This is a genomic window from Rossellomorea aquimaris, from assembly GCF_000935355.1.
Taxonomy (GTDB): domain Bacteria; phylum Bacillota; class Bacilli; order Bacillales; family Bacillaceae_B; genus Rossellomorea; species Rossellomorea aquimaris_B.
On sequence record NZ_JXZC01000006.1, the window covers coordinates 1 to 225,211 of the forward strand.

The window sequence follows — 225,211 nt, forward strand, 5'->3', positions numbered from 1 at the left end:
GCGGAAAGCAAGTGCCTGGAGCGAAAAGGAACGAACTCTGTTTTCATTCCATCACTTCTTACCATCAGTAGTCGTTCCATAATTCTTTTTTTTACTCATTTTAGAACCAGAATTTTTTTGTTTATTCCCACAAGGTCAAGGAGATACTAACCGATAACAACTTGTATCTACTTGGAGGGAGACGAATGAGCTTTACTAGCATCGCTTTGTTTATCCAGTTATTCTTCGGAATAATCATTGGATTGTACTTTTGGAACCTATTGAAAAATCAGCGAACGCAAAAAGTTTCCATTGATCGAGAGTCAAAAAAAGAGATGGAAGAATTACGAAAGATGAGATCCATTTCGTTAACTGAACCTCTTGCAGAAAAAGTAAGGCCATCAAGCTTTGAAGATATTGTAGGCCAAGAAGATGGAATTAAAGCACTGAAAGCAGCATTATGCAGTCCGAATCCTCAGCATGTCATCATCTATGGACCTCCTGGCGTCGGGAAAACCGCAGCTGCCCGATTGGTCTTGGAAGAAGCCAAGAAGAATATGAAATCCCCTTTTAAACCTGCAGCTGTATTCGTTGAACTGGATGCAACAACCGCACGCTTCGATGAACGGGGAATTGCCGATCCGCTGATCGGGTCTGTCCATGATCCCATCTATCAAGGAGCGGGAGCCATGGGACAAGCGGGGATTCCCCAGCCGAAGCAAGGGGCTGTAACGAATGCCCATGGCGGGGTTTTGTTCATTGATGAAATAGGAGAATTGCATCCTATCCAGATGAATAAGTTATTAAAAGTATTAGAAGATCGCAGAGTGTTTCTTGAAAGTGCCTACTACAATGAAGAAAATCATCAGATTCCTACTCACATACATGATATTTTTAAAAATGGCCTCCCGGCAGATTTCCGTTTGATCGGTGCAACCACTCGTACCCCGAGTGAAATCCCGCCAGCTATCCGCTCTAGATGTATGGAAGTATTCTTTAGAGAGCTTGAGCATGATGAAGTGAAGAAAGTAGCTGCCAGAGCCGTTGAGAAAGTGGAAATGACGATTAGTGACAAAGGTCTTGAAACGCTTTCCTCATACGCCCGTAATGGACGTGAAGCGGTTAATATGGTCCAGATCGCAGCTGGAGTAGCCATTACCGAAAATAGAAAAGAAATCTTTGATCATGAACTGGAGTGGATTATCCAATCCAGTCAGCTTTCTCCCCGCTATCAGAAAAAAATCAATGAAGAAGCTACCATTGGATTAGTAAATGGGTTAGCTGTAACAGGGCCCAATACAGGTTCCCTACTCGAAATTGAAGTAACCGTTATCCCGGCAACGGATAAAGGGCTGATCAATGTGACGGGAATCGTGGAAGAAGAAAGCATCGGAGATCGTAGTAAATCAGTCCGAAGAAAAAGTATGGCGAAAGGCTCAATTGAAAACGTGATTACAGTGCTTCGATCCATGGGTGTCCCTGCCGATCAATACGATATTCATGTGAACTTTCCTGGCGGAGTACCCGTAGACGGTCCTTCTGCAGGGATAGCCATGGCACTCGGCATCTATTCTGCCATTTACCGAATTCCAGTGAAACATACCATAGCTGTTACCGGTGAAATCAGTATCCACGGTCTCGTGAAACCGGTTGGCGGCGTGACCGCGAAAGTGAAGGGCGCGAAATTGGCTGGTGCCACTATTGCGATCATCCCTTATGATAACCAGCAAGCAATGTTGAGTGAAATCGAGGGGATTGAAGTGATCCCGGTAAAACAGCTTAAAGAAGTATTGGATCTGGCATTAATGAAGGAAGCGCCACTTCAAACTGATCTCATAACAGAACAAAATAAGAAAAGTGTATAGACTGTTGACCGATTCGGGTCTATCCGAATCGGTTTGTTTTTGAATGGAAGAGAAAATGGAATAAGCGTTAAATGGACTGAATAAAGTTGTAAATACCTATTTAATAGACACTACCTAGTAAATAAGTTAGAATTGTACAAAGACTTAGAGCAAAATTCGGAGGTGTTATATGTGGCAAATCAAAATAATTTAACGGTTCCCCTCCTTCCATTAAGAGGCTTACTTGTGTATCCAACAATGGTCTTACATTTAGATGTTGGACGTGAGCGCTCCGTACAAGCTTTAGAAAAAGCAATGATGGATGATCATTTAATTTTCTTAACAACTCAAAGAGATATGAATATAGATGAGCCAACACAAGAAGATTTTTACGAAATGGGAACTCTTACAAAGGTAAAGCAGATGCTTAAATTACCGAATGGAACGATCAGAGTTCTGGTTGAGGGTTTAAACAGGGCATCGATTGAATCATTTACTGAGCAAAAAGACTTCTATGAAGTGGAAGTAAAGGAATTCAAAGATTCCGATGTGAAAGAATCAGAAACAGACGCTTTAATGAGGACGTTATTGAATTATTTCGAACAATACATAAAGCTTTCAAAAAAAGTTTCAGCCGAAACGTATTCCACTGTTTCAGATATTGAAGAGCCGGGAAGACTTGCGGATATCGTTGCCTCCCATCTTCCATTGAAAATGAAAGAAAAGCAAAACGTTCTTGAAACCCTGGATATCAAGAAGCGACTTCAAATGGTGATCGAGACCATAAACAATGAAAAAGAAGTGCTCAGCCTGGAGAAGAAAATCGGGCAGCGTGTGAAACGTTCCATGGAAAGAACCCAAAAAGAGTACTACTTACGGGAACAAATGAAAGCCATTCAAAAAGAATTGGGCGACAAAGAAGGAAAAACCGGTGAAATTGAAGATTTAACATCGAAGATAGAACAAGCGGATATGCCGGAGGATGTTGAAAGAACAGTATTGAAAGAGTTGGCACGCTATGAAAAAGTTCCATCAAGCTCTGCTGAAAGCTCTGTCATACGTAATTATATCGAATGGCTTGTATCACTGCCATGGTCGACGGAAACAGAAGATCAATTAGATATAAAACGTTCTGAGCAAATATTGAACCGGGATCATTATGGCCTTGAAAAGGTAAAAGAGCGAGTGCTTGAGTACTTGGCTGTTCAGCAGTTAACTCAATCCCTTAAAGGACCCATCCTATGCCTTGCCGGGCCTCCGGGTGTCGGGAAAACGAGTTTAGCCCGTTCAGTGGCTGAATCACTGGGGCGAAACTTTGTCCGCATTTCCCTCGGAGGCGTTCGAGATGAGTCAGAGATCAGAGGTCACAGGCGTACCTATGTAGGTGCGATGCCCGGCAGAATCATCCGTGGCATGAAAAAAGCAGGCACCATCAATCCTGTTTTCCTTCTTGATGAAATTGACAAAATGTCAAGTGATTTCAGGGGTGACCCTTCTTCTGCGATGCTCGAAGTACTTGATCCTGAGCAGAATTCGAATTTCAGTGATCACTATATTGAAGAAACGTATGATTTATCCAAAGTCATGTTCATCGCAACGGCGAATGATTTATCGACCATTCCAGGCCCGCTCCGTGACAGAATGGAGATCATTACGATCGCAGGTTATACAGAGCTTGAAAAATTGAATATTGCGAAGCACCATTTATTGGAGAAGCAAATTAAAGATCATGGCCTAAATAAATCGAAGCTTCAGGTCAGAGATGAAGCGATTGTGGATATTGTTCGTTATTACACAAGAGAAGCTGGTGTGAGGAGCCTTGAACGCCACCTTGCAGCCCTTTGCAGAAAAACGGCCAAGATCATTGTCTCTGGTGACAAGAAGCGTGTCGTGATTACTTCCAGCAATATTGAAGAGTTCCTGGGGAAGAAAAAGTTCCGCTATGGTCAAGCTGAAATAGAAAACCAAATCGGTGTTTCAACAGGTCTTGCTTACACCACGGTTGGAGGAGATACGTTACAAATCGAGGTTTCCTTAGCACCGGGTAAAGGAAAGCTTGTGCTGACGGGAAAATTGGGAGATGTCATGAAAGAGTCGGCTCAGACGGCATTTAGTTATGTACGTTCGAAAGCGAATGATCTTGGGATCGACGAGTCTTTCCACGAGAAATATGATATTCATATCCACGTTCCTGAAGGAGCAGTTCCAAAAGACGGTCCTTCAGCAGGAATCACCATTACGACGGCACTTGTATCAGCCCTGACAGGTAAATACGTCAATCGTGAAGTAGGGATGACAGGTGAAATCACCCTGAGGGGAAGAGTCCTTCCAATCGGGGGAGTGAAAGAAAAAACATTAAGCGCTCATCGTGCGGGAATTAAAACGATTATCCTTCCGAAAGATAATGAAAAGGATATAGATGATATTCCTGAAAGTGTAAGGGGAGAATTAACGTTCATCCTTGTATCCCATATTGATGAAGTCTTAGAGAAAGCATTAGTAGGTGAAAAGAAGTGAAAGTAAATCAAGTTGAGCTAGTCATCAGTGCAGTCAGGCCTGAACAATATCCTGGCGATTTTCTTCCTGAGTTTGCCTTAGCGGGACGCTCAAACGTAGGGAAATCCTCATTCATCAATAAAATGATCGGCCGCAAGAGTATGGCAAGGATTTCATCCAAGCCAGGTAAAACCCAGACGCTGAACTTTTATAAAATAGAAGAAACCCTCTATTATGTGGACGTACCCGGTTACGGTTTTGCCAAAGTATCAAAAACGGAGAGGGAAGCATGGGGCAAGATGATCGAAACCTACATCACTTCCCGTGAGCAGCTAAGGGCGGTCATCCTGATCGTGGACCTGCGACATGCGCCAACCAATGATGATGTCATGATGTACGATTTCCTCAAGCATCATGAACTTCCATGCATCGTCATTGCCACGAAAGCGGATAAGATCCCGAAAGGCAAATGGCAGAAGCACTTGAAAGTAACAAGAGAAACACTAAATATGGACAAAGAAGACGACCTCATCATGTTCTCTTCCGAAACAGGCCTTGGAAAAGACAAAGCCTGGGACGCCATCAAGTCGTTCTATAAATAAGCCTTGAAAAGAACCGATTTCCACATATGTGGAGATCGGTTCTTTTTTTATGACTAAACATGACAGCACCAATCTAGCTTAAAAGTAGTATAAAAGAGGGTCTACTGAACTCCGTATAAGGTTGATAGACCTATATCATCAAAGGATATGAAAGGAAATGAAAGGATAGAGACGCATATGTATCTATAACAAAGCTGAATCTCTTTCATCCAAGAAAATGGATAATTATAAGCTGTAGAAGCTATATTTGAATTTTGAGAATTTTCTCTTTTGTTGATAAAATTATGAAAGATTAAAAATATTACAAGCTACATAAGGGGGACTCTAGACAGTGAAGAATTGGAAAAGCCTAGTCTTGTTAGTCATTTCTGCGCTTCTTCTATCAGCCTGTGGCGACAAAGCCACAACGGAAAATGGTGCGAAGTTAGTAGAGGAAGGCAAATTCGTTTATGCAGCTTCAGGTGAATTTAAGCCATTCAGTGTAACAAATAATGATGGAACCATGTCTGGTTTCGATATTGAAGTGGCAGAAGCCGTTGCAAAAGAAATGGGGCTAGAACCTGAACAGAAGAAATTCAAGTTTGCAGGAATTGTAGAAGGAGTGAAATCCGGACGTTTTGATGCGGCGGTTGCCAGCCATACGATCACGGATGAACGCTTGAAGGAAGTAGACTTCTCAACTCCTTATTATTATTCGGGACCACAGATTTTCGTTCGCCCGGACAGTTCTGTAGAAAAATTGGATGATTTGGAAGGAATGGAGATTGCCGTTTCCAAAGGATCTACTTACGCAGAGACTGCTCAGGGAGTAACGGATAATATTCAACAATATGATAGTGACGTAGTCGCATTAGAAGCTTTAAATAAAGGAAAGCATGATGCCGTCATTACCGACTTCATCACAGGGAAAGAAGCGATCGCAGCAGGGCTGAACGTTGAAGCCCGTGAGCTGATCGGCCGCAGTGAGCAAGCCATCGCTGTAAGCAAAGAAAATGAAAAGTTATTGGATGAAATCAATAAAGCGCTTGAGACCTTAAGAGAAGACGGTACGCTGAAGAAAATCAGTGAAAAATATTTCAATACAGACATCACATCAGATCCAGAAGAAGAGTAAAGGCAGCATGACACAGAGCGAATGTGCTTCTATGCGCATTCGCTTTTTGTCCGTTATTTACACGTATTGAATAGACTGGAGGGAAGTTCATGCACTTTTTTGAAACCTTAACTGGTACATATGATGTTTTTCTAAAAGGGATGTTATTAACATTCCAATTAACCTTTGTATCTGTTCTTATTGCGATCGTGATTGGTTTGTTTTTCGCGTTTCTCAAGATTTCAGGAATCAAGCCATTGGAACTATTAGCGGATTTATACATTTTCGTTGTTAGGGGAACACCATTAATTGTTCAAATCTTTATTTTCTACTTCGGATTAACTTCATTAAATATTTCAGGCTTCTGGTCTGTTGTCATGGGTCTTGCTTTCCATAATGGTGCATACATCGCCGAGATTTTCCGTGGAGCCATTCAATCCATTGATAAAGGGCAAATGGAAGCGGGACGCTCCTTGGGGATGTCTCTTGGATTATCCATGAGAAGGATCATTTTGCCTCAAGCATTCAGACGGGCCCTGCCACCACTTGGTAATCAATTCATCATTGCATTAAAGGATTCATCTCTTGCTTCATTCATAGGGATGTTCGAATTGTTCAGTGTGGCAACGACGCTTGGATCCAACAACTTTGATTACATGACCTACCTGCTCGTTGTAGCGATCTATTATCTGGTTCTGGTACTGGTATTCTCAACGATTGTCAATATCATAGAAAAGCGGATGTCGGTCAGTGATTAATAAAGATGCGGGAGGGATGAGTGTGAGTCAGGAAATGATTAAAGTGGAGAAATTAAATAAATCCTTTGGTGATTTACATGTATTGAAGGATATTGATATCAGTGTAAAGGAAAGTGATGTGGTTTGCCTCATTGGAGCCAGTGGATCGGGGAAGAGTACATTACTCCGCTGCTTAAACTTCCTTGAACTGAAAGACAATGGAAAGGTTGTCATAGAAGGCGATGAAGTCAATCAGGATACACATGATTTGAATAAAATCCGTCAGAAAGTAGGTATGGTATTTCAACATTTCTACCTTTTCCCTCACAAAACGGTGCTGGAAAATGTGATGGAAGCTCCGGTATATGTCAAAGGGGTTTCGAAGGCGGAAGCAAAGAAGGATGCGAAAGAGCTATTAAAGAAAGTCGGCCTTGGGGATAAGGAAAATGTCTACCCATCCAAGCTTTCCGGTGGCCAGAAGCAGCGTGTGGCCATTGCAAGGGCCCTGGCCATGAAGCCTGAAATCATGCTCTTTGATGAACCTACCTCAGCACTTGACCCTGAATTGGTCGGAGAGGTCTTGGCTACCATGAAGGAGCTTGCTTTAGAGGGGATGACGATGGTCGTGGTGACCCATGAAATGGGGTTTGCCCGGGAGGTAGCCGATTGGGTCGTGTACATGCATGATGGCAGGATCGTGGAAGTAGGTCCTCCCCAGGAATTGTTCAACGCTCCAAAAGAGCAGAGGACGAGAGAGTTTTTGGATTCAGTCCTCTAATAGTACGTAGAAAAGCCCGGAACAAATTCCGGGCTTTTCTTTTGATCAAATAGAATTATTTCTTCTTTATAAACAATAAGTAGACGCCAATTCCGATAATGATGATAGGCCAGAATTCCCAGGCCGTTCCCACACTTCCCTCGATCAAGCCAAACCATCTCACCACTTTATCATAGAAAAGGAGAATGATAGATAGTGTTAAAAAGAGCACCCCTTGAAAAAGTCCTGATCTCGTTTTCTGGTATCTAAGCAGAAAACCCAATGCAATGATCAGTATGAAGGTCCCCATGTGATCTGGCCAGATTTCGAGTTTATTGACAACATGAAAATGCAGACCGAACCCAACGAGGATCGTACCGGGTAAAATGGCTTCAAAGTCCCTTCCCCCGTATCCCTGTCCCAGAAATGCCAGTCCGACAATCATCAATAAAGTGGGCCAGGTGAAGAACTCCTGAAATAGCACGATGTTTGCTTGCTGTAAGTAAAAGTAGGCTCCAAACCCAATCAAAATGATCCCTGGGAATATTCTTTGTTGTCTCATACTCTTCCTCCCGTACTTTATTAATACTTCTTCCCCGAAAAGAATGTTGTTTTTAACAAAAAGTCCTCTTTGGCTCTGTCAATTAGTATGTGCTGGATGGTGAGGGGAACTGCTCCGCTTTCCGCGGACGTTCGGCCGAGCCTCCTCAGCTTCGCTTCCGGGGTCTCGGCACGCCCGTACTTCCGCAGGAGTCTGCGCAGTTCCCCTCACCATCTTTAATGGAATTTTCATGACAGAGCTTCAAAGTGTGCAATAATACAATGTAACTAGAAAAAAATATTCTTCCTTAAAAGGAAAATCAATCATTACTTAGGATAAATGTAGATTGTTTGCAAAAAGACTTGTTTATATTGTTTTTCATCAAGGATACATGCTCAGAAAGTTGATTGGAGCGGAAGGATGCTCGACTCCTGCGGGAATAGCTGGACAGGTGAGACCCCGGAGGCGCAGCCGAGGAGGCTCACCGCCAGCCCCGCGGAAAGCGAGCATCCTGGAGCGGAAATCAACTAGTACTTTCTCTTCTACAATAGCAACAAACTTTACGAAAAGAGCCTATTAGAAATTAAAGTTTTAATTACTGTTTTTTTAGGGAAAATAATACATAATAAGAAAAATAAGCTCAGATGTTTCGACAAATAGATGAGAAACCTTTCCATTACTTGATTCTTCAGGCTTGTTTTGGTACCCTACATTAGTAGGTAATGTCGAAATATATAAGATTGTTTAGAATTGAAAATGCTTTCATATTGATTCTTTGTTAATCTTAAATGTATATGAAAAAATGAATGTTTAGCAAGTCCCGGAAGAAGCATGCCCTTCGTACCTTATAAATGTATCATACTTAGGTTTCAATTTCTGTTCACATTTACGGGTCAGGAGCTTTTTCGGACATGTTATAATGAGAGTAATGATTTTAGTTGGGGGTGTAGTGCATAGCATGTATACAATAGTCGTTGGTTTGAATTATAAAACGGCCCCTGTTGAGATTCGTGAGCGTTTATCATTCAATGAAACTGATCTTCCTTTCGCTATGAAGGCTTTAAAGGAAAAGAAGAGCATTCTGGAAAATGTGATTGTTTCTACATGTAACAGAACGGAAGTTTATGCAGTAGTAGATCAGCTTCATACAGGTCGTTATTATATTAAAGATTTCTTATCTCAATGGTTCGATATAGATAAAGAGGAGTTCACGCCTTATCTTTTCATTTATGAACAAGAAGGGGCAGTTGAGCACCTTTTTAAGGTTGCGTGCGGATTGAACTCAATGGTATTGGGGGAAACCCAGATACTCGGTCAGATTCGTTCAAGCTTCCTGAATGCACAGGAGTCAGGAGCGACCGGTACAGTATTTAATCATCTGTTCAAGCAGGCAGTGACGGTGGCCAAAAAGGGTCACTCTGAAACAGATATCGGTTCCAATGCCGTGTCTGTCAGCTATGCAGCTGTTGAACTGGCTAAAAAAGTATTCGGCAGCCTGGAGAAAAAGCATGTTCTCATTCTGGGAGCAGGTAAAATGGGAGAGCTTGCGATCCAAAACCTTCATGGCAGTGGGGCTACTAAGGTGACGGTCATTAATCGTACGTATGAAAAGGCCCAAACCTTGGCAGAACGTTTCAGCGGTAATGCGAAAACATTGCAGGAGCTTCAATGTGCCCTTGTAGAGGCTGATATTATGATCAGTTCTACCGGTGCAAAGGATTTTGTCATAACAAAAGAGATGATGTCCCATGTGGAAAGCATGAGAAAGGGTCGTCCTCTCTTCATGGTGGATATTGCAGTACCACGTGATCTGGATCCCTCCATCGGTGAATTAGAAAGTGTTTTCCTTTATGATATCGATGATCTGGAAGGCATCGTCCAGGCAAACCTGTCTGAGCGTAAGAAAGCAGCCGAGCAAATTGAAATCATGATTGAAGCTGAAATTGTGGCTTTTAAAGAGTGGTTGAATATGCTTGGAGTCGTCCCTGTTATTTCGGCTCTTCGACAAAAAGCACTCTCCATCCAGGCTGAAACGATGGAAAGCATCGAGCGGAAAATGCCTGACTTAACAGATCGTGAGCGAAAAGTGTTAAATAAACATACGAAGAGTATCATCAATCAGTTGTTAAAGGATCCGATCCTGCAAGCGAAGGAATTAGCGGGTCTTCCCGATGCGGAAGATAAACTGGATTTATTCATCAATATTTTTAACATTGAACAACAAGTGCTGGAGCAGAAACAAGTAAAAGCAGCCAATGAAAAGACTGAGAGCGATCTTAAGCTTATACCACAACCTTCTTTTCAAGCATAAGTGAGGTTATTGACTATGTTTGAACAAACGATGACTAGGCTGCATGAACTTATGATTGTTCTGTATGCTATTAGTATTCTCTTTTACTTTATAGATTTCTTAAACAAAAACCGGAAGGCGAATCTGTTTGCCTTCTGGTTACTTGCGATTGTTTGGGTTCTTCAAACAATCTTTTTATTTCTATACATGATCAACACAGGCAGGTTCCCGGTCCTCACCATTTTCGAGGGACTTTATTTTTATGCCTGGGTCCTCATTACCCTGTCACTGGTCATCAATCGATTATTAAGAGTGGACTTTACGGTGTTTTTCACAAATGTACTTGGTTTCATCATCATGGCGATCCATACGTTTGCACCGGTACAGGTAGAGTCCCAGGCAATGGCCGAACAGCTCGTATCCGAATTATTGTTGATTCATATTACGATGGCCATCCTTTCATATGGCGCCTTTTCATTATCCTTTGTGTTTTCCTTGCTTTATCTCCTCCAATTTAAATTATTGAAGGAGAAGAAATGGGGACAGAGGCTTTGGCGGATCAGTGATTTGTCCAAACTTGAGAAGATTTCATATATCTCAAATTCCATTGGAGTAGCGATGCTTCTACTTAGTTTGATACTTGGGCTCCAATGGGCTTATATTAAGCTGCCGGAATTTCTTTGGTATGATCCGAAGATAGTAGGGTCATTCATTCTATTAATTTTATATAGTAGTTATTTATATCTCCGCATTAAAAAAAATGTATTTGGTAAATCATTAGCTTTTCTAAATGTTGCAGCCTTCTTGATCATATTAATTAACTTTTTCCTGGGAAGTCGGTTGTCTTCATTTCATTTCTGGTATTCATAAGATTTCAGGAGGTCATTATGAGAAAAATCATTGTTGGATCGAGACGAAGTAAATTAGCACTGACACAAACAAATTGGGTGATCGATCAGTTGAAAGCACTGGATCCCTCTTACGAATTCGAAGTGAAGGAAATTGTGACAAAAGGGGATCAGATCCTTGATGTCACCCTATCGAAAGTCGGTGGAAAAGGCTTGTTTGTAAAAGAAATCGAACAAGCGATGCTGGATAAAGAAATCGATATGGCCGTTCACAGTATGAAAGATATGCCTGCGGTCTTACCTGAAGGACTGACCATCGGATGTATACCGGTTCGCGAGGATCACCGCGATGCGTTCATTAGTAAAAATCATGTGGCACTTAAAGATTTACCGGGGGGAGCAATCGTAGGAACGAGTAGTCTTCGCAGGGGAGCACAGATCTTATCCGTACGTCCGGATCTTGAAATCAAATGGATCCGTGGTAATATCGATACGCGCTTAACGAAGCTTCAGAATGAGGACTACGACGCAATCATCCTTGCAGCGGCAGGATTATCCCGTATGGGCTGGACATCGGATGTTGTAACGGAATTCCTGGATCCCGATCTTTGCCTGCCTGCAGTCGGTCAAGGAGCGTTGTCCATTGAATGCAGAGAAGATGATTCTGAGGTGCTTGAGCTTCTGCAGAAGTTTGCGTGTGTTGAGACCACAAAGACTGTAACGGCTGAAAGGGCGTTCCTTCACAAGATGGAAGGTGGATGTCAGGTGCCGATTGCAGGGTTTGCCGAGCTGCATGACAATGGAGACATTGCCTTAACGGGACTTGTAGCTTCTCCTGATGGGAAAACCATTTATAAAGAATACATGGTGGGTCAGGATCCTGTACAAGTAGGTGAAAAAGTGGCTGAAAGTTTAACAGAACTGGGTGCTAAAGCCCTTATCGATCAGGTGAAAGAGGAGCTTGATCACTAATGAAGGGGAAAAGGCCTTTAGAAAATATAAAGGTTTTGATTACTCGTGGCAGTGAGGGATCCAGTGAAACGGCCTCCCTCATTGAAGTCGAGGGAGGGATTCCGGTTGTGGTGCCTCTCCTTCATTTTCACCCTCATGAAGATAAGTGGGAAAAGAATCTTCACACAACCATACATACGTACGAATGGATTATTTTCACCAGCAAAAATGGAGTTAGATTCTTTCATCAAGCATTGAAACGACTACAGCTCGATCTATCTTCCTTTTCCGGGAAGTTTGCTGCTGTTGGAAGTAAAACCGAACAATATTGCAAGAAATACGGAATCCCTGTTTCCTTTGTGCCTGAACATTTTACAGGGGATGACTTTGCAGAGGAATTCATTTCGAAAGTGAAGCCTTCAGGGGGCGTCCTGATACCAAAAGGGAACCTGGCAAGAAACGTCATTGCTTCAGAGTTAACCTCTGCAGGAGTACCCTGTCAGGAATGGATTGTCTATGATACCGTCCTTCCAGAAGGGAGCATCGGTCAGTTGAAGGATATCATTGAAGAAGAAAAACTTGATATCATTACGTTTACCAGCTCATCAACGGTTCACCATTTTATGAAGGTGATCGATCAGTATAGCCTTCATGATGAAATTCAGGACATTCCCATTGCGTGCATTGGCCCCATTACAAAAAATACGGCTGAAAAGTACGGATTGCATGTAAAAATCTGTCCAAGCATTTATACTGTAAATGAAATGGTAAACGATATGAAAGAATTTATTATGAATAGATCATCAAAATAAAGCTTTATTTACTCAGGAGGTTCATACATGAAAGATCTGCACTTTAACCGTCATCGTCGCCTGCGTCAATCAGACAATATGCGTGCGTTGGTAAGAGAAACTCATCTAAGAAAAGAAGATTTAATCTATCCATTGTTTGTAGTGGAAGGGGATAATATCAAGAATGTCGTTCCTTCCATGCCTGGAGTTTATCATATTTCCCTTGATAACTTAAAAGCAGAGATGGATGAAGTGGTTTCCTTGGGTATCAAATCCATTATTCTTTTCGGTGTTCCAGCTGAAAAAGATGAGGTGGGAACACAAGCGTATCATGACCACGGGATCGTCCAACGGGCAACACGCTTTGTGAAAGAGCATTATCCGGAACTGGTTGTGATTGCTGATACCTGCTTGTGTCAATATACCAGTCACGGTCATTGCGGAATCGTGAAAGACGGAAAAGTATTGAATGACCCAACCCTTGATTTATTAGCGAAAACGGCTGTAAGCCAGGTTGAAGCGGGTGCTGATATCATTGCCCCTTCAAACATGATGGATGGATTTGTAGCGGCGATCCGTCACGGATTGGATGAAGCCGGCTATCACGATGTGCCGATCATGTCATATGCCGTCAAGTATTCTTCAAGCTTCTATGGCCCATTCCGTGATGCAGCACACTCCACACCTCAATTCGGAGATCGCAGAACCTATCAGATGGATCCTGCCAACCGCCTTGAAGCGTTAAGAGAAGCACAGTCGGATATTGAAGAAGGCGCAGACTTCTTAATTGTGAAACCTGCCCTGTCCTATTTAGATATCATGAGGGAAGTGAAAGACCGTTTTAATGCACCCGTTGTCGCTTATAATGTAAGTGGTGAGTACAGCATGGTAAAAGCAGCGGCTCAAAACGGCTGGGTAAACGAACAGGAAATCGTAATGGAAAAGCTGACAAGCATGAAACGTGCGGGTGCAGACCTCATCATCACGTATTTCGCAAAAGATGTAGCGAATTGGTTATCCTAATTGGTGGAAAGTTCCTGTAAGGATGACTAAAAGATCACTAAAGGAGGAACCGATATTGCGTTCATATGAGAAATCGAAGCAAGCGTTCAAAGAAGCAGTGGAATTAATGCCCGGCGGAGTGAATAGTCCCGTACGAGCATTCAAATCCGTAAAGATGGATCCCATTTTCATGGAAAGAGGAAAAGGGTCTAAAATTTACGATATCGATGGAAATGAATACATTGACTACGTTCTATCCTGGGGACCGCTTATTCTTGGTCACAGCAATGATCGTGTGGTGGAGTCCATTAAAAAAGTAGCAGAGAACGGGACAAGCTTCGGTGCCCCGACGGAAATCGAAAACAAGCTTGCCCAGCTTGTGATTGAAAGAGTACCAAGTATTGAAGTCGTGCGTATGGTGTCTTCCGGTACGGAAGCGACGATGAGTGCCCTTCGTCTGGCTCGCGGATACACAGGCCGCAATAAAATCATCAAGTTCGAAGGCTGCTACCACGGTCATGGTGATTCTTTATTAATCAAAGCAGGGTCCGGTGTGGCGACTCTTGGCCTGCCTGACAGCCCTGGTGTACCTGAAGGCGTGGCAAAGAACACGATTACGGTGCCTTATAATGACTTGGAAAGCATCCGCTATGCCTTTGAACAATTTGGAGATGATATTGCCGGAGTCATTGTAGAGCCTGTTGCCGGAAATATGGGTGTCGTTCCACCTCAGCCCGGCTTCCTGGAAGGACTGCGTGAAATCACGGAGAATCATGGTTCCCTGTTAATATTTGATGAAGTCATGACCGGGTTCCGTGTCGGATACGGATGTGCCCAGGGCTACTATAATGTAACACCTGACTTAACTTGCTTAGGTAAAGTGATCGGTGGGGGTCTGCCGGTAGGTGCATATGGCGGTAAAGCTGAAATCATGGAGAGGATTGCTCCGAGCGGTCCGATTTATCAAGCCGGAACCCTATCTGGAAATCCATTGGCCATGACAGCTGGATATGAAACCCTGAGCCAGCTGACTCCTGAAACGTACAAAGAGTTCGCACGCAAAGCGGACCTGTTGGAAGAAGGCTTAAAGAAAGCGGCAGAAAAACATAACATCCCTCATAGAATCAATCGTGCAGGCTCCATGATCGGGATCTTCTTCACGAATGAAGAAGTAACCAACTACGAAGGTGCCAAGTCATCAGACTTGGAGATGTTTGCTGATTACTACCGTGAAATGGCCCATGAAGGTGTATTCTTACCACCTTCACAATTCGAAGGACTATTCTTATCGACAGCTCATACAGATGAAGATATTGAAAAGACCCTCGAAGCAGCTGATAAAGCGTTTGAGAAAATCAGTAAGAAGTAATGATGATAGCCGATCCTATTTTTAGGATCGGCTATTTATATTCGTTTTCCTATCATAATCCTCCTTTTCGTTTCATAAAGTGATAATGGCATTGTTTACTATTTCTTTGTTTAGAACTGGAAGGAGGAATTTCTTTTGTCACAAGAACAACAATCGTGTTTGCGATTTTCTTTGGAAGAATCAATTTGGTTTAAAAAAGGACAGGAAGTTGAAGAATTGCTATCTATCTCCTTAGATCCTCATATAACGATTCAAGAACAAGAGCAATACGTACTTATCAGGGGTAGTCTTGATCTCTCGGGTGAATATTTACCCACCTCACCGAGAGGGGAAGAAGAGGATGAGTTTGAAGCTGGTGGAAAGTTTGTTCAAATTGTAGAAAAAAGGGAAAAAGGTGAATATGAATTTGTTCATCGTTTCCCGGTGGATGTGACCATTCCGAAAAATCGAATTGCTAATTTAGGAGACATTGATGTGTTCGTTGAGTCATTTGACTACATCGTTCCTGAGAATGCATGCTTGAAATTAAATGCCGATTTAACGATTACCGGGATTTATGGAGAACAGCAGACGCATCCTCCCCTTGAAGCTGAATATAGCAGAGAGGAAGAATACGAGCCGCTTTACCGTTCGAGTGCAGTGGCCGAAGTAGAAGAAGAAACAGCGGAGGAAGAAGTAGAAACAGAAGAAGAGCAAGAAGAAAGAGAAGAAGTATACGAGTATGAGAACTACGACGTCGAAGAATTGGCGGCGAACGTTGAAGAGGATGAAGAAGAAGAGGATTTTGAAGACGCCGAGTACCAGCCGTTTAACCTTGAAGGACGGACCCCGCCTGCCGGAGAAGAGGATGAAATACCGGTACAGATTCAATACGATGCCCATCCGACTCATTCCTATGAGGAAAATTATTTCCGGAAAGAAAACGTGTTTGAACTGCCGCAGCATGAACTGAGTGAGTCATCGGAAGAGCAGCCTGCCGAACCAAAGGCCGCCTACACCCCGCCTCCTAAATACAAGCAGCAGGAGGTCGAAGAAGAATCCTCCTCCTCACCCGCAGTAGAAGCGGAGATGGAAGAAGGAGAGGAAGAAAAGAAAAAGACAAAAGGTAAAAAGAAATATGAAAGCATTTCATTGACCGACTTCTTTGCAAGAAAAGATGAGGAAAAGGGTGCAACGTTACGGGTATGCATTGTTCAAGAGGGTGAGACCCTGGACTATATTGCAGAAAAGTATGATTTGACCATTCCGCAGCTATTGAGGGTCAATCAACTTGAAGCCAATCAAGACGTCTATGCAGGGCAGGTTCTTTATATCCCGAAAAGCGAGTACGTCTTCAAGGGTTAAAGGATTCGGGTGAAGTCGTTCCCATTTTTAAGACCCATGAATAGCGTAATGGATATATAAAAGAAACAATGGGGCTGACACCAAATTCATTGGAGTTAGTCCGTTTTTTTTAGAAAAGTAATCTTAGAAGGTGAGAGGAATGGTACAAACGCTTGATGGATTAAAGCATGTCTTACAACCTTATGGCGTCGAACCCCATTTTGTTGAGAGCTACGGGAAGATTTCCAAAGTGTTTTCCAATAAAGGCACACTGGCTGTTAAGCAGATCCCTGCCCAGACTGGCGTTGATTTTGTCCGGAATGTGCAACTATTGTTTCAGAGGGGATATAACCGCATTGTCCCGATCTACCCGACCTTGGATGGGCGTTATGCGGTATGGAATGAAGGGGAGTTATACTATGTGATGCCCTGGCTCTTGAACCTGGAAAGGGAAGATCAATTTGAAAAGCATCAGAAAATGTTCAGGGAATTGGCAAGATTGCATACTCTTTCGTCTCAAGAAGTGAAGATTGATAAGGAGGAGAGAGAATCTCATTACGAGCAGTTGACATCCAGGTGGGATAAAGAACAGCAGTTTCTTGATGAGTATGTTGAAGCATGTGAAAAAACAACGTATATGTCCCCTTTTCAATTGCATTTCTGCATGTATTACAAGGATGCCACTCAAGCGTTGAAATTTTCACGCAAGATGCTTGATGAGTGGTATGAGGAGACGAAGGAGCTTGAAAAGGTGAGGACCGTCATCACTCACGGAAAGGTTTCCACGGAGCACTTTCTATTCGATGAAAGAGGCTTGGGGTATTTCCATAACTTTGAGAACTCAAAGATGGCTTCTCCCTTTCATGATCTCTTGCCGTTTTTGTCGAGAACATTGAAAACCTATCCTAAGTATTACGAGGAATGTGTCGAGTGGCTCACCACCTATTTTCAGCATTTCACAGTACGCAATGAAGAGCGGCTCCTGTTCATGAGTTATTTAGCTTATCCAAGCTCTGTCATTGCAGTGGTGGAAAAGTATTTTCATACACCGAAGGATAAGCGGAATGAACGGAAATCACTCAAGAAATTGCAACGGCACTACTGGCTGCTGAAAAATACGGAATACGTGGTCATGCGGTTGGATGAAATGGAAAAACAGAAGCAGGAGCAGGCGGCTGAAGCAGAATAAATAAAAAAAGGACTGGCGAAGTCCAGGTTCGTCAGTCCATTAAATCCAATCGAAATAAATGGCAAGCCCAATACCGATAAAAAGGGTTAAAAGAAGGACATCGAAAGTGGTTGGAAGCAAGATGGTCCGGACCCCTTGGAAGATGGTAAAGGGAATGATGAATTGCTTACATATCAACCTGGCGTTTCCCATCCATTTCTGCATGGTGTATTGATTGATTTTTTTCATATTCGACCACTCACTTTCCTGGGTATATTCACTACTTTATCTTATGATTTCAATGCGTAATGGTGCCTGGAGTAGGCGGAATGAATATTTTTCAGGAAAATTGGCGATAATGATTGACGAAAGTTTATCTTATCCTATACTATAATGAGTAAATAAATAATCACGAAAAGCAATGAACAGGAAGAGTACATTGATTCTTACTTTCAGAGAGGAAAATCGTTTGCTGAGAGATTTTCTACGTTAAGACAATGGAAGGTCGCCTGGAGAGCTGTTTCTATGAATAACAGTAGTAGAAGCCGGTTAAAAGCCGTTATTGATTGTCGAGAGTTCAGGAAGCTTATTTTTCCTGAGAAAAAAGGTGGTACCGCGAATGGAATCCTTCGTCCTTTTCATAGGACGGGGGATTTTTTTATTTTTTTAGAAAAGTGTAGTTATTCGCACTAATATAGGAGGAAAACAAATGGAAACTCAAGATCAGCAATTATCTATGCCGACAAAATATGATCCCAATGCCATTGAGCAAGGCAGATACAAATGGTGGCTGGAAGGTAAATATTTCGAAGCCCAAAACGATAAGGAGAAGGAGCCTTACACAATCGTCATCCCTCCCCCGAACGTAACGGGAAAACTTCATCTTGGTCATGCTTGGGACACAACCCTGCAAGATATACTCACAAGAATGAAGCGCATGCAAGGTTACGATGTATTATGGCTGCCGGGTATGGACCATGCAGGAATCGCAACACAGGCGAAAGTGGATGAAAAACTTCGCAATCAAGGCATTTCACGCTATGATTTAGGCCGTGAAAAGTTCGTGGAAGAAACGTGGAAGTGGAAAGAAGAATATGCCGAGCATATCCGTCAGCAATGGTCCAAGGTTGGATTAGGCCTTGATTATAGCCGTGAACGTTTCACGTTGGATGAAGGTTTATCGGAAGCTGTACAAAAGGTATTTGTCGACCTTTATAACAAAGGCCTGATTTACCGTGGTGAATACATCATCAACTGGGACCCGGCAACGAAAACGGCCCTTTCAGACATTGAGGTTATCCATCAGGATGTACAAGGTGCATTCTATCATATGAAATATCCGCTGGCTGATGGAAGTGGGCACATTGAAATTGCCACAACCCGCCCGGAAACCATGCTTGGTGATACGGCCGTTGCGGTTCATCCGGAAGATGATCGCTACAAACATCTGATCGGTAAAACCGTTACCCTTCCAATCGTGGGTCGTGAAATTCCGATTGTAGGAGATGATTACGTTGATATGGAATTTGGTTCCGGGGCAGTGAAAATAACGCCTGCTCACGATCCGAATGACTTTGAAATCGGTAATCGCCACAATTTAGAACGTGTTCTTGTGATGAACGAAGACGGAACCATGAATGACAAGGCGGATAAATACCAAGGGATGGATCGGTTCCAATGTCGTAAGGAAATCGTGAAAGACCTTCAAGAAGCCGGCGTTCTGTTCAAAATTGAAGAGCATATGCATTCAGTCGGTCACTCGGAAAGAAGCGGAGCGGTGGTTGAGCCTTATCTTTCCACTCAGTGGTTCGTTAAGATGGATCCTCTGGCAGAAGAAGCTGTAAAACTTCAGCAGGAAGAGAACAAGGTCAACTTTGTACCTGACCGCTTTGAGACGTCTTACCTGCGCTGGATGGAGAACACGCGTGACTGGTGCATTTCCCGTCAGCTTTGGTGGGGACATCGCATCCCGGCCTGGTATCATAAAGAAACGGGCGAAATCTATGTAAACAACGAAGCGCCGGAAGACATTGAAAACTGGACACAAGAAGAGGACGTACTGGATACATGGTTCAGTTCAGCTCTATGGCCGTTTTCTACAATGGGCTGGCCTGATCTGAATGCAGAGGACTTTAAACGCTACTACCCAACCAACACACTTGTGACGGGATATGACATCATCGGATTCTGGGTATCACGCATGATCTTCCAAGGCCTGGAGTTCACGGGTGAACGTCCATTTAAAGATGTACTGATTCACGGACTTGTTCGCGATGCAGATGGACGTAAGATGAGTAAGTCATTAGGAAACGGTGTAGATCCAATGGATGTCATTGAAAAGTACGGAGCAGATTCACTGCGCTACTTCCTATCTACAGGCAGCTCACCGGGTCAGGATTTACGCTTCTCCTTTGAAAAAGTAGAATCTGTATGGAACTTTGCAAATAAAATCTGGAATGCATCCCGTTTCGCCCTTATGAATATGGATGGCATGACATATGACGAAATTGATTTATCAGGTGAAAAATCAGTTGCTGACAAATGGATCCTTACTCGTTTAAATGAAACGATCGAAACTGTGACACGTTTAGCAGATCGATACGAGTTCGGTGAAGTTGGTCGCGTCCTTTATAACTTTATCTGGGATGACTTCTGTGATTGGTATATTGAAATGGCGAAACTGCCTCTATATGGAGAGGACGAAGCAGCTAAGAAAACGACCCGTTCGATTCTCGCTCATGTCCTCGACAACACAATGAGACTTTTACACCCGTTCATGCCGTTTATTACCGAGGAAATATGGCAGAACTTGCCGCATCAAGGCGAATCCATTACGGTCGCTGCATGGCCGACGGTTCAAGAAGACCTGACAGATCAAGCAGCAGCGGAAGAGATGAAGCTTCTCGTTGACATCATCCGTGCCGTACGTAATGTCCGTGCAGAGGTTAACACGCCGATGAGCAAGCAGATCAACTTGATGCTGAAGGCAAAAGATGCACATACGCTAACGATCATCGAAAAGAACAAAGCGTATATCGAAAAATTCTGTAACCCGGAGAAGCTTGAAATGGGTACAGATTTAGAAACACCGGAAAAAGCGATGACCGCGGTCGTTACGGGTGTAGACTTATTCCTTCCATTGGAAGGGCTGATCAATATCGAAGAAGAGATTGCCCGCCTGCAAAAAGAACTGGAGAAATGGACGAAAGAAGTTTCCCGTGTTCAAGGTAAGCTGAACAATGAAAAATTTGTAAGCAAAGCCCCTCAGAAAGTAGTAGATGAGGAAAAAGCAAAAGAAAAAGATTATTTGGAAAAACAAGCGACTGTCAAAGCCAGAATAGAAGAGCTGAAATCAGTTTAATTGTACCGAGTGCATAAAGGTTAAGAAGAGGGCTTTAAAAGAAGGTCTGATTGTTACAGGGGAAATCCTATCCGCAATCAGACCTGATTAGAGCCCTTTTTCTAATGAAACCTGAAAGAGGGAGTGAATAAGAAGTGTTAACCTATGAAAAAGCCGTTGAATGGATACACTCAAGACTCAGACTAGGAATCAAACCAGGGCTAAAGAGAATGCAGTGCTTGTTAGAGGAACTTGGTAATCCCCATGAAAGAATCAAAACCGTTCATATCGGTGGAACAAATGGTAAGGGGTCCACTGTAACCTATTTGCGAAATGTATTGCAGCAATCAGGGTATTCTGTAGGCACGTTTACCTCACCTTATTTTGAGAGGTTTAATGAGAGAATCAGTATCAATGGAGAGCCTGTTTCAGATGCAGACTTAACTCTTCTTGTGGAAAAAATAAAGCTCATTGCCGAGAGCATGGAACAATCCGAATGGGGAAGTCCATCTGAATTCGAGGTCATAACAGCCATGAGCTTTTACTATTTTGCAGAAGTGAAACCTGTCGATCTCGTCCTTTATGAGGTTGGACTCGGTGGAAGACTCGATTCAACGAATGTCATCACCCCCATGGCTTCAGTCATAACGAGCATAGGCCTTGACCATATGCAATTCCTGGGGAACACATTAGAAGACATCGCCTTTGAGAAAGCCGGTATCATCAAGGGCTCCGTTCCTGTCATATCAGGGGTCCACCAAGAAGAAGCAGCGAATGTGATAAGAGATAGAGCGTTAAAAATGGATAGCGATTTATTTGAACTTGGAAAGGATTTTTCAGTGGAACGCCTTTCGATCCTTGAAAAAGGTGAAAGATTTTCCTATCACTCACCTTCATTGAATGAAACGTACGAGCTTTCGATGATTGGCACTCACCAAATGAACAATGCGGCAATTGCCATAAAGGTAATAGAACTGCTTACTGAAAAGCAGGTCATTAAAGTAGAAGGGACACACATAAAAGCTGGATTGAAAAAAGCCTCGTGGCCGGGAAGGATGGAACTCCTTTCAAATAAACTGGAAATATATATAGATGGTGCTCATAATCCTGAAGGAATCAAGGCCTTGGTGAAAACGATCCAGGATCGCTTTATGGAGAAGAAGGTGACGGTTCTATTTTCCGCATTGAATGACAAAGACTTACAGCCGATGATTTCCCATCTCGAAGAAGCAGTCGATGCGATCGGGTTTACGACCTTTGACTTTCCAAGAGTGGCTTCAGCAGAAGAGCTTTACAGATTATCTTCCCATCCCCATAAGGAAGAAGTTCCGCATTGGAAAGAGTATCTTCACGAGAAAATCCCCGAGCTGAAAGAAAATGAAGTACTGCTCGTAACAGGTTCTTTGTATTTTCTATCTGAGGTAAAACCCTATCTTCTTAAAGAATTAGAAAATTACAGAAAAAAGTAAGTGACTTAATTGAACTGCTTTGATACACTATTCTTAAACTTGTGACTATTTGACTAGTGTAGTATGATCGGACTATATTAAATCGAATGTAGACCTTTGGGGGATAGATATGACATTATCAGTAAAAAAGAAGCTGTACATATTGCTGGCCTGGCTAGCCCTTGTACCTGCTGGATTGTATTTTACATATCAGAACTATCCTCCTGAAAATATTGCAGGAAATGAGCTGGAGCTTTTAACCTTAGTGGCTTTTGCCACCTTTATCCCACTTATGCCCATTGTGATAAATGGTGCCACCATTTTCTTCATCCAGTGGGTGACCCTCGTAGGGTTTATAAAGTATGGATTATTTATTGAGATCGTCCTCATGCAATTCTCTATTATCCCATTGCTTATCCGACTCAGGCTGACCAAAACCGATTGGCATAGAATTCCCTTGAATTCAGTGATGTTCTTTCTTGTTTCGTTAGTGAGCGGCCTCATCTATTTTCTATTTGGTGGAGAAGTGGGATTAAGGGATATCGGTCAATTACTATTTCCGATTCTCAGTTATCAAATCGTTTCGATCATGATCAATCAAATTCTACTTTTGTTGTATCAACACTATGTAGTGAACAATGATGTCCGGTTTTACAGCAAGGATTTCGTTTGGGACTTTACCGCAAACATGATCATGTTCCCTCTCTCATTATCTCTCTATTATTTAACGTTTGAACTGGGAGCCTTCGCTTCTCTATTGATCGGTATCCCTTTTGTGAGCTTATCGATCATCTTAAAGCTCTATAACTCTTCTGAAAAAATCAATGAATACCTTCAAAAAGCGGGTGAAATCGGTCACCAATTAACGGAAAGCCTGAAAGTAAAAGAAGTGCTTGATATATTCATCGAGAAAATCATTGAGACCCTGCCCGTTGAGTATGCATATATCCTTGATTGCCAGGATGAAGAACTTGTTCTCTTAAGGCGTGTAGAAAATGGTGAAATGAAGGCGAATAACCTGCGTCCCTTAAAGAAAAGCCAGGGAATCAGCGGTGTAGTGTGGGAAACCGGGACGTCCGTCCTTTATACTTCCCGATCTGAATGGACCGACATCGCTGAAGGGTATATGCCCGATGGAGTGGAAAGCGTTTTGTGCGTTCCCATTGTAAGAAGCCAAAAGGTAAGAGGGATTCTTCTATTGGCCTCTTCCAAAAAGAAAGCCTATGAAAAATATCAATTGATGATCGTCGATATTTTATGTTCCTATTTAGGGGTGGCAATCGCAAATGCAAGGCACCATGAACGGACGAAGAAAAACAGTGAAAGATGCGCCCTGACAGGACTATACAATTACCGCTATTTTGAAGATCTCCTGTCGCTGGAGTTCAATCATCTCGATGCTGGGAAAAGACAAAGTCTCTCTCTCATCATGCTCGACCTGGATCACTTTAAGGTGATTAACGATAACTATGGTCACCAGAGCGGTAACGAAATCCTGATTGAACTTGCCGACCGCCTTCGCACCCTTATTGATTCAAGGGGGACAGTTGCGAGATATGGAGGGGAGGAATTTGTCATCCTTCTTCCGGATACGAAACGGGATGAAGCACTCCGACTTGCTGAGCATGTGAGAGGTGCGATTGCCAATGAGCCCTTCACCCTCCATGACAGCCTGGACGAATCCAACAAACGAATGATGGTCAGGATCACAGCGAGTATCGGGGTCTCGACCGCACCGGAGGACGCCGATGATACGCTTGCTCTTATCCGCCATGCGGATCGGGCATTATATACAGGTGCCAAGCAGGCTGGGCGGAATCGGGTGGCTCAGTATGTGAAATGAATCCGGAGAACACCTTCCTGCATGGGGAGGTGTTTTTTGTATGAACGAAAATTATGACTTTTCTTCTATTTTTTTCTATTAATAACAGATAGTAGCTTTTCATTTGCAAGTGTATATACTAAAATAGTAGTAGTCGAATTTTGTTAATTTTCATCGAATTATACTTCTAAGTTCCTACTTCAACAAAATTTAAATCAGCTTTCAATCATTCTTCAAAACATCTAAAAACCAATAAGGAAAATGTAAAAAAGGGGCATCTGTGATGAGTAAAAGAATACCTATTACAAAGCTATCCGTATTTTTAGTGTTATGCAGCATAGGTTTATTCAGTCTTGCTCATCTGGGTGCTTTTGCCTATGATCGCTTGCTATCACCGACTCAACCCGTTTCCGATAGTGGAATGAAAGACGTGGCCGGTCTTTCTGATCAAAATCCAGAAGACAAACGAGGTGGCGAGACTCATGCCGCGTCCATTGAAACCATTTCGGAGGTCAACGTAAAAAGTCTACCATTAACACCGGGGCTTCAGCAGTTCATTGATTCGTACCCTGAGATTGTAATAGGAGGGACCTCACCGTTTTCCTTACTGGAGTTTATTGAAGGGGAAGGATTCACTGGAGCAACTGACCAGGATCTCAGCACTCTCGCTTCATATCTTTATGAGCTGATACTGCCGACAAACTTTGAGGTGATTGAGAGAAATCAGAGCAGGGGGCTTCCTGATGGTATTGAATTAGGATTGGAAGCTTACATAAATAAAGAGCAGGATAAGGACTTTGTTTTCTCAAATCCTAACGATGGATCTTATACGATCATACTTCAATGGCAAGGAGATGTGCTTTCCATCTCACTGAAAGGTGCCGAACTTCCATATAGGGTGACCGTGGATCGACGGAACGAGCAGTCATTTAAACCGAAAGTGATCAAGCAGTACAGCCCATATTTACATTTAGGTGAAATAATGGTGACGGAAGAAGGCCGAAATGGCATGCAGGTTGAAGTATGGAGAAGCTTTCAGACGATGAAGGGTGAACTTCTCAAGGAAGAGAAAGTATCAGAAGACTTTTACCTGCCCGTTCATAAAGAAGAGTTACATAGTATGAAAGATTACGTGGCAGGGGAAGCGGTCGATGTTTCAGGGGCGGATGAAACGACTTCTGAGGTCGGAGAGCAGGTATCCCAGGGGAGCTCAAATCCTCAAAAGAGTCCATCTAATCAAGAGGAAGAAGAAAAGTCGGATTCAAATTCTGCTTCACAGAAAGAGGAGTCCAATGCTTCTTCTTCTGAAAAGGATCTACCAGTGACCGATATGAAATAAGAAAATGACAGGCAGGCGGGATAGCATGGCGCAAGAGCGGAAACGTTTAGGCGATTTATTAGTTGAATCAGGTTTGTTGACAGAAGAAAAGCTTCAAACGGCTCTTAGGGAAAAAGGGATCGATCAGAAGCTGGGAGATGCAATTTTACAAAAAGGATACATTACGGAGCAGCAGCTGATTGAAGTGCTGGAGTTTCAACTGGGCATACCTCACGTCAGCTTATTTCGATACCCGTTTGACCCAAAGCTGTTTCATTTGATTCCAAAAGAAGTGGCCAAGCGGAACCTCATCATCCCGTTAAAAAAAGAAGGAGATAAGCTGTTCGTGGCGATGGCAGATCCAATGGATTTCTACACGATCGAGGATCTGAGATTGTCCACTGGATTCTATATTGAGACATCCATCGCAACAAAGGACGATATCCTCCGTTCAATCAATAAGTATTACGATATGGATGAAAGCTTTGAAGAGTTGAAAGGGATGGGGAATGAGCCTCCTCCATTAGAGGACGAAGCTTTGACAGATCAGGACTCCCCCATCGCGAGACTCGTCAATCAATTGCTATCCAATGCCATGACGCAAAAGGCGAGCGATATCCATATCGATCCCCAGGAAACAAAAGTACATATACGCTACCGGGTGGACGGCATCTTACGGACAGATCGATCCCTCCCCAAGCATATGCAAAGTATGCTGACGGCCCGCATCAAAATCATGTCTCAATTGGATATCACGGAGCACAGGGTACCTCAGGATGGAAGAATCAAAACGAACATCGATTTCCGCCCGATCGACTTAAGGGTATCCACACTTCCGACAGTGTATGGGGAAAAGATCGTCCTCCGTATACTGGACCTGAGTTCATCGTTGAATGACCTGGGGCAGCTTGGTTTCAACAGCTTGAACCTTAAACGATTTCAGGACCTGATTGATCGGCCCACCGGGATCGTGCTTATTACAGGTCCCACTGGTTCAGGTAAATCTTCCACTCTGTATGCAGCCTTGAACAAGCTGAATAGTGAAGAGGTCAATATCATTACCGTCGAGGATCCGGTTGAATATCAATTGGAGGGGGTCAACCAAATCCAGGTGAACACCAATGTCGGCCTTACTTTTGCTGCAGGCCTCAGGTCCATCCTGAGACAGGATCCCAACATTATCATGGTGGGGGAAATCCGTGATAGAGAAACGGCTGAAGTAGCGATACGAGCCTCGTTGACGGGACATTTGGTTCTCAGTACGATCCATACGAATGATTCCTTGAGTACCGTGACCCGCCTGATCGATATGGGGGTCGAGCCCTTCCTGGTCGCGACTTCCGTCAGCGGAATTGTCGCTCAACGGCTTGTCCGGAAGGTGTGCCGGGATTGTGCACAGGAAGAAATCCCCACAGTGAGGGAGAAAGAAATCTTTGATCGCAGAGGCATGACCATCGAAAAGGTCATCCGTGGCAGAGGGTGTGCTTCGTGCAATATGACGGGCTATAAAGGAAGAATGGCCATTCATGAAGTGCTGGTCGTAAACGATGAAATGAAGAGGATCATCATGAACAATGAATCCCTTTCCACTTTAAGGGAAGTTGCCATCAATCACAAAACCATTTTTCTTTTGGACGATGGATTGTTTAAGGTGAAGCAGGGATTGACGACGACAGAGGAAATACTGCGTGTAGCAATAGAGTAAAGAAGGTGTATGACTTGAAGGAACGGATAGATCATCTATTACGGGCGGCATTTGAATTAAAGGCCTCTGATATTCATTTAACAGTAGGATCGGCACCGGTTTTCCGCATTCATGGAGACTTGAAGAGGTATGGGCAGGATGTGCTGAAGCCGGAAGATACAGAGCAAATGGCTAAAGCCATTGTTCCCGATCATTTATGGACGGAATTCAAGGAGCGGGGGGAATTGGACTTTTCTTATGCACTCCCAGGTGTCTCGCGATTTCGTGTGAATGCCTATTTTCAACGATCTTGTATTTCGATTGCCTTACGGGTTGTGCCTGGGAATATTCCGACCCTGGAAGAACTGAAGCTCCCGCCTGTTTTAATGAAAATAGCAGAAAAGCATCAAGGGTTGGTGTTAGTGACCGGGCCGACCGGAAGCGGGAAATCGACGACCCTCGCTTCGATGATTCATTATATGAACCAGACGATGAGGAAGCATATCATAACGCTTGAGGATCCGATAGAGTACTTACATACGCACGGTTCTTCCATCATTGATCAACGGGAAGTCGGGTTTGATACAAAGTCCTTTGCATACGGATTGCGGAGTGCATTGAGGCAGGACCCCGATGTCATTCTGGTAGGGGAAATGCGTGACCTGGAAACCATTCAAACAGCCATCACAGCAGCCGAGACCGGTCATTTAGTCCTGGGGACCCTGCATACGTCCAGTGCCGTTTCGACAATCGAGAGGATCATAGATGTATTCCCGGCCGAACAGCAATCCCAGGTCCGGGTTCAGCTAGCATCGGTTCTGCAGGGAGTGATTGCTCAGCGCCTCCTGCCTACGGTTGATAAAAATGGAAGGATTGCTGTCTCGGAAATCCTTTTGAATAATTCAGCCGTTGCCAATCTTATCCGGTCCGAAAAGATTCATCAAATTCCCTCTGTTATGCAAACCTCTAAAGCGCAGGGAATGGAGCTCTTTGAATCGAATGTCAGCAGATATCTGCACGCCGGTATGATTTCAATTGAAGTGGCATCTCCATTTCTTCAGGAGAACCGTTAAAGATGAGCAGATTCAGGTACGAAGGACGAGACAAAAAAGGGAAGAAAAAAGGCCACATCACGGCTCCCACAAAAAAAGAGGCCATGCTCAGGCTGAAGAATCAAGGCATCCGCATCATTTCAGTTGAGGAAATCCCGGAGACTCTACTGACGAAAGAGATTACTTTAGGGAACCCTGTCAAGCTTCAGCACATGGTGATTTTTCTCAGGCAATTCTCTACTCTATTGAAAGCGGGGGTCACCGTGGTGGACGCGACCCGCATTCTCGGCAGTCAAACAGATAGTAAAGCTTTGACGAAAATTCTTACGGACGTAGAAATGGAATTGAGGGAGGGACATCCCCTTTCCGAGGCATTCGGCAAGCATAAGAAAGTGTTTGAGCCCCTCTTCATCAATATGCTGAAAGCCGGGGAAGCAACGGGGAGTCTGGATGAAACCCTGGAAAGACTCGGAGATCACTATGAAAAGCAGCATGGTACCCGGCAAAAAGTGATTGCGGCCCTGTCCTATCCTGCAGTGGTCGGTGTCATCGCCATTGGGGTGGTCATCTTCTTACTGGCAGCTGTCGTGCCGACTTTCGTGGATATGTTTGACGATTTCGGGGGAGAATTACCGTTAATCACGAGATTCGTCCTAGGGGCAAGTGAAACCGTGCAGCGTTTTTGGTACCTTCTTTTATTCCTTGTTCTGCTCATGATCACAGGAATCGCAATGGTAAGACAGAGAAAAGAGTCAAAATACTATCTGGATTACTTTTTACTGCGCATCCCAATATTCGGCAAACTACTCCAAAAAGCGGTTTTAGCCCGCATGACAAGGACATTGAGTTCCCTATTCTCAAGCTCGGTTCCCATCCTTCAGTCCCTGGCCATCGTCGAACGGGTTGTGGAAAATGAAGTGATTGCGGCGGTTCTCAAAGAATCGAGAGAATCACTGGAAAAAGGCGGAACGTTAACGGAACCCATGAAAAAACACTGGGCCTTTCCCCCCATGGTCTCACAAATGATTTCCATCGGAGAAGCAACGGGATCACTTGACAGCATGCTTTCCAAGGTGGCGGACTTCTACGAAAAAGAAGTGGAAAACTCCACAGATCAACTTAAAGCACTGATAGAGCCACTCATGATCGTCCTATTGGCGGGACTTGTCGGCACGATCGTAACAGCCATCATGATCCCAATGTTTGAAATATTTAACAATGTACAAAAATTCTAGAAAATATGATAAATTTTTACACATTTAGACTTATATTTTATTTTCTGTGTTGTATAATATAGGTAGATTAAAAGAGTACTAAAGTACTACATAAGGTTATGGGAGGAAATGAAAACATGTTGAAGAAAATGAAAAAGATGTTGAAGAATGAGAGAGGTTTGACCCTGGTCGAGCTTCTTGCTGTTATTGTGATTTTGGGGATTATTGCGGCGATTGCTGTGCCGAGTATTGGGAATATTATTGAGAAGTCACGTGCGGATGCAGTTAAAGCTGAAGGAATTCAAGTCTTAAATGCGGCAAAATTATATGTTTCTTCAGAAAGTATTCCAGAGGATAAAACATTAGAAGCTACTGATTTAGAAGACTATCTTGAAGAAAATGATGACATTATGGAGTCAGGATATTCGGTAACTGTAAATGATGATAATACATTAACTTTAAATGGTACCGGTACTAAAGGGAGTGTAACTATAAAATTTGCAAATGCTTCTGTAAGGGATATTAATGATGCAAAGAGAGATGCAGAAACTATCCCAGCTCCTGCACCTAAAGAAGGAGAATAATTTTAAAGAGTGATAATCCTTATTATTTTCTACGCACTCCTCCTAGGCTCCTTCTACAACGTAGTCGGCCTACGGGTGCCGTTAAAGAAATCCATCGTAAAGCCAAGGTCAAGCTGTCCGTATTGCCGTCATCAACTGACTGCCATCGAGCTGCTCCCTGTCTTTTCTTATCTCATTCAAAAGGGGAAATGCCGCCGGTGTCAAGGGCGCATTTCTCCTTTATATCCGTTTATGGAAGCTTTGAATGCTAGTCTATTTGTCCTGGCGTATCTGGAGTTTGGATTCGTATGGGAGCTCCTTGTGGCATGGACGCTCATTTCATTGTTCATCATCATTACGGTTTCTGATTTAACGTATATGGTCATCCCTGATAAAGTCCTTTTGTTTTTTGGGGGGATTTTTTTGCTGGAACGCCTGTTTATTCCCCTGACCCCGTGGTGGGATGGTCTGGTCGGTGCCGCTGTTGGCTTTGGGCTCCTTCTTCTTATCGCCATCGTCAGTAAAGGCGGGATGGGTGGAGGCGATATCAAGCTTTATGGAGTCATCGGTTTCGTTGTCGGATTGAAGGTCACGGTCCTGTCCTTTATGCTGGCAACCTTCTTTGGAGCGGTCTTTGGCTTGATTGCACTGGCATTCAAAGTGATCGAAAAAGGGAAGCCGATTCCGTTCGGGCCGTTCATCGCTTTAGGGACCATCCTTGCTTATCTGTATTACGATAGCATCCTATCCGCTTATCTATCTTTTTTCTATTAATGTAAAGAAAGGGTTCATTCTATGGGTTTACTATCGTTTCTCTCTAGCAGCAAAAAAACATCCAATATCGTGTTTACAGACAATTCCATCCGCTTTCTAGAGGTGAAGCAGACTTCTCCACTACTGGTTCAGGCATTTGGGGAGCGCTCCCTTCCTGACGGAGTCATCAAAGGTGGGAGGATCATGGATGTACAGACTCTATCATTTATTTTGGAAGAATGTATAGAGGAGTGGGGAATTAAAGGAAAATCGATCCGATTTGTCGCACCCGATCCGTTTGTTGTGGTACGAAAAGTGACGATTCCCCTTGATCTTAAAGAGGATGAAATAGAGGGGTACTTGTTTTTGGAAATTGGTACAAGCATTCATTTACCTTTTGAGGATCCTGTTTTTGATTTTGCTTTATTGGGTGAAGTGCAGGACGGCAGGGAGGTTCTTTTGATCGCATCTCATCAGGAAGTGGTGGATAGCTACAAAGACGTCCTGGAGGATGCGAAATTGAAGCCTGTTGTTGCAGATATTTCCCCCCTCGCTCTTTACAGATTATCAGTGGAGCAAGGGTCCGTTTCACCACATGAGCATACAATGTTCCTGCATTTTGATGAGAGATTATTAACCATCTCCATTTTCCGGGGACATAAACCGATCTTTACAAGACCGATTGTGTTGGAGCAGGAAAATAAGAATGTATTGATGGAAGAGCATCTCTCTTGGAGAAATGTCGAAGATGCGTTCAGTGAAATAGAGAAAGTGATGAACTTTTATCAGTATTCACTCCATAAAGGGGAGTTCTCTGTTGAACGGGCTCTCATTAGTGGAGATCATCCGAATATAAATGAGATTGATAGATATATAAAGGAAAGACTCAGCATCCCCGTCGGCTTTCACCGTCTGGAAGGGATCAACACGGTGAATGACGGGAAGATACCCGGTAAGTTTGCCATAGCCCTGGGTCTCGCGCTAAAAGAGGTGCAATATGTTGAATCTCATTGATATTAACCTATTGCCAGAAAAAGAAAAGAAGAATTCCGTGTTTGTTTATAGTATCGCTATCATTCTTTTCGTCTTTTTTATTTCATGTCTATTCTTCTTTTTTTCTCTTCGAAGTGTTCAAACGGAAACGGAAAGAACTCTTGAATCAATCTCTCAAACGAAAAAAATCATTGACGCACAGCAAACCAAACTGCTTGATTCCGAGTCTTCCCAAGGAGCGCGGCAGCTTGAGGAAACCATTGAATGGATGACAAATTATCCAATCGAGACAGTTCCTGTACTCAATGAGCTGATCTCGTTACTTCCTCCCCGCGGTTTCATTCAGACCTTTGAATATAGTGGGAGACAATCGATTAATGCTTCTATACAATTTGATTCATCCCGGGAAGCAGCCTATTATTTGCATCATTTAAAGGAAGTAGAATGGATGAAAGAAGCGGAAATCCTGGAAATCACGACAAATAATATGACCTCTGAAGAAATGGGCTGGGGTGAAAGTGGAGTGGTCCCCAGGTATCTGGCTGATTTTTCACTTTCCCTTGATTTAATTAAACTTCAAGAGTTAGATGACACCTCCTTAGAAGAGGAGGTCGGGGAATGATATCAGCACTGAACAAAAAAGAAAGAATGCTTTTAATAGGAATGACGTCAGCGTGCCTCATTACCCTGTTTCTCTTTTATTTCTTCGTCTATTCTCCTCAAAAAGACAGGCTGAGGGTTACACATGAGGGACTGAAAACAGAACAAAAGATTTTAGCGGCAATCGAAAAAAAGACCTCTCAAATAGAAAATCATTCATACAGGGATACTAAAAGTTTGCAAGGGCAGATCCCCGTCGATCCGCTGACGGAACAGCTCATCCTTCAGCTTGAAAAAGCGGAGGTGAGGTCACAAAGTACCATTCAATCTATGAGCTTTTCGAAGGAAGACTTCCTGTTTTTCAGTGAAGAAAATGAAGATCCCGCCCCGGGAGATGGAGGAGAACCTCCAGTGGAGCAAGTGACGGACGGGGACACTTCTTCTGTAAAGAGATTACAGATTACCATGACAGTAGAATCGGAGAACTATTTTGCCATGGAGAAGTTCATTAGTGAATTAGAAAATCTTGAACGGATAGTAGAGATCAATCAACTTGTGTTTGAAGGAAAGGAAGAAATGAGCCCCGTACTGGATGGGGGGCAGCCTCAAGCTTTAAGCTATCAACTGGTGGCTTCTGCTTTTTACTTACCCGGACTTACGGATTTACAAGACAGTGTGCCTTCCATTGATAGTCCGTCTCCTTCGATGAAGAAGGATCCTTTTATTCAGTATACGGATCCATCCATGACAACGAATGACAGTGACAATGAAAACTAAAAAATTTGACGAAAACCTATTAGGACAAGACGACAAAAGTCTTGTTCTTTTTTTTATTGTTTGTGATAGCATGGAAAAAAATAGATGAAGGAGGGTGGCGATGATGGATAAACGAAAAGGGAATGATAAAAAGATTTCTATTAAAATTAATGGTGAAAAAACACATTTTGAGGAAGATCTTCTTGTTTATGATTGGAAGTTGGGAGAATCTGAAGCGGCTGCCGGTGAAGAAGCGGAAGACAATGGATTCGACTGGATCCTTCCGGACGATGAGGAAGCCCAGCCTCCAAAGGAATACAAAAAAATCAACTATGTGACAGGAAGCAAAAAGAAGCGGAAGTCTTTCAAAAATCCTTTTCAGGACTCTGTTAATCTTTTAATGTCGATCATTGGTGCGGTTGTGGTGGGGGCGGTGCTGGGATTCGGCACGCTTAAAGTCATTACGACAACGGATGGTCCTTCCGTACCCGCGGCAACGCTGCAAGATAGTACAGCGGAAGGAAATACGGAAGGAAAGCAGGCTGTATCTGCTGTTGAATTACAGGATTTCTCAACGTCGATTCTTCAAGGCGGTGTGTTTTCATCAGAGGAATCATTGAAGGCCATGAAGGACACCTTATCAGGGAAAGGCATTGCCAGTGCAAGCGTGGAAAAGGATGGACAATTCTTTCTCTTAGTGGGTGTGTCGGGAGATCTTGAGACAGCTAAAACACTGGGTGGAGAATTGAAAGGACAAGGGGTGGACGTATATGCGAAAGACTTTGTCCTTGAAGCGAAGGGAATAAACGCTTCGGGTGAAGAGAAAACCTTTTTAGAAAAAGGGAATGCCCTGTACAACGCTATAGCAGAGGAGAGCAGCAAGGGAATGGCCGGCGGGTCCCCTGACGAAACTGCCATCCAAAGCATTCAATCGGGCGTAAAGGAATTGGAAGGGATCAAAGTAGGACAGGAGTCCGTCGCTTCCATGAAAAAATCCCTGGTCAATGCAGGGAATCTTGCAGCAGCGATGAAGTCTCCGGCGGATGCACAAAAAGTCCAGGAAGAGCTATTGTCCTATCTTCAACTTTACAGCGGATTATAATTTCGACTGAATTAGACTATTTTCTAGGAAATAATCCTTATTGAAAATAGGGCCTTTCTCTCATTATGTCAGGTTTAATCCTGCTTGACATAAGAGTGGGGGCTCTATTTTCACTTGTTTAGAGAGGAGGAATTTGGTAGTATATTCTTGTATCTCCCAATTTCTACTCTGAAAGGAATGGTATGGTGTGTCCAACCTCATACTCGCTTCACAATCTCCTCGTCGAAAAGAACTTCTTAAACAAATCCAACTCTCTTTTTCCGTCATAAGCTCTACTGTAGAGGAAACCTTCTCATCTGACTTATTGCCTCATGAAGTCGTCATGTACCTTGCACAGAAAAAAGCAAAAGAAATAGCGAATCAGTATCCCACTCATTATGTGATCGGGTCCGACACCGTCGTAACGAAGGATGGACAGATCCTTGGAAAACCGGAATCGATAGAAGAAGCGAAAGAAATGCTGACGATGCTTTCAGGTTCTACCCATGCTGTCTACACAGGCGTTGCGATCCTGAATGGTGATGTGGAGAAACTTTTTTATGAAAAAACGGATGTTACGTTTTGGGAGTTGACCCCTAAAGAGATTGACGACTATATTGCATCGGAAGAGCCTTTTGATAAAGCTGGTTCATATGGGATTCAAGGGATCGGAGCGAAATTTGTCAAAGAAATAAAAGGCGATTATTTCTCCGTCGTTGGGTTACCCATCTCCCGGGTGAATCGTGTTTTACTTGAAATGGGCTATCTTCAATAGAATGACTCCTTTACGTAAGAAAAGGAGGAACCAATGGTAAAAACAAAACCCCACCAAGAAGAAAACAGGCTGATGATCCGGGATTTCCCTCAAGATGAAAGACCCCGGGAACGATTGATTCATAGTGGAGCAGCCAGTTTATCCAACCAGGAGCTCCTGGCAATTCTACTCCGGACCGGAACAAAATCCGAGTCTGTTCTTCAACTTTCCAACCGGCTCCTCAATCATTTTGATGGATTGAATCTATTAAAGGATGCTTCCCTTGAAGAGATTACGAAAACGAGGGGAATCGGTCTTGCAAAGGCGGTTCAGATCATGGCCTCCGTCGAATTCGGCCGAAGAATCAGCAACTTGGCCTTTGATGACAGATACAGCATCCGTTCCCCCGAGGACGGAGCCAATTATGTCATGAACGATATGAGATTCCTGGCACAGGAGCATTTTGTATGCTTATACCTCAACACAAAGAATCAAGTTCTCCACAAACAAACCATCTTTATCGGAAGTCTGAATGCCTCCATCGTACACCCCCGGGAGGTCTTCAAAGAAGCCTTTCGACGATCCGCCGCATCGATCATTTGTATCCATAACCATCCATCGGGAGATCCGACTCCAAGCAGGGAAGATATCGAAGTGACAAAAAGATTAGTGGAATGCGGTCGAATCATTGGTATTGATATACTCGATCATCTTATAATAGGGGAGAAAAAGTTTATCAGTTTAAAGGAAAAAGGGTATTTATGACACTATGATTTTTTTCCTGGTTACGATATAATAAAGCTTATGATTTTTACAAACAATATGGTGATTCTATATAACGCAGTCTATGAAAAAGGGAGTCATTCTACAAAGGGATGAGTCTTTTCGTTATGCATGAACGTACAATTATTGTGACGAAAATTACGAGGATAGAGAGTGATTGGACAACTCTCCTGTGAAAACACATATAAAACGTTAAAAACCAGCCAATTTGTATCAGAAAGGGAGATACCATTCATGTTTGGAACGAAAGATTTAGGGATTGATTTAGGAACAGCTAACACATTGGTGTACGTGAAAGGCAAAGGGATTGTCGTTCGCGAACCTTCTGTAGTGGCACTTCAAACAGATAATAAGCAAATTGTAGCAGTCGGGAATGATGCTAAAAACATGATCGGTAGAACACCGGGGAATGTAGTGGCACTTCGCCCAATGAAGGATGGGGTGATCGCTGACTACGAAACAACTGCCACGATGATGAAGTACTACATAAAACAAGCGACACGTAATAAAGGCGCATTTTCAAGAAAGCCTTACGTCATGGTTTGTGTACCTTCAGGCATTACGGGCGTTGAAGAAAGAGCGGTTATCGATGCAACAAGACAGGCTGGCGCAAGGGATGCTTACACGATCGAAGAACCTTTTGCCGCTGCAATCGGAGCTAACCTGCCAGTTTGGGAACCGACAGGAAGTATGGTCGTAGATATTGGCGGAGGAACGACGGAAGTAGCGATCATCTCTTTAGGAGGGATTGTGACAAGTCAGTCGATCCGTGTAGCAGGGGATGAAATGGATGATAGCATCATCAACTATATCCGCAAAACGTATAATCTCATGATTGGGGATCGTACAGCGGAAAACATCAAGATGGAAGTCGGTTCTGCAGGGGACTCTGAAGGAATCGAAGCGATGGAAATCCGTGGGCGTGACCTTCTGACAGGCTTACCGAAAACGATCGAAATAACGGCCGTTGAAATCGCATCTGCTCTTCGTGATACCGTTTATACGATTGTAGATGCGGTCAAGAGTACGTTAGAGAAGACACCACCAGAACTTGCGGCTGACATTATGGACAGGGGAATTGTGTTGACAGGGGGCGGAGCACTTCTTCGTAACCTTGATAAACTGATCAGTGATGAAACGAAAATGCCCGTCCTTATTGCAGAGGAGCCTCTGGATTGTGTGGCAATCGGTACAGGAAAAGCCCTTGACCACATTCACCTCTTTAAAAACCGGGGAAAATAATAATAGATAATGTATGGGGGACGTCTCCTTAAGGTTATTGATCTAACCTTAAGGCCGGCCCCATCTTTTTTCGGAGAACCATGAATATTTTGACGAATGATATCAAAAACAAGCGATTTTTGATATAGTAATTACTAGAATGAGAAAAGGTTGAGGTGTACATCATGCCACAATTCTTCCTGAATAAACGTTTGATCATTCTGCTAGTCAGTGTCATAGTCCTTGTGGGATTAATCGGATTTTCTTTGCGGGAGCGAGATAGCATCAGCTGGCCAGAGCAGTTTGTGAAAGATATGGTAGGATTCGGACAGTCATTGGTTTCAAAACCTGTTAACTATGTAGCGGGAGTTGTTGAAAACGTTCAAGATCTTCAAAATACATACACAGAAAACGAAAAACTGAAGACACGTTTAGATGAGTTAGTGAAGCTTGAAACAAAGGTCAAGGACCTTAAACAGGATAATGTCGAATTAAGGGCGGTCCTTGAAAAGAAAGAAGACCTTCGTGCCTATAACACGATTCAAGCCACCGTCATTGCAAGAAACCCGGATCGCTGGCAAGAGCTCCTGACGATCGATAAAGGGGAAGTGAACGGAATTAAATCAGACATGGCCGTTATATCATCGGCCGGATTGATTGGAAAGATCAAGAGCGTAAATGAATTCTCATCCACTGTTGAATTAATTTCGACAAATAATACGAAAAACCGGATTTCCACTGTGATTCAAGGGAAAGAACAAGATATTAACGGTTGGATTGAAGGGTACGACAGTGATAAAAAAGAGATCTTAGTCAAACGGATTTCAAACGATATGAAAGTGGACAAAGGCTCTAAAGTGATGACCTCCGGGTTAGGGGGAGTGTTCCCTAAGGGTCTGGTCATCGGGGAAGTAAAAGAAGTGAAACCGGATCAATACGGGCTGACTCAGACGGCATATGTAAAGCCTGCTGCTGATTTTTATCACCTGGAGCACGTCATGGTCATCGACCGTGATATTCAAGGTGTGACAGAACAGGAAGCAGATGCTGAGGAGGAAGAGCAATGATCAGCAGGCTCCTCCTTCCTTTCATGACCCTGCTTTTCTTTTACAGCGAAAGTCTATTTGTTCATCTTTTCCCCAATGAAGAGTGGTTTGATCAGAAAATCATCGTTCCACATTTCCTGATCATTGTGCTGTTCTTTATTTGTGCGTTTTATCAATATCGGACTGCATTGCTTTATGGTTTCATCTTTGGCTTTCTATTTGATATTTATTACACAGAAATCAATGGGATTTACTTAGTGCTTTTTCCATTTGTCATCTTTTTATCTCACCAGATGATGAAGATTTTACATAATAACCTTTTTGTACTGGGAATAATCTCTCTTTTGAACCTTTCTGTATTGGAGTTTTTGGTGTATCAAATCAATTTAATTATCCAACGGACAGACTTGACGTTTATGCAGTTCGTGGACTGGCGTTTATGGCCGACATTGGTCCTGAATATATTGTTTTATATAGTGATGGCATTTCCACTTAGAAACTATCTTCTCCGTAAACGGAAAGAGTGGTTGGAAGATTAAATTCTATTAGTGATTTTTTCATAAAAAGAGGAAATGACACTGCTTATGTCGAATTTAATAGACGACTGAGGTGAAAAATAGCGCCATGAATAAAAAGCCAAATGTGATGATAAAAGGAACAAAAGAAGGACTGACTCTTCATCTCAATGATCAATGCTCCTTTTACGAGTTAAAGAAGGAATTGGCCGATAAGCTATCTGCACATTACCGGGAAACGGAAGGGACCAACCTGCTCACGGTCAATATTCAGACAGGCAATCGTTACCTGACAGAAGATCAAGTAGAAGAGTTGAAAGATATTGTAAGACAAAAACGCAATTTAGTAGTGAATGAAGTATGGAGTAATGTGATAACAAAGAATGATGCAGAGAAACTCATAGATGAACGGAATATAGAAACTCTAACCGGCGTTATCCGGTCGGGACAAGTCGTGGAAGTATCAGGAGACATCCTTATTGTCGGCGATGTCAATCCCGGCGGGAAAGTTCTCGCTGGAGGGAATATATACATATTGGGTTCATTAAAGGGTATTGCCCATGCCGGCCACAACGGAAACCAGGAGGCGGTCATCGTGGCTTCGAAAATGGTTCCGTCCCAGCTCCGGATAGGGGAATCCCTGAACCGGGCACCTGATCGGGTGGAGGAAGACGATGAACACGAAATGGAATGTGCGTATGTCGACGATCAAGGGCAAATCGTTGTGGATCGATTACAAGTTTTAAAGCATCTTAGACCAAATATTACTAGTTTTAAAGGAGGAAGCTAATGTGGGTGAAGCCATAGTTGTTACTTCAGGTAAAGGTGGAGTGGGAAAGACGACTACTTCTGCCAATGTTGGTACAGCATTAGCTCTACAAGGCAAAAAGGTTTGTTTAATTGATACAGATATCGGCCTCAGAAACCTCGATGTGGTGATGGGACTCGAAAACAGAATCATTTATGACTTAGTAGACGTTGTAGAGGGCCGCTGTAAAGTACATCAAGCACTAGTAAAAGACAAGCGTTTCGAAGACAAACTATTTTTACTGCCAGCTGCACAAACAAGTGATAAATCCGCTGTTAACCCTGAGCAAATGAAAAAGCTAGTATTGGATTTAAAGCAAGACTATGATTATATCATCATAGATTGCCCTGCAGGGATTGAGCAGGGATATAAGAATGCTGTAGCGGGTGCTGATCGTGCGATTGTCGTCACGACACCTGAAATTTCAGCTGTAAGGGATGCGGATCGAATTATCGGTTTACTGGAAAAAGAGAATATCGAGCCGCCTAAACTCGTCATTAACCGCATACGGAATCATATGATGAAAAATGGTGAAATGTTGGATGTGGATGAAATTACAGCCCATCTTTCCATCGATCTTCTTGGAATCGTAGCAGACGATGATAATGTAATCAAATCTTCCAATAAAGGTGAGCCGATCGCTCTGGATTCAACAAGCAAAGCCTCCATTTCCTACCGGAATATTGCGAGAAGGATTTTGGGTGAATCGGTTCCGCTACAATCCTTGGAAGAGGAACGGACGGGAGTCTTTTCGAGAATTAAAAAGTTATTCGGTGTAAAAGCATAAGGATCAGTCCCGGTAAAGCGCATAGTGCGTTTTACCGGGACTTTTTTTATTCTTCCCATGAATATTCTTTAAGGACAAGTCATACATTGTAGCAAATCATGTGTAATCGAATGGACCTCTTTTTATATGGTTCTAACTTCCCTTGCCCATCATCATGGACAGAATCATTTAGTATAGAATCGGACATCTTGATGCATCCAGAAATGAACCAGACGTTTATCGACAATACCTTATAAAAAGGAATGGTGTACATGGGAAATCGTGCGGATGAAATACGTAAGCGGATAGCGAAACGAAAGAGAACGAATGCAGGCCAGAGCCCTTCATATTTTCTCCCATCGGACGAGGAACGTTATGGAATGGAACGCCAGACAAGCTTTGAAGGCGGACCGCCACCTGAAGGGATGCATCCATTGTTTAAAAAGGAAACATTCATGCTTAAGATTCTTGGAGCCGGAATCATGGTATTAGTGACGGCCATTATGTTTAAGAGCCCTTCACCTGTATTCAATGAGGCGAAATCGATTGTCACGAAAACCATGGATACTGAGTTTCAATTTGCCGCCATTTCCACGTGGTATGAGGATCAATTCGGAAAGCCATTAGCCTTACTGCCTGCGAGTAATACAAAGAAGGAATCCACTTCAACCCAAAGCGCTGAATATGCCATACCTGCTTCAGGGAAGGTCGTTGAAAATTTTAAAACAAATGGACAGGGCATCATGCTTCAAACGGGCTTGGGTGAGGATGTAGCGGCTATGAAGGGAGGCTTGATTATATTTGCAGGAAAGAAAGAGGAGCTTGGGAACACAGTCGTCATTCAACATGCAGACAAATCAGAATCCTGGTATGGCCATCTGGAGTCGATCGACGTGAAACAGTATGAGTCGATTGAAAAGGGATCTCTTGTAGGCAAGGTTTCCACCAGCAGTCAGAACGATGTGACGGGAGAGTTTTATTTTGCGATAAAAATGGGTGATACGTTTATCGACCCGATACAGGTGATGTCATTTGACTAATATCATTTCACTTATGAAAAAGTTCTATGTTCACCCTTTGCTTTGGCTTGTCATTGCCATTGCCATTATGACAGCTCACTTTTTTGAGCTGATTCTGCTTCTGATCATCATTACCATTCATGAATTGGGCCACGGACTCACGGCTCAGTATTTTTCCTGGAGAGTGAAGAGGATTGCCCTGTTACCATTTGGCGGCGTTGCCGAGATGGATGAACACGGAAACCGTTCGCTGCGGGAAGAGTTCTGGGTGGTGGCAGCAGGTCCCCTGCAGCATATTTGGCTGATTGCCTTAGGGTGGGGACTCATGGGCATAGGCATGGTCAGTCAGGAAACATTCTCACTTTTTCTTCAATTAAATATGATGGTCCTATTATTTAACCTCCTTCCCATTTGGCCATTGGATGGAGGGAAGTTGGTTTCTTTATTGTTAGCCACGAAGTTTAATTACTTGAGAGCGTATGAGTACACGCTCCTCTTTTCTTTTGGTCTATTATTGCTGTTCCATATCATTGTTCTCATAACCGCCCCCCTTCATTTGAATCTTTGGATTGTTCTTTCGTTCCTCTACTTCTCCCTTTGGGTGGATTGGAAACAGAGACGATATGCATTTATGAAGTTTTTATTGGAAAGGTATTACGGCAAGAGTCATCAATTTGTGGAGCTGCGGCCACTTCCCATTGAAAGCGAAGAGTCCATTATTACAGTAGTGGAGAAGTTTCAGCGGGGGGTAAAGCATCCCCTCGTTGTCTTTGAAAAAGGGATCGAAGTAGGAAAGCTGGATGAGAACGAGCTTCTCCATGCCTTTTTTGCCGAAAAGATGACCTCCGCCAAAACGAAAGATCTTCTCTACCTTTATTGACGAATGAAGATGAACTGTATAAAGTAAGGTCATACTAGTAAAAGGGTTGCGTTCAACCCTTTTTTCTTATGACTTTTTTTGTAGAAGAGGGGATTCCGCTGTGGAAGAAATCATTGTTCATAGTAAAGGCAGGGAAAAACGGTGGGTATACCGGTCGAATAATGAAATCATAGGTTTACATACATATCAGCCCGGAGAAGAAACGTTGACGGGCAATATTTATTTGGGAAGAGTCATCAAAGTTCAAAAGGGGCTGGGTGCGGCATTCGTGGATTTTGGTCACGGTAAAAACGGCTATTTGCATGAAAAGGACTTTCCCCAAAACGTCGAGGCGTATCATACAAACAGCACTCCTGCACCAATCGGGAAGTGCGTTCATGAAGGACAAAAAATCATCGTGCAGGTCATGAAGGATGAAATTGGCACGAAGGGTGCAAGGCTGACGGCCGTTATTGAGCTGAAGGGGGAACACCTTGTGTACATGCCACAAGGGTACTACGTGGCAGTATCTAAAAAAGTGGATGAAAATAACAGGAAGGTATTAAGGCGTTTGGGGAACGAATGGAAGCAGCCTGAAGAAGGCATTGTCATGCGTACCGATGCGGCTGAAGCGGGAGAATCAGTGTTACAGGAGGAGCTCGTGTCATTACGTTCGAGATACGAAAGTCTGCTTAGGGTATCTATGAGAGCCAAATGCCCCTCACTCTTATCAGAGAAGGACACATTCCAGGAAGATCTCCTTGAACAGCTGAAAAAGGGGAGGGGAGGTAAAATTGTCGTCGATGACTATGATAGCCTCCTTCATTTAGAGGAAATGAGCGGACCCGGGATCAAAGATAAATGGACCTTCGAACTCTATCAGGGCCATGAAAATATCTTTCGTCATTATCACGTTGCCCTTGCTTGGGAGAACGCACTGAAAAAAGTGGTATGGCTGGATAAGGGGGCATTTCTCGTCATTGAATCCACAGAAGCCATGACTGTCGTGGATGTGAATTCCGGTAAGTTTACGGGTAAAGACGATTTAGAGCAAACCATCCTGCAAACCAATATATCAGCAGCAAAAGAAATGGCGAAGCAGCTCACACTCCGTAATTTGGGCGGCATGATATTAATTGATTTTATCGATATGAAAAAGGAAAGCCACAAACAGGAAGTGATGGATGCATTGTCTGATGCCCTAGTATCGGATAAGCAGCGCACGACGATTGTAGGCTTTACTTCCCTTGGCATTCTTGAATTAACTAGAAAAAGGACCCGTCAGCCCCTTGCTGCCTACTTGACCCGTCCTTGCTCGGTATGTCATGGTACAGGAAGGGAAATGACGCCGGAGACGCTTGCATTTCAGCTTGAACGGGAACTGTGGGAAATGCAGGGGAAGGATGGTTCCCAAATTGAAGTGGAAGCGACCAGGGAAGTTGCAGCTGTTTTTTCTGGAAAACAGAACGTCCATCTCAGGCGTTTGGAAAAGGCGTTTAGTAAAAAGATCAAAATAATAGAAATCGCCCATGATCATCCTCATTACCATATAATAAAGATAATATGAATTTCGTGATTGTTATTGACAGTACATCAAATTTTATGATAGGATTCTAATGTTATTGATTGTAGCACCCGTGCTACAACCGCACATTACAGGTAGAAAAGCTTGGAGCAATCCAACACCTGTCATTGGCGAGTCTGAGTTTATAAGGAGGTGCGATTATGTACGCAATTATCGAAACAGGTGGTAAGCAAATCCGTGTAGAAGCTGGTCAAGCTATCTACATCGAAAAGCTGAACGCAGAGCAAGGCGATACGGTAACTTTTGACAAAGTTCTATTCGTTGGTGGTGACGATGTGAAAGTAGGAAGTCCTTTAGTGGATGGAGCTACTGTAACAGCGAAAGTTGAAAAACAAGGCCGCGCGAAAAAGCTTGTAGTATTCAAATACAAAGCGAAAAAGAACTACCGTCGTAAGCAAGGTCACCGTCAACCTTACACTAAAGTTGTCATTGACGAAATCAACGCGTAAGGCGTGATAGCATGATTAACGTTTACGTAGAGCGTTCCTCCGGAAAAAGGATCCGTTCTTTCTCCATGGATGGACATGCCGATTTTGCCGAAAATGGGCAAGACATTGTTTGTGCAGGTGCTTCTGCTGTTTCATTTGGCAGTATTAATGCCATTATGGCGTTAACCGGTGTAGAACCGGCCATCGAGCAATCCTCTGATGGTGGATATCTTCGCTGTGTCATCCCTGATGATCTACCGGAAGAAACAGAGGGCAAGATTCAGCTGCTACTGGATAGCATGCTTATCAGCCTCCAAACAATTGAAAGAGACTATAGTGATTTTATTAAAATAACCTTCAAAAAGTAGGAGGTGGAACAGATGTTAAGATTAGACCTTCAGTTTTTTGCGTCTAAAAAAGGAGTAGGTTCGACTAAAAATGGTCGTGACTCTATCTCAAAGCGTCTTGGTGCTAAGCGTGCAGACGGTCAAATGGTTACTGGTGGATCAATTCTTTACCGTCAACGCGGTACGAAAATTTATCCAGGCCTAAACGTCGGCCGTGGCGGCGACGATACACTTTTCGCTAAAACCGACGGTGTTGTTCGTTTCGAACGCATGGGTCGTGACAAGAAAAAAGTGAGCGTATACCCAGTTGCGAATGAAGCTTAATCGCATATCTTTAACGAAAACTCTAACCGACTTTCGGTTAGAGTTTTATTTTTATCGGGGATATGGGTGTATTATTGCAGGTTTTGATACTGTGTAGGTAAGATAGTGCGTTTATATATAGGTAAAGCGTTTTGTTTGAGAAGAAAAGGTGTCGAGTTTGCTCAAATTGCACATGTAGCGGTGAATTTAGTGAAGTTTGGCGTGAGTATGGACGGGTTTTATGTGGTTATTATCGAGTTTGGGTGATATATTATCGAGTTTGAGACATATATTATCGACTTTTCGAATATATTATCGATTTCGGCCATTTTATTATCGACTTTCACTTTTCAAGCTAAAAACGAAGTATTTTTGAGTAAATGTATGAATTTATCCTGAATAAGTTAAATTTCCGCTGAGAATAAGACCCAATGAAGGGAAATCATTCTTGATAGCGATGGGAAAAGTGATATATTTTCAAATTCACACCATTTATTTTCAAATTTAGAATTTTATTTTCAATTCACACCCATTTATTTTCAAAAGTAAGGATTTATTTTCAATTCCTTGAAAATCCAGCATCCCCCCGATTTTCATTCACACCCATCAATTTCGCAGAAACGATATACGCACCACTCCCATCTTTGATATACTTACATGTAGCACTTAAAGTATAGGAGTTAGATTATGAGCGAAAATTGGGGTGTAGTCGAGGCATTAAGACATGCTCGCCACGACTGGATGAATGATCTGCAATTAATTAAAGGTAACCTGGATCTTGATCGTGTGGAGCGGGCGAAGCAAGTGATTGAAGAAATGGTCCTTGTTGCACAGAATGAATCAAAGCTATCAAATTTAAAACTTCCATTATTGGCAGAATGGATATTAACATATAATTGGTCAAGACATTTGATTAAGCTGGATTTTGAAGTCCTTCAATGTGAGTCCACACACGGGCTTGAAGATAAGAGGCTTTTCAACTGGTGCAAGGAGTTTCTGGAATTCCTTGAATCAAATGTAATGAACAATGTAGAGAATCAATTATCCATCTTACTGGACATTACAAAAGAACATTCCCGTTTTATATTTGATTTCACAGGTATACTAAAGAGTACAAGCGTGGTAAAAGACTGGATTAAATATCAACAATCAAACGGAGAAAATATAGAAATAGAACAACTTCAAGAAGAGGTTCTTGTCATTCATGTAATTGCTGGATAGTCGCTTCAAGTCAGGCGGATATTCAACTGTTGCACGGATAAGTTAGGAGTGAAAGTATGTTTATAGATCAGGTCAAGGTTTATACAAAGGGCGGTGACGGCGGAAACGGTATGGTTGCCTTCCGTCGTGAGAAATATGTACCTAAAGGTGGTCCCGCAGGTGGAGATGGCGGTCACGGTGCAGATGTTATCTTCGAAGTGGATGAAGGGTTAAGAACCCTGATGGATTTCCGTTATCAACGCCATTTCAAGGCACCTCGTGGAGAGCACGGGATGAGTAAGAACCAGCATGGACGGAATGCTGAAGATATGGTTGTCAAGGTTCCACCTGGAACAGTGGTGAAGGATGATGACACGGGTGAAACGATTGCCGACCTGGTGCAGCATGGTCAACGTGCCGTGATTACGAAGGGTGGACGCGGTGGAAGAGGGAATTCCCGTTTTGCTACGCCTGCCAACCCTGCACCTGAGCTTTCTGAAAAAGGGGAGCCGGGTCAAGAGCGCTATATCGTGATGGAATTGAAGCTTCTGGCTGATGTTGGATTGGTAGGGTTCCCAAGCGTCGGGAAATCCACATTGCTTTCAGTCGTTTCAGCAGCTAAGCCGAAAATTGCTTCCTATCATTTCACAACGATCGTTCCGAATCTTGGAATGGTTGAAACGGGAGACGGTAGAAGTTTCGTCATGGCCGACTTGCCTGGATTGATTGAAGGAGCCCATGAAGGCGTTGGACTCGGTCACCAGTTCCTTCGTCATATTGAACGTACGCGTGTCATTGTCCATGTGATCGATATGAGTGGAATGGAAGGAAGAGATCCATACGAGGATTACCTGACCATCAATGAAGAGCTTAAGCAATACAATCTTCGTTTAACGGAGCGACCTCAAATCATTGTTGCCAATAAAATGGACATGCCTGATTCAGAAGAGAATCTGAAGATTTTCAAAGAAAAACTTCAGGAAGATTATCCTGTGTTCCCGATCTCGGCCGTTACGCGTCAAGGGCTGAGTGAGCTTCTATATGCTGTAGCCGACAAAGTGGAAACGACATCTGAATTCCCTATTCATGAAGAAGAGGAAACTGGCATTCATCGTGTTGTATACAAACATGAAGAAGAGGAAAAAGAGTTCGAAATCACACGTGATCCTGATGGAACATTCGTTGTCAGCGGTGCGAAGATCGAGAGATTATTCAAGATGACCGATTTCTCACGGGAGGATTCTACGAGACGATTCGCAAGACAGCTTCGTTCGTACGGTGTGGATGAAGCCCTTCGTGAGCGTGGTGCCGAAAACGGCGACACGATCCGCTTGTTGAAATATGAGTTCGAATTTGTAGATTAAGTTTCATCCTTTATCTATTTCAGACGAAAAAGCAGGTGGCGGCAAATTTTAGCCGCCACCTGCTCTACAATAGGAAGCGAAAGCGGTTTTTGAAGGGGCATGCTGCCTCTAACCTCTGCAGCTAGACAATTGGAGGAATAGTCATTGGGGAAAAAATTTCAAGAAGGCAAATTTTATTTAGTACGGGAAGACGTGCTGCCTGAAGCGATGAAGAAAACCCTGGATGCGAAAGAATTGATTGAAAGAGGCAAGGCTGACTCAGTATGGGAAGCGGTCCACCGGGTCGATTTAAGCCGGAGTGCCTTTTATAAATATCGTGATACTGTGTTTCCTTTTCACACCGTGGTGAAGGAGAGAATCATCACGTTGTTCTTTCATCTGGAGGACCGTTCAGGAACGTTGTCTCATTTATTGAGTGAAACGGCCAAGCATGGGTGTAATATATTGACGATCCATCAGACGATCCCGTTACAGGGAAGAGCGAATGTCACACTTTCTCTAAATGTGACTGACCTTACGATAGGATTGGAAGACTTACTCTCAAAACTAAGAAGATTGGAATTTGTAGAGAAAGTGGAAGTATTAGGTTCGGGAGCCTAATGCTTCTTTTTTTTGTTTAAAAACTCTTCCTCTTTGTTTGTATACGTGTTAGAATGTTCAATAAATTTGGTGAGAGTGAGAGGAAGATCAGAGTGAAAATTGCGTATTTAGGACCCCGGGCTTCCTTTACAGATTTAGCTGTTAAGAAGGCATTCCCAGAAGAAGATACGGTATCGTATGTGACGATCCCGGACTGCATCGAAGCGGTGATAGAGAATGAGGTCGATTATGCCGTCGTCCCATTAGAAAATGCCCTCGAAGGCTCGGTACATATTACAGTCGACTATTTGTTTCATGAAGCGAATTTAGCGATTGTAGCTGAATTGACTTCCGCGATTCAGCAGCACTTAATGATCCATCCAGGATGGAGTGAAAGTGAAGGTTCCATCGAGAAGGTCCTTTCCCATTCCCACGCATTGGCACAGTGCCATAAGTTTTTACATAAGCAGTTTAAGGGAGTACCCTTGGAACAGACTACGAGTACGGCAGCCGCTGCTAAATTCGTGAGTGAGAATCCTGACATGTTCCTTGGTGCAATTGGAAACGAGCTGGCAGCAGAAAAATACGGATTGAACATCCTGCATGAAAATATTCATGACTTTGCCTATAATCATACCAGGTTCATCGTTTTACATAAGACGGCTGATCCGTTGTCGCTTTCACAGGAAAAAAGTATGGAGAAGACGACCTTGATGGTGACTCTACCAAAAGATCGATCAGGAGCGCTGCATCAGGTATTATCAACCTTTGCGTGGAGACAATTGAACTTGAGTAAAATTGAATCAAGACCACTGAAAACAGGTTTGGGGGATTATTTCTTCTTAATTGATGTGGCTCATGAAATGGATGATGTCCTTCTTCCAGGAGCGATCAGTGAAATGGAAGCCCTGGGATGCAAAGTGAAAATGATCGGGACGTATTCTTCTTATTTATTGGATAATTGAACAGTATAAAGGCAGATTTCCGATCGGAAATCTGCCTTTACCATTAAGATTCAATTAAAAACCCTGCTTCATGAAGGGCATTTTCCGCTTTTTCAAGGGTTTCTTCATTTGGAGCCAATAACGTATGTAAATGAACTCCATCTGTCAGTTCCGATAGGAAGGAAGCTCCTGTATCCTCAATTTTGTTCATGAATTGTTCTACCTCTTTACGGTTTGAAACCATGATTGAAGCCGTTAAATCTCCGTAAACGCCGTGCTCGATCTTCACATCTTTAACGGTGACACCGTGATCGACAAGTAAGAAGAGTTCTTCTTCCGACCGCTCAGGTGCATGCCGGCAAGCAACCGTCCGTTCAATCATCGTATCCTGATTCGAGGCAGGCATATATAAATAGCCCTGACTGGTTGCTATGATGGGTTCTCCTTTTGCTTTCAGCAATGTAATGTCGCTTACGATGACTTGGCGGCTGACATTGGTCTGTTTAGCGAGATCGCCACCTGTTATAGGGGCCTGTTTTGTGATTAGTTTATCGAGGATCCATTGTCTTCTCTCATCTCCAAGGATCTTTTTTCCTGCCAAAGATATCTCCTCCGTCCCCAATTTATATAGGAAATCATACCACAACTTGTTCTTCAAGTTAAGGAAGATACATGAGCACCGTGTATTTCGTATAATGTGTGAACTAGTTTCTCTATATGCCCTTCCTTTGTCTCTTTCCCAAATGAAATGCGTATGAATTCTTTCCCCGCTCTTTGATCGACCCCCATGCTGGCCAGTGTTTTCGACATGTCCAGAGTCCCTGTCCCGCAAGCGCTCCCTGTGGAAATGCACATCCCCCTCCGGTTGCATTCAAGCATGAGCCACTGACCCTCAAGCCCATGGATTCCAAGGCCGATTACATGTGGCAGCTGTGCGTGTGCGGGTCCCTCATAGAGAGTGTAGGAACCCGGGAGAAGTTCTTCTAAAAGTGATAAGAAATGGTGTCTCAACCGGACATAATGCGGGATTGAAAAGGAATCATGACAAATGCCTGCGGCTGTAACGAACCCTGCTATTCCGGGCAGATTCACCGTTCCTCCCCTGAAGCCATCCTCATGTGACTGTCCGGGGATCATAGGTTTGACATCGATAGAAGGATTGATATAAAGGGCTCCGACTCCTTTTGGTCCATAAATTTTATGAGATGATACAGTGAAGCTGTCTACGATGGAAGTGAATCCCGTGATGTCTATTTTCCCAAAAGATTGGACCATATCACTGTGCAGCAAAATATCATTGATCTCAAGCCGGTTCTTGATGTCCCGGAGAGGCTGGATCGTCCCGATTTCCCCGTTGCAATGTCCGATGCTCACGACGGTTGTTTCTTCTGAAATCGATTCTTCCAGTTTCTTTAGATGAACCAATCCTTGAGACGTGGTGGGGATCTTCGTCACGGTAAACCCCCATTGTTCAAGGAAAGCGGCAGAGGAATGCAGGGATGAATGTTCTGCACCACCAATGATGATGTGATTTCCCCTGTCCTTCCTGCTTAGTGCGAGCGTGACAAGGGCTAAATGATTACCTTCTGTTCCCCCGGAAGTAAAGTAGATCCCTTTAGACGGGACACCAAGGATTCCAGCCAATTTTTCTCTGCAGTTTGTCAGTAGAAGCTGTGCTTTTCCGCCTATGTCGTGAAGACTGCTCGGATTCCCCCAGAACTCATCACTGACTGTTTGATACACATTCAGGCTTTCAGGGTCAATAGGGGTTGTAGCAGCGTAATCAAAATAGTTCATCATGTAACCTGCCTTTGTTTAAAATAGTCTGAATATATGAGTCTTGTAAAAAACTCTTGTCATTAGTTTAAATATGTGTAAATATATGTGTCAAGACACCTGTAAATAATCAGGAGGGTTTTTGATGGAAAAGGCCGATGTTTTGATCGTTGGAAGTGGCATTGCAGCATTGCAATTGGCACGCCAACTTCAAGATCATTTTTATGTGATGATTATCACAAAGGATAAAATCGTAAGTGGCAACTCATATCTTGCACAAGGTGGTGTTGCAGCAGCTTTAGGACACAATGATTCCGTCCTTGCTCATTATAAAGATACATTAGAAGCAGGACGCTATCATCAGGATGAAGATAGCGTGAATCAACTCATTGTAGATGGAAAACGAATCGTAGAATCCCTGGTCAACGAAGGGGCCCCTTTTGACCGGAAAGAAGATGGGAGTCTTTCCCTCGGGATGGAGGGAGCCCACAGCTCAAATCGCATATTGCATAGTGGGGGAGATCAGACAGGGAAGTATTTGGTTAAGCATTTATTGAAATCCCTTTCAAAAAACAAAGTCGAATTTATTGAAGGTGAAATGGTTTATGAGCTTGTTAAAGATGAAAGGGGTCACTGTTGCGGGGTGAAAACGAAGGATAACAGTGACGCTATCCGCTATTATTTCGCTTCCCACGTTGTTCTTGCCACGGGAGGGATCGGGGGCTTGTACCCCTCTACATCCAATCATCCGGCGGTAACGGGTGATGGAATGGCCCTTGCTTTTCTTGCCGGTGCTAAACTTGCGGATATGGAGTTCATCCAGTTTCACCCGACTTTGCTTTGGCTGAACGGGAAAACATGCGGTCTTATCTCAGAGGCAGTAAGGGGGGAAGGAGCTCTTTTGCTAAACGATAAGGGAGAAAGGATCATGGAGGGAGTGGATCCCCTCCTGGAGCTTGCACCACGCCATATTGTGGCTGAAAGCATCTTTAAGGAGCGGCAGAAAGGGAGAGAAGTGTATTTAGATATAAGTAGAATAGAAGACTTTCAACAGAAGTTCCCCTCCATCTCCTCCCTTTGCTCAAAACATTCGATTTCTGTTGAGGAAGGGAAGATCCCTGTTTCTCCCGGATGTCATTTCATGATGGGGGGAGTAGTGACCGATCGTGTGGGCAGGACCAATATTCCGGGACTATATGCGATAGGAGAGGTAGCCTGCAGCGGTATACATGGAGCCAACCGGCTGGCCAGTAATTCATTACTGGAAGGATTAGTATACGGAGACCGGCTTGGAAAATACCTTATTCAAAAGGGGGCAGGGGCAGGCAATCATTCACCCCCTCTGCTCTCTTCGATTGCTCCCATTAAAGAAGGAGAGTCGGCACATATCCCTTTTCAATCCAGTGATGTGAAAGAAAAAATGATGGAACATGTAGGGATTATCCGTAAAGATGATGGACTGATGACTCATCTGAATTGGTTAAGATCCCAACCCCTGACATTTCATGAGCATATCGATTTCAATTCACGCGAAGAGATTCATACATACTTCATGTGGATTGTAAGCTTACTCGTCACTCAGTCCGCTTTATTGCGGACAGAAAGCAGGGGAGGGCATATTCGATCAGATTATCCCCTGGAAGATAATGAAACATGGTTCAAACGAAAAATGATTTTACAAAACAAAGATGGGCGATTGAGGGTGGAATATCATGAACAAAATGAAACTAAAATCTATGCTTGAAGAGTTTTATCGTGAAGATCTCGGGGATGGAGATCACTCATCGGAAATCCTGTTTTCTAAAGACGATGAAGGATCTTTTTCATTCCTGATGAAAGAGACAGGGATATTTTGTGGGAAAGATGTGATCGAGCTTGGGTTCGGGCTCTTCAATCCATCGATCCAGTCAAGGGTGTTCATTGAAGATGGGGAAAAGGTCGAAACGGGACAATTGATTGCAGAAATCAGGGGTCCTATGAGGGATCTTCTCCAGGCTGAACGGGTTGTCCTCAATTTGATCCAGCGCATGAGCGGGATAGCAACCGAAACCCACCGGGCTGTTGAGCAGGTGAAGGGTAGTGGAGTCCGCTTATGTGACACCCGGAAAACAACGCCGGGGTTACGGATGCTTGAGAAATATGCTGTAAGGACGGGGGGAGGATTCAACCACAGAAACGGCCTTTATGATGCCGTCATGTTAAAAGACAATCACATTTCATTTGCCGGATCGATTACAAATGCTGTCAAGCAGGTGAAAAGTCAAATCGGTCATATGGTGAAAGTGGAAGTGGAAATTGAAACGAGGGAGCAGCTGATGGAGGCGATTGAAAGCGGAGCAGACGTCATTATGTTCGATAATTGCACTCCTGCCACCATAAGTGAGTGGATGGCGCTTGTTCCTCCACATATTGTGACAGAAGCTTCAGGAGGTATTACGAGGGAATGTCTTTCAGCCTATGCGGCTACAGGAGTTCACTATATCTCCCTCGGATACTTGACACATTCAGTAAAATCACTTGATATCAGCGCACGTGCAGGAATCGCGAAAGGGGTATGAATATGGGGTTGCTTGATGAATTAACGAAACAAACAGGAGTTCTGCCTGAATCGATAACAAGTCTATCGACAGAAGAGATGGAGAACCGGGTGAGGGAAATTAAGCTTCTACTTGGAAAGAAGCTTTTCATTCCGGGGCATCATTATCAAAAAGATGAAGTGATCCAATTCGCTGATGCGGTTGGTGATTCTCTTCAGCTTGCCCAAATATCCGCTCAGAATAAAGAAGCGGAATACATTGTGTTTTGCGGAGTGCATTTTATGGCTGAAACGGCAGATATTTTAACGGATGAAAATCAAGTTGTCATCCTGCCTGATATGAGGGCGGGGTGTTCCATGGCCGATATGGCCGATATTTATCAGACGGAAAAGGCATGGACCAGACTGATGGAGATATTTGGTGACACAATCATTCCCCTCACGTATGTCAATTCCACAGCAGCCATCAAAAGCTTTGTAGGAAAGAATGGGGGAGCGACGGTTACGTCATCAAATGCACATAGAATGGTTGAATGGGCATTAGGGCAGAAAGAGCGGATTCTATTCTTGCCTGATCAACATTTAGGGCGCAATACAGCAGCTGATCTTGGTGTTTCCTTGAGTGAGATGGCAGTATGGGATCCGATTCGAAACGAGATGATCCATGATGGGGACCTTGATGGCGTGAAAGTGATCCTGTGGAAAGGGCATTGTTCCGTTCATGAGAATTTTACAGAGAAGAATATAGAAGAAATCCGGAACAATCATCCTGACATGAAGATTATCGTCCACCCGGAATGTCGCCGCGAAGTGGTAGAGAAATCAGACTTGAATGGAAGCACGAAATTTATAATCGAAACCATCGAACAATCTCTTCCGGGCTCTGCATGGGCGATAGGCACAGAAATGAACCTTGTGAAGAGACTGATCAATCAGCATCCGGATAAAAACATCGTTTCACTTAATCCTTATATGTGTCCTTGCTTAACGATGAATCGCATCGACTTACCACATTTAGTGTGGGCATTGGAGCGAATTATTGAAGGAATACCGGAAAATATCATTAAAGTCGATGAAGATGTATCAAAAAATGCAATATACGCTTTAGAACGCATGTTAAGCCGTGCTTAATGAATATATAAATAATGAAAAGACCAAGCCGAAATATACCGTCTCATCGCCTGAGACGGTATATTTTTTTTTGAACACACATAAGTTTTTATGTAGATGATTAGCAATTTGCCTATCTTGTCATAGGATATATAGACTTATGCCTGAGGAGGGAAAAAGAGTGAAAATCCATATTGTTCAAAAAGGGGATACTCTATGGAAAATCGCCAAGAAGTATGGCGTGAATTTCGAAGAGTTAAAACAAATGAATGCCCAGCTATCAAACCCTGATATGATCATGCCTGGCATGAAAATTAAAGTGCCGACTACAGGCGGATCCGTTAAAAAAGAGACACAAATCAAATACGGGTCCAAGGAAATGCCTAAGAAAGAGATGCCTAAAGCAGAGCATCCGTTCAAAGAGCAGAAGCCTATGGCCATGCCAGTCGAAGAGCCAAAGAAAGAAAAGCCGAAAGAAGCACAAAAGCCGTTTGCTCCAAAAATGCCTCAACCAGTAGTGCCGGAAATCGATATTAACAACTACTACATGATGAATATGGCGAATATGCAAATGCAAATGCCAAAGCAGCAAGCAAAGCCAAAACCAAAACCTCAAACGCCGCCTAAACCTACTAATGTACTTCCGAAAGCAAAAGAACAACCTAAGCCAAAACCGAAGCAAGAAGCCGTCCAAGGTGTTCAAGAAGAAGAAAGCTTACAAATGCCATCACAACCACAAGGAGGGAACACCCAACCTATGTATAACCCAAATAATTGCGTACCTGTATCACCGGTAATGCCAGGACCAGGTTTCTGTCCACCACATGGATGGGGAATGCAGCCAGGAGGATATGGAATGCCGATGGGCCAAGGGATGCCAATGGGTCCTGGGAGCCAGGTTCAGGGGGCATCCATGATGCCGGGAATGCAGCAGATGCCAATGATGCCTCAAATGGGATATGAAGAAGAATCTTCTTCCGTTATGCCATACATGCCGCATGGTCAAATGCCGATGCAACAGCCGATGCAACAGCCGATGCAGATGCCGATGCACATGCAGCAGCCGATGCAAATGCCTATGCAGCAGCCAATGGGTCAGCCGTCAGGAGTGATGGGTGTATCAGATGAAGACGATTATCCATCGGTTCAAATGCCACAACAGGTATCACCGGCCATGATGTGGCCACAGAATTGCTATCCGGTCTCTCCTGTCATGCCGGGACCAGGTTTCCAGGGAGGAATGCCGGGTGGATATCCAATGGGACCTGGAGGCCAAGTACAGGGAGCGATGTCGGAAGAGTCTCCGTCTTCACCGATGATGCATGGCTATCAAATGCCAATGGGTCAGCCATCCGGAGTAATGGGTGCACAAATGGGCGGTCAAATGCCAATGGGTCAGCCATCCGGAGTAATGGGCGCACAAATGGGCGGTCAAATGCCGATGGGTCAGCCATCCGGGGTAATGGGAGCAAATGATCAAGGTGATTGCGGATGCGGTGGACCTCAAGGGTATGGGCCAATGATGCATCATCCGATGATGCAACAGCAAATGCCACAACAAATGCCTCAAGGAATGCAGCAACAACCATACGGCTTCGGACCAGGGATGATGGGTCAGGGAATGCCAGGTCAAGGAATGCCGATGGGACCTCAAGGTCAGGGAATGGGAATGCCGATGGGACCTCAAGGAATGTTTGGTCCAAGAGCATTTTCCATGCCGAACTTCCATGACGATGACTTTGAGGGCTAACATGCATGTACGGGGGGACGATTATTCACATCGTCTCCTTTCTTTTTTACAATATAAGCTGAACGATCCGGGAGCATCCCTCAAAATGTTAAAAGAAGGGAAATGGAAGCTGAAAAGCAATGGTAGAAAGTGGTTTGTGAAACGATTTCCAAATCAACTGAAATTCTTACAGCAGGAGCGGCTGATTTCAACGCTGTTAAGAGAAAAATTCTATCACGTCCTGCCGTTTCATCCTATTCATGAGCGGGAGATATTATTATTTGAAGGATCGACAATCGGTATTACGGCGTGGTTAGAAACGTCTCAATCCATACGTTATGATCAATCCAAAGATCGGGAAGATGCATTAAAGGTCCTGAAAAAATTTCATTCAGTAACAAAAACAATCCGGGATTCATGGACCACAGAGATTCCCAGATATCAATGGTTGAAAAAATGGAAAAAACGAATGGTGCAGTTTCAATATAATCTTCCCTATTTACAAGCCTTCATTCAACCTTATTATTTGTATACGTATTTAGAATGGGGGAAGTGGGCACTGAAAGAATTAAAATCAATCGGCATCGATGAGAATGGAAAATGCATTACTCATGGAGATGTAGCACATCATAATTTTTTAAGAGGAAAGAATGGAATCGTGTATATGATCGACTTTGATTTAATGTCAATTTCTACAGAATTAACCGATGACCTGCAGTTCTGCAACCGGATTTTACCATATTTAAATTGGACGTTAACTGACATCAAGCGCCAGACTCCGTTTCAATCCTACGAGGATGAGCTTATCTTTTATCTTGGTTTAATGTATCCGTCAGATGTGTTTCGTGAGTGGAATCGATTCATCCGCGAAGATCAATCCTATAAACAGCGTGTGTGGGGTTATTTAATCGATTTAACCCTTAACCAATTCCCACAGCGAATGCAATTCAATCAAGAGTTGCATGGGGAAGTGAAAAGGATCAATACCCAATTGTAGGGGATGTCTCCAAACTTTGACCCGAATGAAAGGTGAGCCCCTTTCACAACCTAATGGTGAGCACATAATATGCTCGAGAATTGGGTTGAAGGAGGAATCACCATTGAATAAACGATTATTCATGGTACCATTAACAGCCGTCATGACATTGGGCCTTGCTGCATGTAATAGTGGAGAAGAAGAAGCTCAAGATCGATACACAGACTCCTATGAGCCACTAGGCTTCTATTCAAACGAAGGCCACGGGGGAGATAAGGGAGATGAGAGGGACGGACCTCTAACGGAAATGTATGACCATTCTGTCGGGAAAGAGGGTCAGGATATCCGTCAAAAGAAACGAGATTTCCTTCAAGTAAGGGATGAGAATGGGAATCCTAAAAATCCTTCAAGACCACTTGCCAACTATGATGAGAATTTCTTAGCACAAGACGGTCGCGCAAGCCATGGCGATGCGAATTACCATGGACACCTTGATGATAATACACGAAATGCCAAGAGATCTTACTATACAGCTTATGAAGGGGACTTAGCTGAGAAAATTGGCGATGTCACAGGGAAAGTTGAAAATGTCAGCGACGTTCGTGCGGTTGCTTATGGTTCAGATGTCCTCATTGCTGTAGAGCTGGATGACCACAGCAAAATCGAGGAAACGAAAGCTCGGGTCACAAAAGCCGTACAGCCTTATCTTCATGGAAGGTCCGTTTCCGTTGTGACTGATGAAGGGACGTTCAGTCGGGTCAGGAATATTGACAATGATTTACGTGACGGCGGACCAAGAGAAGGAATCAACTTTGATATGCACGATATGTTTAAATCTGTGAAGAACCGTATCAATGAGTAACAAGTGTGAGACTACTTAAAGAGTTCAATCTCTTTGGTAGTCTTTTTTTGTTCAGCTCCGGTGTGTGCATCCTCCTCCCTTTAGTGAGGGTGGTAAAAAACTCCACTCCCCCCGAGGTCCGTCCCTCCTGAAAAATTTCACTCCGGACTGGATATTCTTAACAGGGTTTGGCAAGACTAGTGGATAGAGCGTTACATAAATTAAGTTCGAGGTGATCACGATGACGATTAAGGTTCGAATCGTGTTTATGGTGATGTTGTTAATAGGTGCTTTTTACTTCACATTCTTTTATACAGAAGAGAAGCAGGCGGCTGACGGGGGCTCTCTTGAGGAGCTGAATGAAACGCCTGCAGAGGTAACTTCCGCCCACACGATCACAGTCATACTTGAAAGAGTATATCTGGATGGTGAAGTGAGTGAGGAAATCGTACAGGAAACGATTTGGAGCATGGAAGATTTCTGGGCTGCATATGAGGATTGGCAGCTGATGGATATGACGGAAGAACAGATCGTGTTTCAAAAACAGATGGATGATATTTCACCACTATTAAAGACGAATGGATATTTTGGTATTTCTGACAATGGCGTCCTCTCCATATTCAATGGGAAACCCGGACAGGCAGAAATCATTCAGTCCTTCTTCCAGATTGATGTAAAGAGACTTGAAAGTAAACGACATGATGATTTAGTCAAAGGCATCCCTATAAAGTCGAAGGAAGAGTATGAAGAGGTTCTCGAACAATTTAAACCTTACTTGGTGCCAAAATAACAGAGAAAACCAGTGCGCTCGCCACTGGTTTTTTATTTTGAATTTTTTTCTGCCCAATCCTGGTTCAATCTGATAAAATTAGAACAAGTGTTTCTCTTTTCATCACTCTTTCCGATCACAGGAAATAGTGATATGATACAATAGGTTTTACATGACTTTTTACGCAGGGTTTTTTAATAGGGAGAGAAAAATAGATGTATGAGTATATAAAAGGAACGGTTAGTCAAGTCGGTCCTGAATATGTAGTAGTGGAGAATAATGGGATCGGATATCAGTTATATACGGCGAATCCGTTTGTTTATTCTAAATATCAAAATCAAGAGATTCAGATTTTTACATATCAGCATGTGCGTGAAGATCTCATTGCCCTATACGGATTTTTGGCAATGGAAGAGAAATTACTTTTTATGAAACTATTAAATGTTTCAGGTATTGGTCCAAAGGGAGCTTTGGCGATTCTGGCCTCAGGTGCTCCCCAGCAGGTGATCACCGCCATTGAAGAAGAGAATGAGAGCTTTTTAACGAAATTCCCCGGGGTGGGTAAGAAAACGGCGCGTCAGATGATACTGGACTTAAAAGGGAAGCTTCAGGATGTTGTGCCTGATTATTTTCCTAGTTTATTCTCAAATCCCGAGGAGGCAGAAATATCCTCAGGGAAGGATGAGGCCTTTGACGAAGCGATTCTTGCCCTTAAAGCCCTTGGCTATTCTGAACGTGAAATCAAGAAAATCACTCCAAAGTTAAAAGGAGAAGGGCATACCTCGGACGAAATCATCAGAAAAGCTCTTCAGCTCCTATTGAAATAAGTGGATTCCATGAAGGGAGGAAGTCTGGATGGAAGAAAGAATCGTATCAGGCGAATCAGAGTTAAATGAAGATTCCTTTGAATATTCCCTGCGTCCGCAGACAATAAAACAATATATTGGGCAAGATAAAGTAAAGCATAATCTGGAGGTATTCATTGAAGCGGCCAAGATGCGTCAGGAAACCCTGGATCATGTTCTTCTTTACGGTCCACCTGGATTGGGTAAAACGACCCTTGCTGCTGTCATCGCAAATGAGATGGGCGTGAACTTACGTACCACATCCGGTCCCGCTATTGAGAGACCGGGAGATTTAGCTGCGGTGTTAACGGCACTGGAGCCTGGTGATGTGCTGTTCATCGATGAAATTCACCGTTTGCCACGTGCCATTGAAGAAGTTCTTTATCCGGCGATGGAAGACTTTTGTCTGGATATCGTGATCGGAAATGGTCCGAGTGCCCGGTCTGTCCGTTTAGACCTTCCGCCTTTCACACTCGTGGGAGCGACGACCCGGGCCGGTGCATTATCGGCCCCGCTCCGAGATCGGTTTGGTGTTTTATGCCGATTGGAATATTATAATGAAGAACAGTTGAATGAAATTGTTCAACGGACAGCAGCAATTTTAAACACAAAAATCGAAGCGACCGCGTCCGAGGAGTTGGCGCGCAGGTCAAGAGGGACACCGCGTATTGCCAATCGATTATTACGAAGGGTGAGGGATTTTGCCCAGGTGAAGGGGAATGGGGATATTACAACCACCCTCTCAAGTGAAGCCCTCGAGCTTCTTCAAGTCGACAAACTTGGACTTGATCATATCGATCACAAGCTCCTTAAAGGTATCATCGAACGCTTTAGAGGCGGACCTGTGGGACTTGATACAATCGCAGCGAGTATTGGGGAAGAATCACACACGATTGAAGATGTATACGAACCCTACCTCTTGCAAATTGGATTTCTCCAAAGAACGCCAAGAGGAAGGATTGTCACGCATCTTGTATACGAACATTTCCAGTTGGAGGTGCCGGACAATTGACGGGAAAGGTACTGATGATTATAGGTGGAATCATTCTCATAATTGGATTCCTCATGCAATTTATCAAAATAGGCAAGCTTCCTGGAGACATTATCATTAAAAAAGAAAACACAACATTTTATTTTCCACTTATGACTTCTATTCTGGTAAGTGTTATACTTTCCGTTGTCTTTTATTTAATTGGGCGATTTAAATAGGATTCATGGGTGAGATTTAAGTAAGCTGGGTGACAAATTGTGAAAGTAGAAGATTTTGATTTTCATTTACCGGAAGAACTGATTGCACAGACCCCTCTGGAAAATCGTTCGGAGAGTAAATTGATGGTGTTGGATAAAAAGGATGGATCCATTGATCATCTCCAATTTAAAAATATCGTAGATTTCCTGAACGAAGGGGATTGTCTCGTTTTAAATGACACAAGAGTACTACCGGCACGCCTTTTTGGACAAAAAGAAGATACGGGTGCCAATATTGAAGTGCTTCTTCTGAAACAAGAGGATGGAGATCAGTGGGAGACGCTGGTCAAGCCTGCGAAACGAATTCGTGTAGGGACGGAGATTGTCTTTGGAGACGGAAAGTTAAGAGCAACCTGTGTCGGCTTAAAAGAGCATGGGGGAAGAATTCTTGAATTCCATTATGAAGGGATTTTCTACGAAGTTCTCGATGAATTGGGAGAAATGCCCCTGCCTCCATATATTCGCGAGCGATTGGAAGAACAGGACCGCTACCAAACCGTTTTTGCAAGGGAAAGAGGTTCAGCGGCAGCACCGACGGCTGGTCTTCACTTTACGGAAAAACTGCTGGAAGAACTGAAAGAAAAGGGTATACATATTGCGTTCATTACCCTGCATGTGGGGTTAGGGACGTTCAGACCGGTTTCCGTCGATACGATTGAGGAACATGATATGCATGCAGAGTTCTATCAGGTTTCTGAAGGGACGGCCCGTCTTTTGAACGAGGTCAGAGCAAAGGGAGGCCGTATCATAACGGTCGGAACAACGTCTACGCGTACCCTTGAGACCATTGCGTCAAAACACGGAACATTCGTGGAGGAAAATGGATGGACCAATATTTTCATTTATCCCGGCTACGAGTTTAAAGGAATCGATGGGCTGATCACAAATTTTCATTTACCGAAATCAACCCTGATCATGCTGGTCAGTGCCTTTGCAGGGCAGGAAAACGTCATGCATGCCTATGAAACGGCTGTCAAAGAACAATACCGCTTCTTCAGCTTTGGAGATGCTATGTTTATTAAGTAATACATCCATGTAACAAATTATTAACCCCTTAAAGCGGAAGGAGAATTCGCACGTTGACTGCAATAAAATATGAGTTAATCAAAACATGTAAACAAACCGGAGCGAGATTGGGGCGCGTTCATACGCCACACGGCTCATTTGAAACGCCGGTCTTTATGCCCGTTGGAACGTTGGCCACAGTAAAAACCATGTCTCCAGAGGATTTGAAATCGATGGACGCCGGGATCATCCTGAGCAACACATACCATTTATGGTTACGCCCCGGACACGAGATTATAAGAGAGGCAGGCGGCCTTCATAAATTCATGAACTGGGACCGTGCCATCCTGACCGATTCCGGTGGCTTCCAGGTGTTCAGTTTAAGTAAGCTTCGCCAGATTGAGGAAGAGGGTGTACATTTCCGTCATCACTTGAATGGAGATAAGCTTTTCCTCAGTCCTGAGAAAGCAATGGATATTCAGAATGCCCTTGGCTCTGATATTATGATGGCCTTTGATGAATGTCCGCCGTATCCTGCAGAATATGAGTATATGAAGAGTTCCGTAGAGCGTACATCCAGATGGGCAGAGCGCTGCTTGGCTGCTCATCAGCGACCACATGATCAAGGATTATTCGGGATCGTGCAAGGCGGGGAGTACGAAGAGCTCCGTAAACAAAGTGCCCGTGATCTTGTATCCATGGATTTCCCTGGCTATGCAGTCGGAGGACTTTCTGTCGGGGAGCCGAAGGACGTCATGAACCGCGTTCTGGATTTCACGACTCCACATCTTCCGACGGATAAGCCGCGTTACTTAATGGGTGTTGGATCTCCTGATTCCCTCATCGATGGATCGATTCGTGGGATCGACATGTTTGACTGTGTCCTTCCAACCCGTATTGCCCGTAACGGTACGCTTATGACAAGCGAAGGCCGCCTTGTCGTGAAAAACGCTAAGTTTGCAAGGGATTTCAGGCCGATCGATGAGAATTGTGACTGCTATACATGTAAAAATTATAGCCGTGCATATATCCGCCATCTGATTAAATGTGACGAAACGTTCGGAATTCGCCTTACGACTTATCATAATCTTCATTTTCTGTTAAAATTAATGGAGCAAGTCAGACAAGCGATCCGTGAAGATCGTCTGGGAGACTTTAGAGAAGAATTTTTCGAGCAATACGGATTCAACCGACCTGATGCGAAAAACTTCTAAAAGCTAAACCATAAATAGATAGATGAAAGGAGGGGAAAAGAATGGGAGGAAGTTTAGGAACAATTTTACCTTTAATATTGATGTTCGTTCTGTTTTACTTTTTACTGATCCGTCCTCAGCAAAAGCGTCAAAAAGCCATTTCAAAAATGCAAAATGAGCTTGCTAAGGGTGATAGAATCATCACGATCGGTGGATTGCACGGTGCGATCGATGCGATTGAAGAAGGAAAGGTAGTCATCCTATGTGGTGACGGCAGCCGTCTTACATATGATCGTAATGCGATCAGAGAAGTAGTGAGAGCAGATTAAGTATAATAAAAAAGGGTTCCTCAACATTGTGCCAAGGCACTTTGGGAGGGACCCTTTTTTATTCGGCGAGGGAACTAATTATCCCTTTTTCCACCACTCATATTCACTCCGAGGATCCCTCCCATCATGGCTGTGAGGATGTAGCAGCCGTGATAGATGAGCTGCTCCATTGAAAACAGACTATCGTATCCGAGGTATTGAAATAAGAAAATGACCAGGGTGTAAATGAGCCCTGTTGATCCCCCCAGAACCCATCCTTTTGTCTTTCCTTTCCCACCAGACATAAATCCTCCAACAAATAAAGACAGAAACGATATGATGGTGACAAATAATGTGATGGAGCTTTCCGTCAATTCCGTAAACCGAAGCAGTAAAGAGAATAATAAGCTTGCGACAATCGCTATGACAAATATGGTTGTTGTCCCGTATAGAACGGCACCTCCCATTTTTTTCGCCTCGATGATGGTCCTCTCCCTTCTAACTATATAAATTTTAATCATGTGATAGTACAAGCATATTCATCCAACATTAGAAAAAGACTAGAAATTTTTTGTGGTCAAGCCTCATAGACTAGTATGAAACTTCCTGGAGAAGGAGGGGCTGTGACCATGTCTCCGATGATCGTGTTGATTGTGTTTGTTTCCGTATACATCCTTCTGATGACTGAAAAATGGAACCGTGTACTCGCTGCCATGGCAGGCGGTGTTGCCATGCTTTTAATCGGAGCTTTTCCCATTGAGAAGGCGTTGTTTACGTATATAGATTGGAAAACCATCACTCTGCTGTTTTCCATGATGTTAATTGTGACGTTGACAAGTAAAACGGGGTTCTTTGAGTATATCGCGATTCGGTTTGCTCAATGGGTGAACGGGAATGGACTGGCTCTTCTCATACTATTTTCCTTATTGGCTGCGGTTGGCTCTGCCTTTTTAGCTAACGTAACGATTGCCATGTTATTAGTGCCGATCCTTTTTAAATTGACGAAGCTGCTTGAACTTCCTCCCATTCCTTTTCTCATCATGACGATCCTCGCTTGTAATATTGGTGGAACGGCGACTCTAATTGGCGACCCGCCCAATATGATGATCGGTCAGGCGGTTAAACACTTTACGTTCAATGCCTTTATTGAAAATTTATTACCCGTCGTTTTGATGGTTTACGTCGTTACTTTACTTATCATGTGTGTTCTGTACAGAGAAGTCCTCTTTGTCAAGGAAGACAGGAAATTACTCCTTAAAGGAATCAATGCAGAAGAGTATTTAAAGAAAGACAGAGGGCTCCTTCAGTCCCTGTTCGTGCTTGGACTGGTGTTGGCCGGTTTTTCTTTATACCCGATGTTTCATCTCGATGTAACGACCGTCTCTCTTGCCGGGGCTGTTCTGTTAATGCTGCTTCTGGAAAAGATTTATCCTCCGGAATCGATATTAAAGGAGGTGGAGTGGGGGACACTGTTTTTCTTTATGGGCTTATTCCTTCTTGTGGGAGGGGTAGAAGAAGCGGGCTTCATAGATGAAATCGCCCGTGAAATTTTGCGGCTGACAGATGGGGATATGAAGAAAACGGCATTTGTGATTCTGTGGGGAACCGGTTTATTGTCAGCCATTGTAGACAACATTCCATTTGTCGCTGCCATGATTCCGGTCATACAGGAATTTGGAGAGTTCGGGATGGTCAATATGGATCCGTTATGGTGGTCGTTGGCACTAGGGGCATGTTTAGGCGGGAATGGTACATTGCTTGGTTCTTCTTCCAACCTTGTGATTGCGGGCCTTGCATCCAAGGAAAATGTACATATCAAGTTTTATCAATATTTGCTTATCGGTGTACCGGTGACACTGATTTCCCTTGCAGTATCAACGGTCTACGTGTATTTCAAATACATCCGGCCATTCTTGGGTGGATAATTATTCCTCCCATTAATTTTCCCTATCTGTCGATACTACATAGTGACATGTGTATGAAGGGGGAAAAGCAGTGGAGGAATATTTTATTATTATTATACGCACTCTTTTTCTTTACTTTTTGATCATCTTTATTTTTCGAATCATGGGGAAAAGAGAGATCGGTGAACTAAGCATACTCGATTTGGTGGTATTCATCATGATCGCAGAGATGGCCGTCATGGCCATCGAGCAACCCAAGGACCCCATTATCCACACGATGCTTCCAATGGGAGTCATTGTAATGATTCAAATGGTATTTGCCTGGTTTTCCCTGCGATCCAAATCATTCCGTGAGCTTTTAGATGGTAAACCGTCAGTGATCATCCATAACGGTAAAATCGATGATAAGGTGATGAAGAAGCAGAGGTACAACTATGATGATTTACTCCTGCAATTAAGAGAAAAAGATATCTTCAATGTGGCAGATGTTGAATTTGCCATTTTAGAACCATCGGGAAAACTATCGGTATTAAAGAAAGATGACAGTGAGGAATGCTCTCAGTCCTTGACCTTACCGCTTATACTGGATGGACAGGTCCAGACCACTCATCTGGATATGATCGGAAAAACGGCTTTCTGGTTACGTAAGGAATTGAGGGAGAGAGGCTTTAAGAATATACATGAGATTTCTTTTTGCAGCTTTCAAAACGGGGAATTCTATATTGATGAAAGAAATCCATAGTTATAAAACGCAGGATCTGTTACCGTTCATGTGAAAAATCCTCAACATTGTTGAGGATTTTTCATGTGCGTTGAAATTATATCGTAATAAACCTGCGGATAAATGGAATACGTGCAAGGTCGCTTTTAAGGATAAGCTTAAGGGCGATTGAAAGGAGAAGGTACACAACCGTTGAAGACGTGACTCCAAATAATAAGCGGAACAAAAGGCCTTCATCGCTGAAAAAGTATAGATAAGAATAATGACCCCATGCTCCTGTAGCGATCAGTACGATTCCAATCTTAAGGTAATCCCGTAAATAGATCGTCATCGGAATGTATTTAAGGATGGTCATGAAATGAAGCATGGTGACGAGCATAAAGCCCGTGACAATCCCGAGAGCAGCTCCGTTGATGCCAAAAGCGGGTTGTGAGGCAAGAATGAAGATGACACCGGTCTTCACCACGGCACCTATTAAGCTGTTGATCATAGCGGCTCTCGCAAGGTTAAGGGCTTGCAGTACGGCTTGCAGGGGCCCTTGATAGTAATAGAATAAAAAGAAGGGGGCCATGATCATCAAGAAGCCTGCACCACTCTCGCTACCGTACATCACCTGCATGAGAGGCTTGGCGTAAATGTAAAGGATGACGACGGAGATTCCACCCGTAATCAAGCAGAATCGCAACGCCTGCTGTAACCTGTACTCAATTGATGTGAAGTTCTTTTGAGAGTTCGCTTCGCTTATGGCTGGAACAAGAGATTGTGATAATGAGAGTGTGATGAATGACGGAAGGAACAAGAGAGGGAGGGCATACCCTGTAAGGGACCCATACTGTTTCGTTGCCACCCCGGCCGCCACTCCGGCAAGGGCTAAGCTATTGACAACGACAATAGGTTCGAAAAACCAGGCAATCGACCCGATCATTCTACTCCCTGTAGTAGGCAATGCCACACTCATCAACTCATTAAACGTCTCCCGGCCATTTCGGATCGATTTGAAGAAGTTTCGTCTGATTTTGAATTTTTTCTTTAATTTGAAGCTTGTGAACAGGTAAAGCAGGGAAGCGAGTTCCCCTAATACAGATGCTACCATCGCAGCTGCGGCAGCGTATTCAATCCCATATGGAAGAAAGGTTTTGGTTAAGACGGCAATCAACGTAATCCGGACCACTTGCTCGATGACTTGGGAATAAGCAGATGGCTTCATGTTCTGTCTTCCCTGGAAATATCCTCTGATGACGGAGGAGATCGCTACAATCGGAATGATCGGTGCGATGGCTACCAAAGGATAATAGATTCGATCGTCTGTAAATAAAGTTTCTGTCAAGTAGGGAGCAAGCAAAATGAGAGCCGGGGTGAAGATGATGGAAAGTCCGAGTGTGATCGATAAGGAAACCACCAGGATTTTTTTTACTTTCCGGATATCCCCTTTTGATTCAGCTTCAGCCACATTTTTCGAAATGGCTACAGGAAGGCCCAGTTGAGTGATGGTGATGACAAGTATCAGGGTCGGGAAAGCCATCATAAACAGGCCGACGCCTTCTTCACCGATGAATCTCGCGACGACGATCCGGTTTACAAACCCTAATATCCTAGTAATAAAGGCGGCCATCATTAAGATCATGGTGCCTTTCAGAAATTTTGACATAAAATTCCCTGCCTTCTCAAAATTGGTATTATCGTATACAATGATGTATATGCACAAGGGTGGACAAAGCATGACAAGTAGTGAACAATTCCGGCTAAATATAGCCCAGATGGGGTGAACGGGAATGAAGAATAATCAGCATCCTTATGAACGTTTTTATGAATCTTTGGAACCAGCACTTATCAGCAAAGTAGAAGAATTCGAAATCCTTGGGTATGGAGAAGCTGAAGTCGACAGACTTTGGTCCTACCTAACGAAGAAGAAATGGAAGAAACCCGAAATAGATGTGAAATTCTTTCAGTTAGTGAGTGATGTGTTAACGGTTAAACCCGGGGAGTATATGAGCTTTGAAACAATTGAAGCATACAGGTCTCCCAATTGGTTCGCGGATGTGAATGAGGATGAGTTGAACGAACTTCTTCGTCCTAATAAGCACATAAAATAGTCCGAAAAGAAATTGACACCTTTTTCTTTCTCATAGATAATGAGAATATTGAAGATTTCAGGAATTATATTACTTTTTGAAGCACATAGTTCGTATGGTTTTTAAAACGGCAAGGAGGATCTATACATAATGGTAAAGCGTGGCCGAATAATTGCCTTCTTTATACTTGTGGTATTACTTGCAGGTACTATGGGAGGAACAACGAAGAGTATTGTCGATAACATCAAATTAGGATTGGACCTGCAGGGTGGGTTTGAGGTTCTTTACGAAGTTCAACCGATTAAAAAAGGTCAGGAGATCACGAAAGAAACGGTTGCCAATACAGCCGATGCGCTGGACAAGCGTATTAACGTATTAGGTGTCAGTGAGCCTAATATTCAAATTGAAGATGGAAATCGGATCCGTGTTCAATTAGCGGGAGTGGAAGACCAAAACGAAGCAAGAGAAATCTTGTCCACTCAAGCAAACCTCTCGTTTCGTGACGTAAATGATAAAGTTCGCTTGGATGGATCGGATCTTGCATCCGGCTCCGCAAAGCAAACCTTTGATGATAAGAACAACCCAATCGTTTCATTGAAATTAAAAGATCGTGAAAAATTCTATGAATTAACGAAGGAAATATCTGCTATGGCCCCTCAAAATCAGCTTGTGATCTGGCTGGATTTCGAGGAAGGAAAAGATTCTTATCAAGCGGAAGTGGGGAAAGAAGACCCGAAATTCCTTTCTGATCCTGCTGTAAGGCAACCGATCAACTCCGATGAAGTCATCATCGAAGGGAATTTCACCGTTGAGCGTGCCCAAAATCTTGCTTCATTATTGAATGCGGGGGCACTCCCGGTCAAGCTGGATGAAAAATATTCAACTTCTGTCGGGGCAAAGTTCGGTCAACAGGCACTTGATAAAACAGTCACTGCCGGAATCATCGGGATTGCCATCATATTCCTATTCATGATAGCGTATTACCGTTTCCCTGGACTGATTGCAACGATCACCCTTTCCGTTTATATATACTTGATTCTATTGATTTTCGACCTAATGAATGGGGTCCTTACACTTCCGGGGATTGCAGCCCTCATCCTTGGGGTCGGTATGGCCGTTGATGCCAATATCATCACGTATGAACGGATCAAAGAAGAAATGCGTGTAGGAAAGCCGATACGTTCAGCCTTCCAAGCGGGTAATAAATCTTCCTTCTTAACGATTTTGGATGCGAACGTAACGACGATCCTTGCAGCAACGGTCCTATTCTTATATGGAACAAGCTCTGTAAAAGGATTTGCGACGATGCTGATCGTCAGTATCCTGACAAGCTTTATAACGGCCGTATGGGGTTCACGTTTATTACTTGGACTGTGGGTAAACAGCCGCTTCTTTAACAAAAAACCGGGCTGGTTCGGCGTGAACAAAAACGAAATCAAAGACCTGGCGGAAAATTACGATACGCTGGATCTGCCGACTCGTTTCGATCGCTTTGATTTTGCTGCACAACGAAAAAAATTCTTCGGGTTATCAGCTATCCTGATCACAGCAGGAATTATCATCCTGGCTATTTTCAGATTGAATTTAGGGATCGACTTCGTGAGTGGTTCACGTATGGAAATCCTTGCTGATGAAAGCTTAAAGACAGAAGAGATACAAGAAGAATTAACAGAACTCGATTTGCCTTCTGAAGATGTGGTCATTTCAGGGGACGAGGAAAATATCGCCGTCGTTCGCTATACGGAAGATTTAAACAAAGATGAAATCGCCACATTAAAGGACCGATTTAACGAACTGTACGGAGCGGAACCAAGCATCAGCACCGTTTCTCCAGTCATCGGGAAAGAGCTTGCCAAAAATGCGATGATCGCTGTTGCGATTGCATCCATAGGGATTGTCATCTACGTGACATTCCGATTTGAATGGAGAATGGCAGCCGGTGCGATCCTTGCACTCCTGCATGATGCATTCTTTATCATAGCCTTCTTCAGCTTAACACGGCTTGAGGTAGATCTAACATTTATCGCAGCCGTCTTGACCATTGTAGGTTACTCGATCAACGATACAATCGTTACATTTGACAGGTTACGTGAGAATCTTCATAAGAAGCGTCGTCTGAAAACGGATAAAGACATCGAAGACGTAGTGAACCAAAGTATCAGACAAACGATGGGGCGTTCGGTTAATACCGTCTTAACCGTGGTGTTTACAGTTCTTGCTCTCATGATCTTTGGAAGTGAGTCCATCCGTAACTTCTCCATTGCCTTATTGGTCGGGTTGATTTCAGGTACGTATTCTTCTGTATTCATTGCCTCTCAAGTTTGGCTCGTGTTGAAGAAGAAAGAACTGAAGAAAAAAGGTACGATCAAAACAGTAAAAGAAAAGAAAACGTGGTCGGATGAACCACAAGTTTAAGAGATTGGATGGGTCCGGGGAGTACTTCTCCCAGGACCTGTCTTTTTTTGTTTTTTTACGGCATTGGGTTACAATAATAAGAGTTGAAAGGAGGCGACACCTTGAATCATGAAGACCGTTTTAGAAAAGCTGAAATAGCTGCAATGATTGGTGTTGTAGGGAATATTGTTCTGGCGATCATCAAGTGGGGAGCCGGTATATTGGGAAATAGTAGAGCGTTGATTGCAGATGCCGTTCACTCTGCCTCGGATGTTGCAGGGTCACTCGCCGTCTTTATCGGGTTACGAGCAGCTAAGCAGCCTCCTGATCAGGATCATCCATATGGTCACGGGAAGGCCGAGTCCATAGCAGCAATCATTGTTGCAGTCTTATTGTTCTTAGTAGGTATCGAAATTGGAAAGTCATCTATAGAGTCTTTTTTTCATCCATTGACACCTCCAACAGCGATTGCCATCTATGCCGTCATCTTTTCCATTATTGTGAAAGAAGCAATGTTTCAATACAAATATCGATTGGGTAAAAGAATAAAGAGTGATGCTTTGATCGTCAATGCATATGAGCATCGTTCAGATGTCTTTTCATCCATTGCCGCACTTGTCGGGATTTCCGCATCCATCCTTGGTGGGAAATTCGATATAGGCTGGCTTGTATACGCAGATCCGGTAGCGGGAATCTTTGTTTCACTCCTTGTCCTCAGGATGGCCTGGCACTTGGGTGCCGAATCCATACATAATACCCTGGATCACGTCATGCATGAGGAGGATATCGTACCCTTTCGTAACATAGTGGAATCCGTTCCTGAAGTGAAGGAAATCAATGAACTCCATGCCAGGGAACACGGGCATTACGTCATCATTGATTTGAAGATCAGTGTCGATCCTCACATGACTGTCGAGGATGGTCATCGCGTCGGAAAACAGGTGAAGAAGAAACTTCTTGAAGAATCCAATGTGAATGATGTGTTCATTCATATTAATCCGTACAATCCGGCTTCTGAAGAAAGGGATGAACAAATAGACTTAACATAAGGAGGGGAATCCGATGAAATTTCAGTGGACATTATTATTGGGTATTTTCTTTGCATTGGTGGTTTCTGTTTTCGCTGTCATCAATGTAGATCCTGTCACCGTCAATTACTTCTTTGGTAAAGCTGACTGGCCTCTTATATTAGTAATCCTCGGATCTGTCTTCATGGGGGGAGTCATTATCGGCTCGGTTGGACTGTTTCGATTATTCGTCGTCCAACGAAGAGTGAAGGCTTTAGAGAAAGAAAATTTACTATTGAAGGAACAAGCAGAAGGCATGCATAAAGAAAAGGCCGAAAAGGTGCCATTGAAAAAGAGTGCTCCCGGCACAGTAGGGGAAACAGGAGAGTAAACAGCCTGGTGGTTTTGCCACCAGGCTGTTTTTTTATTATAAAGTATCACTCTGATGGGACATGCATGTAGATCCGGCTCTGTTAGGTTTGATTTTTAGTAAAAATTGTTAATCGGCTGGATTTTTTCGGTTTTCGGCCGGATTTTCAACCGAAACGGCTGGATTATGACGAAAAACGGCTGGATTATCACCAATTTCGGCCGGATTATGACTGAAAACGGCTGGATTTTCATCACAGGTATTTAGAAAATACATTCATTGGCAGGGTTCCACCAAGTAGCCACTATATAATTTACGTTTTTAAGCACAAAAATGGGTTTTTGCTACAAAATATCCCTCTTCATCAACAATAGTGGTGAAACGAGATTATTATCTGCTCCTGGACCAGGATCACTATCTGAATCGGTTTGAAGATTTGTCAGATTTGCCTTTTGCCGGCTGGACTTCCCAAGCAGCCTTTTCTTTTGAGTCACCCTTCTAATAAGATTGAAACCGCCCCCTCCTTTTTGTATAATGAGTAAGGCTGAGGGGTGAACGTATGTTAAACTCAAAAACACGTTGGATGATGACAGAATCAGATCAACATAAAATATCAGAACTGGCAAATGAATTAAAAGTACCTTCGCTTGTGGCGAAATTATTAATCAACCGGGACTTGGACGACGTAGAAGAGGCTCGGAATTTTTTATTTGATACAGGCGATTCATTTCACGATCCATTTTTATTTGAAGATATGAAGAAAGCAACGGAAAGAATCCACAGAGCCATTGAAAATGGCGAAAGGATTCTTGTTTATGGGGACTACGACGCTGATGGTGTAAGTAGTACGTCGGTATTGATGACAGTGTTAAGGGACCTGGGAGCAGATGTGGAATTCTATATCCCTAACCGTTTCAGTGAAGGGTATGGTCCGAATGAAGGAGCTTTCCGATGGGCTAAGGATGAAGAATTCACGCTCATCATCACAGTGGATACAGGGATATCTGCAGTGAACGAAGCAAGATTGGCAAAAGAACTGGAGATCGATTTGATCATTACGGATCACCATGAACCCGGACCGGAATTGCCGCCAGCCTTTGCCTTGATTCATCCAAAGGTCGAAGGGACCGCCTATCCATTTGGGGAACTGGCAGGAGTGGGAGTGGCATTCAAACTGGCCCATGCCCTCTACGGCGAACCTCCTGTCCACCTCCTTGATCTTGCCGCGATTGGGACCATCGCCGATCTAGTACCGTTAAGAGGAGAGAATCGCCTTCTGGCCAAGCGTGGGATTGAAAAGCTTCGCGTTTCAAACCGATTGGGTATTAAAGCCTTATGCAGGATTGCCAATGCCCAACAACACGAGATTACAGAGGAATCGATTGGATTCATGATTGCTCCCCGCATCAATGCTGTAGGTCGGTTAGGGGATGCAGACCCTGCCGTCGATCTTATGCTCACAGAAGATGCTGAGGAAGCAAAGGCCCTGGCTGAAGAAATTGACAGCTTGAATAAAGAAAGACAGGCGATCGTGTCTCAAATGACCGAAGAAGCGGTCAAGATGGTGGAGAATGATTTTCCCCTGAACGATAACCGTGTCCTCGTGATTGGAAAAGAAGGCTGGAATCCGGGGGTCGTCGGAATTGTAGCTTCACGCTTAGTGGACAAGTTTTACCGTCCGACCATCGTACTTAGTTACGATTCTGAGAAGGGAACGGCAAAGGGATCTGCAAGAAGTATTGCAGGTTTCGATTTGTTCAAGAATTTATCAACCTGCCGTGATATCCTTCCCCATTTCGGAGGACATCCCATGGCTGCAGGTATGACCTTACAGTTAGCCGATGTAGCACAGTTCAGAGACCGATTAAATGAGTTGGCTTCCACTGAATTGACTGAAGAGGACTTTATACCCGTCACACAGCTTGATGCATCTGTTACAGTTGACGAAATTTCAGTAGAGTCGATTGAAAAGCTTCAGCTTCTGGCCCCTTTTGGAATGCATAATCCAAAACCGAAGTGGATCATAGACAGTGTAAGCATCGAACATTATAAAAAAATCGGATCTGCACAAAATCACTTGAAGCTGGTCTTGGAAGACAAGGGCGTGCAACTGGATGGTGTCGGTTTTGGATTGGGAGAGCTGGCTGATCATATGACCCCATTTTCCAATGCCTCTGTAATTGGTGAGTTATCCATAAATGAATGGAATAACCGTAAGAAGCCTCAAATATTTTTACATGATGTGAAAATTGAGCATTGGCAATTATTTGATGTCCGTGGGATCAAACAAGTCCATAAATGGAATGGACTCATACCTGAAGAAAATAAAAAAGTCATTTGTTTTAATCGGGCTACTTTAGAAAAACTGAGTCTGGAAAATGATGAAGTGATAATGCTTGAGGATGGTTCTTCACTTGATGGCCTTGTAACCGATAATGCAAGTTTGGTGCTTCTGGATCTGCCGACTTCTAAAACAATACTAGAAGAGCTCTTGAAGAAGGGGCGTCCGCATCGTATTTATGCTCATTTCTTTCAGGAAGAAGACCATTTTTTCAGTACGATGCCGACCCGTGATCACTTCAAGTGGTATTATGGATTCTTAACAAAGCGTGGATCATTTGATTTAAATAAACACGGTGATGACCTTGCGAAATACAAAGGCTGGTCAAAAGAAACAATAGATTTCATGTCACAGGTGTTTTTTGATTTGAAGTTTGTTACAATAGTGAATGGATTTATTTCTCTCAATCCTGAGAAAACCAAGAAAGATCTTTCTGAATCTCTAACTTATCAGAAGAAACAACAACAATACGAGCTTGAAAACGAATTGTTATATTCTTCCTATCAAGAGTTGAAGACTTGGTTTAATGAAAGGATAGAAGAGTCTGTTACAATTGAGGAGGAAGTAAAAGCATGGACTTAAAACAATATGTTACCATCGTTGAGGATTGGCCTAAAGAAGGAATCAAGTTTAAAGACATCACTACATTAATGGATAATGGTGATGCTTATAGATACGCGACAGATCAAATCGTAGAATATGCAAAAGAGAAACAAATCGACCTGGTTGTGGGACCGGAAGCACGAGGGTTCATCATTGGATGCCCAGTTGCGTATGCATTGGGAGTAGGTTTTGCTCCTGTACGTAAACCTGGTAAGTTACCGCGTGAAACCATTCAAAAAGAATACGGATTAGAGTACGGTAAAGACGCTCTGACGATTCATAAAGATGCAATCAAACCTGGCCAACGAGTGCTCATTACAGATGACTTGCTTGCAACGGGTGGAACAATCGAAGCTACTATTAAGCTTGTAGAAGAATTAGGTGGAATTGTAGCCGGCACGGCATTCTTAATCGAATTAACGTACCTTGACGGCCGCGATAAGCTTGATAACTACGATATTCTTACATTAATGCAATACTAATATTGTTTATCAACACACATACACGTATATACTATTTGGTATACTGTTAACTTAAGGGACTGACATCCGGTTTTGAATGTCAGCCCTTATTTTTTATTTGGAAGGGTTAATGGGAGGTTAAAAATGAATGGAATGGGTTTTTGTGTCGACAATCATCGACAAAAACAGATGAATTCTGAGAATTTTACACTTACCCCTTTACATAACCCTGTTTTTTTTTGATAATAGTAACAATCATTAAAATCGAACACTAGTGAAATATATTAAAATACAAAGGTGATTTTGATCATGGCTAAAGATCAAGTACTAACCCCTGAACAGGTTATTGATAAAACAAGAGAATACTTAAACGCTGAGCATGTAGAGATGGTTCAGAAAGCCTATGAGTATGCAAGGGATGCCCATAGTGAGCAGTACCGTAAGTCTGGTGAGCCCTATATCATCCACCCGATCCAGGTGGCAGGGATACTCGCGGATCTTGAAATGGATCCTGCAACCGTCGCTGCCGGTTTTCTTCATGATGTAGTGGAGGATACCGGTGTTTCTCTTGGTGAAATCGAGGAAGCATTCAATGCTGAAGTGGCCATGCTCGTAGATGGGGTCACAAAGCTTGGAAAGATTAAATACAAGTCACAGGAAGAGCAGCAGGCTGAAAATCACCGGAAAATGTTTGTGGCGATGGCGCAGGATATCCGGGTCATCCTGATTAAATTGGCAGATCGACTTCATAATATGAGAACCTTGAAACATTTACCACAGGAAAAGCAGCGGAGAATTGCAAATGAAACACTTGAAATCTTCGCGCCACTGGCACATCGTTTAGGGATCTCAAAGATTAAGTGGGAATTAGAGGATACATCGCTCAGGTATTTGAATCCTCAACAGTATTATCGTATTGTCAACTTGATGAAGAAGAAGCGTGCAGAGCGTGAAGAGTATTTAGAGGAAGTCGTCAATGAGGTTAAGGATAAGTTAGGCGACGTGAAAATCGTGGCGGAAATTTCAGGACGACCTAAGCATATTTACAGCATCTATCGTAAAATGGCTCTTCAAAACAAACAATTCAATGAAATTTATGACCTGCTCGCCGTACGTGTCGTAGTAGACAGTATAAAGGATTGCTATGCTGTACTCGGTATCGTCCATACATGCTGGAAGCCAATGCCTGGCAGATTCAAGGATTATATTGCCATGCCGAAACCGAATATGTATCAATCTCTTCATACAACTGTCATCGGTCCAAAAGGGGATCCTCTTGAAGTGCAGATCAGAACGCTTGAAATGCACCAAATCGCTGAGTACGGTGTCGCGGCACACTGGGCATATAAAGAAGGAAAAGAAGCGAACGAAACGGTTTCCTTCGAGAAGAAGCTCTCATGGTTCAGGGAAATATTAGAGTTCCAAAACGAATCTGCCAATGCGGAAGAGTTCATGGAGTCTCTTAAGATTGATCTCTTCTCTGATATGGTCTTTGTATTCACGCCTAAAGGAGATGTACTGGAACTTCCGTCGGGGTCTGTCCCGATTGACTTTTCTTATCGTATTCACTCAGAAATCGGGAACAAAACGATCGGAGCCAAAGTGAATGGTAAGATGGTCACTCTTGACTATAAGTTGAAAACGGGGGATATCATTGAAATTCTCACGTCCAAGCATTCTTACGGCCCCAGTCAGGACTGGTTGAAGCTTGCGCAAACATCTCAAGCGAAGAACAAGATCAAGCAATTCTTCAAGAAGCAGCGGAGAGAAGAAAATATTGAAAAAGGCCGGGATTTAGTAGAAAAAGAAATCAAGAATCAAGATTTCGATGTGAAAGAAATCCTTACTGCTGAAAATATTAAACGTGTATCTGAGAAGTTTAACTTCTCAAATGAAGAAGATATGTATGCAGCCGTTGGTTATAACGGGATCACGGCGGCTCAAATCGCCAACCGCTTAACGGAGAGAGACCGGAAGAAGCGTGAACAGGAAGACAGCCTGGAAGAAACGATGAAAGAATTGAATGCCCAACCGGTCAAACGCAAAAAAGATGCCGGTGTCCAGGTAGAGGGCATTGACAATCTTCTTATCCGTTTATCCCGTTGCTGCAGCCCTGTCCCAGGGGATGAGATCGTAGGTTTTATCACGAAAGGCCGAGGTGTTTCTGTGCATCGTGCCGACTGTACAAATGTAATGGCGGATGAAGTAGAACAGCGCCTCATTCCAGTCTCATGGGAAAGTGATAGAAATGACCGTAAAGAATACAATGTGGATATAGAAATCTCCGGTTACGATCGCAGGGGCCTTTTGAATGAAGTGCTTCAGGCGGTAAATGAGACGAAGACGAATATATCGGCCGTAAGTGGAAAATCCGATCGAAATAAGGTGGCAACCATCAATATGTCCATTTCGATTCATAATATATCCCACTTACACAAAGTGGTAGAGAGAATTAAACAAATTTCAGATATTTATGCTGTAAGAAGAATCATGAATTAAAAGGAGATTTCTTTATGAGGGTTGTACTGCAAAGAAGTAAAGAAGCCTCCGTCACCGTTGATGGAGAAGTAAAGGGAGCCATTCGTTCAGGCGCTGTCTTGCTTGTGGGTATCACACACGATGATACGGAAGAGGATGCTCGTTATGTTGCCGAAAAAGTAGTGAACCTGCGCATTTTTGAAGATGAAGAAGGGAAGATGAATCATTCTTTGTTGGATATAGAAGGCGAGATTCTCTCCATCTCTCAATTTACACTCTATGGGGACTGCCGTAAGGGAAGAAGGCCGAACTTCATGAGTGCAGCGAAGCCAGATCTCGCAGAGTCTGTTTACGACTACTTTAATGAGGCATTAAAAGAAAAAGGTGTCAAAGTGGAAACGGGCGTATTTGGAGCCATGATGGACGTCAATTTAACGAATGATGGTCCTGTTACACTAATCATAGAAAGTAAATAAAGAAAAGCTGATCCTCCAAAGGATCAGCTTTTTTCATTCATGAAACATACTGCATCCGGCGTATCATCAGTCTGTGAAATAATCTCCCAATCCATGATAGATAGCCGTTGCCGCCAGGTCTTGAAAATAATGAGTATTAACATTGGCTTCCTCTGCAGGATTACTTAAGAAACCAAGTTCTAGAAGGACTGCCGGCTGATTATTCTCACGTACAACATGATAATCACCTACTCGTACACCACGGTCTTTTGTCGGTAATCGATCTGCCAGGCTCCCGTGAATATCGTCTGCAAGTTCTTTCTGCTGATTTTGATAATAGTAGGTGGTATGGCCGACGATAGAAGAATCAAGAATACTGTCAAAATGGAGGCTGATAAAGGCATCAGCCTGATAATAATGAGATAATGATACCCTTGACGGTAACGAAAGATATTCATCGTTTTTTCTCGTGAAGACCACTTTGGCCCCTGCACTCTTTAACTTTTCAGCGAGGAGTTCCCCGGTTCTCAAGGTAAGGAGTTTTTCCAAAGTACCACTTGCTCCGATGGTTCCACTATCTCTTCCTCCATGACCGGGATCAATCACGATTACTTTATCTTGTATGCCGCCTTTTCTATTACGGGAAGGAGTGGTGTTTTCACCAGTACCGGATCGGATGGACACAACCCAGCCGGCTATAAAACCTGCGCTTCCATCCTCTAATTGTATTTCATACCAATCTCCGTTTTTGCTCTTGACGGAAAAGGTTTCTCCACTGGAAGCCCGGGCAATAACACTAGCTTGGGCATTTGCATCACTTCTGATATTGGTGCCATTGTATAGAATTGTGACGTTTTCATTTTCCAATGAGGATTCACTCTCATGAGCAGAAGCTGTAACGGTTTTTTGAACGTACCAACCGGCCACCCATCCTTTTTTTCCATTAGAGAGCTTTATTTGATACCAATTGTTTTTCTCTTTCAATAGGGTATATTTCTCCCCCTTGGATACCTTTCCCACGACGCGTCCATTTAAAGACGTTTCGTCCCGGACATTTAAGCCGTGAACCGTGATGATTCCTATAAGTTCTGTGGATGCGGCAGCAGGCTCCTCTTCATTGGAACTCGAAGAGAATTCTATATATGCATCGTTCACCCATGCCCTGTCATTGCCGAATTGAATCTCGTACCACCCGCTGACACTTCCGGTAACCTCAACGTGATCTCCCTTATTTAATACTCCCAGGACGGAGCTTTGAACAGAAGGAGACATTCGGACATTAAGGGAGTTGTCGGTGATGATTCCTTGTTTATTCTCACTCTTTTTCGATGGGGGAGGAATGGGATTGTTTTCCGATATATATTCCTCATGAACCCAGCCGCTGACCGTTCCCGATTCGATGAACAGCCAGTCACCCTTTTTGTCGGAAACGGTTACTCTATCACCAGTGCTTAAGACCGTCACAACTCCTTCAGAGGTGCCGGGCCCCTTTCTGACGCGTAAACCATCGGTGTTTACCTGTCCTTCTTTAAGTGAAGAGACATCGGAAGAGGCAGAATCTGCTGAGACAAGCCATTCGGCCACCCAGCCCTCTCCACTACCGGTATCTACCTTATACCAATCATTTTGAGTGTCTACAATATTGTACTCTTCCCCTTTATGTACCTTCGTCAGAACAGGGTAACTGAGTCCGGGCCCCGTACGGACATTCAAAGTCGAAACACTGATCGTCACCTTTCCTGTTTCTGCATGTGCATAATCAGCTTCAAGTGGCTGAAAAGGAAGGATCATAAGCACAATCAGTATCGATGCAATTATTTTCCTGATCATCTTCACCTCCTGTCAGTAATAGAAAACACAATAGTAATATCGGATCCTTTCACTAAAATATTGATCACCTTTCCGACGATTTATCGAAAAAACCCTTAAGGTTTTAATACGATAAAAAAAATAAAATTCCTCTAAAACGAAATAAAAATAGGTAATTGGAAATGATAGAGTTAAGGAATGTTTTGAAAGGATGATTGAATTGAGGTCAAGTGAAAAAGGGTTTATGAATGCAAATGGTGATAACCAGCTGTTTGGAGTGGATTTTCACCAGTTTATGGAACGAGAGAAAGATGCATTGAATGTGGAGCTTGCTTCAGAGTTCGGGTTGTCATTGAAAGAAGTTAAGCTATTAAAAAAGAAAATGGAAAGATCGTAACGAAATTTTCTTTAACCTCTTGACATGAACATACGGCATCCGTATCATTATAGAAATAAAATAACATTTACAAAAACCGTTGATCGAGCATAGTAGCTGACACCCACGTGTAAAGAGAGGAAATGCCTTGGCTGAGAGCATTTCTACAATGTGACTTAGTGAATGAACACTCAGGAGGTTTCTCTCTGAAAAGGTCCTTTAGTAGGAGATGAACGTACCAGGCGTTAACTGGCTAAGTGGAGGTCTATATAGACTTCAATTAGGGTGGCACCACGGGAATAACAGCTCTCGTCCCTTGTATGATATACAAGGGATTGAGGGCTTTTTTTTATTTACATAAAGATCAACGTGCACGATAAAAGGAGGAAATCATCTTGTCCATTCAGATTCCAAGAGGTACACAGGACATACTGCCTGGTGAAGTGGAAAAATGGCAGTATGTAGAGGAAGTGGCAAAGTCCCTTTGTCACAACTATCAGTATAAGGAAATCCGCACCCCCATTTTCGAGGCGAGTGAATTATTCACCCGGGGAGTGGGAGATACGACGGATATCGTTCAGAAAGAAATGTATATGTTTGAAGATCAGGGAGGCAGAAGCCTGGCGCTTCGACCTGAAGGAACGGCTTCGGTGGTCCGTTCCTTTGTAGGAAATAAGATGTTCGGTTACCCGAATCAGCCGACCAAACTCTTCTACTCGGGTCCCATGTTCCGTTATGAGCGACCACAAGCCGGCCGATACCGTCAATTCGTCCAGTTCGGGGTCGAAGCCCTTGGAAGTGAAGATCCTGCGATTGATGCAGAAGTGATTTCACTTGCGATGGGAATTTACAAGGAACTGGGACTGACTCAATTGAAGCTTGTGATTAATAGTCTGGGGGATGCCGACAGTAGAAATGCCCACAGAGAAGCACTGATCAATCACTTTAAGCCGAGCATCGATGAATTCTGTGGCGATTGTCAAAATCGCTTGGAGAAGAATCCCCTACGTATCCTGGATTGTAAAAAAGACCGCGATCATGAATTAATGGGTACAGCACCATCGATTCTTGATTACTTAAATGACGAGTCGAAGAACTACTTTGAAAAAGTACAAACTCACCTTTCGGACATGGATGTTGAATTCGTAGTCGATCCAACCCTTGTTCGCGGACTTGATTACTATAACCACACAGCCTTTGAAATCATGAGTGAGGCAGAAGGCTTTGGAGCCATCACGACCCTTTGCGGCGGCGGACGTTACAACGGGCTCGTCCAAATGATCGGGGGTCCGGAAACACCCGGAATCGGATTTGCCTTCAGTATCGAAAGACTTCTTTCAGCTTTAGAAGCAGAAGGAATCGAACTTCCGATCGAACATGGAGTCGAATGCTTCATTGTATCACTTGGGAAAGAAGCAAAGGATTATTCCGTTAAGCTTCTTCACACCTTGAGGGCGGCGGGTATTTCTTCAGAGAAAGATTATCTGGATCGCAAGGTGAAAGGCCAATTCAAAGCGGCTGACCGGTACGATGCGAAATATGTGGCCGTGATCGGCGACAACGAATTACAAGAAAATAAAATCAATCTGAAAAATATGTCCACAGGTGAACAGGAAGAAATAAGTCTGGATCACTTTGTTGAGAAAATGAAAAATAAGCTCGGTAAATAAAACCCATTGATTCAATAAGGAGGAGAACATGATGACGAAAAGAACGGCATATTGCGGAGACATCACGGAATCATATATTGGTGAAAAAATCACGATCAAAGGCTGGGTGCAAAAGAGAAGGGACCTGGGCGGCTTGATTTTCATCGACCTTCGTGACAGAGAGGGAATCGTACAAATCGTATTTAATCCGGATTTATCAGGAGACGCTTTAGCCCTTGCAGAGAAAATACGAAATGAATATGTGTTGAGTGTGACAGGTACTGTCGTAGCGAGAGCAGAAGGAACGGTGAACCCCAACCTGAATACTGGGAAAGTTGAAATTCACGCAGAAGAGGTCCGAATCATCAATGAAGCCAAGACACCTCCATTCATGATCGATGACCAGACGGAAGTGTCCGAGGATGTGCGCCTGAAATATCGTTATGTTGATCTTCGTCGTCCAGCGATGATGGAAACCTTCAAAATGCGCCATAATGTCACGACATCTTTCCGCAATTTCTTGAACGATAACGGATTCCTGGATGTGGAAACCCCGATTTTGACGAAAAGTACGCCTGAAGGTGCCCGTGATTATCTGGTTCCGAGCCGTGTCCATAAAGGTGAATTCTACGCGCTGCCGCAATCGCCGCAAATCTTCAAGCAATTGCTGATGGTATCCGGTTTCGACCGTTATTATCAAATCGCCCGCTGCTTCCGTGATGAAGATCTTCGTGCAGACCGTCAACCGGAATTCACACAGATCGATATGGAAATGAGCTTCATGGATAAAGAAGAGATCATCTCACTTGTGGAAGATATGATGAAGAAACTGATGAACGACGTGAAAGACGTGAACGTTTCACTGCCGATCCCAAGAATGACGTATGACGATGCCATGAGCCGCTATGGGTCTGACAAACCGGATACACGCTTCGGGATGGAACTGATCGATGTATCAGAGATCGTAAAGGATTCAGGATTCAAAGTATTTGCAGGCGCTGTCGCGAACGGTGGTCAAGTGAAGCTGATCAATGTAAAAGGCGGGGCATCACAGTATTCCCGTAAAGATATTGATGGCTTGACTGAGTTTGTCTCCCGTTACGGAGCAAAAGGGTTAGCCTGGTTAAAGGTAGAAGAGGAAGGCCTGAAAGGACCCATCTCCAAATTTGTGACGGAAGAAGATGCTTCCGGGATTTCTTCTTCAGCCCATGCAGAAGCAGGAGACTTGTTGCTGTTTGTCGCTGATAAAAAATCCGTAGTGGCAGATGCACTTGGTGCCCTTCGTTTGAAATTAGGGAAGGAATTGAAGCTGATCGACGAAACGAAATTCAACTTCCTATGGGTGACGGACTGGCCGCTGCTTGAGTTTGATGAAGGTGAAAACCGCTACTATGCTGCCCACCATCCATTCACGATGCCGGTGAGAGAAGACCTTGAACTCTTCGAAACAGACCCTGCATCCGTCCGTGCCGAAGCTTATGACCTTGTATTGAACGGGTACGAACTTGGAGGCGGATCATTACGTATTTACGAGCGTGACATTCAGGAAAGAATGTTCGAAGTACTTGGATTCTCAAAAGAAGAGGCAGAAGAACAATTTGGTTTTCTATTGGAAGCTTTCGAATACGGAACGCCACCACATGGCGGAATCGCCCTTGGGCTTGACCGTTTAGTGATGCTCCTTGCAGGCCGCACGAATCTTCGCGATACGATTGCCTTCCCGAAAACGGCGAGTGCAAGCTGTGTGCTGACTGACGCTCCTGGTGGAGTAAGTGAAGCTCAATTAAAAGAGTTATCCTTGTCGCTGGATGTAGAATAATGTAAATAAATTCAGGGGGTCATTCGTTGAAATCGTCATGGTGATATGATATTATTTAAACAATCACAAACAAGTCCTGATGTGTGCGACGTTTTTACCTAACAGTTTTGACCGAACACTTCAAACTTTGGGAGCTTGACGTTTCTGCTAGGCGTTCATGCCCCGTGCCGGGGACTAACAAATAGTGGAATAAAGCACCCACCTGCCGAGAGCGGGTTCAAAACGAAGGAAATGATGGCGACGGCACGATTGGGACTTGTCCAAACATGAATGATAATGAAGATCTTATAGATTGAGGAGTCAGGCTCATAGCGGCCTGGCTTTTTTGTCGGGACTAAATTCTGCTTTAATGGGGTAAACGAAGGGGAAGGACAACATTTCATATTGATTTTCGTTCCCCTTTCCTTTATTCTAATTCAGTATAAACCTAGTTGAATACTTATAATGGAGTTGATTATATTGCTACACCAGTTTTCACGAAATGAACTAGCGATCGGTAAGGAAGGACTTCAAACCCTTAAAAATAGTACGGTGGCAGTACTCGGAATCGGGGGAGTGGGATCCTTTGCTGCTGAAGCTTTAGCCAGATCAGGTGTAGGCCGTCTTGTGTTAGTGGATAAAGATGATGTGGATATCACCAACGTCAATCGTCAAGTTCATGCATTGCTCTCTACAGTGGGCCAGCCAAAGGTCGACCTGATGAGGGACCGCATTATGGATATTAATCCAGACTGTGAGGTCATTGCTTTAAAGATGTTCTACACAGAGGAAACGTACGAGGAATTTTTCAATCAGGGATTGGATTATGTGATCGATGCTTCTGATACGATCTCCTATAAAATTCACTTAATGAAGGAATGCTTAAACAGAGATATTCCTCTGATTGCGAGCATGGGAGCCGCTAATAAAACCGATCCGACTCGCTTCAAAATTGCGGATATCAGTAAAACGCATACGGATCCAATCGCAAAGGTCATCCGTACCCGATTGAAAAAAGAAGGAATTAAAAAAGGTGTGACGGTCGTCTTCTCGGATGAAAGTCCGATTGTCATCCGTGAAGATATTCGAAAAGAAGTAGGAAAAGATGATGCGAAGATTCGTAAAGCACAACTTCCTCCGTCTTCCAATGCGTTTGTTCCATCGGTTGCAGGTTTGATTGCAGCCAGTCATGTGATGAACCAGCTGTTGAAGCATATTGAAATTAAAAGAGTAAAAGACAAATAATGCCCAAAAAAGGACTGAATCTAAAATGGATTCAGTCCTTTTTCTATCCTTTAAGCAGTACGGCGAATTTTCTATCCAACTTCAAGCCTCCTCATAGCCAGATTTATACATTCTTGAAAACTAATTCCATTAATTAGGTTGAAAAAGGATTGACTGTATAACGTGTCATAGTGTACTATCTAACTAGAACACCATGACACGTTAAAAGGAGTGCACGTATGAACGCTTTTACAGGTCTTCTTTGGAAAGACTTTAAAACCTCTAAGGTTTGGTTTTTTGGCTGGTTAGCGATTATTTTTCTTATTTACATTATTGGATTGGTGATCGGGAATTTCGTCAAAGAGCCAACGATTGTTCAAATCTTTCTCATCATGATCGGTGTATTTCATTTTGCCTTTCTTCCGGGCATCGTATGCTCCATGCTTCGTCTGGAAGGGAAAACACAGCTCTGGCTTCACAGTCCCTATAACGGGTTTATGCTCTTGTTGCCCAAATTGATCATTGCATTTATTTACTCCACTTTGTCACTACTATTAGTGGATGGCCTGGGGATCATCTCCATGCTCATGTATCCGGAAGCCTCTCTTTTCTCCTATTGGCCGATTAAAGAAGGCATCTTCTTTAATTTAGGTGTAACGGTGGTGGGCCTGTATATATCCGGATGGACGATTTTCTTATGGACCTTCTACCACTCTCTTTCAAAGTATCCATCCATCAAGAGTATACGATGGATTTTTGTAGCTGGTTTTATCATTGTGTATCAAAGTATTGTCGCATTTCTTACGAGCATTAAATGGGTGGAAAGATTACTCTTCGATACTTTTACTGTTGAAGTGAGTTCGGGTGTCTTTTTCTCGGTTGGTTCCAATGAGGCGAAGGCCGGTTTTGATCCTGAAATGATTCCGCTGCCATTGCTGCCGTTTGTATTTGAGGGAATAGTCATGATTGTCGTATTTATCATTTCATGCTGGTTATTAGATCGTAAGGTTGAGGTGTAGTACATGACAGAGGAATATACAGCTTCCAAGCCGATATACCTTCAAATAGCTGATCGAATCATACGTGAGATTGTAAGAAAAGAATTAACTCCGGGTGATAAACTGCCCTCTGTCCGGGAAATGGCCGTTCAATCCGGGGTGAATCCAAATACCATTCAACGTACGTACAGCGAATTAGAAAGGATGGAAATTGTGGAGACGAGGAGAGGGCAGGGAACATTTGTAACGGAAAAGGAAGAGGTTCTTTCAGTTTTGAATGAAAAGGTCCAACAGGAAGTAATTGAATCATTCATTAAGGATATGAAAGAACTGGGACTAACAAAAGAACAAATGATAAATGGCGTCGAGAGATACCTTGCCCAAAGAGGGGAGGAATAGAGATGGTTGTGAAATTTGAAAGTGTAACCAAAAAATATGGAAATGAAATGGCCTTAAAGAATACGTCGTTTCAATTTGAAAAGGGTAAGATTTATGGTCTTTTAGGTCCGAACGGCAGCGGAAAATCGACCACTTTAAAGATGATTGCAGGTTTAGTTCTTCCGAGTGCAGGCACTGTGACCATGAACGGTAAGCCTGTTACCCGGAAACAAGCAATTGAAGTGGCGTATCTTACCGAATTGGATATGTTTTACGAAGCATTTACCGTTGATGGGATGATCCGGTATTACGCCTCTCAATTCTCAGACTTTGACTTGACTCGTGCTCATGAGTTAGTGGGATTTATGGAGCTGGACAGCAAGAAGAAGATCAAGCATTTATCGAAAGGAAATCGCGGCAGACTGAAGCTTGTTCTTGCCCTGTCCCGAAATACTGAGGTCCTGCTCCTGGATGAACCATTTTCAGGGTTGGATCCTATGGTAAGGGACTCCATCGTGAAAGGTCTCTTATCCTATATCGATTTCGGGAATCAGACAGTGATCATAGCAACCCATGAAATCGATGAAATTGAAGGGATACTTGATGAAGCGTTCATTATCAATGATGGAGAAATTAAGGGGCACTGTCAGGTAGAAGAGCTTAGAGAAATAGAAGGATTGTCAGTCCTGCAGTGGTTGAAACAAACAACGAAAAAAGAAGGGAAGATGAAGTGATGAAGACGGTTGTGCAATTACAGGGTGTCTCAAAAGTCATTAAAGGCAAGACCATTATCGATAATTTATCCTTTGATGTGTATGAAGGGGAAGTATTCGGTTTTCTGGGACCTAATGGAGCAGGAAAAACGACGACGATCCGAATGATAGTAGGACTAATGAATATTTCAAAAGGAGACGTCCTGATTTCTGGGAAGAGCATCAAAAAAGATTTCGAAGGTGCCATTAAGGATGTTGGTGCCATCGTTGAAAACCCGGAACTCTATAAGTTCATGTCGGGATATCAAAACTTAAAACATTTTGCCCGCATGCAAAATGGAATCACCGAAGAAAGAATGAAGGAAGTCATCGAACTTGTCGGTTTAACAGATCGCATCAATGATAAAGTGAAAACTTATTCACTTGGAATGAGACAGCGCTTGGGTCTGGCGCAATGCCTGCTCCATAAACCAAAGCTCCTCATACTCGATGAGCCTACAAATGGACTGGATCCTGCCGGAATCCGCGAAATTCGTGCGTATATCAGAAAGCTTGCCCAGGAAGAGGGTATGGCGGTCATCGTATCGAGTCACTTATTATCTGAAATGGAAATGATGTGTGATCGTATCGGGATCATCCAATCCGGAAAGCTTGTCGATGTGCAGCAGGTCCGTGATTTTGTATAGGGGTCAGAGCAGGTTTATCATTTTGAGGTACATGATGCAGGAAAGCTCCAATCCGTACTGAAAGTATTTGATCAAGGAATTAAATTTGAAACCAAGGGTTCGGAAGTTCAGGTCGCTCTAACAAAAGAGCAAGTACCGAACGTCATTCGCGCTCTTGTGGAAGCGGATGTTCAAATTTATAGCGTTATGCCAATTGCCAAAACATTAGAAGACAGATTCTTAGAAATTACGAATGATAAAGGAGAGGTCGTGCATGCTTAGTCTTATAAGAAATGAATGGACAAAAATATTCAAGCGGGTCGGAACGTATGTCATGCTCGGATTGCTTATTCTTATTATTGGTGTTACGGCAGCTTTCACCAAGTATGATGACGGGAAAGCAAAGGAATCGGAAAACTGGAAGCAGGAACTGACAGGACAAGTGGAAGCAGATAAGCAAATGTTATCTGAAAATCCAAGTATGAATAAGTTTATCGTGAAAGATACTGAAAGAAGGATTGCCATCAATGAATATCGAATTGAAAACGACATTCAACCAAAAGTGAAAGAAACCGTTTGGACGTTTGTCGAAACGAATGCATTTTCCGTTCTGGTTGTAGGTCTGTTTGCCATCATCGTGGCAGCAGGGATTGTGGCAAGTGAGTTCAGCTGGGGTACAATCAAGCTATTGCTCATCCGTCCGATTTCCAGGACCAAAATCCTGTTATCCAAATATTTCACCGTCATTTTATTCGGAATGAGTATGCTGCTTGTCTTATTCGTTGTATCATTCCTTATTGGACTCCTGCTATTTGGAGGAACAGATCAGTCCACTCATTTAGCATATGTGGATGGCAAGGTAGTCGAACAGAACATTGTCGGGTACCTGATTAAAACATACTTATTGAAAACCATCGATGTCGTGATGATGGCTACGATGGCATTCATGATTTCCACCGTATTCAGAAGCAGCTCACTGGCTATCGGGATCTCCCTATTCCTCTTGTTCGTGGGAGCTAACGCAACAAGCCTGCTCGCTCTTCGATTCGACTGGGCAAAATTCAGTCTGTTCGCGAACACAGATCTGACACAATACACAGGTTTCACACCGCCATTGGTGGACGGAATGACCATGGGCTTCTCGATCACCATGCTCGTCATCTACTTCATCATCTTCCAGCTGCTCGCCTTCATCGTCTTTAATAAGAGGGATGTAGCGGCATAGAAAAGCGGAGGCGGCTTGGTCAGGCCCGACAAGCATAAGACGAACCACCCGGAAAGGCGCCCTTTGCCTTTATGGGGGGGGGTGACTTATGACCTCGAGGGTCTAGCCGCCGGAGCTGGACAAGGAAAAGCGGAGGCGGCTTGATCAGGCCCGACAAGCATAAGACGAACCACCCAAAAAGGCGCCCTTTGCCTTTATGGGTGGTTTGACTTATGACCTCGAGGGCCTAGCCGCCGTAGCTGGACAAAGAAAAGCGGAGGCGGCTTGGTAAGGCCCGACAAGCATAAGACGAACCACCCAAAAAGGCGCCCTTTGCCTTTGTGGGTGGTTTGACTTATGACCTCGAGGGCCTAGCCGGTGTAGCTGGATAAAGAAAAGCAACCAAAAAGTGACGGACTCATCAGAGTTCGTCACTTTTATCTATACCGGTATAATTTTGAGAAATTCAAGCGTGTGACTTGTTGAAGGAGAAAGGCTGGTTCAGTGGCATCTTTTTTTCGAAGGGTATTTAAAGCTTCTATCATTTCATCATGAGTCATGATTCCGACACCGTGACCAAAATACTGATCCTCTTCTAAAAACACAGAATTTTCCCCCATCCATATCGGATCTTCATAGTCTGGATTAGAGAAATAGTACACATCCCCTGGAATATAGTCCACTCCTTCATAGGTGACCATGCTCATATCATCGTCATAATTGTGACCCCACACTAAAAGAGGAGAGAACAACTGATTGAAATAAGAAGTCCTGATTGTATCGAGGATTGATTTATAGTATATGAGGACAATGCTGGTGACGCATTCGAAGCTATAGGCAGAGCTATTTATGAAAACATCTTCAATGGCCTCTGATGGAAGCTTCGAATCACGAAGCCTATATCCATATGGAGTCTTGATCCAAAAAGCAGAGTTGAAATAGGAGTGTTCAAAGGCAGCGAATTTGGCGTCACCCTCATCCATGCTCCTTGCATTGACAATGAATCGTTCCCGCATCTTTAATTCAAATTGGAGCTCGCCTAAGTTACGGTAACGATAATCTGTAGGACTGCTATCAAGTGCTTTAACGATGCTTTCCTCTAAAGGTGATAGATTTGTTAACCCAATACTTGACGATCCATTTTCAATGATAATCAATCAATACACCCCCGGCCTTTTTACTAATGTATGATGGGGTGAGGAGATATGGGCATCAACAGTAGAAAAATTTTGAGAAAGCCAACTGGGCTGGGTGATTTTAACATGATTGGATAAGTCAATCGTTTAACTTAGGAGGATGTTCACAATTTGGCACAACAAAATGTGAATCTGGCACAAGTTTTGGTGAAAGTGGCACAACAAACTACAAATCTGGCACAAGTTTGTGAGGAAGTGGCACAACAAACCGGAATTACCCCTTAATACCACCCGTCAATCCCGATATATGGATGGGAAAGCAGTCCAAAAAACAAAAACCTGCCAAAAAGATCGTCCTTTCAGCAGGTTTTGATAGATAAATGCCAGCTTTGGGCCACAATGAACCACCTTTCGCTTTTGATTTATCCAGCTCCGGCGGCTAGAGGCGCCTTTGGCTTTTGTTATTTCATTTGTTTATTAATTTTCTCATACACCTGGGCGATCGCCTGTTCAAATTTGCCTGTCGATTTTGGGGTATAGTAGTGAGCATTTTTTAATTTGTCAGGTAAATAGGTTTGCGGGACCCATCCAGATTCATAGCTGTGTGGATACTTGTATTCGATTCCTCTTCCAAGTTCTTTGGCTCCTTGATAGTGAGCATCCTTTAAGTGATCCGGAACCTCGCCGCTTTTTCCCTTACGGATATCGCCAAGTGCAAGATCAATGGCCGTGATCGCCGAGTTCGATTTGGGTGAAAGGCAAAGTTCGATGATTGCGTTGGCCAATGGAATTCTCGCTTCGGGAAATCCGATCTTCTCAGCTGTCTCTACAGCTGCCAATGTTCTTGGTCCTGCTTGAGGGTTTGCGAGTCCGATATCTTCATAGGCAATGACTAATAGTCTGCGGGCGATGCTTGGAAGATCCCCGGCTTCAACGAGTCTGCCTAAATAATGAAGAGCGGCATTCACGTCACTTCCACGAATCGATTTCTGAAAGGCACTTACGACATCGTAATGGGCGTCTCCATCTTTATCGTGAGAAAAGCTTTTCTTTTGAAGGCATTCTTCCGCAATGCTGACATCGATCCGAATGACACCCTCCTCATCCGGTGAAGTGGACAGAACGGCCAATTCCAATGCATTTAACGAACTTCTGACGTCACCGAAGCTGCTGCTTGCAAAATGTTCAATCGCTTCTTCAGTCACATCAAGTGAATACTCCCCTAATCCACGTTCTTTATCTTCAATGGCTCGATGCAAGGCGATTTTCATTTCATCAATGGAAAGGGGCTTTAGTTCGAAAATCTGGCATCTGCTTCGTATCGCTGGGTTGATTGCATGATAGGGGTTGCTTGTTGTCGCCCCGATCAGGGTGATCATCCCGTTCTCTAAATAAGGAAGGAGAAAATCCTGCTTTCCTTTATCCAAGCGATGAACCTCATCTAATAGAAGAATCACTTTTCCAGACATTTTGGCTTCTTCTGCTACGATTTGAATATCTTTTTTATTATTTGTTACAGCGTTCAGGGTTTTAAACCGGTATTTCGTACTTCCGGCAATGGCGCTCGCGATGGACGTTTTTCCAATACCGGGCGGACCATACAAGATCATGGATGAAAGCTGTTTTGCTTTTACCATCCTGTCTATGATTTTTCCTTCTCCAACTAAATGCTGTTGCCCGATGATCTCATCAATGGTTCTGGGTCTCATCTTAAAGGCAAGTGGTTTAATAGACATGAAAACATCTCTCCAAACTGACGTAGCTAAAATTACTTTATCATAGGCGGTTCTTATAAGGAAATATTGTGGTTGATAGAAGGAGGGGAAAAGAGAATGGAGCCGTCCCTTTCACAGTGAGATGGCGGATATGCTATAATAACAAAAGTCAATACAGAAGGAAAATACCATTCGTTTATTATTGTAACGTTATTAAATATATTTGAGGTGCTGGACATGAAGATATCTACTAAAGGACGATACGGTTTAACGATTATGATTGAATTAGCAAAACGCCATGGTGAAGGGCCGACTTCACTTAAGACCATCGCACAGCAGCATGAGCTCTCAGAGCATTATCTTGAGCAGCTGGTGGCTCCCCTGCGTAATGGTGGACTTGTAAGAAGTATCCGGGGAGCATACGGCGGGTATGTATTAGGACATGAGCCATCTGAAATTACAGCGGGGGATATTATCCGGATCCTTGAAGGTCCGATTAGTCCTGTAGAAGGAATTGAGGATGAAGAACCGGCAAAGCGTGAGCTGTGGATACGGATCCGGGATGCTGTTAAGGAAGTTCTCGATAATACAACGATTGAGGATTTGGCCAGCCACTCCGATGACGGTGAATCAGATGCGTACATGTTTTATATCTAGGAGGTAACGATAAATGGAAAGAGTGTATCTGGATCATGCTGCAACGTCGCCCATGCATCCCGAAGTGATTGAAGAAATGACTTCAGTGATGAAGGAGACCTTTGGTAATCCATCGAGCATTCATTCGTTTGGCCGTGCATCACGTCATCTTGTCGATCATGCACGTACCATCATTGCTCAAAGTATCCATGCAGATTACAATGAAATCATTTTCACAAGTGGTGGAACGGAAGCTGATAATTTAGCTATTATCGGCTCTGCCGAAGCCAATAAGGAAAAAGGGAATCACATCATCACAACACAAACAGAGCATCATGCCGTTTTACATGCATGTAAATTCCTGGAGTCCAAAGGGTTTGAGGTGACGTACCTGCCCGTAGATCGAACAGGCAGGATATCCTTGGAAGAACTGCAAAAAGAACTTCGCGACGAAACGATCCTCGTTACGATCATGTTTGGGAATAATGAGGTGGGAACGATCCAGCCGATTAAAGAAATCGGAAATATCCTGCAGGATCATCAAGCTTATTTTCACACTGATGCTGTACAAGCTTTCGGATTGTCAGCTATAAATGTGCAAGAGCTCGGGGTTGATTTGCTTTCGGTTTCAGGTCATAAGATCAATGGTCCCAAAGGGATCGGATTTTTATATTCACACAAGAACCTGGATCTTCAACCTGGATTATACGGTGGTGAGCAGGAAAGAAAACGCCGTGCCGGTACAGAAAACGTCCCGGCGATCGTGGGTCTGGGAAAGGCAGTAGAAATTGCTCAAAATGCGATAGAAGTTAAACATTCCCAGTACTCTGCTTTTAAGGTTTTATTGAAAGAAACGTTAGCCGGTGCAGGCATTGAGTTTGAGGAGAACGGATCTCTTGAGTATGGATTACCCCATGTGCTAAACTTAAGTTTTCCCGGCACAGATGTAGAGTCTATGCTGGTGAATTTGGATATGTCAGGTATTGCTGTATCAAGCGGTTCTGCTTGTACAGCTGGATCTATAGAGCCTTCACATGTATTGGTCGCGATGTTTGGCAGTCAGTCAGAGAATACAAGGAACTCCATTCGTTTCAGCTTTGGTCAGGGCAATACGGAGGAACAAATTGTCTGGACTGCCAGTGAAGTCGCAAAAATTGTAAAACGTGTAACATCTTAAGATTTTCGTCTCAAGTGGACGAATGAACGGAATAAGGAGGTGGCGTTAGTGAAAAAAGAACCAAAGGATACGAGAATAGTCGTTGGGATGTCTGGTGGTGTGGATTCTTCTGTAGCCGCATTATTATTAAAGGAGCAAGGCTACGAAGTCATCGGGATTTTCATGAAAAATTGGGATGATACCGATGAAAACGGAGTATGTACAGCAACGGAAGATTACAACGATGTGATTCGAGTATGTAACCAAATTGGTATTCCTTACTACGCTGTGAATTTTGAAAAACAATACTGGGATAAAGTGTTTACGTATTTCCTGGACGAATATAAAGCTGGAAGAACACCAAACCCGGATGTGATGTGTAATAAAGAAATTAAGTTCAAAGCATTCCTTGATCATGCACTGAAGCTTGGTGCAGATTACCTGGCAACCGGCCACTATGCACAAGTCGAGTACCGTGATGGAGAATACAAGATGCTCCGCGGTGTCGATAACAACAAAGACCAAACGTATTTCCTCAATCAATTAGGGCAGGAGCAACTTGAAAAAGTGATGTTCCCCCTAGGCGGCATCGATAAAAAAAAGGTAAGGGAAATTGCGAAGGAAGCGGGCCTTGCTACTGCCACTAAAAAAGACAGTACGGGGATCTGCTTCATCGGTGAACGCAACTTCAAAGATTTCTTAAGTAATTATCTGCCGGCACAGCCAGGAAAAATGGAAACGTTGGACGGTAAAGTGATGGGGAAACATGATGGATTAATGTACTATACGATCGGTCAACGCCATGGGCTGGGTATAGGTGGAGCCGGTGAGCCTTGGTTCGCCATCGGGAAAGACCTTGAGAGAAACGTCCTGTATGTGGGTCAAAGCTTTGAGCATCCTGCCCTCTATTCGGATTCCATTCTTGCAACAGATGTCCACTGGACGTCGAATGGGGAGAAACCGGCTGAATTCGCCTGCACGGCAAAATTCCGTTACCGCCAGGATGATAACAACGTAACGGTTATTCCTTTGGAGGATGGCAAGGTGAAAGTCATTTTTGACGAGCCCATCCGTGCGGTCACACCAGGACAAGCGGTTGTTTTCTACAACGGTGATGAGTGTCTGGGTGGAGGAACGATCGATACCATTTACAAAGATGAGAAAAAACTTACCTATGTAGGTTAATGCTTAAAGGACTGAGAAGAAGAGATGTGCAAGCTCTCTTCTCTCAGTCCTTTTTTTCATCATTGATCGATACCGAAATTGAAAGTCCCTTATGTTATACTATTAACGATAAGTGGAAGAAACCATCATTCAACTTGCATACATAAATAATGAAAACATAGAGGTGTTTAAAATGGATAAGAATTTAAAAGGAATTGAGTTATTGCAAGAAGGAAAAGTAGAAGAGGCTGTTAAACTTTTTACAGAAGCCATCGAAGAAAATCCCAAGGATCCTGTCGGATATATTAATTTCGGAAACGTCCTCATGTCGGTTGGAGACAATGAAAAGGCGAAGAAATTTTTTGAACGTGCGATCTCAATCGACGATAATGCAGGGGCAGCCTACTATTCCCTGGGTAATCTATACTTTAACGAAAATAACTTTGATGAAGCAAAGGATCAATTTGAAAAAGCTGTTTCGAAGGGAATGGAGAATGCCGACGTTTATTTTATGCTTGGAGTCAGTCTGTTCCAACTAGAGCAGCCAAGATTCGCTCTTCCTTACTTACAACGAAGTGTCGAATTGAATGAAGATGACGTGGAGGCGCGCTTCCAGTTAGGACTGTGTCTCGCGAAGGTTGAAGCTTACGAAGAAGCGATTGCGCAATTATCGCAGGTAGTGGAGGCAGATCCAACACACGCAGATGCTTACTACAACTTAGGTGTTGCATACGCAGGCCATAAGGATGATGCGGATAAGGCCCTGATGTATTTCAACAAAGCAATCGAAGTTCAGCCTGACCATATGTTGGCAGGGTATGGCATCAAGATGATCGAAAAGCTTAAAAATGAACAAAGTGAATAGTTAGGGGGTTCACTGCCTTGAGCCAGCAAGACTCTTTAAAGTTGTTTGGTGATGAAGAAATCTATATAAAAGGAAGGCATCTCGTTACGATTTTTCATAATGAGGAAAATCTTTATACGGTGGTCCGGATCCGGGTGGACGAAACGAATGATTCTTATGAAGACAAGGAAGCGGTCGTAACGGGGCACTTCCCTAAAATCCATGAAGATGAGACGTATGTGTTTTACGGGCGGTTTCAGGAACATCCCAAATTTGGCATGCAATTTCATGCCAAACACTTCAAGAAAGAAATCCCTCAATCCACACAAGGTGTCGTCCATTATCTATCAAGCGATTTATTTAAAGGAATAGGGAAGAAAACAGCCGAGAAGATCGTGGAGCATATCGGGGAAAATGCCATCACCAAAATTCTCGAAAATCCGGGCCTCTTAGATGAAATTCCTAAGCTTCCAAAGGAAAAGGCGAAGAGTATTTATGATACGCTTTCCGAGCATCAAGGCTTGGAGAGAGTCATGATTGTGCTGAATGACCTGGGATTCGGACCTCAGATCTCCATGAAGATCTATCAGGCCTATAAAGAGCAGGCCCTTGAAATCATCCAAAATAATCCTTATAAACTTGTAGAGGATATCGAAGGGATCGGTTTTACCCGTGCCGACGAATTAGGGTCTAAAATTGGATTAACCGGAAGTCATCCTGACCGTATTAAAGCAGGCTGTTTATATACCCTGGAACAAATTTGTGTCAAGCAGGGCCATGTTTATCTGGAAGCGGAAGAGCTGATTGTAACGGTAAAGGAGCTTCTCGAGAAAAGCCAGCCGGAGAAAATCGACTATACGGAAATTTCTAGTCAATTAGTTTCTTTGGAAGAAGAAAGTAAAGTAATAGGAGAAGGCACAAAGGTGTATGTTCCTTCTCTTTACTTCTCAGAAAAAGGAATCGTGACCAATATTGAAAAAATCTTGTCCCAGACCCAGTACAAAGACCAGTTCCCTCAATCCGAATTTCTTCTGTCACTCGGAGCACTCGAGGACCGTCTGGGAGTTCAATATGCACCTTCCCAAAAAGAAGCCATCGAAACGGCCTTAATGTCCCCCATGCTCCTGTTAACCGGAGGACCTGGTACCGGAAAGACGACTGTCATTCAAGGAATCGTCGAGCTGTTTGCTGACCTGCATGGCTGCTCATTGGATCCAAAGGATTACAAAGATGAACCATTTCCTGTCTTGTTGACAGCTCCGACAGGGCGAGCGGCAAAACGAATGACCGAATCCACGGGCCTCCCTGCCATGACGATACACCGTCTTTTAGGCTGGAACGGTCAAGAAGGATTTCAGAGTGATGAAGAACGGGCGATTGAAGGCAAGCTGCTGATCGTGGATGAGGTGTCCATGGTTGATACCTGGCTCGCCCATCAACTTTTGAAAGCTTTACCTGAGGATATCCAGGTGATCCTTGTCGGGGATGAAGATCAATTGCCATCTGTCGGACCTGGACAGGTACTAAAGGACCTCCTGAAATCGGAAGTGGTGCCGACGGTAAGGTTAACGGATATTTATAGACAAGAAGAGGGGTCCTCTATTATTGAACTTGCCCACTATATGAAAAGGGGGCAAGTCCCGGCTGATTTAACCCGTCAGCAAAAGGATCGGTCCTTCTTTCCCTGCAGGACCAATCAGATATCGGAAGTCGTTCAAAAAGTCGTTGAGAACGCGAAGAAAAAAGGGTACTCCCCAAAAGATATACAGGTACTTGCTCCTATGTACCGGGGCCCTGCCGGTATTGATCGATTAAATGAACTCCTACAGGAGATCTTTAATAGCAATGACGGGACCCGAAAAGAAATCGCGTTCGGAGATGTGAAATATCGCATTGGAGATAAAGTGCTTCAGCTTGTCAATCAGCCTGAAAACAATGTCTTCAATGGAGATATCGGTGAAATCGTCTCGATTTTCTATGCAAAGGAAAACACAGAGAAGCAGGATATGATCATTGTTTCTTACGAAGGCAACGAGGTCACCTACACACGACAGGATCTCATGCAAATTACCCATGCGTATTGCTGCTCGATCCATAAGTCACAAGGAAGCGAGTTTCCCATCGTGATTTTACCTGTGGTGAAAAGCTATTATCGCATGTTGCGAAGAAATCTCTTATACACTGCCATCACAAGAAGCAAGCAGTTCCTTATTCTTTGTGGAGAGCTGGACGCATTTACTCTTGGAGTTGAAAGAGAAGATGATTTTCTCCGTAAAACGACCCTAAGCGAAAAACTTAGAAATTTAACGGCTCCTGAAGCCGACGTAATCTCTTCTTCTGATGAGGATTTACCCATTGAAGAACTCTTGCTCAATGAAGATCCCATGATAGGAATGGATGGCATCAGCCCCTATGATTTTATGAATGCATAAGGTTAACGAATGAATATTTCTCAGGTGGAAATCATTCATTCGTTAACCTTTTTTTGTTGAGTTTATTAGGGTAAACACGTCACCTGCTCAATGTATTTAAGTTAACTAATATAAAAATTAAGTTGACATATATTTAAGTGAAGCGATATCCTTATGTTGTAGAAAAATGACAGATGGGGGAAGACAGATGAACAGAAAATTAAGGACAATCGATCTTACATTGGCAGGAATGTTTGTTGCGTTAATGGCTATCGGGGCAAACATTACTACATTTGTACCTTTCATGGTAGTGGGTGGTGTTCCCATTACATTACAAACGTTCTTTGCGATTTTAGCAGGAGCCATCCTGGGTAGCAGGGTCGGAGCCATTTCCATGTCGGTGTACGCATTAGTCGGATTAGTGGGTGTTCCTGTATTTGCAAGATTTGGAGCAGGGTTATCTTCCATTGTCAGTCCGACTTTCGGATTTATCGTTTCGTTTATTTTCACAGCTTACATTACAGGGAAAATCGTAGAGAAACACAAGGGGATCAAGGTTTACATTTTCGCGGCACTGGTCGGGATGGCTGTCAATTATGTGGTTGGTACGAACTGGATGTATGCAGCATACAAGCTTTGGGCTGCAGCTCCTGAAGGATTTACTTATAAACTTGCATGGGCCTGGATGGTGGTTCCTTTACCGAAAGACATCATATTGGCCGTATGTGCCGGATTAATGGCTCATCGTCTGGAGAAAACGGTGCTTTTAAAAAGTACATTTAAGAATTTAAAAAGAGCGGCTTAAACAAAAGGGGGAGAAGTTTATATGAAAACGTGGAAGGAACTGGCAGTTGGGGTAATCGAGGGTGAAGAATTGACGAATGAAGAGGCAATATCGATTTTACAAAGCCCGGATGATGAGCTTTTAGAATTATTACATAGCGCATATCTGATTCGAAAACATTATTATGGAAACAAAGTAAAATTAAACATGATCATCAATACGAAATCGGGTTTATGCCCTGAAAATTGCGGCTATTGTTCACAGTCCATCGTTTCAAAAGCACCGATCGAAAAATATCGCATGGTCGATAAAGAAACGATTTTAAAGGGAGCTGAAAATGCTCACCAACTTAATGTAGGTACCTATTGCATTGTTGCGAGTGGAAGAGGCCCGAGCAATCGTGAAGTGGATCATGTGGTTTCAGCGGTGAAGGAAATAAAAGAGCAATACAACTTAAAGGTATGTGCATGCCTGGGGTTATTAAAAGGTGACCAGGCAAAACGGCTGAAAGAAGCAGGAGTGGACCGTTACAACCATAACATCAATACTTCAGAAAATCATCATGAAAATATCACTACTTCCCATACATACGAAGACAGGGTGAATACGGTTGAGCAAGCGAAGGCACAAGGCATATCACCTTGCTCTGGAATCATTGTGGGAATGAAAGAAACGTTGCAGGATGTTGTTGATATGGCCCTCAGCCTAAAGGTGCTAGATGCTGACTCGATTCCAGTGAATTTTCTTCATGCGATTGACGGTACACCCCTCGAAGGAACGAATGAACTCGATCCGAGATATTGTTTAAAAGTCCTTTGTTTGATGCGCTTCATCAATCCAACAAAAGAAATCCGTATTTCCGGGGGACGGGAAGTGAACCTGCGCAGTTTACAGCCCCTGGGACTTTATCCGGCTAACTCGATCTTTGTTGGTGATTACTTAACAACCGCAGGCCAGGAAGGGACAGCCGATCACCAAATGCTTGAAGATCTGGGGTTTGAAATTGATTATGTAAAAGAAGAAAGGGAGCAGGTAACTTCATAAAAATCTGCTAAATATATTTAGGTGGGTGCTTTGGAAAAGGTTACTCATTATGAAATCAGGAAAATATCCCACACTATATAAGAACGGTGATTCACCGTTTGTGCGGATATTCTCATTAAACAAGTATAAATTGAGCCCGGATTGGTCATGATGGTAGGGAATAATCACCATTTTTGGTGTAACCAGAGGTGAGCCTTACCGATGAAGTGTCCAAATTGTCAGAGCAAAGATATCGGAAAGATCGGCATCAACCAATATTATTGTTGGGGTTGCTATATAGAACTTTCCTTGTCGAAAGGAGTCATTCATACTCATCAAGTAGAAGAGGATGGATCACTGAGCTCCTTAGACGACTTGTTTGATGAGGAAGAACGCCGACTAAGCTAGGAAGAGGTGTCTTTCTTGAACAAAACATTTGCATCCATCGTTGGTTTTGGAGCAGGAATCGCTGCTTCTATCTATTCTCAGAGATCCAATATGATGAACCAAAGACAAATGAAACGAATTCGTAAACAAGTAAAGAAACTTTTTTAACAGCATAAAAAGGCTGGCTTTCGGGTCAGTCTTTTTTTAATATTCCACTTAAAAATGATAAGTGGGAGTAATGATTATTTCTTATTTCAATTTAAGAAGTATTAAATGGATAGTAAATGAAGAAAAAATCACTAAATCTTTATCGACACAACAAGCTGTTATTTGGATATCAGCGGAATACCCAATATATCAGCGAAATCGTAATTTTATCAGCGGAATACCCGAAATATCAGCGAAATCGTAATTTTATCAGCGGAATACCCGAAATATCAGCGAAATCGTAATTTTATCAGCGGAATACCCGATATATCAGCGGCACCCCCCTCACCCATACTACTATCCCCTAAATTCCCTGTCAGGTCTGCCTTATCTGACCACGTATGTCCAATGAATAAAAAACCCTCCTACATTCCAACACTAGAGAAGAAGAGAGGAAGTGTTGATAATGGAAAAGAGACCCTATGCCAAATGGTTGTACCGACTTTCAATAGCTCTTATTTTTTCTTTATTCCTATATATTCTCTACTTATTAAAGCCTGTATGGCATCCGGTCCTGGAAGTATTGTTCTTTTCTCTCCTACCCTTCTTGATCGGGGGATTCATCGCCTATTTGCTTCATCCAATAGTAGAGAAAATCCATGAGGCTGGCATTCATAGAGGTATAGCGATCATGCTCATCTACATCCTTTTCTTCGGAGGATTAGGGTACGCGGTCTATAAGGGGACACCAATCATCATACATCAGCTGAAAGATTTATCAGAGAATGCGCCACTTTTTACAAAACAATACCAGAGGTGGCTGGACTATGTGCAAAGCGAGACCTCCACTTGGCCAGACGGAATACAATCACAATTAGAGGAAAGAATTGACGGGATCGAGGCCTGGTTGACGGGTCTGGTGGCAGTCGTTCTGGCCACTGTGATGAAGTTTATGAACAGCTTGCTTCTTGTTGCGATCATTCCCTTCGTATCTTTTTATTTATTAAAGGATATTACTAAGGTGAAAAAATTCCTTTGGCAGCTTATCCCAAAAAAATGGAAGAATAGCGCGATTTCATTCTCAAAGGATGTGGATGAATCGCTGGGAGGTTATATCCGGGGACAGCTTTTAGTTTGTTTGATCATTGGGGGACTTTCAGCATTGACACTCTGGTTGATCGGTATGAAATATCCCTTGATCCTCGGATTGATTATTGGAGTAACCAATGTAATCCCCTATTTCGGACCGATTATCGGAGCGGTTCCAGCTGCCATTGTGGCAAGTACCATCTCTGTCAATATGATGATATATGTCGTCATCATGGTCGTAGTTCTCCAATTCCTGGAGGGGAATATCTTATCACCCCTCATTGTCGGAAAAAGCCTTCATATGCATCCTCTGTTTATTATGGCTGCCCTTATCATCGGTGGTGAGGTAGGAGGAGTGATCGGCATGATTGTTGCAGTCCCTTTTTTAGCTGTGGTAAAAGTAGCTATTTTACATGGACGGACCCATTTCCTTCATGCAGCAGGGGAAGATTAGCTGAAAAATTAAGAATCAACATTGACAAATACAGTGAATATTTCTATAATCCAACATATACAAGTATTCGTATAAAATAATGCAATGAAGGATCGAGTACGTTATAGTCCATCTTATAGAGAGGGATTCCCCAGGCTGCAAGGGATTCCAGATGAAGGATAACCGAACGCTAATCCTGAGTGCAGGTAAAACCTGCCGTCTATCCGCGTTAAGGTGTTTTGAGGGATGAATATAAGAAAAGTCTAAGGGCTTTCCTTTATTCATAACCAGGGTGGTACCGCGAGAAACAGCTCTCGTCCCTGTTTTAGGGATGAGGGCTTTTTTGTATTCTTTTTTAACCATACATATAAAGGAGGAAGCTTGAAAATGAACAAATTAACAGGCGCAGAAATTCGTCAGAAGTTTTTAGATTTCTTTCAGGAAAAAGGACATGGTGTGGAGCCAAGTGCCTCATTAGTTCCCCATGAAGATCCGTCCCTTTTATGGATCAATAGTGGAGTAGCTACATTAAAGAAGTATTTTGATGGGCGTGTCATTCCTCAAAATCCAAGAATCGTGAATGCTCAAAAATCCATTCGTACAAATGACATCGAGAACGTAGGGAAAACAGCCCGTCATCATACGTTTTTCGAAATGCTTGGGAACTTCTCGATTGGGGATTATTTTAAAGTAGAAGCGATCGAATGGGCTTGGGAGTTCTTGACGGATGAAAAATGGGTCGGCTTCGATCCCGAGAAGCTTTCCGTTACCATTCACCCCGAAGATCATGAAGCATTTGATATTTGGAACAAAAAAGTGGGCGTACCAGCTGAACGGATCATCCGTATTGAAGGGAACTTCTGGGATATCGGGGAAGGTCCAAGTGGCCCGAATACAGAAATTTTCTACGATCGCGGGCCTGAATATGGGGACAATCCTGAAGACCCTGAATTATATCCGGGTGGAGAGAATGATCGTTACCTTGAGGTATGGAACCTTGTGTTCTCACAATTCAATCATAACCCTGACGGAACGTACACTCCGCTCCCTAAGAAAAATATTGATACAGGTATGGGACTTGAACGTATGGCATGTGTCGTACAAGAAGTACCTACAAACTTTGATACCGATTTATTTATGCCGATCATAAAGGCGACAGAAGAAATTTCCGGTAAGTCTTACGGTAAAGACAATGACATCGACGTAGCGTTCAAAGTCATCGCCGATCATATCAGAACGGTTGCCTTTGCCATCGGTGACGGAGCTCTTCCATCCAATGAAGGCCGCGGCTATGTCTTAAGAAGACTGCTTCGCCGTGCTGTTAGATTTGCGAAGCAAATTGAAATCAACCGTCCATTCATGTATGAATTGGTCCCGGTTGTTTCTGAAATCATGGTGGATTTCTACCCGGAAGTGAAACAAAAGGCTGAATTCATCCAAAAAGTAGTGAAAAATGAAGAAGATCGCTTCCACGAAACATTGAACGAGGGGTTAGCTATTCTTTCTTCCATCATCAAGGTACAAAAATCTGCAGGTAACAAGATCGTTCCTGGTGAGGATGTCTTCCGTTTGTATGATACGTACGGATTCCCGGTTGAATTAACGGAAGAATATGCAGAAGAAGAAGGATTAACAGTTGACCATGATGGTTTTGAAAAAGAAATGGAAGCTCAGCGTGAAAGAGCGAGATCGGCTCGCCAGGATGTAGGAAGCATGCAGGTGCAGGGTGGAGTCCTTAGTGACATCACGGTAGAAAGTCGCTTTGTAGGGTATGACACATTAGAAACGACTGCTACTATTCTTGAATTGTTGGTAGACAATGAACGCCAGCCGAAGGTCGATAAAGGACAGGAATGTCAATTCATTCTGGACCAGACACCTTTCTACGCAGAGAGCGGCGGACAAATCGGCGATAAAGGATACATTGAAGCCATGGGTGTGAAGGTTTTGGTGACAAACGTCAAGAAAGCGCCCAATGGTCAAAACCTTCACTCTGCCATCGTTGAAGAGGGTACGTTAGAGCAACATGCGCAGGTGCTAGCGAAAGTGTCCCGTGAATCCAGAACAAGAGTGGAGAAAAATCACACAGCTACTCACATCCTTCATCAGGCATTGAAAGATGTCCTTGGAGATCATGTAAACCAGGCAGGTTCATTAGTGGAACCAGATCGCCTGCGTTTCGACTTCTCTCATTTCGGTTCTGTTTCCCAGGAAGAGATTGAGCAGATCGAAACCATCGTCAATGAGAAGGTATGGAAGGCTATTTCAGTGAACACAGCCCTGAAATCATTATCAGAGGCAAAAGCGATGGGGGCTATGGCTTTATTCGGTGAAAAATACGGGGAAGAGGTTCGCGTCGTATCGATTGGAGAATATAGCTTAGAACTTTGTGGTGGCTGTCATGTAGCGAACACGTCTGAAATCGGATTATTTAAGATCCTTTCTGAAAGTGGAATCGGAGCAGGAACGAGAAGGATTGAAGCTGTTACAGCAGAGAATGCTTATAAAGTGTTGAATGATCAGGTTTCCCAACTGAAGGAAGTAGCAGGCAAACTTAAAGCGAATCCTAAAGAAGTCGTCAATCGCGTGGACTCTTTATTAGTGGAAATGAAAGAGCTTCAAAGAGAAAATGAATCATTATCCGCAAAGTTGTCTAACATAGAAGCAGGTAGCTTAACGGATCAAGTTAAAGTCATTGACGGGGTAAATGTTCTTTCCGCGAAAGTGGCTGCTGGAGATAGCAATGGATTACGTACAATGATGGATGATCTTAAACTTAAATTGGGCTCCGGGGTTATTGTATTGGCAACAACTGGGGACGACAAAGTTACGATCATTGCAGGAGTTACGAAGGACTTAGTCGAAAAAGGATATCATGCTGGAAAACTTGTTAAAGAAGTGGCTTCACGCTGTGGTGGAGGAGGCGGTGGCCGTCCGGACATGGCTCAAGCCGGGGGTAAACACCCGGAAAAAGTAGAAGAAGCACTGCAAATTGTAGAAGAATGGGTCAAATCCATTTAACTCCTTGTGAAAGTGGTGTACAATGTAGGTAACGATTAACAATTCGGTTGTCAAAAAGACAAGCCTAAAGAGAGGTGCTAAAAATGAGTTCTTTTGACAAAACGATGCGGTTTGATTTTTCAGAGGAGCCGTTCGAACATGACGTGAAGGAAGTACTCCTGCAGGTTCATGATGCTCTTCAAGAAAAAGGGTACAACCCGATCAATCAAATCGTAGGGTACTTATTATCTGGAGATCCTGCTTACATTCCTAGACATCAAGATGCCAGAAATATCATCCGCCGTTTAGAACGTGATGAGATCATCGAAGAATTAGTCAAATCGTATTTGAAACAGCACAAAGAGGGATAATACATGCGTGTAATGGGTTTAGACGTCGGCTCTAAAACAGTGGGAGTCGCAATTAGCGATGAGCTTGGTTGGACTGCTCAAGGAATTGAAACGATTAAGATTGACGAAGATCAAGGTGTGTTCCGGATCGACCGATTAAAGGAACTTGCCGAAGAGTACCAGGTGGGTACAGTTGTAGTCGGATTGCCTAAAAATATGAACAACTCAATTGGTCCCCGTGGAGAAGCGTCTAAAGCTTATGGAGAATTGATTCAGCAAGAGTTATCCCTTCCCGTTAAATATTGGGATGAGCGACTGAGTACAATGGCAGCTGAACGAGTCCTTTTAGAGGCCGATGTAAGTAGGAAGAAACGTAAGAAAGTAATTGATAAAATGGCTGCGATGATGATCCTTCAAGGATTTCTTGACAGCCAAAAATAATGAGGTGAATGTTCATGGAACACGGTGAAAAACAAATTACAGTAGTTGACGAACAAGGAAATGAACAATTATGCGAGGTTCTTTTCACGTTTGAATCAGATAAATTCAATAAATCATATGTCCTGTACTATCCATTGGGTGCAGATGAGAATGATGAAGAAGAAATCGAAATTCACGCGTCTGCTTTCCTTCCGGGAGACGAAGGTCAAGAAGGCGAATTAAAGCCGATTGAAACAGAAGAAGAGTGGGACATGATCGAAGAAATGTTAAACACTTTCTTGGACGAAGAAGAAGACGCAGAATAAGCAATAAGCTATAGCTTCATAAGAAACAGGGACCGCAAAAAGGGACAAAAAATTCACCTTTTTGCAGGTCCCTGTTTCACTTTGTGCAAAATATTGTATAATAGTGGAGATGATGTCGAATTACGCACAACGGATATCCCGCTTTTTTGCTCGAAAGGGGGAAATATAGCTTTGAAAAAAAACATAAAAGAAACGCTTATGAAAAAACTGCTGGAGAGACAAGAGGAGGCAAAGGTCATTAGAAAAATAGTAGGACTTGTCATTCTTTGTCTTGTCATCATTATTGGAGGAACGGCCATCGGTGGGTACCTTTATATAAGTTCAGCCTTAAAACCCGTCGACTCGGACAATACGAAACCAGTAAAAGTCGAAATACCCATAGGCTCTGGAGTGACGTCCATCGGGAACATTCTGGAGGAAGAAGGAATCGTTAAGAATTCAACGGTCTTTAAATACTATGTGAAATTTAACAATGAATCCGGTTTTCAGGCAGGTTCTTATGACTTGACACCTTCCATGACATTAAATGAAATTGTTAACAGCTTAAAAACAGGGAAGGTAATGAGGAAAGCAGAGTTTAAGATTACCGTACCCGAGGGATTGCAACTAGATCAAATCGCTGAGATCATTGCTGATAAGTCCCCATATAAGAAAGAGGAAATTGAAAAAAAATTAAATGATAAGAAATGGCTCGAGCAATTAAAACAGGAATATCCGGCACTGATAACTGATGAAATATTAAATGAACAAATTAAGCGTCCGTTAGAAGGGTATCTATATCCTGCGACATATCCTTTCTATGAGAAGAAGCCTTCTTTAGAAGCGATCTTAACGAAAATGATTGCACAAACGAACGAAGTCCTCGCTCAATATGAAGGGGCGATGGCAGATAGGGAATACACCGCCCATGAGCTTCTTACGTTATCTTCCCTTATTGAAGAAGAAGCAACGGAAAAAGCAGACAGAGGGAAAATCTCAAGTGTTTTCTATAATCGTATTGAGGAAGGCATGCCTCTTCAAACCGATCCTACAGTGCTTTATGCATTAGGCAAGCATAAAAAAAGAACCGTCTACAAAGATCTTGAAGTGGATTCACCATATAACACTTATCAAGTGAAGGGGTTGCCGCCGGGGCCGATCGCAAATGCCGGTGTGTCTTCGATTGAAGCTGCTTTAGAACCAGAAGATACAGAGTATTACTATTTCCTGGCTTCTTCAAATGGATCCGTTTATTATTCTGAAACTTTAGAAGAACATAACGATAAAAAGGCGAAGTACATTACAAACAAAGAAGAATAGCATTTTTGAGGAGAGGAAAGAAACATTCGCTTTCCTCTTCTCTATGTGGTAAAATAGTACAAGTTATTTTTATATACGGGCGATATCTTTATGAAGATGTGTGTGAAGTAGAAAGCTCATTGTAGCTTTCTTCTTTTCATGTTGTCTGAGAATGGATCGTTTACCCCGGACCACTTATGAACATGATCGTGAGGCTTATTTATGAACGAACAAGTTATTCACTATATAGAATCAATCGTGAAAGAACGTCCTGCATTAATAGCAGAGATGGAACAATATGCCGAGCTCCATAATGTACCCATTATGGAGCTGGTAGGAATCGAAGCACTCCTTGGTATGTTAAGGATTCAACAGCCGAAACGGATCCTTGAAATCGGAACGGCTATTGGATATTCCGCTCTCAGGATGGCGGAGGCTCTTCCCCATTCGACAATCGTTACACTTGAACGTGATGAAGAAAGGTTTGACGCAGCAGAGAGCTTCCTCTCCCGTTCAGAGGACGGTAAGAGGGTCGTAACTTTATTCGGTGATGCCCTGGAACTTGGGGAGGAAGTGGCGAAGCACGGTCCTTTTGATGCGATTTTCATTGATGCGGCCAAGGGACAATACCTTAAATTCTTTGAGCTTTATTCTGAAATGCTGTCAGATGAAGGGGTCGTCTACTCGGATAATGTCCTGTTCAAGGGACTTGTCGCTCAAGAAGAGGTAGAGCAGAAAAGAATCCGGAACATGGTCAAGAAACTACAGAATTATAATGCATGGCTTATGAACCATGAGCAATTTAATACGAGTATTTTACCCGTTGGAGACGGTATTGCCATCAGTAAAAAAAGAGGTGAACGCTCATGAAAAAACCAGAATTACTTGTAACCCCTGTCTCTGTTTCTGACATTGAAGCGTTAGCATTGGCGGGAGCGGATGCGTTTATGATCGGTGAACAAAGGTATGGCTTGAGGCTTGCTGGAGAGTTTTCAAGAGAAGATGTAGCCGAAGCAATCAAAGCGGCACACAAACACGGTAGAAAAGTGTATGTAGCCATGAACGCCCTTTTCCATAATGATAAAATTTCCGAACTTGACGACTACATTGCATTTCTTCAAGAAGCAGGCGCGGATGCGATTGTGTTCGGCGATCCTGCTGTGTTAATGGCTGCCCGTGAAGTGGCACCGGATATGTTGCTCCATTGGAATACCGAAACGACTGCCACCAATTGGTACACGTGTAATTATTGGGGCAGAAAAGGGGCGAAACGTGCTGTACTCGCCCGGGAATTAAGCATGGATTCCATTGTGGAAATGAAAGAGAATGCAGAGGTTGAAATCGAGGTCCAGGTCCACGGTATGACATGCATGTTCCAATCAAAACGCTCTTTACTTGGCAACTACTTTGAGTATAGAGGCAAGGCGATGGAGATTGAGAACCGTAAAGAACAACGAAATATGTTCCTGCACGATGAAGAGCGTCATAATAAATATCCAATCTATGAAGATGAGAACGGCACTCATATTATGAGTCCAAATGATATGTGCATTGTTGATGAGCTGGGTGAAATGATTGAGGCAGGCATTGATTCTTTCAAAATAGATGGGGTATTAAAATCATCAGATTATATTTTGGAAGTGACGAAACTATATCGAAAAGCCATTGATTTATGTGTAGAAGACGAAGATCAATACGAAGAGAAAAAAGACGATTTGCTGGAAGAAGCGAAGAACCTGCAACCGGAAAATCGTCCTCTGGATACGGGATTCTTCTTTAAAGAAACGGTGTATTGAGAATGAAATATTGTTTGATCAGAACGGAGGAGTTACGATGACCACGGTTGTGAAAAAACCTATATCCAAGATGGTAGATGGAAAGCGTGTCATTGTGAAGAAACCTGAGTTACTGGCTCCTGCTGGTAATCTTGAAAAATTGAAAATAGCTGTCCATTACGGTGCAGATGCAGTCTATATTGGCGGACAGGAGTATGGTCTGCGGTCAAACGCCGGAAATTTCACACTCGACCAAATGAAAGAGGGCGTGGAGTTTGCGAGAGGCTATGGTGCCAAAATATATGTGACAACCAACATCTATGCCCATAATGAGAATATGGATGGTCTTGAAGACTACTTGCGTGGACTTCAAGAAGCCGGAGTCGCCGGGATTATTGTGGCAGATCCACTCATCATTGAAACATGCCGGAGGGTCGCTCCGAATGTTGAGGTGCATTTAAGTACCCAGCAGTCCCTTTCAAACTGGAAAGCGGTTCAGTTCTGGAAGGAAGAAGGACTTGATCGAGTGGTATTAGCCCGTGAAGCAAGCGGCGACGAAATCCGTGAAATGAAAGAAAAAGTGGATATTGAAATCGAGACCTTTATCCATGGGGCTATGTGCATTGCCTACTCCGGCCGCTGTACACTAAGTAACCATATGACGGCCCGTGACTCAAATCGTGGCGGGTGCTGTCAATCATGCCGTTGGGATTATGATTTATATGAAGTCGATGAAGGTAATGAAAATCCTCTTTACGACAACGGTGATGCACCTTTCGCCATGAGTCCGAAAGATTTAAAGCTGGTTGAATCGATTCCGAGAATGATTGAATTGGGCATTGACAGCTTGAAAATAGAGGGTCGTATGAAGTCCATTCACTACGTAGCCACTGTCGTAAGTGTATACCGTAAAGTGATTGACGAATACTGTAAAGATCCCGATAACTTTGTGATTCAGCAAGAATGGCTGGAAGAACTTGATAAATGTGCGAACCGTGATACGGCCCCTGCGTTCTTTGAGGGGGTTCCCGGCTTCAAGGAGCAAATGTTTGGTGTTCATAATAAGAAAAACACAAATTATGAATTTGTCGGACTTGTGTTAGATTACGACGAAGAAACGCAAATTGTCACCCTGCAACAGAGAAACCATTTTACAACAGGTCAAGAAGTAGAATTTTTCGGACCTGAAATCTCAAACTTCACGCAAGTTGTCGAGAAGATGTGGGATGAAAAGGGAAATGAGCTTGATGTTGCACGTCACCCATTACAAATTGTGAAATTCAAGGTTCATCAGAGAGTATATCCTGATAACATGATGCGAAAGGAGAACACCTAATACTTATGAAGCATAAACCAGTTGTGATTGGTGTAGCAGGAGGATCGGGCTCAGGTAAAACTAGTGTTACCAAAGCTATTTATGAGCAATTCCAAGGTCATTCGATTTTAATGCTGCAGCAGGACTATTATTATAAAGATCAATCAAATCTACCTTTTGAGGAACGTTTGAAAACAAATTATGATCATCCATTGGCATTTGATAATGATCTATTGATTCAACATCTGCACGGTCTTTTAGATCATCAACCCGTAAATAAACCGGTATATGATTATAAAATGCACACCCGTTCAGACGACACCATCCTCGTCGAACCGAAAGATGTTATTATTTTAGAAGGAATTTTAGTATTAGAAGATGAAAGATTGCGTAACTTAATGGATATTAAGCTATATGTAGATACAGATGCCGATCTTCGCATCATCAGAAGGATGCTTCGTGATATTAAAGAACGGGGCCGTTCCATTGATTCCGTCATTGATCAATACATTACAGTTGTTCGTCCTATGCATAATCAATTTATCGAACCGACGAAGCGATATGCTGATGTGATCATTCCTGAAGGTGGTCATAATCACGTGGCAATCGATTTAATGGTAACAAAAATTCAAACTATTCTTGAACAAAAGTCATTTTTGTAATACGATAGCATAGATAAAGACATATAGGCGAGATTACATTTCCCACATTGTAAAGAAGCAGGGAATGGAGAGAGAAGGAATTCTCTCTCCATTCCCTACCTTTACATAACTAGCAAATGAATATTTACATAAAGAGTATGGGGAACTCTTAGTTAGAAGAAGGAGTGAAGAGGGTCATGAGTACAGAAAAAGTATTTCCGATGACAGCAGAAGGTAAAGAGAAGCTAGAAAAAGAACTGGAGAATTTGAAAACGGTTAAACGTAAAGAAGTCGTTGAGCGAATTAAAATCGCCCGAAGCTTTGGAGATTTATCCGAGAACTCGGAGTACGACGCAGCGAAAGATGAACAAGCATTCGTCGAAGGGCGTATTTCTACTTTAGAAAACATGATTCGCAATGCGAAAATCATTCAAGAAGATGATATGAACTCAGATACAGTACAATTAGGTAAGAAAGTAACGTTCGTTGAACTGCCTGACGGAGACAAAGAAACATACACAATCGTCGGTAGTGCAGAAGCGGATCCATTTGAGGGGAAAATCTCAAATGATTCACCGATCGCGAAAAGCCTTCTTGGTCATAAAGTAGGCGCGAAAGTAAGCGTTCAAACTCCAGGTGGAGAAATGAATGTGGAAATTGTAGAAGTAAGTTGATTACGTAGGAGGGACTCATTAGTGAGTCTCTTCTTTTTTATGCTGTGAATAAGATTATTTCACATGAAACTCGTCAACAATGGGGACGAGGTGACAAAATGAAACGAAAACGAATCAGGTTACTCAGTATATTTTTATTACTGGCTCTCTTCGCTTTATCGGGGAGACTGATGCAATTGCAATTATTCCAAACAGAATCCTATTCGAAACATCAAATCAATCTTCTGGAGGAAAGTGTCTCTCAACGAACGCAACAATTGGTGATTGATGAAGGACGTGGAGAATTTCTCGATCGGAACGGGGAACCACTTACGTACACGGAAAAAAATATTCTCGTTCTTTTTCCATTTCTAAAAAAAATCGATTGGCCGGTTGAAAAAGTTGCGGGAATTCTTCATGTTCCTCCTCAAACCATTCAAACTAAGGTTGAGGAAGCAAATGGACCGATCGTATTTGGAGGGAAAAATCCTTTACAGCTCAGCGAAAATCAGATGAAAGAAATTAATGCACTTAAAATTCAGGGGGTGTTTGCTCTCACAAAAAAGTTCAAAAGTAATGAAGTCCCTGCTTCCCAGCTGATCGGTGTGACGGGAGAGAATGCTGATGTGTTTCATAAGCGGTACCCGGATAAAGTAAAAGGGGCTAATCAGAAAATTGGCGTGTCGGGACTTCAAGAGAGCTTTGATGAATGGCTGGTAGCAGAAGAAGAGGCGAAATTAATCTATCATGTTGATGCAATCGGTGGTCCATTATTCGGTGTGGATGTAAAATATTTGGCGCCAGCCAATCCATTCTACCCCCTTAATGTGAAGACGACGATTGATGGTAAGATGCAGCAGGCATTGGAAGAGGTTGCAGATACATATAACATGCAAAAAGGAGGATTACTGCTCCTTGATATTGAAAAAAGCGAAATTGTCGCGAGTGTCTCAAGACCTTCGATGAAAAGCCGTGACCCGTTCAGTGGCGGGGCAACGAATTACATGCTGAAAGCGTTGATCCCCGGTTCCGTATTTAAGACGGTAGTGGCTGCTGCCGCCATGGATGAAGGGATCGTCGATGAAGGCAGATTATTTGCTTGTGATGAAGATATTAGAGGTGGTCGTGCAGAAAAGCCGCATGGAACTATCAATATAAAAACAAGTCTTGCCGTCAGCTGTAACCGGACGTTTGCAGATTTGGCGAATGAACTGACGGAGAAGGATGACCATCTTCTTGATGAGTATGCTGAAAAGATCGGCTTGCTTGGTGATATTGCCTGGAAAGGGAATGTCTTTCATTACGAAAGCTTTCCGCAGCTTCAAGTTAGCGAAGGAAGGATCTTCGGGTCGGATGAACACAGAGGTGAACCTAAACTTGTTTCTCAAACCGGGATCGGACAACAAGAAGTCCGGGTCACCCCCTTGGGCATCGCCAATATGATGGCCACCATCGCCAGGGGAGGAGAGAAATATCAGGTGAGTGCCGTATCCGCAGTCGAGTACCAAAATGGAACGAAGATGTTTTCCTTCCCAAAACAGAAGCAGGAGGGTGAGACGATTACCCCATTTACGGCGATGAAGCTTCAGCAATATTTAAGAGGAGTGGTGAACTCTCCCGAGGGGACGGCACCCTATCTTCAGACGGCGGCCTACAGTATTGCCGGTAAAACGGGAACGGCCCAAACAGGTAATTACCGGGGAGAAGAAGTAAAAGAAAATGAATTGTACAATAAATGGTTCGCAGGATATTTCCCCTTTGAAAATCCTAAATATTCCCTGGTTGCAGTCAACATGGATGTGAAGATCGATGAAGGCGGGATATATCCGATTTTTAAAGATAGCGTAGATGCCATATATAATCTTGAAAACAATTAACCGCATTGTACAATGGTCCTGCGACCTTTTTCCCTTTCTTATGAAAGTAGCTAAAGCCCACTGAGCTGGATAATGTTTCGCTTTATTCTTTTCCTCTTATCATGTTAAAATGTTTAGGATAATAGGGAGGGAAACGTAATGGCGAAATACCAATCTAGATTAGATAAACGTTCCAAGAAGAATACAAATAAAATCTTGAACATCATGATTGCAGTCGTACTTCTATTGATTGTCGTTGTCGGAGCAACAATAGTGATGGGAGGCGGCGATGAAAAGGCATCATCCAGCGCTTCCGATACAGAAACAAAGGATTCGAGCAATAATAATGCTGAAAAAGACGATAAATCTGTTTCTTTAGATGAGGACAAAAAATCTGAGGAAAAAGATAATGAAGATAAAAAAGACGAAGAAAAGAAAAGCGATGAAGAAACACAAAAAGACGAAGCCTCTGATGAAGAGCAGGACACTGTTAAATTAGAAGGCGAAGATCAAAATGAATTAAAAGTAGAAGAAAGTGACGAACCAAATGTGAAGCAAACAATGGTGCACCCTGACTGGAAGCCTATTGGAACTGAGCAGACCGGCGAACACGTATCTTCATATGATTTAGGATCTGCAGATTGGCAGGAAAAAGTGAAAGCTGTATCGTATGCAACGGGAATCCCTGAAGATAATATGACCGTTTGGTATATCGAAGGGAATGGCGGCCCTCAGAAATCCATGGCAACCGTGACGGCGAAAGATACAAAAACGCCATACAGAGTGTACCTTCAATGGGTGGACGGCAAAGGATGGCAGCCTACGAAAGTACAGGAATTAGTGAAAAACGATAAAGACTGATAATCAATGAAAAAGGCCCTTCCAAGTGGAAGGGCCTTTTTCATTGATTCATTTCTTGACTTTAAAATGAACCGCAGCACTATACAATCTTCTGCCATTTTCATCAATGGAAACGGCATGATGTACATGATGGACGCTCAGCATGATGGCTTTATTATGCTGGATTTGTTCATCTACCTTCTTTTCCAGTGTTCGTAAACTATCTGCTTCAAAAAACTCCACTTTATCTTCTATTAAGTCAAATGAAATATTCATAAGATTCTCCTCCTCAATTGCATGTGATATCTCTTGATTGCAGGTTGTCCCTCCTTATTTTAGAGCCGGAAAACGGATTTTACAATTATTATTTGTTGAAATCATTAGGAGAATATGATAATTTAATAACAGTTTTAAATTTAATTCATAGTATGTTTATAGGAATTATAAACTTAATGCAGCAGAGGTGCTAAATCATGGGTAGAGAATTTTTGGATTTGTTTCAGGATTGGGCAGATTCATATGACGATACAGTTACCGGGAAAGACATTGAATATCAAGCGGTATTTGAGGGTTATGAATCCATTCTTGATGAAGTAGTGTCCCGTTCAAAGGGAAGAGTCGTTGAATTTGGTCCCGGTACTGGAAACTTGACCAAGAAATTACTGGATGCAGGGCTAGAAGTGGTTCCTTTTGAGCCTTCTCCGGAAATGAGAGCGATCGGAATGCAGAAGCTTGGAGAAGAAGTGACGTTCATGGATGGTGATTTCCTGGACTTTTCTTTAAAAGGAAGAGCGGATTCCATCGTAAGCTCCTATGCATTTCATCACTTAACGGATGAAGAAAAGGGAAAAGCTTTTAGCATATATGGAAAGCTCCTAGCACAAGGTGGTAAAATAGTATTTGCCGATACGATGTTTGAAACGGATCAGCACTATCAAGCCGCCATATCCCTAGCAATTAAAAAAGAGTATTACAATCTGGCTGAAGATTTGAAACGGGAATATTACACCTCCTTGGATGTTCTAAGGGAGTTATTGGACCAAAATGGATTTTCAGTTCGTTTTAAGCAAGTGAATACCTTTGTGTGGATTATGGAGGCGACTAAACAGTAGAAAGAGGTTTTAGTAATGAAAATCGCCATCATCGGAGCAATGGAAGAAGAAGTAGCCTTACTTAGGGAAAATATTTCAAACCCTGAAGTGGAAACGATCGCAGGGTGTGAATATACAAGTGGAATGATGAAAGACAAAGAAGTGATCTTACTTCGCTCAGGGATAGGCAAAGTGAATGCAGCGATGTCAACAGCTGTTCTTCTCCAGCATTTTCAACCGGATTGCATCATCAATACAGGGTCAGCAGGAGGATTCGATCCTTCTCTGAATGTTGGTGATGTCGTCATCTCAACAGAAGTAAGACATCACGATGTGGATGTAACGGCTTTTGGATATGAATATGGACAGGTGCCACAGCTTCCTGCAGCATTTACAGCAGACGGGAAATTGATGCAAACGGCCATTGATAGCGTGAAGGAATTGGGAGATGCACAAGTGGTGTCAGGATTAATCGCCACGGGAGATTCATTCATGAATGATCCGCTGCGTGTGGAAGCGATCCGTGACAAGTTTACTGATTTACAGGCAGTTGAAATGGAAGCGGCCGCCATTGCGCAAGTGGCTCATCAATTCAAAGTGCCATTTGTCATCATTCGATCACTTTCCGATATTGCAGGCAAGGAATCAGATGTTTCCTTCGAGCAATACTTGGAAAAGGCAGCACTTCACTCTGCCAAGATGGTCATGAGCATTGTAGAGTCTGTTTAATACAAGGAAAATACGGCTGACCCAGGTACCTTTCTTTCTCATTAGAACATGCGGAACGGATGTGTTCATGCGAGCACTCTATTCTTGTATACGGAGAACAGGGATGGTGGATGGGTCAGCTTTTTTTTATAAAGGGGGATTGAATCCATGGACGTGTATAAAAGCGTACATGACCTGATTGGGAATACACCGATTGTCGAGCTTACAAACTTCCCATTGAAGAAAGGGGTCCGGATCTTTGCTAAGCTGGAATTTTTCAATCCTGGAGGTAGTGTGAAGGATCGTTTAGGCCGGGAATTATTAGAAGATGCCATCCGTAACGGCAAAATAGAACCGGGAGGCACCTTCATCGAACCGACTGCAGGGAACACGGGAATCGGCCTGGCTCTCGCAGCTGTGAATTCCGGATACAAGGTTCTGTTCTGCATACCTGAAAAATTCAGTATGGAAAAGCAGGAGCTTATGAAAGCCTTGGGCGCCAAAATCATTCATACCCCAACCGGGGAAGGAATGAAGGGGGCCATCGCAAAAGCAAATGAGCTGGTAAAGGAAATCCCGAACTCATATTCTCCGCAGCAATTTGGGAATGCGGCCAATCCGAAGACGTATTACAAAACGTTGGGACCGGAACTATGGAATCAGATGGATGGCAACATTCATACATTTGTCGCAGGAGCAGGGACAGGGGGTACCTTCATGGGAACTGCTCAATACCTGAAGGAAAGAAATAAGAACATTAAAACGGTCATCGTTGAACCTGAGGGCTCCATCTTGAACGGTGGACCATCAGGACCCCATAAAACAGAAGGGATCGGCATGGAATTTTTACCTCACTATATGGATCCAAGCTATTTTAATAGCATCCATACCGTGACGGACGACAATGCTTTTAAACGAGTAAAAGAGCTTGCGCTGATGGAAGGCTTGCTAGTCGGAAGTTCTTCTGGTGCAGTGCTGCATGCCGCATTGCAGGAAGCGGAAGACGCAGAGCCGGGAAGCCATATCGTCACGATTTTCCCGGATTCAAGTGAGCGTTATTTAAGTAAAAAAATATATGAAGGAGGACTCTAATCATGAAAAAGAAGACACAACTAATTCACGGCGGTATCCCTACAGATCCTCAAACAGGTGCTGTGTCCACTCCCATTTATCAGGTGAGTACGTATAAGCAGGATGAAGTAGGAAAGCATAAAGGTTTTGAATATTCACGTTCAGGAAACCCGACAAGGCACGCACTTGAAGAGTTGATTAAAGATCTGGAAGGCGGGGAAAAAGGTTTTGCCTTCGGATCGGGGATGGCCGCTATCACAGCGGTTATGATGCTATTCAACAGCGGAGATCATATAGTGATGACAGACGATGTGTACGGCGGAACGTACCGCGTCATGACGAAGGTGTTAAATCGCGTAGGTATCGAGTCCACCTTCGTTGATACAAGCGATATCAACAACATCGAAAGTGCCATTCAGCCGAATACAAAGGCTGTATACATTGAAACACCTACAAATCCATTATTGAAAATTACGGATATCGAAGCTGCGGCTTCATTAGCCAAGAAGCACAATCTATTGACGATTGTAGATAATACGTTCAGCACGCCATATTGGCAAAATCCAATCAGCCTGGGAGCAGATATCGTTCTTCACAGTGCAACGAAATACATCGGCGGACATAGTGACGTTGTGGCAGGACTGGTCGTCGTGAATTCCGAAGAGCTTGCTGAAGAGTTATTCTTCGTACAGAATTCCACAGGCGGGGTTCTTGGACCACAGGATTCATGGTTACTGATTCGGGGCATTAAAACCTTGGGGCTGAGAATGGAAGAACATGAAGAGAACACGAAGAAAATAGTCGAGTATCTTACATCACACCCGAAAGTATCAAAGGTTTACTATCCTGGACTCGAAACCCATCCGAATCACGACATTGCCAAGAAACAGGCATCGGGCTTTGGGGGAATGGTTTCCTTTGATGTAGGAAGTGAAGAAAATGCCGACCGTCTGCTCACGAACACCAAATACTTCACATTAGCTGAAAGTCTTGGTGCAGTAGAAAGCTTGATCTCGGTACCTGCCCGCATGACCCACGCGTCCATTCCGGCAGATCGCCGAAATGAGTTAGGGATCACCGACGGTTTGGTACGTATCTCTGTCGGTCTTGAAGACGTTGAGGACCTGATTGAAGATATTGAAAATGCACTTTCAAAGTAATAAGTCTACTGGCAGAACTGGTATCAATTACATGGTAGCTGACATGCGTTAGTATGTTACCATAGAATGAGAGTTTACTAGTTCTAAAGTAGGTGAATGCACATGAAGAACGCAAACAAAAGAACCATGCAACAAAAAATGAACGACTTTAAACGTTTTGGTTTTACGTTACTTGCACTTAGTGTCTTTATGTATTTAGGGGTCATTATCCCAACAGAAACCGTCACACCAAGTAAAACGATCACCCTCATGACGGGGACCGTTGTTCTACTCGGATTGTCACTTATGTATTTTACAAAAGCAATCAAATACAAAAAAGATCTGCAATCTGCAGATGAATAGATCATATAAAGCGGGTTCTCATTGAGGACTCGCTTTTTTTATTCAAAACTCCATTATTGCGATATCGCCTTTTATGTGGAAATTTGTAGAAAAAATAATGAGGAAAGTGGTTTACTTTCTAATGGAAATTGGATATACTAACCAATGTAAGAAAAAAATCACAAGAGGGAGGTCGAAGAACATGTTCGTGCTTATTGGAAAAAAAGACACAAATTCATATTGTTTTCATCATTCGACCGCTTGTGGGATGTTTTACGCTTAATTTTAAATCCATTAAATGATAGCCACAGGGAGAATGTAGGTTCCTGTGGCTTTTTTGTGCCACAAGGATCGGTCTCTTTGTGGCTTTTTAGCATGCCTTGCAGCTCACTAGGCACTTTGAAAGGGGTGATATGTATGACACTGAATCTTTTATTTATTACGGTAACGTTCAAAAAGAAACAAGAAACGTTTGAAGAAGTGACTCACAATGAAACAGTTTCAAAGTTCTATGAAGAAACGAAAACCAAGAACCAGTATATGTCGCAATTGTTCTAAATCGATATCAAATAAGGGAGAGGAGAATGAAATATGATTTATATACAGGAGAAAAGACTAAATGCGCTATGGGTAGAGAAGGATACTGCCTAACGAAACAGAAGGTGGGTGGGACGATGTTTTTAAATATTGTTTTTTGGTCGGCTCTCTTCCATAAAAAGAAGAAGCAGGATAAGAAATAGATTGAATGAGGAGGATGCCTTTTTTGGAGGGTGTCCTTCTTTTTATATTGGGGATTCGAGGCATGCAAGACAGACACAGTTCTGTCAATCTTTAGTAATAAGTTGTTCACGAATGAGAGGGGATTATCCGGCTTTTCGTGATACATTAATAGTAAGAAGAGCAGGTAGTAATGACTGCTAAAGAGGGAGTGAGATTACGATGTTTTCAATGATAATGGGTCTTATCGTAACATCTGTGATTGGTCTGATTATTGCCGCTGAAGTCAGTGTTGAATAGCATAAAAAAAAAGCGATCCGACACTGGATCGCTTTTTTCATGATTTATTCCGTTTTTCTTTTTCCTCGCGATAAAATTCATGAAACATCTTCATGAGTGCCCTTTTCTCGATTCGTGATACATAGCTTCTTGAGATCCCTAATTCCTTGGCAATTTCCCGCTGGGTTTTTTCCTCTTTCAAGTCTAATCCAAATCGCCCGACGATCACTTCTTTTTCCCTCTCGTCCAGCACACAAATGTATTTTCTTACCTTTTCAAGTTCCATACTTAATTGAATCGTATCAATGACATCATCACTCTCAGACTTTAAGATATCAATCAAGCTGATTTCGTTTCCTTCTTTATCTTGACCGATGGGATCGTGAAGAGAGACATCCTTTTTCGTTTTTTTGAGTGCACGAAGATGCATAAGGATTTCATTCTCGATACAACGTGCCGCATATGTTGCAAGCTTTGTGCCTTTTCCTTCTGAATAACTTTCAATTGCCTTGATCAATCCGATGGTCCCGATGGAAATTAGATCTTCTGGATCTTCGCCTGTGTTTTCGAATTTCTTGACGATGTGAGCAACCAATCGCAGATTATGTTCAATGAGCATGTTTCGGGCGTGCTCATCTCCTTCTGCCATCAGCCTTAAATATTTTCGTTCATCTGCTGCAGATAGAGGTTGAGGGAATGCATTATTCTTTACGTAAGAAACGAGGAAAATTAACTCTTTAAAGAAATACCCCAGTGCCGTTAGAACTCCAGACATATTCACACCTCCATGAGGACTTAAGCCCATACTCATTCATATGATAAGTTGGGGATGTCCTTGCATGTCCCTGGAAAGTAATCCAAGAAAACGCAAACTTTCTTTCCGGAGAATCGGGTAATAAAGTTGGAAACTGCCTATACGCTATTTCCCTATGAACATATACTAGTAGTAAAAGTAGGTGAGGAGGTATTGCAATGCCGTATGGATACCCTTGTTATGGACCAGTCTATCCAGGTTATTATGGTGGTGGCGGATTCTACTTCGCTCTGGTCGTTGTATTACTAATCTTACTTTTCCTATTTGGTGGATGGTGGTACTACAATAACTGTTAGCCTGACAAGTACGACGCTTATATCCAAACAGAGCCCTGTTCCATGTGGACAGGGCTCTGTTAAACTCTTACATTTTCTTTAAAGTAAACGGGCTAACCATTAAAATGGACAGAATGATTGTCATAAATAAAATAAGTACGCTTGAAACAAAAGGGATGGCGAAATAGCACAGGGTCAGTAAACATCCGGCTACGGTTATGGGTAATCCCGTAAAATAGCCATCGTTCTCTGAAATGTTGAAGCGAGCCAATCGAAAAGCACCACACCCTATATAAAATATGGTGAAAAACATACCTGGAAAGTCATACTGATTCAGCACAGCTGTATAAAGCAGTAATGCAGGCGCTACGCCGAATGATATAATGTCACTCATGGAGTCCAGCTGCTTCCCTAATTCTGACTCAATGTTCAATCTTCTCGCAACCATCCCATCAAAGCGGTCTGTCAAGGCTGCGACGAAAATGAGTAACAAACTCAGGTTCAGTTGGTTATGAAGAATTGAAATGATGGCAAATCCACCTAAAGATAAGTTGGACAAGGTGATGAGGTTGGCCGTTTGAGCCTTAAGCTTTTTAAATGTTTGATCGACGACTTCGGAGAGAAACAATCAAAACTCACTCCTTTAAAATAAGTTTGCTCACTATTGAACATAATTTCCGGTTCACATTTCCGCGTATCTCATGAATTGCAGAAGCAATGGCCCGGTGGTTATTGCTACATCCAATGGTGAAAAAAGATTCTTATAAATATAGTATATAATAATATTTTATTATATACTTATTAAACTGTTAAAGTTAATCGTTTTTTAGAAATTTGTGAGGGTAATAATGAAACAATCCATTTATCGTTTATTTATTGAACTAACAAATACCGTCGGTGAAACAATTGGAGATTTCAGTCAATAAAAAAGAGGACGGATTTGATACAAATCCGTCCCATTTCATGTTAGTATTCTACGATGTAGCTTTTATTTTATTAGTAAGAGATCGACGGTGAATTTCCATTTCGATGAGGCGAATGAATTCTGTATTGAGTTTCAACTCCAACGCTTTGAAATAAGAATCAATCAACAGTTCGTCCGATAATTTCCTCATTAATGCCACCTCCAATAACCATCATCTTTTTTATTTCTGAATATCATGTTTTGTACGTTTTTAAGTAGTAATTAAACTTTACCAAAATTATTTTTTCAGAACAAGCGTTCCGTTATCCACAGTTTGCGGTGGATAAGTTGTGACTAACTTGTATATAACTGGTAAATAAGCGATATTTATGTCTTGTATAATGTGAATAAGGTTATCCACAACCAGGAGGGAAACTGGGAATTTGTCGAAAAATATTTATTCTCCATGGGAATATTTATTGAATCCCTTGAATATATGTGATTTATTTTGAATCTGCAGGGAAAATTGGTTATCATTAATCTGTTATAGGTTAAAAGATATTTATAGAAAGAATTTGGTATCCGCAGAAATCAATGGACGTAAAGCTATAAGATTATGAACAAAAAGTAAAACATCAAGTGATTAAATGATAAAGAAATTTGAGGTGCTGCAAGTGATAAAGCAATTTTTACCCGATGAACAGGTTCAAGATATTTTCAGTATCAGACCGGAGTATTTAAAACAAAAAGGAATTAAAGGGATCATTACAGATTTAGATAATACGTTGGTGGAATGGGATCGTCCCAATGCCACTCCCAAACTAATTCAGTGGTTTAAAGAAATGCAGGAGCATGGAATCCTTGTGACCATTGTGTCCAATAATAATAAAAACCGTGTGGGAGCATTTGCCGAGCCTTTAGGCGTTCCTTTTATATTCCAGGCACGTAAACCAATGGGACGTGCTTTTAAAAGGGCGATCAAAGAAATGGGTATAAAGAAGGAAGAGTCGGTAGTGATTGGAGACCAGCTGTTAACGGATGTTTTAGGCGGTAATCGAAATGGCTTCCATACGATCCTTGTAGTTCCGGTTGCACAATCAGATGGATTCATCACAAAGTTCAATCGTCGTGTAGAACGGAGAATAATGAAGTTTTTCAAGCGTAAAGGCATGCTTGAGTGGGAGGATAAAAAGTGAGTCAAGTTGTTTGTATAGGATGTGGCGTTGAAATCCAGACGGAGAATAAGGAAGGAATGGGGTATGCACCTCCTTCAGCTCTGCAAAAGGAAGAGATTATTTGTCAACGTTGCTTTAGATTAAAGCATTATAATGAAGTCCAGGATGTCCCCTTAACGGATGATGACTTCTTGAAAATATTAAATGAACTTGGCGATTCAGAAGGGTTGATTGTCAAGGTCGTCGATATATTTGATTTCAATGGAAGCTGGCTGCCTGGATTGCATCGTTTCGTGGGTTCCAACCCGATTCTGCTCATCGGAAACAAAGTGGACCTGCTTCCGAAGTCTGTGAAACACTCCAAGCTGATTCATTGGATGAAGCATGAAGCCAGTCAATTGGGATTGAAGCCTATTGATGTTCAATTAGTGAGTGCCGCAAAAGGACAGGGAATTACTGATGCGATCGAAGCGATCGAGCATTATCGAAATGGAAAAGATGTGTACGTAGTTGGGTGTACAAACGTTGGGAAATCAACGTTCATCAACCGTATTATCAAGCATGTCTCAGGAGAACAGGATGTCATTACGACGTCTCACTTCCCCGGTACCACACTTGATATGATTCAAATTCCGCTTGATGATGAAGAGTCGCTCATCGATACTCCAGGAATCATCAATCATCATCAGATGGCCCATTTTGTAGATAAACAGGATTTGAAAATTATTACCCCTAAAAAAGAGATCAAGCCGAAAACCTTCCAGTTGAATCCTGAACAAACCCTGTTCTTCGGTGGGCTGGCACGCTTTGACTTCATGGCAGGTGAGCGCCAGCCATTTACTTGCTATTTCTCAAATGAGCTGACCATTCATCGTACAAAGATTGAAAAAGCCGATGAGCTCTATAAGAACCATGCAGGTGAACTGTTGCAACCGCCAAGAAAAGATGACATGGACACATTCCCTCCACTTGTGAGGCATGAGTTCAGAATTAAAGAAGCAAAAACGGATATCGTCTTCTCAGGTTTGGGATGGATTACAGTGAATGAAAGAGGGGCGACCATTGCTGCCCATGTTCCTAAAGGCGTTAGTGTTTTCTTGAGAAAATCATTGATCTAGGAGGGATTCTGTGGCTCTTTATGGTGTTATAGGTGATCCGATTGCCCATTCTATGTCTCCAGAGATGCATAATGCTGCGTTCAGAGAATGTGGAATGGATTCTGATTACGTGAAATTTCACGTGAAGAAAGAGCAGCTTCCAGAAGCCATTGATGGAGTTAAAGCGCTAGGGATTCAAGGAGTGAATGTGACAGTTCCCCATAAGGAACATGTCATGCCTCTATTAGATGAAATCGATCCACTGGCAGAGGCAATCGGGGCAGTGAATACGATTGTCAATGAAAATGGCAAGCTGATCGGTTATAATACAGACGGTCTTGGGTTTGTGGAAGGCTTGAAAAATATAGCGGATGAACAACTTGAAGATAAATCGATGCTGATTATCGGTGCCGGTGGCGCTGCGAAAGCCATTTATTATTCTCTTGCTTCGTTGGGAGTGAAGAGAATCGATGTGACCAACCGGACGGCACTGAGAGCTGAAACGATGATCGAAGCGTGCCCTTTCGATTTGGACTCAGGATTTCTATCTTTAGAAGCTGCAGAAAGCGCATTGGACCAATATGATGTGATCATCAATACAACATCTATAGGAATGTTTCCTCTTATAGATGACAGTCCGTTAACCATCAAAGAATTAAAAGAGGGATGCATCGTTAGTGACATTATCTATAATCCTTTGGAAACAGCTCTATTGAAACAAGCGAATCAGAAAGGTGCCCGTACTCAAAATGGCCTTGATATGTTTGTGTACCAGGGAGCCCTTTCGTTTGAAAAGTGGACAGGGATCTTTCCACCATATTCGATTATGAAAAACACCGTTTTACAACAACTAGGAGGTCAACATGTTAACAGGTAAACAAAAAAGATATTTACGTTCTGAAGCACATCATTTAAATCCGGTTTTCCAAGTGGGAAAAGGCGGAGTCAATGAAAATATGATCAAAACAATCGGAGAAGCGATTGAAGTAAGAGAACTGATGAAAATCAGTGTTCTTCAAAACTGCGATATGGATAAGTCTGAGGTTGCCGACCAGCTTTCAAAAGGAGTAGGAGCAGAGATTGTCCAGATCATTGGAAGTACCATCGTCCTTTACAAAGAATCGAAGGAAAACAAGCAATTAATCCTACCACGATAAGGATTGATAAAATGATGAAAAAGGTTGGACTCCTTGGAGGGACATTTAATCCTCCTCATATGGGCCACTTGGTGATTGCCGAACAGGTGTTGAAGAAGGCAAACTTAGATGAAATTCGATTTCTTCCCAATCATGTTCCTCCTCATAAACAAGTGGATGACCGTGTAACGGCGAATCAGCGCCTCTTCATGCTGCAACAAGCGATTAAGGGCAACCCCAACTTTTCCATTGAGCGGATCGAACTGGAAAGAGAGGGTGCCTCATACACCTACGACACCATCAAGCTATTAACCGAGAGGGAAGAGGAAACCGAGTTTTCTTTTATAATAGGCGGGGATATGATCGAATATCTCCCGAAGTGGTATCGAATCGAAGATCTTCAGGAAATGGTGAGGTTTATTGGTGTCAATCGTCCTTCCTATTCACATGAGACTTCATTTGATGTTCAGTTGATTAAGATTCCAGAAATAGATATTTCTTCTTCCTATATTCGCGATACAGTGAAAAAGGGACAATCGGTTCGCTACTTGGTTCCAGATGATGTGTATCGATTCATAAAGGAGGAGAAGTTGTATGAATAGGGAAAAAGCTTTAAGAATCGTGAAAGACCATTTAACGGAACATCGTTATTTACACACTTGTGGTGTCATGGAAACGAGTATAGAGCTTGCGAAACGGTATGGAGCCGATGCGAAAAAGGCGGAAATAGCGGCGATTTTCCATGACTATGCGAAGTTCCGGGATAAAGAGGAAATGAAACGGATCATTGTAGAAGAGAAGCTCTCTCAGGACCTATTACTGTACAATAGCGAGCTCTGGCATGCACCTGTAGGAGCCATACTTGTAGAGCGTGAAGTTGGTATACAGGATGAAGATATTTTAAATGCCATCCGCTGCCACACTTCAGGAAAAGAAGAGATGACGATTCTTGACAAAGTGATCTATTTAGCTGATTACATCGAGCCGAATCGTCGCTTTCCCGGGGTGGAAGAAGTGAGGGAGATCGCTAAAGAATCATTGGATCAAGGCCTTTTAAAGGCTCTTCAAAATACGATGACGTTTCTTATGAAAAAAAATCAAGCGATCTATCCTGATACATTTCGCTTTTATAACGGATTAATTTTAAACCAGAGGAGATGAAGGAATGGAACAAAATTTAGTAGAATTAGCGTTTAATGCCGCTGATGATAAACGTGCTGAAGATATTGTTGTATTAGACATGAAAGGTGTTTCTTTAATTGCGGATTATTTTCTGATCTGTCACGGGAACTCAGACAAACAGGTACAGGCCATTGCCCGTGAATTAAAGGATAGAGCAGAAGAAAACGGCTATACAGTCAAACGTCTGGAAGGATTTGATCAAGCACGCTGGATCTTGGTCGACTTAGGTGATGTCGTCGCTCACGTATTCCATAAAGAGGAGAGAGGCTACTATAATCTTGAGCGCTTATGGGGAGATGCATCCTTCGTAGAAGTTGGACAAGGTGAGAGTCACTAAATGAGTTATGAACGTTTTGCTTATATGTACGATTATTTAATGCAGGACGTCCCATATGACGGCTGGTTGGAGTTTGTCAATAAACAAGCTGATGCCCATTCAATCCAAGGGAAAAGGGTCCTTGATATCGCTTGTGGAACAGGTGAGTTGTCACTGCGCCTTGTCCGGGATGGTTACGATGTCACAGGCGTCGATCTCTCCCAGGATATGCTGATGGTTGCTCAGGAAAAGGCTTTAGAAATGAACGTAAAGCTAAGCCTGTTTCAGCAGGATATGTCAAAGCTTGATTCACTTGGTAAATACGATCTTATCACGATTTTTTGTGATTCCCTGAATTACCTGGAAGACGAACTTGACGTGAAGAACACGTTCAAAAGTGTATTTGCTCATCTGAAGCAGGATGGCTTATTCCTGTTTGATGTGCATTCCATCTTCAAAATGACGCAAATATTTATAAACAAGACGTTTACCCTTACGGATGATCATGTTTCTTACATTTGGGATTGTTTCCCTGGGGAAGCGCCCAATAGTGTAGAGCATGAACTGACTTTTTTTGTGAAAGATGAGGAAACGAATCAGTACGAAAGAGTAGAAGAGCTTCACAAACAGAGGACATACCCCATCCTGACCCTAAAGGAATGGTTAAAGGATGCAGGGTTCGAAGTGTTGAATGTCTCTGCAGACTTCACAGAAGAAGCTCCTTCAGACCAAAGTGAAAGAATCTTCTTTACCTGTAAGAAAAAATGATAAAAAGCCGGATCGTCTCTGAAAAGAGAAATGGTCCGGCTTTTTTGAATGGCCTTATCTAAAAGATTTATAAAAAAGAAGGAATAATTCATTTTATGTCGAAATATAAAAAAGGAGTCCCACTAGACTCCAAATTGTGATTTCGTTCCTTCAATATCATCCACGAACTTTTCCTGGGTGGCCTCGAATAATTTCTCGAAGACATCTCCCAGCTCTCTTTCCATTACGGAAATTCCTATTCCAGTCACTCCGCCTTTAACACAAACTTTCTCTTGAAGTGTCGGTAATGTATAAATGTTTTTCTTTAATAAATCCCCAAGGCCAACGAGCATTTCAGATGCCAGGACGGTAGCCGTTTCCCTGTCAATTTCCGTCACTTCCACAGCAGCGTTAATAAATCTTTGCGTGACATAACTGAAAAAAGCAGGCCCGCAACTGACAATGTCAGAAGCCACTCGCGTCACATTTTCATCAATCACTACAGGTGTGGAAATATGCTCAACCAGTCTAGTTAAATCCCGCCTCCATTTATCTGAACAACGACTTCCATACGTTAAAAGTGACACACCGCTCAGTGCACGATTTGTAATGCTTGGAATGAATCGTGCGCATGAACTGGACAGTAGGGACTCTAACTGATCCACGCTTACTGGACTGGTTATCGAAACAACGCATTTATCCTTTGTAAAGCTTTTCTTATTCTCGTGGATCACATCATATACATCATGAGGTTTGACACAAATGAAAATTAAGTCGGATGACACAATCACTTCTTCGTTTGAATACCTTACATTCACTTTGTTCCATTTCTCTTTTATATCCTCGGCCTTTTTTAAAGAACGATTCGTAATATGAAGATGTGAAGGAGAAATCGCCTTTGATTCAATGAGAGCTTCAATAATGATTTTCCCCATGTTTCCCGTTCCAATAATACCTACTTTCATGTTCAGCCCTCCTTCTATCACACTCTCTCCTAAAACTTATGAATTCCTTGCAATGAATATTCCACCAGAGGTGATTTCCTGTGCAGTCCCTAATTGAAAAGTACAGAACGGTCCTAGTCATTTTGGCGATTTGTTCCATTGTCCTGATAGCCTATATACTAAAAAGTGCTTCCAAAGCTCCAGTGAACGAGGCTTCTTTTACAGCAGCCCCTGTTGAAAGAGAAAAGGAACCTGAAGAAGTGACATCCGTCGAAAAAGTGTATGTTGACGTAAAGGGAGAAGTTGTTCGCCCAGGATTATATGAGGTGAAACAGGGCGATCGGCTAAAGTTTGTGATCGACCGGGCGGGTGGTTTCACAGCAGAGGCAGATAAGAAAGTGATCAATCTGGCGGTTAAGGTATCAGACGAAATGATGATTTATGTTCCTAAGATCGGAGAAATCGAAACGCCCCGGCTGGCTCCTCCTGCACCCCTGACCGATTCAGGAAAGGATAGAATTAACATTAATACAGCCACTCAACAGGAATTCGAAACCCTGCCTGGAATTGGTCCCGCTAAAGCGTCGACCTTTATCCAATATCGAGAAGAAAATGGTCCGTTTGAGGCTATAGAAGATATTAAAAACATTTCTGGAGTCGGTGAAAAAACCTTTGAGAAATTAAAAGAATATATTTCTGTCCAATGAATTGACGAACATAGGAAGTCTTTATACACTTAAACTGACAAATTAAATGTAGCTAAAAAACAAAGAAAGGGGATTAGGGATGGATAGAATCGCTTGGCATCAATATTTTATGGCTCAAAGTCAGCTCCTTGCCCTGCGCAGTACGTGTACGAGACTGGCAGTCGGGGCAACCATCGTTCGTGAAAAACGAATCATTGCAGGAGGCTATAACGGATCCATCGCAGGAGGCGATCATTGTATAGACAAAGGATGCTATGTGATTGACAATCATTGCGTCAGGACCATTCATGCCGAAATGAATGCTTTGCTGCAATGTTCAAAGTTCGGCGTGGGAACGGAAAATGCGGATATTTATGTAACTCACTTCCCATGTCTTCAATGCTGTAAGGCACTTATTCAAGCAGGAATCAAAACGGTTTATTACGCAAAAGATTATAAAAATCATCCTTACGCCATTGAACTTTTCGAAAAGGCAGACGTCCACGTTGAGAAAGTTCCATTTGTAGAAAGCAGCATAGACGTAAAACACAAAGAAAAGGCATCCATGATGGTCCAATTAATCGAAGACTTGAGAAAACAGGGTGCTGCAGAAGAGAAGCTCAATTACTATGAACAAGAATACATAAAACTCTTTAATGAATAGAGGAATATGCCTTTACCTGGCATTTTCAGTACTTTCAGGGACGCTTCTGGCACTTCAATTCCATTGGGGTGCTGTCGTTCTTGCTTTGATGCTTCTTTCCCTTTTCCTCAGGAAAGTGACCTTCACCGTTCTCCTTCTCTGCTTCTCATTTCTCTTCATTTCCTTTCTCAACACCACTATTCAAGAAAAAAGGCAGAAAACCGTCCTTCCATCAGAACCTTCACCCAACGTCTTTCAAATAGTTATCAATGACATTCCAACCATCGATGGGAGTACCTTTGTTTCCCTGGCGAAAATGAAGAGGGAGAAGGTTCTCTTGCGGTATTATTTCTCTTCAGAGAAAGAGAAACGGCAATTTCAACAAGTAAAGCCCGGTTTTGCCTGCGAAGTGAAGGGAAAGTTGACAGAGCCCAAACCTAATAAAAATCCAAACTTATTTCACTATAAAAATTATTTAGCTCAGCGGGGAGTATATTGGATTCTCGACATACAGGCATTCGGGGAATGCGAGGATCAAAGCGGGTGGAAACACGCACTCATACATCTTAGGTTCGATGGACTGAAGAAAATCGAAAGGGAATTTCCAACTTCCACAGTAGGGGTGACCCAAGCGTTGATGTTTGGAGAAACGAATATGATCTCAGAAGATACGATGCAGGCATTCAGGGAACTCGGCGTCGTTCATTTACTGGCGATTTCGGGCTTGCACGTCGGGTTGATATTTGCCATTCTCCATTATTTCCTATTAAGAATAGGCATCACAAAAGAAGCGGTGACATGGATAGGGATTTTTTTTCTCCTATGTTACATCGTACTGACAGGAGCATCCCCTTCTGTTATCAGGGCATCCTCCATGCTGATTGTGATACTTATGAGCAGAAAAGTGGCTAAGAGCTTAAATACGATTGACAGTTTGGCGGTAGTGTTTATCATCATTGTATTATACGAACCCTTTTCTATTTTCAATGTGGGATTTCAGCTGTCATTTATGGTGAGTTTTTCTCTTGTGATATCTTCATCAGCTATTTTAGATACATCGTCATCCATCGTTCAATTGCTTAAAGTAACGCTTGTTGCCCAGCTATCTTCACTGCCCATCGTCATCTATCATTTCTATGAATTCTCCTTGATAGGCTTTCTTACGAATCTTCTTTATGTACCCCTATTCTCACTCATTGTTCTTCCCCTTTGCATCGTTGTCTATTTTCTGACGTCTTTTCTATCTCTCGAGTGGTTGTTGCTCATCTATAAATACCTTCTGGATGGTATACAATGGATCTCTTCGGCGATTGCATCTTTTCCATTCACTACAATTGTGCTGGGGAAGCCTCACTTTCTTTTGCTGCTCGGTTATTTCATCGTTATTTACATTGTGTTCGTTTGGTTCGAACAAAGGAAATATAATCTTTCCGGACTGTTCCTACTTCTCTATGCAGGCTCTCACCTGCTCATTAACACGTATAATCCCAATGGTGAAATCGTATTCATAGATGTTGGGCAAGGTGATGCTACATTGATCAAGCTGCCATACAATCGAGGAACCTATCTTATCGATACAGGCGGGGAAGTGCAGTTTCCGAAAGAAAAGTGGGAAGAGAGAAAGAATCGTTTTTCTGTAGGGGAAGACATCGTCGTTCCTTTTTTGAAAAGTAAAGGTATCACGTCCATTGACACCCTGATCTTAACACACGGAGATCTCGATCATATCGGGGGAACAGAGGCGATACTTGAGGAAATGAAAGTGGGAGATCTCTTGATCAGCCCTGGAAGCGAGGAGAAAGGTGAAATGAAGAGAATCGTGAAAATCGCCAGACAAAAGGGAATTCCTGTTGAAGAAGCCCTGTATCCACACAGTTGGAGTGGTGATAAGGATGGACTTCATGTTGTTTCGCCTCAGGACAAGGAATATGAAGGCAATAATGACTCGATTGTCTTATATGGAGAAATCGGGTCTTTGAAATGGTTATTTACTGGAGATTTAGAAGAGCAAGGGGAGAAAGAATTAATCAGGACCTTCGATTTGCCGATTGATGTGTTAAAAGTAGGTCATCATGGGAGTAATACGAGTACAACAGAGGAGTTCCTCATTGAAACCAATCCGTCTGTCGCGGTGATCTCAGCGGGTGAAACCAATCGATTTGGGCACCCTCATCCTGAAATAGTGGAACGATTGGTTAGAAGCGGAATAACTATATATAGCACCGGAGAAAATGGGGCGATCACCTATCGTTTTCGGGATAAAAAAGGAACGTTTTCAGCCCACCTGCCATAGGATGTATGACAAAACAATTTAAGCGCTAATGAAAAAGGGGCAGACCCATCACAAAGAGTCAGGCGCCTTCAAACCATCTGTATGATACACCAGTACCATATATGGAAGTTGAAGAAACCGGAATCTTTAAGGTCTGCCTCCTATCTTTCATTAAGAGCCAATTAACTTAATAACAGTTGCAATAACGAACATTGTAGCAAAGAATCCAAAAGAAACAATAAAGCCAACGCCTGAATCTACTGCATCATTTCTTTTTGATTGTACATTCTTTTCAAATTGGTTCACAACTACCCCTCCTATTTCTATTCTAGTATAGAACATCGCTATTAAAAAATCTATACTTCCCTTTACTTTTTCCTTTACTGACAAGAGTTGTCACCTATAAGTTCCCCGTACTGGGTGACACTAATCATTACAAAGGAAATACCGCTTAACGGAAAAGGTTCCTAGGTCTTCTCCGTTAACGTTAATATAGATATAGGGGGTGTCCTATATGAAGGATGTCCCCTTTACCCCTTGTCAAAACCAAAAAGCTTTTTTACCATAGAGTAGAGAAAAGAATTAATGGAGAGTGCTGACTTGGTTATTGATATTTGGAAAAAAATAGAGAAATCTCAATTCTCAGCTATATATTTAGTTTACGGAAATGAGTCATTTATTATTAATGAAACGAAACAAAGAATTGTCTCAAGTGCCCTTTCAGAAGAAGAAATGGATTTTAATTTTTCCAGTTATGATTTGGAAGAAACTCCTATAGAAGTGGCGATAGAAGATGCAGAAACCTTTCCATTCATGGGGGAGAGAAGGGTCGTCATTCTCCAAAACCCTGTTTTTTTGACCGCTGAAAAAACAAAAGAGAAGGTAGAGCATAACATTAAACGATTGGAACAATACATACAATCCCCTGCTCCTTATACAGTACTGGTCTTTACGGCGAATTATGAAAAACTGGACGAGCGTAAAAAGATTACGAAATCTTTGAAGAAATTAGCAGAAGTCGTAGAGGCGAAAAAGCTGAATGAGCATGAATTAAAATCCTGGGTAAGAGAAAGGGCGGCCTCTAATAGTGTTCAGATAGATGAAGATGCCATTGAATTGTTGCTGACCCTCGCTGGAACAAACCTGATGATGCTTACGCAAGAGCTGGACAAACTTTCCCTATACGCAAGCGATACAAACAGAATCGATGTGGAAGTGGTGGAACGATTAACAGCCAGATCCCTGGAACAAAATATCTTTACCTTAGTCGACAAGGTCGTTCAAAGAAGGATCGATGAGGCATTAAGAATTTATTACGATCTCCTCAAGCAAAACGAAGAACCGTTGAAAATTCTATCGATCCTGGCAGGACAGTTCAGGCTCATATACGGAACGAAGGAACTATCACGAAGAGGATACGGCCAGCAAAAAATTGCGTCCTACTTGAAAGTGCATCCTTTCCGGGTGAAGCTTGCGGCTGGTCAGGCGAAGCATTTCAACGATAAACAACTTGCCCATATCATCGAATTGCTATCACAAGGAGATTACGAAATCAAAACTGGGAAAATCAAAAAAGAACTGATGATTGAAATGTTTCTGTTTAAACTTCATGATCAGAGTTTTACTTGAAGACAATCCCTTAATGAATAGTAGAAATCAAAAGAAAAACCACCTGCCCGGGGGCGAGGTGGTTTTTTTCAATTAGTTCGCTTTTTTCATTAGGCGAGACTTTTGACGATCCGCAGCGTTTTTGTGGATAAGACCTTTTTGAGCTGCTTTGTCTAATTGACGAACCGCTTCTGTTGCTAATTCTTTAGCGTTGTCTGCGCTGTTAGCAGCTGCAGCTTCTGCTTTCTTGATAGCAGTACGCATTGTAGATTTCACAGCAGCGTTTTGAGCGTTGCGCTCGTTGCTAGTTTTTACACGCTTGATAGCTGATTTGATATTTGGCATTCCTGTCACCTCCTATAAAAGGATCGAGATTCTATGTGACTCGATTTAAATTCCTAAACAATAAGAACAAATGATATTTTATCAAACGAACAGTGATATTGCAATACTATGTAGTGAAATTAAACGGGTGAATGAACACATACTAAAAAGGTAAACATAAAAAAATAGTAGATAAGATCCCAAGCTTGGAGGTAGAGTCGAAATGAAGAACGAAGAAATCGATCTAAGTAAATATTCCATTCGTACCGATCTTGCCGTTGAAGCAAGAGAAATGGTGGTCAGTGATAAAGCGGAAGATACGTCTTCCATCCAAGGAGTCATGATCAAAGAGAAAGAAGAAGATGGGGTGAAAGTTTCCCTGGTCACCGTTACACCTGAAGGAGAAGAGAAAATCGGTAAAAAACCAGGGAACTACTTAACCATCGAGGCTCATGGAATTCGCCAGGAAAATGCAGAACTGCAACAAAGAGTCGAAAAAGTATTTGCGAATGAATTTAATCAGTTTTTAATTAATAATAAAATCAGCAAAAATGCAAGCTGCTTGATTGTCGGACTCGGGAACTGGAATGTAACCCCCGATTCTTTGGGCCCCCGAGTATGTGAAGACATCATTGTGACGAGACATCTTTTTGAACTTCAGCCGGAATCAGTGGAAGAAGGTTATCGCCCGGTCAGTGCACTTGTTCCTGGAGTGATGGGACTGACGGGAATTGAAACGAGCGATATCATTTTCGGTGTTGTGGAGAAATCCAAGCCCGACTTTATTATCGCCATCGATGCCTTGGCATCCCGTTCCATTGAACGCGTCAATTCCACCATCCAGATATCCGATACTGGTATACATCCTGGATCGGGAGTTGGAAATAAACGGAAAGGACTCGATCAGGAGACGTTAGGTGTTCCGGTCATTGCTATCGGTGTTCCGACCGTACTCGATGCTGTCACCATTGTAAGCGATACAGTGGACTTTCTTTTAAAACATTTTGGGAAAGAGATGAGAGAAGGGGGACGGCCTTCGAGATCCCTCGCCCCGGCGGGATTAAGCTTTGGAGAAAGAAGGACATTAACCGAAGAGGATCTTCCGGAAGAACAGCATCGTCAAACATTCATGGGAATTGTGGGAACCCTCGAGGATCAGGAAAAACGAAAACTGATTCATGAGGTGTTAGCTCCTATCGGGCACAACCTGATGGTCACCCCTAAAGAAGTGGACGTGTTCATGGAAGATATGGCCAACCTCATCGCAAGCGGACTGAATGCTGCACTGCATGATGCGGTTGATCAGGAAAATACCGGGTATCAGACGAGATAGATGGCAGGTGAAAGTATCGCCTTAGGGGTAGGTAATGACCCTTGAGGCGTTTTTTTTATGAATTGTAAATAGAGTGATCGGATCTTGAGGAATTGTCAGCTCTCGGATCTCACGGATTCGGAATCAGTGTGCTTTTTTAAGTTTAGATTGTTTAGAAATGATTGTTTCGCTGATATATTGGAAATTTCGCTGATAAAAGTTCCGATTTCGCTGATAAAATCAGAATATCGCTGATAAAATGAAAAATTCGCTGATATCCAAAAAGGGGACAGGGTTTTTCTGTCAAAATTGAGATTTATTTGCCGCTTAAACCGAAAATTTTAGAATTAAGGCTGATTTTTACCTGAAAAGGGTCATTCCCCCGCTCAAAAATCGTGATTCTCGCTCAAAAAAGAAATTTCTTGCCATCTTACTTCACTCCAGCTTTTAACTTCCAACCCCCATCTACTCCAGACCCCACTAAAAATAATAGATTCCCCGTTTAACTTTTCACCAATAACCTCATAATGACTACTAAATATAGTTCTACTTTCTCTAGCAATGTCATAGGTTGTACTAGAGTAGAGAAAAGAAAGGGTGAGGGAATGAGGTCGTATAAGGCGTCCAATTATGTAGTAGCGATTAATATGTCAACGATATTGAAAGGGATGTTGATCTTCATTGTAGGATTGCTCTCGATTTTTTCAATAACGGGCATCCTCACTTCCTTAAGCCCGGAGTATAGAATTACATCGAATTCATTGAATCAAGCAGCTTCCAATGTGAAGGGTGACGCATTATATAAGATCTTGGCATTAGAAAACCGGGCTTTTAATCAAATTTTGAATGAAGAAGAACAGGCTTTACCGAATTTGTCATCCCTCCTATTTCAGGTGGCTACCAATGTGAGCTTTGAAGATCCCCGAAGTTTCCTGGGGAGAGAGCTGCCGGGATTTTCGATTTTCGATGGTGACATTCTAGTGGCCGGGGAGGGGACGGATTTTACGAATATGCCGATTGAATCTGTCCCTCCTCCCGAAGCACTCGAGGCAGGGAATGAAGCACCACTCAAGAATGTAGAGAATTTTAATGAATCAGATCAAAAGAGTGGGGATGTGGCACCGCCTTTATCAACAGGAGATAAGAAGACGGTTCATCTTTACTTCACACATACCCGTGAATCCTATCTGCCTTACTTGGAGGGGGTAACGAATCCGGATTCAGCGATGCACTCGGAAGTAAATGTCACCAAGGTGGGGGATATGGTGAAGAAGTATTTAGAGGGACTTGGAATTGGGACGACCATCGATAAAACCGATGTGATAGCGAACCTGAACAACAAAGGATTGGATTATTGGGCTGCATATCAGGAGTCCAGACCCTTAGTGCAGGCTGCCATGACGAGTAATAAAGACTTGATGTATCTGGTTGACATACATCGTGATTCACAAAGAAGGGCTGTTACGACGGGGACCATCAACGGCAAATCCTATGCCAAGCTGGCGTTTGTAGTCGGGGAAGAGCATCCGAATTACGAGCAGAATTTAAAGGTGGCAACAGAGCTTCATAAGTTATTGGAAGCGAACTATAAAGGAATTTCACGTGGAGTGATTGCGAAAAAGGGAAGCGGTACAAACGGTAAGTTCAACCAGGATCTTTCAAGTAACGCCATGTTACTGGAGTTTGGCGGAGTGGATAACACGTTTGAAGAACTGGAACGATCTGCACAGGCTTTCGCTGAAGTATTCGCTGATTATTATTGGCAGGCTGAAAAGGTGAATCATGTACCTGTAACTCCTGCAGTAAGTCAGTAATCAAAAGGGTGAATGAAACCATGACAAAATTCTTTTTTAAATGTGCACTACTGATATCTGCATTATTCATTGGTGTTCTGATCGGGATGCAGTATGCCAATCAGGGGATTGTGGAAATGAAGGGGCATGAACAGCAGAACTTCACTTCTCCGGTGGGGGTGAGTCAGGACGGGGAGGGGAACGTCGAGGCGTCTTTCCTCGGAAATGAAGTTGAATCCAAAACGTTAAGTGAAAAGAAAGAGAAATTAGAAGATATGAAAGCCTTTAATGCCTTTTCCTCGATCGGGAAAGCATTGGCGAATACCATTGAAAGCATTACCAACGAAATAGTGAACTTTATCGCTTCGTTGATATAAACGGGAAGAGAAGGCTGGGAAATAGTACTGCCTTCTCTTTTTGATGTCCAGTATTCATTGGATTTGTGCCACCCGAATTAATGATGCCTTGCGTTAAAATGGACAATTCCCGCATAGCCCTTCAGTTTACATTGAATAATATATAGTCTACTGCTATAATTCAAAATAGTGTACATGTGTGGAAATAACAGGAGTTGAACGTATAATGAACCGTGAAGAGAAATTAGAAAGACAATCAAGAATTAGAAACTTTTCGATCATTGCTCATATAGATCATGGGAAATCTACCCTTGCCGATCGTATCTTAGAGAAAACGAAAGCACTGACGGCACGTGAAATGAAAGAGCAATTGCTAGATTCAATGGATCTGGAAAGAGAACGTGGAATCACCATCAAATTAAATTCTGTGCAATTAAAGTATCAAGCGAAAGACGGTGAAGAATACATCTTTCACCTCATTGATACACCAGGGCACGTCGACTTTACATACGAAGTATCTCGTAGTTTAGCTGCTTGTGAAGGGGCCATCCTTGTAGTTGATGCAGCTCAAGGGATTGAAGCCCAGACATTGGCGAACGTGTATCTTGCCTTAGATAATAACTTAGAGATTCTTCCAGTCATCAATAAAATCGATCTTCCGGCAGCAGATCCGGAAAGGGTGCGACAAGAAGTGGAAGACGTGATCGGACTCGATGCTTCCGAGGCAGTACTTGCCTCTGCTAAAGCAGGGATCGGGATTGAAGAAATCCTTGAGCAAGTGGTTGAGAAGGTACCTGCACCAGTTGGAGATCCCGATGCGCCTTTAAAAGCGCTGATCTTCGATTCCTTATATGATGCATATAGAGGAGTCGTTGCCTACATCCGTGTGATGGAAGGTAGCGTCAAAGTAGGGGATAAGGTCCGTATGATGGCAACAGGGAAAGAGTTTGAAGTGACCGAGATCGGTGTCTTCACTCCTAAAGCCACGGGTCAGAAAGAACTGACGGTCGGGGATGTCGGTTACCTGACAGCCGCTATCAAGAACGTAGGGGACACCCGTGTGGGGGATACCATCACCCTGGCGAAAAACCCTGCTCGGGAAGCATTACCTGGATACCGCCGACTGAACCCTATGGTCTATTGCGGTTTATATCCAATCGATTCAAATCGCTATAACGACCTTAGAGAAGCACTTGAAAAACTTGAATTGAATGACTCAGCACTTCAGTATGAGCCGGAAACATCACAAGCGCTAGGATTTGGATTCCGTTGTGGATTCTTAGGTCTTCTTCATATGGAAATCATCCAGGAGCGTATCGAGCGTGAATTTAAGATTGACCTTATTACGACAGCGCCAAGTGTTATCTATCATGTTAAGCTGACAGATGGGGAAGAAGTGAAGGTGGATAATCCGTCCATGATGCCGGATCCTCAAAAAGTGGATCATGTTGAAGAGCCTTATGTTAAAGCTACCATCATGGTTCCAAACGATTACGTTGGAGCCGTAATGGAGCTCTGTCAAGGAAAACGAGGTAACTTCATCGACATGCAGTATATGGATGATACTCGAGTGAACATCGTATATGAAATTCCGCTTGCTGAAATTGTGTATGATTTCTTCGATCAGCTAAAATCCAATACGAAAGGGTATGCTTCATTTGATTATGAGCTGATTGGATACAAAGAATCCAAGCTTGTGAAAATGGATATCCTTTTAAACGCTGAAAATGTCGACGCTTTGAGCTTTATTGTTCACCGCGACTTCGCTTATGAACGCGGGAAGTTGATTGTAGAGAAGCTGAAGGAATTAATTCCGAGACAGCAATTCGAAGTTCCCGTCCAGGCAGCGATCGGTCAAAAGATCGTCGCAAGATCGACTATTAAAGCCATTCGTAAAAACGTTCTGGCAAAATGTTACGGTGGGGATATCTCACGTAAACGTAAACTTCTTGATAAACAAAAAGAAGGTAAAAAACGTATGAAGTCCGTTGGTTCTGTCGAAGTTCCACAAGAAGCCTTCATGGCCGTCCTGAAAATGGACGATACAGATAAAAAATAATTGTCTTGAAGATAAAGGGGGAAAGTGGCTTGTACTAAACAAGCACTGCTTACCCCCTTTTCTCTATGAATGCCCCAAAAGGAGGGATAAACTTGGTGAAATCAGCTTATATTCATATACCTTTCTGTGAACACATCTGTCACTATTGTGATTTTAATAAAGTCTTTTTAGAAGGACAGCCTGTAAATGAATACTTAATCAGCTTAGGAAATGAAATGAAGAATAGAGTCATGTCCCAAGACAAGCTTGATACGATTTTTGTCGGTGGCGGCACTCCTACTTCATTGAATGCAAACCAGCTGGAAATGCTATGCGAATCCATCACGACTCATTTGCCCTTTGATCAGGGTGAATTTACTTTTGAAGCAAACCCCGGAGATTTGACCGAGGATAAACTCCGTGTCCTAAAGGACCATGGTGTGAATCGACTAAGCTTCGGTGTCCAGTCGTTCAATGATGACCTTCTAAAAGGAATTGGCCGCACCCATAAAAGCGAAGATGTGTATACATCTGTGGAAACGGCTCAAAAAGTAGGATTCTCGAATATCAGCATTGATCTGATTTATAGCCTGCCTAAGCAAACAGAGGAAGATTTTCAAGATACATTGAAAAAAGCACTTGATCTTGATCTTCCCCATTACTCGGCTTATTCACTCATCGTAGAGCCGAAGACGGTCTTCTATAACCTGATGAGGAAAGGGAAGCTGTCATTGCCTTCTCAAGATCAGGAAGCGGCTATGTACGAGATTCTGATCGAAACGATGGAGAAATACGGGATCAATCAATATGAAATCAGTAACTTCGCCAAAAACGGATTTGAAAGCAAACATAATCTCGTTTATTGGGACAATAATGAATATTATGGTTTAGGTGCCGGTGCACACGGATATATAAACGGAGTACGTTATTCCAATTACGGTCCCCTAAAAAAATATATGGACCCGATAGCAGAAGGTTCCCTGCCTACCATCCAGCAGCATGAAGTCACCAAAGCCGAAATGATGGAAGAAGAAATGTTCCTCGGATTACGTAAGGTAGAAGGTGTGAGCAAATCCATATTCCAACAAAAATTTGATTGCAGCGTGGAGTCCGTCTTTGGTACCTCACTCTCTGAAATGGAGAAGCGAGAACTGCTTTTAGTAGATGAGGAGCGTGTGGCACTTACGAAGCAGGGACGCTTTTTAGGTAACGAAGTGTTTCAATCTTTTCTGGGAGTAATCTAATATATTGACATCCCTTTTCTGATTTGATAATTTATTAATTAGATTTAGCACTCATCTTGATAGAGTGCTAACAGGGGTGATGAATGTTGTTAACAGATCGACAACTTCTAATTCTTCAAGTGATTATTGATGATTTTATTCTGTCAGCTCAGCCTGTCGGTTCCAGGAGCTTGTCGAAGAAGGATGAGATTTCGTTCAGCTCGGCTACGATTCGAAATGAAATGGCTGATTTGGAGGAATTGGGTTTTATTGAAAAAACACATACTTCTTCAGGTCGTGTTCCATCTGAAAAGGGTTATCGTTATTACGTGGATCACTTGCTTTCTCCTCAGAAATTAAAGAAGAACGATGTGCATGCATTACGCTCCATTTTCACTGAGCGAATATATGAATTGGAGAAAGTGGTCCAGAAGTCGGCAAAGATCCTTTCGGAGCTGACGAATTATACGACAATCGTATTAGGACCTGATTTGAAGGAGAATAAGCTGAAAAAAATTCAACTTATTCCTCTGAACAAAGATACAGCTATTGCCATTATCGTGACGGATAACGGACATGTTGAAAATAAACTTTTCCACATTCCGCCTACAATGGATGCAGCAGAGCTTGAGAAGCTCGTTTATATCTTGAATGACCGGTTATCGGGGGTTCCGATTAGTGAATTGAACGATAAAATCTTTAAGGAAGTCGCCCTTTTACTTAGAGAGCATATTCAGAACTATGATTTTATCCTTCACTCCATAACGGACTCTTTTAACCCGTCGGTTACAGATAAGCTGTTCTTTGGAGGGAAAACCAATATACTTAATCAACCTGAGTTTAATGACGTCCAAAAGGTTCGAATGCTCCTTGAAATGATTGAACAGGAAGAAAGCATCTACAACTTGATCCGTCCATCCGCTACAGGATTGAATATTAAGATTGGGAAAGAAAATGATCATCTTGCTATGGAGAATTGCAGTCTCATAACCGCTACTTATTCTATTGGTAAAGAACAATTAGGTTCCATTGCGATTATCGGACCTACTCGAATGGAGTATTCCCGTGTCGTTAGTTTACTTAATTTCTTTTCAAATGATATGTCCAAGGTTCTTACGAAGCTGTATCAAAGTGAAGATTAGTGGACATATTGTATAAAGGAAAATAGGGCCCCGGAAGCAGGTTTTATGCTCTTCTGGCGCCTTGGAATGGTCGCAGATTTTTAAGGAGGTGAATGTTATGTCTGAAGAAACAAAACAAGAACAGCAAGAAGCGAAAGAGGAAAAAAGCGAAGCGGTGGAAGAAGTATTCGCTGAAGAACCTCAAGTGGAAGAAGTGACAGAAGGAGAACAACACGAATCAGATGAGCTTTCACAATTAGAAGAAAAGCTGAATGAGTCTGAAAATCGTTATCTTCGTTTAAGAGCTGATTTCGATAACTTCCGCCGTCGCGTAAATGTGGAAAACGAAGCGAAGGAGAAATATCGTGCTCAAGGACTTATTACAGAACTATTGCCAGCACTTGATAATTTCGAGCGTGCTTTAAATATAGAGGCTGATAATGATCAAACGAAAACACTGCTGCAAGGAATGGAAATGGTTCACAGAAGCATTGTTGAAGCCCTTAAGAAAGAGGGAGTGGAACCAATTGAAGCGGTAGGTCAACAGTTTGATCCTCACTTGCATCAAGCTGTTATGCAAACAGAAGAGGAAAACGTCGATAGCAATGTGGTTGTCGAGGAATTCCAAAAAGGATATAAACTAAAAGACAGAGTAATTCGTCCTTCCATGGTGAAGGTCAATCAATAATATAGACATTACATATACAAAATAGGGAGGTTTCTTACTATGAGTAAAATTATCGGTATTGACTTAGGTACAACAAACTCATGTGTATCAGTACTTGAAGGCGGAGAACCTAAGGTCATTGCAAATGCAGAAGGAAACCGCACGACTCCTTCAGTTGTTGCGTTCAAAAATGGTGAAAAGCAAGTCGGGGAAGTAGCGAAGCGTCAGGCCATCACAAACCCTAACACAATCATCTCAGTGAAACGTCACATGGGGACAGATCACAAAGTAGAAGCTGAAGGTAAAGAATACACTCCACAAGAGATTTCAGCTATGATTCTTCAACACTTAAAATCATATGCAGAAGACTATCTTGGAGAAAAAGTTGAAAAAGCGGTTATCACAGTACCTGCTTATTTCAATGATGCAGAGCGTCAAGCTACCAAAGATGCCGGGAAAATCGCAGGTCTTGAAGTTGAGCGTATCATCAATGAGCCAACTGCTGCAGCACTGGCATATGGGCTGGATAAAATGGATCAAGATCAAACCATCCTTGTTTACGACCTTGGTGGCGGTACATTCGACGTATCCATCCTTGAACTTGGTGACGGAGTATTTGAAGTGCGTTCTACTGCCGGTGACAACCGTCTTGGTGGAGACGACTTTGACCAAGTCATCATCGATTACCTTGTAGCTGAATTCAAGAAAGAGAACGGAATCGACCTTTCCAAAGATAAAATGGCTCTTCAACGTCTTAAGGACGCTGCTGAGAAAGCGAAGAAGGATCTTTCCGGTGTGACTTCAACTCAGATTTCACTTCCATTCATCACGGCTGGAGAAGCTGGACCGCTACACTTGGAAGTGACTCTATCAAGAGCGAAGTTCGATGAAATTTCTTCTGATCTTGTCGAGCGTACAATGGGACCAACTCGTCAAGCAATGAAGGATGCTGGTCTTTCTGCAAGCGAAATCGATAAGATCATTCTTGTAGGTGGTTCAACTCGAATCCCAGCTGTACAAGAAGCGATCAGAAAAGAAACAGGTAAAGAGCCATCTAAAGGTGTTAATCCTGACGAAGTTGTAGCGATGGGTGCTGCGATTCAAGGTGGAGTTCTGACAGGAGACGTAAAAGACGTTGTCCTACTTGACGTTACACCACTATCATTAGGTATCGAAACAATGGGTGGCGTATCAACGAAGCTGATCGAGCGTAACACAACGATCCCGACGTCTAAATCACAAACATTTTCAACTGCTGCGGATAACCAGACAGCTGTTGATATCCATGTATTACAAGGTGAGCGCCCCATGGCAGCTGATAACAAAACGCTTGGCCGTTTCCAATTAGCGGACATTCCGCCGGCACCACGTGGCGTACCACAAATCGAAGTGAAATTCGATATTGATAAAAACGGTATCGTGAATGTAAGCGCGAAGGATCTTGGAACAGGTAAAGAGCAAAATATCACGATCAAATCTTCTACAGGTCTTTCAGATGATGAAGTAGAACGCATGGTGAAAGAAGCAGAAGAAAATGCCGAAGCGGATAAAAAGCGTAAAGAGGAAGTTGAACTTCGCAACGAAGCCGACCAACTTGTATTCCAAACGGAAAAAACGTTAAAAGATCTTGAAGGCAAAGTGGAAGAAGATGAAGTGAAAAAAGCGGAAGATGCGAAAGCTGAATTGAAAGAAGCGATCGAGAAAGACGATCTGGATCTTATCCGTGAAAAGAAAGATGCATTACAAGAAATCGTTCAAAGCTTAACGATGAAGCTTTATGAACAGGCTCAAGCGGAAGCTCAAGCAGCTCAAGGAGCAGAAGGCGAAGCTTCGAAAGACGACGATGTAGTCGATGCTGAATACGAAGAAGTAAACGACGACAAGAAATAATCCAGTATGAACGAAAAAGTCAAAGTCAGGGCGGTTCTTGGCTTTGACTTTTTCTATGATTGAAGAGAGTGGAAGAAGATTCATTCATCTAACAGACACAATCAATTAGAAGGAATGTTGAGTTTTTATTGATAATAGTCGAAGCTCAATGTTAAAATAACCTTTATGCAAAGGATTCGGGAGTGGTGTTTTAATGAGTAAACGGGACTATTATGAGGTTCTTGGGGTCGGAAAAGATGCCTCAAAAGACGAAATGAAGAAAGCATACCGCAAGCTCTCCAAAAAATATCATCCTGATATTAATAAAGAAGCTGATGCGGATGAGAAATTCAAAGAAATATCGGAAGCTTATGAAGTATTAAGTGATGATCAGAAGCGTGCACAATATGATCGTTTCGGTCATACGGACCCTAACCAAGGTTTTGGGGGTGGCGCAGACTTTGGCGGCGGCGGTTTCGGAGGTTTCGAAGACATCTTTAATACGTTCTTCGGTGGCGGCGGGGGCCGCAGAAGAGATCCGAATGCCCCTAGACAAGGTGCGGACCTTCAATATACGATGTCACTGACGTTTGAAGAAGCGGTATTTGGAAAAGAAACAGAAATCGAGATTCCGAGAGAAGAAGAATGTGACACCTGCCATGGTTCAGGTGCGAAGCCGGGAACAAAAGTCAATACATGTTCTCACTGTAATGGATCGGGTCAACTAAATGTGGAACAAAATACACCGTTCGGCCGCATTGTAAACAGACGCGTTTGTCACTACTGTAACGGTACAGGTAAACAAATCAAGGAAAAATGTTCTACATGTGGCGGCGCGGGTAAAGTACAGAAGCGCCGTAAAATCTCTGTGAAAATCCCGGCTGGTATCGATGATGGTCAACAGCTGCGTGTTACTGGCCAAGGTGAACCAGGTATAAATGGAGGACCGGCGGGTGACTTGTACGTTGTCTTCCACGTGCGTTCACATGATTTCTTCGAACGTAACGGGGATGATATTTATTGCGAAATGCCTGTGACGTTTGCACAAGCGGCATTAGGTGATGAAATTGAAGTGCCGACCCTGCACGGAAAAGTAAAGCTGAAAGTGCCTGCAGGAACTCAAACTAGCACGAGATTCCGTTTGAAAGGTAAAGGAGTACCGAATGTACGTGGATACGGTACAGGTGATCAGCATGTTCAAGTGAAAGTGGTTACCCCTTCTAAATTAACGGATAAGCAAAAGCAACTATTAAGAGAATTTGCTGATATCAGCGGACAAATTCCGGACGAACAGCATGAAAGCTTTTTTGATAAAGTGAAAAAAGCCTTTAAAGGCGAATAACTAAAGAGCGGAGTTGGTAGATCTATGAAATGGTCAGAAATCAGTATTCTTACTACGAATGAAGCGATTGAGCCGATTTCAAACATTCTTCATGAATCAGGAGCAAGCGGTGTTGTCATTGAAGACCCTGCTGAATTACTTAAGGAAAGAGAAGATATGTTTGGAGAGATCTACCAACTCAATCCTGATGATTACCCAACAGAAGGTGTGTTAGTGAAGGCGTATTTACCTGTAAATAGTTTTCTTGGGGAAACAGTTGATGAGATCAAGCAGGGTATTACAAACCTGGTTACCTATGATATCGACATTGGTGAAAACAAGGTGGAGATTTCTGAAGTAAATGAGGAAGAATGGGCCACGGCATGGAAGAAATACTATCATCCTGTGAAGATTTCTGATAAATTTACGATCGTCCCTACTTGGGAAGACTATACCCCGGTTCACAGTGACGAACTTATCATTGAACTGGATCCAGGCATGGCGTTCGGTACAGGAACTCATCCTACAACGGTCATGTGTATTCAAGCTCTTGAGCGGATCGTTAAAAAACACGATACGGTCATCGATGTAGGAACAGGTTCAGGTGTATTATCCATTGCAGCCGCACAGTTAGCTGCAGACAATGTAAGAGCGTATGATCTTGATGAAGTGGCTGTTCGTTCAGCAAGACTGAACGTTAAGCTGAACAAAGTTCAACAAACTGTAACGGTTGACGCAAATAATTTATTGAACGGCGTTACAGGGCAAGCGGATGTGATTGTAGCGAACATTTTGGCTGAAATCATTTTACGCTTTACAGAAGATGCCTTCGAACTTGTGAAACCGGGCGGATTTTTTATCACTTCCGGGATTATCCAGCCCAAGAAGCAAGAAGTACGTGACGCACTGGAGTCTGCCGGATTTATAATAGAAGAAATTATGGTTATGGAAGACTGGGTCGCTATTATTGCTAAGAAGCCTATGTAAAGGCAAGGAGCTGAAACTGTATGCAACGATATTTTATAGATGACATATATCGAGAAAATGATCCGATTACGATTACAGGGGACGACTATCATCATATCGTCCGTGTCATGAGAATGAAGGAAGAGGATGAAGTATTTGCTGTTTTCAAGGATCAAGCATCAGCAATTGCCCGTATTGAAACGATTTCCAGTGACGCAGTAGAACTATCAATAGTAAAATGGGAAACAACGACGAAAGAATTACCAATTAAAGTAACCATTGCGAGCGGACTGCCGAAAGGGGATAAATTGGAGTTGATTTTCCAAAAGGGAACAGAGCTTGGAGCCACTCAATTTATCCCTTTTAATGCGGATCGCTCCATTGTGAAGTGGGACGATAAGAAAGCAAGGAAAAAGGTAGAGCGATGGGAGAAGATTGTGAAGGAAGCGGCTGAACAGTCTCACAGACTCCTTGTTCCCGATGTATCTGCACCCATTTCATTAAAACAATTAATACAGGAACAGTTTGATTTCAAACTTATCGCATACGAAGAAGAAGCAAGAGCCGGAGAAAAAGGAAATCTTTCAAAGGTGTTATCCACGATTGAGAGTGGACAAAGTGTCCTGGTCGTATTCGGTCCTGAAGGTGGATTAACGGAAAAAGAAGTAGAGATGTGTAAGAGCGCGGGATTTATCCCCTGTGGTTTAGGTCCCAGAATCTTACGGACGGAGACTGCTCCATTGTATGTCCTATCAGCCATCAGCTATCAATTAGAACTTATGAGGTGATTGTAATGCCATCAGTAGCGTTTCACACTCTAGGGTGTAAAGTGAACCACTACGAAACAGAAGCCATTTGGCAACTATTCAAAGAAGAAGGATATGAACGTGTAGAATATGATTCCATCGCAGATGTGTATGTTATCAATACATGTACGGTAACCAATACAGGAGACAAAAAGAGCAGGCAGGTCATTCGTCGTGCCATCCGGAAAAATCCTGACGGAGTGATCTGTGTAACGGGGTGCTACGCTCAAACGTCCCCTGCTGAAATCATGGCGATACCGGGCGTTGATGTCGTAGTGGGTACCCAAGACCGAAGAAAAATGTTAACGTACATTGAAGAATATAAAAAAGAACGCCAACCGATCAATGGTGTCACAAACATTATGAAGAACCGTGTCTACGAAGAGCTGGATGTTCCGGCATTTACGGACCGTACCCGTGCCTCTCTTAAAATCCAGGAAGGGTGCAATAACTTCTGTACATTCTGCATTATTCCATGGGCTCGTGGACTTATGAGATCCCGTGATCCTGAAGAAGTGATTCATCAAGCTCAACAACTTGTGGATGCAGGTTATAAAGAGATTGTCCTTACAGGAATTCACACTGGAGGATACGGAGAGGATATGAAAGACTACAATCTTGCCATGCTTCTAAAAGACCTGGAGCAAAAAGTAAAAGGTCTGAAAAGAATCCGTATTTCTTCTATTGAAGCCAGTCAATTAACAGATGAAGTCATTGAAGTGATCGATCAATCCAATATTGTTGTAAGACACTTACACATTCCTCTTCAATCCGGATCTAATACGGTCCTTAAGAGAATGCGCAGAAAATATACGATGGAATTCTTTGCAGAGCGCTTGGAAAAGCTTAAGAAGGCTTTACCAGGACTTGCCGTTACATCTGATGTCATTGTCGGCTTCCCTGGTGAAACGGAAGAAGAATTTATGGAAACATATAATTTCATCAATGAACATAAATTCTCAGAGCTTCATGTTTTCCCATATTCTAAGAGAACAGGCACCCCGGCAGCAAGGATGGATGACCAGATCGATGAAGACATCAAGAATGAACGTGTTCATCGTTTGATTGAACTTTCGAACCAATTAGCGAAAGAATACGCTTCTCAGTTTGAACATGAAGTATTAGAAGTTATCCCTGAAGAAATATACCAGGATGATCTCTATGTTGGATACACGGATAATTACTTGAAAGTGGTATTCCCTGCAACGGAAGACATGGTAGGGAAGCTTGTGAAAGTGAAGATCACAAAAGCAGGTTATCCTTTAAACGAAGGTCAATTTGTACGTGTCCTTGAAGAAACAGACGAAAAGGCCGTAATTTAACGATCAAGGCACCTGACAATAGTTGGGTGCTTTTTTGTTTTTGCACAATAATACTTTGTAACCACTTTCTTTTTTTGCTTAGAATCAATTTATCTATTGATAAGTGAAGAAGAAGGTTGTAAACTATTAATGTCAATATAATAAATGAAATAGTTCTTTTTTTTAAACTTATAGTGCAAACGATTGCATTAAATGTAAGCGTTTGTATCTTACTATACTTTGATGAGGTGTTACGATGAAAAAGGCATGGCGTAAAGAAGCGGTAGGCTATCAAATCTATCCTAGAAGTTTTCAGGATTCAAACGGAGACGGAATTGGCGACTTACAGGGCGTGATTCAACGGTTGGATTATATTAAAGAATTAGGTATCGATGTGATTTGGATATGTCCAATGTACAAATCACCAAACGATGATAATGGATATGATATTTCAGATTATCAGGATATCATGGAAGATTTCGGTACGATGGAAGACTTCGATCAACTCCTTAATGAGGTTCATAAGAGAGAGATGAAGTTGATCATCGACCTTGTGCTTAACCATACTAGTGACGAACACCCTTGGTTTATTGAGTCTAAAAGCTCGAAAGACAATCCAAAGCGCGATTGGTATATTTGGAGAGATGGGGTAAAAGGCAAGGAGCCGAATAACTGGGAAAGCATCTTTGGAGGGTCGGCATGGGAGTATGACGAAGAGACAGATCAGTATTTCCTTCACGTATTCTCTACAAAACAGCCTGATTTGAACTGGGAAAATGAAGAGGTGCGCGATGCTCTTTATGATACTGTCAACTGGTGGCTTGATAAAGGGATCGATGGCTTTAGAATCGATGCCATCAGCCATATTAAAAAACGTCCAGGCCTTCCTGATATGCCAAATCCGAAAAAGGAAAAATACGTTTCTTCTTTCGATATGCATATGAACCAAAAAGGAATTCATACGTTTCTTAAAGAATTCAAAGATCGCACCTATGGAAATTATGATGTCATGTCTGTTGGAGAAGCGAACGGCGTGAAGGCTGATGAAGCAGAATTATGGGTTGGTAAAGAAAACGGTAAAATGGATATGATTTTCCAATTCGAGCATCTTGGTTTATGGGACGCTGAAACAAATCCTGACTTAGACATCGTCGAATTGAAAAAGGTGCTCTCGCGTTGGCAAAAAGGACTTGAAGGCAACGGCTGGAATGCACTATTCATAGAAAATCATGATAAACCCCGCGTTGTGTCCACTTGGGGGAACGACAAAGAATATTGGAAAGAAAGTGCCACAGCTATGGCAACCATGTATTTCTTAATGCAGGGAACACCGTTTATTTACCAGGGACAAGAAATTGGCATGACGAATGTTCAATTTCCTTCCATAGAAGATTATGATGATGTAGCGGTTAAGAATTTATATCGTCTTAAGCGTGAAGAAGGCGTAGCGCATAAAGATATCATGGAAATCATCTGGGCATCATCCCGTGACAACAGCAGAACGCCAATGCAATGGTCAGACGAAGAAAATAGTGGATTTACAAGCGGAACACCCTGGATGAAAGTGAATCCAAACTATAAAACAATCAATGTAAAAGCTCAGGAGAAGGATGAAAAATCCATTCTGAACTTCTACAAAAAGATGATCCAATTAAAGAAAAATGAAAATGTCTTCACGTACGGAAGCTATGATCTGCTACTTGAAAAAGACAAGCAAATTTATGCGTATACCCGCACAGGAGAAGTTCAATCCATGATCGTGATCACAAACCTTTCCACAAAGAACGCCGTTTGTGACCTTGATGAGTTAAAAGTCTCTTCATCTGATCTTTTACTGAATAACTATGATGTAGACAGCCATGAAAATGTAAGCATGTTAACTCTTAAGCCATACGAAGCAAGAGTGTACCGTTTAAAATAATGAGGATTGCAACCCTGGTCATTGAATACCGGGGTTGTTTTTATTTTATTATGATAAATGAAAAGGTTTTCTTTTTTTGGAGATGCTATTAAGAAATACTCGTCTTTTTCTCTTTGTTTTGATATGATAGGAGAGGTACGGACAACTGTTAAAGGAGAGATAATGAATGACTACGAACATTGCAAGTATGATTGATCATACTTTACTTAAACCTGAATCAACGAAAGACCAAGTGGAAGTACTTTGCCAGGAAGCGAAAGAATTCAAGTTTGCTTCTGTATGCGTTAACCCGACATGGGTTCAATATTCAAGCGAATTATTAAGCGGCACTGAAGTAAAAGTGTGTACGGTTATCGGTTTCCCACTGGGAGCTTCCACCCCTGAAACGAAAGCATTCGAAACAAAAGATGCAATCGAAAAGGGTGCAACAGAGGTAGATATGGTCATCAATATCGGCGCACTAAAAAGCGGCGACCATGAACTGGTGAAGCGCGATATCGAAGCTGTTGTGGCAGCATCTAAAGGTAAAGCACTTTCAAAAGTAATCATTGAAACGTGCCTGCTTACGGACGAAGAAAAAGTGAAAGCCTGCCAATTGGCTGTAGAAGCTGGAGCGGATTATGTAAAAACATCCACAGGATTCTCTACTGGAGGGGCGACTGTGGAAGATATCGCTCTTATGAGAAAAACGGTTGGGCCTGAAATCGGTGTGAAAGCTTCAGGCGGCGTACGCTCTGCTGAAGATGCACAAGCGATGATTGAAGCAGGGGCTACTCGTCTTGGAGCAAGCTCAGGCGTGAAAATCGTACAAGGTTTAACAAGTGACTCTGACTATTAATAAAAAAAGCTGAACGAGGTTCTCATACCTCGTTCAGCTTTTTTTCGGAGGGTGAACTTTTTCAATAAAACGTGCAAATTGATCAGCAAATGGCAGGACAAGGATCGAGCATAAAATGTTGAATACGACACTGGCATGGGCCAATTGTAAATCGGGTGAGCCAGCTAAAGATTGAACCACGGTTCCGAGTAATGGGATGAGGGGGATAAAGAGGGCGACTCCAATAACGTTAAGCCATATGTGAGCATAAGCCGTCAGTTTCGCTTGGATACCTCCGCCAATGCTTGCGATAAAGGCGGTAATGCACGTCCCGACATTTGCTCCGAGCATAATGGCAATTCCTGCATGAAGATCAATGGATCCCGCAGCCAGAAACCCCATAGTCACCCCTGTCACAACGGTACTGGATTGAATGATCGCCGTTAATACACAACCAATCAAGAGAGCCAGGACAACATGTTCGTTCACTTCTGTGATATACGTGCGCAAGGATTCATGAGTAGTTAATGGTGTTGCCAGCCACTGAATCGCACGGATCGAAGTAAAGATCAATCCAAACCCGATACATATCATTCCCGTACTCCGGATGGAAGGTGAGGGGAAAAAATACAGGATGCATCCTATGATCATGGAAGGGACGATAAGATAATTCATATCCAGTGTGAACATTTCAAGGGTAAATGTGGTTCCAATATTGGATCCGAGCATAATTCCAATGGTCTGTCTGAACGGTATCAAGCCAGAGGAGGCAAGTCCCACAGTGAGGACCATAACGGCAGAACTGCTATGAATAAAGGCTGTCACAACCGTTCCTGTAAGAACACCCTTAGTGGGGGTGCTTGTTAAAAAGTGAAGCCATTTTTTAATTTTCTGATTCGCAATATTAAAAAGCCCTGACCGCAGCCAGGTCATTCCAAGCAAAAAACATAAAATAAAAAAAATAAACGCTGTCCCATGTAAAATCATTTCATTCCTCCTACAAACCAGCCTGCTTTATACAAATGTATGGAAGAAATGAGTGAGACATGCCTAATTATAAGAGTGTTTTATGATAAATTGTTGACCTATTACATATCATATATTATAATGGCAAAGTACATGGATTTCTTTATAACGATAAAGAATTCATCCAAGAAAGACATACACTTTCTGTCCCCTTGTTACAATGTTGCAAGGGCAAAGCCATAACCTATTGGTGAAGTAAAGGACGCCAGAAAAATCTGCGTCTTAAGAAATTGGTACAAACCGTTTCTTGACTTTAACATGTAAGTGTAGTGTGTTCGGAGGGAGGGAAAGAGAGATGTCAAAAACAGTTGTTCGTAAAAACGAATCGCTTGAAGATGCTCTTCGTCGCTTCAAACGCTCAGTTTCTAAAACAGGAACTTTACAAGAGTTTAGAAAGCGCGAATTTTATGAAAAGCCAAGCGTAAAACGCAAAAAGAAATCAGAAGCTGCAAGAAAGCGTAAGTTCTAAGAGAGGGTGTAAGTATGAGTCTTCTCAATCGTTTAAATGATGATATGAAACAAGCGATGAAAAATAAAGAAAAAGAGAAGCTTTCTGTTATTCGTATGCTTAAAGCTTCACTTCAAAATGAAGCGATTAAACATGGGAATCAGGAACTCTCTGAAGACGAAGAGTTGACTGTCCTTTCTCGAGAAGTGAAGCAACGGAAAGACTCCCTCCAGGAATTTCAAAACGCTGGTCGCGAAGACCTCGTTGAAAAAATTCAAACAGAACTGACTTACGTCGAAATATATATGCCGAAGCAGCTTTCAGAAGAAGAAGTCTCTGCTATTGTTCAAGAAACAGTAACTGAGGTAGGTGCTACTTCTAAAGCCGACATGGGCAAAGTGATGGGAGCAATCATGCCTAAATTAAAAGGGAAAGCCGATGGAGCTCTCGTCAACAAACTTGTTCTTCAACATCTATCATAAGATTAGAAAAACCGGGAAGCCTTGGTGCTTTCCGGTTTTTTTATCCGCTTTATATGGATGTTCATAAGAGCGATAAGAGTTGAAAATAAGTCTTCGGAAGATGTTAATAAAATGATTAAAGTCGATAATAAAAGAATCAAATTTGATAGTAAAGAGTCTAAAATCAATCATATCTAATGGTCAACCCATCAAATACCCTACTTTTTCTGTTTTTTACTATATTAATAAATTCGAGCACAACTACATAATAATTTTAATAAAGTTGAAACTATTTTAGTAGCTCATCCGTACATAGAGTATCAAGGAATATTACCTGAAACGAGGGGGTTGCGTTGAAAAGAGGTCTACTTATATTTTTCATGATGATTCTCGGGTTTAGTTTTTTACAGCCCTTGTTAAGCTCTGCTGAGAATACAAAAAAAGTATACGTTATACCTATTCACAAAGAAGTTGAGAAAGGCCTTCAAGTATTTCTGGAGAGGGCGATAAGTGATGCAGAAGAAAATAATGCTGACCTTATTATATTTGATATTGATACACCAGGAGGTCTGGTAACGGCAGCTGGTGATATTGGTCAGCTCCTTGATGGTGTGGAGATAAAGACGGTTGCCTTTGTCAATAATCATGCTTTATCGGCAGGTGCCTTCATCTCCCTTCATGCTGATGAGATCTATATGGTTCCGAATGCTCAGATGGGTTCTGCTGCAGTGATTGATCAGGCGGGGAATGCAGCAGATAAGAAAGCTCAGAGTTACTGGCTTTCTGCCATGAAGAGTGCCGCCGAATCAAATGGGAGAGACCCTCAATATGCTTTGGCCATGGCCGATGAAACGGTAGTAATCGAAGAATTGGGGATTGAAAAAGGGGAGCTACTGACTCTCGGTTCAAAAGAAGCCAAGCAAGTCGGCTACTCAGAAGGGACCGTTGCAAATCTGGATGAATTATATGAAACTCTTGGTGTCGATAAGTCTTCTATTGTAACTATCGAAGAGACTTTTGCGGAGAAGCTGGCACGATTTATTACAAATCCGGTCGTTGTACCAATCCTTCTTTCGTTGGCGAGCCTTGGGTTGATAGTTGAACTGTATTCACCAGGCTTTGGAATTGCCGGTTCGATCGGATTGATTTCGCTTCTGTTATTCTTTTATGGACATTTAGTGGCGGGACTTGCCGGTTACGAAACCATCATCCTCTTTATCATTGGAACCGCCCTTATCGTTGCGGAGTTTTTCCTTCCGGGGGGCATTGCAGGCGGACTTGGCATCGGAGCAATTCTCGCAAGTATTATGCTGGCAGGGGGCGATGTAGTGCAAATGGGGATATCTCTTCTAATCGCTATACTTGTTGCCGTTGCGACAATGATTATCTTTGTAAAGGTGTTTGGTAAAAGAATGAAATTTTTTAACAAAATCATTTTAAAAGATTCAACTAGCACAGAAAGTGGATATGTATCAAACATCAATCGGTTAGAGCTGATCGGTAAAGAAGGTGTAACCAAAACGCCTTTAAGACCATCTGGAACCGTGATTGTAGATGATGAAAGAATCGATGCTGTGACAGAAGGCGGCTTTATCAAAGCAGGCGAAAGAGTTAAGATAGTGAAGGTAGAAGGTTCAAGGATTGTTGTAAGGGACATTTCATAATACTTTAGGAGGTAATAAAATATGGTTATAGGACCAAGTACGATTTTACTGCTCGTTGCGATTGTGGTGGGCATTATCGTTTTAGCTGTTTTATTTACATTTGTACCAGTCATGCTGTGGATTTCAGCGATTGCAGCGGGAGTGAGAATCAGTATTTTCACACTAGTGGGGATGAGATTGAGACGTGTTATCCCGAGTCGTGTGATCAATCCATTGATTAAAGCCCATAAAGCAGGAATTACGGTAACGATCAATCAGTTGGAGAGTCACTATCTAGCTGGTGGTAATGTAGACAGAGTGGTCAATGCACTGATTGCGGCTCATCGAGCGAATATTGAACTAACCTTTGAGCGTTGTGCGGCTATTGACCTTGCAGGTCGTGACGTACTTGAAGCAGTTCAAATGAGTGTTAACCCTAAAGTGATTGAAACGCCATTTATTGCCGGTGTGGCAATGGATGGAATTGAAGTGAAAGCCAAAGCGCGCATCACGGTTCGCGCAAACATTGACCGCCTTGTCGGGGGTGCCGGGGAAGAGACAATCGTTGCCCGTGTAGGGGAAGGGATTGTATCGACAATCGGTTCATCCGACAATCACAAGAAAGTATTGGAAAATCCGGATCTAATTTCTCAAACTGTCCTTTCAAAAGGCCTGGATGCAGGTACGGCATTTGAAATTCTCTCGATTGATATCGCGGACGTTGATATCGGCAAGAATATCGGGGCAGAACTGCAAACAGAACAAGCGGAAGCTGATAAGAACATTGCACAAGCGAAAGCAGAAGAAAGAAGAGCAATGGCCGTTGCCAATGAGCAGGAAATGAAAGCAAGAGTAGAAGAGATGAGAGCGAAGGTTGTGGAAGCTGAAGCAGAAGTACCTCTTGCCATGGCTGAAGCGCTCAGATCAGGCAATATCGGTGTGATGGACTATATGAACTTAAAGAATATCGACGCTGATACGGAAATGAGAGACTCGATCGGGAAACTAACCGGGGATAAAAATGATCCGAAAAATTCTAAAGATAAGTAATATCCCCTTGTGAGAAAGGAGTTTTCTCCATGGAACCTTTAATCATTGCCATACTGATCGGACTCATCACTTCGATCTTTAATAAAGTGAAAGAGTCACCTTCAAATAAACCAGTAAGGCAAAAGCCGATTCAGACGGCGTCTCCCCCTCCTTCTGAACCTCATGAAAGAGGGAGGGAAAGGGAGAGGGAGAGACATGCACGCAGCAGATTGCCAAGAGAATACAAAGAACCATTGAAAGACGCAGCCTCTTCCATTCAAACCCGGTTTGAAGAAAAGAAGAAGGAAGCAGAATCAACGTATGCAGACTTACAAAAGAAAGAAGTGCGTTATTCCCGCAGACTGGAAGCTCATCAATCAAGAGCCAAGATGATACGGGAGAAAGGTACGCCTCTCAACATTGATTTCAACAATGGAGATGATATCGTAAAAGGATTTATTTTCTCGGAGGTATTCGGACCTCCGCGATCAAAAAAACGGCATCATCAAAAATAAAAGTGATGAAACCCCTTTTCATTTCATAAATATGAGATGAAAGGGGGTTCTTTTTTTATGGCGAAAAGCTTTTTACAACAAATGCGTAAGTGGATGACACAGAAAATGGATTTACCTGAAGATGTCATGATGGACCTTCCTCGCGTCACAATGATTGGACAAATTCATATCTATATAGAAAACCATCGCGGTCTGTTGACGTTCACGGATCGAGAGGTGCGGCTTCTGCTCAAACAAGGTCAACTTTTAATAAAAGGTGAGCAATTTGTCATCAAGATGATTCTTCCTGAAGAAATTCTTCTTCAGGGGAAGATCGTAGAAGTGATCTATTTAGAACAATAGGAGGGACCGATTTGAAGAACCAGTGGTTTACCTTTTTGAAAGGAAAGGTATTTGTGAAAATGGAAGGAAGGTTGGTTGAGAGGGTCATTAATCAATTGCTCCGGGCGGGTATCACGATTTGGAATGTGAGAAGAGCCGGTACGGAGACCATCACATTTTACTTATCCTTAGAAGATGTACATAACTTCCGAAGAGCGGTTAGGACATCAGAGTGTAAAGTGACATTTCTAAGAGGTCAAGGAATTCCATTTCTGATTAAGCGCTCCCTGAAGAACTCAGGGTTCATGATTGGTGGACTTGCTTTCTTCATTATCGTGTTCCTGCTTTCCAATATGGTGTGGGACATCCAAATCAAGGGGGCGTCACCGCAAACGGAGCACAGTATAAGAAAAGAGCTGGAAGAAATGGGAGTATCGAAAGGGAAACTTCAATTCTCACTCCCGGATGTAGAAAATATTCAAAGAGAGCTATCCTACAGGATGAACAATATTACATGGGTAGGGGTGGAACTGCAGGGGACAACCTTTCACTTCCAAGTGGTTGAGAAGAATGCCCCTGAACCATCTCAATCGTCTGGTCTTCAGCATATTGTAGCCAAGAAGAAAGCAATCATCACTCAAATGTTTGTAGAAGAAGGAGATCCCCAGGTGAACGTCAATGACTATGTAAACAAAGGTCAGCTTCTCGTATCGGGTTTGATCGGAAATGAAAAAGATCCTAAAGGGGTTTCGGCCAAGGCGAAGATCATGGGGGAAACATGGTATAAATCTAGTGTGGATCTACCATTGAAATCCCGATTTGTGGTTTTTAGCGGTGATGAAAAAAGAAAACATTATGTGGGAATCGGTTCTTTCAATATTCCGATTTGGGGATTTGGAAAGGTTGAGTACAAAGAGTCCATCGAGGAAGAGAACAAAAAGAACCTCCGTTTTCTTAAATGGGAGCTGCCTATATATTATATTGATAAAAGCTTTAAAGAGAAAGAAGATGTAGAGAGAACGTATACAAAATCAGAAGCCATTGATGCGGCGAAGAAGCTTGCCAAAAGTAATTTAGAATCCATCCTCCCTGAGGATGCGGAAGTCACAGATGAAAAAATTTTGCAAGAAAAGGTTGAGAATGGTAAAGTTAGGGTAACAATTCACTTCAAAGTATTAGAAAACATTGCAGTAGGACAACCAATTATTCAAGGAGACTAACGAATGTCAGATGAAATCTTAATGAAATTACAACTTGAAAACCCAAACGAAGCCATCGCTTTGTTCGGTGTTTCAGATTCTCACCTTAAATTAATAGAACAGGAATTACACGTTTCCATCGTAACAAGAGGCGAAGAATTGCTGGTTTCAGGTAAAGAAGAAGATGTAAGTCTCGCTCTTGATGTTTCAGATCGACTTGTAGCTGTGATACGTAAAGGGATCAATATTGGCCAAAGAGATGTTCACTATGCACTGGAAATGGGCAAACAAGGCACACTCGAATACTTTACGGATTTGTACAATGAAGAAATTACGAAAAATGCAAAAGGTAAATCCATCAGGGTGAAAACCCTGGGGCAGCGCCAATACATCCAGGCTATCAAGAAACACGATATGGTGTTTGGGATTGGTCCGGCCGGGACGGGAAAAACCTATCTGGCTGTTGTGATGGCAGTACATGCGTTAAAAAACGGACAGGTGAAAAAAATCATCCTTACACGCCCTGCTGTTGAAGCAGGAGAGAGCCTGGGCTTCCTTCCGGGTGACTTAAAGGAAAAGGTAGATCCTTATCTGCGTCCCCTATATGACGCCCTGCATGATGTACTGGGTGCCGAGCATACAGCTCGATTGATTGAAAGGGGCACCATTGAAATTGCTCCTCTGGCTTATATGAGAGGACGTACCCTGGATGATGCGTTTGTCATACTGGATGAGGCACAAAACACAACGAAAGCACAAATGAAAATGTTTTTAACCAGACTTGGCTTTGATTCGAAAATGATCATCACCGGAGATCGCTCTCAAGTGGATTTACCGAGAGGAAGCGAGTCAGGATTAATTTCTTCTGAAAGAATATTAAAAGATGTAAAAGGAGTATCGTTTATTTATCTTGATCAAGCGGATGTGGTTCGTCATCCATTGGTCGCTAAAATAATCGATGCGTATGAAACAATAGAAAAGTAATGCGGTAAAGAGATTGATCCAGTGTGTCACTCTGTAACAGCGGTGACACATGCAGGGATCGATCTTTTTTTATAGGGTTTAACATAGATAATTAAGTAAAAAACTGTTATCATTTTACATAATTGCTGGATTATTTTTCACTCGTGCTTTTTTGTAAGCTCTTTACCTTGAACTGGTTGAAATTGTACTTACATAACAGGGGGTTCTTTATGCAAACGCACCCATTTTTACTCAAAATAAGGAGCTTTCTTAGCTACCGACTATTTACTAATCTCTTATTTGTGTTACTTGGTATTATTGTTTTCGGGGTCTTGTATGGAAATGTAAAACCGAAAACCCTGGATATCAATTTGTATGAAGAAGCTCCTACAACGATACGGGCTCCTAAGAAATTCGTTGATGATGAGGCTACTGAGAAGAAGAAGGAAGAAGCAAAGGCTGAAGTTGCGAATGTCTACACCACGAAAGAAGGAGCCGTCGACAACTCCATATCCCTTCTTCGCTCACTCATTGAAAGTGTTAAAGAAGTGAAGGCGCAAACGAAGGGTGAAGAAACCGAGGATCTAAAGCCTTCTCCAGGAGCTGATATAAATGAACAGCTCAAGCTGCTTAAAGGGAAGCTTCCAAAGGATAAAGATAATAACGTGACCAATGGTTTGAATGATTCCGTATTAAAAACCCTTTTAGAAGCATCAGAAGAAGACCTGGATCGAATGGAGACGATTGTTTCCACTCAATTAAAAGTCATTATGGAAAATGGTGTGAAAGAGGATGAGTTAAAAGAAGCGAGATTTAATTTAGAGCAAAGGATCACCAGCTACAGTTTTAAAGGGGATCAGACTACAGCGGCTGTTGCGCTTGGGAATGTTGCCCTTGAGCCTACTCAGTATTACGACGCGGAAAAAACGGATGAGTTGAAAAAGCTCGCTGAAGTTAATGTTCAAAAGGTTGAAATCATAGAAGGTGGAGTCATAGTACAAGATGGAGACCTGATTACACCGAAAGTATACAGTATCCTGAAATCCATGGGGATGGTTGAAAATACGTTCTCTTTCAAGCCCTATATTGGACTGGCCCTCTTTGTCCTTGTCGTGATCAGTTCGCTGTATTACTTTTTCTATACTCTGGAAGTAACGGAAGAACGAAAACAGAATTATTTAATCCTTACGAGTATCGTGTTTGTGATTTCACTTCTGATCATGAAGATTGTGGGATTAATAGACCAGATGGAGATCAATGATATTGCCTTTATTTTACCTGCTGCATTCACGGGTATGATACTGAGGATTTTATTAAATGAGCGGATTGCCATGATGATGGTGTTTATTTTATCAGCATGCTCAAGTATCATCTTTCATCAGCAGTTCTCCGGTTCAATCGATATTGAGATCGCTATTTATACGTTATTCAGTGGTGTATCAGGGATTCTCTTTCTAGTGAGCCGAAATCAGCGCTCGAATATTTTAAGAGCGGGTATTTACGTTGCTCTAGTGAATATATTGATCCTGGCGTTCTTAGTTCTGTTAAGCGGTACTTCTTATTCCAATAGCGAATATGTGTATTATCTCGTATTTGCCCTGGTATCGGGAATCGGTTCCTCTATATTAACAATCGGTTTCCTGCCGTTTTTCGAGGCCGGATTCGGCATACTTTCTTCTATGAGGCTGGTTGAGCTCTCAAGCCCTACACAACCATTATTAAAGAAGCTGCTGACCGATGCCCCGGGTACTTATCATCACAGTGTCATGGTAGCGAATCTTGCAGAATCTGCATGTGAGTCCATTGGCGCAAACGGCCTATTAGCGAGGGTCGGCTGCTATTACCATGATGTTGGAAAGTCAAAAAGGCCACATTTTTTTATTGAAAATCAGCTCAATATGGAAAATCCCCATGATCGGGTCTCGCCTGAGACGAGTAGGGATGTTATTATAAGTCATGCTTCAGACGGTGCCGAAATGCTGCGTAAGCATAAGCTGCCAAAGGAAATTGTAGATATTGCCGAGCAGCATCACGGAACGACATTGTTGAAATATTTTTATTATAAGGCAAAGGAACAAGGGAAAGATGTTAAGGAAGAAGATTATCGATATCCCGGTCCTAAACCACAAACAAGGGAAGCGGCCATTATCAGTATTGCAGATAGTGTGGAAGCGGCTGTCAGATCGAAGAAATCTCCCACTCAAGGAGAGATTCAACAGCTTGTTCATTCCATTGTACAAGACCGCCTGCAGGACGGTCAGTTTAACGAGTGCGATATTTCATTGAAGCAATTGGAGACAGTCAAGAGATCTCTTTGTGAGACTCTGAATGGAATCTTTCATCCGAGAATCGAATATCCGGAACTTAAAGCAAAAGGAGAAGAAGCATGACATTATTGATCGACTTTATTGATGAAACAGAGAAATTATCCGATGAGGAAACAAATTTGGTGCAAAACATCTTAAACTTTGCAGCAATAAAGGAAGAAGTCGAAGATGATAGCGAAGTATCGGTTACGTTTGTGACGAACGAAAGAATCCAGGAAATTAACCGTGAATATCGCCATAAGGACCAGCCCACAGATGTGATTTCCTTCGCTCTTGAAGAACTGGGAGAAGACGAAGTTGAAATTGTAGGTGGTCAAATTCCACGTGTACTCGGTGATATCATCATTTCCATCGATCGAGCCAAAGAGCAGGCGGAAGAATATAATCATTCATTTTCCCGTGAACTGGGTTTTCTTGCTCTTCACGGATTCCTGCATTTATTGGGATATGATCATATGGAAGAAATCGATGAAAAGGAAATGTTTCAGAGACAAAAGGACATTTTAGATGAATATGGACTCAAAAGGGACTAAGTTCGGCCTATTCAGGTTCTTGAAGTCTTTTGGATATGCCGCAGATGGGATTAAATCTGTATGGGCCACGGAGCAGAATTTCAGGATTCACTCTTGTGTAGGGATCATTGTTTTTATCTTAGCGTATATGCTGTCAGTATCTGCCCTGGAATGGATCATTTTAATTATATTGGTGTTTTCGGTATTGGCACTTGAAACAATGAATACAGCGATAGAAAAAGCAGTGGATCTTTCAACGTCAGACTACCATCCCCTGGCGAAAGCGGCAAAGGACCTTGCTTCGGCTGCCGTATTACTCTTTGCGTTCTGTACCGCGATTGTTGGTACCATCATATTTCTTCCAAAACTACTTGAGATTATTTCTGCTCTTTGATGGAAGAAACGAAGATGCGAATACCTGAAAAACAAAGGCTGCAAAAGAGAAATTGTACGATTTCTCTTTTGCAGCCTTTAATTCATTTGAAAACGTTCTTATACTTGTATAGAATAAGTGGAGCAAAGGACAAAATCGATAAATAGTTTGAATTATCTAACTATTTTATTACAAAATGATAACAGCCCATTTTCTTTTATGAAAAATGTAGTAAAATGAATGTGTAAGGGTTAAAAGGAGAGTTAAACGAATGAATGCAGAACAATTGATACAAGAAGCTAAACTAGCGAGAGAAAAAGCATACGTACCCTATAGTAAATTCAAGGTGGGAGCGGCCCTTCTGTCAAAGGATGGTAAGGTCTATCACGGTTGTAATATCGAGAATGCAGCCTATAGCATGTGTAATTGTGCCGAACGAACGGCTCTATTCAAAGCTTACTCAGAAGGCGATACAGACTATTCAATGATTGCGGTCGTAGCGGACACGGCAAGACCGGTGCCACCATGTGGAGCATGTCGTCAGGTCATTTCGGAATTATGCCCGAAAGAAATGAAAGTCGTCCTGACAAACCTTAAAGGCGATGTGGAAGAACTAACCGTTGCAGAACTATTACCAGGAGCTTTTTCACCGGAGGATTTAAATGAGTAATATAGGAAGTAATACAGAGTACAAATCAGGCTTCATCTCCATCATCGGACGACCAAACGTTGGGAAATCCACTTTCTTGAACCGTGTAATCGGTCAAAAGATCGCGATCATGAGTGATAAGCCTCAAACGACACGAAACAAAGTTCAGGGAGTTTACACGACAGACGATGCACAAATGATATTCATCGATACTCCAGGGATACACAAACCGAAACATAAACTGGGAGACTTCATGATGAAGATTGCTCAGAACACTTTAAAAGAAGTGGACGTCATTTTGTTCATGGTGAACGTTGAAGAGGGATTAGGAAAAGGGGATCACTTCATTATTGAGAAGTTGAAAGGGGTAAAAACACCCGTTTTCCTCATTCTTAATAAAATTGACCAAATCCACCCAGATGCGTTATTGCCAATGATTCAACAATACAATGACCTGTTTCCTTTCGCGGCGACAGTTCCGATTTCAGCATTAGAAGGAAATAACGTAGATAATCTTTTGCAACTATTGAAGGATCAATTACCAGAAGGACCTCAATTCTATCCGGCCGATCAAATTACCGACCATCCGGAACGTTTCATCGTTTCCGAACTCATTCGTGAAAAGGTCCTGCACCTGACAAGGGAAGAGATCCCTCACAGTATTGCAGTCGTTATCGATAAAATGGAGAGAAAGCAAGAGAAGGATCTCATCGATGTGATCGCAACCATTATTGTGGAGAGGGATTCCCAAAAGGGAATTGTGATTGGAAAGCAGGGATCTATGCTTAAGGAAGTTGGGAAGCGCTCCCGTGTAGACATTGAGAACCTGTTGGGATCAAAGGTTTATCTTGAACTATGGGTAAAGGTACAGAAGGATTGGAGGAACCGATCTTCCACCCTTCGTGACTTTGGCTTCAGCGATGACGAATATTGATGATTAAATTAACAATATTTAGGCCACATCTTTTAGAGAGAAAATGTTCATTCTAATCACAAGAAAGCTTATGAAGTCTTGCTAGTTTAAATCCAGAAAGGTGGGTTTTTTATGTTAGACTTAACATGGAAATTTTTTTCGCAGACAGGAAGTATAGACACCTATTTACTTTTTAAGGAGCTTGAAAAGGAGACGGTTGACGATCCTTACAGCTTTGAAGAAGAAACAGCGGAAGTTGATTTTCCTTTAACGTGATAAGTTTGTCATCACCCGGGCGGATTGATGTCGGGAGGTGGCTATATGCTACAGAAGTGTGAAGGAATCGTTATTCGAACCAATCATTACGGTGAGTCGAACAAAATTGTTACCATATACACACGGGAATTTGGAAAGATTGGATTGATGGCTAGAGGGGCAAAAAAACCTAATAGCCGTCTATCCGCCATTTCACAATTGTTTACATATGGTTATTTCCTTTTTATTAAAGGAAGTGGGCTGGGGACTCTTCAGCAGGGAGAGATGGTTGAATCGTTAAGGCATGTAAGGGAAGATTTGTTCAAGACGGCTTATGCCACTTACATTGTCGACCTTCTTGACAAAGCGACGGAGGACCGGAAACCGAACCCATTTCTATTTGAACTGCTTTACAAGACCATTCACTATTTAAATGAAGACTATGATCCTGAAATTCTTATGCACATATTTGAAATGAAGATGCTCCCTGTATTAGGGCTGTATCCGCATTTGAATGGATGTAGTGTATGCGGGGAAGCGGATGGTGAATTCGCCTTTTCCTTTAAAGAAAATGGATTCATCTGTCATCGTTGTCTGAGTGAAGATCCTCATCATTATCCGATCTCGCAAAGCACTGTGAAGCTTCTGAGGGTATTTTACTATTTCGATCTTAATCGATTGGGGAATATTTCGGTAAAAGATGAAACAAAACGTCAATTGAAGCGGGTAATCAGGACTTATTACGATGAAAATTCAGGTTTAACATTAAAATCCAGAAGGTTCCTGGACCAGATGGATAACCTAAAGGACTTATTCTAGTTTATAATGCTGCTTGTGATGATATAGAAAGGGCCCATTCACCATGGTGAATGGGCCTGTTTTTTATGTGTCTGCTAGCTCCGGGGCTTAGAGGCTCGAGGTCATAAGTCAAACATATCAAAAAGGCAAAGAACGCCTTTCCGGTATGTTCGCCTTATGCTTGTCGCCTCTGGGCAAAGCCCCTCCGCTTTATGTGTCTGCCAGCTCCGGCGGCTAGAGGCTCGAGGTCATAAGTCAACCCTGCCAAAAAGGCAAAGAACGCCTTTCCGGCAGGGCTGTCTTATGCTTGTCGCCTCTGAACGAGCCGCCTCCGCTTTAGGTTTTAAAATTTAATTTTCTCTTGCAAGAACGCCTTGACTTCGCTGATCGGCATTCTGACCTGCTCCATTGTGTCTCGGTCACGTACGGTCACTTGACGATCTTCAACGGAGTCAAAATCAAATGTGATACAGAAAGGTGTACCGATTTCATCTTGACGACGGTAGCGTTTACCGATGGATGCTGTTTCGTCGAAGTCAATCATAAGATCCTGTGATAATTCTTCATATACCTTGAATGCATCATCAGATAACTTCTTGGAAAGTGGCAGAACCGCTGCCTTGAATGGAGCCAGTGCCGGATGGAAGCGGAGCACTGTACGTGAATCATTTTCAAGTTCTTCTTCTTCAAATGCGTCACATAAGAACGCAAGTGTTACACGGTCTGCTCCAAGAGACGGTTCGATACAGTATGGTACATACTTCTCATTGGTTTGCGGATCCATGTAGTGGAAGTCCTCATTCGAATGTTCCATATGACGCTTCAGGTCAAAGTCTGTACGATCTGCTACACCCCAAAGTTCTCCCCAGCCGAATGGGAATTTGTATTCGATATCCGTTGTTGCGTTACTGTAATGGGATAATTCATCTTTATCATGATCACGTAAACGCATGTTATCTTCGTTCATTCCCAAGTTAAGTAACCAGTTTTTACAGAATTCACGCCAGAATGAGAACCATTCAAGGTCTTCACCCGGTTTACAGAAGAATTCCAGTTCCATTTGTTCAAATTCACGTGTTCTGAATGTGAAGTTACCAGGTGTAATTTCATTACGGAAGCTTTTTCCGACTTGTGCAATACCGAATGGCATTTTCTTACGCATTGAGCGCTGAACATTTTTAAAGTTAACAAAGATCCCTTGTGCCGTTTCAGGGCGAAGGTAGATTTCATTTGTTGAAGATTCGGTAACCCCTTGATGAGTTTTAAACATTAAATCGAATTGACGGATATCCGTGAAGTCCTGACTTCCGCAATCAGGGCACACGATGCTGTGCTCCTTGATGATTTCTTCCATTTTCTCAAACGAAAGTCCATCCACGATCATTTCAATACCTTTTTCTTCAAGGGCATTTTCAATGATTTTGTCTGCACGATGACGCGTTTTACACTGCTTGCAATCAATCATCGGGTCATTGAAGTTTCCAACGTGACCAGAGGCTACCCATGTTTGTGGATTCATTAAAATACTTGCATCCAGACCCACATTGTATGGGGACTCCTGAACGAATTTTTTCCACCATGCTTTTTTAATATTGTTTTTTAATTCTACACCTAATGGACCGTAATCCCAGGTGTTAGCGAGTCCTCCGTAGATTTCAGAACCCGGGAAAACAAATCCGCGATGCTTTGCTAAATTTACTACTTGTTCCATTGACATAAAAGTCACTCCTTTTCATCATGTATGTAAATAAAATAAAAAAGCTCGTCCCTAGGCGCATGGCCTAGGGACGAGCTTGATACTCGCGGTTCCACCCTAGTTGATATACGTCATACATACATGTATACCCACTTTTAAATGTTAAAATTGCTCGGGATTGCCTTTTCCTTGCTTTCCAGGCTTTCACCATCCCTGGTCGCTTGAGTGCAGCAAGTACTTATCGATCCGTCATAGCATTATTGGTTTAAGATGAAGATATTTTATCATGATGCTTGAATAAATACAACCATCGATCTTATGAAGAGAAAAGATTTGAAGTTTGTATCAAAAAAAGATACTCTTTGTAAAGTGAAATTTAAAATATAGTGTTGACACAATAGAATGATAATATGCTCTTTTCATTTTAATTAAATAGTATATAATATTTCATATAAAGTATAACATAAATAGTCTGTTCGTTAGGTGGTGAGTAACAATCGAACTTAATAAGCGTCAAGAACATATTCTACAAATAGTTAAAGACAACGGACCTATCACTGGTGAACAAATCGCCGATCAATTAAACTTGACCAGGGCGACCCTCAGGCCTGATCTGGCCATCCTAACCATGGCGGGTTATCTGGATGCCCGTCCAAGAGTGGGGTATTTCTATACAGGGAAAACAGGAACGCAGCTGTTGACAGAAAACCTAAACAAAATATATGTTAAAGATTATCAATCGATTCCTGTAGTGGTAAACGAAAATGTTTCTGTGTATGATGCTATTGTTACGATGTTCCTGGAGGACGTAGGAACATTATTCGTAGTGGATGCCAATACGTACTTAGTTGGAGTTCTTTCCCGTAAGGATCTTTTAAGAGCGAGCATCGGGAAGCAGGAACTTAGTACCTTGCCGGTGAATATTATTATGACGAGAATGCCCAATATCACTGTCTGTGAAAAAGATGACCAGCTAATAGGCGTTGCCAAAGACTTGATCCATAAGCAAATTGACTCCGTTCCTGTGATTAAGAAAACGGAAAAAGGCGATTTAGAAGTAATAGGCAGAATTACGAAAACGAATATCACGAAAGCATTTGTAGCGTTAGCAGATGAATATTAGAAGGTGGTGAACGATCGTGAAAGAACCGATCATCTATGTTGTATCCGACTCGGTAGGTGAAACTGCTGAACTAGTCACAAAAGCGGCGATTAGCCAATTCAATGGTTCCAATACGGTCATTAAACGCTTTCCGTATGTAGAGGACCTGGAACATATCGACGAAGTGATTTCCTTAGCGAAATTAAATCAGGGGCTTATTGTTTACACCTTGGTTAAGCCGGATATGCGTGCCTATATCAAAAAAGAAGCTGAAAGAGAAGAGTTATACGCTTTCGATATTATCGGTCCATTAATGGATAAATATCAATCAGCATACCAAAAGGAACCATTGTTCGAGCCAGGAACGGTAAGGAAGCTGGATGATGATTACTTTAAGAAAGTAGAAGCCATTGAGTTTGCCGTTAAGTACGACGACGGGAGAGATCCCCGCGGTATTCTTAGAGCGGATATTGTCTTAGTGGGTGTTTCCAGAACATCGAAAACGCCATTATCACAATACCTTGCACTGAAGAGAATTAAAGTGGCCAATGTACCACTCGTACCGGAAGTCGATCCCCCGGAGGAATTATTCATGGTTTCTCCGAAGAAATGCTTCGGGTTAAAGATCAGCCCTGAAAAGTTGAATACAATCCGCCGTGAAAGATTAAAGTCACTGGGATTGAATGATCAGGCAAGCTATGCAAATATTCAACGGATTGAAGATGAGCTGAAATATTTCGAGAAAATAACCGATCGGATAGGGTGTCATGTGATTGATGTAACGAACAAAGCGGTTGAAGAAACAGCGAATGTCATTACCAATATCTATCAGCACTCAAACGATTAACTTTTAACTTTAAAAGGAATGATACTTTCCCTGAATAAAGCGGAAGGATCATTCTTTTTTTGGTGAACATAACCAGAAGGACAGAAAGGTTTCATTTCTTGAGTTTTTATAGTGGTCAAACTTGTCCGATTATACTATAATAAAAAATTGTGATAAAAATATTTAAAATAGGTTTAGACTAAACTCTTAAGGAATAAACTAATTATTGTGATATGTCAAGTCTCGTCTCAATTAAAATTCGACAATTTTAATCAAATCTCTAGGAAAGTTCATAAAGAGAGAAGGATAATACGGAGTGATGTAGAATAGTTAGTATTAGCGAACATAAGTCTACCGTCTATGTAGATGCAGATGCTTGCCCGGTAAAACAGGAAATCATTAAAATTACCAGTGGATATGGCTTTGAAATTGTTTTTGTTGCTTCTCATGCCCATAGGAAGAACGAACCCGACCAAGGTACGTGGGTATATGTAGATAGTTCGAAAGAAGCGGCCGACTTATACATTATGAATCATGTCAGACCTCAAGATGTCCTGGTAACTCAGGATATTGGATTGGCAAGCCTGGTCTTGCCGAAAAAAGTTTATGCCATCTCTCCCCGGGGAAAAGCCTACAGGGAAGAGAGTATAGTCACCGCACTCGATTATCGATACGTCGCAGCAAAAGAACGCCGTAGAGGAAACTATGGTAAAGGTCCTAAACCTTTTACAAATGAAGACAGAGAAACATTTTGTATTTCCTTCGATAAAATCTTGTCGGAAATTGCAGGAGAATCGGAATAAGTACAGAATGGATTAAGAGGGTAAATAAAAACAGGTGATAAATCGTGTCTGAAAGAATCCCTGAAGATAAGTTAAATAAAATTTTATCGTCAACTGATATCGTAGATGTCGTCAGTGATTATGTACAACTGAAGAAGCAGGGACGAAATTATTTTGGTTTGTGTCCGTTTCATGGAGAGAATACTCCATCTTTTTCTGTTTCCCCTGACAAACAGATATTTCACTGCTTCGGATGCGGAGCCGGAGGAAATGCGTTTACATTTCTAATGGATGTTGATGGGTTAAGCTTCCTGGAAGCAGCGCAAAAGCTTGGCTCTAAAGTAGGAGAAGAAATCTCCATACAAACCACTTCTTCATCTGAAAGGGAGCTTCCCCCTCAAGAAGATGAAAAGCAAATGATGGAAGCTCATGAGTTATTAAGTAAATTTTACCACCATCTCCTTCTAAATACAAAGGAAGGTCAGGAAGCCCTCGAATATTTGTTGGCCCGGGGGTTTACGACTGAAAGTATTACTAAATTTCAGATTGGGTGGTCACTTCCAAGCTGGGATTTTACGGTTAAGTTTCTTCAGAAACGAGGCTATTCCCTTGAACTGATGGAAGAGGCGGGTTTACTTGTTAGAAGAGAAAGAGACAATTCCTTCCTGGATCGCTTCAGAGGAAGAATCATGTTTCCTATAGTCGATACCAAAGGGAACACGGTCGCCTTTTCAGGAAGAAGCATCGATTCAAATGATGAACCGAAGTACTTAAACAGTCCGGAAACGAAAATTTTCAACAAGAGCAGCATTCTTTATAATTATCACGGCGCACGCGCAATGATTAGAAGAAAACAACAGGCCGTCCTGTTTGAAGGATTTGCCGACGTTATCTCGGCAAATGAAGCAGAAGTGGAAAATGGGGTAGCCACTATGGGTACTTCATTGACAGAGCAGCAAATCGGGTTGCTCAAGCGCTTAACGGATTCCGTAATCATTTGTTATGATGGTGATTCTGCCGGGGTGGAAGCTGCATTTCGGGCAGGGAATCTTCTTCACAATCATCAGCTGAATATTCGTATCGCTACAATACCAGAACAATTAGACCCTGATGACTACATTTCCAAATATGGTGCAGCAAAGTTTCAACAAGATGTAATAGGGGCAAGCTTAACGTTCATGGCATTTAAGCTTCGGTATTATAAGCTGAAGAAAAACTTAAATGATGAAGGAGATCGCCTGAAGTATATAGAAGAAATACTTAAGGAAATTACTCAATTGAGTAAGGCGGTTGAAAAGGATTATTATTTAAGGTATTTGGCGGATGAGTTCGAACTATCTTTAGAGGCTCTTCAAGAGCAGTTAACTGAACTGGAAGGCCCGGAGAAGCGGAAGTCTAAACCACCTAAACAGATAGGTATGCAAGGCAATTTCTCCAGACAGACCCAGTCAAAATTGTTGCCCGCTTATCAGACTGCCGAGAGAAGATTAATTGCCTATATGCTTAAGGATCCGAATATCGCTTACAAGGTGCAGGAGTGGCTTGCAGGTACTAACCTTAATATTGATGAACATCAGGCTATTATTACTTATTTATTGGGTTATTATGAAGAAGGTCTGCCTCCAAGTGCCAGTGCCTTTATTGGGTACCTACCCGATGAGAGGTTAAGAAGGATCGTAACGGACATTGAAATGATGTCAATAAGCGAAGAAAGTACGGACCAAGAATTACTGGATTATGTCAATCAGGTGTTAAAACATCAAAAGATGTTGAGAATAAAAGAAAAAGAAGTGGAAAGAAAAGAAGCAGAACGACTGAAGGATTACCGAAAAGAAGCACAAATAGCAATGGAAATCTTACAGCTGCGTAAGTCTCTATAAAAAGGTATTGTAAGGAAGTTGGAAGGAGGGGAACAAATGGCTGAAAAGTCAGCGCGTTCCAAACAAATAGCGTCAGAATTAACAGTTGATCAAGTGAAAGAATTTTTAGTTAACCAAGGTAAAAAAAGAGGAGTCCTCACATACGAAGATATTGCTGATAAATTATCAGGGTTCGAGTTGGATTCAGATCAAATGGATGAATTCTACGAACAATTAGGTGAACAGGGTGTAGAAATCATCAATGAAAATGACGAAGATGATGATCCAGGTGCCACGGAGTTAGAGAAGGAAGAGGAAGAAGAATTCAATCTGAATGATTTAAGCGTTCCTCCAGGAGTAAAAATAAATGATCCGGTTCGTATGTATCTGAAAGAAATCGGAAGAGTGGACCTTTTATCTGCAGAGGAAGAGATAAATCTAGCCAAGAGAATTGAAGAGGGCGATGAGGAAGCTAAGCGACGTCTCGCTGAAGCGAACTTAAGACTGGTTGTTAGTATCGCTAAGCGTTATGTCGGTCGCGGTATGCTATTCTTGGACCTTATCCAGGAAGGTAATATGGGTCTGATCAAAGCGGTGGAAAAGTTTGATTACCGTAAAGGGTACAAATTCAGTACGTATGCAACCTGGTGGATCCGCCAAGCCATCACCCGTGCCATTGCTGACCAGGCCAGAACGATTCGTATTCCGGTTCATATGGTGGAAACCATCAATAAACTGATACGCGTGCAAAGACAACTATTACAAGACTTAGGGCGTGAGCCGGCACCGGAAGAAATCGCAGAAGAAATGGATTTAACACCTGAAAAAGTTCGGGAAATCCTTAAAATTGCTCAAGAACCGGTATCCCTTGAAACACCGATTGGTGAAGAAGACGATTCTCATCTTGGTGATTTCATTGAAGATGCAGAAGCTCAATCTCCTTCAGAACATGCCGCTTACGAACTTTTAAAAGAACAGCTTGAAGATGTACTGGACACATTGACAGATCGTGAAGAAAATGTTCTTCGTTTACGCTTTGGTCTGGATGATGGCAGGACCCGTACACTTGAAGAAGTAGGAAAAGTCTTCGGGGTAACACGGGAGCGTATTCGTCAGATAGAAGCAAAAGCTCTGAGAAAACTGCGTCATCCAAGCAGAAGCAAACGATTAAAAGACTTTTTGGAATAGAACCCATGTGCTGCCTCTATTGTGCGTAGAGGTAGTTTTTTTTTGCCCGAAATAAAGGGTTTTTTATCACCTTTGACATTTTCGACCTGTACGATATTAATTTCATTATTTGTCATTTATTTTACTGAATTGTCAATCGTTTTGCAAACAACGATTTTGGCAAGTTTTGTCGGATTATTAGCAGGAAAAGGAATTTATTATACTAAGAAACAATTATCTTCCTTACTTTTGTATATGGCTGCCGCTTGCATACTTCTTCTGACCTCCATAGAAATATCAGGAGCATTATTTGGTGAAAGTCCTTTCGGGATGCACATAACCCCATTTCCGAACTATATACTTTGGGTAAGTGCTGGTTTGAAATGGAGCCTGACTTATTTTTCCCTTTCAGGTATGGCCAGGAGGAATCCTGTTAATTATTTTATATTACTATAACTTCTGAAAATTTAAAAGTTTTTTAAAGTTGAGAAAATTAACTATTCCCTTTTATAATAGGAATGAGAGCGTATTCATAGAGTGCTGAAATTATGTTTGAAAGCGCTATTATAAAAATGGTGTCAGGGCTTTCAGTCATCAAAGTTAGACAAGGGGGATAATGATGAATTTCGACTTAACACAAGAACAAACAATGATTAAAAAGACAATCAGGGAATTTGCTGAAGAAGAAGTGGCTCCAGGTGCATTGGATCGTGACCGCTCAAAGGAATTTCCTAAGGAAATTTTCAAGAAGCTTTCTGACCTGGGAATGATGGGACTTCCGTTTCCAGAGGAATATGGGGGGGCAGGTGCCGATACGGTCAGTTTCGCAATCGTAACCGAAGAGCTCAGCCGGGCTTGTGCTTCGACAGGTATTACGTACTCTGCACATATTTCACTGGGTGGGGCACCCATCAACTTATTTGGATCTCATGAACAAAAGGAAGAATATTTAACCCCAATCTGTACAGGGGAATCGTTTGGAGCTTTCGGCCTGACTGAACCCAATGCAGGTTCAGATGCAGGAGGAACCCAAACAACTGCAGAAGATAAAGGGGATAAATGGGTTATTAACGGTAATAAGTGCTATATTACCAATGCAAGCTATGCGAATCATCTCGCGTTAACAGCGATTACAGGTAGAAACAATGGGAACAAAGAAATAAGTGCGATTATCGTTCCGACTAAAGCAAAAGGATTTACCGTAATTGATAACTATGAAAAAATGGGGCTTCATTCATCAAACACGACAGAGTTGGTACTTGAAGATGTGGAAGTGCCTAAAGAAAACCTGTTAGGAAAACAAGGAGAAGGTTTTAAACAGTTCCTTGTCACCCTCGATGGGGGCAGGATTGGAATCGGTGCCATGGCTGTCGGTGTAGCACAGGCTGCTTTTGATAAAGCTTTGCAGTATTCAAAGGAAAGAAAGCAATTTGGCAAAACCTTATCACAGTTCCAAGTCACTCAATTTAAGCTTGCTGACATGGCGATGAAGATTGAGCTGGCAAGGAATATGGTTCTTAAGGCAGCATGGTTGAAAGATCAGGGAAGACCATTTTCGAAAGAAGCCTCCATGTGTAAGCTGTATGCTTCAGAAATCAGTATGGAAGTAGCGGATGAAGCCATTCAGATTCATGGTGGATACGGATACATGAAAGAATATCATGTGGAAAGATATCTGCGGGATGCCAAGCTCCTTGAAATCGGAGAAGGAACCTCAGAAGTCCAGAGAATGGTCATTTCAAGGCTTATAGGATGTCAGTAAGGTAAAAACACTATAATGCAAATCAAGAGCTCTATTGGTCCGCTCCGGGGCAGTGGGGCTCTCTTTCTTTAAATGGAATTTCACCTTTTTTCACAGGAAATGTGTCTAATTTGTGAGAAAGATGGAAAAGTTAATTGATAGTACTTTTACTTTGTCGTTTTTTACAGTAAAATATAAAGTGTTGAAAAGAGCACTATTTTTTGGATTTTGTACATAAAGGAGGTTAAAATCATGAATCGTAATCCAATAATTCCATTCGTACTTATCATGGCTCTTGGAATTGGTCTTGTTTTCTTCTTATCTTTAGAAGGTCTTAACAATGCCGATGAAAAAGCAAAAGAAGAAGGTCACGGGGAAATGGAAGGTAAAGAAGGGGAAGAGGCTTCAAGCGGCGAATTCGATCCTGAGGCAGCTTACAAAGATAATTGCTTATCTTGTCATGGTGGGAACTATGAAGGTGGAGCAGGTCCAGCCCTAAAGGGAACTGAACTTTCTAAAGATGAGATTAAAGAAACGATTAAAAACGGTAAAGGTATCATGCCAGCCGGTTTAATTGCTGAAGAAAATCTAGATGCGATGGCAGACTGGATCAAGTCACTTAAATAATCAACGATGAAAAGGTTCTTTGTCTTTTGGGCAAAGGACTTTTTTTATCGGGAAAAGTTGGTTAGAATGATTATCGTACATGATACCCAATAAAAATGAGTAAAGGTGAACAAATGAATATTCAACAATTATCGAAACGACTAGAAACAGTTGTGTCATACATACCCAAACAATCTAAAATCGCTGATATCGGTTCAGATCATGCATACTTACCGTGCTATGCCGTCAATAAAGGCATTGCGTCCTCTGCAATCGCAGGAGAAGTAGTGAAAGGTCCATACCTTTCTGCCAAGAAGCAGGTAGAAGATGCCGAATTAACTCGTGAGGTAGAAGTAAGATTTGGAAATGGCTTGGAAGTGATCGCTCCAGGTGAAGTAGATTGTATTACGATTGCCGGAATGGGGGGCGCATTGATTGCTTCTATTTTAGAGACGGGAAAAGAAAAGCTTACCAATCAGCCCAGGTTGATCCTTCAGCCGAATGTGAGCGCAAAGTCCATTCGAACATGGCTCATGGACAATGAGTGGGACCTCTTAGGGGAAGAAATTCTTGAAGAGGATGATAAGGTATATGAAATTTTAGTGGCGGAGAAAGGAAATCCTAAACGGCACTATTCAGATGAACTTGAAAAAGAGCTTTTGCTCGGACCATTTTTAATGAAGGAGCGTAATGATGCATTTAGTAAAAAATGGAATCAAGAGCTTCGACAATGGAAGAATATATTGAATAACATGGAAAAAGCGGAAAAAACCGATGCATTAGAAGACCGTAAACAGGAACTTATTAAAAAAATACAATTGGTGGAGGAGGTCCTTATCCCATGAAGACAGTAAACGGTCATGAGATCATTCAACTGTTCGAACAATTTTCACCTAAATATTTAGCAGAAGAAGGTGATCCGATTGGTCTTCAAATTGGTAAGTTAAACGAAAAGGTTGAAAATGTGATGATTACCCTTGATGTCTTGGAGAATGTTGTAGATGAAGCAATTAAAAACAATGTGAAATTAATCATTGCCCACCATCCACCGCTTTTCCGTCCGTTAAAGTCCTTGCAAACGGACACGTATCAGGGAAGAATGATTGAGAAGTTAATCAAGCATGACATTGCCGTTTATGCGGCTCACACGAATCTGGATGTGGCGTCAGGCGGGGTGAATGATCTTCTATCAGACATGCTGCATTTGCAAGATACGTCTGTACTTGTCCCTACGTACAATGAGGAGCTCCGTAAGTTGGTCGTGTATGTGCCAAAAGAAAACGCAAAGGAACTTCGGACGGCCCTTGGCAATGCAGGGGCAGGGCACATAGGAAACTATTCTCACTGCAGCTTCTCGACTGAAGGTAAGGGAAGATTTCTCCCTGAGGAGGGTACGGACCCTTATATCGGTAAGCAAGGTTCCCTGGAGGAAGTAGCTGAAGAGAAGGTGGAAACGGTATATCCTGTTTCTTTAGAGAAAAAAGTGTTGAAAGCGATGTTCACCCACCATCCTTATGAAGAAATTGCTTATGATATCTATTCCCTTATAAATGAATCTCCCGCTTTAGGTTTGGGTAGGATCGGACATTTACAAGATGAGATGAGCCTTAAGGAATTTGCTTTATTTGTGAAAGAAACCTTTGGTATGGACGGGATAAGGGTCATTGGTGATGGGGAAGCGAATGTGAAGAAAGTAGCAGTACTTGGCGGAGATGGAAATAAGTTTATCGGGAAGGCCAAAAGGCAGGGGGCAGATGTATTTGTGTCAGGAGATATTTATTACCACACCGCCCATGATGCCATGATGATGGGGCTTAATGTCGTTGACGCAGGTCATCACATCGAAAAAGTCATGAAGGATGGAGTGGCCAGTTATTTGGCAAAAAAATGCTCTGAAAAAGGGTATATTGTCAATATATTCCCGTCAAAATCTGAAACCAACCCATTTACGTATATGTAAAAATGAAAGGCCCCTTGGAATTTCCAAGGGGCCTTTCATTTATTTATTTTGTTCCCATTTTTGCTTTTCGTACCTTAGGAAGAATTTTATTCAATGGGACATTTCGCTCTCTTGTCCAAGTGGATTCATCATTTGGATCAAAAGCTTCAAGGAATTTGATCACTTCTTTTACGATTGGAGTTGGAGTAGAGGCCCCCGCTGTTACAGCAACGATGCCCGCATCTTTAATCCATTCGATATCCAATTCACTAATGTCAGAAATCCGATGTGCAGGCGTACCTGCGATATCCATTGATACTTGGGCAAGCCGGTTTGAGTTATTGCTCTTGGGATCGCCAACCACGATGAGAACATCTGCATCCCCAGCTTGTTCAGCAACAGCTTCTTGACGAACCTGGGTAGCCAGACAGATTTCCTTATGCAGCTCTACGTGAGGATACATTTCCTTTACTTTATCCATTGTATCCAGTACATCCCATTGACTCATCGTCGTTTGGTTTGTCACAATGATTTTTTCGTTTTCAATTGAAAGCTTTTCTACATCTTCTGCCGTTTCCACAAGGTGTACGATCTCAGGTGCAACCCCTACAGCCCCTTCAGGCTCGGGATGTCCTTTTTTACCGATATAGATTACGTCATAGCCTTCCGCTTCCTTAGTGCGGATCAAATCGTGGGTTTTGGTTACATCGGGACACGTTGCGTCCAGTGTGACAAGTCCTTTTTGTTTGGCTATTTCTTTCACTTCAGGGGATACTCCATGAGCCGTGAAGATAACCGTTCCTTCATTGACTTGTTCGATAATTTCTTTTCTGTTGCTGCCGTCCAGGGTAATGATCCCATCTTCTTCGAATGCATCAGTCACATGCTTGTTGTGAACGATCATGCCTAAAATATAAATTGGACGAGGAAGCGATTTGTCTAATGCGGCGTTTCTTGCAATGACCATTGCATCTACGACACCATAACAATAGCCTCTCGGAGTAATCTTAATAATTTCCATCTATGAATATCCTCCTACGTGAGAAAAGGTTTTGTCTTCATTATAAAGGAGAACAGTCTTTATGACAAAGAGAACGAAGTATATTAGCTTCTGACGAATGTTTTTCTGCCCCCGGGGACCAGTATAGAGGTGGTTGAAAGGGAATAAAAAAATATCCCTGCCAGGTGAGTATTACCTTAAGGGATACGGACTTTATATATATAATTTTGGCTTTGAACTTGATTTCGATCGGACTGGAACATCCACATCAAGTTCCGCATTTTCTACTGACTGTCTCTTTTTCTTTTTTTTCTTATCGGATTTTACTTCTGGGATATCGGTATCTTTTTCTTCTGTTTTCGCGTCTTCCGCTTGTTCATCAACTGACATATCTTTAAATCCCCGATAGAGCTTCCAAAGAGCCGGTATATTCTTCACCATAGGCCCGTATTGTTGGAACATTGGCCCTAATTGTTGAGCAGTCTGGAGCATTTGTTGTGTATTGGATAAAAATGAATTCACATTGCCAGGGTTCAATAGACTTTGGAGGATTCCGCCGGCTGCCTGAGGTGATCGCTCAAATCCAGTTGAATTGGAACCTGAATCCCCTCTTGAAAATTGTTGAAGAAGCCCAAGCCCACTACCTGCATTCCGGTTTTCACCTTTCTTAAGTAACTTCGACAACAGTCCACCTTTTCCTTGTCCCCGGCCACGACCTCTCTGATTCATTCCCATATTAAATCCCTGATTTTGACGTTGTCCTCCAAATTGAAACGGAGGTGGTTGCGACTGGCCCAAGCCAAAGCTGTTTCTACCAGGCTGCTGCATTCCGAACCCGTTGATACCCCGCTGCTGTCTCATTCCGAAAGGATTTCGCATATCCTGGCCCTGATTCCTCATTCTTCTAGGTGACATAATGACAGCCTCCTTTCATTTCGAATAAATTCGTCGACATTATAGAGTATGCAACAGGTGGAAAAAGGGTATTGATACACTATCATCCTAAATAAAAATAAGTATGAACTAGAAGTTTTGTCAAAAAAATATTATAATGGTTAGATGTTCTTTAAATATGACGCTTACTAAACTGTTACGTTAAGATAAACTCACTAACAATGAACAAAAAAGTGACTCGTTAATTTAATATAAATCTGTGGTGAGGATGTGTATGACACGACATCCATCCCGGTGACAGCGTAAATAAAAGGATATATTGATAAAAGGAGATGTAATGAATGAAAAAGAATTTATTTCTACAATTTGGATTCCAGTCCTTCATTAATGAAGCTGTAGAAGAATTGGGTTTCTACGAACCAACAGAAATCCAAAAGAAAATGATCCCCCTGATTTTAAAAGGGCAAAGTGCTATTGGTCAATCACAGACAGGAACGGGAAAAACACATTCGTATCTGTTACCAATCATTGAGAAGGTGAAAGCAGGATCAGATCAGGTACAGGCTGTGATTACAGCACCGACACGTGAACTGGCACAGCAGATTTACCAAGAAGTATTAAAGATCACGAAAAATAGTGACATTGTTTCACGCTGCTTTATCGGTGGAACGGACAAGCAGAGAACGATTGAAAAATTAAAAAGCCAGCCTCATATTGTGGTTGGTACTCCTGGCCGAATCAATGATTTAGTGAAAGATCAGGCGTTATTTGTTCATACTGCCAGTTTACTGGTCATTGATGAAGCGGATCTGATGCTTGATATGGGATTCATTGAAGACGTGGATCAGATCGCCGCTAAGATGCCTGAAAAATTACAAATGCTCGTATTCTCTGCGACGATTCCAGAAAAACTGAAGCCATTCTTGAAAAAATATATGGAAAATCCACAGTATGCACATGTGGAGCCCGAGCAGCTATCGGCGAAAAATATTCAGCACGTGATCGTACCTCTGAAGAGTCGCGATAAAATCAACCTGCTGTACAATATCTTAGTGGATATAAATCCATATTTAGGTATTGTTTTCACCAATACAAAACAAAAAGCAGATGAAGTGGCAGATGCTCTGATCGCAAAAGGATTAAAGGTTGGACGGATTCACGGAGACCTTTCCCCACGTGAGCGTAAGAAAATGATGAAACAAACCAGAAACCTGGATTATCAGTACATCGTAGCGACAGATTTAGCAGCAAGAGGGATTGATATTGAAGGTGTAAGTCATATCATTAACTTTGAACTTCCACAAGATCTTGATTTCTATGTTCACCGTTCCGGCCGGACGGCACGTGCAGGAAACAGTGGTATTGCATACACCATTTATACGCCGTCAGATGAAGATGCATTGAATCGCTTAGAGAAGCTTGGCATCAGCTTTAGTCATAAAGACATTAAAAAAGGTGAATGGTCTGAGTTACCACCCCTTAACAAACGTAAGAACCGTCAAAAAACGAATGTTGATGAGATTGAAGAAAAAGCGAAATCAATGGTTCGAAAACCAAAAACAGTCAAGCCGGGCTATAAAAAGAAAATGAAATACAAAATGGACCAAATCAAGAAACGGGAAAGAAGAATCAAAAACAGAAATAAATAAGTGTTACAACGTGATTCATTTGTACACATTCGATACAATAAAGAGAGATTTTCTTAGGAGTTGAGAAGAATGGTTAAGATTGGATCCCATGTTTCCATGAGTGGAAAGAACATGCTGCTCTCTTCAAGTGAAGAGGCTGTGTCTTACGGTGCGAATACCTTCATGATCTATACAGGTGCGCCCCAAAATACAAGAAGAAAAAAGATCGAGGACCTGAATATAGAAGCTGGTCTTCGTCATATGAAAGAAAATGGAATAGAGGATATCGTCGTTCATGCCCCTTATATCATTAACATCGGCAATACGACGAACCCGGCTACATTCGAGTTGGGGGTCAATTTCCTCCGTTCTGAAATCGAGCGTACGGAAGCTCTGGGAGCAGGGCAGATCGTTCTTCACCCTGGTGCTCACGTTGGTGCCGGAGCTGAAAAAGGGATCGAGAAGATCATCGAAGGCCTGAATGAAGTATTAACAAAAGACCATAAAGTGCAAATCGCTTTGGAAACAATGGCAGGTAAGGGATCCGAATGCGGAAGATCCTTTGAAGAAATCGCTCAAATCATCAATGGAGTAGACCTGAATGACCGACTTTCAGTTTGCTTCGATACTTGTCACACCCATGATGCAGGTTATAATATCGTGGAAGATTTCGATGGAGTGTTGGAAGAGTTCGATAAAATTGTAGGTATTGATCGCTTAAAAGTTCTACACATTAATGATAGTAAGAATGAACGGGGAGCAGGTAAGGACCGCCATGAAAATCTGGGGTTCGGTCATATAGGATTCAAAGCATTGAACTATATTGTTCATCATCCACAGCTGCAAGAGGTCCCTAAAATCCTGGAAACACCATATGTAGGGGAAGATAAGAAAAATAAAAAACCCCCTTACAAATTCGAAATCGACATGCTTAAGAGTCAAACATTCGATGAAGATGTATTAACGAAAATACTGAATCAATAAAAAAGGCAATAGAGGAGGTCATCTCTCATCAATAGGGACGCCTCCTCTTCTTTTACTACCTGATAAGCTGCAAAAAGAGCTGGTTTATTTCCTTCGCCTTGACGGGACCTATGATCCTCGCCAAGTCCTTCACCAGTTTACTGCGTTTACTGTCATCGAAAATATTAATGTTCTTACCTTTAACACTTGCGACGATGCTTGTTGCCTGTTGGGACGTCAATGTAATGTTATATTGTTTGGCGTACTTTAATAATTCCTCATTTGTAATATTGTTGATTTTGTGATTGATCACATTTTGTAATAGCTTCATGTTTATCACTCCTCAACAGATACATATGTAACTCATGTTCAGAAAGTGACATTTTTATAAGAAAATAAAGTGAAAGGAAAGGAATTCACGATGACCCAAAGAGTGCATAAAAAAGAAAGTCCCCTTCATTTTATTTACCGATTGATTTTTATTACGATCGGAGCAGCCTTAGCTGCTATATCCATTGAGTTGTTCCTTGTTCCAAATAATATTATCGATGGTGGAATTATTGGTATTTCACTTATTTTGGATTATTTAGTTTCAGACACCATTCCATTTGTCAACTTTGCAACCTTGCTGGTTCTTCTTAATCTCCCTTTCATGTATTCAGGTTATAAACATATCGGGAAAACCTTTGTCGTTTCTTCGCTGTTTGCGATTATCGCACTGGCAGGTATTGAAAGTCTTTTACACCATATTGAACCATTTGTCACTGAGAAAGTATTAGCCACTGTTTTTGGAGGTCTGACCCTTGGAGTGGGGGTAGGCCTTGTGATACGTCATGGTGGATCTCTGGATGGGACTGAAATCCTTGGTATCCTTTTAACGAAGAAGCTTCCGTTTTCAGTGGGGGAGTTTGTTATGTTCATCAATATCTTCATTTTTGCCTGGGCAGCATTTGTATTCGGGCTTGAAGAAGCGATGTATTCGGTAATGACCTACTATATAGCCTTTAAGACGATTGATACGGTGATACAGGGAATGGATGAAACAAAGGCAGTTATCATTGTTTCTGACCATTACCTTGAAGTATCCGACGCAATACTAAAAAGACTTGGCAGGGGAACAACGATGTTAAAGGGGCGTGGAGGATACACAGATAATGATAAAGAGGTCATTTATGTCGTAGTCACCAGACTTGAAGTAACAAAGTTGAAATCCATTGTTTCTGATGTAGATCCCAATGCATTCATTACGATAATGAGTACACAGGAAACAAAGGGTGCACGATTTAAGTCTGCCATTCATTAATGCAGCATTGGAATAAAGGACTGCTCACTCATATTGAGCAGTCCTTTTATTAGGTTATCGGGTATGAATGATTTACAATTGTGCACCCATCATGTATACTACCCTATGTACTTTTAAATCGTAATGATTCTTATAAAGAGAGATGATTAACATGGATACTACAAATCCCATTATTAAAATAGAAGATGTAAATTTCAGATACGAGAGGGAAAGAGTTCTCGAAGATATTAACCTGACCATCCCCAGAGGGGCATTCCTTGGAATTGTGGGACCTAATGGTTCAGGTAAATCGACATTACTTAAGCTTGTTCTGGGTCTGTTACGAGTAAAACAAGGGAATATTGAGTTATTTGGAGTCCCCCAGCATAAATTCAAGCAATGGGATCGCATAGGGTTTGTTTCCCAGAAGGCCAATAGCTTCAATACAGGTTTTCCAGCTACGGTTTATGAAGTGGTGGCGAGCGGATTGGCGAAAAAAGCAGGATTGTTCAAGAGAATTTCATCTAAATACAAACAAGATGTGTATGGAGCCATTGAATCAGTTGGGATGAGTCCATTCGCAAAACGTAATATTGGGGAATTATCAGGAGGACAACAGCAAAGGGTATTTATTGCCCGGGCGCTCGTAAGCCAGCCTGATATATTGATTCTTGATGAACCGACAGTGGGAGTGGACAGTCAAAACGTCCAAAATTTCTATGATATGTTAGAAACGTTAAATAAAGACTTAGGGATTACACTCGTTCTTGTAACTCATGACATAGGGTCGATTTCGAATAAAGTGACTCATGTCGCTTGCTTAAATAAACATTTACATTTCCATGGCAAAACAGAAGAGTTTGAAAAGCTAAAAGAAAATCAGCTTTCCTCTTTTTATGGTCATGATGTACATTTCTTAAATCATGAGCATGAACATCATCATTCATGATAGATCGGAGGGAAGACAATGCTTCAAGCTATTTTTCAATATGAATTTTTACAAAATGCATTTCTTACGGGGATCCTCATAGGAATCATTGCACCTTTATTAGGAGCATTCATCGTCGTAAGGAGGCTATCTTTAATCGCGGATGCCTTGAGTCACGTCACTCTTTCAGGGATTGCAGCTAGCCTGTATTTAAGTAAAACGATTCCTGCTTTTTCGGGGGTGAATCCCCTGTATTTTGGAATGGTATTCTCTGTCATGGGCTCGTTGTTCATTGAACGTTTGCGTATGTTATATAAGCATTATCAGGAGCTTGCGATTCCGATCATCCTATCTGGAGGAATCGGGATAGGGGTCATCTTCATTTCACTGGCAGACGGTTTTAATACAGATTTATTTAGTTATTTGTTTGGAAGTGTCAGCGCAGTCAGCAGGGGAGATTTGTATCTGATTGGAGGAATCAGCGTTCTTGTCATAGGCGTGATTTTCCTCCTATATAAAGAATTGTTCCTTCTATCCTTTGATGAAGATCATGCAAAGGCGTCAGGTATCCCCGCTAAGGCTATCCACTTTATCTTTATGGTCATGGTAGCACTTGTGATTGCCGCTTCTATGCGAGTCGTCGGGATCCTGCTGGTTTCGTCGCTTATGACATTACCGGTTGCTGCAAGTATCAGGATTGCCAATGGATTTAAGCAAACGATCGGGTTTTCGCTTGTTTTCGGTGAAATTTCTGTTATTGTTGGATTAATCAGTGCCTTCTATTTGAATCTTGCACCAGGTGGTACGATTGTCATGACGGCGATTTTAATCCTTCTGATTACAATTGTGATTAAGAAAATAAAAACGTCGAGTCATTCTTCTAAAGTTGAGGTGTAGAAAGTGAATGTAACGGAAGCAATGGACCTGTTAAAATCAAAAGGATATAAGCATACAGGAAAACGGGAGCAATTACTTGAACTGTTTTCCAGCTCTAATAAATATTTGACGGCCAGGGATGTTTTAGAAAATATGAAAGCTGATTACCCGGGGCTCAGTTTTGATACAATCTACCGTAATTTGAGCTTGTTTGTTGAACTTGAGATTTTGGAAGAGACTGAACTATCAGGTGAAAGACATTTTCGATTTACATGCGAAAGCCATCACCATCACCATCATTTCATTTGTATGGATTGTGGGAAAACGAAAGAAATTCACACATGTCCCATGGAGGCACTTAAAGAAAACTTAACGGATACTGGATATGATATATCCGGACATAAATTCGAAATTTATGGCAAGTGCCCCCAATGTCAGTAGAGAGATCCCTTTAGGGTCTCTTTTTTTTATTGCTGAAATATCCAGAGTTTAAGTGAAGGGAAAAGAGGGAAAAAATGCAATTATACAGAAGGAATGGAGAGGAGATGCACCCATGGAAACTGTCCCTTTTACTCACTGCCCAACGAATAAAAAAAACTGTGTGAGTACAATTGATCTCACATCATATCATCGAATAGCACCACTTCCCATCAGTGGAAGCGTCGAGGATACGAAGGCGAGAATCCGCACCACCCTGGGCAAGTTCGATCATGTAGAGATCAAGGAAGAGAAATCACATTATATACAAGCTGTTTTTACATCAAAGTGGTTGAAATTCAAGGATGACCTGGAACTCTATATAGATGAAAACTCGAATCTTCTACATATCAAGTCAGGTTCACGTCTAGGCTATTATGACTTCAAAGTGAACAGAAAACGCGTGGAACGTTTCAAATCCTTATTTAATGTGTAATCGAAAAAAGCCCCTGATGCCAGTCAGAGGCTTTTTTCTATGATTGATTTTGAAGCCAGCCTTGAACCCAGGTATTCGCTTCCTGCCAGTCATTTACGCGAATGACTCCACCAGGGATCGGCTTCTGATTGTAAGGTGTGTTAAATAAAAGCACGGGAATGGACAGCTCTTCAGAAATCGATACAGCATTATCGTGTTTATCTTCAAAGAAAATGTCGACATCATGTTTTTTCGCTGTTGAAACTTTATCATGGGAGCCGATTAATTCGATGTGATGATAGATTAAATCTTGTGAATTAAACCATTCTTTCGTTAATTGAATAAGGTCTGATCTTCTTGCGCTTATAAAATAAAGCTCATGTTTTTCTTTCCATTGATCCAATATTTTCTTTGCACCGGGAGCAAGGGGAGATTCTTTGTAGATGACAGGTTCTGCTTCCTTAAACCATTTTCCAAAGGTTTGAGGGGAAATATCCAGGACTTCTGTCAATTCGTATTGGGTGATGTCTTGTAAGGTTAAATTTAATTTAAAATATTCATTTATATGAGGCAGTAAGGATTCAGGTGATGTAACTGTCCCATCAATATCGATTCCAAAACGTTTCATTCTTCATCATGCTCCTCTTTATAAAAACTCCTTCAAGTTTATCACATTCCTTCCCTTTAGATAACCGTTGTTTTCAAAAAGCAATTCTTGGTTTGAAAAGTGAAGATAAGGTAACAAAAATGACAAACATTAGCATAGTAAAAAAAGAGAAGTGACAAACAATAAGAAGGCTCCCAAACACAGAAAGTGAGGGATTGCTGTATGAGTGATGAACGACGCGAATTAAACAGCGTTGATCGAAATCTACAAGATATCGACGTGTATTACGACAATCCGGAAACAGATGTGAATAAAGAATACCGTGAAGAAACAGCAGCAGAAATTGCTGCTCCAATGAATGTAAGCCGCGACTTTGAAGAGGATACCGCCGAAGATACGACAACATCTGGTCGTGTATTAGGGTACTCGGCACTTGCCCTATCCATTCTTTCCTTATTTATTCTCCCGGTCATCATGGGAGCAGCTGGAATCGTGCTTGGATTTGTGGCGAGAAGACGAGGAGCAGAAATGCTCGGTGCCTGGGCAATCGGAATTGGGGCCGTATCGATAATTATTGGATTATTTGTACTGCCGTTCTTTTAAAAGTAACATCTTTTCTTGAAATTGGGAGCATTTCAAGAAATAAAAAAAAGAGGACTGATCTTAGGTCAGTCCTCTTTACATGCATTTAAACTTCTTGTTCTTTCTTTTCTGCCTCTTGCTGAGCAAAATATTCTTCTGCGATCTTGTCAATTTCTTTCTTTAATTCCTCTACCATTGTCTCTTCAGGAACTTTACGGACAGTCTTTCCTTTTCGGAATAACAGTCCTTCACCACGAGCCCCCGCAATACCGATATCAGCTTCTCTTGCTTCTCCCGGTCCATTTACTGCACATCCAAGGACAGCCACTTTAATGGGTGCTTTAATGGTGGAAATGTACTCTTCTACTTCATTGGCGATTGATATTAAGTCGATTTCGATACGGCCGCATGTCGGACACGAAATCAAGGTAGCAGCGTTGGAGGCTAATCCAAACGACTTTAATAGTTCTCTGGCTACTTTGACTTCTTCAACAGGGTCGGCACTTAAAGAAATACGAAGTGTATTCCCAATGCCAAGACTAAGGATCGCCCCAAGACCTGCTGCACTCTTTACCGTTCCAGCAAACAATGTGCCTGATTCAGTGATTCCAAGGTGAAGTGGATAGTCAAATGCTTTAGCCGCTTTCGTGTAGGCTTCAATGGCTAAATTTACATCAGATGCTTTCATGGATACGATGATGTCATGAAAATCCAGGTCTTCCAGGATCTTAATGTGATGAAGGGCACTTTCTACCATACCGTCAGCCGTAGGGTATCCATATTTTTCAAGGATTTTTCTTTCCAGGCTTCCGGCATTTACGCCGATTCGAATTGGAATCCCTTTTTCTTTCGCAGCTTTGACAACTGCTTCCACTTTTTCACGGCGGCCAATATTTCCTGGATTGATCCGGATTTTATCGGCTCCGCCTTCAATGGCTTTTAAGGCTAGTTTATAGTCAAAATGTATATCGACAACAAGTGGAATATTAATTTGCTTCTTAATATCAGCTATCGCGTCTGCTGCACGTTCATCTGGACAAGCTACGCGGACAACCTGACAACCTGCTTCTTCGAGACGGTGAATCTCTTTAACCGTTGCTTCAACATCATGTGTCTTTGTAGTGGTCATACTTTGGATAACAAGTTCATTGTTACCGCCAATAGTTAAATCTCCGACTTTGACCGGACGTGTTTTTGAACGATGTATAATTTCACTCAAGTGTTATTCGCTCCTTTAGAAAGGTTCTCAAAGTTTCATTATAAGTAATACGAAGCTATTGTAACAGTGTTTTATGTGAAATGACAAGAAATAGGTGTTTTTTGAATGCTTGAATTATTGATAATTCGGGATTTTATAGGTTTTTCCGATTTGAATCTTTGCAGGGGGCACATCATTTAATTCTTCGAAATCGGTAATCACACGTTCGATGGAAACAGGCATAGAACCATCAAGAAGATCTTCTACAAGACTTAAGACTGTATCACCGGGTTTGACTTCCATTTCAACATAAGAAATGGAAGAAGGATCGTCTTCAGATGGAGACTCCTGTGAAACCGGAGGAGCCGCTTGATTTACCTGTGGCTGAGCTGTTGCGACTGTGGCCTCTTTGTATAGGAGCCTTAAGGTTCCCTTATTTAAATCATAATAAACGCTATAAAGAAGAATGATAATACCAAAGAATATAGCCATTCGTTTCATACAGACCTTCCTCCCGTATTGTTAGAGTGAATCAAATATTGAAGGGGTTACGCATCATGACAAATAGGCTTCTCCAACTTGTAATCGGGTTACTTCCCATATTAATGGTACTTGGAAATTCAATGCTTATTCCCATTCTGCCAAGTATTGAAGCGGATTTACATTTGAACAGCGGCTGGTCAGGTTTTATCTTAAGTTCATTCACCATACCTGCCGCAGTGGTGATTCCTTTCGTCGGGCTGTTATCTGATCGCTATGGGCGAAAACGGTTAATCACAGTTTCACTATGGGTTATGATTCTGGGAAGTGTGCTTTGTGTTGTGAGCGGTGAAGTAAGTGAAACCGTCAGTCTTTTTATGATTGGCCGAGGATTGCAAGGTGTGGGGGCAGCCGGGACGACGCCTCTTGCCATGGCCTTGATCGGTGACATTTATCAAGGGCAGGAACGCTCAAGAATGTTAGGGTCATTGGAAGTGTTTAATGGCATAGGCAAGGTGGCCGCACCTCTTATTGGTGCTACACTGGCTATCCTTGTCCATTGGAATCATGCATTTTGGGTGTTTCCTGTATTGTGCGTGCTGATTTTAATCGGACTTAGAAAAACGATTGAAACGAAAGAGGGTTATCACAAGGCTGATAATAAGAACCTGTACTCCATTTTTATTTCAAAGGGACGCTTATTATTTCCACTATATGCGATTGGAGGGATAGGCTTATTTTTATTATTCGGCATTCTCTTCTTTCTTTCCTACCATATTGAAAATACTTTTCATATTGATGGCTTTTTCAAGGGGTTTACATTTATCTTTCCACTTGGTGCGATGACCATTAGCTCTTACTGGTGCGGGGGGAGTTTAAAGACGGATGAGGAACAGGGATGGACGTATATGAAATGTGGGTTGTATATGATGTTGGTACCATTAGGCTTTCTGATCTTTTTTTCCTCATTGGGGTTTTTGATGTTTTTTATCACAGTAAGCTTTGGTGGATTGGGCTTGATGCTGCCGGTCATTAATACCTTTATTACGGGAAGTGTATTGGAGCAAGAACGGGGATTGGTTGTCAGTATTTATGGAGCAGTGAGGTTCGGTGGGGTTGCACTGGGACCCATTGCTTACAGCCTTTGGAAACACGATGTGTTACAAATGTATTTGATCACCTTTGCATTTTCCCTTCTTAACTTGATGTTATTTATGCTTCTGTCCAACCGTAAGAAGGGGGTCTTTCGTCCTGAAATTCAATAAACCTTTACGCAAGCTTTACATTTCCTTCATCTTTCTTTGAGAAAATGAAATGTGGAAAGATTAGGGAAGGGTGTATGAATTTGTTGCAAATATTGAACTTCTTAAGAGAATGGCCTCAGCGGATTAAAAGGGTTCTAAAAAGGAAAATGACTGTTCCATTTTCCAAGAGTTTGACATTAAAGCATCGATTATTGGTAGTCATTTTACTTCTGGTTGTCACTACTGGCTCAACAATTGGAGGGATATCTTATTTAAAGTCGAAACAGGCTACGATTCATCTTATGGAACAGCGTTTGGACCGAGAAGTGACCTCGATAAATGATATCGCACAAAGCTTGATGCTCATTTATGTCGGTAAACAGGACCAGTTTGAGAAAAAACTAAATGATGTGATCAAGAAACAGGATACAGCATTGATCCAAGATAATATTGAAGCACAATTCTATTTTATTAAAGATTCTGAAGCTGTACCGTTTTCAGTTAGTAAAGGTTCTGAATTGCAATTTGGGAAACATCTTATAGATGAAATCGAAGAACTTGAAAAAGGGACCATCGAAACAAACATAGAGGGGGAAACCTATACGATGGCTTTTCATTCGATTCAAGAGCTGCAAGGTGAATACGTGATCGTTGTCCCTCAGGAAGAGTATATGCAAGACATTCGGTCAATGGCTGCCTATACACTGGTTCTTATTGGTCTTAGCGTTGGGACGGCCTTAATCATTGTCTTATTTTTGGTGAACCGGTTGACCTCGCCGATCGCTCAATTGCGCGAATCGATGAAGAAAATAAGAGATGGTGATCTGGCTGCCAACATCCCTGTAGAAACGACGATGCCGGAAATCGTTTCCCTTCAAAAGAGTTTTGATTCGATGACACTGAAAATGAAAGACTTGATACATAATATTCATCAAACAACAGATAGCTTAGCATCTACAGGGATACGGCTTCAAACCTCTTCAGCTGAATTATTGAAAGAAAATGAGTATATGGTAGAAACGGTAAGAATGGTGAAAGGGGGGGCAGAAGAAACGGCAGGTACTTCCGAAGTAAATGTCAACCACTTCCAAGAAATGAAGATAACCGTAAAATCCATATTTAAGAAAATGAATTCTGTCTTTGAGAAAACAAAGGATATGAATGATTCTGCGGGTGACGGAGAATACAAGGTTGATAAAATGGTTGGGGGGTTGAACAGGGTATCAGGAGACTTTAAGCAAATGAATAAGATCATTCAAGAAGTCCATGATCAATCTTCCTCCATCGTTAAAGTGATTTCATTGATTAATCAAGTTGCTGAACAAACGAAACTCCTGGCTCTCAATGCCACGATTGAAGCCGCAAGGGCGGGTGAATCCGGTCGTGGATTTGCGGTTGTCGCTAATGAAGTAAAGAAGCTTGCAGATCAATCATCAGTAGCTACCAAGAATATTACTGAAACTATTCATACTATGGAGTCAATAACCTTAAATGCATCCAGGCAATTCGATCAATTTTTCAAAGAATTTCAGTACTATGTATCAGAAGCTACTGAGACACGAGAATCGTTTGATCAGTTGAAAAATGAAATAGATGGAGTTACGGCGGATTTGCATAATATGAAGGCGGATTTGGGGTATTTAGAAACATCTCTCCCAAAGTTGGAGGCTTCTACAGAGGCGTTTTCTTCCGTTTCACAAGAAACGTTAGCAGGAACGGAGCAGATGCTTGCGGCCTTCGAGGAGCAGCACGAAAAGGTTAGGAATACCCATGAAGTAGGAGAAGAGCTTTTGAAAGCTTCTAACCAACTAAAGGAATTAAGCAGGCAATTCAAGTTATAGAGATATAGCGAATGGTTCCTATGAAGATGACGTGAAAGGGAAATCCCTGTCTCCGGGTGAGACAGGGATTCTTATTATGCCCGGATCCTCTTTTGAGGAATCTCTTTCACGACTAAGTAAAGAATGACGGTAATCACAAACCAATCCAATATCGGGGCTGCAGGAATATAGGTTTGCAGCATTTCCATTAGGGTAAAAAATAACGTGGAAACCGTCGCGGAATAGGCGGTGATCCGAAAGCTTTGCCGGTAGTTAACATTTCGTTTAAGAACATTCGCAAACGTAATACCGATTATGGCGAAGAGCGTGATCTTCAAGAACGTCATTCCGGAAGTGAATAAGAAAAGAAAGAATAAAGCTACGGGAAGGAGAATCCATTTCATATCTATTAGCGAATCCAATAAATCAATTAAGCCATCTTTTGTAAGGGCTGTATCGCCAAATAAACTATAGGAAGAAGATTGGACATTCCCTTGATTGATGACTACGAAACTCTTTTCCAAAAAGGCTATCGTATCATCGTTTGTGTCAAGTTTTCCTTCCTTCAAATCGCCTGTACTGTCAAAGATGATAGTGGTGCCTTCCTTTTCTAATGTGATCGGTTCTGATTGATTGGAAGATAACGAACCATTTTCGATTGTAAAGGGTGGAAATTCAGCTTCAATTGATTCTCTTACATTGTCGATGGCACTGGTTGCAAACGATATAAACTGTACAGCCACTGGTAAAATAGATATTAGTGCCAATAAAAAAACGTAACGGATCGTCTTGCCAATTCCCTGAAAACGGAATGTTGCAATGTCTTTTGGGGAATAGATACTTTTATACAATTGTTGAAATACGTTCATTACTTTTTTTCTCCTTTCATGCAGTCCATATCTATTCTATTCTTGTCTTTCCTCTTCAGCAAGTATCGAACATGTGAACAATTTGTACTAATTATATTTTGTAATACAAATGTAATAAAAGATGAGTTTTATTAACCTATTGTAAATTTGGAGTGAAAAGTATTTACCTTTTCTCCATAATATATTAAAAATGATATGGGGTTTTTGTTGTTTAATGTCGAAAATTTATGTAGGGGTTGAAAAAATGGAATTAAATTGGCAAGAGATGTTGTTTCAGTTCTTTGGAGGATTAGGGATTTTCCTCTTCGGGATAAAGTATATGGGGGACGGACTTCAAAAGTCTGCCGGTGAACGCCTGAAAGAAATTCTTGATAAGTTCACGACCAACCCATTCATGGGCGTATTGGCAGGTATTTTTGTTACCGTCTTAATACAGTCCAGTAGTGGAACAACGGTTATCGTAGTAGGATTAGTAAGCGCAGGCTTCATGACGCTCAGACAAGCGATCGGTGTCATCATGGGTGCAAATATCGGTACAACCGTAACAGCGTTTATCATCGGGATCGATATTGGAGAATATGCATTACCAATCATTGCAGTGGGTACAATCATGCTATTCTTCTTTAAGAATAAAAAAGTACACAATTTAGGACAGATGATTTTTGGTTTCGGTGCATTGTTCTATGGATTGGAATTAATGGGTGGAGGAATGAAGCCACTTCGTTCACTTGAAGCTTTTCACGACTTAACTGTAAGTATGAGTACAAATCCGATTCTTGGAGTGGTAATTGGAACTCTATTTACTGTAATTGTACAAAGTTCATCTGCAACAATTGGTATTTTACAAGAGCTATACAGTTCAGATTTAGTGGACATCCAGGCAGCACTTCCTATTTTATTCGGGGATAATATCGGAACGACCATTACGGCAGTTCTTGCAGCTTTGGGTGCTTCAGTCGCGGCAAGACGCGCTGCAGCAGTCCATGTACTCTTTAATCTGATTGGCTCAACAATATTTTTAATCATATTGCCATTTTTCACTAAGTTTGTTCTGTTTTTACAATCTTCATTTAATCTGAATGAACCGATGACAATCGCTTTTGCTCACGGCTCATTTAATATAACGAATACGATTATTCAGTTCCCGTTCATCGCCCTATTAGCAGTAATCGTAACGAAATTGATCCCAGGGCAGGATTCACTTGTTGATTATAACTCTAAACATTTAGACCCGATGTTTATTGAACAATCACCTTCCATCGCTTTAGGTCAAGCGAAGGAAGAAGTACTGCGCATGGGTAAATTCGCTGTCAAGGGATTAGAAGAAACGAATGAATTCTTAAAGTCAAAGAGCTCTAAGAATGCTGAAGCAGCTTATCAAATTGAAGGTGCCATTAATAATCTTGATAAGAAGATCACGAATTACCTGGTTGATTTATCTTCAGCTTCTTTATCTGAAAACGAATCAGAAAGACACTCTATACTGATGGATACCGTGCGGGACATCGAACGTGTAGGTGATCACTTTGAGAATATCGTTGAACTGATTGAGTACCAACAAACCAACAAGGTTAAAATTACAGATGATGCTATGAACGACCTTGAAATAATGTTTAGTCTAACAATTGAAACAGTGGAAAAAGCGTTAAAATCTTTAGACTTAAACGATACTGACATTGCAAGGGAAGTAGCTGAAAAAGAAGATCAGATCGATAAAATGGAAAGAAAGCTTCGCAAACAACATATTCTGCGCATGAACGAAGGGAAATGTTCTGGACAAGCAGGTATCGTGTTTGTCGACATCGTCAGCAACTTAGAACGTATCGGTGATCATGCAGTCAATATTGCAGAAGCAGTATTGGGTGTAGAATAATAAAAGTGCTGACCCATTTGATATTTGTCAAATGGGTCAGTTTTTTTTATACTTTATGAGAGGTGTTAAAAGATGGAAATGATTTATTGGAGTATTATTATCGTACTGATGATTTTATCTTTTGTTGGATTGATTTATCCAATATTGCCCAGTGTCGTCTTTCTGATTGGAAGCTTCATTTTGTACGGAGTGTTTTTCAGCTTCGAACCGTTCAGCTGGTTATTCTGGACAGTACAGCTTCTATTCGTGATTCTTCTTTTCGGTGCAGATTACATGGCGAATCTCATAGGTGTCAAAAAATTTGGAGGAACGAAAGCCGGAATCTGGGGGAGTACAATCGGCTTATTGATTGGCCCTTTTGTCATCCCCGTGATCGGGATCCTTATCGGCCCGTTTTTAGGCGCAATCATAGGTGAATGGGTAGTGCACAGGTCTGGTCTTAAGACTGCCGTCAAGGTAGGCGTAGGATCCGTTGTTGGATTCATCTCCAGTGTCGTGACAAAAGGTATCATCCAGATTGTCATGGCTATCTATTTCTTCGTTATCATTTGACCAAAAAGTATTTTCTTATGACTAGAGAAAAATATATAGGGGATTTTATACTTGTAAGAAAAAGTGAAGAAATGAAGGCAAAATATTTGAACAGATATAGTAGTTTTGGTAATCTTATACTGAAACGGCCTGAATTTATTGTTCAGGAAACTATACATAGGGAGGAATTTATAATGGCTTACGAATTACCGCAATTACCTTATGCATATGATGCTTTAGAGCCTCATATTGACAAGGACACAATGAACATTCACCACACAAAACACCATAACGCATATGTTACGAAAGTAAATGATGCACTTCAAGGTCACGATGATTTACTAAGCAAATCCATTGAAGATCTTGTTTCTAACTTAGACGCTGTTCCTGAAGGTGCTCGTACTGCAGTACGCAACAATGGTGGCGGCCACGCTAATCACTCTCTATTCTGGACAGTATTATCTCCGAATGGTGGAGGCGCTCCCTCTGGAGAGTTGGCGGATGCCATTTCTTCCAAGTTCGGAAGCTTCGATTCCTTTAAAGAAGAGTTCGCTAACGCTGCTGCTACTCGTTTTGGCTCAGGTTGGGCTTGGCTTGTGGTAAACAACGGAGAATTAGAAGTAACAAGCACACCAAACCAGGATAGTCCTCTGATGGAAGGTAAAACTCCAGTTTTAGGTCTTGATGTTTGGGAGCATGCTTACTACCTGAATTATCAAAACCGTCGCCCTGATTACATCGGTGCATTCTGGAATGTTGTAAACTGGGATGAAGTAGCGAAGCGTTATTCAGCTGCTAAATAATTTAATCCTACGAGGAGAGAGGTTCTTTCAAGAACCTCTCTTTTTTTTGTATAACTTCCCTCCCTTTTTCACAAGATAGGGGTACGTTAAAGGGGAGTTTTTCAAATGAGTAGCTATAAAAAGTTATTAGGCGATATTGATTTAACGAAAGATCTGACTCTGCTGCTATTGATTGGCGGATTATATTCATTGAGTATTGCGCTCTCAAACACATTTGTAAACATCTACTTGTGGAAGCAATCTGGTGAATTCATTGATTTAGGCATCTATAATTTAACTGTTGTCATCTTTCAGCCATTAACTTTTATATTAGCTGGAAGGTGGGCAAAGAAAGTAGACCGGGTGATTGTATTACGCTTCGGGGTTATTTTTTTGGCTCTATTTTACATATCTGTATTGGCTTTCGGGGAGTCGGCAGAAAATTACCTGGTTGTGTTAGGAGCTTTGCTCGGAATTGGCTATGGCTTTTATTGGTTAGCGTTTAATGTACTGACCTTTGAAATTACCGAACCTGAAACGAGAGATTTTTTCAATGGATTCCTCGGTACGTTAACGTCAGCTGGAGGAATGGTCGGCCCGATCCTCGCAGGTTTTATCATCTCCAGATTTGCTTCGTATAAGGGCTATACCATAGTATTCGGTTTATCTCTCTTGCTATTTGCTATAGCCGTCCTTTTGAGCTTCTCTCTAAAAAGACGACCGGCATCCGGACGGTATCTATTCCTAAGAATCCTGGAAGAAAGGAAGAACAATGCGAATTGGCGCTTCATTACGAATGCCCACTTCTTCCAGGGACTGAGGGAAGGAACGTTTATCTTCATTATTTCAGTGTTTGTGTTCATCAGCACTGGAAGTGAGTTTGCCATTGGTACGTTTGGTCTCATCAACTCCGGAATCGCATTCGTTGGGTATTATATTGCCTCAAGAGTGATTAAGAAAAAATTTCGGAAACGAGCGATTCTGCTGGGGGGTATCCTCCTCTACTTAGCGATCTTCTTAATCGTATTCGATGTATCCTACACGAAATTATTGTTGTACGCAGGCGTGATTGCCATTGCTTATCCTATCCTCCTGGTTCCTTATATTTCAATGACGTATGACGTAATCGGAACGGGATGGAACGCCGCTGAAATGAGAATTGAGTATATTGTCGTGAGGGAGATTTTCTTGAATTTAGGAAGAATTGTGTCCGTGTTGTCTTTCATCATAGCCGTCACATTTTTCAACCAGGAGGAGAGTATCCCCATCCTCCTACTAATGCTTGGAGCGGGTCATACCCTCATTTATTTCTTTGTGCGAAAGGTCGAACTGCCCATATAGGATATTAAAGCAAAGAGAGGGAAAGATTTCCTCTCTTTGCTTATGGCTAGATTATCCTTGAGATTTTCTATAAAATAAGATGGGATGGTAACGAAATAAAGAAATTTTTACATAGAGGAAGGGTTGGAACGATTGAAAAGAAATAAGAGAAAAAGAAAGACGCATGTTCCCGTACGGATGAATCTGCTGTTTTTTGCCGTGTTCTTATTATTTTCTCTTCTTGTTCTCAGACTGGGACTCGTTCAAATCGTGAACGGAGAAAGCTACAAGAAGGAAGTAGAAAGAACAGAGGATGTTGTTGTCAATACAGGTGTACCACGGGGGAAAATGTATGATCGATATGGGAATGTGATAGTCGATAATGTTCCTTTAAATGCAATTACTTATACACGGGCAAACAATACCAAGGTCGATGAAATGATGGAAGTTGCATCCAAGCTTTCTGAGTATATTGAAAAAGATACGAAAGAAGTAACGGAAAGAGACAAGAAAGATTATTGGATATTGAATAATAAAGAAGAAGCAGACGCAAAGGTTTCAGACAAAGAAATAAAAAAGCTTCAGGGCGATGAAGAACTCTCTGAAGATGATGTGAATGCGAAAGTATATCAAATGAGATTGGACCGTATCACCGAAAAAGAGCTGGCGTCATTGACAGAAAAAGACCTGGAAATCATTGCGATTTATCGCGAGTTCTCAAGTGGTTATGCTTTAAATCCACAAATTGTGAAGAACGAAGGAGTCACTCCGGAAGAATTCGCTGTCGTCAGTGAACATCTCAGTGAACTTCCAGGCGTGAATACGACGACAGACTGGAAGCGATCCTACGTATTTGATGATACGTTAAGAACCATTCTGGGAAACGTGTCTTCTTCACGGGAAGGTTTACCTGAGAATCTAGTAGATTCTTATTTAGCGAAAGACTATAACCGGAATGATCGTGTAGGAAAAAGCTATGTAGAATTAGAATATGAAGATGTTCTGCAAGGTCAAAAGGAACAAATTAAAAACGTCACCAAAGGCGGAAGTGTATTAGAGTCTGTACTCGTTCAAGAAGGTCAACGGGGGAAAGACATTGTTCTCACCATTGATATGGAGTTACAGCGAGAAGTAGAAAAGATCATTGAAGAAGAATTACGAAAACAGATGGTCAATCGCGGTGAGTCTCCTAACCTGGATCGAGCATACGTTGTCATGATTGACCCTAATACCGGGGAAATATTAGCCATGGCCGGAAAACAGTATGTGAAGAATTCTGAAACGGGCAAGTACGAGATGAGGGATGCTGCGTTAGGAACCTTTACATCTTCTTATGAAGTGGGATCTGTTGTAAAGGGGGCCACTGTTTTAACCGGCTACATGACGGGTAACTTGACTCCTGGTGAAGTGCTTGTAGATGAACCGATTAAAATTGGTAATGACCGGCCAAAAACTTCATGGTTTAACCGATCGGGAAGAATTCCGATGTCCGACTTGTTCGCACTTGAGAAATCTTCAAACTCATATATGTGGAAAATTGCATTTAGAATTGCCGGAAGAGAATACATTCCGAACGAAACCATGATTAATAATCCACAGGCATTTGACGTTTTGCGAAATCATTATGCTCAATTCGGACTGGGTGTGCCGACTGGAATCGACTTACCTGGTGAGTCTTCCGGACTTACAGGTACAGACACCACTCCAGGTTTCTTACTGGATTTAGCGATCGGGCAGTTCGATACGTATACAACGATGCAATTAGCCCAGTACATTTCAACCATTGCAAATGATGGTTATCGTGTGGAGCCACATATCATGAAAGAAATAAGAGAGCCGACAAACGATCTGGACAGCCTGGGACCAATCCTGTTTGAGAAAGAAACGAATGTGCTGAATCGAATTGATGCGACTCAAGCCCAAATCGAACATGTTCAACAAGGTTTCTACCGGGTGTACCACTATCCTGATGGAACGGCGTATGATCAATTTAAAAATGCACCATATAATGCAGCGGGTAAATCAGGTACTGCGGAGACATATGTAGATGGGGAGCTGAACTACAACACCACTCTCATCGGGTACGCCCCATTTGATAACCCGGAAGTGGCTTATGCTACAATGGTTCCCTCTTCACATATCCAAGCAAGCGGAGTGGCAGATCCTTACGTTAATAAATACATCTCTAAACGAGTGATGGATAAGTACTTTGAACTTAAGAAGAAACGTGCAGGAGAAGTGAAGGACCCGACTTCTGTTAATAAGAAAGTAGAAAATGCCGAAGAAGCAGAAGAACAGATGCAAGAGGAAAGAGAACAGAATAACTAAACAGACTTAAGCTGGTTTCCACGAAATAACTTTCTGGAAATCAGCTTTTTTCTTATGTCTTTTTACACAAAAACAAGTGATCATTTTAATAATCAAAATGAAAATCACGGTCAAATCGAAAAATATTTGTTTTTTTTTGAAGGACACATAATTCGCAAACCTTTGTCTAATACTATGTTTAATAAGGGTTTGACAAGGTTTTAAGGTTTGGGGGAGTGTCTGAAGATGAAGAAAAATGTCGAATTTACAAAACCTTTACAAACGGTTAAAACCTCATTAACACTCATCTATTAATCTATTACTCGTAGGACAAAACAACCAAGTTTCTTAGGGGGAATTTAGGAATGAAAAGCTTTAAGTATCTGGCAATGTCAGCAATGATCGGATCAGCTCTTGTATTAGGGGCATGTGGTGCTCAAGGTGGAGCAGAGAATGGTTCAGGAGAACAGCTATCCGGCAGTGTTAAAATGGATGGTTCATCAACTGTAGCTCCAATCATGGAGGCTGTTAACGAAGAGTATGCAGCTACACAACCTGATGTAAAAGTATCTATCGGTGTATCCGGTTCTGGTGGTGGATTTGAAAAGTTCATCGCAGGTGAAACTGATCTTTCAAACGCTTCCCGTCCAATCAAAGACGAAGAAAAGCAAAAGCTGGAAGAAGCTGGTATAGATTTCACGGAATTTGAAGTTGCTAAAGATGGTCTTACAATCGTTGTGAACAAAGAAAACGACTGGGCAGAAGATATGACAGTAGAGGATCTTCAAAAGCTATGGCTTGAAGATGGAAAGACTAAGAAATGGTCTGATATCAATCCGGAATGGCCGGATGAAGAAGTGAAGTTCTACTCTCCTGGTACTGACTCAGGAACATATGATTATTTCAATGAAGTAGTTTTAGAAGAAAAAGATATGGTTAAACAAAACATTCAGCTATCTGAAGATGATAACGTTCTTGTACAAGGTGTAACAGGTGATAAAAACGCAATCGGATTCTTCGGTTATGCTTACTACCTTGCAAATAAGGATCAACTTAAAGCAGTGAAAATCGGCGGTGTCGAGCCAAATAACGAAACAATCGAGAGCGGGGAATACACGCCACTATCACGCCCATTATTCGTATATGCTAAAAACGCTTCTGTAAAAGATAATGAAGCTGTATATGATTTCATGAAATTCACCCTTGACAACTCTGCTGAAATGGCAGAAGCAGTTGGCTATGTAAGTCTTCCGGAAGAGAAAATCAAGGAAGCTAAAGATGCATTAGAGGGTCTGAAATAATCAAGTATCGTTGGTAAAGTCAAAAATACAGATGAGAAGCGACTAATACTTGCTTCTCATCTTGTCATGTGGATGAAAGGGGTTTGCATTTTATGGCTTCAAATTCAAAAGAATCATCATATTCTGTTGCAGACATGATCGCACAAAAAAGAGGGAAAGGCTTCAATCGGTCATTCGAGAAGTCAATACCGTGGATTTTATTTGCAATAGCCGGGGTTTCAGTATTAACCACGATTGGTATCGTATTTACGCTTATATTTGAAACATTTACGTTCTTTTCGAGAGTATCTGTATTTGATTTCATAACAGGGACGGAATGGTTTCCTTTTTCTATTCAAAATCCTAGCTATGGGATCCTTCCTTTAATCTCCGGTACACTGAAGATCACCGGAATTGCAGTAGTAGTGGCAGTACCTATAGGACTTGCTTCCGCCATTTATTTGAGTGAGTATGCAACGGATCGTTCAAGAAGATTCATCAAACCGATATTAGAAGTGTTAGCAGGGATTCCCACAATCGTATTTGGATTCTTTGCTCTAACATTCGTTACTCCTGTATTGAAGTCTTTTATACCTTCATTAAGTATATTTAACGCATTAAGTCCTGGAATTGTAGTTGGGATCATGATTATTCCCATGATTGCTTCTCTATCTGAAGACGCGATGTCGTCTGTTCCGAATTCCATTCGTGAAGGTGCACAGGCATTAGGGGCAACTAAATTAGAAGTTGCACTTAAGGTTGTTCTACCCGCTGCCGTATCAGGGATTGTTGCATCGATCGTTCTTGCCATTTCCCGTGCAATTGGAGAGACCATGATTGTAACGGTTGCTGCAGGAGCATCTCCCAACCTCTCTTGGAATGTTACTGATTCCATCCAGACGATGACCGCGTATATCGTTCAGGTAAGTACTGGGGATGCAGGGTATGGAACGACGATTTACTATAGTATTTATGCAGTAGGTTTCACTTTATTCTTATTCACTCTTGGTATGAACCTGCTTGCTCAATACATCTCTAAGCGATTCAGAGAGGAGTATTAATCATGAAGTATATCAATCATGAAAATGTCTTAAAAAAGATGTCTTCAAGGCTTATGGTGAATAGCGTCTTTAAAGGGCTTTTCTTCCTGGCAACATTATTTGGCTTGGTCGTGTTAAGTGTATTATTATATCGGGTATTCACTCAAGGAATTGGATACTTGGATCTGCAGTTTTTACAAAGTGTGGGATCAAGGTTCCCTGAAAAAGCAGGAATCTATGCTGCCTTTATAGGAACGATTTGGCTGATGTTCGTGGTTGTTATTGTTTCGTTCATCATAGCAGTGGGAACGGCCATTTATTTAGAAGAATATGCTAAACAAAACAAAATCAATAAGTTTATCAAAGTAAATATTTCAAACCTTGCAGGGGTTCCTTCCGTTGTGTTTGGTCTCTTAGGTTTAACGATTTTTGCCCGTGCCTTTGCTCTTGGTCAAAGTGTTTTGGCAGCAGGGTTAACGATGAGTTTGTTAATACTGCCTGTGATCATTGTAGCCGCTCAAGAAGCGATTCGTTCAGTACCAAGAGAGTTAAGGGACGCATCGTATGGTATGGGAGCTACAAAATGGCAGACGATTACTAGAGTCGTCTTACCAGCCGCAATACCGGGAATATTGACAGGGAGCATATTAGCGTTTTCCCGTGCAATCGGAGAAACTGCCCCACTCGTTGTCATCGGTGTACCAACGATCTTATTATTTACACCAGGTTCCATCTTGGATACATTTACGGCACTTCCAATGCAAATCTATGATTGGACAAAACGTCCACAAGCAGATTTCCATGATGTAGCAGCTGCGGGTATTATCATCCTGTTAGGCTTACTGTTACTCATGAACTCGATCGCAGTGCTGATTCGTAATAAGTTCCAAAAAAGATATTAATATCGCTTATTAATTGGTTTTTTAATGGATGAAGGAGGCTTTCAAAAATGGAAACAACAATGGTGAACAACAATCATAAAGGTACGATCAATCGTTCAGTGGGGAAAGAGCCAGTCTATCAAACAAAGCAGTTAAACTTATGGTACGGAACAAATCATGCGTTAAAAAATATTGATTTAGATATTATGGAAAATGAAGTGACGGCAATCATCGGTCCATCTGGCTGCGGTAAATCCACTTATATTAAAACATTAAATCGTATGATCGAACTGATCCCAAGCGTAAAAACATCAGGTGATATTCTTTATCGTGAGCGTAATATTTTTGATCGTAATTATCGTGTTGAGGAATTAAGAACGAAGGTGGGGATGGTATTCCAAAAACCTAATCCCTTCCCTAAGTCGATTTATGACAACATTGCGTACGGCCCGCGTATCCACGGAATTAAAAATAAAAAAGTCCTGGATGAAATTGTTGAAAAAAGCTTAAGGGGAGCGGCAATTTGGGATGAAGTGAAAGATCGTCTGAATCAAAATGCATATGGACTATCGGGTGGACAGCAGCAGCGTATTTGTATAGCAAGATGTCTTGCTATTGAGCCGGATGTCATTCTGATGGATGAACCTACTTCTGCCCTTGATCCGATTTCCACATTAAAGATTGAAGAACTGGTTCAAGAGTTAAAATCAGAATACAGTATTATTATTGTTACTCATAATATGCAACAGGCTGCACGTATTTCTGACCGCACAGCCTTCTTCCTGAACGGGGAAGTGGTTGAATTTGACAAAACGGATAAAATCTTCTCTACTCCATCTGATAAGCGTACAGAAGACTATATCTCCGGTCGTTTCGGTTAATTCACATCCAAAGAAGGATTAATACCAACAGGTGTTTAATTCCTACTATTGAGAAGTTAAAGTGTTGAAATAGGAAGGGGCTTAATCATGGCAGTAAGAGGACAATTTGATGCGAATCTAAAAGAACTGCAAACCAAATTAATGGATTTGGGTAATATTGCAAAGGTTGCACTTGAAAGAAGTATTGTGGCGTTAGAAGAGAAGGATGTTGATACGGCGCTTGCCATTATCGAAGGCGACCAAAAAGCCGATGATCTGGAAGAGGAAATCAATGACTTAGCCATATTGACAATCGCTAAACAACAGCCAGTCGCAACAGATTTAAGAAGAATCATTGTAGCAATCAAAATCGCTTCAGACTTGGAAAGAATCGCAGATTTCGCTGTGAATGTAGCGAAGTCGACGATACGTATTGGAAATGAACCTCTGATCAAACCGATTCATCATATTAAGGAAATGCACGCATTAACTTCAGAAATGATTCAGCTCACATTGGAGTCGTTTGTCGAGGAAGATGTGGCGAAAGCGAAGAGAATCGCTGATATGGATGATAAAGTTGATGACTTATATGGTGAAACGATTGTAGAGCTTCTGACACTCAATAAAGAAAAACCTGAATTCACGGCTCAGATTACTCAGCTCTCTTTCATTTGCCGATACCTTGAAAGAGCTGCGGATCATTCAACAAACATTGCAGAAGGTGTGTTCTATCTTGTGAAAGGTCGTCGTTACGACTTGAATGAATAGACAATCTAGCAAAAAGCTGTCCCTTACAAGGACAGCTTTTTTATGTATTTTATTCGAGCATGATTCAGGTCAATGAATTTGTTAACATGTTTATTCATAGACCCTCTTTTTATAGCTTCGAAATAAGTCGCTGGACTTCTGTATTAGAAAGTGCGGATTGCTTTGCGATTTGTTCGAGAGGTATCCCCTGTTGATGTAATGCAATGACTTGGTTTTTTACAACCTCGTGAATGGGTTTCCTGGCAGGAGCTGTTCTTTTTAAAGGTGCATCGCCATCCACCATCAGCTCTTCTTCTAATACCCGTATTCTCTTTTTTAACTGATAATGCTCCTGAAGAACATTCATTGACAAATCATCTATGTCTTTTTCAATATCACGATACCGATCCCGTATAAAAAACGAAATAACCAGTAATAGGATAGAGAAACTAACTAATGCAATGAATAGTAATTCCACTAAATCACCTCATGCCGTATTATTTTACTTTAGTTATAGCATAGATGAGGGCTTATCTCTATAAGATGGGGGGATAAATTTGCAGAATGAACCAATATTTTGTCGAATTTCATTGGACAATTATGAAAGAATCTTGTCGTTCTAAAAATGTAATCGCTTTATTATCATTCCAGCATAATAATTTGCAAAAAAAATGCATGACAAACCCCATTATCACCACGTTTAACAAGATACGACAAAATGCGTTTATTGTAGGTTTTTGAATAGGGTGTTACGATGAATTCATAGATAATTGTCATAATTTTTAGATTGAAATTATATAATATTTGGTTACTCTTTAGGAGGAATTGTTTTGATCACAGAAATCATTCGGTTAAAAGAACAAGGAGTGTCATTCAGGAAGATTGCCAAGGAGCTGAATACCACCGTCGGAAAAGTTCAATATCAATGGGTGAAGTATCAGAAGGCTCTGGATGGTGCATCTGGAAGTGAGGTTGCCCAGGTAGAAGTGATGGAGCAGACAATCCCCAAGAAACGCGTGGGAAGAGCTTCTTTCGGAAGGAAGATGCCCAAGCGCCGTGTGAAAAATCCACGTGCCACTGAGTTATCGATCATGTACTCAACTTCATCCAGAATCTATTGCTACTGGAATATTACAGAAGAATGGATCCGCCATGTGAAAAGTCATTTTAAAATGAATCATGATCCTCAACCTTTTGTCCTTCGATTATATGATATTACATCGATTTCCTTTAACGGACATAATCATCACACATACTCAGATTCATATGTTCCCCACACGGAGAGTGATTGGTTTGTAAATGGTCTAAAGGAAAACAGAAGCTACTGTATGGAAATTGGTTTGCGCTTACCGTCAGATGACTTTGTTGCATTCACCCGTTCCAATGTACTCCACACCCCAAGAACGTCCCATCATCAGGAGTATCATAGTATGAAAGAGTTATTTGAATATGAGCAAGGATTAATTAAGGAACCGAAATGGGTGGAGCATGTGAGCACCTATTCGTATTATGTAATGAATCAGGAGGAAAAGGCATGAAAGGAACGTCGGCAGTGATGATATATCCACAATTTAACGAACTGGCTTTTTCACAATGTAACGAACGGGAAGATTTACTCACTTCCATCCTTATTGAAAATAGTGCACTGTTAAATCTCCTTCAGCGAAACGAAGCATCCCCTGTACCTGTTGTGGTGAATCCCACCATCTTCTCACTTTTTATGAGTGAAGAGTTTAAAGAGAAAGCTCATTCAATCATTCAAGCCAACCTTCTGCAAGCAGAGCCGCATGAAAAGGGTAAATGGCAGCTGATTTATTCACAATGGTCAACCCATGACATGAATTTAGTACAAGCCTACAAGACCCTTGTGGTTGAAGGCAAAGCCACGGTGATCCCAACTGCGGTAAGCTCATTTCCACTGACTCACTACAGGACTCCGAGAGCGATTGAATCTCAGGTGCGGATGAGTACATTGTTGTTTAAGCAGTATTTTCAAATGATTCCAAAGGTTTTTTGGTTACCACAGGCAGCGTATGTGCCGGGTATTGACTTGTACCTTACTAAGCAAGGAATCGAATTCACATTTATCTCCTCCTACTCATATGAACATAGCGAAAAAGAACATGACAGCGGTGTAATCAGAACACCGAGGGGCTTAAAGTTAATACCGGTTTCAGAGGGTAGGATTGGAGCAATGGATGAGAAAGGTCATTCTCTCTCGATTGTTTTCATAAATGATAGTGGTAGCTACGATCAATTTAAAACAAGAGAGTTCACGCATTCATTAGAGGAAAAGATGGAATCTTCCACATCTCTTTCCAGAGTAGGTTTTGGATATCTTGGAATGGAGAAGCAAACCCCGATCCTATCTGACCGGGCCATGAAGAATATTCGAATGGTTCATCGGATGGAAGAGAAACTTGACGAACTATATTCCTCGGGAGAACGGACAGAGTTGACACATCAACTGCTCAGGGAATGGGTTGCAAGCCTCGAAGGTTCGAGTATTCAAAATGACTTGACGTCTGTCCACTTTGACCGCTTACTTGATTTGGTAATGGAAGGGCAGAACGATGAACATTTATTCCTTCATCGTAAAAGGGTCGTTCCATTTCCGTCTGATGAAATCCTTGAAAAACTTTTCGCAGGGAATGTAGAACAAAAAACGGAGAAACGGGATTCGGTCCTCCTTCTCTCGTGGGAGTATCCACCTAATATTGTAGGGGGACTCTCGAGGCATGTGTATGATCTTGCTAATAATCTTGTGAAAAAAGGGAAACAGGTGCATGTACTTACTGCCAAAGCAAATGATGCCCTGTCCCTTGAGAAAATGGAAGGGGTTACGATTCACCGTGTGCACCCATTACATCCATATGAAGAAGACTTCTTTAAATGGGTATTTGATTTAAATCAGTCGTTCATTCATTACGCTCATGATCTGATGGAAGATGAAAAAATCACTCATATTCATGCCCATGATTGGATTGTGTCCACTTCAGCGATGAAACTGAAAGAGTACTATAGGGTTCCTCTCATCACAACCATTCATGCTACGGAACATGGACGCAATCAAGGGATCTATACGGATTTGCAACACAAGATTCACCGGGAAGAGCAACTTCTCATTGGTGCATCTGACCATCTTATCGTCTGCAGCGAGCATATGAAAGAAGAAATCAAGAGCTTATTTACTATCGAGGCACCAATCGCTGTGATACCAAATGGTGTGGAATTGGAGAAGCTCGATCAATCTTCTCCTTATAGCTTTGAACAGCGATCCACTCCGTATTTCTTTTCAATCGGACGGATGGTTCATGAGAAAGGATTCGACACGATTATCCGCGTAGCCTCACAGTTAAAGAGAGAAGGGTTTACTACCTCTTTTATCATAGCCGGGAAAGGCCCAATGTTAGAGCACTATCGTCAAGTAGTAGCCCAAGAAGAGCTGAGTGACTGTGTGTCTTTCATCGGATACATTTCCGATAGGGAACGGAATGACTATCTGAAGAATTGTTTAGCCGTGATCTTTCCAAGCCTTTACGAGCCATTCGGCATTGTTGCACTGGAGGCAATGGCATTCCGTAAAGGAGTGGTGGCATCAAATACGGGAGGACTGAAAGCAATCGTGAAACATGAGCAAACCGGATTATTATTTGAGCCCAATAATGAACCAAGTCTTTATACACAATTGGTCTCATTGATCGAAGATCCTTCAAAGTCGGAGCAGTTGGGGAATCTCGGTTTCAAAATGGCCCAATCCATGTTTAGCTGGGATCGAATCGCGGATCAAACCATCCACGTGTATGATGATGTACTTCTTCAATCAAAAGTAGAGGGCATAAAAAGATGAAGGCCGTGATATTGGCAGGTGGAGAAGGCAAGCGTTTAAGACCCTACACAATGTCGATTGCGAAGCCGATGGTTCCGATTCTGAATAAGCCAATTCTTGAATACAGCATTACCCTCCTCAGGTCCTATGGGATTAAAGATATTCTAATTACAACCTGTTATAAAAGTGAAACGATTAAAGAGTATTTTGGCGATGGAAAACGGTTCGATGTGAACATTACCTATCTGGATGAAAAAAAACCACTTGGAACAGCAGGAGGTATCTTTCTTGCCAGACACAGGCTCCGTGAACCGTTTTTAGTATTAAGTGGAGATGCATTCACTAATATTCCGATTGATAAAGTCATTGACTTCCATTATGAGAAAAAAGCGGTCATGACCGTTGTCTCAAAAGAAGTGGTGAATCCAAAAGAATATGGGATTTGCCATACAGATGAAAATCGAAAGTTGGTTGATTTTATTGAAAAGCCGGAAGAGTGGGTAGGGAATGAAGTGAACACAGGGGTATATATGTTAGATCCACGGCTGCTTGATCGTTATGCTCACTTAGGAGCTAGGGATTTCAGTCAGGATTTCATTCCTCAGCTTCTCATAAATAATGAAGAAGTCTATGTCTTTAAAACGAGTGCTTATTGGAGAGATATCGGTAACCCTGAAGAATATAAAAGCGCCCGTGATGATCTCATGAGAGGGCAGTACTCTCCACCCTCCTTAAAAAATGGCTTCCACCACTCTAAAGACTTTATGGAGCCGTTTATTACCAGGCTTCAAGTAGCATGTCCAAATGGAAAGAAACCATTTGTCCTGGCTAAATTACTGGAAACCGTTCCTTCTTCCTCCAGTCAGAAAGAAGTCGTTTTTGATCATAGAGATGGGGGACGAACGAAAATCATTAGTGATCCGAAAAGAGGATTCATCATTTATTCCAAGGCTGACAGACGAAATCTGGCAAGGGAGCTTGCTAGATATTATGGAATGAAAATAAAAATCTGGCAAAAGGTGTAGAGGCTAATGAAGGAGAATCCGAATGATAAGTTCCATATCCAAGGAATGGCCTGGTGCAGGAATAATGAATATGTACCCCTTTATTCAGACAAACTAACCTCCCTTACCGGTATAAGTGTAAACATTAACGAAGAAATAGAAGGATGGGGAGAATCCTTTGCATTTGAAATGGAAAATACCTCAAAGGAATGCAGGCAACTTAAGGTTTTCTTTTTGATTGAATGGCTGGCTTGTAAGGAAGATGGAGTCGGGGTTCAGTCACTATCGAAGGATACGTTCTGGAATTACAGTGGTAAGCTTGTTGCCATAACCAACATTGTTTCCTGTGCTTCGTCTGTTAAGAAATCCATCTATCCCCTTAATTTGAAAGGCTTGCAGCTATGGAAGAAATCCTTGAATAATGGAAGCCTTTACTACTATCCGATCACCAATGGCCTCAATATGATGGTCTATATGTTAGACTTTTCATTCAAGCCTTTTGAAGTGAAACAAGGCAAAGTATATGCCATTGAAGGGGCAATGGAAAAAGAGGTTTCAAATTTAAGCGATAGAATAAAAAACGGACTAGCATTTCCAAAAGAAAAGTGATATTATAGAAAAGTCGTATGAATAGTAGATGATGTATATGTTTGGAGGGAAATAATAATGCGTGTAAACATTACTTTGGCTTGCACAGAAACTGGTGAGCGTAACTATATTACTACTAAGAACAAGCGTAACAACCCAGACCGTCTTGAGCTAAAAAAATATTGCCCGAAATTAAAGCGTGTGACTCTTCACCGCGAAACGAAATAAGCAGCCGGATTTTATCCGCTGCTTTTTTTTATGCACATAACTGTTACAGCATCGCAAATACATAGAGAATCCATTAAAATAATAGGAGGTATGGAGGGATATTATGTCTAAAAAAGAACTACGTAATCTTCAGCTTAAATCATTGAAGTTAATCGATCGTATAGCGTTTCAACAAAAGTGTTTTAAAATAGAACAATTACTCTTTGAATCTCCTGAGTGGAAGAAGAGCAAAACCGTCGCGGTGACCATTTCAAAGCCTCCGGAAGTCGATACGTGGAATATCATCAAACGGGGCTGGGAAGAAGGGAAAACAGTAGTTGTTCCTAAATGTATTCCGAAAAACCGTGAACTGGTCTTCTATGAGCTTCATGATTTTCATCAGCTTGAACAATCCTACTTTGATTTGTATGAACCAGATCCCAATAAGTCAACCGTTGTAAATAATGACGTTATTGAATTGATGATCGTTCCAGGTCTTGCTTATACAGAAACGGGCTATCGTCTGGGGTTTGGCGGGGGATACTATGACAGGTTACTCTCAGCCTATTCAGGTATTACGCTATCCCTTGCCTTTGAAGAGCAATTGGTCGGGACATTGCCGATCGAATCCTTCGACATACCCGTTGGAACGATTATGACGGAAAAAGGACGAATCGATTGTGGCCGCTGAGTATCTCTTTGTTCTCCTTTTTATTTGCTCTATCGCCTTAGCAGGGTGGAAAACCAGTAATTTAAGTTCCTCAGGCGCTGTAATGGCCATAATGATAGGGCTTGCTATTGGCTATTCATATGGCTTTGAGGGACTGTTTATATTAGGCGTGTTCTTTCTGTCATCAAGTATTTGGTCCCGGCTTTTTAAGAAGGATAAGCTGGGAATAGAAGCTCGTTTAGCCAAAACGTCCATCAGGGACTGGCAGCAGGTATTGGCTAACGGAGGTCCTGCGGCCATCTTTGCCATTATATTTAGTTTTACGGGAAACGAGGTCTGGACACTTGCCTTCATTGCGTCGATCTCTGGGGCAAACGCTGATACTTGGGCCTCTGAAATCGGTCCTCTTAGTCAAAAAATGCCCTTTTCAGTAAGATCGTTCAGGAGAGTTCCGAAAGGCACGTCCGGTGCTATCTCCATCATCGGTACAGTTGCGGCGGTGTTGGGAGCGGCCCTTATTTCACTTGCTTCATTGATTATGTTGAATGATATGGATTCAACTCTCTTTTTTCTACTGATACTTTCTGGTTTTTTAGGGAACATCCTGGATACAGTGTTGGGAGCTTTCATTCAACTGGAGTATAAGTGTCCGGTTTGCAATCTTCGAACAGAATCACCTTTTCATTGTGGACATCACACCGAAAGGACGAAAGGGATTCCTTTCGTAAATAACGAGTTTGTGAATGCTATGTCGAGTCTATTTGCAGGAATACTTATGCTTATTTTATCTTGACGGTAATGAAAGAAAATATCGCTTCCTTATAATTTAGTGGGATAAGCTTCCCGATAATGACCAAACTACTATCAGGAGGGATCGTCATGAACGGATGGACAAAATGGTTACTGCTGGGCGGTTTGATTCTTTTGCTGATTCCAAACCGATACCGATTGTTAAATGTACTTCTCGGGAACTTTCTCATTAGAAAATTTGCAGTAAAAGCGGCGATGGGGGTACCAGGTATTCGGTCAAAATTTATTCAAGGTGCATTTAGAGGATGAAATGAGTGGAAATGACTGTAGAGTGGGTGTGAAAACCTCTCTTACAGTCTTTTTTGTTTTACAGTGTAAGAAAGGGTTCGGTATAGTAGGGATAGACAAAGGATCTTTTAAAAAGAAAGTAGTGGATGATGTGGATTTACGATATCATTATTTGTTTTGGAAGATAGCTCACTATTTGGTTGAATTTAAACAATATCGAATTCTTAATCTCTCTCCTAATCAAGATGAAATTTGGCTGGAAAACACCGGGATAAAAGAAGCAAACGTCATTCGGATGGTCCTTAAAGATTTAGATTGGGGAAACTGGGTCAAGCGGGATATGGAATTGACCTCCGTGAATGGAGAGAAAATCAGGAAGTCCCTGGGTAAAAGGCAGCTTCAAGTGAAGAATATCTATGTCTCCACTTTTCCACCGGTAGATTCAGGTCCTGATTTATTCCAGGAACCAGTGAACAACCAAAAGACCACCATTCAGCCTCTCCTTCTTCATGGTGATCAAAGTGTAGACACTCTTATGAATGATCCTTTTTTTAGTGAAGTGGATTGGGATCTCCCAAACGAAGTACTGGATGCCAATGTAGAATGGATAAAAAGCATGACCATGACTGCTTCTTCCAAACAGATACAAAAGGAAAGACAGCTGTTTGAAAAAGGAAAGCCGTTCTTTACCTATTTCTTCATTGCACTCCAATTGATCATGTTCTTTATTCTCGAACTGAATGGTGGAAGCAAGGATCCGCAAACACTGATTGAGTTCGGAGCTAAGTACAATCCCCTCATGATTGAAGGGGAATGGTGGCGACTCGTAACCCCGATCTTTCTACATATAGGAATACTGCATTTATTGATGAACACACTCGCCTTATTTTATCTGGGTACTGCAGTGGAGAAAATGTTCGGACGAATCCGATTTATCTTCATTTATATGATATCGGGAATCACGGGATCTCTAGCCAGCTTCCTTTTTACATCCAATCTTTCTGCAGGAGCAAGTGGTGCAATCTTTGGCTGTTTCGGTGCGCTGCTGTACTTTGGTGTATTATATCCGAAAATCTTCTTCAGAACGATGGGCACTAATATCATTGCGGTTATTCTATTGAATTTAGTCCTTGGCTTTACGATCCCGGGAATTGATAATGCAGGTCATATCGGTGGGTTAATAGGGGGGGTTCTCGCAGCAGGAATTGTCAGCTTGCCTAATGCTCTCCGTCCCTTGCGTCAATTACTGTTTCTGGGGGGAAGTATTGTACTTATTGGAGTACTTATGTCGAGGGGAATTGGTACAGATCCAACCTCTTGGGACGTTGACACAGTAAATGGTGTGGCACAGGAAAAGATTTCAAATCAACAGTGGGAGGAAGCTGAAAAAATTCTTCTCCCTGTAGTTGAGGATGGATCACCAAATGCCCAGACATTTTTCTACCTATCATATGCTGAAATCAAGCTGAACAAATTAGCACCGGCGAAGAATCATTTGAAAGCTGCGATTGACGAGAATGGACAATTTCATGAAGCTCACTACAATCTTGCGTTAATTCTGATTGATTCTGGTGAAAGGAAGGAAGCTCTTGTACATGCAAAAAAAGCCTATGAATTAAATAGGCAGGATGATAATTATGAAAAACTTTATAAAGAATTACAGGAGAACATTTAAAAGGAAATCTGTTGTTTAAGTAAAGAAGCTTCTCCATTTTTATCAATCAGTAACACGAGAACTTCTTTTCGATCATTCTTCACTAATATAAGTGGGATGGCACTGTCTATTGACTCAATGACAGAGCCGTCCTCTTTTTTTATTCCTAAATAATAGTTTTTATAAAGTCCTTCCCATAGGTTTCCGATTAGACGATCCCACTCTCCCTGAGTGAACCCCTCTAAAGGCTGACTTTCTAATTGGGGAAGTCGGGTTAATGGAAAGGATGTATACTCATCAATAGGGATTTCTAAGGAAGTAATCGCCTTTTCCCACAGGTAGTCGAGCTGCTGCGTGGTCACTTTGTCCAAAATGTTCTTCCATTCTTTTTCTGCATCCGTACCCGGCTCCCGGAAGGCATTTAGCGAGCTGAAATTTGAATCAATCACATACAAGGCATCTTCAGACATTTTCTGTGCGCTAGTAAACTCTGTTTCGGTTTCGTGAATTTCAGAATAATGGAATGAAACAGCTTGAAGCAGGCTGCTTTCTTTGCCCTTAATGGTTGATTCCTCCACAATTTGATCCGTGTTTTGTTCCCACTCATTCATGAGTCCCTTCAACCTGCCGTTCATAAATAAAAAGCCGACATCCTGACGCAAATATGCCGGTGAATCCAGCTTTGAAGACACCTTCCAGTTTACCTCATAATGATCATTTTTCTTCTCGGGTTGAAGCATCAGAATAGTAGTGGCAGATTCATAGGAAACATTTTCATTTATCGGGAAAAAAATAATACTTTCTTCTGTTTGGGGTTTATAAATAAATTGTATCCCAAGAGCAACGATGCACATGATGACAAGAAAGGGCATGGCTTCTTTTAGTCTTTGTCTCATTAGGTTCACTCCAATAGTATGTCCATTTGTAAATAGTATGAAGAGCAGGATATCAATATGATAGGATGTATGTTTTCTAGCTTCTTTGACTAGGATGGTAAAGATGGAAATTCATGTAAAGGTATTGGGAGTGAAGGCTAATGACAAATCAAAAGAAAAAGCCTGTCTCTACTCAGATTGAAGAAAACACCAATTATTTAAGGGATACCTTAGCTGTAGACAAAAGCTTTGATGTCATTCAATTGGATCTGGAGTATGCAGAGAGAAAAATGGCGATGTTTTTAGTGGATGGCTTTGTTAAAGATGATATTATGCATTATCTAATGAAGCTCTTATCGGGACTTAGTCCTGAACAATTAGAAGAAGATACTTTAGAAAAATTATTGAAGACGTACATTCCCTACATAGAGATAGAGCAAGTGGATGATTTGAACCAAGTGATCGATTTGGTATTGGCAGGTCCGACAGCCCTTGTGGTGGATGGCATTGATAAGGTCATTATGATTGATGCAAGAACATATCCTGTCAGAGGTCCACAGGAACCGGATATTGAACGGGTAGTGAGAGGGTCAAGAGATGGATATGTAGAAACGATTGTATTTAACACTGCGCTAACTAGAAGGAGAGTTCGTGACCCTTCTCTTCGAATGGAATATATGCAAGTAGGAAGAAGATCCAAAACGGATATTGTCGTCAGTTATATTGAAGACATTGCCGATCCGCATTTAGTCCATAAAATCAAAGATGCTCTTTCGAAGATTGACACAGATGGTCTTCCCATGGGGGAGAAGACACTGGAGGAGTTTATTGCTGGACGACACTGGAATCCGTATCCTATGGTACGGTATACAGAAAGGCCGGATACAGCAGCCGCACATTTATATGAAGGACACGTCATCATTATGGTCGACGGTTCACCGAGTGTGTTGATTACCCCGACAACTTTTTGGCATCATCTACAACATGCCGAAGAATATAGAAACAAGCCGTCTGTAGGAGCTTACCTTCGTTTTGTGAGGTTTATCGCTGTCTGGAGCTCGATTTTCTTATTGCCTCTTTATTATTTATTTGCGATCCAACCCGATCTATTACCGGAATCAATGAGGTATGTGGGTCCCGATGAGGTGGGAGAAGTTCCTTTATTTCTTCAATTTCTAATTATTGAAGTCGGGATCGATATTTTGCGGATGGCTGCCATTCATACCCCTTCTTCGTTAGCGACTGCCCTGGGTCTAGTGGCGGCCTTAATGATTGGACAAGTGGCGGTGGAAGTGGGGCTCTTAATTAATGAAGTCATTCTTTACCTCGCTATTGCAGCAATCGGTACCTTTTCAACACCAAGCTATGAGATGAGCTTAGCAAACCGGTTAGTCAGGATTTTCTTATTGATCTGTACTGCATTATTCGGGGTGTATGGATTTGTTGTGGGTATACTGTTGTGGATTATTATGCTTTCAAGAATGAAATCCTTTGATATTCCGTATATGTGGCCATTTATTCCGTTTAATTTGAGAGCATTCCGGGACGTATTCCTGCGTTCGCCTATGCCCTTAAAAAACAGACGACCACGATTCCTGCACCCGAAAGATCCAGATCGTTAAACTAAGTTAAAGAGACTTACTTATTGGATATTCCATTAAGTAGGTCTTTTTTTCTTTGGTTGCTTAGATAGGATATTTGATAGCTGCATATTGAGAAGATGGGGATTTTCACTTATACTTTAAGGTGAATGATAGAAAGCAGGGTGTATGTTATGAAAACGATTTATGATATCCAACAGTTACTAAAAAGTTATGGGACCATTATATATGTTGGGCATCGTCTTTCTGACCTGCAACTAATGGAAGGCGAACTAATAGAACTTTATCAATCCCAGCTGATCGACACGCGGGATTTTCAAACAGCTTTGTTTTTGTTGCGGCATGAAATACAAATTGAAAAAGAAAAACAGGACAGGTGATAAAGATGACAGAAAAGTGGTTGGTCGGTGTAGACTTAGGAGGGACGACGACAAAAATCGCGTTCTTGAGTAAGTACGGTGAACTTTTACATAAATGGGAAATCCCTACTGATAAATCCGAGAATGGGAAAAATATCATCGTTGATATTGCTAAAGCGATTGATAAGAAGCTGGAACAATTAGATCAGTCCAGAGATAAACTTGTCGGGATCGGGATGGGTGCACCGGGACCGGTCGATATGGCAAAAGGCATTATTTACGAAGCGGTTAATTTAGGCTGGGATAAGAATACGCCATTAAAGGACTTACTTGAAATGGAAACAGGTTTATCAGCCGTTATTGATAATGATGCAAATTGCGCAGCATTGGGTGAAATGTGGAAAGGTGCAGGAGACGGTGCGAAGGATATCGTTTGTGTCACTCTTGGAACCGGTGTTGGCGGTGGAGTCATAACCAATGGGGATGTCGTGCATGGTGTGAAAGGTGCAGGTGGTGAAATCGGGCATATTACCGTTGTTCCAGAAGGGGGATTCCAATGTAACTGTGGAAAGACAGGTTGTTTGGAAACGGTTGCTTCTGCGACAGGAGTCGTTCGTCTCGCAAATGAAAAACTGGATGGGGCAACGAAAGCGTCTGTTCTTCGCGAGATCAGGGAGTCCCATGGTATAGTCAGTGCAAAGGATATCTTTGATGCAGCAAGAGAACATGATGAACTTGCCCTTGAAGTCATCGATCAATTAGCCTTCTTTCTAGGATTGTCCCTGGCGAATTTAGGAAATGCACTTAACCCGGAAAAGATTGTCATCGGTGGAGGGGTTTCCAAAGCGGGTGATATATTATTAAATCCGGTTGTGAAATATTTCGAACAGTTCTCATTCCCAACCGTCCGTACTTCAACCAATCTGAGTATCGCTACCCTTGGAAATGATGCGGGTGTGATTGGAGCAGCCTGGTTAGTAAAGAATAAAATCTGATGGGGATATGATGTATCAATGGATATTCATTCCGGAAGAAAAGAGCTTTCCTGAAAAGGAGGGTTCTTTTTTCTGTCATTCTAGTATCTGTAGAGGGTAGTCTATAAGACATAGGGACATTAGAACCGTTTTGAAGAAATATAGTTATTTTGAAACTTTTAACGGTTTCAATCGTCTAATAGTATGGGTAAGAGAATAAGACTTAAATATTAATTGTAAATGTACAATATGAAATGGAGTTTGACGTTTTGTAAAAAAAGTATTAAGATATTTCAAGGCTGTGTTTTAAAAATTACCTTATTTTACCAATAAAAATATAACATGAATGTGTTACATACGAAGGAACCGTTTGTAGCAAGGAGGTTGATTAAATGAAATTGAAAAAGACACCAAAGGCTTCTCTAATTATCATCGCTGCATTGCTTCTTTGGGTTAAAACGTATATTGTCTATAAAACTAGTTTTGATATAAAGATAGAGAGTACACTCCAAGAACTTATTCTCTTCATCAACCCACTAAGTTTCTTACTATTTATCTTCGGAGTAGGGTTACTTCTTAAGAAGGATAAGTCTCGCACCAGATATATTATCGCTGCCAGCTTCGTCCTTTCGTTTATCCTATACGGAAACGTTGTTTTCTATCGATTTTTTGATGACTTCCTGACACTCCCTGTCCTATTTCAAACCAGCAATTTTTCTGATTTAGGTACGAGTGCCAGCGCGATTATGAGCTGGAAGGATTTATTCTATTTCACAGATGTCATTGTATTAATTCTCTTCATTAAATTAAAGCCGACATGGTTTTCTTTACAAAACTACAGCCGGGCTAATCGACGTGCGTATTTCCTGGTTGCAACCGCACTGGTTTTCTTTAATCTGGGATTAGCGGAATCAGAAAGACCACAGCTTCTCACCAGAACGTTCGATCGTGAAATGTTAGTAAAGAATATCGGAACATATAATTACCATGTGTATGATATTTTCTTGCAATCCAAGTCCTCGGCTCAACGAGCAATGGCTGACGGCAGTGAATTAGCTGATATTGATAACTATGTCCGTGCAAGTTACATCGAGCCTGATAAAGAAATGTTCGGGGTTGCAAAGGACAAGAACTTAATCATTGTATCACTCGAGTCCCTTCAGAACTTTGTCATTAATAGCGAAGTGAACGGTCAGGAAATTACACCATTCCTTAATGAGTTTATTGGTGAAAGCTACTACTTTGATAATTTCTATCATCAAACCCAGCAAGGGAAAACGTCAGACTCAGAATTTTTACTCGATAATTCCCTTTACCCATTGAACAGGGGGGCAGTATTCTTCACTCATTCTGGAAATGAGTTTGAATCCATGACAGAAAAGCTTGGTGAAAATGGATACTATACAACCGCTATGCATGCTAACAATAAAAGCTTCTGGAATCGTGACATTATGTATGACTCCTTAGGATACGAACGTTTCTATTCTTTACCCGACTATGAGGTAACGGAAGAGAATTCTGTTAACTGGGGTATGAAGGATATTCCGTTCTTTGAGCAATCTGTTGAGCACATGAAAGAGATGCCTCAACCGTTCAGTACGAAGATGATTACATTAACGAACCATTATCCATTCACATTAGATGAAGAAGATAAGCTGATCGATCCTTACACATCCAAAGATGGTACGGTCAATCGTTACTTCCAAACTGTTCGTTATATGGATGAAGCTGTAAAGAACTTCATTACCGACTTGAAGGAATCAGGATTATATGAAAACTCCGTTATCGTGATGTACGGGGATCACTATGGTATTTCTGAAAACCATAATAAGGCCATGAGTCAATATTTAGGTAAAGAGGTAACGCCATTTGTAAGCACACAGCTTCAACAGGTCCCAATGATCATTCACATTCCTGGACAAGAAGGTAAGACCATTTCTAAAGTTTCCGGGCAAATCGACCTGAAACCAACCGTTTTGCACCTTTTAGGTATCGACACGAAGAATGACATACAGTTCGGTTCGGATATCTTCTCCAGTCAGCATGAAGACCTTGCCATTCTGCGCGATGGCCGTTTCATCACTGAGGAATATGTTTTTGCCGGTGAAAAGTGTTGGAATAAGGAAACAGAAGAAACAACGGATATGAAATACTGTGAGCCATATAAAGAGCGTGTGGATGAAGAGTTAGGATACTCCGATAAGATCATCAATGGAGACCTCCTTCGCTTTTACGGTGAAACCGAAAATAATGAAGAATAAGTTAGACAGAGCTTGCGAAGAGATTCGCAAGCTTTTTTTGTCATGAATTATAGAACCTTTCATACATGTAAGTAAGGACGTATGAATGGGGAGGTTCCTTCATGAAAGTGAAAGTTCGCAGTGGTGATTCCTTTTGGTACTACAGTCAGCTGTTTTATATTCCAATCCAATTAATCATTGATTCGAACCCTTCTGTTGATCCGGATGGATTGAAGATAGGTACAGAGATAGAACTCCCTGGATTTAGAAAAGAAAGCTACTCAATTAAAAGAGGAGATTCATTCTGGACCCTTTCCCAGCAGCGGAATATAGGAGTAGACGCCTTACTCCTTTTGAACGAAGGGGTGAATCCTAACAGTTTGCAAATAGGTTCAAGTATATTTCTGCCGTCAAGAGTCGTTTCCCCGATAGTAAACGGGAAACAAGCCTATAGTTCAGGAGCGCTTGATGATGACGTGAAGAAACTAAAAGAGCTCTATCCATTTATCAAATTAAACTCAGTTGGAGAAAGTGTACTGGGGAAAGACCTCATTGAAATGAGAGTGGGCACCGGAAAGAAGAAGGTTCACATAAATGCGTCGTTTCATGCGAATGAATGGATTACCACCTCCATTTTGATGACGTTCATTAATGACTATTTACTATCGTTAACAAATGGAAACCTCATGAGAGGAATTCAGACCCTTCCCTTATATGGAATGGTGACCATTTCGTTTGTACCTATGGTTAACCCGGATGGAGTGGATCTCGTTTTGAACGGACCACCTGACGATAGAAGAAAAGAATTAATTGAAATCAATCGTGGAAGTACAGATTTTACGGGGTGGAAAGCAAATATAAGAGGTGTGGACCTGAATAACCAATTTCCTGCAAAATGGGAGGTGGAGAAAGAAAGGAAGGAAGAAAAATCACCAGCTCCGAGAGATTTCCCAGGATATAAGCCTCTTTCAGAACCTGAAACAATCGCTATGGCCAAACTGGCTCAACAAGAGAATTTTGACCGGCTGTTAGCCCTCCACACCCAGGGGAAAGAATTCTATTGGGGATACGAGGGCTTGGAACCGCCGGAAGCTGTCAATCTGGCAGCAGATTTTAACAGAGTGAGCGGGTATGAATCTGTCAGATATATTGATAGCTATGCCGGTTACAAAGATTGGTTTATTAAAGAATTCAAGAAAGCGGGCTTTACCATAGAGTTAGGAAAAGGAATAAACCCCTTGCCTCTGTCACAATTCACCGAAATCTACCAGGATATGCTCGGGATCTTCCTTGTATCGATTTATCGATGGTACTAACTAAAGCGAAGGCGGCTTGTTCAGAGGCGACAAGCATAAGACGAACATGCCGGAAAGGCGTTCTTTGCCTTTTTGGCATGTTTGACTTATGACCTCGAGCCTCTAGCCGCCGGAGCTGGAAGAAACAAAAGCGGAGGCGGCTCGTTCAGCCCCGACAAGCATAAGATGAATTGGCCGGGAAGGCGCCCTATGCCTTCTTGGCCAATTTAACTTATGACCTCGAGGGGCTAGCCGCCGGAGCTGGATGAAACAAAAGCGGAGGCGGCTCGTTCAGCCCCGACAGGACTTTATGAAATTCGACTTATCGTAAAAAATGACTCGAAAAATCTTTTGTCAGGTTCCATAAATAACTATTGTAGAAAGTTAAAATCAGGAGTAAAATAAATCATCATCCTATTTAGAGAATAACCGATTGTGGTGACCCGAATGGTGTGCGAGTGAACATCAGGTCATCACTTTTTTGAATTATTGTAATGTTTTTTTAATGATCTTGAAACATTTTCTTTTTTAAAACGTACTAATTAATATGGAATAAATTGAGGGAGGGAGAAGTGTATGATCAATAACAAAAAGGTAAGTGTTTTGATATGGTTTTTGTTGAGTATTCTTTGGTTGTCAGCTTGTCAATCTGAAGAAACTCAAACTTCTCCCCCCGAGAAAGAGAAGTTTGAAAAGAAAGAGATGGTTGCAGAAGGTCTTACCTCCGACATTTTTGTAGAAAACATCGGCTGGCTTTCAGATTCGGAAATTCTAACCGTTCAAAATGAGGATAGTCAAACCTCGTTCTATATTTATAATCTTTACAATGGAAGCAAGATGAAAATTTATGAGATTCCTTCTTCATATGTGAGCGCAAGCATTTCACCAGATAAGGAAAAAATACTTATCCATTCAGCTCCAGTATCTTATTCAGCGCAAGTGACTATTATTGGCAGGGATGGAGAAGTGCTGTTTCAAGAGGATGTCCCGTCTTATGAATTGACTCACTCATGGAACAAGTTTGATGACAATGCTTTGTTAATGACCAGTTTTAGTGAAGATTGGAGCTTTCAAGTCTTTCAAATTGATGTAGAAAAAGGGATAATGGAACCTCTTGATGTTGAACAGCCATTTGTACAGTGGCAATCTGACTCTTCCGTTCTTTTTCAAGATTGGAATACGGAAGAAGTCAGCGTTTCAGCGCCCCTCGTATCCCAAAATATTCTCGACGGGGGGAAAGACACGTTAGTGGATTCCAGTGTCCACTTTAATCAGTTCAAAGATTCTCTATTATCTATCTCTTCCCGGGAAGAAGAGGGACCGTTTACGTATCAATTCATCACCTCAAGTGGAGAGATACAGACAGAATTCTCAGTAGATCTCTTGAGCCGTTACTCTGATTGGTTAATCCCTTATTATGATATGATAGATGGGAAGGGTCATATGATTACATTCAAGGCAAATGAACCAGGCTCTTTTGATACCTACACTGGAACATTCTCATTGGTGAAGTGGGACACGGTTTCGGGAAAAGAAACCGTTTTGTTTGAAGACCTCCCTTTAGAGCCAATCCAATGTACTCCAAATGGAGAAATTTGTTTATATGGAAATCAACTTGAGAAAGTAATCGATTTGACGACCACAAATATCATTCAACTATTGAAAGAAGAAGGAGCAGATATGTAATGGCAATCGTAGATGTTACAGTTATACCAATCGGAACGGAATCTCCAAGTGTTAGTTCTTATGTAGCGGATCTACATAGAATTCTTAAAGGGTATGAGGAAGAAGGGAAAATACGTTTTCAACTTACTCCAATGAATACGATCATAGAGGGAGAACTTCCTGTTTTGTTTCAAGTCATTCAAGACATTCATGAATCACCTTTCAAACAGGGGATCAAAAGGGTAGCAACCAACATAAGAATTGATGATCGTCGGGATAAGAAAACGACTATGGAAGGGAAGTTATCCTCTGTTCAGAGTAAATTAGATCACTAAGAGCAAAAAAAGGGTGGGTATCCTTTGCAGATACTCACCCTTATATCTTTTGAAATCATACTTCTTCACTTTCGACCAACACTTCGCTTTTGTCAGGATAGGTTTTCTCTATATGCTGTTCCCCCCATGCACACAGCATATCCAGAGGTCCTTTTAAAGACCAGCCGTATTCTGTTAATTCATATTCTACTTTGGGGGGGACTTGGTTATAAATAATTCTGTTGATTACCCCATCTGCTTCAAGTTCCCTTAACTGTTGAGTCAACATTTTCTGAGTGATTCCAGGCATTAATTTCTTCAATTCACTCGTTCTTCGCTTGCTTTTAATCAAATGACAGAGAATCACGACTTTCCACTTGCCTCCGATGACTTCTAAGGAAGCTTCCACGGGTATATTGTATTTTTTCATTACGAAACCTCCAATCCCTTACATGTAAAATGATGCGATCGCTTTACAAATAGAATGGGCTACTCGATTGGCTATTATCCTAATCGGCACTATGATAATTTTCTTTTCTATTATAACGTACCTATTATAAAGGTCCATAGGGTACTTTTTGGTGCCTACATTACCGTAGAGTGCCCTGAATGATAGTAAAAAGCCTCCCGTTACATGACGGGAGGCTTTTTACTATCATTCAGTTGTTTGATTAATGACCACCTGGGTAACCAGAGTGAAGGACAGTCATAATTGTAAACCAACCAAAAACACCCAATGTTGCCAATGAGAAAAGAATTCCCATAGCGTTCTTGTTTTTGAAAGTGCTTACTACTGAAAATAAAGCTAATAATGTAACCAATGCTGTAATAATTACAAGACCCATTTATATGACCCCTTTCATTAAAATGCGTTTTACTAATGCGCTTAATGATCATATGTACATAAATGCACTCATTAACATTTTATATTTTTTTCCTCTGTTTGTCGAGGTCGAAAATTTGAAACTTATATGGCGGGTCTACCTGCCTAATTTTTATGATGCCATAAGTTCTGCTACAATAATAGTATCACAATTGGAGGTGGAACCGTTGCAGTGGAAACAAATTCCTTTAGGACCTTTACAAACGAACTGCTATATCCTTTGGAACACAAAAAACGAATGCTTAGTCATCGATCCAGGCGGAGAAGGGGAGAAGTTGATTCAATGGTTGGAGAGTCAATCGTTAACTCCGTTAGCCATTCTCCTTACTCACGCTCATTTTGATCATATTGGAGCGGTTGATCACGTACGGGAAAACTATAGAATTCCGGTATATGTTCACGAGAAAGAAGCTCAGTGGTTACTGGATCCTGCATTAAATGGATCGCAATTGTTCATGATGGGTGAACTGATTCGACTGAAGCCTGCTGACTACATACTGACAACTGAAAAAAATCTGTCGATTGGTGATTTTGAGCTGCAATTATTCGAAACGCCTGGTCATTCGCCTGGTAGTATCTCTTATTATGTACAAGAAAGTGAAATCGTATTAGCAGGAGATACGTTATTTATGGGCAGTATCGGGCGATCCGACTTGCCTGGTGGAAATCATAAGGAGCTGCTTGCAAGTATTCATGACAAGTTGTTAACCTTGCCAGAGACTACGACGGTTCTACCGGGCCACGGTCCGGAAACATCTATTGAAGGTGAAATGGACTCAAATCCATTTTTAAATGGATTTTAAGTTACACAAAAAAATTCCCTTTAGCTATAAGCTAAAGGGAATTTTTTTAGTGTCCTCCTGCACCCGGAGTCATCATAAAGGTCGTCCAATAAGTAAATCCAGCAAAGAACACTGTTAAGTAAGCACCGAAAATGTAAATATACATACGTTCGGACAGTTTTAAATAGCTTAGCATAATGAAGAATCCTGTTTGGCCTAAAAAGATTAATGATGTCGTGGTCATATCACCAAGATAGAACATTACAGCAAAAATACCAGTCCAAAATCCAAGAACTCTGTACATACGATCCATATGTAACCCTCCTTTGCACCCTAAGTCCATCATTCAATATTATAAATGAATACTACCATAAAAGTAAATATCCGTTTGCTTTTAGTTTGTGACGATTACGTGATATCTACACGTGGAACAGTCATTTAATATATTTTCCTCTTGTTTAAATTCTTCCACAGAGTATAGAGCTTCAAACATCCCTTTTAAAAAGGCGTTGTGTAAACCGCATATATACAAGGGTTCCAACTGAGCAATTTCATTAAAAGGGCAATGATCATAGTGGAAATTGATTTGATTTGTATCACTAATTGACTCATCTAAAGAAAAACCGATTGATGTAGCAATCTCCGATAAAATATGTAACTTTTCGGCTTGAGATAATTCAAGCAGGGATAAGTCATGACTCTTGAGGTAGGGTTTCACCAGGCTTTTACCATACTCATAACCCACTTCCACCAGAACCTTAAAACCTTCTTCTCCAAGCTTAGCTAATGAGGCAACGGAGAGATCGCTAAGTAAACGGAAGTCACGGGGAGGAAACGATAATTGCACGATTTCTTCAGAAGGAATATATCGTTTTCCTGGCCTGCCGCCTTTGCCTGTCTTTACATATTCTGATTGCAACACTCGAATCTCTTCAAGTTTCGATAGATGTAATCGAGCAACATTCGGATGAATATGGAACTCTTCGGCGATATCTTGAACCGATACCTTTTGTTTTCTCTCACTAATGTACAAGTAAATGGAATACCTGGTAGGGTCTGAAAGTGCACTTGTAACCTTCAATGTCATATCCATCCAAGAAACACCTCATTTTTTGTTGGTTATAACTCCATTATAAATATCAAGGAAAAGAATGGATATACAAGTAAAGCCTATTATAGCTTGATTTATCGAGTGTTTTAAAAAAGTTCACAAATTTCCAAGGGATATTACTGTACAAAAGTTATACAACTGATATACAATATGTTTAACAAATCATAAACAAGCAAGTTTAATTTTAGGAGGTCATGAAAGTGAATAACCTGACATTTTTTACTTATCCAAGCTGTACCTCTTGCCGAAAAGCCAAAAAATGGTTAACTGCACATTCCGTTGATTTTGATGAAAGACATCTATTCAGAGAGACGCCTACACATAAAGAACTGATTGAGCTTCTAACCCTAACAACCGATGGACTCGATGAAATATTGGCTACAAGAAGCCAAACCTTCAAAGACTTGGGGAAAGACGTAAACGATTTACCTTTATCGGAAGTGATCAAATTAATTATTGATGAACCAAAACTTCTCCGCAGACCCTTGTTAACAGACGGTAAAAAGCTGGTGGTCGGATACAATCCAGAGGGATTACAAAGCCTTGCGAATAAGAACAGAGCGTTGAAGAAAAGTAGTTGAATATAACATGAATAATAGGTTGGATTGAAAAAGGCGGGCACTTTATGAAAAGTGCCCGCCTTTTTCAATATGATTGTGGGGCTGAACGAGCCACCTCTGCTTTTAGATTGTCCAGCTCCGGCGGCTAGCCCCTCGAGGTCACAACTGAAAAATCCCATAAGGCAAAGAACGCCTTTTGGGATTTCCCAGTTGTGCTTGTCGGGGCTGAACGAGCCGCCTCCGCTTTTCTCTTATCCAGCTCCAGGGCTTAGAGGC

General features: G+C 42.0%; 224 protein-coding genes, 1 other RNA gene, 1 pseudogene and 4 other annotated features. Of the genes and pseudogenes, 195 read left to right on the forward strand and 31 right to left on the reverse strand.

What is annotated here, in order from left to right; translation table 11 throughout:
• Positions 1–185: 185 nt before the first annotated feature.
• From lonB to TV75_RS14335, 6 genes are all read left to right on the forward strand, one after another.
• On the forward strand, positions 186–1,844 hold the full coding sequence (lonB, locus tag TV75_RS14310) for an ATP-dependent protease LonB (protein ID WP_044339482.1): 1,659 nt from the start codon (positions 186–188) through the stop codon (positions 1,842–1,844).
• A gap of 171 nt (positions 1,845–2,015) precedes the next feature.
• Positions 2,016–4,340: an endopeptidase La gene (gene lon / locus TV75_RS14315; RefSeq protein WP_044339483.1), complete on the forward strand. Its 2,325-nt coding sequence runs from the start codon at positions 2,016–2,018 to the stop codon at positions 4,338–4,340.
• On the forward strand, positions 4,337–4,921 hold the full coding sequence (gene yihA, locus TV75_RS14320; RefSeq protein ID WP_044339484.1) for a ribosome biogenesis GTP-binding protein YihA/YsxC: 585 nt from the start codon (positions 4,337–4,339) through the stop codon (positions 4,919–4,921). The genes lon and yihA overlap by 4 nt, the downstream gene beginning before the upstream one ends.
• 331 nt (positions 4,922–5,252) lie before the next feature.
• Positions 5,253–6,035 (forward strand): transporter substrate-binding domain-containing protein, encoded by a 783-nt coding sequence (locus tag TV75_RS14325; protein ID WP_044339485.1) that lies wholly within the window; start codon positions 5,253–5,255, stop codon positions 6,033–6,035.
• Between the two features lie 89 nt (positions 6,036–6,124).
• The gene (locus TV75_RS14330; protein ID WP_044339486.1) at positions 6,125–6,772 is read left to right on the forward strand and encodes an amino acid ABC transporter permease; all 648 of its coding nucleotides are present in this window, start codon (positions 6,125–6,127) and stop codon (positions 6,770–6,772) included.
• A gap of 16 nt (positions 6,773–6,788) precedes the next feature.
• Positions 6,789–7,529, forward strand: coding sequence for an amino acid ABC transporter ATP-binding protein (locus tag TV75_RS14335; protein WP_044339672.1), 741 nt, complete (start codon positions 6,789–6,791; stop codon positions 7,527–7,529).
• Positions 7,530–7,584: 55 nt separating this feature from the next.
• Here the strand turns inward: TV75_RS14335 and TV75_RS14340 are convergent, their stop codons facing one another.
• Positions 7,585–8,070, reverse strand: coding sequence for a LiaI-LiaF-like domain-containing protein (locus tag TV75_RS14340; protein WP_044339487.1), 486 nt, complete (start codon positions 8,068–8,070; stop codon positions 7,585–7,587).
• A gap of 937 nt (positions 8,071–9,007) precedes the next feature.
• Here TV75_RS14340 and hemA point away from each other — a divergent pair.
• From hemA to ysxE, 8 genes are all read left to right on the forward strand, one after another.
• The gene (gene hemA, locus TV75_RS14345; protein WP_044339488.1) at positions 9,008–10,360 is read left to right on the forward strand and encodes a glutamyl-tRNA reductase; all 1,353 of its coding nucleotides are present in this window, start codon (positions 9,008–9,010) and stop codon (positions 10,358–10,360) included.
• Positions 10,361–10,375: 15 nt separating this feature from the next.
• Positions 10,376–11,209, forward strand: a complete 834-nt coding sequence (locus tag TV75_RS14350; RefSeq protein ID WP_044339489.1) for a cytochrome C assembly family protein — start codon at positions 10,376–10,378, stop codon at positions 11,207–11,209.
• A gap of 17 nt (positions 11,210–11,226) precedes the next feature.
• Positions 11,227–12,159 (forward strand): hydroxymethylbilane synthase, encoded by a 933-nt coding sequence (gene hemC, locus TV75_RS14355; protein ID WP_044339490.1) that lies wholly within the window; start codon positions 11,227–11,229, stop codon positions 12,157–12,159.
• Complete coding sequence (locus tag TV75_RS14360) at positions 12,159–12,950, forward strand: uroporphyrinogen-III synthase (protein WP_044339491.1); 792 nt, start codon at positions 12,159–12,161, stop codon at positions 12,948–12,950. The genes hemC and TV75_RS14360 overlap by 1 nt, the downstream gene beginning before the upstream one ends.
• Before the next feature lie 27 nt (positions 12,951–12,977).
• On the forward strand, positions 12,978–13,952 hold the full coding sequence (hemB, locus tag TV75_RS14365) for a porphobilinogen synthase (protein WP_044339492.1): 975 nt from the start codon (positions 12,978–12,980) through the stop codon (positions 13,950–13,952).
• Positions 13,953–14,007: 55 nt separating this feature from the next.
• On the forward strand, positions 14,008–15,300 hold the full coding sequence (gene hemL / locus TV75_RS14370; RefSeq protein WP_044339493.1) for a glutamate-1-semialdehyde 2,1-aminomutase: 1,293 nt from the start codon (positions 14,008–14,010) through the stop codon (positions 15,298–15,300).
• 135 nt (positions 15,301–15,435) lie between these two features.
• Positions 15,436–16,644 (forward strand): stage VI sporulation protein D, encoded by a 1,209-nt coding sequence (spoVID, locus tag TV75_RS14375; RefSeq protein ID WP_044339494.1) that lies wholly within the window; start codon positions 15,436–15,438, stop codon positions 16,642–16,644.
• Positions 16,645–16,783: 139 nt separating this feature from the next.
• A complete protein-coding gene (ysxE, locus tag TV75_RS14380) occupies positions 16,784–17,812 on the forward strand; it encodes a spore coat protein YsxE (RefSeq protein ID WP_044339495.1) in 1,029 nt (342 codons plus the stop codon).
• Positions 17,813–17,851: 39 nt separating this feature from the next.
• Here the strand turns inward: ysxE and TV75_RS14385 are convergent, their stop codons facing one another.
• Positions 17,852–18,040, reverse strand: a complete 189-nt coding sequence (locus TV75_RS14385) for a hypothetical protein (protein ID WP_044339496.1) — start codon at positions 18,038–18,040, stop codon at positions 17,852–17,854.
• Between the two features lie 163 nt (positions 18,041–18,203).
• Positions 18,204–18,431 (forward strand) — a binding site (T-box leader).
• Positions 18,432–18,500: 69 nt separating this feature from the next.
• On the opposite strand from TV75_RS14385, the gene TV75_RS14390 reads away from it, so the two are divergent.
• From TV75_RS14390 to pheA, 30 genes are all read left to right on the forward strand, one after another.
• Positions 18,501–21,152: a valine--tRNA ligase gene (locus TV75_RS14390; RefSeq protein ID WP_044339497.1), complete on the forward strand. Its 2,652-nt coding sequence runs from the start codon at positions 18,501–18,503 to the stop codon at positions 21,150–21,152.
• Positions 21,153–21,286: 134 nt separating this feature from the next.
• Positions 21,287–22,600, forward strand: a complete 1,314-nt coding sequence (locus tag TV75_RS14395; RefSeq protein WP_044339498.1) for a bifunctional folylpolyglutamate synthase/dihydrofolate synthase — start codon at positions 21,287–21,289, stop codon at positions 22,598–22,600.
• A gap of 109 nt (positions 22,601–22,709) precedes the next feature.
• Positions 22,710–24,422: a sensor domain-containing diguanylate cyclase gene (locus TV75_RS14400; RefSeq protein WP_082051292.1), complete on the forward strand. Its 1,713-nt coding sequence runs from the start codon at positions 22,710–22,712 to the stop codon at positions 24,420–24,422.
• Positions 24,423–24,684: 262 nt separating this feature from the next.
• The gene (locus TV75_RS14405) at positions 24,685–25,740 is read left to right on the forward strand and encodes a VanW family protein (RefSeq protein WP_044339499.1); all 1,056 of its coding nucleotides are present in this window, start codon (positions 24,685–24,687) and stop codon (positions 25,738–25,740) included.
• A 25-nt stretch (positions 25,741–25,765) separates the two neighbouring features.
• Positions 25,766–27,424 carry a GspE/PulE family protein gene (locus tag TV75_RS14410; protein ID WP_044339500.1) on the forward strand — a complete coding sequence of 553 codons (1,659 nt, stop codon included), beginning with the start codon at positions 25,766–25,768 and terminating at the stop codon, positions 27,422–27,424.
• A 14-nt stretch (positions 27,425–27,438) separates the two neighbouring features.
• Entirely contained in the window at positions 27,439–28,476 is a 1,038-nt protein-coding gene (locus tag TV75_RS14415; protein ID WP_044339501.1) for a type IV pilus twitching motility protein PilT, read from the forward strand.
• A 2-nt stretch (positions 28,477–28,478) separates the two neighbouring features.
• Complete coding sequence (locus TV75_RS14420; protein WP_044339502.1) at positions 28,479–29,690, forward strand: type II secretion system F family protein; 1,212 nt, start codon at positions 28,479–28,481, stop codon at positions 29,688–29,690.
• Between the two features lie 116 nt (positions 29,691–29,806).
• Positions 29,807–30,253 (forward strand): type IV pilin protein, encoded by a 447-nt coding sequence (locus TV75_RS14425; protein WP_044339503.1) that lies wholly within the window; start codon positions 29,807–29,809, stop codon positions 30,251–30,253.
• A 9-nt stretch (positions 30,254–30,262) separates the two neighbouring features.
• The gene (locus tag TV75_RS14430) at positions 30,263–31,006 is read left to right on the forward strand and encodes a prepilin peptidase (protein ID WP_044339504.1); all 744 of its coding nucleotides are present in this window, start codon (positions 30,263–30,265) and stop codon (positions 31,004–31,006) included.
• 21 nt (positions 31,007–31,027) lie between these two features.
• Complete coding sequence (gene pilM / locus TV75_RS14435; protein WP_044339505.1) at positions 31,028–31,999, forward strand: type IV pilus biogenesis protein PilM; 972 nt, start codon at positions 31,028–31,030, stop codon at positions 31,997–31,999.
• Positions 31,983–32,600 (forward strand): hypothetical protein, encoded by a 618-nt coding sequence (locus TV75_RS14440; RefSeq protein WP_044339506.1) that lies wholly within the window; start codon positions 31,983–31,985, stop codon positions 32,598–32,600. Before pilM ends, TV75_RS14440 begins: the two co-directional genes overlap by 17 nt.
• Entirely contained in the window at positions 32,597–33,355 is a 759-nt protein-coding gene (locus TV75_RS14445) for a hypothetical protein (RefSeq protein ID WP_044339507.1), read from the forward strand. The genes TV75_RS14440 and TV75_RS14445 overlap by 4 nt, the downstream gene beginning before the upstream one ends.
• 100 nt (positions 33,356–33,455) lie before the next feature.
• Positions 33,456–34,436 (forward strand): SPOR domain-containing protein, encoded by a 981-nt coding sequence (locus TV75_RS14450; RefSeq protein ID WP_044339508.1) that lies wholly within the window; start codon positions 33,456–33,458, stop codon positions 34,434–34,436.
• Positions 34,437–34,623: 187 nt separating this feature from the next.
• On the forward strand, positions 34,624–35,190 hold the full coding sequence (locus tag TV75_RS14455) for a Maf family protein (RefSeq protein ID WP_044339509.1): 567 nt from the start codon (positions 34,624–34,626) through the stop codon (positions 35,188–35,190).
• A 33-nt stretch (positions 35,191–35,223) separates the two neighbouring features.
• Positions 35,224–35,934, forward strand: a complete 711-nt coding sequence (radC, locus tag TV75_RS14460) for a RadC family protein (RefSeq protein WP_044339510.1) — start codon at positions 35,224–35,226, stop codon at positions 35,932–35,934.
• Between the two features lie 252 nt (positions 35,935–36,186).
• Entirely contained in the window at positions 36,187–37,194 is a 1,008-nt protein-coding gene (locus TV75_RS14465; protein ID WP_044339511.1) for a rod shape-determining protein, read from the forward strand.
• Between the two features lie 164 nt (positions 37,195–37,358).
• Entirely contained in the window at positions 37,359–38,240 is an 882-nt protein-coding gene (gene mreC / locus TV75_RS14470; RefSeq protein WP_044339512.1) for a rod shape-determining protein MreC, read from the forward strand.
• Complete coding sequence (mreD, locus tag TV75_RS14475; RefSeq protein ID WP_052504568.1) at positions 38,237–38,758, forward strand: rod shape-determining protein MreD; 522 nt, start codon at positions 38,237–38,239, stop codon at positions 38,756–38,758. The genes mreC and mreD overlap by 4 nt, the downstream gene beginning before the upstream one ends.
• 85 nt (positions 38,759–38,843) lie before the next feature.
• On the forward strand, positions 38,844–39,524 hold the full coding sequence (minC, locus tag TV75_RS14480) for a septum site-determining protein MinC (protein ID WP_044339513.1): 681 nt from the start codon (positions 38,844–38,846) through the stop codon (positions 39,522–39,524).
• Between the two features lies 1 nt (position 39,525).
• Positions 39,526–40,329, forward strand: a complete 804-nt coding sequence (gene minD / locus TV75_RS14485) for a septum site-determining protein MinD (protein WP_044339514.1) — start codon at positions 39,526–39,528, stop codon at positions 40,327–40,329.
• Between the two features lie 251 nt (positions 40,330–40,580).
• Positions 40,581–41,348 carry a M23 family metallopeptidase gene (locus TV75_RS14490; RefSeq protein ID WP_044339515.1) on the forward strand — a complete coding sequence of 256 codons (768 nt, stop codon included), beginning with the start codon at positions 40,581–40,583 and terminating at the stop codon, positions 41,346–41,348.
• Positions 41,341–42,207: a M50 family metallopeptidase gene (locus tag TV75_RS14495; RefSeq protein ID WP_253275546.1), complete on the forward strand. Its 867-nt coding sequence runs from the start codon at positions 41,341–41,343 to the stop codon at positions 42,205–42,207. Before TV75_RS14490 ends, TV75_RS14495 begins: the two co-directional genes overlap by 8 nt.
• Positions 42,208–42,307: 100 nt before the next feature.
• Complete coding sequence (locus tag TV75_RS14500; RefSeq protein ID WP_044339516.1) at positions 42,308–43,753, forward strand: Rne/Rng family ribonuclease; 1,446 nt, start codon at positions 42,308–42,310, stop codon at positions 43,751–43,753.
• 67 nt (positions 43,754–43,820) lie between these two features.
• Positions 43,821–43,899: a sequence feature (ribosomal protein L21 leader region), on the forward strand.
• 12 nt (positions 43,900–43,911) lie between these two features.
• On the forward strand, positions 43,912–44,220 hold the full coding sequence (gene rplU / locus TV75_RS14505) for a 50S ribosomal protein L21 (protein WP_034757222.1): 309 nt from the start codon (positions 43,912–43,914) through the stop codon (positions 44,218–44,220).
• An 11-nt stretch (positions 44,221–44,231) separates the two neighbouring features.
• Positions 44,232–44,567, forward strand: a complete 336-nt coding sequence (locus TV75_RS14510; protein ID WP_044339517.1) for a ribosomal-processing cysteine protease Prp — start codon at positions 44,232–44,234, stop codon at positions 44,565–44,567.
• A 12-nt stretch (positions 44,568–44,579) separates the two neighbouring features.
• Positions 44,580–44,870 (forward strand): 50S ribosomal protein L27, encoded by a 291-nt coding sequence (rpmA, locus tag TV75_RS14515; protein ID WP_044339518.1) that lies wholly within the window; start codon positions 44,580–44,582, stop codon positions 44,868–44,870.
• A gap of 666 nt (positions 44,871–45,536) precedes the next feature.
• Positions 45,537–46,070 (forward strand): Spo0B C-terminal domain-containing protein, encoded by a 534-nt coding sequence (locus TV75_RS14520; RefSeq protein ID WP_044339519.1) that lies wholly within the window; start codon positions 45,537–45,539, stop codon positions 46,068–46,070.
• 56 nt (positions 46,071–46,126) lie between these two features.
• Entirely contained in the window at positions 46,127–47,413 is a 1,287-nt protein-coding gene (obgE, locus tag TV75_RS14525) for a GTPase ObgE (protein ID WP_044339520.1), read from the forward strand.
• A 144-nt stretch (positions 47,414–47,557) separates the two neighbouring features.
• Positions 47,558–48,013, forward strand: coding sequence for an ACT domain-containing protein (locus TV75_RS14530; RefSeq protein WP_044339521.1), 456 nt, complete (start codon positions 47,558–47,560; stop codon positions 48,011–48,013).
• 92 nt (positions 48,014–48,105) lie between these two features.
• Positions 48,106–48,957: a prephenate dehydratase gene (gene pheA, locus TV75_RS14535; RefSeq protein WP_253275547.1), complete on the forward strand. Its 852-nt coding sequence runs from the start codon at positions 48,106–48,108 to the stop codon at positions 48,955–48,957.
• Between the two features lie 43 nt (positions 48,958–49,000).
• Here the strand turns inward: pheA and TV75_RS14540 are convergent, their stop codons facing one another.
• The gene (locus TV75_RS14540) at positions 49,001–49,537 is read right to left on the reverse strand and encodes a transcription repressor NadR (RefSeq protein ID WP_044339523.1); all 537 of its coding nucleotides are present in this window, start codon (positions 49,535–49,537) and stop codon (positions 49,001–49,003) included.
• Positions 49,538–49,590: 53 nt separating this feature from the next.
• A complete protein-coding gene (locus TV75_RS14545; protein ID WP_156142457.1) occupies positions 49,591–50,736 on the reverse strand; it encodes an IscS subfamily cysteine desulfurase in 1,146 nt (381 codons plus the stop codon).
• Positions 50,737–50,857: 121 nt separating this feature from the next.
• On the opposite strand from TV75_RS14545, the gene nadB reads away from it, so the two are divergent.
• The 13 genes from nadB to yajC all read left to right on the forward strand — a co-directional run bounded on the left by nadB (position 50,858) and on the right by yajC (position 63,293).
• Positions 50,858–52,456, forward strand: coding sequence for an L-aspartate oxidase (gene nadB / locus TV75_RS14550; RefSeq protein ID WP_044339525.1), 1,599 nt, complete (start codon positions 50,858–50,860; stop codon positions 52,454–52,456).
• Positions 52,425–53,270: a carboxylating nicotinate-nucleotide diphosphorylase gene (gene nadC, locus TV75_RS14555; RefSeq protein ID WP_044339526.1), complete on the forward strand. Its 846-nt coding sequence runs from the start codon at positions 52,425–52,427 to the stop codon at positions 53,268–53,270. The genes nadB and nadC overlap by 32 nt, the downstream gene beginning before the upstream one ends.
• A gap of 2 nt (positions 53,271–53,272) precedes the next feature.
• Positions 53,273–54,379, forward strand: a complete 1,107-nt coding sequence (gene nadA, locus TV75_RS14560; protein ID WP_044339527.1) for a quinolinate synthase NadA — start codon at positions 53,273–53,275, stop codon at positions 54,377–54,379.
• 160 nt (positions 54,380–54,539) lie between these two features.
• On the forward strand, positions 54,540–56,108 hold the full coding sequence (gene safA, locus TV75_RS22195; RefSeq protein WP_052504570.1) for a SafA/ExsA family spore coat assembly protein: 1,569 nt from the start codon (positions 54,540–54,542) through the stop codon (positions 56,106–56,108).
• Between the two features lies 1 nt (position 56,109).
• On the forward strand, positions 56,110–57,084 hold the full coding sequence (locus TV75_RS21205) for a phosphotransferase (RefSeq protein WP_052504571.1): 975 nt from the start codon (positions 56,110–56,112) through the stop codon (positions 57,082–57,084).
• A gap of 103 nt (positions 57,085–57,187) precedes the next feature.
• Positions 57,188–57,925, forward strand: coding sequence for a YhcN/YlaJ family sporulation lipoprotein (locus TV75_RS14575; protein WP_044339528.1), 738 nt, complete (start codon positions 57,188–57,190; stop codon positions 57,923–57,925).
• Positions 57,926–58,145: 220 nt separating this feature from the next.
• The gene (locus TV75_RS14580; protein WP_082051296.1) at positions 58,146–58,694 is read left to right on the forward strand and encodes an intercompartmental signaling factor BofC; all 549 of its coding nucleotides are present in this window, start codon (positions 58,146–58,148) and stop codon (positions 58,692–58,694) included.
• 194 nt (positions 58,695–58,888) lie between these two features.
• Complete coding sequence (gene ruvA, locus TV75_RS14585; RefSeq protein ID WP_044339529.1) at positions 58,889–59,500, forward strand: Holliday junction branch migration protein RuvA; 612 nt, start codon at positions 58,889–58,891, stop codon at positions 59,498–59,500.
• A 28-nt stretch (positions 59,501–59,528) separates the two neighbouring features.
• The gene (gene ruvB, locus TV75_RS14590) at positions 59,529–60,530 is read left to right on the forward strand and encodes a Holliday junction branch migration DNA helicase RuvB (protein ID WP_044339530.1); all 1,002 of its coding nucleotides are present in this window, start codon (positions 59,529–59,531) and stop codon (positions 60,528–60,530) included.
• 14 nt (positions 60,531–60,544) lie between these two features.
• Positions 60,545–60,727: a DUF2905 domain-containing protein gene (locus TV75_RS14595; protein WP_044339679.1), complete on the forward strand. Its 183-nt coding sequence runs from the start codon at positions 60,545–60,547 to the stop codon at positions 60,725–60,727.
• 39 nt (positions 60,728–60,766) lie between these two features.
• A complete protein-coding gene (queA, locus tag TV75_RS14600) occupies positions 60,767–61,792 on the forward strand; it encodes a tRNA preQ1(34) S-adenosylmethionine ribosyltransferase-isomerase QueA (RefSeq protein ID WP_044339531.1) in 1,026 nt (341 codons plus the stop codon).
• Between the two features lie 53 nt (positions 61,793–61,845).
• The gene (gene tgt, locus TV75_RS14605; RefSeq protein WP_044339532.1) at positions 61,846–62,985 is read left to right on the forward strand and encodes a tRNA guanosine(34) transglycosylase Tgt; all 1,140 of its coding nucleotides are present in this window, start codon (positions 61,846–61,848) and stop codon (positions 62,983–62,985) included.
• A gap of 41 nt (positions 62,986–63,026) precedes the next feature.
• Positions 63,027–63,293, forward strand: coding sequence for a preprotein translocase subunit YajC (yajC, locus tag TV75_RS14610; protein WP_044339533.1), 267 nt, complete (start codon positions 63,027–63,029; stop codon positions 63,291–63,293).
• 74 nt (positions 63,294–63,367) lie between these two features.
• Here yajC and TV75_RS14615 read toward each other — a convergent pair whose 3' ends face one another.
• Entirely contained in the window at positions 63,368–63,739 is a 372-nt protein-coding gene (locus TV75_RS14615) for a TIGR04086 family membrane protein (RefSeq protein ID WP_044339680.1), read from the reverse strand.
• Between the two features lie 162 nt (positions 63,740–63,901).
• Here TV75_RS14615 and TV75_RS14620 point away from each other — a divergent pair, with 162 nt between their 5' ends.
• Positions 63,902–65,197, forward strand: a complete 1,296-nt coding sequence (locus TV75_RS14620) for an ArsB/NhaD family transporter (RefSeq protein ID WP_044339534.1) — start codon at positions 63,902–63,904, stop codon at positions 65,195–65,197.
• Between the two features lie 70 nt (positions 65,198–65,267).
• The gene (locus TV75_RS14625; RefSeq protein ID WP_044339535.1) at positions 65,268–65,918 is read left to right on the forward strand and encodes a DUF421 domain-containing protein; all 651 of its coding nucleotides are present in this window, start codon (positions 65,268–65,270) and stop codon (positions 65,916–65,918) included.
• A 76-nt stretch (positions 65,919–65,994) separates the two neighbouring features.
• Here TV75_RS14625 and spoVB read toward each other — a convergent pair whose 3' ends face one another.
• Positions 65,995–67,545: a stage V sporulation protein B gene (gene spoVB, locus TV75_RS14630; protein WP_044339536.1), complete on the reverse strand. Its 1,551-nt coding sequence runs from the start codon at positions 67,543–67,545 to the stop codon at positions 65,995–65,997.
• 124 nt (positions 67,546–67,669) lie between these two features.
• Between spoVB and TV75_RS14635 the strand changes: the two genes are divergently transcribed.
• From TV75_RS14635 to dtd, 8 genes are all read left to right on the forward strand, one after another.
• On the forward strand, positions 67,670–67,990 hold the full coding sequence (locus TV75_RS14635) for a post-transcriptional regulator (RefSeq protein WP_044339537.1): 321 nt from the start codon (positions 67,670–67,672) through the stop codon (positions 67,988–67,990).
• Positions 67,991–68,119: 129 nt separating this feature from the next.
• On the forward strand, positions 68,120–70,384 hold the full coding sequence (gene secDF, locus TV75_RS14640; protein ID WP_044339538.1) for a protein translocase subunit SecDF: 2,265 nt from the start codon (positions 68,120–68,122) through the stop codon (positions 70,382–70,384).
• A gap of 143 nt (positions 70,385–70,527) precedes the next feature.
• On the forward strand, positions 70,528–71,412 hold the full coding sequence (locus tag TV75_RS14645; protein ID WP_172655785.1) for a cation diffusion facilitator family transporter: 885 nt from the start codon (positions 70,528–70,530) through the stop codon (positions 71,410–71,412).
• Positions 71,413–71,425: 13 nt separating this feature from the next.
• A complete protein-coding gene (locus TV75_RS14650) occupies positions 71,426–71,761 on the forward strand; it encodes a LapA family protein (protein WP_044339540.1) in 336 nt (111 codons plus the stop codon).
• Positions 71,762–72,299: 538 nt separating this feature from the next.
• The gene (gene recJ, locus TV75_RS14655; protein WP_044339541.1) at positions 72,300–74,663 is read left to right on the forward strand and encodes a single-stranded-DNA-specific exonuclease RecJ; all 2,364 of its coding nucleotides are present in this window, start codon (positions 72,300–72,302) and stop codon (positions 74,661–74,663) included.
• Positions 74,654–75,166, forward strand: a complete 513-nt coding sequence (locus tag TV75_RS14660) for an adenine phosphoribosyltransferase (RefSeq protein ID WP_044339542.1) — start codon at positions 74,654–74,656, stop codon at positions 75,164–75,166. The genes recJ and TV75_RS14660 overlap by 10 nt, the downstream gene beginning before the upstream one ends.
• A gap of 288 nt (positions 75,167–75,454) precedes the next feature.
• Positions 75,455–77,644 (forward strand): RelA/SpoT family protein, encoded by a 2,190-nt coding sequence (locus tag TV75_RS14665; RefSeq protein WP_044339543.1) that lies wholly within the window; start codon positions 75,455–75,457, stop codon positions 77,642–77,644.
• Between the two features lie 14 nt (positions 77,645–77,658).
• Complete coding sequence (gene dtd, locus TV75_RS14670; protein WP_044339544.1) at positions 77,659–78,099, forward strand: D-aminoacyl-tRNA deacylase; 441 nt, start codon at positions 77,659–77,661, stop codon at positions 78,097–78,099.
• A gap of 66 nt (positions 78,100–78,165) precedes the next feature.
• Here dtd and TV75_RS14675 read toward each other — a convergent pair whose 3' ends face one another.
• Positions 78,166–79,908, reverse strand: a complete 1,743-nt coding sequence (locus TV75_RS14675) for an SH3 domain-containing protein (protein ID WP_044339545.1) — start codon at positions 79,906–79,908, stop codon at positions 78,166–78,168.
• A 190-nt stretch (positions 79,909–80,098) separates the two neighbouring features.
• Here TV75_RS14675 and TV75_RS14680 point away from each other — a divergent pair, with 190 nt between their 5' ends.
• From TV75_RS14680 to TV75_RS14720, 10 genes and pseudogenes are all read left to right on the forward strand, one after another.
• On the forward strand, positions 80,099–80,284 hold the full coding sequence (locus tag TV75_RS14680) for an RNA polymerase subunit sigma-70 (protein WP_374054381.1): 186 nt from the start codon (positions 80,099–80,101) through the stop codon (positions 80,282–80,284).
• Between the two features lie 70 nt (positions 80,285–80,354).
• Positions 80,355–80,583: a binding site (T-box leader), on the forward strand.
• Between the two features lie 75 nt (positions 80,584–80,658).
• Positions 80,659–81,933 (forward strand): histidine--tRNA ligase, encoded by a 1,275-nt coding sequence (gene hisS / locus TV75_RS14685; protein ID WP_044339546.1) that lies wholly within the window; start codon positions 80,659–80,661, stop codon positions 81,931–81,933.
• A gap of 31 nt (positions 81,934–81,964) precedes the next feature.
• Positions 81,965–83,731, forward strand: coding sequence for an aspartate--tRNA ligase (gene aspS, locus TV75_RS14690; RefSeq protein ID WP_044339547.1), 1,767 nt, complete (start codon positions 81,965–81,967; stop codon positions 83,729–83,731).
• Between the two features lie 70 nt (positions 83,732–83,801).
• A non-coding RNA gene (ssrS, locus tag TV75_RS21570) (6S RNA) lies at positions 83,802–83,991 on the forward strand.
• Positions 83,992–84,190: 199 nt separating this feature from the next.
• Complete coding sequence (locus tag TV75_RS14695) at positions 84,191–84,955, forward strand: tRNA threonylcarbamoyladenosine dehydratase (RefSeq protein WP_044339548.1); 765 nt, start codon at positions 84,191–84,193, stop codon at positions 84,953–84,955.
• 218 nt (positions 84,956–85,173) lie between these two features.
• Complete coding sequence (locus TV75_RS21210) at positions 85,174–85,953, forward strand: hypothetical protein (protein WP_052504573.1); 780 nt, start codon at positions 85,174–85,176, stop codon at positions 85,951–85,953.
• A 3-nt stretch (positions 85,954–85,956) separates the two neighbouring features.
• A complete protein-coding gene (locus tag TV75_RS14705) occupies positions 85,957–86,331 on the forward strand; it encodes a GntR family transcriptional regulator (RefSeq protein WP_044339549.1) in 375 nt (124 codons plus the stop codon).
• A 2-nt stretch (positions 86,332–86,333) separates the two neighbouring features.
• The gene (locus TV75_RS14710; RefSeq protein WP_044339550.1) at positions 86,334–87,044 is read left to right on the forward strand and encodes an ABC transporter ATP-binding protein; all 711 of its coding nucleotides are present in this window, start codon (positions 86,334–86,336) and stop codon (positions 87,042–87,044) included.
• Positions 87,044–87,970: pseudogene (locus TV75_RS14715) on the forward strand (ABC transporter ATP-binding protein). The gene TV75_RS14710 and the pseudogene TV75_RS14715 overlap by 1 nt, the downstream one beginning before the upstream one ends.
• A complete protein-coding gene (locus TV75_RS14720; RefSeq protein WP_044339551.1) occupies positions 87,963–88,913 on the forward strand; it encodes an ABC transporter permease in 951 nt (316 codons plus the stop codon). The pseudogene TV75_RS14715 and the gene TV75_RS14720 overlap by 8 nt, the downstream one beginning before the upstream one ends.
• Positions 88,914–89,329: 416 nt before the next feature.
• On the opposite strand, the gene TV75_RS14725 is transcribed toward TV75_RS14720, so the two are convergent.
• Complete coding sequence (locus TV75_RS14725; protein WP_044339552.1) at positions 89,330–90,049, reverse strand: hypothetical protein; 720 nt, start codon at positions 90,047–90,049, stop codon at positions 89,330–89,332.
• Between the two features lie 440 nt (positions 90,050–90,489).
• Positions 90,490–91,764 carry a replication-associated recombination protein A gene (locus TV75_RS14730; protein WP_044339553.1) on the reverse strand — a complete coding sequence of 425 codons (1,275 nt, stop codon included), beginning with the start codon at positions 91,762–91,764 and terminating at the stop codon, positions 90,490–90,492.
• 216 nt (positions 91,765–91,980) lie between these two features.
• On the opposite strand from TV75_RS14730, the gene cymR reads away from it, so the two are divergent.
• From cymR to TV75_RS14835, 22 genes are all read left to right on the forward strand, one after another.
• Positions 91,981–92,400, forward strand: a complete 420-nt coding sequence (gene cymR / locus TV75_RS14735) for a cysteine metabolism transcriptional regulator CymR (protein ID WP_044339554.1) — start codon at positions 91,981–91,983, stop codon at positions 92,398–92,400.
• Between the two features lie 13 nt (positions 92,401–92,413).
• On the forward strand, positions 92,414–93,556 hold the full coding sequence (locus TV75_RS14740) for a cysteine desulfurase family protein (protein ID WP_044339555.1): 1,143 nt from the start codon (positions 92,414–92,416) through the stop codon (positions 93,554–93,556).
• A gap of 48 nt (positions 93,557–93,604) precedes the next feature.
• The gene (gene mnmA, locus TV75_RS14745; protein ID WP_044339556.1) at positions 93,605–94,720 is read left to right on the forward strand and encodes a tRNA 2-thiouridine(34) synthase MnmA; all 1,116 of its coding nucleotides are present in this window, start codon (positions 93,605–93,607) and stop codon (positions 94,718–94,720) included.
• A 172-nt stretch (positions 94,721–94,892) separates the two neighbouring features.
• Positions 94,893–95,564, forward strand: a complete 672-nt coding sequence (locus TV75_RS14750; protein ID WP_044339557.1) for a tetratricopeptide repeat protein — start codon at positions 94,893–94,895, stop codon at positions 95,562–95,564.
• 17 nt (positions 95,565–95,581) lie between these two features.
• On the forward strand, positions 95,582–97,975 hold the full coding sequence (gene recD2 / locus TV75_RS14755) for an SF1B family DNA helicase RecD2 (protein ID WP_044339558.1): 2,394 nt from the start codon (positions 95,582–95,584) through the stop codon (positions 97,973–97,975).
• A 187-nt stretch (positions 97,976–98,162) separates the two neighbouring features.
• Positions 98,163–98,759 carry a biotin transporter BioY gene (locus TV75_RS14760; RefSeq protein WP_044339559.1) on the forward strand — a complete coding sequence of 199 codons (597 nt, stop codon included), beginning with the start codon at positions 98,163–98,165 and terminating at the stop codon, positions 98,757–98,759.
• Between the two features lie 21 nt (positions 98,760–98,780).
• Positions 98,781–99,782: a biotin synthase BioB gene (bioB, locus tag TV75_RS14765; RefSeq protein ID WP_044339560.1), complete on the forward strand. Its 1,002-nt coding sequence runs from the start codon at positions 98,781–98,783 to the stop codon at positions 99,780–99,782.
• A gap of 201 nt (positions 99,783–99,983) precedes the next feature.
• Positions 99,984–100,169, forward strand: coding sequence for a hypothetical protein (locus TV75_RS22390; protein ID WP_034757353.1), 186 nt, complete (start codon positions 99,984–99,986; stop codon positions 100,167–100,169).
• Positions 100,170–100,175: 6 nt separating this feature from the next.
• Positions 100,176–100,316, forward strand: a complete 141-nt coding sequence (locus TV75_RS21575; protein WP_113971292.1) for a YrzQ family protein — start codon at positions 100,176–100,178, stop codon at positions 100,314–100,316.
• A gap of 445 nt (positions 100,317–100,761) precedes the next feature.
• The gene (locus TV75_RS14775) at positions 100,762–101,838 is read left to right on the forward strand and encodes an AI-2E family transporter (RefSeq protein WP_044339561.1); all 1,077 of its coding nucleotides are present in this window, start codon (positions 100,762–100,764) and stop codon (positions 101,836–101,838) included.
• A 75-nt stretch (positions 101,839–101,913) separates the two neighbouring features.
• Positions 101,914–102,142 (forward strand) — a binding site (T-box leader).
• A gap of 62 nt (positions 102,143–102,204) precedes the next feature.
• Positions 102,205–104,838 carry an alanine--tRNA ligase gene (gene alaS / locus TV75_RS14780; protein ID WP_044339562.1) on the forward strand — a complete coding sequence of 878 codons (2,634 nt, stop codon included), beginning with the start codon at positions 102,205–102,207 and terminating at the stop codon, positions 104,836–104,838.
• Between the two features lie 83 nt (positions 104,839–104,921).
• Positions 104,922–105,188: an IreB family regulatory phosphoprotein gene (locus TV75_RS14785; protein ID WP_034757362.1), complete on the forward strand. Its 267-nt coding sequence runs from the start codon at positions 104,922–104,924 to the stop codon at positions 105,186–105,188.
• A 3-nt stretch (positions 105,189–105,191) separates the two neighbouring features.
• Entirely contained in the window at positions 105,192–105,608 is a 417-nt protein-coding gene (gene ruvX, locus TV75_RS14790) for a Holliday junction resolvase RuvX (protein WP_044339563.1), read from the forward strand.
• A 14-nt stretch (positions 105,609–105,622) separates the two neighbouring features.
• Complete coding sequence (locus TV75_RS14795) at positions 105,623–105,913, forward strand: DUF1292 domain-containing protein (RefSeq protein ID WP_044339564.1); 291 nt, start codon at positions 105,623–105,625, stop codon at positions 105,911–105,913.
• 198 nt (positions 105,914–106,111) lie between these two features.
• Positions 106,112–107,212, forward strand: coding sequence for an endolytic transglycosylase MltG (mltG, locus tag TV75_RS14800; protein ID WP_044339683.1), 1,101 nt, complete (start codon positions 106,112–106,114; stop codon positions 107,210–107,212).
• A gap of 201 nt (positions 107,213–107,413) precedes the next feature.
• Positions 107,414–108,061: an O-methyltransferase gene (locus TV75_RS14805; RefSeq protein ID WP_044339565.1), complete on the forward strand. Its 648-nt coding sequence runs from the start codon at positions 107,414–107,416 to the stop codon at positions 108,059–108,061.
• Positions 108,058–108,987 (forward strand): peptidase U32 family protein, encoded by a 930-nt coding sequence (locus TV75_RS14810; protein ID WP_044339566.1) that lies wholly within the window; start codon positions 108,058–108,060, stop codon positions 108,985–108,987. Before TV75_RS14805 ends, TV75_RS14810 begins: the two co-directional genes overlap by 4 nt.
• Before the next feature lie 37 nt (positions 108,988–109,024).
• Positions 109,025–110,302: a peptidase U32 family protein gene (locus TV75_RS14815; protein WP_044339567.1), complete on the forward strand. Its 1,278-nt coding sequence runs from the start codon at positions 109,025–109,027 to the stop codon at positions 110,300–110,302.
• Positions 110,303–110,307: 5 nt separating this feature from the next.
• Complete coding sequence (udk, locus tag TV75_RS14820; protein ID WP_044339568.1) at positions 110,308–110,943, forward strand: uridine kinase; 636 nt, start codon at positions 110,308–110,310, stop codon at positions 110,941–110,943.
• A 176-nt stretch (positions 110,944–111,119) separates the two neighbouring features.
• On the forward strand, positions 111,120–111,596 hold the full coding sequence (gene greA / locus TV75_RS14825) for a transcription elongation factor GreA (protein ID WP_044339569.1): 477 nt from the start codon (positions 111,120–111,122) through the stop codon (positions 111,594–111,596).
• A gap of 98 nt (positions 111,597–111,694) precedes the next feature.
• Positions 111,695–113,452, forward strand: coding sequence for a peptidoglycan D,D-transpeptidase FtsI family protein (locus TV75_RS14830; RefSeq protein WP_044339684.1), 1,758 nt, complete (start codon positions 111,695–111,697; stop codon positions 113,450–113,452).
• 138 nt (positions 113,453–113,590) lie between these two features.
• Positions 113,591–114,292 (forward strand): YrrS family protein, encoded by a 702-nt coding sequence (locus TV75_RS14835; RefSeq protein ID WP_044339570.1) that lies wholly within the window; start codon positions 113,591–113,593, stop codon positions 114,290–114,292.
• A 48-nt stretch (positions 114,293–114,340) separates the two neighbouring features.
• On the opposite strand, the gene TV75_RS14840 is transcribed toward TV75_RS14835, so the two are convergent.
• Entirely contained in the window at positions 114,341–114,547 is a 207-nt protein-coding gene (locus TV75_RS14840; protein WP_044339571.1) for a DUF2536 family protein, read from the reverse strand.
• A 197-nt stretch (positions 114,548–114,744) separates the two neighbouring features.
• Here TV75_RS14840 and TV75_RS14845 point away from each other — a divergent pair, with 197 nt between their 5' ends.
• From TV75_RS14845 to TV75_RS21580, 6 genes are all read left to right on the forward strand, one after another.
• Complete coding sequence (locus TV75_RS14845; RefSeq protein ID WP_044339572.1) at positions 114,745–115,383, forward strand: class I SAM-dependent DNA methyltransferase; 639 nt, start codon at positions 114,745–114,747, stop codon at positions 115,381–115,383.
• A gap of 15 nt (positions 115,384–115,398) precedes the next feature.
• The gene (gene mtnN, locus TV75_RS14850) at positions 115,399–116,091 is read left to right on the forward strand and encodes a 5'-methylthioadenosine/S-adenosylhomocysteine nucleosidase (RefSeq protein ID WP_044339573.1); all 693 of its coding nucleotides are present in this window, start codon (positions 115,399–115,401) and stop codon (positions 116,089–116,091) included.
• A gap of 147 nt (positions 116,092–116,238) precedes the next feature.
• Entirely contained in the window at positions 116,239–117,162 is a 924-nt protein-coding gene (locus tag TV75_RS14855) for a PLP-dependent cysteine synthase family protein (protein ID WP_044339574.1), read from the forward strand.
• A 2-nt stretch (positions 117,163–117,164) separates the two neighbouring features.
• Entirely contained in the window at positions 117,165–118,301 is a 1,137-nt protein-coding gene (locus TV75_RS14860) for a bifunctional cystathionine gamma-lyase/homocysteine desulfhydrase (RefSeq protein WP_044339575.1), read from the forward strand.
• Between the two features lie 102 nt (positions 118,302–118,403).
• Positions 118,404–118,643 (forward strand): YrhC family protein, encoded by a 240-nt coding sequence (locus tag TV75_RS14865; protein WP_044339576.1) that lies wholly within the window; start codon positions 118,404–118,406, stop codon positions 118,641–118,643.
• A 396-nt stretch (positions 118,644–119,039) separates the two neighbouring features.
• Entirely contained in the window at positions 119,040–119,180 is a 141-nt protein-coding gene (locus tag TV75_RS21580; RefSeq protein ID WP_172655777.1) for a YrzI family small protein, read from the forward strand.
• A gap of 496 nt (positions 119,181–119,676) precedes the next feature.
• Here the strand turns inward: TV75_RS21580 and sigK are convergent, their stop codons facing one another.
• A complete protein-coding gene (gene sigK, locus TV75_RS14870) occupies positions 119,677–120,393 on the reverse strand; it encodes an RNA polymerase sporulation sigma factor SigK (RefSeq protein ID WP_044339577.1) in 717 nt (238 codons plus the stop codon).
• Positions 120,394–120,590: 197 nt separating this feature from the next.
• Here sigK and TV75_RS22150 point away from each other — a divergent pair, with 197 nt between their 5' ends.
• Entirely contained in the window at positions 120,591–120,728 is a 138-nt protein-coding gene (locus TV75_RS22150) for a hypothetical protein (protein WP_172655779.1), read from the forward strand.
• A gap of 67 nt (positions 120,729–120,795) precedes the next feature.
• Here TV75_RS22150 and pssA read toward each other — a convergent pair whose 3' ends face one another.
• Together pssA and TV75_RS14880 are read right to left on the reverse strand one after the other, a co-directional pair.
• Positions 120,796–121,335, reverse strand: a complete 540-nt coding sequence (gene pssA, locus TV75_RS14875) for a CDP-diacylglycerol--serine O-phosphatidyltransferase (protein ID WP_044339578.1) — start codon at positions 121,333–121,335, stop codon at positions 120,796–120,798.
• Between the two features lie 346 nt (positions 121,336–121,681).
• Positions 121,682–121,822 carry a sporulation histidine kinase inhibitor Sda gene (locus tag TV75_RS14880; RefSeq protein WP_044339579.1) on the reverse strand — a complete coding sequence of 47 codons (141 nt, stop codon included), beginning with the start codon at positions 121,820–121,822 and terminating at the stop codon, positions 121,682–121,684.
• A gap of 436 nt (positions 121,823–122,258) precedes the next feature.
• On the opposite strand from TV75_RS14880, the gene TV75_RS14885 reads away from it, so the two are divergent.
• The 8 genes from TV75_RS14885 to TV75_RS14920 are packed head-to-tail and all read left to right on the forward strand — an operon-like array spanning position 122,259 to position 127,285.
• A complete protein-coding gene (locus tag TV75_RS14885) occupies positions 122,259–122,807 on the forward strand; it encodes a YqeG family HAD IIIA-type phosphatase (RefSeq protein WP_044339580.1) in 549 nt (182 codons plus the stop codon).
• A complete protein-coding gene (gene yqeH, locus TV75_RS14890; RefSeq protein WP_044339581.1) occupies positions 122,804–123,904 on the forward strand; it encodes a ribosome biogenesis GTPase YqeH in 1,101 nt (366 codons plus the stop codon). The genes TV75_RS14885 and yqeH overlap by 4 nt, the downstream gene beginning before the upstream one ends.
• A 10-nt stretch (positions 123,905–123,914) precedes the next feature.
• Entirely contained in the window at positions 123,915–124,760 is an 846-nt protein-coding gene (gene aroE / locus TV75_RS14895; protein ID WP_301280432.1) for a shikimate dehydrogenase, read from the forward strand.
• Positions 124,747–125,040, forward strand: a complete 294-nt coding sequence (gene yhbY / locus TV75_RS14900) for a ribosome assembly RNA-binding protein YhbY (protein WP_044339582.1) — start codon at positions 124,747–124,749, stop codon at positions 125,038–125,040. The genes aroE and yhbY overlap by 14 nt, the downstream gene beginning before the upstream one ends.
• 14 nt (positions 125,041–125,054) lie before the next feature.
• Positions 125,055–125,621, forward strand: coding sequence for a nicotinate-nucleotide adenylyltransferase (locus TV75_RS14905; protein WP_044339686.1), 567 nt, complete (start codon positions 125,055–125,057; stop codon positions 125,619–125,621).
• Positions 125,614–126,180, forward strand: a complete 567-nt coding sequence (gene yqeK, locus TV75_RS14910) for a bis(5'-nucleosyl)-tetraphosphatase (symmetrical) YqeK (protein ID WP_044339583.1) — start codon at positions 125,614–125,616, stop codon at positions 126,178–126,180. The genes TV75_RS14905 and yqeK overlap by 8 nt, the downstream gene beginning before the upstream one ends.
• 4 nt (positions 126,181–126,184) lie before the next feature.
• Complete coding sequence (rsfS, locus tag TV75_RS14915) at positions 126,185–126,538, forward strand: ribosome silencing factor (protein WP_044339584.1); 354 nt, start codon at positions 126,185–126,187, stop codon at positions 126,536–126,538.
• Positions 126,539–127,285: a class I SAM-dependent DNA methyltransferase gene (locus TV75_RS14920; protein ID WP_044339585.1), complete on the forward strand. Its 747-nt coding sequence runs from the start codon at positions 126,539–126,541 to the stop codon at positions 127,283–127,285.
• Between the two features lie 122 nt (positions 127,286–127,407).
• Here the strand turns inward: TV75_RS14920 and comER are convergent, their stop codons facing one another.
• The gene (gene comER, locus TV75_RS14925) at positions 127,408–128,229 is read right to left on the reverse strand and encodes a late competence protein ComER (protein WP_044339586.1); all 822 of its coding nucleotides are present in this window, start codon (positions 128,227–128,229) and stop codon (positions 127,408–127,410) included.
• A gap of 80 nt (positions 128,230–128,309) precedes the next feature.
• Here comER and TV75_RS14930 point away from each other — a divergent pair, with 80 nt between their 5' ends.
• The 3 genes from TV75_RS14930 to TV75_RS14940 all read left to right on the forward strand — a co-directional run bounded on the left by TV75_RS14930 (position 128,310) and on the right by TV75_RS14940 (position 131,830).
• Entirely contained in the window at positions 128,310–128,915 is a 606-nt protein-coding gene (locus tag TV75_RS14930; RefSeq protein ID WP_044339587.1) for a helix-hairpin-helix domain-containing protein, read from the forward strand.
• Positions 128,916–128,994: 79 nt separating this feature from the next.
• Positions 128,995–129,558, forward strand: a complete 564-nt coding sequence (locus TV75_RS14935; protein WP_044339588.1) for a ComE operon protein 2 — start codon at positions 128,995–128,997, stop codon at positions 129,556–129,558.
• Positions 129,551–131,830: a DNA internalization-related competence protein ComEC/Rec2 gene (locus TV75_RS14940; protein WP_044339589.1), complete on the forward strand. Its 2,280-nt coding sequence runs from the start codon at positions 129,551–129,553 to the stop codon at positions 131,828–131,830. Before TV75_RS14935 ends, TV75_RS14940 begins: the two co-directional genes overlap by 8 nt.
• A 150-nt stretch (positions 131,831–131,980) precedes the next feature.
• Here TV75_RS14940 and TV75_RS21585 read toward each other — a convergent pair whose 3' ends face one another.
• Positions 131,981–132,115 (reverse strand): YqzM family protein, encoded by a 135-nt coding sequence (locus TV75_RS21585; RefSeq protein WP_044339687.1) that lies wholly within the window; start codon positions 132,113–132,115, stop codon positions 131,981–131,983.
• 294 nt (positions 132,116–132,409) lie between these two features.
• On the opposite strand from TV75_RS21585, the gene holA reads away from it, so the two are divergent.
• Positions 132,410–133,438, forward strand: a complete 1,029-nt coding sequence (gene holA, locus TV75_RS14950; protein ID WP_044339590.1) for a DNA polymerase III subunit delta — start codon at positions 132,410–132,412, stop codon at positions 133,436–133,438.
• A gap of 72 nt (positions 133,439–133,510) precedes the next feature.
• Here the strand turns inward: holA and rpsT are convergent, their stop codons facing one another.
• A complete protein-coding gene (gene rpsT, locus TV75_RS14955) occupies positions 133,511–133,762 on the reverse strand; it encodes a 30S ribosomal protein S20 (RefSeq protein WP_044339591.1) in 252 nt (83 codons plus the stop codon).
• A 202-nt stretch (positions 133,763–133,964) separates the two neighbouring features.
• Between rpsT and gpr the strand changes: the two genes are divergently transcribed.
• The 14 genes from gpr to deoC all read left to right on the forward strand — a co-directional run bounded on the left by gpr (position 133,965) and on the right by deoC (position 151,273).
• On the forward strand, positions 133,965–135,074 hold the full coding sequence (gpr, locus tag TV75_RS14960) for a GPR endopeptidase (protein WP_044339592.1): 1,110 nt from the start codon (positions 133,965–133,967) through the stop codon (positions 135,072–135,074).
• Between the two features lie 584 nt (positions 135,075–135,658).
• Positions 135,659–136,867, forward strand: coding sequence for a stage II sporulation protein P (spoIIP, locus tag TV75_RS14965; RefSeq protein ID WP_044339593.1), 1,209 nt, complete (start codon positions 135,659–135,661; stop codon positions 136,865–136,867).
• A gap of 20 nt (positions 136,868–136,887) precedes the next feature.
• Entirely contained in the window at positions 136,888–137,223 is a 336-nt protein-coding gene (locus TV75_RS14970; RefSeq protein WP_044339594.1) for a DUF3679 domain-containing protein, read from the forward strand.
• Between the two features lie 205 nt (positions 137,224–137,428).
• Positions 137,429–139,261, forward strand: coding sequence for a translation elongation factor 4 (lepA, locus tag TV75_RS14975; RefSeq protein WP_044339595.1), 1,833 nt, complete (start codon positions 137,429–137,431; stop codon positions 139,259–139,261).
• Positions 139,262–139,326: 65 nt separating this feature from the next.
• A complete protein-coding gene (gene hemW / locus TV75_RS14980) occupies positions 139,327–140,484 on the forward strand; it encodes a radical SAM family heme chaperone HemW (RefSeq protein WP_156142461.1) in 1,158 nt (385 codons plus the stop codon).
• Between the two features lie 86 nt (positions 140,485–140,570).
• Positions 140,571–141,605 (forward strand): heat-inducible transcriptional repressor HrcA, encoded by a 1,035-nt coding sequence (gene hrcA / locus TV75_RS14985; protein ID WP_044339688.1) that lies wholly within the window; start codon positions 140,571–140,573, stop codon positions 141,603–141,605.
• A gap of 97 nt (positions 141,606–141,702) precedes the next feature.
• The gene (gene grpE, locus TV75_RS14990; RefSeq protein WP_044339597.1) at positions 141,703–142,272 is read left to right on the forward strand and encodes a nucleotide exchange factor GrpE; all 570 of its coding nucleotides are present in this window, start codon (positions 141,703–141,705) and stop codon (positions 142,270–142,272) included.
• A 39-nt stretch (positions 142,273–142,311) separates the two neighbouring features.
• Complete coding sequence (gene dnaK / locus TV75_RS14995) at positions 142,312–144,141, forward strand: molecular chaperone DnaK (protein ID WP_044339598.1); 1,830 nt, start codon at positions 142,312–142,314, stop codon at positions 144,139–144,141.
• 193 nt (positions 144,142–144,334) lie between these two features.
• The gene (gene dnaJ, locus TV75_RS15000; protein ID WP_044339599.1) at positions 144,335–145,462 is read left to right on the forward strand and encodes a molecular chaperone DnaJ; all 1,128 of its coding nucleotides are present in this window, start codon (positions 144,335–144,337) and stop codon (positions 145,460–145,462) included.
• 24 nt (positions 145,463–145,486) lie between these two features.
• A complete protein-coding gene (prmA, locus tag TV75_RS15005; RefSeq protein ID WP_044339600.1) occupies positions 145,487–146,428 on the forward strand; it encodes a 50S ribosomal protein L11 methyltransferase in 942 nt (313 codons plus the stop codon).
• A 20-nt stretch (positions 146,429–146,448) separates the two neighbouring features.
• Positions 146,449–147,195 carry a 16S rRNA (uracil(1498)-N(3))-methyltransferase gene (locus tag TV75_RS15010; RefSeq protein ID WP_044339601.1) on the forward strand — a complete coding sequence of 249 codons (747 nt, stop codon included), beginning with the start codon at positions 146,449–146,451 and terminating at the stop codon, positions 147,193–147,195.
• Between the two features lie 5 nt (positions 147,196–147,200).
• Positions 147,201–148,535, forward strand: coding sequence for a tRNA (N(6)-L-threonylcarbamoyladenosine(37)-C(2))-methylthiotransferase MtaB (gene mtaB / locus TV75_RS15015; protein WP_044339602.1), 1,335 nt, complete (start codon positions 147,201–147,203; stop codon positions 148,533–148,535).
• A 235-nt stretch (positions 148,536–148,770) separates the two neighbouring features.
• The gene (locus tag TV75_RS15020; protein ID WP_044339603.1) at positions 148,771–150,435 is read left to right on the forward strand and encodes a glycoside hydrolase family 13 protein; all 1,665 of its coding nucleotides are present in this window, start codon (positions 148,771–148,773) and stop codon (positions 150,433–150,435) included.
• 166 nt (positions 150,436–150,601) lie between these two features.
• Entirely contained in the window at positions 150,602–151,273 is a 672-nt protein-coding gene (gene deoC, locus TV75_RS15025; protein WP_044339604.1) for a deoxyribose-phosphate aldolase, read from the forward strand.
• A 33-nt stretch (positions 151,274–151,306) separates the two neighbouring features.
• Here the strand turns inward: deoC and TV75_RS15030 are convergent, their stop codons facing one another.
• Entirely contained in the window at positions 151,307–152,239 is a 933-nt protein-coding gene (locus TV75_RS15030) for a Na/Pi symporter (RefSeq protein WP_044339605.1), read from the reverse strand.
• A gap of 334 nt (positions 152,240–152,573) precedes the next feature.
• Between TV75_RS15030 and rpsU the strand changes: the two genes are divergently transcribed.
• The 15 genes from rpsU (at position 152,574) to recO (ending at position 164,705) form a co-directional block, all read left to right on the forward strand.
• The gene (rpsU, locus tag TV75_RS15035; protein ID WP_032087602.1) at positions 152,574–152,747 is read left to right on the forward strand and encodes a 30S ribosomal protein S21; all 174 of its coding nucleotides are present in this window, start codon (positions 152,574–152,576) and stop codon (positions 152,745–152,747) included.
• A gap of 14 nt (positions 152,748–152,761) precedes the next feature.
• On the forward strand, positions 152,762–153,208 hold the full coding sequence (locus TV75_RS15040; RefSeq protein ID WP_044339606.1) for a GatB/YqeY domain-containing protein: 447 nt from the start codon (positions 152,762–152,764) through the stop codon (positions 153,206–153,208).
• A 362-nt stretch (positions 153,209–153,570) separates the two neighbouring features.
• Complete coding sequence (locus tag TV75_RS15045; protein ID WP_437176715.1) at positions 153,571–154,851, forward strand: NfeD family protein; 1,281 nt, start codon at positions 153,571–153,573, stop codon at positions 154,849–154,851.
• A gap of 27 nt (positions 154,852–154,878) precedes the next feature.
• A complete protein-coding gene (gene floA / locus TV75_RS15050; RefSeq protein ID WP_044339689.1) occupies positions 154,879–155,880 on the forward strand; it encodes a flotillin-like protein FloA in 1,002 nt (333 codons plus the stop codon).
• 29 nt (positions 155,881–155,909) lie between these two features.
• Positions 155,910–156,374 (forward strand): hypothetical protein, encoded by a 465-nt coding sequence (locus tag TV75_RS15055; protein ID WP_044339608.1) that lies wholly within the window; start codon positions 155,910–155,912, stop codon positions 156,372–156,374.
• A 57-nt stretch (positions 156,375–156,431) separates the two neighbouring features.
• The gene (gene yqfC, locus TV75_RS15060; protein ID WP_034757499.1) at positions 156,432–156,716 is read left to right on the forward strand and encodes a sporulation protein YqfC; all 285 of its coding nucleotides are present in this window, start codon (positions 156,432–156,434) and stop codon (positions 156,714–156,716) included.
• Positions 156,717–156,727: 11 nt separating this feature from the next.
• The gene (gene yqfD, locus TV75_RS15065; RefSeq protein ID WP_044339609.1) at positions 156,728–157,915 is read left to right on the forward strand and encodes a sporulation protein YqfD; all 1,188 of its coding nucleotides are present in this window, start codon (positions 156,728–156,730) and stop codon (positions 157,913–157,915) included.
• Between the two features lie 3 nt (positions 157,916–157,918).
• Entirely contained in the window at positions 157,919–158,878 is a 960-nt protein-coding gene (locus TV75_RS15070) for a PhoH family protein (RefSeq protein WP_044339610.1), read from the forward strand.
• A gap of 209 nt (positions 158,879–159,087) precedes the next feature.
• Positions 159,088–161,247, forward strand: coding sequence for an HD family phosphohydrolase (locus TV75_RS15075; RefSeq protein ID WP_044339611.1), 2,160 nt, complete (start codon positions 159,088–159,090; stop codon positions 161,245–161,247).
• A complete protein-coding gene (ybeY, locus tag TV75_RS15080) occupies positions 161,244–161,717 on the forward strand; it encodes an rRNA maturation RNase YbeY (RefSeq protein ID WP_044339612.1) in 474 nt (157 codons plus the stop codon). The genes TV75_RS15075 and ybeY overlap by 4 nt, the downstream gene beginning before the upstream one ends.
• On the forward strand, positions 161,692–162,090 hold the full coding sequence (locus TV75_RS15085) for a diacylglycerol kinase (protein ID WP_044339613.1): 399 nt from the start codon (positions 161,692–161,694) through the stop codon (positions 162,088–162,090). Before ybeY ends, TV75_RS15085 begins: the two co-directional genes overlap by 26 nt.
• A 250-nt stretch (positions 162,091–162,340) precedes the next feature.
• A complete protein-coding gene (locus TV75_RS15090) occupies positions 162,341–162,739 on the forward strand; it encodes a cytidine deaminase (protein ID WP_034757514.1) in 399 nt (132 codons plus the stop codon).
• Positions 162,732–163,652: a GTPase Era gene (gene era / locus TV75_RS15095; RefSeq protein ID WP_044339614.1), complete on the forward strand. Its 921-nt coding sequence runs from the start codon at positions 162,732–162,734 to the stop codon at positions 163,650–163,652. The genes TV75_RS15090 and era overlap by 8 nt, the downstream gene beginning before the upstream one ends.
• Positions 163,653–163,763: 111 nt before the next feature.
• Positions 163,764–163,907 (forward strand): YqzL family protein, encoded by a 144-nt coding sequence (locus tag TV75_RS21590; RefSeq protein ID WP_082051301.1) that lies wholly within the window; start codon positions 163,764–163,766, stop codon positions 163,905–163,907.
• A gap of 45 nt (positions 163,908–163,952) precedes the next feature.
• The gene (gene recO / locus TV75_RS15100; RefSeq protein WP_044339615.1) at positions 163,953–164,705 is read left to right on the forward strand and encodes a DNA repair protein RecO; all 753 of its coding nucleotides are present in this window, start codon (positions 163,953–163,955) and stop codon (positions 164,703–164,705) included.
• A gap of 322 nt (positions 164,706–165,027) precedes the next feature.
• Here the strand turns inward: recO and TV75_RS15105 are convergent, their stop codons facing one another.
• Entirely contained in the window at positions 165,028–166,401 is a 1,374-nt protein-coding gene (locus TV75_RS15105) for a glycine--tRNA ligase (RefSeq protein ID WP_044339616.1), read from the reverse strand.
• A 475-nt stretch (positions 166,402–166,876) separates the two neighbouring features.
• Here TV75_RS15105 and TV75_RS15110 point away from each other — a divergent pair, with 475 nt between their 5' ends.
• The 10 genes from TV75_RS15110 to TV75_RS15155 all read left to right on the forward strand — a co-directional run bounded on the left by TV75_RS15110 (position 166,877) and on the right by TV75_RS15155 (position 176,423).
• Positions 166,877–167,503 carry a helix-turn-helix transcriptional regulator gene (locus TV75_RS15110; protein WP_044339617.1) on the forward strand — a complete coding sequence of 209 codons (627 nt, stop codon included), beginning with the start codon at positions 166,877–166,879 and terminating at the stop codon, positions 167,501–167,503.
• Positions 167,504–167,516: 13 nt separating this feature from the next.
• Positions 167,517–168,329 (forward strand): pyruvate, water dikinase regulatory protein, encoded by an 813-nt coding sequence (locus TV75_RS15115; protein ID WP_044339618.1) that lies wholly within the window; start codon positions 167,517–167,519, stop codon positions 168,327–168,329.
• A 314-nt stretch (positions 168,330–168,643) separates the two neighbouring features.
• Entirely contained in the window at positions 168,644–169,111 is a 468-nt protein-coding gene (locus tag TV75_RS15120) for a YaiI/YqxD family protein (protein ID WP_082051302.1), read from the forward strand.
• Positions 169,112–169,155: 44 nt separating this feature from the next.
• The gene (dnaG, locus tag TV75_RS15125) at positions 169,156–170,970 is read left to right on the forward strand and encodes a DNA primase (protein WP_044339620.1); all 1,815 of its coding nucleotides are present in this window, start codon (positions 169,156–169,158) and stop codon (positions 170,968–170,970) included.
• Between the two features lie 36 nt (positions 170,971–171,006).
• A complete protein-coding gene (gene rpoD / locus TV75_RS15130) occupies positions 171,007–172,137 on the forward strand; it encodes an RNA polymerase sigma factor RpoD (RefSeq protein WP_044339621.1) in 1,131 nt (376 codons plus the stop codon).
• A 42-nt stretch (positions 172,138–172,179) separates the two neighbouring features.
• Positions 172,180–172,572, forward strand: coding sequence for a hypothetical protein (locus TV75_RS15135; protein WP_052504575.1), 393 nt, complete (start codon positions 172,180–172,182; stop codon positions 172,570–172,572).
• A gap of 163 nt (positions 172,573–172,735) precedes the next feature.
• A complete protein-coding gene (locus tag TV75_RS15140) occupies positions 172,736–173,878 on the forward strand; it encodes an acyl-CoA dehydrogenase family protein (RefSeq protein WP_044339622.1) in 1,143 nt (380 codons plus the stop codon).
• Between the two features lie 231 nt (positions 173,879–174,109).
• Entirely contained in the window at positions 174,110–174,484 is a 375-nt protein-coding gene (gene cccA, locus TV75_RS15145; RefSeq protein WP_044339623.1) for a cytochrome c550, read from the forward strand.
• Between the two features lie 113 nt (positions 174,485–174,597).
• Positions 174,598–175,308 (forward strand): tRNA (adenine(22)-N(1))-methyltransferase, encoded by a 711-nt coding sequence (locus TV75_RS15150; RefSeq protein ID WP_044339624.1) that lies wholly within the window; start codon positions 174,598–174,600, stop codon positions 175,306–175,308.
• The gene (locus tag TV75_RS15155) at positions 175,305–176,423 is read left to right on the forward strand and encodes a Nif3-like dinuclear metal center hexameric protein (protein ID WP_044339625.1); all 1,119 of its coding nucleotides are present in this window, start codon (positions 175,305–175,307) and stop codon (positions 176,421–176,423) included. The genes TV75_RS15150 and TV75_RS15155 overlap by 4 nt, the downstream gene beginning before the upstream one ends.
• Before the next feature lie 43 nt (positions 176,424–176,466).
• On the opposite strand, the gene TV75_RS15160 is transcribed toward TV75_RS15155, so the two are convergent.
• Positions 176,467–177,423, reverse strand: coding sequence for a 4-hydroxy-3-methylbut-2-enyl diphosphate reductase (locus TV75_RS15160; RefSeq protein WP_044339626.1), 957 nt, complete (start codon positions 177,421–177,423; stop codon positions 176,467–176,469).
• Positions 177,424–177,615: 192 nt separating this feature from the next.
• On the reverse strand, positions 177,616–178,317 hold the full coding sequence (vrrA, locus tag TV75_RS15165; RefSeq protein WP_052504576.1) for a VrrA/YqfQ family protein: 702 nt from the start codon (positions 178,315–178,317) through the stop codon (positions 177,616–177,618).
• 320 nt (positions 178,318–178,637) lie between these two features.
• Here vrrA and TV75_RS15170 point away from each other — a divergent pair, with 320 nt between their 5' ends.
• Positions 178,638–179,945: a DEAD/DEAH box helicase gene (locus TV75_RS15170; protein WP_044339627.1), complete on the forward strand. Its 1,308-nt coding sequence runs from the start codon at positions 178,638–178,640 to the stop codon at positions 179,943–179,945.
• 69 nt (positions 179,946–180,014) lie between these two features.
• Positions 180,015–180,908 (forward strand): deoxyribonuclease IV, encoded by an 894-nt coding sequence (locus TV75_RS15175; RefSeq protein ID WP_044339628.1) that lies wholly within the window; start codon positions 180,015–180,017, stop codon positions 180,906–180,908.
• A gap of 55 nt (positions 180,909–180,963) precedes the next feature.
• Here TV75_RS15175 and TV75_RS15180 read toward each other — a convergent pair whose 3' ends face one another.
• Positions 180,964–181,218 (reverse strand): DUF2624 domain-containing protein, encoded by a 255-nt coding sequence (locus TV75_RS15180; RefSeq protein ID WP_044339629.1) that lies wholly within the window; start codon positions 181,216–181,218, stop codon positions 180,964–180,966.
• A gap of 90 nt (positions 181,219–181,308) precedes the next feature.
• Between TV75_RS15180 and TV75_RS15185 the strand changes: the two genes are divergently transcribed.
• The 5 genes from TV75_RS15185 (at position 181,309) to TV75_RS15205 (ending at position 184,886) form a co-directional block, all read left to right on the forward strand.
• Entirely contained in the window at positions 181,309–182,190 is an 882-nt protein-coding gene (locus tag TV75_RS15185) for a YitT family protein (RefSeq protein ID WP_044339631.1), read from the forward strand.
• 151 nt (positions 182,191–182,341) lie between these two features.
• On the forward strand, positions 182,342–183,118 hold the full coding sequence (locus TV75_RS15190) for a metal ABC transporter ATP-binding protein (RefSeq protein ID WP_044339632.1): 777 nt from the start codon (positions 182,342–182,344) through the stop codon (positions 183,116–183,118).
• Between the two features lie 18 nt (positions 183,119–183,136).
• Positions 183,137–183,994: a metal ABC transporter permease gene (locus tag TV75_RS15195; RefSeq protein WP_044339633.1), complete on the forward strand. Its 858-nt coding sequence runs from the start codon at positions 183,137–183,139 to the stop codon at positions 183,992–183,994.
• A gap of 3 nt (positions 183,995–183,997) precedes the next feature.
• Positions 183,998–184,414 (forward strand): Fur family transcriptional regulator, encoded by a 417-nt coding sequence (locus tag TV75_RS15200; protein ID WP_044339634.1) that lies wholly within the window; start codon positions 183,998–184,000, stop codon positions 184,412–184,414.
• Positions 184,415–184,526: 112 nt separating this feature from the next.
• Positions 184,527–184,886 (forward strand): DUF1499 domain-containing protein, encoded by a 360-nt coding sequence (locus TV75_RS15205; protein WP_044339635.1) that lies wholly within the window; start codon positions 184,527–184,529, stop codon positions 184,884–184,886.
• Between the two features lie 37 nt (positions 184,887–184,923).
• Here TV75_RS15205 and TV75_RS15210 read toward each other — a convergent pair whose 3' ends face one another.
• The gene (locus TV75_RS15210; RefSeq protein WP_044339636.1) at positions 184,924–185,493 is read right to left on the reverse strand and encodes a nucleotidase; all 570 of its coding nucleotides are present in this window, start codon (positions 185,491–185,493) and stop codon (positions 184,924–184,926) included.
• A 201-nt stretch (positions 185,494–185,694) separates the two neighbouring features.
• On the opposite strand from TV75_RS15210, the gene TV75_RS15215 reads away from it, so the two are divergent.
• Positions 185,695–186,075: a DUF4190 domain-containing protein gene (locus TV75_RS15215; protein ID WP_044339637.1), complete on the forward strand. Its 381-nt coding sequence runs from the start codon at positions 185,695–185,697 to the stop codon at positions 186,073–186,075.
• Between the two features lie 85 nt (positions 186,076–186,160).
• Here TV75_RS15215 and ispG read toward each other — a convergent pair whose 3' ends face one another.
• Positions 186,161–187,264, reverse strand: coding sequence for a flavodoxin-dependent (E)-4-hydroxy-3-methylbut-2-enyl-diphosphate synthase (ispG, locus tag TV75_RS15220; protein ID WP_187443688.1), 1,104 nt, complete (start codon positions 187,262–187,264; stop codon positions 186,161–186,163).
• Positions 187,265–187,387: 123 nt separating this feature from the next.
• A complete protein-coding gene (locus TV75_RS15225) occupies positions 187,388–187,753 on the reverse strand; it encodes a hypothetical protein (protein WP_044339639.1) in 366 nt (121 codons plus the stop codon).
• Between the two features lie 56 nt (positions 187,754–187,809).
• Between TV75_RS15225 and TV75_RS15230 the strand changes: the two genes are divergently transcribed.
• Together TV75_RS15230 and TV75_RS15235 are read left to right on the forward strand one after the other, a co-directional pair.
• Complete coding sequence (locus tag TV75_RS15230; RefSeq protein WP_044339640.1) at positions 187,810–188,997, forward strand: MFS transporter; 1,188 nt, start codon at positions 187,810–187,812, stop codon at positions 188,995–188,997.
• A gap of 74 nt (positions 188,998–189,071) precedes the next feature.
• A complete protein-coding gene (locus TV75_RS15235; RefSeq protein ID WP_172655781.1) occupies positions 189,072–190,817 on the forward strand; it encodes a methyl-accepting chemotaxis protein in 1,746 nt (581 codons plus the stop codon).
• 74 nt (positions 190,818–190,891) lie between these two features.
• On the opposite strand, the gene TV75_RS15240 is transcribed toward TV75_RS15235, so the two are convergent.
• Complete coding sequence (locus tag TV75_RS15240) at positions 190,892–191,665, reverse strand: DUF1189 domain-containing protein (protein WP_044339641.1); 774 nt, start codon at positions 191,663–191,665, stop codon at positions 190,892–190,894.
• Between the two features lie 244 nt (positions 191,666–191,909).
• Here TV75_RS15240 and TV75_RS15245 point away from each other — a divergent pair, with 244 nt between their 5' ends.
• The 10 genes from TV75_RS15245 to phoU all read left to right on the forward strand — a co-directional run bounded on the left by TV75_RS15245 (position 191,910) and on the right by phoU (position 203,307).
• Positions 191,910–193,538: a Na/Pi cotransporter family protein gene (locus tag TV75_RS15245; RefSeq protein WP_044339642.1), complete on the forward strand. Its 1,629-nt coding sequence runs from the start codon at positions 191,910–191,912 to the stop codon at positions 193,536–193,538.
• Positions 193,539–193,610: 72 nt separating this feature from the next.
• A complete protein-coding gene (locus tag TV75_RS15250; RefSeq protein WP_044339643.1) occupies positions 193,611–194,090 on the forward strand; it encodes a DUF456 domain-containing protein in 480 nt (159 codons plus the stop codon).
• Between the two features lie 173 nt (positions 194,091–194,263).
• A complete protein-coding gene (locus tag TV75_RS15255; RefSeq protein WP_044339644.1) occupies positions 194,264–194,872 on the forward strand; it encodes a superoxide dismutase in 609 nt (202 codons plus the stop codon).
• A gap of 105 nt (positions 194,873–194,977) precedes the next feature.
• Complete coding sequence (locus tag TV75_RS15260; RefSeq protein WP_044339645.1) at positions 194,978–196,192, forward strand: MFS transporter; 1,215 nt, start codon at positions 194,978–194,980, stop codon at positions 196,190–196,192.
• 111 nt (positions 196,193–196,303) lie between these two features.
• On the forward strand, positions 196,304–198,499 hold the full coding sequence (locus tag TV75_RS15265; protein ID WP_044339646.1) for a penicillin-binding transpeptidase domain-containing protein: 2,196 nt from the start codon (positions 196,304–196,306) through the stop codon (positions 198,497–198,499).
• 344 nt (positions 198,500–198,843) lie between these two features.
• Entirely contained in the window at positions 198,844–199,779 is a 936-nt protein-coding gene (locus tag TV75_RS15270) for a PstS family phosphate ABC transporter substrate-binding protein (protein WP_044339647.1), read from the forward strand.
• 134 nt (positions 199,780–199,913) lie between these two features.
• A complete protein-coding gene (gene pstC, locus TV75_RS15275) occupies positions 199,914–200,819 on the forward strand; it encodes a phosphate ABC transporter permease subunit PstC (protein WP_374057035.1) in 906 nt (301 codons plus the stop codon).
• A gap of 2 nt (positions 200,820–200,821) precedes the next feature.
• Positions 200,822–201,700, forward strand: a complete 879-nt coding sequence (gene pstA / locus TV75_RS15280; protein WP_044339649.1) for a phosphate ABC transporter permease PstA — start codon at positions 200,822–200,824, stop codon at positions 201,698–201,700.
• 47 nt (positions 201,701–201,747) lie between these two features.
• Positions 201,748–202,560 carry a phosphate ABC transporter ATP-binding protein PstB gene (gene pstB / locus TV75_RS15285; RefSeq protein ID WP_044339650.1) on the forward strand — a complete coding sequence of 271 codons (813 nt, stop codon included), beginning with the start codon at positions 201,748–201,750 and terminating at the stop codon, positions 202,558–202,560.
• Positions 202,561–202,647: 87 nt separating this feature from the next.
• The gene (phoU, locus tag TV75_RS15290; protein WP_044339651.1) at positions 202,648–203,307 is read left to right on the forward strand and encodes a phosphate signaling complex protein PhoU; all 660 of its coding nucleotides are present in this window, start codon (positions 202,648–202,650) and stop codon (positions 203,305–203,307) included.
• 109 nt (positions 203,308–203,416) lie between these two features.
• Here phoU and TV75_RS15295 read toward each other — a convergent pair whose 3' ends face one another.
• Complete coding sequence (locus TV75_RS15295) at positions 203,417–203,764, reverse strand: hypothetical protein (protein WP_044339652.1); 348 nt, start codon at positions 203,762–203,764, stop codon at positions 203,417–203,419.
• Positions 203,765–204,116: 352 nt separating this feature from the next.
• On the opposite strand from TV75_RS15295, the gene TV75_RS15300 reads away from it, so the two are divergent.
• The 9 genes from TV75_RS15300 to TV75_RS15335 all read left to right on the forward strand — a co-directional run bounded on the left by TV75_RS15300 (position 204,117) and on the right by TV75_RS15335 (position 212,297).
• Positions 204,117–204,824, forward strand: coding sequence for a DUF4912 domain-containing protein (locus TV75_RS15300; RefSeq protein ID WP_044339653.1), 708 nt, complete (start codon positions 204,117–204,119; stop codon positions 204,822–204,824).
• Positions 204,821–207,136: a glycosyltransferase gene (locus TV75_RS21220; protein WP_052504578.1), complete on the forward strand. Its 2,316-nt coding sequence runs from the start codon at positions 204,821–204,823 to the stop codon at positions 207,134–207,136. The genes TV75_RS15300 and TV75_RS21220 overlap by 4 nt, the downstream gene beginning before the upstream one ends.
• Positions 207,133–208,140, forward strand: a complete 1,008-nt coding sequence (locus TV75_RS15310) for a nucleotidyltransferase family protein (protein ID WP_044339654.1) — start codon at positions 207,133–207,135, stop codon at positions 208,138–208,140. The genes TV75_RS21220 and TV75_RS15310 overlap by 4 nt, the downstream gene beginning before the upstream one ends.
• Before the next feature lie 6 nt (positions 208,141–208,146).
• Complete coding sequence (locus TV75_RS15315) at positions 208,147–208,728, forward strand: hypothetical protein (protein ID WP_044339655.1); 582 nt, start codon at positions 208,147–208,149, stop codon at positions 208,726–208,728.
• 57 nt (positions 208,729–208,785) lie between these two features.
• Complete coding sequence (rpmG, locus tag TV75_RS21595; RefSeq protein ID WP_064091498.1) at positions 208,786–208,935, forward strand: 50S ribosomal protein L33; 150 nt, start codon at positions 208,786–208,788, stop codon at positions 208,933–208,935.
• Positions 208,936–209,038: 103 nt separating this feature from the next.
• The gene (locus TV75_RS15320; RefSeq protein ID WP_044339656.1) at positions 209,039–209,605 is read left to right on the forward strand and encodes a 5-formyltetrahydrofolate cyclo-ligase; all 567 of its coding nucleotides are present in this window, start codon (positions 209,039–209,041) and stop codon (positions 209,603–209,605) included.
• Positions 209,595–210,377, forward strand: a complete 783-nt coding sequence (locus TV75_RS15325; protein ID WP_044339657.1) for a DUF92 domain-containing protein — start codon at positions 209,595–209,597, stop codon at positions 210,375–210,377. The genes TV75_RS15320 and TV75_RS15325 overlap by 11 nt, the downstream gene beginning before the upstream one ends.
• An 86-nt stretch (positions 210,378–210,463) precedes the next feature.
• Positions 210,464–210,643 carry a hypothetical protein gene (locus TV75_RS15330; RefSeq protein WP_044339658.1) on the forward strand — a complete coding sequence of 60 codons (180 nt, stop codon included), beginning with the start codon at positions 210,464–210,466 and terminating at the stop codon, positions 210,641–210,643.
• Position 210,644: 1 nt separating this feature from the next.
• The gene (locus TV75_RS15335) at positions 210,645–212,297 is read left to right on the forward strand and encodes a rhomboid family intramembrane serine protease (RefSeq protein WP_052504579.1); all 1,653 of its coding nucleotides are present in this window, start codon (positions 210,645–210,647) and stop codon (positions 212,295–212,297) included.
• On the opposite strand, the gene TV75_RS15340 is transcribed toward TV75_RS15335, so the two are convergent.
• Positions 212,294–213,172: a hypothetical protein gene (locus tag TV75_RS15340; protein WP_044339659.1), complete on the reverse strand. Its 879-nt coding sequence runs from the start codon at positions 213,170–213,172 to the stop codon at positions 212,294–212,296. The genes TV75_RS15335 and TV75_RS15340 overlap by 4 nt on opposite strands.
• Before the next feature lie 140 nt (positions 213,173–213,312).
• Between TV75_RS15340 and TV75_RS15345 the strand changes: the two genes are divergently transcribed.
• The 7 genes from TV75_RS15345 (at position 213,313) to TV75_RS15375 (ending at position 221,620) form a co-directional block, all read left to right on the forward strand.
• Positions 213,313–214,773, forward strand: coding sequence for a spore germination protein (locus TV75_RS15345; protein WP_044339660.1), 1,461 nt, complete (start codon positions 213,313–213,315; stop codon positions 214,771–214,773).
• Between the two features lie 152 nt (positions 214,774–214,925).
• Positions 214,926–215,132 (forward strand): YqgQ family protein, encoded by a 207-nt coding sequence (locus TV75_RS15350; RefSeq protein ID WP_044339661.1) that lies wholly within the window; start codon positions 214,926–214,928, stop codon positions 215,130–215,132.
• A 5-nt stretch (positions 215,133–215,137) separates the two neighbouring features.
• The gene (locus TV75_RS15355) at positions 215,138–216,106 is read left to right on the forward strand and encodes an ROK family glucokinase (protein WP_044339662.1); all 969 of its coding nucleotides are present in this window, start codon (positions 215,138–215,140) and stop codon (positions 216,104–216,106) included.
• A 371-nt stretch (positions 216,107–216,477) separates the two neighbouring features.
• A complete protein-coding gene (locus tag TV75_RS15360) occupies positions 216,478–218,346 on the forward strand; it encodes an LTA synthase family protein (RefSeq protein WP_044339663.1) in 1,869 nt (622 codons plus the stop codon).
• Between the two features lie 101 nt (positions 218,347–218,447).
• Positions 218,448–219,641 (forward strand): M14 family metallopeptidase, encoded by a 1,194-nt coding sequence (locus tag TV75_RS15365; RefSeq protein WP_044339664.1) that lies wholly within the window; start codon positions 218,448–218,450, stop codon positions 219,639–219,641.
• A gap of 555 nt (positions 219,642–220,196) precedes the next feature.
• Complete coding sequence (locus TV75_RS15370) at positions 220,197–221,306, forward strand: hypothetical protein (RefSeq protein ID WP_044339665.1); 1,110 nt, start codon at positions 220,197–220,199, stop codon at positions 221,304–221,306.
• A complete protein-coding gene (locus tag TV75_RS15375; protein ID WP_044339666.1) occupies positions 221,306–221,620 on the forward strand; it encodes an MTH1187 family thiamine-binding protein in 315 nt (104 codons plus the stop codon). The genes TV75_RS15370 and TV75_RS15375 overlap by 1 nt, the downstream gene beginning before the upstream one ends.
• Positions 221,621–221,675: 55 nt before the next feature.
• Here the strand turns inward: TV75_RS15375 and TV75_RS15380 are convergent, their stop codons facing one another.
• Positions 221,676–222,029, reverse strand: coding sequence for a winged helix-turn-helix transcriptional regulator (locus TV75_RS15380; protein WP_044339667.1), 354 nt, complete (start codon positions 222,027–222,029; stop codon positions 221,676–221,678).
• A gap of 241 nt (positions 222,030–222,270) precedes the next feature.
• Positions 222,271–222,444 (reverse strand): DUF2759 domain-containing protein, encoded by a 174-nt coding sequence (locus TV75_RS21600; RefSeq protein WP_044339668.1) that lies wholly within the window; start codon positions 222,442–222,444, stop codon positions 222,271–222,273.
• 205 nt (positions 222,445–222,649) lie between these two features.
• Between TV75_RS21600 and TV75_RS15390 the strand changes: the two genes are divergently transcribed.
• Positions 222,650–223,285, forward strand: coding sequence for an MBL fold metallo-hydrolase (locus TV75_RS15390; protein ID WP_044339669.1), 636 nt, complete (start codon positions 222,650–222,652; stop codon positions 223,283–223,285).
• Between the two features lie 46 nt (positions 223,286–223,331).
• Here the strand turns inward: TV75_RS15390 and TV75_RS15395 are convergent, their stop codons facing one another.
• Positions 223,332–223,577 carry a DUF2626 domain-containing protein gene (locus TV75_RS15395; protein WP_032087678.1) on the reverse strand — a complete coding sequence of 82 codons (246 nt, stop codon included), beginning with the start codon at positions 223,575–223,577 and terminating at the stop codon, positions 223,332–223,334.
• 81 nt (positions 223,578–223,658) lie between these two features.
• Complete coding sequence (locus TV75_RS15400) at positions 223,659–224,357, reverse strand: helix-turn-helix transcriptional regulator (protein WP_044339670.1); 699 nt, start codon at positions 224,355–224,357, stop codon at positions 223,659–223,661.
• Between the two features lie 212 nt (positions 224,358–224,569).
• On the opposite strand from TV75_RS15400, the gene TV75_RS15405 reads away from it, so the two are divergent.
• Positions 224,570–224,956 carry a Spx/MgsR family RNA polymerase-binding regulatory protein gene (locus TV75_RS15405; RefSeq protein ID WP_044339671.1) on the forward strand — a complete coding sequence of 129 codons (387 nt, stop codon included), beginning with the start codon at positions 224,570–224,572 and terminating at the stop codon, positions 224,954–224,956.
• Positions 224,957–225,211: the final 255 nt, after the last annotated feature.

What these genes read in the sequence shown, in the direction of transcription:
- pstC (WP_374057035.1), top strand. Translation starts at nt 199,914, where the DNA reads ATGATCGCACAAAAAAGAGGGAAAGGCTTCAATCGGTCATTCGAGAAG.
- TV75_RS14885 (WP_044339580.1), top strand. Translation starts at nt 122,259, where the DNA reads ATGATAAAGAAATTTGAGGTGCTGCAAGTGATAAAGCAATTTTTACCC.
- yqfC (WP_034757499.1), top strand. Translation starts at nt 156,432, where the DNA reads ATGGCGAAAAGCTTTTTACAACAAATGCGTAAGTGGATGACACAGAAA.
- TV75_RS14335 (WP_044339672.1), top strand. Translation starts at nt 6,789, where the DNA reads ATGAGTGTGAGTCAGGAAATGATTAAAGTGGAGAAATTAAATAAATCC.
- TV75_RS15380 (WP_044339667.1), bottom strand. Translation starts at nt 222,029, where the DNA reads ATGAAAAAATACAATATACCCGTGGAAGCTTCCTTAGAAGTCATCGGA.
- TV75_RS14845 (WP_044339572.1), top strand. Translation starts at nt 114,745, where the DNA reads ATGGGTAGAGAATTTTTGGATTTGTTTCAGGATTGGGCAGATTCATAT.
- secDF (WP_044339538.1), top strand. Translation starts at nt 68,120, where the DNA reads ATGGTAAAGCGTGGCCGAATAATTGCCTTCTTTATACTTGTGGTATTA.
- TV75_RS14710 (WP_044339550.1), top strand. Translation starts at nt 86,334, where the DNA reads ATGGTTGTGAAATTTGAAAGTGTAACCAAAAAATATGGAAATGAAATG.
- comER (WP_044339586.1), bottom strand. Translation starts at nt 128,229, where the DNA reads ATGAAAGTAGGTATTATTGGAACGGGAAACATGGGGAAAATCATTATT.
- TV75_RS14520 (WP_044339519.1), top strand. Translation starts at nt 45,537, where the DNA reads ATGAGCGAAAATTGGGGTGTAGTCGAGGCATTAAGACATGCTCGCCAC.
- lepA (WP_044339595.1), top strand. Translation starts at nt 137,429, where the DNA reads ATGAACCGTGAAGAGAAATTAGAAAGACAATCAAGAATTAGAAACTTT.
- TV75_RS14405 (WP_044339499.1), top strand. Translation starts at nt 24,685, where the DNA reads ATGAGTAAAAGAATACCTATTACAAAGCTATCCGTATTTTTAGTGTTA.
- TV75_RS14760 (WP_044339559.1), top strand. Translation starts at nt 98,163, where the DNA reads ATGAACAGAAAATTAAGGACAATCGATCTTACATTGGCAGGAATGTTT.
- TV75_RS15225 (WP_044339639.1), bottom strand. Translation starts at nt 187,753, where the DNA reads ATGAAACGAATGGCTATATTCTTTGGTATTATCATTCTTCTTTATAGC.
- TV75_RS22390 (WP_034757353.1), top strand. Translation starts at nt 99,984, where the DNA reads ATGAAGTGTCCAAATTGTCAGAGCAAAGATATCGGAAAGATCGGCATC.
- rpsT (WP_044339591.1), bottom strand. Translation starts at nt 133,762, where the DNA reads ATGCCAAATATCAAATCAGCTATCAAGCGTGTAAAAACTAGCAACGAG.
- TV75_RS15190 (WP_044339632.1), top strand. Translation starts at nt 182,342, where the DNA reads ATGGATACTACAAATCCCATTATTAAAATAGAAGATGTAAATTTCAGA.
- spoVB (WP_044339536.1), bottom strand. Translation starts at nt 67,545, where the DNA reads ATGTCAAAATTTCTGAAAGGCACCATGATCTTAATGATGGCCGCCTTT.
- nadC (WP_044339526.1), top strand. Translation starts at nt 52,425, where the DNA reads ATGAACAAAATGAAACTAAAATCTATGCTTGAAGAGTTTTATCGTGAA.
- TV75_RS14635 (WP_044339537.1), top strand. Translation starts at nt 67,670, where the DNA reads ATGAAGAATAATCAGCATCCTTATGAACGTTTTTATGAATCTTTGGAA.
- TV75_RS15255 (WP_044339644.1), top strand. Translation starts at nt 194,264, where the DNA reads ATGGCTTACGAATTACCGCAATTACCTTATGCATATGATGCTTTAGAG.
- TV75_RS15240 (WP_044339641.1), bottom strand. Translation starts at nt 191,665, where the DNA reads ATGAACGTATTTCAACAATTGTATAAAAGTATCTATTCCCCAAAAGAC.
- TV75_RS15400 (WP_044339670.1), bottom strand. Translation starts at nt 224,357, where the DNA reads ATGGATATGACATTGAAGGTTACAAGTGCACTTTCAGACCCTACCAGG.
- TV75_RS21590 (WP_082051301.1), top strand. Translation starts at nt 163,764, where the DNA reads ATGTTAGACTTAACATGGAAATTTTTTTCGCAGACAGGAAGTATAGAC.
- TV75_RS15070 (WP_044339610.1), top strand. Translation starts at nt 157,919, where the DNA reads ATGTCAGATGAAATCTTAATGAAATTACAACTTGAAAACCCAAACGAA.
- TV75_RS15245 (WP_044339642.1), top strand. Translation starts at nt 191,910, where the DNA reads ATGGAATTAAATTGGCAAGAGATGTTGTTTCAGTTCTTTGGAGGATTA.
- TV75_RS15395 (WP_032087678.1), bottom strand. Translation starts at nt 223,577, where the DNA reads ATGGATCGTATGTACAGAGTTCTTGGATTTTGGACTGGTATTTTTGCT.
- ruvB (WP_044339530.1), top strand. Translation starts at nt 59,529, where the DNA reads ATGGAAGAAAGAATCGTATCAGGCGAATCAGAGTTAAATGAAGATTCC.
- era (WP_044339614.1), top strand. Translation starts at nt 162,732, where the DNA reads ATGAGTAATATAGGAAGTAATACAGAGTACAAATCAGGCTTCATCTCC.
- sigK (WP_044339577.1), bottom strand. Translation starts at nt 120,393, where the DNA reads ATGTCTGGAGTTCTAACGGCACTGGGGTATTTCTTTAAAGAGTTAATT.
- TV75_RS15365 (WP_044339664.1), top strand. Translation starts at nt 218,448, where the DNA reads ATGAAAGTGAAAGTTCGCAGTGGTGATTCCTTTTGGTACTACAGTCAG.
- TV75_RS15235 (WP_172655781.1), top strand. Translation starts at nt 189,072, where the DNA reads ATGAATTTGTTGCAAATATTGAACTTCTTAAGAGAATGGCCTCAGCGG.
- TV75_RS14860 (WP_044339575.1), top strand. Translation starts at nt 117,165, where the DNA reads ATGAAAAAGAAGACACAACTAATTCACGGCGGTATCCCTACAGATCCT.
- TV75_RS14645 (WP_172655785.1), top strand. Translation starts at nt 70,528, where the DNA reads ATGATTGGTGTTGTAGGGAATATTGTTCTGGCGATCATCAAGTGGGGA.
- pstB (WP_044339650.1), top strand. Translation starts at nt 201,748, where the DNA reads ATGGAAACAACAATGGTGAACAACAATCATAAAGGTACGATCAATCGT.
- TV75_RS14775 (WP_044339561.1), top strand. Translation starts at nt 100,762, where the DNA reads ATGGAAAAGAGACCCTATGCCAAATGGTTGTACCGACTTTCAATAGCT.
- hemC (WP_044339490.1), top strand. Translation starts at nt 11,227, where the DNA reads ATGAGAAAAATCATTGTTGGATCGAGACGAAGTAAATTAGCACTGACA.
- mltG (WP_044339683.1), top strand. Translation starts at nt 106,112, where the DNA reads ATGAAAAAACTGCTGGAGAGACAAGAGGAGGCAAAGGTCATTAGAAAA.
- cccA (WP_044339623.1), top strand. Translation starts at nt 174,110, where the DNA reads ATGAATCGTAATCCAATAATTCCATTCGTACTTATCATGGCTCTTGGA.
- TV75_RS15335 (WP_052504579.1), top strand. Translation starts at nt 210,645, where the DNA reads ATGAGTGGAAATGACTGTAGAGTGGGTGTGAAAACCTCTCTTACAGTC.
- TV75_RS15250 (WP_044339643.1), top strand. Translation starts at nt 193,611, where the DNA reads ATGGAAATGATTTATTGGAGTATTATTATCGTACTGATGATTTTATCT.
- spoIIP (WP_044339593.1), top strand. Translation starts at nt 135,659, where the DNA reads ATGAGGTCGTATAAGGCGTCCAATTATGTAGTAGCGATTAATATGTCA.
- TV75_RS15270 (WP_044339647.1), top strand. Translation starts at nt 198,844, where the DNA reads ATGAAAAGCTTTAAGTATCTGGCAATGTCAGCAATGATCGGATCAGCT.
- TV75_RS15160 (WP_044339626.1), bottom strand. Translation starts at nt 177,423, where the DNA reads ATGGAAATTATTAAGATTACTCCGAGAGGCTATTGTTATGGTGTCGTA.
- greA (WP_044339569.1), top strand. Translation starts at nt 111,120, where the DNA reads ATGAGTACAGAAAAAGTATTTCCGATGACAGCAGAAGGTAAAGAGAAG.
- TV75_RS15350 (WP_044339661.1), top strand. Translation starts at nt 214,926, where the DNA reads ATGAAAACGATTTATGATATCCAACAGTTACTAAAAAGTTATGGGACC.
- TV75_RS14440 (WP_044339506.1), top strand. Translation starts at nt 31,983, where the DNA reads ATGTTGAATCTCATTGATATTAACCTATTGCCAGAAAAAGAAAAGAAG.
- rpmG (WP_064091498.1), top strand. Translation starts at nt 208,786, where the DNA reads ATGCGTGTAAACATTACTTTGGCTTGCACAGAAACTGGTGAGCGTAAC.
- udk (WP_044339568.1), top strand. Translation starts at nt 110,308, where the DNA reads ATGAAGCATAAACCAGTTGTGATTGGTGTAGCAGGAGGATCGGGCTCA.
- vrrA (WP_052504576.1), bottom strand. Translation starts at nt 178,317, where the DNA reads ATGTCACCTAGAAGAATGAGGAATCAGGGCCAGGATATGCGAAATCCT.
- TV75_RS14905 (WP_044339686.1), top strand. Translation starts at nt 125,055, where the DNA reads ATGAAAAAGGTTGGACTCCTTGGAGGGACATTTAATCCTCCTCATATG.
- TV75_RS14665 (WP_044339543.1), top strand. Translation starts at nt 75,455, where the DNA reads ATGGCTAAAGATCAAGTACTAACCCCTGAACAGGTTATTGATAAAACA.
- pstA (WP_044339649.1), top strand. Translation starts at nt 200,822, where the DNA reads ATGAAGTATATCAATCATGAAAATGTCTTAAAAAAGATGTCTTCAAGG.
- aspS (WP_044339547.1), top strand. Translation starts at nt 81,965, where the DNA reads ATGACGAAAAGAACGGCATATTGCGGAGACATCACGGAATCATATATT.
- TV75_RS15355 (WP_044339662.1), top strand. Translation starts at nt 215,138, where the DNA reads ATGACAGAAAAGTGGTTGGTCGGTGTAGACTTAGGAGGGACGACGACA.
- TV75_RS15150 (WP_044339624.1), top strand. Translation starts at nt 174,598, where the DNA reads ATGAATATTCAACAATTATCGAAACGACTAGAAACAGTTGTGTCATAC.
- mtnN (WP_044339573.1), top strand. Translation starts at nt 115,399, where the DNA reads ATGAAAATCGCCATCATCGGAGCAATGGAAGAAGAAGTAGCCTTACTT.
- TV75_RS15205 (WP_044339635.1), top strand. Translation starts at nt 184,527, where the DNA reads ATGGAAACTGTCCCTTTTACTCACTGCCCAACGAATAAAAAAAACTGT.
- TV75_RS15105 (WP_044339616.1), bottom strand. Translation starts at nt 166,401, where the DNA reads ATGTCAATGGAACAAGTAGTAAATTTAGCAAAGCATCGCGGATTTGTT.
- TV75_RS14815 (WP_044339567.1), top strand. Translation starts at nt 109,025, where the DNA reads ATGACCACGGTTGTGAAAAAACCTATATCCAAGATGGTAGATGGAAAG.
- TV75_RS14865 (WP_044339576.1), top strand. Translation starts at nt 118,404, where the DNA reads ATGAAGAACGCAAACAAAAGAACCATGCAACAAAAAATGAACGACTTT.
- TV75_RS14385 (WP_044339496.1), bottom strand. Translation starts at nt 18,040, where the DNA reads ATGAAAAAAATCAATCAATACACCATGCAGAAATGGATGGGAAACGCC.
- TV75_RS14620 (WP_044339534.1), top strand. Translation starts at nt 63,902, where the DNA reads ATGTCTCCGATGATCGTGTTGATTGTGTTTGTTTCCGTATACATCCTT.
- TV75_RS21205 (WP_052504571.1), top strand. Translation starts at nt 56,110, where the DNA reads ATGCATGTACGGGGGGACGATTATTCACATCGTCTCCTTTCTTTTTTA.
- TV75_RS14935 (WP_044339588.1), top strand. Translation starts at nt 128,995, where the DNA reads ATGGATAGAATCGCTTGGCATCAATATTTTATGGCTCAAAGTCAGCTC.
- TV75_RS15340 (WP_044339659.1), bottom strand. Translation starts at nt 213,172, where the DNA reads ATGAGACAAAGACTAAAAGAAGCCATGCCCTTTCTTGTCATCATGTGC.
- TV75_RS15260 (WP_044339645.1), top strand. Translation starts at nt 194,978, where the DNA reads ATGAGTAGCTATAAAAAGTTATTAGGCGATATTGATTTAACGAAAGAT.
- TV75_RS14340 (WP_044339487.1), bottom strand. Translation starts at nt 8,070, where the DNA reads ATGAGACAACAAAGAATATTCCCAGGGATCATTTTGATTGGGTTTGGA.
- pilM (WP_044339505.1), top strand. Translation starts at nt 31,028, where the DNA reads ATGGGTTTACTATCGTTTCTCTCTAGCAGCAAAAAAACATCCAATATC.
- TV75_RS15375 (WP_044339666.1), top strand. Translation starts at nt 221,306, where the DNA reads ATGGCAATCGTAGATGTTACAGTTATACCAATCGGAACGGAATCTCCA.
- dtd (WP_044339544.1), top strand. Translation starts at nt 77,659, where the DNA reads ATGAGGGTTGTACTGCAAAGAAGTAAAGAAGCCTCCGTCACCGTTGAT.
- TV75_RS15230 (WP_044339640.1), top strand. Translation starts at nt 187,810, where the DNA reads ATGACAAATAGGCTTCTCCAACTTGTAATCGGGTTACTTCCCATATTA.
- TV75_RS14510 (WP_044339517.1), top strand. Translation starts at nt 44,232, where the DNA reads ATGATTAACGTTTACGTAGAGCGTTCCTCCGGAAAAAGGATCCGTTCT.
- recJ (WP_044339541.1), top strand. Translation starts at nt 72,300, where the DNA reads ATGTTAAACTCAAAAACACGTTGGATGATGACAGAATCAGATCAACAT.
- TV75_RS15360 (WP_044339663.1), top strand. Translation starts at nt 216,478, where the DNA reads ATGAAATTGAAAAAGACACCAAAGGCTTCTCTAATTATCATCGCTGCA.
- TV75_RS15215 (WP_044339637.1), top strand. Translation starts at nt 185,695, where the DNA reads ATGAGTGATGAACGACGCGAATTAAACAGCGTTGATCGAAATCTACAA.
- cymR (WP_044339554.1), top strand. Translation starts at nt 91,981, where the DNA reads ATGAAGATATCTACTAAAGGACGATACGGTTTAACGATTATGATTGAA.
- TV75_RS15180 (WP_044339629.1), bottom strand. Translation starts at nt 181,218, where the DNA reads ATGAAGCTATTACAAAATGTGATCAATCACAAAATCAACAATATTACA.
- TV75_RS14810 (WP_044339566.1), top strand. Translation starts at nt 108,058, where the DNA reads ATGAAAAAACCAGAATTACTTGTAACCCCTGTCTCTGTTTCTGACATT.
- hemW (WP_156142461.1), top strand. Translation starts at nt 139,327, where the DNA reads ATGAATGCCCCAAAAGGAGGGATAAACTTGGTGAAATCAGCTTATATT.
- TV75_RS14740 (WP_044339555.1), top strand. Translation starts at nt 92,414, where the DNA reads ATGGAAAGAGTGTATCTGGATCATGCTGCAACGTCGCCCATGCATCCC.
- ruvA (WP_044339529.1), top strand. Translation starts at nt 58,889, where the DNA reads ATGTATGAGTATATAAAAGGAACGGTTAGTCAAGTCGGTCCTGAATAT.
- TV75_RS14420 (WP_044339502.1), top strand. Translation starts at nt 28,479, where the DNA reads ATGAGCAGATTCAGGTACGAAGGACGAGACAAAAAAGGGAAGAAAAAA.
- hemB (WP_044339492.1), top strand. Translation starts at nt 12,978, where the DNA reads ATGAAAGATCTGCACTTTAACCGTCATCGTCGCCTGCGTCAATCAGAC.
- TV75_RS15185 (WP_044339631.1), top strand. Translation starts at nt 181,309, where the DNA reads ATGACCCAAAGAGTGCATAAAAAAGAAAGTCCCCTTCATTTTATTTAC.
- TV75_RS15090 (WP_034757514.1), top strand. Translation starts at nt 162,341, where the DNA reads ATGAATGCAGAACAATTGATACAAGAAGCTAAACTAGCGAGAGAAAAA.
- TV75_RS21220 (WP_052504578.1), top strand. Translation starts at nt 204,821, where the DNA reads ATGAAAGGAACGTCGGCAGTGATGATATATCCACAATTTAACGAACTG.
- yajC (WP_044339533.1), top strand. Translation starts at nt 63,027, where the DNA reads ATGGGAGGAAGTTTAGGAACAATTTTACCTTTAATATTGATGTTCGTT.
- TV75_RS14445 (WP_044339507.1), top strand. Translation starts at nt 32,597, where the DNA reads ATGATATCAGCACTGAACAAAAAAGAAAGAATGCTTTTAATAGGAATG.
- TV75_RS22150 (WP_172655779.1), top strand. Translation starts at nt 120,591, where the DNA reads ATGCCGTATGGATACCCTTGTTATGGACCAGTCTATCCAGGTTATTAT.
- ybeY (WP_044339612.1), top strand. Translation starts at nt 161,244, where the DNA reads ATGACATTATTGATCGACTTTATTGATGAAACAGAGAAATTATCCGAT.
- TV75_RS14920 (WP_044339585.1), top strand. Translation starts at nt 126,539, where the DNA reads ATGAGTTATGAACGTTTTGCTTATATGTACGATTATTTAATGCAGGAC.
- TV75_RS14855 (WP_044339574.1), top strand. Translation starts at nt 116,239, where the DNA reads ATGGACGTGTATAAAAGCGTACATGACCTGATTGGGAATACACCGATT.
- TV75_RS15310 (WP_044339654.1), top strand. Translation starts at nt 207,133, where the DNA reads ATGAAGGCCGTGATATTGGCAGGTGGAGAAGGCAAGCGTTTAAGACCC.
- TV75_RS15175 (WP_044339628.1), top strand. Translation starts at nt 180,015, where the DNA reads ATGGTTAAGATTGGATCCCATGTTTCCATGAGTGGAAAGAACATGCTG.
- TV75_RS14830 (WP_044339684.1), top strand. Translation starts at nt 111,695, where the DNA reads ATGAAACGAAAACGAATCAGGTTACTCAGTATATTTTTATTACTGGCT.
- TV75_RS15155 (WP_044339625.1), top strand. Translation starts at nt 175,305, where the DNA reads ATGAAGACAGTAAACGGTCATGAGATCATTCAACTGTTCGAACAATTT.
- TV75_RS15210 (WP_044339636.1), bottom strand. Translation starts at nt 185,493, where the DNA reads ATGAAACGTTTTGGAATCGATATTGATGGGACAGTTACATCACCTGAA.
- TV75_RS15405 (WP_044339671.1), top strand. Translation starts at nt 224,570, where the DNA reads ATGAAAGTGAATAACCTGACATTTTTTACTTATCCAAGCTGTACCTCT.
- TV75_RS15330 (WP_044339658.1), top strand. Translation starts at nt 210,464, where the DNA reads ATGAACGGATGGACAAAATGGTTACTGCTGGGCGGTTTGATTCTTTTG.
- TV75_RS14465 (WP_044339511.1), top strand. Translation starts at nt 36,187, where the DNA reads ATGTTTGGAACGAAAGATTTAGGGATTGATTTAGGAACAGCTAACACA.
- TV75_RS15030 (WP_044339605.1), bottom strand. Translation starts at nt 152,239, where the DNA reads ATGATTTTACATGGGACAGCGTTTATTTTTTTTATTTTATGTTTTTTG.
- gpr (WP_044339592.1), top strand. Translation starts at nt 133,965, where the DNA reads ATGAAGAACGAAGAAATCGATCTAAGTAAATATTCCATTCGTACCGAT.
- TV75_RS14595 (WP_044339679.1), top strand. Translation starts at nt 60,545, where the DNA reads ATGATTATAGGTGGAATCATTCTCATAATTGGATTCCTCATGCAATTT.
- TV75_RS15020 (WP_044339603.1), top strand. Translation starts at nt 148,771, where the DNA reads ATGAAAAAGGCATGGCGTAAAGAAGCGGTAGGCTATCAAATCTATCCT.
- alaS (WP_044339562.1), top strand. Translation starts at nt 102,205, where the DNA reads ATGAACAAATTAACAGGCGCAGAAATTCGTCAGAAGTTTTTAGATTTC.
- phoU (WP_044339651.1), top strand. Translation starts at nt 202,648, where the DNA reads ATGGCAGTAAGAGGACAATTTGATGCGAATCTAAAAGAACTGCAAACC.
- nadA (WP_044339527.1), top strand. Translation starts at nt 53,273, where the DNA reads ATGGGGTTGCTTGATGAATTAACGAAACAAACAGGAGTTCTGCCTGAA.
- deoC (WP_044339604.1), top strand. Translation starts at nt 150,602, where the DNA reads ATGACTACGAACATTGCAAGTATGATTGATCATACTTTACTTAAACCT.
- TV75_RS14970 (WP_044339594.1), top strand. Translation starts at nt 136,888, where the DNA reads ATGACAAAATTCTTTTTTAAATGTGCACTACTGATATCTGCATTATTC.
- TV75_RS15315 (WP_044339655.1), top strand. Translation starts at nt 208,147, where the DNA reads ATGAAGGAGAATCCGAATGATAAGTTCCATATCCAAGGAATGGCCTGG.
- mreC (WP_044339512.1), top strand. Translation starts at nt 37,359, where the DNA reads ATGCCACAATTCTTCCTGAATAAACGTTTGATCATTCTGCTAGTCAGT.
- mtaB (WP_044339602.1), top strand. Translation starts at nt 147,201, where the DNA reads ATGCCATCAGTAGCGTTTCACACTCTAGGGTGTAAAGTGAACCACTAC.
- dnaJ (WP_044339599.1), top strand. Translation starts at nt 144,335, where the DNA reads ATGAGTAAACGGGACTATTATGAGGTTCTTGGGGTCGGAAAAGATGCC.
- TV75_RS14490 (WP_044339515.1), top strand. Translation starts at nt 40,581, where the DNA reads ATGGGAAATCGTGCGGATGAAATACGTAAGCGGATAGCGAAACGAAAG.
- radC (WP_044339510.1), top strand. Translation starts at nt 35,224, where the DNA reads ATGGTAAAAACAAAACCCCACCAAGAAGAAAACAGGCTGATGATCCGG.
- TV75_RS14940 (WP_044339589.1), top strand. Translation starts at nt 129,551, where the DNA reads ATGAATAGAGGAATATGCCTTTACCTGGCATTTTCAGTACTTTCAGGG.
- TV75_RS14680 (WP_374054381.1), top strand. Translation starts at nt 80,099, where the DNA reads ATGATTGAATTGAGGTCAAGTGAAAAAGGGTTTATGAATGCAAATGGT.
- TV75_RS14730 (WP_044339553.1), bottom strand. Translation starts at nt 91,764, where the DNA reads ATGTCTATTAAACCACTTGCCTTTAAGATGAGACCCAGAACCATTGAT.
- TV75_RS14675 (WP_044339545.1), bottom strand. Translation starts at nt 79,908, where the DNA reads ATGATCAGGAAAATAATTGCATCGATACTGATTGTGCTTATGATCCTT.
- TV75_RS15320 (WP_044339656.1), top strand. Translation starts at nt 209,039, where the DNA reads ATGTCTAAAAAAGAACTACGTAATCTTCAGCTTAAATCATTGAAGTTA.
- TV75_RS14410 (WP_044339500.1), top strand. Translation starts at nt 25,766, where the DNA reads ATGGCGCAAGAGCGGAAACGTTTAGGCGATTTATTAGTTGAATCAGGT.
- TV75_RS14835 (WP_044339570.1), top strand. Translation starts at nt 113,591, where the DNA reads ATGGCGAAATACCAATCTAGATTAGATAAACGTTCCAAGAAGAATACA.
- TV75_RS15370 (WP_044339665.1), top strand. Translation starts at nt 220,197, where the DNA reads ATGATCAATAACAAAAAGGTAAGTGTTTTGATATGGTTTTTGTTGAGT.
- TV75_RS14705 (WP_044339549.1), top strand. Translation starts at nt 85,957, where the DNA reads ATGACAGAGGAATATACAGCTTCCAAGCCGATATACCTTCAAATAGCT.
- nadB (WP_044339525.1), top strand. Translation starts at nt 50,858, where the DNA reads ATGGAAAAGGCCGATGTTTTGATCGTTGGAAGTGGCATTGCAGCATTG.
- bioB (WP_044339560.1), top strand. Translation starts at nt 98,781, where the DNA reads ATGAAAACGTGGAAGGAACTGGCAGTTGGGGTAATCGAGGGTGAAGAA.
- TV75_RS14720 (WP_044339551.1), top strand. Translation starts at nt 87,963, where the DNA reads ATGCTTAGTCTTATAAGAAATGAATGGACAAAAATATTCAAGCGGGTC.
- dnaK (WP_044339598.1), top strand. Translation starts at nt 142,312, where the DNA reads ATGAGTAAAATTATCGGTATTGACTTAGGTACAACAAACTCATGTGTA.
- TV75_RS14330 (WP_044339486.1), top strand. Translation starts at nt 6,125, where the DNA reads ATGCACTTTTTTGAAACCTTAACTGGTACATATGATGTTTTTCTAAAA.
- hemA (WP_044339488.1), top strand. Translation starts at nt 9,008, where the DNA reads ATGTATACAATAGTCGTTGGTTTGAATTATAAAACGGCCCCTGTTGAG.
- rplU (WP_034757222.1), top strand. Translation starts at nt 43,912, where the DNA reads ATGTACGCAATTATCGAAACAGGTGGTAAGCAAATCCGTGTAGAAGCT.
- TV75_RS14660 (WP_044339542.1), top strand. Translation starts at nt 74,654, where the DNA reads ATGGACTTAAAACAATATGTTACCATCGTTGAGGATTGGCCTAAAGAA.
- yqeK (WP_044339583.1), top strand. Translation starts at nt 125,614, where the DNA reads ATGAATAGGGAAAAAGCTTTAAGAATCGTGAAAGACCATTTAACGGAA.
- TV75_RS14390 (WP_044339497.1), top strand. Translation starts at nt 18,501, where the DNA reads ATGGAAACTCAAGATCAGCAATTATCTATGCCGACAAAATATGATCCC.
- TV75_RS15040 (WP_044339606.1), top strand. Translation starts at nt 152,762, where the DNA reads ATGAGTCTTCTCAATCGTTTAAATGATGATATGAAACAAGCGATGAAA.
- lonB (WP_044339482.1), top strand. Translation starts at nt 186, where the DNA reads ATGAGCTTTACTAGCATCGCTTTGTTTATCCAGTTATTCTTCGGAATA.
- rsfS (WP_044339584.1), top strand. Translation starts at nt 126,185, where the DNA reads ATGGAACAAAATTTAGTAGAATTAGCGTTTAATGCCGCTGATGATAAA.
- TV75_RS14545 (WP_156142457.1), bottom strand. Translation starts at nt 50,736, where the DNA reads ATGATGAACTATTTTGATTACGCTGCTACAACCCCTATTGACCCTGAA.
- TV75_RS14425 (WP_044339503.1), top strand. Translation starts at nt 29,807, where the DNA reads ATGTTGAAGAAAATGAAAAAGATGTTGAAGAATGAGAGAGGTTTGACC.
- TV75_RS14580 (WP_082051296.1), top strand. Translation starts at nt 58,146, where the DNA reads ATGACGATTAAGGTTCGAATCGTGTTTATGGTGATGTTGTTAATAGGT.
- rpoD (WP_044339621.1), top strand. Translation starts at nt 171,007, where the DNA reads ATGGCTGAAAAGTCAGCGCGTTCCAAACAAATAGCGTCAGAATTAACA.
- ruvX (WP_044339563.1), top strand. Translation starts at nt 105,192, where the DNA reads ATGCGTGTAATGGGTTTAGACGTCGGCTCTAAAACAGTGGGAGTCGCA.
- TV75_RS15170 (WP_044339627.1), top strand. Translation starts at nt 178,638, where the DNA reads ATGAAAAAGAATTTATTTCTACAATTTGGATTCCAGTCCTTCATTAAT.
- obgE (WP_044339520.1), top strand. Translation starts at nt 46,127, where the DNA reads ATGTTTATAGATCAGGTCAAGGTTTATACAAAGGGCGGTGACGGCGGA.
- TV75_RS14785 (WP_034757362.1), top strand. Translation starts at nt 104,922, where the DNA reads ATGAGTTCTTTTGACAAAACGATGCGGTTTGATTTTTCAGAGGAGCCG.
- TV75_RS14805 (WP_044339565.1), top strand. Translation starts at nt 107,414, where the DNA reads ATGAACGAACAAGTTATTCACTATATAGAATCAATCGTGAAAGAACGT.
- rpmA (WP_044339518.1), top strand. Translation starts at nt 44,580, where the DNA reads ATGTTAAGATTAGACCTTCAGTTTTTTGCGTCTAAAAAAGGAGTAGGT.
- TV75_RS15140 (WP_044339622.1), top strand. Translation starts at nt 172,736, where the DNA reads ATGAATTTCGACTTAACACAAGAACAAACAATGATTAAAAAGACAATC.
- TV75_RS15345 (WP_044339660.1), top strand. Translation starts at nt 213,313, where the DNA reads ATGACAAATCAAAAGAAAAAGCCTGTCTCTACTCAGATTGAAGAAAAC.
- rpsU (WP_032087602.1), top strand. Translation starts at nt 152,574, where the DNA reads ATGTCAAAAACAGTTGTTCGTAAAAACGAATCGCTTGAAGATGCTCTT.
- mreD (WP_052504568.1), top strand. Translation starts at nt 38,237, where the DNA reads ATGATCAGCAGGCTCCTCCTTCCTTTCATGACCCTGCTTTTCTTTTAC.
- ysxE (WP_044339495.1), top strand. Translation starts at nt 16,784, where the DNA reads ATGGTACAAACGCTTGATGGATTAAAGCATGTCTTACAACCTTATGGC.
- TV75_RS14360 (WP_044339491.1), top strand. Translation starts at nt 12,159, where the DNA reads ATGAAGGGGAAAAGGCCTTTAGAAAATATAAAGGTTTTGATTACTCGT.
- TV75_RS14880 (WP_044339579.1), bottom strand. Translation starts at nt 121,822, where the DNA reads ATGAGGAAATTATCGGACGAACTGTTGATTGATTCTTATTTCAAAGCG.
- TV75_RS14615 (WP_044339680.1), bottom strand. Translation starts at nt 63,739, where the DNA reads ATGGGAGGTGCCGTTCTATACGGGACAACAACCATATTTGTCATAGCG.
- TV75_RS14795 (WP_044339564.1), top strand. Translation starts at nt 105,623, where the DNA reads ATGGAACACGGTGAAAAACAAATTACAGTAGTTGACGAACAAGGAAAT.
- TV75_RS14840 (WP_044339571.1), bottom strand. Translation starts at nt 114,547, where the DNA reads ATGAATATTTCATTTGACTTAATAGAAGATAAAGTGGAGTTTTTTGAA.
- yhbY (WP_044339582.1), top strand. Translation starts at nt 124,747, where the DNA reads ATGTTAACAGGTAAACAAAAAAGATATTTACGTTCTGAAGCACATCAT.
- TV75_RS15045 (WP_437176715.1), top strand. Translation starts at nt 153,571, where the DNA reads ATGATTCTCGGGTTTAGTTTTTTACAGCCCTTGTTAAGCTCTGCTGAG.
- TV75_RS21210 (WP_052504573.1), top strand. Translation starts at nt 85,174, where the DNA reads ATGAACGCTTTTACAGGTCTTCTTTGGAAAGACTTTAAAACCTCTAAG.
- TV75_RS14400 (WP_082051292.1), top strand. Translation starts at nt 22,710, where the DNA reads ATGACATTATCAGTAAAAAAGAAGCTGTACATATTGCTGGCCTGGCTA.
- grpE (WP_044339597.1), top strand. Translation starts at nt 141,703, where the DNA reads ATGTCTGAAGAAACAAAACAAGAACAGCAAGAAGCGAAAGAGGAAAAA.
- TV75_RS15075 (WP_044339611.1), top strand. Translation starts at nt 159,088, where the DNA reads ATGCAAACGCACCCATTTTTACTCAAAATAAGGAGCTTTCTTAGCTAC.
- TV75_RS15085 (WP_044339613.1), top strand. Translation starts at nt 161,692, where the DNA reads ATGAATATGGACTCAAAAGGGACTAAGTTCGGCCTATTCAGGTTCTTG.
- TV75_RS15055 (WP_044339608.1), top strand. Translation starts at nt 155,910, where the DNA reads ATGGAACCTTTAATCATTGCCATACTGATCGGACTCATCACTTCGATC.
- TV75_RS14650 (WP_044339540.1), top strand. Translation starts at nt 71,426, where the DNA reads ATGAAATTTCAGTGGACATTATTATTGGGTATTTTCTTTGCATTGGTG.
- TV75_RS14350 (WP_044339489.1), top strand. Translation starts at nt 10,376, where the DNA reads ATGTTTGAACAAACGATGACTAGGCTGCATGAACTTATGATTGTTCTG.
- minC (WP_044339513.1), top strand. Translation starts at nt 38,844, where the DNA reads ATGAATAAAAAGCCAAATGTGATGATAAAAGGAACAAAAGAAGGACTG.
- TV75_RS21580 (WP_172655777.1), top strand. Translation starts at nt 119,040, where the DNA reads ATGACACTGAATCTTTTATTTATTACGGTAACGTTCAAAAAGAAACAA.
- recO (WP_044339615.1), top strand. Translation starts at nt 163,953, where the DNA reads ATGCTACAGAAGTGTGAAGGAATCGTTATTCGAACCAATCATTACGGT.
- TV75_RS14750 (WP_044339557.1), top strand. Translation starts at nt 94,893, where the DNA reads ATGGATAAGAATTTAAAAGGAATTGAGTTATTGCAAGAAGGAAAAGTA.
- TV75_RS15195 (WP_044339633.1), top strand. Translation starts at nt 183,137, where the DNA reads ATGCTTCAAGCTATTTTTCAATATGAATTTTTACAAAATGCATTTCTT.
- TV75_RS14450 (WP_044339508.1), top strand. Translation starts at nt 33,456, where the DNA reads ATGATGGATAAACGAAAAGGGAATGATAAAAAGATTTCTATTAAAATT.
- TV75_RS15010 (WP_044339601.1), top strand. Translation starts at nt 146,449, where the DNA reads ATGCAACGATATTTTATAGATGACATATATCGAGAAAATGATCCGATT.
- prmA (WP_044339600.1), top strand. Translation starts at nt 145,487, where the DNA reads ATGAAATGGTCAGAAATCAGTATTCTTACTACGAATGAAGCGATTGAG.
- TV75_RS21600 (WP_044339668.1), bottom strand. Translation starts at nt 222,444, where the DNA reads ATGGGTCTTGTAATTATTACAGCATTGGTTACATTATTAGCTTTATTT.